The organism is Actinoalloteichus sp. AHMU CJ021 (assembly GCF_002895405.1).
Taxonomy (GTDB): Bacteria; Actinomycetota; Actinomycetes; order Mycobacteriales; family Pseudonocardiaceae; genus Actinoalloteichus_B; species Actinoalloteichus_B caeruleus.
Genome location: NZ_CP025990.1, coordinates 4,430,954 through 4,661,639 on the forward strand (window position 1 = coordinate 4,430,954; position 230,686 = coordinate 4,661,639).

Below are 230,686 nucleotides of genomic sequence, written 5' to 3' on the forward strand. Positions count from 1 at the left end.
CGGGCCTGGTCGGTCAGGGGGAGGCGGTCCTTGAGCAGCGCGGGGGACGCCAGCGGGCGTACGCGGAGCACCCGCTGGTCGTTCAGCTGGTCGACCGGGGGTGCGCTGGGGGCGGGGGACACGGCGGGCAGCCTTTCCGCGAACCGACCGCACCCCACCACCGGTGTCGAGCCGGCTCGCCTTCGTGGAGAACGAACGGCGAACGACAGCACTGGCCTCTCGGCCATCGTGTGCCGGCTCGGAATGGTGGGAATCAGCGCGTCACGGCGCTGGCATGCCCATTCCGGGCCGGCCAGCTAAACCGCCAATAACGCCGCATGGTGGCGATGCTACCCCATGCCGGGACGCCCGGGAGAGCCCCCGGGCGTGGCCGTCGCCACCAGGGACGCGGTCCCCCGGTACCGCGTCGGCCTGGCGGCGTCGGAAGCGCCAGGGCGGTTCACGCCTCGTCGTCGGGCTCCACCTTCTTGGGCGGGCGTCCCCTGCGGGGCAGCTGGCCCGCCTGGCTCGGCAGCCTGCCCGCCTCGGACAGCGAGCGTCTGAGGAGGAACTCGATCTGGGCGTTGGCGCTGCGCAGTTCGTCGTTCGCCCACCGGACCAGTGCGTCGTGCACCGCCGGGTCCAGTCGGAGGAGGAAGCTCTTGCGGCCAGCCACAGTGATCAGTTGTAGAGGGAGCCCGTGTTGACCACCGGCTGGGTGGCCCTGTCGCTGCACAGCACCGTCAGAAGATTGCTGACCATCGTCGCCTTCCGTTCCTCGTCGAGCTCGACCATGCCCTGCTCGGCGATCTTCGCAAGGGCCATGTCGACCATGCCCACCGCGCCCTCGACGATGCGGGACCTCGCCGCGACCACGGCGTTCGCCTGCTGTCGCTGCAGCATGACCTGCGCGATCTCCGGGGCGTATGCCAGGTGGGTGATGCGGGACTCGATGACCCGCACGCCGGCCGACTCCACCCGGGCGGAGATCTCGGCGGAGAGCTGCTCGGTGATCTTCTCGGCGTTGTCGCGCAGGGAGAACGCCGAGTCGTCGGGGTTGTCGTAGGGATAGCTGGTGGCGATGTGCCGCACGGCGGCCTCGGTCTGGGTCTCCACGAACATCACGAAGCTGTCGACCTCGAAGGAGGCCCGGGCGCTGTCCTCCACCTGCCAGACGACGACGGCCGCGATCTCCACCGGGCTCCCGTCGGCGTCGTTGACCTTCATGACGGAGGTCTCGAAGTTGCGGATGCGCAGGGAGACCCGGGCCCTGCTGGTGAAGGGGTTGACCCACTGGAGGCCGTCCCGGCGGACCGTCCCCGTGTAGCGGCCGAGGAACTGGACGACCCGTGCCTCGTTGGGTTGGACCATCACCAGGCCGGGACCGAGGAGGGCGGCGGCCACCAGGGCGACGACGCCGACGCCGATCAGGACCCCCGACCCGTTCACGCCGGCGGCGATCGCACCGCCCCCTCCGAGGACCAGCACGGTCAGGGCGCCGGTCACCGGGAGGCCGGGGAGGCTGAAGGCGGTCCGCTCGCGGTACTGGGGGGAGGGCATGGGCACCCTCTCCGCGACGGCCTGCGGTGAAGTGGTCATGGTGGACGCCCTTTCCTGCGAGCGACTGATCATCTAGCAAGATGATATCACTTTTTCGGGTTGCCCGCCGTCACCTCGGTCAGGCGTCCGCCGTCACCTCGCTGGGGCCGTGGCGGTCACCTCGTTCGGGACGAGGCGAGCGGGCTGCCATCCGGCTCGCCCGTCCGGGGCTCGACGGCGCCGTCCGCCTCGATCGGGCTGGCCGCGGCCCCGGCGATGTCCTTGCTCAGCCGGACATCCTCCTCCTGGTACCCCAGGGCCGCGTACAGCGACCGCGCGCGGTGGTTGGCGGCCCCCGTCTCCAGGCTCAGCCGGCGCAGACCCCGGGTCCGTCCCCACTCCTCGGCCGTGCGCACCAGTGCGCTCCCGATGCCCCGCCCCTCCAGCCCCTCGTCCACCACCAGCTCGGCGACGTGGACCTCGGCGGTGCCGGTGAAGTGCCGGCGCTCGCTGACGGTCACCACGCCGGCGACGCGGCCGTCGACCTCCGCGACGAACGCCGGGCTCAGGTCGCTGGTGGCCAGGTCCAGGGACCGGGCCAACCAGTCCCGCGCGGTCGCCGTGACGGCCCCGGGGTCACGCCACTCCGCGACACCCTCCCGCAGGCGATGGGCCAGTGCCAGGCAGGCCGGGCGGTCGGCGGAGGTGTACCGGCGTACGCGCACGAGGTTCCCTTTCGCTGGGGCCGCTGCCCGGACAGAACGGACAGAACGGGGGTGATCAGTCTGGCAACGGAATGCCGGTCGATCAACGTGAGGGCGTCGACGGCGTCGCGATGGGCAGGAGCGCCGCCTCTCGTGACCACCTCGGGCGCCTCCTGGGGGAGCATGGACGAGGACCCCCGGGCCGTCGGCGCCGACGGCCCGTCGACATCCGAGGGAGGGAGCCCCGATGGAGGTTCTCGGCAGCCGGGTGCTGGTGCGCCCCGTCGACCGCGACCGCAGCCTCCGGTTCTACCGGGACGCGTTGGGACTGGCGATCCACCGGGAGTTCCCCGGCGGGACGGTGTTCTTCCTCGGCAACGGGTTCCTGGAACTCTCCGGACGGGGAACTGGTTCGTCCGCTCCGGACGTCGCGATCTGGGTGCAGGTCCGCGACCTCGCGGACACCGAGGCCGAGCTCACCCGTCGCGGGGTCCCGGTGCTGCGGGAACCCCGGACCGAGCCCTGGGGGCTCCGGGAGATGTGGATCGCCGACCCGGACGGCCTGCGCATCGTGCTCGTGGAGATCCCCTCCGACCACCCCCTGCGCCGCGACACCCGGTTCGACCCGGAGCCCTGACCGGGGCACGCCGTGCGTTCCGGGCGGGCCCCGCCAGCGATCGGCGGCACGGAGCCATCGATCCGCTCGACCAGGACGAACGGGACCCCGCGCCGGGGCCGTCGTCGTCACCCGGCGCGGGTCCCGATGATCTCCACGGAACCGCCGACGCCCCTGTCGTCGATGTCGACCTCCACCGAGGTGAAACCGCAGGCCGTCAGCTCGTCGGGGATCTCGTCCAGGACGTTGCCCAGCACGCCCCGGTGCGCGGAGAGCACGAGCCGGCCGTGCGGGCGGAGCACCCGGCGCACCTCGGTGAACCCGGCCCTCCTGTCCGGCCACAGGTGCACGTTGTTCACCGAGATCGCGATGTCGACCGAGTCGTCGGCCTCACCGAGCTCCGCGGCGGTTCCCAGGTGCAGGCGCATCTGGCCGGAGCGCACCCGCTCCGCGCAGCGGGCCAGCGCGGTTCGCACCATGATCCGGGACGGGTCGACGCCGACGACGTGACCACGCCACGCGGCCTCGGCCGCGGCGAGGAGACCGACACCCGGTCCGAAGCCGATGACGAGGACCGTGTCCCTGGGCGCCGGGTCGGCGAGGAGCACCGCGTGGCGCTCCACGGAGCGGTTCAGCCAGGACATCAGCAGTCCGCCCAGCCTGCCAGGCAGGCCGCGCGGCTCCCCGAACGCCGCCCGCCCCAACACCGAGCGGTGCCTTCCCACCCGTCCATGACAGCACAGGGCGTCCGGGAGCACCGGACAGGCGACCGGGAGGACACACGCCGCACCCGGACGGTGTCATGGGACGATGGGAGCGTCCACCCTTCCGCCCGACCGCGCGAGGAAGCTTGCATTGAGCACGTTCGCAGACACGACCTTCACCTCGCCGGAACTCATCCGGAACTTCTGCATCATCGCGCACATCGACCACGGCAAGTCGACCCTGGCCGACCGGATGCTCCAGCTCACCGGGGTCGTCGAGGACCGCGCCATGCGCGCCCAGTACCTCGACCGGATGGACATCGAGCGGGAACGCGGCATCACCATCAAGGCGCAGAACGTGCGCCTGCCGTGGCGGGTCGACGGCCAGGACCACGTGCTGCACCTGATCGACACACCGGGTCACGTGGACTTCACCTACGAGGTCAGCAGGTCCCTGGCCGCCTGCGAGGGCGCGATCCTGCTGGTCGACGCGGCGCAGGGCATCGAGGCGCAGACCCTGGCCAACCTCTACCTGGCGCTGGAGCACGACCTCACGATCATCCCCGTGCTCAACAAGATCGACCTGCCCGCCGCCGAGCCGGAGAAGTACGCCGCCGAGCTGGCGCACATCATCGGCTGCGAACCCAGCGACGTGCTCAAGGTGTCGGCGAAGACGGGGATGGGAGTCGGTGAGCTGCTGGACGAGGCGGTGCGGCAGATCCCGCCGCCCACCGGCCAGACCGACTCCCCGGCCCGGGCGATGATCTTCGACTCCGTCTACGACACCTACCGGGGCGTCGTGACCTACATCCGGGTCGTCGACGGCCGGATCATGCCCCGGGAACGCATCAGGATGATGTCCACCGGCGCGACGCACGAGCTGCTCGAGGTCGGCATCATCAGCCCCGAGCCCAAGCCCTGCCCCGGCTTGGGCGTGGGTGAGGTCGGTTACCTGATCACCGGGGTCAAGGACGTCCGGCAGTCCAAGGTCGGGGACACCATCACCCTGGAGCGCAAGGGCGCCAAGGAAGCGCTCGGTGGGTACCGGGAGCCGAAGCCGATGGTCTACGCCGGGCTGTACCCGGTGGACGGCTCGGACTACCCGGAGCTCAGGGAGGCGTTGGACAAGCTCCAGCTGAACGACGCCGCCCTCACCTACGAACCCGAGACCTCGGCGGCGCTCGGGTTCGGGTTCCGCTGCGGTTTCCTGGGGCTGCTGCACCTGGAGATCACCCGGGACCGGCTGGAGCGGGAGGCCGGGCTCGACCTGATCTCGACCGCTCCCAACGTCGTGTACCGGGTGCGCCTCGACGACGGGACCGAGCAGGAGGTCACCAACCCCTCCGACTGGCCCACCGGCAAGATCGCGGAGATCTTCGAGCCCATCACCCGCTGCACGGTCATCGCGCCGAACGAGTTCGTCGGCGCGATCATGGAGCTCTGCCAGAGCCGCCGCGGCCAGTTGGACGGGATGGACTACCTGTCCGAGTCCCGTGTGGAGCTGCGGTACACGCTGCCCCTCGCCGAGATCATCTACGACTTCTTCGACTCGCTGAAGTCCAGGACCAGGGGATACGCCTCCCTGGACTACGAGGAGTCCGGCGAGCAGAGCTCCGACCTCGTCAAGGTCGACATCCTGTTGCAGGGTGAGCCGGTCGACGCCTTCAGCGCGATCGTCCACAAGGACGGGGCCTACGCCTACGGGACGCGGATGGCCACGAAGCTGCGGGAGCTGATCCCGCGCCAGCAGTACGAGGTGCCCATCCAGGCCGCCATCGGGTCCCGCGTGATCGCGAGGGAGACGATCCGCGCGATCCGCAAGGACGTCCTCGCCAAGTGCTACGGCGGCGACATCACGCGGAAGCGGAAGCTGCTGGAGAAGCAGAAGGAAGGCAAGAAGCGGATGAAGATGGTCGGCCGGGTGGAGGTCCCGCAGGAGGCCTTCGTCGCCGCGCTGTCCACCGAGGAGTCCAGCGACAAGGGCAAGGGCAAGAAGTAGCGGGAGCGCCCGGGGCCGGGGACCGCACGTCGGTCCCCGGCTCCCGGTGGTCGGCGGTGGACGCCGCGCGGCTCAGCCGGTCGGAACGGGTGAGGGGCTGAGCCGCCCGCTCAACTGGCGGGTGACCGGGTGGTGCCAGGCGCGGCCGACCCGCTGCCACCAGCCGATGTCGTCGGCCAGGGTCTCCTGCCGGTCCCGTCGACCAGGACGGGCCGCCTCCTCCACGAACCGGTGGTCGTCCTCGTCACGGCGCAGCGCCGCCCTGATCATCACCGCCTCCGCGATGGCCTCCGCGCTCTCCGCGTCCTCCCCGGCGGCCACCGCCTCGGCGTAGGCCCGGTCCCGCAGGCGGGTGTCCATGTGGCCGTGCAGGGCCACCAACACGTCCCAGCACTCCACCACGCGGTGGTAGAGGCGCAGGTCGAGGTGGCGCAGGTTCACCGCGTCCCAGAGGCGTCGGAACCGCTCGGGGACCCAGGCCGGGGCCAGGCAGAGCACCACCCCGGGGCGGGCCGAGGTGAGCGCCAGCCAGAGCGGACCCAGCCGGCGGTAGGCGGCCCGGTGCCGGGCCAGCCTGACCGCGGCCGGCACCCCGGAGGCGACCAGCGGCATGAGCGTCCCGATCCCGTGCAGCAACGCCGAGGTGGCGATCAGGACCCATTCCAGCTGGTACTGGTCGTAGCCGGGCTGCCACCCCGCGAGCACCGCGACCATGAACACGACCTTGTGGACGAGGTAGGCCAGCGCCACGATCGACCCGGCGGTGATGAACCGCAGGCCCCGCCGGGTCCAGGGGCGGGTCCCCGGGTCCCGTGCCCACACGATCGTCAGGTACGTCACCCCGAGCGCCGTGAGACCCATGTAGCAGGCGTAGAGCAGCATCCCCGCCGCCGACCACGGCGCCTGGCTCCAGTCCGAGGTCAGGGCGGCGTGGGCGTCGCCGACGGGGGACAGGACCGCGATCAGCCAGCGTGCCGCGAGCACGCCGAGCAGGACCCACAGGTGGGCCCGCACCCGGCGGTCCCTGGTGGGGCCGGCCTCCCAGACCCAGCAGAGGAAGAAGACCCGCCAGGCGAAGATCGCCACCAGCACCGGGGTGTGCCGGAGGGCGTAGGAGTACTCCCAGCCCAGCGCCTCCACCAGGGCCGGGGTGACCGCGTCGAGTTCGAGGACCAACGCCACGGACAGGGCGATCAGGCCGAGGCACATCGCCCGCAACGCGGCGCGGTGTTCGCTCTCCGAGCGTCGCAGGTGCAGGAGCTTGAGCACCCCTCCGGACAGCACGACCGCGATGACCAGCAGCTGGATGGCGTCACGCATGCCTGACCCCCGGTGGTGCCTCGAAGGCGCCGGCCAGCCGGCCCGCCGTGCCGTGTCGGGTCAGGAGTCGCTGCCCCACGGCTCGCCACATCTCGTACGCCAAGGTCTCCGCCTCCAGTTCCAGCTGGTCCTCGTAGTGCTGTCTGTGCATCATGAGCGGCGGCTGGTTGCCCTGGGTACCGCCGGACAGCGGGCGGCCCCGGTGCCCCAGGAGCATGTGCGCCAGCTCGTGGAACACGGTGTTCTGCCGGTGCAACGGGCTGGCCGTGGCGTCGTAGACGATGAGGTCCTCCTCGCCCCGGCTGATCCACAGCCCGGACGCCACGGCGGCGTACCTGCTCATCGTCGAGGGGACGAGGAGGATGCGTCGTCCCCGTTGGCGTTCGATGGAACTCAGGAAGGCGGTCAGCGACCACGGGACCGGGATGTCCAGGGTGGCCAGCACCGCCTTGGCTCGACGACGGGCGAGGGCCAGGTTCGGCTGTCCCCGCATCACGACTCCCTCCGACACACGGCGGACAGGCGTTGCGCAGGGCGGCGGCCGTGCTGGAGCGGGCGGATCTCGAGTCCGTTCGCGTTCGTCCCCCCGTGGCGCGTCGCGCCAACCCGTACCGTCGTCCTGTGAGTCGACAGTAGTCACCGTGGGTGGTGGTGTCCGCACCGAGTGCTGACGCGTGGCGGTTGGCCCAGACCTTCCGCCCGAACGCCGTACCCGTCGCGGACGCGAGGACGGCGGAGCCGGGACACCCCTCGGTACGGCCTCGGCGCCGGAGGGGTGGCGCCGGAGCGTGGCCCGCCGTGCGCTGGGGGTGGGGTTCCGGGACACCCACCACACCACTCTTGTGGGTGATAAGCGGGGTCTTCTAGATTCGAGCGATGGGAGAAGTGGTCTCGGTCAACGTCGCCGTGGTCCGTCATGGCGCCTGGACCGGGCGGATGGGCAGTTCGGGAATCGACAAGCGGGCCGTTCCCGGGCCGGTGTCCCTGACGGGTGCGGGGGTGGCCGGCGACACCATCGTCGACACCGCCAGCCACGGCGGCTGGTACCGCGCGGCCTACGCGTTCGAGTTGGCCGAACTCCGCTACTGGTCCCAGGAGCTCGGCAGGGAGCTGGTGCCCGGCAACGCCGGGGAGAACCTCACCCTGGACGGGATGGACAGCAGCGACGCCGTCATCGGTGAACGGTGGCGGATCGGGTCGGCCGTGCTCAGGGTGACCGGCCCGCGCACCCCCTGCCGGGTCTTCGCCGGGTTCTGGGAGGCCGAGCGTTTCGTCCGCCGGTTCACCGAGCGGGGCCGGACCGGGGCCTACCTCGCCGTCGACGAGGAGGGACTGGTCTCGGCGGGTGACCGGGTCGAGGTGCTGAGCAGACCGGCGCACGGTGTCACGGTGGCCGAGGTCTTCGCCGTGAAGCAGCGTCGCCGCCCCGACCTCGTGGACCACGTCTGCCAGGCGCTCGACGACCTGCCCCAGGAGTGGGCGGACAAGGTGCGCGCCGCCCGCGCCGCGGCCACGACGAGCATGGCGTGACCCGGAGGCCGTGACGAGAGGCGGCGGCCCGGGAGCGGCCGGCGTTCACCACGCCACCGCGCCCTCACGTCAGCGGTAGCCGGGCGCCGAGCACGAGGAAACGCGGCCGGCGCAGCCACTGGTAGGGCCCGCTGAGGACCCGGAACCCGCGACGGCGGTAGAACTCCCTCGCCCGCCGGTTGGCGACATTGGCCTGGAGGACGATCCGGTCCGACGTGGTGCTCCCCTCCACCGCGTGAACCAGCGCGGTGCCCAGGCCCTGGCCGTGGTGCTCGGGGCTGACCTGGAGTTCCGCGAGCTCGAAGGAGCCCTCCAACCAGTGCAGGTTCCCGGTGGCCACCAGCGCGGGCCCGACCATCGCGGGCCAGCTGGGGTGCTGGCCGCAGGGCCACCCGACGGCGACCCCCACCAGGCGCGACCGTTCGCGCACACCGAGGGCCAGCAGACCGGGGAGGTCGACGACACGCGGCAGGTAGTTGGCGGTGTGCTCGGCGAAGGGCTGGTCGGCCGCCGCCATCGCCCGCCGGGCCAGGTCGATCACCTCCCCCACCTGGGAGGAGAGGTCGATCGGTTCGATCCTGGCGGAGGGTCGCCCGGCGGGGGAGGTCATCCGCCGCCCCCGATCGTGCCGGCGTCGTTCCCGCGTCCCATCTCGAACCCCTCCCATGCCCTGCCGTGCCCTGCTGGCGGGACCAGGCCCCACACTGGTTCCGCCCCCGGGGGGCGGTTCCCGCCAGGCCGACCCTACGGGCGACCTGGTCTCCGAGGACATGGTGCGCTCCGGTGTGCCGCCCCGCCGGAGGAACACCCGGTCACGGCCGCCGTGCGGAACTCCGCCGGCCCCGGGGAGCGCACCTCCGCCCACCGGGTGAGCGCCGAGCGTGGCCCGCGCGGGCGCGACCACCACCTCGGCGGGTCGGCCGGACCCGGCGGGAGGGTGGAACCCGGTCGGACACGCCCCCGGGGCGTCCGGTCGACCACCGCGCGCCGCGCCAGGTGGTACCCGGCCACCCCGAGGAGGGCGGCGCGTAGGCTCCTCCCGTGTTCTCGGCACTGGTCAGCTGGTGGGACGGAGTGGAGCTGTGGATGGCCCAGCTCCCGTTCGTGCTCCAGTTCGTACTGGTCATGGCGGTCCTGTTGCCGTTGGCGTGGCTGGCGGCCTTCGTGATCGACCGGGGCGTCGACGGTGTCTCCGCGCGCCTGCGCCGATACCGGCGGTCCCGCCTTCGACCCGCCGACGGGAAACCGGACCAGCCCAGCGCGCCGAACACCGACACCACCCGGCACCACGAGGGGACCGCCCAGTGAGTTCTTCCCGTCGCGTCACCGTCGTGCTGCTGGGACTGATCCTGCTCGTCCTCGTCGCCTGGGCCTGGCAGCAGTGGGCATGACCGGGGCCGCCGGAACCGACTGGTGCCGCCGCGCGGCCCCACCGGGGTGGGTCACCGGGTGGGGGTGGGCACCCAGGCCGGGGGGCGCTTCTCGGCGAAGGCCCGCATCCCCTCCTGCCCTTCCGGGCCGGCGAAGTGCCCGGCGGACAGGGTGAGCAGGGCGGGGTAGTCGGCCGGGACCTGCCTGGCGGTGGTCTCCCGCAACAGGGCCTTGGTCGCCGTCAACGCCCCCGGCGCCCCCCGCCCGAGCATGTCCAGGTAGCGGGCCACCTCGTCGTCGAGGTCGGCCTCCGGTACGGCGGAGTTGACCAGCCCCAGCGCCGCGGCCCGGTCGGCGCCGAAGGTCTCCCCGGTCAGGAGGAGTTCCGACACGGCGGTGGCGGCCATTCGACGCAGCAGCGGCACGGAGATGACCGCCGGCACCAGCCCCAGTCGGACCTCGGTGAACGCGAAGGTGGCGGTCGAGGCGGCCACGACGATGTCGGCGGAGGCGAGGAGGCCGACGCCGCCGGCCCTGGCCGGTCCCGCGGCCCGGACGACCACGGGTTTCGGGCAGGAAGCCACCAGCTCCATCAGTTCCGGCAGTTCGCGCACGCCCTGCTGGTCGGCGGTACCGCCCCGGGACTCCTTCAGATCCATTCCCGAGCAGAACACCGGGCCGGTGTGGCTGAGCAGCACCACGCGTACCGCCTCGTCCTCCCGGACGGTGAGCAGCAGGTCCCTGAGCTCGCCCCGGAGCCGGGTCGAGAGCGCGTTCCGGTTGTGCGGTGAGTCGAGGGTGAGGACCGCCACCCCGTCCCGCAGCGAGTAGTCGATCAGTCGGTCGGCCATACCGCACGGTAGCCCGGGTGTGACCTCCGGCACGAGTGCCCGAGGGCGGTCGGGCACGAGGCCCGCGCGACCGAGGAGCACCCCACCGCGCTGCCCGGGGCGGTCGAGGACCGTTCCCAGCCCCGGTCAGGCGTAGCGGCGGCGCGGGGGCGCGCACTCGGCGGCGTGGAAGCGGCGCAGCACCAGTTGGGCCAGTTCGATGTCCGCGCCGATCGGGGCGGCGATCGTGGCGTCCGGGGCGAGGTCGCGGACCCGGTCGACGACCCTGGTCAGCAGCAGCCCCGGGGCCAGGAACCAGGGGGCGACCGCGATGCGGCGCGCACCGGCGGCCCGCAGGCGTTCCACCGCCACGTCGACCGCCGGGTCGGCCGCCGCCGCGAAGGCGGGTTCCACCCCGGCCCACCCGCCCGAGGCGGCCCACCGGCTGGCGATGCCGCGGACCAGGGCGTTCGCGGGTTCGTGGGCGGAACCGGCCGCGGCGAGCACGACCCCGGTGTCCGGCTCGCGCGGACCCACCTCGGCTTCGGCCAGCCGGCGCAGCACCGACGACTCCAACACGGGATCGGGTCCGAGGACCTCGGCGACGCGGACGTCGACCTCCGGCCTGCCCCGGCGGACGGCTTCGATCGAGCCGGGCACGTCCACACCGGCGTGGTAGGCGTGGGACAGCAGCAGCGGCACCACGGTGACCGGCCCGTCCACCCGGGACAGCACCTCCCCGAAGCGGGGCGCGGACAGCTCCAGGAAGGACAGCCGCACCTCCAGGTCCGGGCGCAACGTCCTGACGACGTCCATCAACGTGGAGATCGTCGCGGCCGAGCGGGGGTCACGACTGCCGTGAGCGACAGCGAGCAACATCGGGCACCACCTCAGCATGTCCTCGTGTCGGAACCGGCCCGCCGGTTCACACCGCCCCGGCCAGGCCGCGGCCGCGCAGTACCCGCCGCTCCACAGGTCGGAAGACGAGCAGTTCAATGCTGATTCCGACGAGGAGGATGAGCAAGATGGCTGCGATCACACCGGACATGCTGTTCATGGCCCTCGCCTGTTCCAGGGTCTGCCCCAGGCCCACCCCGAGCTGGGGCGAGTTCGCGATCAGTTCGGCCGCCATCAGCGAACGCCAGGAGAACGCCCAACCCTGCTTGCAACCGGCCAGGTAACCGGGCAGCGCGGCGGGCAGCGACACCAGGCGGGCGCTCGTGAGGGGCCCGGCGCCCACCGCCTTCCCCACCCTGGTCAACAGGGGAGGGACCTGGTCCAGCCCGGACATGAGCCCGTTCATGATCGAGGGCACCGACCCCAACAGCACCACGGCGTAGATGGTCGCCGGGGTCAGCCCGAACCACAGGATCGCGGCGGGGACCCAGGCCACCGACGGGAGGCTCTGAAGCCCCGTGATGAGGGGGCCGACGGCGTTGCGCAGGAGGGGAACCCTCGCCACCAGCAGCCCCAGCGGCGTGGCGATGATCACCGCGGTGAGGAACCCGAGGACCGCGCGGTGGACCGAGACCCACAGCACCCCCCAGATCTCCCCGTCGCCCACCAGGCCACCCACGTGCTCACCGACCGCGGCCGGAGCGGGGAGCTTGAACTCCGGCCAGATCGCCGCGGCCCACAGGGCCTGCCACACCGCCAACACGGCGAGGACGGCCACGACCGGCGGTACCGCCCTGGTGAGCAGCCGCCGCCACCAGGGCGTCCCGCGCTCCACCGGGGTGTCCAGCGCGTCGAGGCCGGCTGCCACGTCGGCCAGGCCGTCGGCCTCGGCGCGGGAGCCGGTCTCAGTGCCTGCCATGACTGGAGATCACCTCCCGAAGGGCCGTCGTGATCTCCTCGGTGACCTCGGCCTCGGCCACCCCGGTCGGGCCGAGCGCGGCACCGCCGTCACCGCCGGAGGAGCGGAGCGTCCACTCGCGCACCACCCGCCCCGGTCGGGAGGACAGCAGGACCACCCTTTCGGCCAGGCGCACCGCCTCCCGCACGTCGTGGGTCACGAAGACCACCGCCGCCCCCGTCGCCCGCCACACCCGCAGCAGCTCGGCCTGGAGGATGTCCCGGGTGATGGCGTCCAACGCCCCGAACGGCTCGTCCATCAGCAGCAGCGGAAGACCGGTCGCGCCGGTCCTGGTGCAGGCCAGTGCCCTGGCCAACGCCACCCGTTGCCGCATGCCACCCGAGAGCTGGTGCGGACGCCGGGACCCCTGGCCGCCGAGGCGGACCAGGTCGAGCAGTTCCTCGGCGACGGCGCGCCGTGCGGCGCGACCGAGACCGGCCACCCGGAGCGGCAGCTCGACGTTGCGCCTGGCGCTCAACCACGGCATCAGGCCCGGCTCCTGGAACATGACGGCCGGGCGTCCCGTGGACACGTCCACCGACCCCGCCGTGGGCTCGTCCAGTCCGGCCACGAGGTTCAGCAGCGTGCTCTTCCCGCAGCCCGAGGCACCGAGGAGGCAGACGAACTCGCCCGCCCGCACCGCCAGGTCGACGCCGTCGAGCGCGACGACGGAGCGCGGCCCCGCTCCGAACGACCGGCCGACGCCGCGCAGGCGGACCGCGACCTCCCGTTCCGGGCTGTCGGCGCGCTGGGGGGAGGTCGTGGTGTCGGTGACGGCGGTCATGGTGTCTGCCCTCCTGCGCGGCCCCCGGTGCGCACCGGGGAGGCGTCGTCTGTCACGGGTCGCGAGCGGGTACCGGTGCCTGGACCCGGTCCCCGCCGGGTGGCGGCGCGGGTGGTCATCCCTCACCCAGCCCGGCGTCGTCCACCGGGGGCCGGCCGGCCTCGGCGAGCACGTTGTTCAGCGGTCCGACGTCGACCAGGCCGTGGAGGTCCGGGACGGCCGGGCTGAGCCCGGCGGTGACCGCGTCCTCGGCCAGGCGGGGGAACGTCGCGGCCAGCGGGTCGAGGTCCAGGTCGATGTTCTCGAAGGCCCGGTCGAGCACGGCCTGGTCCAGCGGGGCCCCGGCCAGGCGGTCCAGTTCGGCGTTGACCACGGCCTTGGCGCGCCCGAGGTCCTCCTCAACCCAGTCGGTGCTCCGCAGCAGCCCCCGCACCAGGGCCTCGACGGTCTCCGGGTGCTCCCGCAGGTACTGGGTGCGGACGATGAGCACGGTGGTGGGGAAGGCACCCCCGTCCCACAGGTCCCGTTCGTCGACGAGGACCTCGGCGTCCGCCTCCACGACCAGGCGTGAGGCCCACGGCTCGGGGAGCCAGCCCCCGGCCACCGCTCCCTCCCGGAACAGGTTCAGCGTGTCCGGGTTCCTGATGTTCTGCACGGTCACCTGGTCCGGGCCGTCCCCGCTGGGCAGGTCGAGGTCCACCAACCACTTCTTCGCGGCCACGTCCTGGGTGTTGGCCAGCTGGGGGGTGGCCACCGACTCGCCGAGCAGGTCCTCCGGGCCGTCGATGTCCGCCCGCACCACCAGCTGCGCCCCACCGGAGGTGGCTCCGGCGACCAGCCGGGTGTGGGCGCCGCCGGACTCCTGGAACGCGGTGAGGGCGGGGTTGGAACCGATGAAGGTGGCGTCGAGCGAGTCGCCGAGCAACGCGCCGACCGCGTCCGGGCCGGCGTTGAAGGTCTGGGGGACCAGCTCGGTGTCGCCGAGTTCCTCCGCGAAGAAGCCCTCGCTCACCCCGGCCACCGCCGCCGCGTGGGTCACGTTGGGGAAGTAGCCGAGGCGCAGCTCGGCGGCGGCCCCCAGGTCCGCCGGGCCGTCCGCCTCGTCCACCCGGTCGGCGCGGCTGCACGCGGTCGCGGCCAGGAGCAGCGCGGCGCCGACCGCGACGGCGCGGGCGGACCCTCTCCGCACGGGGGTGGTGGTCATGCTCGTTCCCGTTCCTCTCGGTGTCGCGGTCACGCGTCGTGGCCGAGTGGGCCCGGGGACGACGACCCGGCGGGACCGTCGCCGTCGGGGATCACCGGCAGGGGACGGCCGACGAGACCGGCGGCGGCGGTCGTGCCGTCGGCGGGGTCGATCAGCAGGAACGCGCCGGTCCGGTGGGAGTCGGCGTAGTCGTCGACGGGCAGCGCCTGGGCGCACCTGATCCGCACCCGCCCGATGTCGTTCAGCTCCAGCAGGTCCGGGGCCGGTGACGACCCCAACCGCTGTTCGTCGAAGCGGGCGGCGAGTTCGGTGACGATCGCCGGCACGGTGCGGGTGCCGTGCTTGACCAGGAGCCGGGTCCCGGGGCGCAGCGGGCGGTCGGCCAACCAGCACAGCACGGCGTCGAGTTCCTCCCTGGGAGTGGGGGCCGACGTCGCGCCCGCGATCAGGTCGCCCCGCCCGATGTCGAGGTCGTCGCCCAGCACGAGGGTCACCGACTGGCCCGGCACCGCGTGCGGGAGCGGGCCGTCCGCCGTGTCGATGCGCGCCACCGTGCTGGTCAGGCCGGCGGGTGAGACGGTGACGCGGTCACCGGGCCGGACCGTCCCGGAGGCCACCTGCCCGGCGTAGCCCCGGTAGTCGGGGTGCTCCGGGGTGCGCGGGCGGATCACGTACTGCACGGGGAACCGGAAGGGCGCGTCGCGGTGGTCGGTCGCCACCGGGGTGGTCTCCAACAGCTCCAGCAAGGTCGGTCCCGCGTACCAGGGAGTCGCCGTCGACGGGCGTGCCACGTTGTCGCCGACCAACGCCGACACCGGCACCGACCGCACGCGCCCGGCCGGGTAGCCCAGCGCCGAGGCGTGGGTGGCGAAGTCCTTGGCGATCGACTCGTAGGTCCCCTGGTCGTAGCCGACGAGGTCGATCTTGTTGACCGCGAGGACGAGGTGGGGGACCCCGAGCAGGGCGGCCACGGCGGCGTGCCGACGTGTCTGCTCCAGCAGCCCGCGCCGCGCGTCGACGAGGAGCACGGCCAGCTGCGCGGTCGACATCCCGGTCACCGTGTTGCGGGTGTACTGCACATGGCCGGGCGTGTCGGCCAGGACGAAGGTGCGGCGGGGCGTGGCGAAGTAGCGGTAGGCGACGTCGATGGTGATGCCCTGCTCCCGTTCCGCGCGGAGGCCGTCGACCAGCAGGGACAGGTCCGGCGTCGCCAGGCCCCGGTCCGCGCTGGCGCGGGTGACGGCGTCCAGCTGGTCGGCGAGGACCGACTTCGTGTCGTGCAGCAGCCGACCCACCAGCGTGGACTTGCCGTCGTCCACGCTGCCGGCGGTGGCCAGGCGGAGCAGGCCGCGGGTGTTCTCGCCGTGTCGCGCACCGACCATCAGAAGTAGCCCTCCCTCTTGCGGTCCTCCATGGCGGCCTCGGAGAGCCGGTCGTCGGCGCGGGTCGCCCCGCGCTCGGTCAACCGGCTGGCCGCGACCTCGTCGATCACCTCGTCCACCGTCGAGGCGGTGGACTCCACCGCCCCCGTGCAGGAACCGTCACCGACGGTGCGGTAGCGGATCGTGGCGCGGCGGACGGCCTCACCGTCCCGAGGCCCACCCCACGGCCCACTGGTCAGCAACATCCCGTCGCGGGCGAACACCTCCCGCTCGTGGGCGAAGTACAGCGAGGGCAGCGGCACGCCCTCCCGCGCGATGTAGGCCCAGACGTCGAGTTCGGTCCAGTTCGACAGCGGGAACACCCGGACGTGCTCCCCGGGCTGGTGGCGACCGTTGTACAGGTTCCACAACTCCGGGCGCTGCCGGCGGGGCTCCCACTGGCCGAAGGAGTCGCGCGGGCTGAAGACCCGCTCCTTGGCCCTGGCCCGCTCCTCGTCCCGGCGGCCCCCGCCGAAGACCGCGTCGAACCGGTGCTCGGCGATGCTGTCCAGCAACGGCACCGTCTGGAGCGGGTTGCGGGTGCCGTCGGGGCGTTCGACCAGTCGGCCGTCGGCCAGCCAGTGCTCGACCTCGGCGACGACCAGCCGCAGGCCGTGCTCGGCGACCAGGCGGTCCCGGAACTCCAGGACCTCGGGGAAGTTGTGCCCGGTGTCGACGTGCAGCAGCGGGAAGGGCACCGGCGCCGGCCAGAACGCCTTGATCGCCAACCAGACGAGCAGCGTGGAGTCCTTCCCACCGGAGAACAGGATCACCGGCCGGTCGAACTCCCCCGCGGCCTCCCGGAGGACGTGGATCGCCTCCGATTCGAGCGCGTCCAGCGTGGACAGCGGGTCGGCCTCGGAACCGACTGGCGGGGCGACGGCGACCATCGGCGGGGACGGGGAGTGCTGGGGTGGGGTGTGCGGCGTGACGTTGCCCATCGGCGCCTCTCTCACGGCGGATCGGTGGCGGTGGTGTGGAGGGGGATGCGGGGCGGGCGCAGGACTGGTCGCCCGCCGGTCACGGGTCGGGGCCGTGTCAGCCGTGCAGCCCGCACTCCGTCTTCCGCAGGCCGGCCCACCGCCCGCTGCGCGGGTCGGAACCGGGCGCGGGACGACTGGTGCACGGTCGACAGCCGATGGAGGGGTAGCCGGCCGCCACCAGCGGGTTGACCAGCACCTGGTGTTCGGCGGCGTAGTCGGCCATGTCCTCGTCGCTCCAGAAGGCGAGGGGGTTCACCTTCACCAGGCCGTGGCGTTCGTCGAAGGTCACCGACGGCGTGTCCGCCCGCGTCGGTGCCTCCACCCTCCGCACCCCGGTCACCCAGGCGCGGTAGCCGGAGAGCGTGCGGCGCAACGGTGCGACCTTCCGCAGCGCGCAGCACCGGTCGGGGTCGCGGGCGAACAGGTCCGGTCCCTCGATCGCGTCCTGCTCGGACACCGTGCGCTCGGGGACCACGTCGACCACCCGCACCGGATAGGTGGTGGCCACCGCGTCACGGGTGCCGATGGTCTCGGCGAAGTGGTAACCGGTGTCGAGGAAGAGGACCGCGACACCGGGCCGAGCCCGGGACGCGAGGTGGACCAACACCGCGTCCTGCATGTTGGAGGCGACGATCCAGTCGTCGCCGAAGGTCCGCGCGGTCCACGCCAGGACGGTGGCGGCGTCCGCTCCGGCCAGCTCGCGGGCGCCGTGCTCGGCCAGCGCGCGCGACTCCGCCCGTCGCGCGTCCGTGTTGTCGGGGGCGGGGCCGGCTCCGTTGGCCCTCGGGCGGGTGGCGCTCATGGGGACACCTCCGGTAAGGCGAGGCCGAGCATGCGCACCGCGAAGACGCGCCGGCACGCGCCGCAGCGCCAGGCCCCGGCGTGGTCGGCTTCCGGGTACAGGTCCTCGTCCGCGCAGTACGGGCAGTAGTGGGGGACGGCTCGGTCGGTCACGTGAGCGCCCCGGCCTCGGCCCGCTGCGCCCACCGCGCGAACCGTTCCCCCGGTTCACGCTGCTCCACGTACCGACGGACCACGCGTTCCACGTAGTCCGGCAGCTCCTCGGCGGTCACCTTCAGCCCCCGCAGCTTCCGGCCGAACCCGGCGTCCAGGCCCAGCCCACCGCCCAGGTGCACCTGGAACCCCTCGACCTGCCGGCCGTCCTCGGCCCGGACGATCTGCCCCTTGAGGCCGATGTCGGCGACCTGGGTGCGGGCGCAGGCGTTCGGGCAGCCGTTGATGTTCACGGTGACCGGGTCACCGAGGTCCGATCCCACGTCGGCGAGGCGCCGTTCCAACTCGGACACCAACTCCGCGGCCCGGCCCTTGGTCTCGACGATCGCGAGCTTGCAGAACTCGATGCCGGTGCACGCCATGACGCCCCGCCGCCACGGCCGGTCGTCCGAGCGCAGCCCGAGGGAGTCCAGATCGGACCGCAGCGCGGCCAGCTGCGCCTCGGGCACGTCGAGCACCAGGAGGTTCTGGTGCACGGTGGTGCGGACCCGGCCGGACCCGGCGCGCTCGGCCGCCTTGGCCAGCGCCACCAGGGTCGACCCGGAGACCCGCCCCGCGACGGTGGTCGCGCCCACGTAGTAGCGGCCGTCGCGTTGCCGGTGCACCCCGACGTGGTCGCGGTCCCGAACGGCCGGCGGGGGAGCGGGACCGTCGGTGAGCCGCCGGCCCAGGTACTCCTCCTCCAGCACCTGCCGGAACCGTTCGGCACCCCAGTCGGCGACGAGGAACTTCAGGCGCGCCCGGTGCCGCAGCCGCCGGTAGCCGTAGTCGCGGAAGATCCGCACGACGCCGTGCCACACGTCCGGGACGTCGTCGAGGGGGACCCACGCCCCCAGTCGCACCGCCAGCCGGGGGTTGGTGGACAGCCCACCGCCGACCCACACGTCGAACCCCGGGCCGTGTTCGGGGTGGTCGACGCCGACGAAGGACACGCAGTTGGTCTCGTGCACCACGTCCTGGCGGGGGGACCCGGACACCGCCGACTTGAACTTGCGGGGCAGGTTGGACAGCTCGGGGTCACCGATGTAGCGGCGGGTGATCTCCTCGATGGCGGGAGTGCCGTCGACGATCTCGTCCTCGGCGATCCCGGCCACCGGGGAGCCCAGCACCACCCGGGGGCAGTCCCCGCACGCCTCGGTGGTCGACAGCCCCACGGCCTCCAGCTCCCGCCAGATGGCCGGTACGTCCTCGATGCGCACCCAGTGGAGCTGGACGTTCTGCCGGTCGGTGATGTCGGCGGTGTCCCGCGCGTAGGTCTGGGACACCTCCCCGATGACGCGGAGCTGTTCCGTCGTCAGCGCTCCGCCGTCGATCCTGACCCGGAGCATGAAGTACTCGTCGTCGAGTTCCTCCGGGGCCAGCACGGCCGTGCGCCCGCCGTCGATCCCGGGGCGGCGCTGGGTGTACAGGCCCCACCAGCGGAACCTGCCGCGCAGGTCCGCCGGGTCGATGCTGGCGAACCCGCCGGCGGCGTACCGGGACTCGATGCGGGAGCGCACGTTCAGCGGGTTGTCGTCCTTCTTGGACCGCTCGTTGGGGTTGAGCGGCTCCCGGTACCCCAGGGCCCACTGCCCTTCACCACGACGACGTGGGGGCGTGCTCGTCGCCTCGGGTGGGGAAACCATGCGTGACCTCCGACGTTCGGACGGTGCGCGCGGGGTGCGGTGGCCGACGCCCGGGAGACGGGCGGAGGGAGGACCAGCCGACGCACCCGGCGCCTGCTGGTGGAAGAGGAGAGCGGCGCGGGTCTAGCGGCCGGGACGGCACAGTGCGCTGGCGACGCGCTTGTAGTCGACGTGACGTCGAGCTACCAGTCGCATACGCAGTGCGGTCATGGCTTCGAGCCTGCCACGGGCGTGAACCCCGGTCCACCCCCGACCGCATGGTGGGAAACGGCGGCGGGGACGGTCCTCCCGTGGTCGTGGGGGTGGGATCCGGTCGGCGCCTCGGGGCCACCACCGGGCGGGGCGGCGTGGACCCGGTCACGTGGAGAGCCCGCCCACGACCGCGGGGAGCGGTCCTCCACCGCCCGTCTGGTCGTCGACGGCGCGGTGGAACACTGCGGAGGTGCCCTCGACCCTGCCCGACGGTGAGCCGGTCCCCTCGGACGGTTCCCTGCCCCCGGAAGCGCTGTCCACCTTCGGACGGCGGCCCTTCGGTGTCTACGTCCACGTCCCGTTCTGCGCCACCCGGTGCGGCTACTGCGACTTCAACACCTACACCCCCGGCGAGCTGGGCGGGGCTGCCTCCCCCGACTCCTGGGCGGAGGCGGCGCGCCGGGAACTGGAACTCGCGGCCACCGTCCTCGGCGACGGACGGCCCGTCGACACGGTCTTCGTCGGAGGGGGCACCCCCTCCCTGTTGGGCGCGGACCGCCTGGTCGAGGTGCTGGGCTGGATCCGCGACACCCTCGGGCTCGCCCCGGACGCGGAGGTGACCACCGAGGCGAACCCGGAGTCCACCTCTCCCCGGTTCTTCGAGACCCTCCGCGCCGGCGGGTACACCCGGGTTTCGCTGGGCATGCAGTCCGCCGCCCGGCACGTGCTCGCCGTCCTGGACCGCCAGCATTCGCCGGGGCGGGCCGCCGCCTCGGCGAGGGAAGCCCGGGCGGCGGGGTTCGAGCACGTCAACCTCGACCTCATCTACGGAACGCCCGGCGAGACCGACCAGGACCTGCTGGCGTCGCTGGACACGGTCGTCGAGGCCGGTGTTGACCACGTCTCGGCCTACGCGCTCATCGTCGAGGACGGGACGGCCCTGGCCAGGAGGGTGCGGCGCGGGGACCTGCCCGCCCCGGACGACGACGTGCTCGCCGCCCGCTACGAACTCCTCGACGACACCCTGGGCCGAGCCGGGTTCGGCTGGTACGAGGTGTCCAACTGGGCACTGACCTCAGCCGGACCGGGGGCGCGGTGCCGGCACAACCTCGGCTACTGGACGGGGGGCGACTGGTGGGGAGTCGGCCCGGGCGCCCACAGCCACGTCGGCGGGGTGCGGTGGTGGAACGTCAAGCACCCGGCCCGCTACGCGGGTCTCCTCACCCAGGGACGCACCCCCGCCGCCGGGCGGGAGGTCCTGGCGGAGGCGGACCAGCTGGTGGAGCGGGTGCTGCTGGAGCTGCGGGTCGTCGACGGGCTCCCCGTGGAGGTGCTGGCCGGGTCGGCGCGCGCCGAGGCCGAGGCCGCGGCCTCGGAGGGGCTGCTCGACCCGGAGGCGCTGCGGTCGGGACGGGCGGTGCTGACCAGGAGGGGGCGGCTCCTCGCCGACGGCGTGGTCCGCCGACTGGTCGCCTGATCGCCTGTCACCCGGTACCGGTACCGTCGCCGGGCGTCACGATCGAGCCGCGGCCGAGGAAGGCTGACCTCACGGTCCCCTGACACCACTAAACTTGGATCAGGCGCGCCCCGGCCACCGGGTCGGCGGTGTCGTCTACCCAGGCATCCGGACGAGGTGGGAGGCACCTGATGGCGACCGCGGAGGAACGCCGATTCGAGGTGCTGCGCGCGATCGTCGCCGACTACGTCTCCACCCACGAACCGGTCGGTTCCAAGGCGATCGTCGACCGGCACAACCTCGGCGTCTCCAGCGCGACCGTGCGCAACGACATGGCCGCGTTGGAGGAAGACGGGCTGATCACCCAGCCGCACACCAGCGCTGGCCGGGTCCCGACGGACAAGGGCTACCGCCTGTTCGTCGACCGGCTCAGCGAGGTGAAGCCGCTGTCGCGGGCGGAGCGGCGGGCCATCCGCAGCTTCCTGGACGGCGCGCTCGACCTCGACGACGTCCTGCGGCGCAGCGTGCGGTTGCTCGCCCAGCTGACCAGGCAGGTCGCCGTCGTGCAGTACCCGACGCTCACGCGGTCGACGGTGCGGCACCTGGAGGTCGTGCCGATCACCTCGGCGCGGCTGATGTTGGTGCTCATCACCGACACCGGTCGGGTCGACCAGCGGATGGTCGACCTCGCCGACGTCATCGGCGAGGACGACGTCGGCAGGTTGCGCACCATCCTGAACTCCGCGATGGTCGGGCAACGCCTGCCCGAGGCGTCCGCGAAGGTCGCCGAGCTGCCCGAGCAGGCCCCCGCCGAACTGCGGGACTCGGTGCTGCGGGTGTGCGGGGTGCTGATCGAGTCGTTGGTGGAGCACCCGGAGGAGCGGCTCGTGCTGGGTGGCACGGCGAACCTCACCCGCAACATCACCGACTTCCCCGGTTCGCTGCGCCAGGTGCTGGAGGCGCTGGAGGAACAGGTCGTCGTGCTCAAGCTCCTCGCCACGGCCCGCGACTCCGGCACCGTGACGGTGCGCATCGGCGGGGAGAACGAGGCGCGGGAGATGCGGGACACCTCGGTGATCTCGGTGGGCTACGGGGTGCACGACATGGTGTTGGGCGGGATGGGGGTGGTCGGCCCCACCCGGATGGATTATGCGGGGACGATGGCGGCGGTCCGCGCGGTCGCCACCTACGTGGGGGAGATACTCGCTGGACGCTGACCACCTCCGGCCGTGGGACAGACCAGGGCCGGACGTGGAACATGGACGGGAACCCCATCGAACGGGCAGTGGCCGACCCGCCCGGTGCGACCCGAGGAGCGGGTGCCACTGCCGGCAACCGAGGTGCGCGCCGTGGGGGCGCGCGAACCGAGCGAGAGCGCGGCAGCCGCGGGTGGCGGCGGCTGCGACAGGAGGACTGGAGAAGGTGGCCAAGGACTACTACGGCTTGCTCGGAGTGAGCCGGGACGCCACGCCGGACCAGCTCAAGCGGGCCTACCGCAAGCTGGCCAGGGAACTGCACCCCGACGTCAACCCGGATGCGGACGCCCAGCAGCGCTTCCGGGAGGTGACCGCCGCCTACGAGGTGCTGTCGGACCCGCAGAAGCGCAAGATCGTCGACCTGGGCGGTGACCCGCTCGCCAACGGCGGCGGTGGTGGCGGTCGGGGAGCGTCCGACCCGTTCGCCGGGTTCGGGCTCGGCGACATCATGGACGCCTTCTTCGGTGGTGGCGGCCCGGGCGGCGGAGGACGCGGCCCCCGCAGCCGGGTGCAGCCCGGCAAGGACGCCCTGCTCCGGCTGGAGCTCACGCTGGAGGAGTGCGCCAGCGGCATCAGCAAGGAGATCGCCGTCGACACGGCGATCGTCTGCGACCTGTGCCACGGGACCGGCTGCCAGAACGACTCCGTACCGGAGATGTGCGACACGTGCGGCGGTCGCGGCGAGGTCCAGTCCGTGCAGCGGTCGTTCCTCGGCCAGGTCGTCACGGCGCGGCCCTGCCCCACCTGCAAGGGGTACGGCGAGGTCATCCCCGACCCCTGCCGCCGCTGCGACGGTGAGGGCCGGGTCCGCGCCCGCCGCGAGATCACCGTGAAGATCCCCGCCGGTGTCGGGGACGGCATGCGGGTGCGCCTGAGCAACCAGGGGGAGGTCGGCGTGGGCGGCGGCCCGGCCGGTGACCTCTACGTCGAGGTCGTCGAGCTACCCCACGAGGTCTTCGTGCGCGAGGGCGCGGAGCTGCACTGCACGTTGTCGATCCCGATGACGGCTGCCGCCCTCGGAACGGTCATCCCGTTGGAGACCCTGCACGGCGCCGAGGAGATCCGCGTCGAACCCGGCACCCAGTCGGGCACCGAGGTGCTGCTCAGCGGGCGTGGCATGCCCAAGCTGCGTCCGAACGGGCGCACCGCCGGCACCGGTGACCTGCACGTCCACCTGGAGGTCGCGGTGCCCACCCGGCTCGACAGCCGGCAGACGGAACTGCTCCGGGAGCTGGCCGCGCTGCGCGGTGAGGAACAGGAGGACCTGGCCGCCGCCCACACCAACGGCAGGAGCGGCGGGCTCTTCTCCCGGCTGCGCGACTCGTTCGGTCACCGCTGAGGTGCGGGACCGGGACCGCCGCACGGCCGGGCTCCCCGTCTTCCTCGTCGACGGGCTGCCCGAGGCCGGCGAGGTGGACCTGACCGGCGAGGAGGGGCGGCACGCGTCGACCGTGCGGCGGCTGCGGGCGGGGGAGGAGCTGCTGCTCGGCGACGGAGCGGGCGGCCGGGCCCGCTGCCGGGTGACCTCGCTCGGCCGGGGTGAACTGCGCGCGGAGATCCTGGAGCACTGGTTCGAACCCGCTCCGGCGCTGCGGGTGACCCTCGCCCAGGCGCTGGTCAAGGGCGACCGGGGCGAGCTGGCGGTCGAACTCGCCACCGAGGCCGGTGTCGACGCGGTCGTGCCGTGGCGGGCCGAGCGGTGCGTGGCGAAGTGGGAGGACGGCCCGCGTGGCGCGAAGGGGCTGACCCGCTGGCGGTCGTCGGCCCGGTCCGCGGCGAAACAGGCCCGGCGGGCCTGGCTGCCGGCGGTCGAGGAGCCGCTGGGCCTGAGCGGGCTCGCCGCTCGGGTGGCCTCCGCCGACCTCGCGCTGGTCCTCCACGAGGTCGCCGACCAGCCCCTGCCAGCCGTGCCCCTCCCCGCCTCCGGGGAGGTGCTGCTGGTCGTCGGCCCGGAGGGCGGGATCACCGACCGCGAGTTGGCCGCGCTCACCGAGGGTGGGGCGGTCCCGGTGCGCATGGGGCGCACCGTGCTCCGCGCCTCCACCGCCGGGGTGGTGGCGCTGGGTGCGCTGGGCGCGCTGACCGGCCGGTGGTGACGTGACCCGGATCTGATCGTGAAGCATTAGCCTGGGGCCATGAGTGAAGCGGAAGCGGACTGCCTGTTCTGCCGTGTCGTCGCCGGTGAGCTGCCGAGCACGATCGTGCGGGAGACCGACACCGTGGTGGCGTTCCGGGACATCAACCCGCAGGCGCCCACCCATGTGCTCGTGATCCCGAGGGCCCACTACGCGGACGCCGCCGAGGTGGGGCGCGAGGAGCCGTCGCTGTTGGTGGACATGCTCAACGTCGCGGCCGGGGTCGCCGAGGAGGAGGGGCTGACCGGCACGGGCTACCGGACGTTGTTCAACACCGGTGCCGACGCGGGGCAGACCGTCTTCCACGCCCACCTGCACCTGCTCGGCGGTGAGCCGCTCGGCGGCCTCGTGGGAGGCGTGCTCAAGGCTCCCTCGGACGCGTGACGAGGGAGCACGTCCCGTCACCCCGTGCGCGGGTAGTCGAATCAACAGTGCGTCCCGGCGCCCGGGCCAGCTAGCATCGTGGCGTGGCCGTTCGGCGCCGGGCGCACCGGACGGGAGTCGAGAGGCGCGCGCAGGCGCAGAAGGCAGGCCCGAGAGCACGTGGCTGGATCCGCAGCGAGAACCGCTCGCAGTGTCGACACGACATCGGGGGGCGGGACCGCCCCGGCCGGAGCGGCGAACACAGCAGGCAACGGGTCGGCGGGCGGGCCAGGGCGGGCACGCTCCAGCATCGTCGTTCCCGACCCCCTCGTCCTGGGGCTGCTGGGCTCCCAGGACGAGAACCTCCGCGCGTTGGAGGGGCTGGTCAGCGCCGATGTCCACGTCCGGGGCAACGAGGTCACCCTCTCGGGGGCCCCTGCCGACGTGGCCTTCGCCGAGCGCCTGTTCAACGAGCTGGTGACGCTCGTGGGCAGGGGAGAACACCTCAAACCGGACGTGGTGCGCCGCACGGTGGGCATGCTCTCCGCCGACAGCGGCGAGTCGCCCGCCGAGGTGCTGAGCCTGGACATCCTCTCCCGCCGCGGCCGCTCGATCCGCCCCAAGACGCTGAACCAGAAGAGGTACGTCGAGGCCATCGACCACCACACGGTGGTCTTCGGGATCGGCCCGGCGGGAACGGGCAAGACCTACCTGGCGATGGCCAAGGCGGTGCAGGCGCTCCAGGCGAAGCAGGTCAACCGCATCATCCTGACCCGCCCGGCCGTGGAGGCCGGGGAACGCCTGGGCTACCTGCCCGGCACCCTCTACGAGAAGATCGACCCGTACCTGCGGCCCCTCTACGACGCGCTGCACGACATGATCGACCCCGACTCGGTGCCCCGGCTGACGCAGGCCGGCACGATCGAGGTCGCTCCGCTGGCGTACATGCGAGGGCGCACCCTGAACGACGCCTTCATCATCCTGGACGAGGCGCAGAACACCACGCTGGAACAGATGAAGATGTTCCTCACCCGCCTCGGCTTCGGATCGAAGATCGTCGTCACCGGTGACGTGACCCAGGTCGACCTGCCCAGCGGGGCGACCAGCGGGCTCCGTATGGTCCGGGACGTCCTCGAGGGCGTGGACGACGTCCACTTCTCCACGTTGACCAGCAAAGACGTGGTCCGACACCGGCTGGTCAGCGACATCGTGGAGGCCTACGACCGTTGGCACGCCCGGCACGACAACAACTCTGACGACCAGGAGGAATCGGACCGGGGTCGTGGCTCGGCCGGGCGGCAGGGCCGCGGCCGGCGCCGGGACCGGTGAACGACATGAGTATCGAGATCGCCAACGAATCCGGCGTGGCCATCGACGAGAAGTCCGTGGTGGCGGCCGCGCGGTACGCCCTCGACCAGATGGGGGTCAGCCCGCTCGCCGAGCTGTCGGTGCTGCTCGTGGAGCTGGACACGATGTCCGACCTGCACGAGCGGTGGATGGACCTGCCGGGGCCGACCGACGTGATGGCCTTCCCGATGGACGAGCTGGACTCCGCGCGGCGACCGGACGCCGGTGGTTCCGGCCCCGCGTTGCTGGGGGACATCGTGCTGTGCCCCGAGTTCGCCCGGGACCAGGCCAAGAAGGCCGGTCACAGCCTGAGCCATGAGCTGCACCTGCTGACCATCCACGGCGTGCTGCACCTCCTCGGGTACGACCACGCGGAACCGGCCGAGGAGCGGGAGATGTTCGCGCTCCAGAACCGGCTGCTCGCCGAGTTCCAACACGAGTTCACCGAGGCCAGGCGGCTCGCCAGGCAGCACAGCGCCGACTCGCGGGTGTTGGGCGCGGTCGGGCTGGATGACGATTCCGCGGCCGAGGCGCCCGACCACCGGTCGGGCGACACCGGCAGCTGAGGCGAGGAGCTGAGCATGTCGAGCCTTCCGGTGTTCCTCCCGGTCGCGATCCTGCTGGTGGCGCTGGCAGGGGTCTTCGCGGCGGCGGACTCGGCGATCAGCACGGTCTCCCGGGCCCGCGTCGAGGAAATGGTCCGGGCCGGGCGCAACGGCGCCTCCCGGCTCGCCGCCGTCGTCGCCGACCGACCCCGGCACATCAACCTGCTCGTCCTGCTGCGCCTGGGGTGCGAGCTCACGGCGACCGTGCTGGTCACGGTCGTGGTCGTGGAGGCGTTCGACCCCGACTGGCTGGCGGTGCTCATCGCCGGGCTGGTGATGCTCGTCGTGTCCTACGCCCTCATCGGGGTGGGACCGAGGACGATCGGCCGGCAGCACCCCTACGGCGTGGGTTGCCTGCTGGCCGGACCGGTGTGGTTGCTCGCCAGGGTGCTCAGCCCCTTGAGCCGGCTGCTCATCCTGGTCGGCAACGCGATCACCCCGGGCCGGGGTTTCCGGGAGGGACCGTTCTCCTCGGAGGTCGAGCTGCGCGAGCTGGTCGACATGGCCGAGCAGCGGGGTGTGGTCGCGGCGGGCGAGAGCCAGATGATCCACTCGATCTTCGACCTCGGGGGGACCGTCGCCCGCGAGGTGATGGTGCCCCGCACCGAGATCGTGTGGATCGAGCAGCACAAGACCGTCCGCCAGGCCCTGGCGTTGTGCCTGCGCACCGGGTACACGCGGGTGCCGGTGATCGGCGAGAGCGTCGACGACATCGTCGGCGTGGTCAACCTGAAGGACCTGGTCCGGCACGCGGTGGAGGCGAGCGGTCCGGCGGCGCTCGACCGCACGTCGGGCACCCACACCCCGGTCTCCGACCTGATGCGGCCGGTCGCGTTGGTGCCCGACTCCAAGCGCCTGGTGGACCTGCTCAAGGAGATGCAGATCTCCCGCAACCACCTGGCCGTGGCGGTGGACGAGTACGGCGGCACCGCGGGCCTGTTGACGATCGAGGACATCCTCGAGGAGATCGTCGGCGAGATCACCGACGAGCACGACGTGGGGGAGCGTCCGCCGGTCGAGATGCTGCCGGACGGCACCGCGAGGGTGAGTGCCCGGCTGCCGTTGGACGACCTGGCGGAGTTGTTCGACCTCGAGCTGGAGGAACACGACGTCGACACCGCCGGCGGATTGTTGGCCCACCGGCTGGGCCGGGTCCCGCTGCCCGGTGCCGAGGCCGACATCGACGGCCTGTGGCTGCGGGCGGAGGGCGGCAAGGACAACCGGGGACGGATTCGGATCACGACGCTGCTGGCGCGGCGGACGGGCCCGGCCCGGCGCCGACCCACCAGCGCGGTGGACACCGAGCCCGCGGAGGCCGAGGCGGCCCAGCGGGCGATCGCTGACAGTCATGACCAGGAAGGGAGCGCCGCCCGTGGCTGAATCGCCGGCCGTCACCACTGAACTGGGTCAGGAGGACAGCAAGATCGTGGTCCTCGCGAGGTCCGTACGCGCCAGGACGGGCGCGGCCGAGGGCGCGGCGGTTCGGGACCTGGACGGCCGGACCTACGCGGCCGCCACCGTCACCCTGCCGTCGCTGCGGCTCACCGCCGTCCAGGCGGCCGTGGCCGCGGCGGTGGCCAGCGGCGCGGAGGGGCTGGAGGCGGTGGCCGTGGTCACCGAGGCCGGTGACGTCGACGAGGCCTCCCGTGCCGTGATCCACGACCTCACCCCTGACGCCCTGCTGATCCGCGCGGACGCCAGCGGGGCAGTGGTGGCCGCCGGGGCCGTCAACGGCTGAGAGCCGCCCCGGCGGTGGGTCCCGCGCCTCGGACGCGTTCCGCTCGCATCGGCGGAGGTGTTCGGCTCCTGAGCCGTCCCGGATCGGATCCCTGGCGCCTGGGCTCGCCCGACCGTCCCGCCCGCCTTTCGGCGGTGCGGGGCGAGGGGATGCCTCCGTGGTGAGCAGCTGGGGCACGCGCGCTCGCCTCGGCGGTCGGCCAGCCCGTGTCGGGGGACGACGCCACGGCGCGGTCGGCGTGCCGCGTGCGTGCCGAGCCCGTTCCGCACCAGCCGCGACAGGACCTCACCGAAGCCGGGGGTGAACCGCGACCCCCCGAGCCTCGCGGCGATGGCGGCCCGCTCCACCTCGGTGCGCACGGCGGCGGGGGTCGCCCTCGCGAGGCCCCGCGCCGGCGGGGCCCGCCCAGGAGGCGCTGGTCACGGGCCGGGGGTGCCCAGAGGTGCGGCACCGTCAGCGACAATGGGGGGCATGACCACCCCGGCTGACGACTTCCGGTCCGGCTTCGCCTGCTTCGTCGGGCGCCCGAACGCGGGCAAGTCCACCCTGACGAACGCGTTGATCGGCACGAAGGTGGCCATCACCTCCAGCAAGCCCCAGACCACGCGGCACGCCATCCGTGGCATCGTGCACCGGCCGGACGCCCAGCTCGTGGTGGTGGACACCCCGGGCCTGCACCGCCCGCGCACCCTGCTCGGGCAGCGGCTCAACGACGTGGTGCGGGAGACCTGGTCGGAGGTCGACGTCGTCGGCTTCTGCGTCCCGGCTGACCAGCGCATCGGTCCCGGTGACAAGTACATCGCCACCGAGCTGCGGTCGATCGCCCGCAAGACGCCCGTGGTCGGCATCGTCACCAAGACCGACCTCGTGCCGCAGCAGCGGGTCGCCGAGCAGCTGCTGGCCCTCCAGGAGCTGATGGACTTCGCCGAACTGGTGCCCGTCTCGGCCGTGGACGGCTACCAGGTGGATGTCGTGGCCGACCTGCTGGTCGGCCGCCTCCCGGTCGGTCCCCCGCTCTACCCGGACGGGGAGCTCACCGACGAGCCGGAGGCCACACTGGTGGCCGAGCTGATCCGGGAGGCCGCGCTGGAGGGGGTGCGGGACGAACTGCCGCACTCCATCGCCGTGACCATCGACGAGATGGCGCCCAGGGAGGGGCGGGACGACCTGGTGGACGTCTACGCGGTGGTCCACGTGGAGCGCTCCAGCCAGAAGTCCATCGTCATCGGGCAACGCGGCCAGCGGCTCCGCGAGGTGGGGGCCACCGCGCGGCAGCACATCCAGAAGCTGCTGGGGACGAAGATCTACCTGGACCTCCACGTGAAGGTGTCCAAGGACTGGCAGCGCGACCCCAAGCAGCTCCGCCGCCTCGGTTTCTGAAGGTGGGAGGGCGGCCCCCACCGCTCCGGGCGGCAGGGGGCGCGGGTCGTGGGCGACCCGGGAGCCGGGTCGCCGTCGGGGGCGGTGACGAGCCGGACGGTCAGCCGGTGAGGCCCACCGCCAGCAGCAGTCCCCCGGTGCCGAGCAGGCTGACCGCCTGGACGGCCTTCTCCACCCGGCTGCCGGTGCGGAAGCGCAGGCGCCGGGGGAGCAGGTGCAGCCGGTGCCAGCGCCGGCCGGGGCACCGACGCCGACGGCCGGACCGCGCGGGGCGCCGGCACGCCCGCGACGGGCAGCGCAGTCTGAGCGGCCACGCCATCGGAACCCCGTACTCGGTGACGGCGTCCCCGGCGACGTGGACCAGCATCCCGACGGCGACGACGGCTCCGAGCGGCCAGCCCATGCCGTCGGTGGCGCCCGTCCGGACCAGGACGACCGTGAGGACGATCGCGTAACCGGCCGACCAGAGCCGCCGGTGGGCGCGGGTCACCTGCCGCACGCCGCGCGGGAGCGCGTAGCTGAGGGACCGGACGGACGCGGTCAGGCAGAGCAGCAGCACCCCCACGATCACCCAGTGGGTGAGATGTTGGGCGAGGCCGACGACCAGCCCGACGGCCAGGGCCGCGACGGGGGTGTGGGTGAGGTAGCGGTGCGCGCCGTCGCCGGGCAGGTCGTGCCGGGTGCGGGTGACCCGGTACGCGAACCGGGACACCGACTGGGCTCCGCTGGCCAGCAGGGCGGTCAAGGCGCCCCCGGACCTGGAGACGGTGGAGCCGTCGTGGTCGATGTCGGGCAGGAGCGCGGCTCCGGCGGCCACCAGGCCGCCGGTGAGTAAGAGGGGGACGGTCGTCTCCACCCCGGCCAGCGGGGCGAGCGCCATCGTCGTCCCCACCCCCGCCAGCAGACCCGTCGTGCTGTGGCCACCGTTGTTCACCGAACCTCCCGGTCGTCGTGCGATCACTCCACAACTACCGAAGGTGTCGATCTTGTGGCGGGGCGAGACGGTTCGGACCGTGGCGGCGGTGGCCCGGAGGCGGGCGGCAGGGTCGTCGGGTCAGGTCGAGCTGGTGGGTGCGCACCCGGTGAGCGGCCATGCTCGCCCACCGGGTGTCCGCCGGGTGTTCAGGAACAGCACGCGCTCGGAGCGGCTCGCTCGGGCGTGGTGGTCAGCTCCGGGTTCGTGCCGTAGTCGGCGGAGTCGTCCTTGACGACGTAGACCTCCCACGGCTCGCTGCCCGGGCCGTGGACCCAGACCTTGTCCTGCACCGCGTAGCAGCAGGTGGTGTCGTTCTCCACTTCGGTGAACAGGCCCAGCTCGGAAAGGCGGCGGGTCGCCGTGCCCACCTGCTCGCTGGTCTCGACCTCGACACCGAGGTGGTCCAGGACGGTGTCCTGTGCGGGCTCACCCTCCAGCAGCACGAGCTTGAGCGGCGGTTCGGTGACGGCGAAGTTGGCGTAGCCCGGGCGCAGCTTGGCCGGCTCGACACCCAGGAGCTTGGTGTAGAAGGCGATCGAGGCGTCCAGGTCACCCACCCGGAGGGCCAGTTGCAGGCGCGACATGAGTACTCCCTTGGATAGACAGGCATCGAAACAGGCATGGATAGATTGCTCTCTAAATAGATGTGTGTCAAGGTTGGCTCATGTCGAAGCAACGTCCGGCGGTGGACGTCGAGGCCCTGTGCTGCTCGCCGCTGATGCGTCGGCCCCTCTCCGCCGACGAGTCGACGGAGCTCGCCAGGATGTTCAAGGCGTTGGCCGACCCGGTGCGGCTCCGGTTGCTGTCCCTCGTCGCCTCCCACGCGGGCGGAGAGGCATGCGTGTGCGATCTGACGGGCGCGTTCGACCTGACCGGACCCACGATCTCGCACCACCTCAAAGTCCTGCGCGAGGCGGGGCTCATCGACGGGGAGCGGCGGGGCACCTGGATCTACTACCGGGTTCGCCCGGCCGCGCTCGGAGCGCTCGCGACCGTGCTGACGGCATCCGCGCTGCCTGAGCGGGTGGGCACGTGAACAGCACCGCCGAAAGCGGAGTGGTGGGGCGCCTCTCCACCCTGGACCGGCTGCTTCCCCTCTGGATCCTGGCGGCGATGCTGCTCGGCCTCCTCGCGGGCCGAGTGGTTCCCGGACTGGGCCCGGCACTGGACACCGTCCAGATCGACGGGATCTCGCTGCCCATCGCGGTCGGCCTGCTGGTCATGATGTACCCGGTGTTGGCGAAGGTCCGCTACGACCGGCTCGACACCGTCACCTCCGACCGTCGGCTCCTGCTCTCCTCCCTGGTGCTGAACTGGGTGGTCGGGCCCGCGCTGATGTTCGCGCTGGCCTGGCTGCTCCTCCCGGACCTGCCCGAGTACCGCACCGGCCTGATCATCGTCGGCCTGGCCCGCTGCATCGCCATGGTCATCATCTGGAACGACCTCGCGTGCGGGGACCGTGAGGCCGCGGCCGTGCTGGTCGCCCTCAACTCGGTCTTCCAGGTGGTGGCCTTCGGGGCCCTGGGGTGGTTCTACCTGGCGGTGCTACCCGGCTGGCTCGGCCTCCCCCAGACCGAGCTGGCGGTCTCCGGCTGGGACATCGCCAGGTCCGTGCTGATCTTCCTGGGGGTTCCCCTGCTCGCCGGCTACCTCACACGCCGACTCGGCGAGCGCGCACGTGGACGGGACTGGTACGAGAACCGGTTCCTGCCCCGGGTCGGCCCCCTGGCCCTGTACGGGCTGCTGTTCACCATCGTCGTGCTCTTCGCGCTTCAGGGGGAGCGGATCACCAGCCGCCCCTGGGATGTCGCGCGTATCGCGCTGCCGCTGCTCGTCTACTTCGCCGCGATGTGGGCCGGCTCCTTCGCACTGGGCCGAGCGCTGGGCCTGGGCTACGAACGCTCCACGACCCTGGCCTTCACCGCGGCCGGCAACAACTTCGAACTCGCCATCGCGGTGGCCATCGCCACGTTCGGCCTCACCAGCGGGCAGGCGCTCGCCGGCGTGGTCGGCCCGCTGATCGAGGTCCCCGTCCTGGTCGGCCTCGTGTACGTGGCGCTGTGGGCCCGCCGCCTGTTCCCGGCCCCCGGAGGCCGACCGGACGACGATCGTGACGGCGACCTGACCCGCACCAGAGGCGAGGGCTGAGGTCGCGGGGGAACCGGGGAGCCCCCACCACCCGGATGATCCCCTGGGAAGCGGCGGGCCCCCTGACCACCGGTGCTCCCACGGGGTGACGCCGCGACCTGACGCCGTTCCCGGCACGACACGGAGGAGCCACCCATGTCCCACCGGCCCGAGGTCCTGTTCGTCTGCGTGCACAACGCCGGCCGTTCCCAGATGGCCGCCGCCCTGCTGCACCACCGCGCCGGGGGGCGGGTCGACGTCCGTTCGGCCGGTTCCGCCCCGGCCCACTCCGTGAACCCCGCGGTGGTCGAGGTGATGGCGGAGATCGGCCTGGACCTGAGTCGTGAGTTGCCCAAGCCCCTGACCGAGGAGGCGGTGCGCGCGGCCGACGTGGTGATCACGATGGGCTGCGGCGACGCCTGCCCCGTCCACCCGGGCAAGCGCTACCTGGACTGGCGCCTCGACGACCCGGCGGGACTGGGCGTGGCGGACGTCCGACCGATCCGCGACGAGATCGACCGCCGGGTCGTCGCCCTGCTCGCCGAGCTCCTGCCCGCTTCGGGGTGAGCGGGGCGACGTCACCCCCTCGAGGGCTTCCCGTCGGGCCGTGGGCCCGCCTGCCTCAGGACGTCGACGGCGGGTCGACGTGGATCTGCCAGGCGTGGCCGTCGGGGTCCGCGCACACCCCCGAGTAGCCCCACGGCTGGTCGGTGAGTTCGCTGATCACCGCGCCCCCGGCGCTGATGACCCGCGCCACCAGCGCGTCGGCCTCGGCCGGGGACGCGACCGACACCGTCACCAGGCACTCGCTGGTGCCAGGGGAGGCGACCTCGCGGTCGCCGAGCGCCCAGCCGAAGCCCTCGGTGGGGATGAGCGCCAACAGGACGCGGTCATCGAGCCGGAAGGCCAGCGGTTCGGGCACGCCGTCCTCGGTCGGCGGACCGACGAGCTCGAACCCGAAGGCGTCGCGGTAGAACGCCATCGACCGCTGCCGGTCCTCGATCGGCAGGCTGAGGGTGACCTCGCGTGGGGCGACAGGCATCGGTGCTCCGGTTCCTCCGTGGTGGGTTCGTCGGGCCGGCTCCGAAGCTAGCGGAGCGGTACGACATCCCCGCCACGAGAGGAAGGACCCCTGGTGGTGGAGCCCGGGCCCAGCGGTGGCTACCACCCGGCGCGCCCCGGGTGCCCCCGGCGGGGCCTCGGAGTGGGCTCGCGGCGCGCGACGAACCGCGTCCCGCACCGGCGCGCGTCACGGGCGCGCCCCCGCCACCGTGCGGGTGCGCCCCTCGGCGCACCCGGTGTGACCTGCTCCGCCCTGCCGGTGCCCCTGCCCGGTGCCGCGCCATCCGGGTGGCAGGATGGCCCGGTGAGCCTGTACCGCGATACCGGAGTCGTGCTGCGCGTGCAGAAGCTCGGGGAGGCGGACCGCATCATCACCCTGCTGACCCGGCGGCACGGCAAGATCCGCGCCGTGGGCAAGGGCGTGCGGCGGACGATGTCCCGGTTCGGGGCCAGGCTCGAACCCTTCGGCCACGTCGACCTCCAGCTCTACACCGGCCGGACCCTGGACGTGGTCACCCAGGTGCAGACCCTGGACGCCTTCGGCGCGGGCCTGGTCGACGACTACGAGCGCTACACGGCCGCCTCGGCCGTGCTGGAGGCCGCCGATCGCCTCACCCCCGAGGAACGCACCCCTGCCATGCGGATCTACCTGCTGGTGGTGGGGGCGTTGCGCACCCTGGCCAACGGGGAGCGGGAACCCACCCTGGTGTTGGACGCCTTCCTGCTGCGGGCGATGACCCAGGCGGGCTGGGCGCCGGCGTTGCTGGAGTGCGCCCGCTGCGGGGAACCAGGACCGCACCGGGCGTTCAACGTGCCCGCCGGTGGTTCGGTGTGCCCGACCTGCCGTCCCCCCGGTTCGGTGTCCCCCGCCCCGGAAACCCTCGAACTGCTGTCTGCCCTGCTGCACGGGGACTGGGCGGACGCCGAGGCGGCCAGCGCCGCCAGCCGCCGGGAGGGAGCCGGCCTGGTCGCCGCGCACGTGCAGTGGCACGTGGAGCGGCAGCTGAGGTCCCTCGCCCTGGTCGACCGGCCCGGGGACGACGCGCCGTGGCCGGCCGAGCCGGAGCGCGGTGCCGACATCGCCTCGGCGGGCGCGGACCCGTCGCCGGTGGCCCACTGACCACGGACGAGGTCGCCGAGGCCTCGGACGCCGGTGTTCGGCGAACGCACGGTCGCCCCGGCGACTCGTGGGCGACCGCCGGGGGAGTGAGCAACCACCCGCTGATCGCTGCGGAGGGCGGTCAGGCAGGATGGGCGATCGCGGGGAACGGCTCACCGGGAGCACGCGGTCCCGGCCCGGGCGATGCCGACACGGCCCAGGACCCGCACGGGTGACGGCGGTCCCACCGCCGGCCCGTCACGGCGACGGTGGCCGCGTCCGATCCGGCACCAGGTTGGTTCGCCGTCGGCCCACGGCCGGCCGAGCCGTTCCCACACGTCGAGGAGGTAGGCACGTCACATGCTGAGTCGTTACCGGTGGGGCCGGGAGCGGTCCGGCGTCTCCGCTCCGGACCCGCATCCCTCCGGCGCCCAACCGCCCGCGATCCCCCGGGAGCTGGTGCCCAACCACGTCGCCCTGGTCATGGACGGCAACGGTCGGTGGGCGCGGGCCAGGGGACTGCCCCGTACCGAGGGCCACCGGCGAGGTGAGGCGGTGCTCATCGACGTCGTCGGCGGGGCCATCGAGCTCGGCGTGAAGTGGTTGTCGGTCTACGCGTTCTCCACGGAGAACTGGAAGCGCAGCCCCGAGGAGGTGCGCTTCCTCATGGGGTTCAACCGGGACGTCATCCGCCGCCAGGTCGACTACCTGGACTCCATCGGTGTACGGGTGCGGTGGGCCGGACGGCGGCCACGGCTGTGGCGGAGCGTGATCCGGGAACTGGAGATCGCCCAGGAGCGGACGAAGGACAACGACGTCCTCACCCTCACCATGTGCGTGAACTACGGAGGGCGGGCGGAGATCGCCGACGCCGCCAGGGAACTCGGCAGGCTCGTCGCCGCCGGGAAGCTCAACCCGGAGCGGATCGACGAGCGGATGCTGACCCGGCGGCTGTACGAGCCGAACATGCCCGACGTCGACCTGTTCCTCCGCCCCTCGGGCGAGCAGCGGACCTCCAACTTCATGTTGTGGCAGTCGGCGTACGCCGAGATGGTCTTCCTGGACACGTTGTTCCCCGACTTCGACCGACGTGAGCTGTGGAAGGCCTGCGACATCTACGCTCGGCGTGACCGCCGGTTCGGGGGTGTGAAGACCCCGGTCGCCGCCGACGCCCCGGCCACCGAGGCCGTTCCCGAGCGGGAGGACCTGCCGTCCTGGGAGGAGCGGGAAGCGGCCCCCGACCCCACCGACGGGGAGTGGGACGTGGAACCCGGCGACGACGAGGACACCGGGGAGAAGGGCGGTGGTGGGACGGGCGAGTCCGGCCAGCGGCCCGCCGGTGACGACCGGTGACCCGGCGCCCCACCCACCGCGAGACCACCCGGCCCGGCCGGGGACACCAGGAGGAACACCCGTGACCGACGAGCCGATGCCCTACCCGGCGCCCCACCCCGAGGCGATGCGCACCGGTTGGGTGCTCGCCGCCGCCAGGGAGGCGCTGGAGCGGTACCACGAGGTCGTCCTCGACGACGACGGCGCGCTCACCTTCCGGCACGGCGACGTCCCCTGCGCGGTGCAGAGCACCGAACTGGTCGAGGGCCTCACCATGCTCAGCCTCACCTGCGTGGTCGCCTGGGACCTGCCCGACGACGCCGAACTGGCGAGGTCGGCGGCGGAGCGGGCCGGCCAGGGGCTCTTCGGGACGCTGGGGGTGATCCGCACCGACCGGGGGATGGACGTCACCCTCCGGTACGCGTTCCCCGCGGAGGGTCTCGGGTCGGCGCCGCTCAGCACCCTGCTCATGCTGGTCGTCTCCACCGCGTCGCAGTTGCGCACCGAGCTGCTCGACCAGCGCTGACACCACCCACACGGCGACCCGCACGGCAGGGGGACGGCAGTGACGACAGGAACGCCGGAGCGAGCCGGCCCCTCGGAGGGGACCGGCGGGGCGAGCGAGCCGCGTGGCTGGCGCTCGCGGATCGGCTCCCTCGAGGTGCTGTGCCTGCTCCTCGTGCTCGCCGTGCTGTTCCAGGACGCCCTCGTCGGGGTGCTGGACAACCCGGCGGTGCGGACGGGGGCGACGGTCTTCGTCGCCGTGTGCGTGCAGGCGTTCCCCTTCCTGCTGCTCGGCGTGATCGTGAGCGGGCTGATCGTCGCCTACGTCCCGGAGAGCGCGCTGCGGCGGGCGTTGCCGGGCAACGACGCCGCGGCGGTGCCGGTGGCCGGCGCGGCCGGGCTGGCGCTGCCCGGCTGCGAGTGCGCCTCGGTGCCGGTGGCCCGGCGGCTCATGCAACGAGGGGTGGCCCCGGCCGTCGCGCTCACCTTCCTGCTGGCGGCTCCCGCGGTGAACCCGATCGTGCTGGTCGCGACCGCGATCGCGTTCCCGGGCCAGCCGATGATGGTGGTCGCCCGGTTCGTCGCCTCCCTGCTCACCGCCGTGGTGATGGGGTGGCTGTGGCTGCGCCTCGGGCGCACGGAGTGGATCGCGGAGCGCGCGTTGCGGCGCGTCCGGTCCGAGCGGACCGGACCGCGCTGGCGGGTGCTGGTGGAGACCGTGCGCCAGGATCTGGTGGAGGCCGGCGGTTTCCTGGTGCTGGGCGGGCTGGCCGCCGCGGTGCTGAACGTCGCGGTGCCGGCGGAGTGGATGGACTCCCTCGGCGGGCAGCTCGTCCTCGCCGTGGTCGTGATGGCCCTGCTGGCCGTCGTCCTGGCGTTGTGCAGCGAGGCCGACGCGTTCGTGGTGGCCTCGCTGCCCGGGATACCGCTCACCGCGAAACTGGTGTTCCTGGTGGTGGGGCCGGCGGTCGACGTGAAGCTCATCGCGCTCCAGTCCGGCACCTTCGGCAGGGCCTTCGCCGCCCGCTTCGCCCCGGCGACGTTCGTGGTGGCGGTGGTGTGCGCCCTCGCGGTCGGTGTCCCGCTGTTGGGGGCCTCGTGATCGTCCCGGGGTGCGCGGGACGGCCCGCCCCGGCGGTACTGACGGGAAGCGACGAGGAAGGCGGCCACGGTGCGACGTGAGACCCAGAACGTGCTGCTGATCCTGCTGGGCGGCGCGCTGCTGAAGATCTCCTGGAACGAGACCTACCTGCGCTACGTGCGGCCCTCACTGCTGCCGCTGGTGGTTTTCGCCGGCGTGGCGATGATCCTGGTCGCCGCGCTCGCCATCGCCAGGGACATCTCCGCGCACCGCGACCGGTCGAGCCGGGTCGGCGGCCACTCCGACGATGGCGCTCCGGCCGTTGCCCCGGACGACGGCCACGACCACGACCACGGCTCGGGGCGGTCGACGTGGATGCTGCTCGTCCCGGTGCTGGCCATCCTGTTGGTCGCCCCGCCGGCGCTCGGCGCGGACTCCGTGCAGCGCGCCGGAAGCCGTTCCGTCGTCTCCGACGAGGAACCGGCGGGAGGCGGTCTCTTCCAGCCGATCGACACCTCGTCGGAGGTCGCCGACCTCCAGATCACCGACGTCGTGATGCGCACGGTGTGGGACCGGTCCGGCACCCTGGACGGGCGCACGGTGCGGGTCACCGGTTTCGTCGTCCACGACGTGGACGCCGTCCACGTCGCCAGGGTGCGCATCATGTGCTGCGCCGCCGACGCGGTGCCGGTGAAGCTCCGGATCGAGGGACCGGCGCTCGCCGAGTTCGCCGATCACGAGACGGATTCCTGGGTGGAGGTGACCGGGGAGGTGGTGCCCGACTCGGCCACCGCCGCCAACGGTCACGTCCCCACGTTCGTCACCGAGTCCGTCCGCGCCGTGGAACCGCCGAGCGACCCCTACGAGTACTGATCCGCCGGAGCGGTCCCGCGCTCTCCCGCCAGGCTCGGGGCAGCGACCGGCCCGAAGGCGGAACCAGGACGCCGTCCCCACCGCGCAGCCGGCGGGGACGGGCCCGCCCACCGACCTAGCGCCGGGGTGCGCCCACCGTCCCCGAGCGTGCGCCGGTCCGCTTGCCGGCGGCACCCCACGAGGTCAGGGTTCGTCGGTTCCGAGGCGACCACCCGAGCGGTGCGCGGACCCGGTCGGCCGCCCCGCCCGGGGGCGCCGGGCACGTCGATGACGCGGGTGCGACGGTAGCGGCCGGAGCCGCCACCACCTGGGCCGAGCAGGTGGACCCGAGGACGGTGGCGCCGTACCGCCGGCCCACTTCGTGGGGACCCGGCAGCTCGGCGGCGTCGGTGGTGAGCTGGTGACGTACGGCCCGGGAGGGCTTCCGCTGGGGGCCGACGGCCACCCGGGGGCTGGTCGCGTCGGGCGCGGGCACCGGCACCGGTGGTGACACCGGGACGGTGACCACCTCGCCGGGGTGGGAACGGTGGCGACGGGGGACCTGGGGCGGCGAGGGGCGGGCGGCGGCGGGGCGGGTCTCCCGGTTCGCCACCGCGCGGGCACCGCCTCGGCCGGGGCGGTGCCCCGGCCGACCGGGTAGGGGTCAACCCCCGGAGCCGGAACCCCCGTGGCAGTCCTCGCAGTCGCCGAAGATCTCCAGGGTGTGGCTGACGTTCGTGAAGCCGTGTTCCTGCGCGACCCTGCTGGTCCACCGCTCGACGGCCGGCCCCTCGACCTCGACCGTCCGCCCGCAGTGCCGGCACACCAGGTGGTGGTGGTGATGGCTCGAGCAGCGCCGGTAGATCGCCTCCCCCGAGTCGGTGCGCAGGGTGTCGACCTCGCCGGCGTCCGCCAGGCTCTGGAGTGTTCGGTAGACCGTGGTCAGTCCGATGCCCTCGCCGCTGCGGCGGAGCTCCTCGTGGATCTCCTGCGCTGACCGGAAGTCGCTCTGCCTGGCCAGGAGACTGGACACCGCCGCCCGTTGCCGGGTGGCCCGCAGGCCGGGCACGGCGACAGGCTTCTTGTCAACGGTCACGAAACCTCCGTCAGGGCGTCGTCGCCGGTGCGCGGGCACCGGCGGTGCGTTCGGGGCGTTGCCGCTCGCCCGGCTCCTCCACGTGCGTCACCGCGTCCACCACGATGTGCGCCAGGTGCTCGTCGACCAGGCGGTACACCACCTCGCGGCCCTGCCTGCGACCCTGCACCACCCCCGCCGACTTGAGGACGCGCAGGTGCTGGCTGATCAGCGGTTGGGCGACCTCGAGCGCGTCGACCAGCTCGTGGACGCAGCGGTCACCGGCCCTGAGCTGGAGCACGATCGCGATCCGCACCGGTGCCGCCAGGGCGCGCAGCAGGTCGCCCGCCGCGGCGAGTGTCCCCTGGTCGGGCAGCGGACGTGGACTCGCGTCCCGCACCCCGCAGTGCTCGCCGCCGGGGATGCCGGCCGCCGCCCTGGCGACCGGGGTGGCCGCACTGGTCCCGTGAGGGGTGGGGGCGGGCATGGTGATCTCCTACGGTCGGCGCACGGGACCGGCACGGCACGCGTGCCAGGCTCCCCTACATCGTAGGCGCTGGAACCGTTCGGTGACCGCGCCGCGTCCTTCCGGTCAGCCCCGGCGTCGTCCCGGTCAGGGCAGCGCCGGAACGAGGACCGACAGGGTCACGAGGGTGAGCACCGCCACCACCAGCACCCTGCCCACCCGTTCCGCCGGGCGCAGCTGGTGCCAGCGGGTGACGATCAGGCCGAGGACGAACAGCAGGAGCACCGACAGCAGCGCCGCCCCCAGCGGGCCGCCGACCCAGACCCCGATGAGGAACACGGCCAGGACCCCCACGAACGCGGCCGCCGGCGGCACCCGGCTGAGCGGTCCCTCCGGTCCGCGCTCGCGGTCCTGCCGAGGTCGTCCACCGGACCCGCCCATCGCTGACCTCCCACCCGTTCCGCGCCACCCCGTGGCGCCGGACACACTGGTGCCGTCCGTCCCCGAATCCTGCCATCACCGAGAAGAGGAACCCCGCCGTGTTGATGATCTGCCCGTTCGACGTGCCCGACTCGGAACGGATCCGCTTCGCCGAACGCGCCGAGCTGGCTCTGCGGTTGCTCAGCGAGCAGGCCGGTTGCCTGGACGCGCGGCTGGCACGGGCCACCGAGGACGCCCGGCGGTGGGTCCTGGTCGCCCGCTTCGAGTCGGTGACGGCCTACCGGCGGGCGCTCTCCCCGTTCGAGGTGCGGGAGCACGTCGTCCCGCTGCTCGCGGAGGCGCTTCCGGCCGAGTCGGCGGTGTACGAGGTGCTGGTCGAGGGGGAGGGCGGGACGGTCACCCGGTCCGACAGCCTGCTCGCCGACGACGCCGGCACGGTGCGGTTGGGGGAGGCGGCCGGACCCGAGATCCCACGGCGCTGAGCTCACCGGACCCGCTCGGCCGTCCGAGTGGACAACCGTCCTTCCAATGGGCGGTTACCTTCGCCGGGTCGGGCTGGCAGGCTGATGCGGTCTCACGTCCGGTGACGACGCCGCAGCGGCTGATCCACCGGTCATCGACATCGAGCGCACCGAGGAAGACTGGCCATGTACTCGCAGCAGGGTTATCCGTCGGACTCCAGCGACAGTCAGCGCCCGCGTCGGGGGGCGCGGAAGTGGATCGGCCTCGCCGCGGCCGGGGTCACGGCAGCGGTGCTCGGGGTGCTCGTCGCCGTCCTGATCGCCCCGGACGACGACGTACCGGCTCCGGTGGCGGCGGCGCCGACGAGCGGTGAGCGGCCCGCTCCGGAACCGTCGGCCGTCCCACCCCCGGTCGTCCCCGACCAGCCCTCCGCGCCCGTCACCGACGCCCCGCAACCGCCCGGCACGGTCCGGCTCGCCGACGGCGGGCTGGCCACCCTGGTGCGGACGGAGGTGGTCGACGGTGTCCTCCCGATCCCCGAGGACCTGGGCGAGGCGGCGTGGTGGGGCGCCGGGCTCGGGGCCGCGAGCGGGGCGTCGGTGATGTCCGGGCACGTCAACTGGCAGGGGCAGGACGGCCCCTTCGACCAGTTGCACCGCGCCGAGGTCGGCCAGCGCGTCGAGGTCACCGACGTCGACGGTGGCACCTGGGTCTACCGGACCGTCGAGGTCTTCACCCTGCACAAGGACGAGCTGCCCGCACGCGCGGAGGACCTCTTCGGCCAGCAGGGGCCGCACCGCCTCGTCCTCGTCACCTGCGGCGGCGACTTCGTCGGTGGTCAGGACGGGTACGAGGACAACCGGGTGGTGATCGCCGAGCTGGAGACCTCCCCCGCCGACGCCTGACGGTCGAGCCCATCGGAGCCGGGTGGGGGACGGCCCTCGGCCGCCCGCTCGGCGGGGCGTCCGGGGCGCGCGGAGGCACCAGGTCGTAGTCGCTACTCTTGGTGCAACGCGCGTCAGTACCGCTCACACCGTCATTGGAGTACCCGTGCCCGCCGATCGGATCGACACCGTCGTCAACCTGTGCAAGCGCCGTGGCTTCGTCTACCCCAGCGGTGAGATCTACGGCGGGACCAGGTCGGCGTGGGACTACGGTCCGCTGGGCGTGGAGCTGAAGGACAACATCAAGCGCCAGTGGTGGAAGGCGATGGTGCAGGGCCGCGAGGACGTCGTGGGTCTCGACTCCTCGGTCATCCTCCCCCGCGACGTGTGGGTCGCCTCCGGCCACGTGGGCGCGTTCCACGACCCGCTGGTGGAGTGCCTGTCCTGCCACCGCCGCTACCGCGCCGACCACCTGGCCGAGGAGTACGCGGAGCGCACCGGCAAGGAGGTGCTGGAGGGCGACCTCGGCGACGTGCCCTGCCCCAACTGCGGCACGCGCGGCCAGTACACCGCTCCCCGCGAGTTCAACATGATGCTCAAGACGCACCTCGGTGCCGTCGAGAGCGACGAGGGCCTGCACTACCTGCGGCCCGAGACGGCGCAGGGCATCTTCGTCAACTTCCTGAACGTGCTGACCACGTCCCGGCGGAAGCCGCCGTTCGGCATCGGGCAGATCGGGAAGTCCTTCCGCAACGAGATCACGCCCGGCAACTTCATCTTCCGGACCAGGGAGTTCGAGCAGATGGAGATGGAGTTCTTCGTGGAGCCCGGTGAGGACGAGACCTGGCACCAGTACTGGATCGACTTCCGCACCGACTGGTACACCGACCTCGGGATCGCCAGGGAGAACCTGCGGCACTACGAGCACCCGAAGGAGAAGCTGTCCCACTACGCGAAGCGGACGGTGGACATCGAGTACCGCTTCGGGTTCTCCGCGGGGCAGGAGTGGGGCGAGCTGGAGGGCATCGCCAACCGCACCGACTTCGACCTGACGACCCACAGCAACAACTCGGGCGTGGACCTGTCGTACTTCGACCAGAAGACCGGCTCGCGGTACCGCCCGTACGTGATCGAACCGGCGGCCGGGGTGGGCCGCCCGATGATGGCGTTCCTCGTCGACGCGTACCACGAGGACGAGGCCCCCAACGCCAAGGGCGGCGTCGACACGCGAGTGGTGCTCAAGCTGGACCGCCGGCTCGCCCCGGTCAAGGTCGCCGTCCTCCCGCTGTCGCGGAACAGTGACCTCTCGCCGAAGGCGCGTGATCTCGCCACGGCGCTGCGCAGGAACTGGAACATCGACTTCGACGACGCCGGGGCCATCGGCCGCCGGTACCGCCGTCAGGACGAGATCGGGACGCCGTTCTGCGTCACGATCGACTTCGACTCCCTGAACGACAACGCGGTGACGGTGCGCGAGCGGGACACCATGTCGCAGGAGCGGGTGTCGATGGACCAGCTGGAGTCCTACCTGGCCGCCCGCCTCGTCGGCTGCTGAGGCACGGAGGCGACCGGGCCGGTTCGCCCGGCCGGTCGCCGCCCCGGGGCGGCGACCCGGGAGCCCGGGGGCGGCGTCGATCGACGGCCCGGCCCCCGCGGCCGCGACCGGGACGGGACCAGCGGGTCCTGCCGCGCCCCGCCTCCCTGGGTGGGGCGGCGTGACGCGCCCTGGCCAGCCCACCTCGGCCCGCCGAGGGCACGGGGCGAACTCGGGGTGCCGCGTGGGCCGTGGTGCGGGGGCCGGCGGTCAGACCAGGGCGCGGGGTTCGATGCGCCGTTCGGTCACCCCGTCACCAGCCTGGTCGGCGGTGACCAGGTACGCGCCCTTGCCCGGCCGCTCGGTCACGGCCTCCACGAGGTCGGTGCCGCGGAACACCAGACCCACCCCGTCGTCCGTGCAGTAGGTGTCCGGCAACTCGCCGGAGGCGACCCCGGCGTGGACGGCGGGGCGCCGCGCGGCCTCGCTGTCGTAGTGCACCCCGTTGCCGTAGGGGAGCAGGCCCAGTCCGTTGTCGACGATCCGGAGCTCGGGGCCGAAGGAGTCGGTGGTGCCGCCCCGGAACCAGCAGATCGACCCGGCGGACACGCCGCCGAGGACGACACCGGACTCCCATGCGCGGCGGAACACGGCGTCCAGCCCGTGGACCCGCCAGACCGCGAGCAGGTTCGCGACGGACCCGCCGTTCACCCAGACGACGTCGGAGGACCGGACGTAGTCGTCGAGGTCGGCGGTCGGGGTCATCGGGAACAGGTTCAGGTGCCGGACCTCGACCCCGGCGAGCTGCCCGGCCTCCGACACGGCCGCGTTGAACCACCGCTGGTCGCCGCCGGCGGTCCCCACGTGGCAGACCACGGGCCGGCGGCCGTGCACGCCGGAGAGCTCGACGGCGTGGTGCAGGAGTGGCGCGAACTCCAGCTCGGTGCGGTGTCCCCGCAGCAGGCCGCCGGAGGTGGCGAGGATGGTGGGATGCGCTGCTGACATGGGTGCACCTTCGTGGATCGCCGGGGCGGTGGCAAGCGGGTAACCGGCGGCCACGCGACCGGCACGGCCAGGCGGCGCGAGGCTCCGGATCAGGTCCGGGCCGGCGCCCCGCGCGGGACGCTCCGGAGGTCGAGCGTGGGCGGGGGCCGGCCGCGTCCCCCGGGGCGGCGACCCTCCCGGGCCGGGGCCGTCGCCGGAGCGCTGTCAGCGGCCGTTGGGGGCGGACGCCGTCAGCGCGCGCACCGAGCCGCCGATACGGCGCCGGACATCCGGGTCGGTGACCACGCCGTCCGCGCCGATCTGGCCCCGCTCGACGGGCACGTCGAGGCACGCGTCCTCGACGATCCGCGCTGCGGTGTAGGCGAGGACGGTCCGCAGCGCCTGGTAGGTGCCCGCCGCGCGTCGTGGCGCGGTCGACGGGTTGAGCCACGCCACCGGCTTGCCGGTCATGACCGTGTCACCGATCGTCCACTCCAGCAGGTTCTTGAACGCTCCGGGGAGGGTTCCGGCGTACTCGGGCGTCGAGAACAGCAGGGCGTCGGCGTTCCGGATCGCCGCGCGGAGGTCGAGGACGGGCCGGGGACCACCGTCGGTGTCGAGGTCGGGTGAGAAGTGCGGCAGGTCGGCGAGACCGGAGTACATGGTGGCCTGCCACCCGCCCGGCAGGGTGGACGCGGCGGTGGCCAGGGCGGCGGAGTTCACCGATCCCCGGCGGACGCTTCCGCTGACGAGGAGCAGGGTGCTGGCGGGGTGAACGGACATGATCGAGGTGTACGCGGCCGGTCGGGCCGTGTCGAGCTGGGTCGGGCCTGTCCGGAGGGACGGGAGCCGCCCGCCCCGGGCCGTCGCCAGCTCCCGTCCGGGTGCGGGAAGGGCCGGCACCGGATCCGGGGGAGTCCTTCGGCGGGCGGTCGTCACCACGGCGGGTGGTCCCGGTGGGGCCGTCCGGCGAGTGGGCAGGTGAGGAGGGGGTCAAAAGATCGACGGGCCGAGCAGGCGCCTCGGCCTTCTGCCACCATTCTCCCGTGGTCGCCACTCCGTCCTCCCGTGGCTCCCGACTTCGACGTCTGTTCACCAGGACCGTGATCGGTGTTCTCCTGATGGGCCTGTTCGTGGTCGGCGGCACCCTCTTCCGCGTCTGGCAGGTCGCCCGCGACGACGACCGCGGGCCGGCGGACGTCGTCATCGTGCTGGGCGCCGCGCAGTACAACGGCCGTCCGTCCGCTGTCCTGGAGGCGCGTCTCGAACACACCGCCCAGCTCTACGCGGACGGGGTCGCCGACCGGGTCCTCACCGTGGGAGGCAGCCGAGCCGGCGACGTGTACACCGAGGCGGAGGCGGGCCGGAACTGGCTGATCGACCGAGGAGTCCCCGAGGCGGCCATCGTCCCGGTCGGCGAGGGCAGCGACACCCTCGGCAGTGTCCGGGCCGCCGCCGAGGAGGCCGAGCGGCAGGGTTGGCGGAGTGCGGTGATCGTCAGCGATCCCTGGCACTCGCTGCGCGCGGTGACGATGGCCAGGGACGCCGGGCTGGACGCCAGCGCCTCACCCACGCGGCGGGGGCCCATCGTGCAGACCAGGGAGATGCAGGCCAAGTACATCATCCGCGAGACGGCCGCGTTGTTGCACTACCGCGCCACGCACGCCCCGGTGGCCGTGGACGCCCAGACGGGTCTTGGCTGACGGCGGCGCCGGGGAACCCTCGAAGATCCGCAGGTCGGGCGGGGGTCCTCCGACGCGGGTGGTGGCGGGTTCACGCCGTCCCGGCGCCTGCGGCCCGTAGGCTTGCCCCGATGAGCCAGCGGTACCGTGAGCACGATGTGGCCAGGCTGCTCCCCGAGCAGCCCAAGCAGGCCGCGCTGCCCGGCGCGCACGGCGAACAGCGGAGTCCGTTCGCCAGGGACCGCGCCCGGGTGCTGCACTCCGCCGCCCTGCGCCGCCTCGCGGGTAAGACGCAGGTGGTGGGCCCGGACGAGGGAGACGTGCCCCGCACCCGGCTCACCCACTCGCTGGAGGTCGCGCAGATCGGCCGGGGCATCGGTGCCGAGCTGGGGTGCGACCCCGACGTGGTGGACACCGCCGGCCTCGCCCACGACATCGGTCACCCGCCCTTCGGTCACAACGGTGAGCAGGCGTTGAACGAGCTGGCCGCCGCCTGCGGGGGGTTCGAGGGCAACGCGCAGACGCTGCGCATCCTGACCAGGCTGGAACCGAAGTCGATCGACGCCGAGCAGCGGGTGGCCGGCCTGAACCTCACGAGGGCGTCCCTGGACGCCACGGTCAAGTACCCGTGGCCGCGGCGCCCCGGGCAGCGGAAGTTCGGTGTGTACGCCGAGGACCAGGCGGTCTTCGACTGGGTGCGGCACGGCGCGCCGGCCGGCGGCGTCGGCGGCTCCGCCGGGGACACCGACCCGCCGCGCTGCCTGGAGGCGCAGGTGATGGACTGGGCCGACGACGTCGCCTACTCGGTGCACGACGTCGAGGACGGCGTCGTGGCCGGGCGGATCTCGCTGCGCGTCCTCACCGACGCCGTGGAGCGACGCGCGCTGGCCGAACTCGCCGCCGCGAACTTCTCCCTCGACGGGGTCGCCGAGTTGGAGACCGCCGCCGCGCGGCTGGCTCGGTTGCCGGTGGTCGCCGACGTCCTCCGGTACGACGGTGGACTGCGAGCCCAGGTGGCGTTGAAGCGCCTGACCAGTGAACTCGTCGGCCGGTTCGCCTCGGCGGCGGTCGCGGGCACCCGCGACAAGTTCGGTCCCGGTCCGCTCGTCCGGTACGCGGCCGAGCTGGTCGTACCGGCGGAGGTGGCCGCGGAGGTGGCGGTGCTGAAGTCCCTGGCGGTCCGGTACGTCATGAGCGATCCGCGTCGCCTCGCGGTGCAGGCGGACCAGCGGGAGCTGCTGGCGGAACTCGTCGAGGCCCTGCTCGACCGCGCCCCCGACGCGCTCGACCCGGCCTTCCTGCCGGCCTGGATCCGGGCCGCCGACGACACCCGCCGGCTGCGGGTGGTCGTCGACCAGGTCGCCTGCCTCACCGACGCCCAGGCCCACCGCTGGCACGCCCACCTGGTGCGTCGTCGAGGCGAGCGGAGCTGACGGTTCACCCCCGTCGATCCCGTGGGCCGACCTCCCCCGCCGGGGCGGGGTGCGGACGTCCCACCACCGTTCCGCGGCCCTTGGTCCGGTGCCCTGCTCGCCGGGGGTGCCGGCACGGGTAGCGACCCGGCCGCGCTCGCCGCGCCGCGCCCCGACGCGACCTACGGGGTCGTCCCGCGTCCCCACACCTGGCGAGGACCGGGTGGGCCCTGCCCGACCACGGTGCGCGGGTCCTCGCCGACACCGTCGGGCCACGCCCGGGTGGACGGCCTCGGAGCGGTCGAGGACGGCGGTCGTGTCGTGCGGGGTCAGGGCTGGTCGGGCTCGTGCCACCGGTCGAACCCGGGGACCAGGGGTGGGTCGCTCTGCCGACGACCACGGTCTCCTCGGGTGCGGGTCATGGACGGTGCCGCCCGGGGACCACGGCACGGCGGACGAACGGCACGGCCGAGGGCAGGGGATTCCGGGGGCGCGCCTCGGCCTGGGCGCCGTCGGGGGTGGGCACCGGCTCGTCGGCCCCCACCCACCCAGCCCGAGACGGGGATTCGCCCGCGGCTCGGAGCGTTCCAGCTCCGGGCGCCGTTCGTCGGCGCCCGCCCGCCGGGAGAGCCGGCGCCGGTTTGCCACCGCGTGGCCGGGGCACCCCCGCACCAGGCTGACCCGCCGTCGGTCCCGGTCCGCGTCGGCCCTCCTCGGTGCCCCGCGACACCCCGCGCCGGCGGTAGGTTGGCGAACAGCCCGGTCGCGGGACACGTCGACGGCCGGAAACCCTCGACCAGGGAGCTGTCCTCGGTGGATGATCGCGCTCATCTCGCATTCGCACTGTCCCTGCTGCGTGCTCTCGAACCAGATCCCGCGACCACGTTCTGCTGGTCGCCCTACTCGGTCACCAGCGGCCTGGGTCTCGTCGCCGCCGGGGCGCGCGGCCGGACCAGGGACGAGCTGCTCGCCCTGCTGAGCCCCGGCAAGGCGGAGGGCGTCGACCGCATCGCGGAACGGCTCACCTCCGCGAGCTCGCTGAAGGTGCTCGGGACCCACCAGGAGCGGCCGGTGCTCGCGCTCAGCAACACGTTGTGGGTGCGACCGGACATCGACGTCTCCGGGGACTTCGTCGAGGGGCTCGGGGACTGGCCGGGTGGGGCGGTCCGAGCGGCGGACTTCGCCTCCGATCCCGACGGCGTGCGTCGGCTGATCAACCAGGACGTCGCGGAGACCACGCGTGACCTGATCCCGGAGCTGCTGGCGCCCGGGTCGGTGGAGCCCCGGACGGTCGCCACCCTCGTGAACGCGTTGTACCTGCGGACGTCCTGGATCGCCGGCTTCACCGAGCACCGCACCTCCCCCCTGCCCTTCCACTCCCCGGGGGGCCGGCGGGACGTGCCGACCATGCGGCAGGTCAGCCGGTTGCCGCACGCGGCCCAGGACGGCTGGCAGGCGGTCAGCCTGCCAGCGCACGGCGGGGTGGAGGCCGTCGCGTTGCTCCCGGACGGCGATCTCCAGGACTCGGAGGTCGCCCTGGACGCGTGGACCCTGGGGCGGCTGCTCGACGCGATGCGCTCCACGCAGGTGGACCTGTTCCTGCCCCGGCTGCGGGTCTCCGGGCGCGCCGAGCTCCGGGAACCGCTCGGGGGGCTGGGGGTGGACACGGTCTTCACCTCGGACGCCGACCTGAGCGGGATCAGCGAGTCCCGGCGGGTACTGCTGTCCTCGGTGGTGCACGAGGCGGTGCTGCGGGTCGACGAACAGGGTCTGGAGGGGGCGGCCGCGACGGCCGCCGTGGTCTCCCTCACCGCCGCGGCGCCGCCCTCCCGCCCGGTGGTCGTCCGGCTGGATCGGCCGTTCCTGCTGCTCGTGCGGCACCGCCGGAGCGGGGAGGTGTACTTCCTGGCGCGGGTGGCCGACCCCGGTCGGTGACGGCCGGTGCGCCCGCAGGGGTCGGAGTGGGCCCCCGGTCGGACCTCCGAGCGGATCGCTCGGAGGTGTCCCTAGACTCGGGGCGTGGCGGGACGGATCCGGGACAGCGACATCGCGGAAGTACGGGACCGCAGCCGGGTCGACGAGGTCATCGGGGAGTACGTCGAGCTTCGTCGTGCCGGTGCGGGCGCGCTCAAGGGACTGTGCCCCTTCCACGACGAGAAGACCCCCTCGTTCAACGTGCGCCCGAACCACGGCACCTTCCACTGCTTCGGCTGCGGTGAGGGTGGCGACGCGATCAGCTTCCTGATGAAGCACGACCACCTCGGTTTCGTCGAGGCGGTCGAGCGGCTGGCGGACCGCATCGGGTACCGGTTGACCTACGAGGGCGGCGGCACCACGGTCCAGCGGGACCGGGGGACGCGGTCCCGGCTGATCGAGGCGCACCGGGCGGCGGCGGAGTTCTACGCGGAACAGCTGCGCACCCCGGAGGCGGTGGCCGCCCGCGAGTTCCTGGCCACCCGGGGCTTCGACGAGGAGGCGGCGACCCGGTTCGGCTGCGGTTTCGCCCCCGCCGGGTGGGACACGCTCACCAAGCACCTGCTCGGGCGGGGTTTCGCGCTGGAGGAGCTGTACAAGGCGCAGCTCTCCCGCGAGGGCCGGCGCGGCCCGATCGACCGGTTCCACCGCCGGTTGTTGTGGCCGATCCGGGAGATCTCCGGGGACGTCGTCGGGTTCGGCGCCCGCCGGATCTTCGACGAGGACCCGATCCAGGCGAAGTACGTCAACACCTCCGAGAGCCCGATCTACAAGAAGTCGCAGGTGCTCTTCGGTCTCGACCTGGCCCGTCGGGAGATCGCCCGCCGGCGGCAGGCCGTCGTGGTGGAGGGCTACACCGACGTGATGGCCATGCACCTGGCGGGTGTTCCCACGGCGGTGGCCTCCTGCGGGACGGCCTTCGGTGAGGACCACATCGCGGTGCTCCGCCGGTTGCTGATGGACGACGACGCCTTCCGGGGCGAGGTGATCTACACCTTCGACGGCGACGAGGCGGGGAAGAAGGCCGCGCTGCGCGCCTTCGACGAGGACCAGCGGTTCACCACCCAGACCTACGTCGCGGTCGCGCCGGAGGGCATGGACCCGTGCGAACTCCGGCAGGACAAGGGGGACGCGGCGGTCCGGGACCTCGTCGCCCAGCGCACCCCGCTGTTCGAGTTCGCGATCAGGGCGGTGTTGGAGGAGTACGACCTGGACACCGCCGAGGGGCAGGTGGAGGCGCTGCGGCGCACGGTCCCGCTGGTGGCCAGGATCAAGGACCAGGCGCTCCGGGAGCGTTACGCGCCCCGGCTGGCCGGCTGGGTCGGCTGGCCCGAGGAGCAGACGGTGGTGCGCCGGGTGCGGGAGAGCGCCGGGGGGAAGGCGGAGGCCCCCCGGCCCCGACGGGCACGGGCGACCGACCCGAACCAGGGCAGCCTGGCCGTCGACGTCGACGCGCCTGCCCGCCCCGATCCCCGTGACCCGGCGCTGCACGTGCAGCGGGAGGCGCTGAAGATCGCGCTCCAGCTCCCCGCGCTCGCCGGCCCGGTGTACGACACGCTGGACGAGAGCGCCTTCACCCACCCCGCCTACGTCGCGCTGCACCGGGCCGTGATCGCCGCCGGCGGCGCGTCCTGCGGGCTGTCGGGGTCCTCGCTGGTGGACGCCGTGGGCCGGGAGTGCGCGCACGACTCGCTCCGGTCGTTGCTGACCGAGCTGTCGGTGGAGTCGTTGCGCTCCCGGTCGGAGTCCGATCCCCGCTACGTGTCCAGCATCCTCGCCGCGATGCGTGAGTTCGTGGTGGCCAGCCAGATCTCCGACCTGAAGTCGAGGCTCCAGCGGATGTCGCCCACCCAGGACGCCGACGAGTACCGGGCCCTGTTCGGGGACCTGGTGAGCCTGGAGGAGTACCGGAAGGCGCTGCGGGAGCAGTCGGCCATGGGAGGACTGGTGTGACGGGCTGGTGGAAGCGGTTCACCGAGCAGCTGGCCGGGCGGGAACCCGTACCCGACGGCTTCGAGGGCACGCTCGAGGGGGACGAACGCGTGCTCGCCTCCGCGTCGACGGGGCTGGGTGGGGTCGTCCTCGCGACCCAGCTGGGGCTGTGGCTGCCTGACGTGGAGGTGGGCCACCGGCGGGTCGGTTGGCACCTGGTCAGCAAGGCGACCTGGCGGGACGGGGTCCTCACGGTGGTCGAGTCCGTGGCCGAGGAGCCGGCGGAGGACGTGCAGGTGCTCACCGACCAGGCCCCGCGCCGGTACGCGCTGGAACAGCCGGGGCGGCTGCCGGAGATCGTCCACAAGCGGGTCACCGGTTCCATCCAGTCCCGTCACCACCGGGAGCTCCCGGGTGGGGGAGCCTGGTTCGTCCAGCGGAGGATTCCGGGCCGGACCGGGGTGCTGTTGCAGGTCCGGCCGGAGCCGGGCACCGACGGCGGGGCCGTCACCGAGGTGGCGACGGCGGTCGCCGCCCAGATCCGCCGAGCACGGGATGCCTCCCAGGAGTAGCCGGCGTTCCTGAGATGGGGGACGCTTCACCCGCACGTGGAGTCGGTCGCGCACGCTCCGCTGCGGGTGCGGCGAGCCCCGCGTAGCCTGACCACCGAGGAGGCAACATGATCAAGATCGCGATCGGTGCCGCCGTCGGCTACGTCCTGGGGGCGAAGGCGGGGCGGGCACGCTACGAGCAACTGGTTCGCGCCTACCAGCAGGTCGTCAACCACCCCACGGTCCGCACGACCGTGGACTCGGCGTCGGCCAAGGTACGTGACCTGGCCCGTCGGACCTCCGCCCGCTACAGCGAGACGGACATCTGACGGCCCTCGGCGACGAGGGCGCGTGGGCGGGCCTACCGCGTGGGCGGCCCGCCCACCCGCTTCGAGGGGCGGACCCCCGCTCCGGGGTGGTCGGGCCTCCCCGCTCGGGTGGGCCGGCGGCGGTGGACGGGGTCGCCTGGGCCAGTCGTCGGTGCCGCGGCCCCTCGGCCCTCGCCCCGGCGGTCGCGGTGACGGCGGTGCTGGGCGAGGCGTGCCAGCGCCGGGGGGAGCGTGGTGGCCCGCCGCCCGCACGGCGGGCGGCGGCCGGGCGTCGCGGTGGTCGGAGCGGAACCACGTCGTCCCGCGCGGGCTGGCCGTGGACCGACGGTCGGCGCGGTCGATCTCCGGTGCGCCCTGCTCCGAACGGGGACGGCCCCGTGACGCGCGCTTCGGGAGTTCCGTCCCGGCCCGGCCGCCTCCCGATCCGCGAGGCCGGTGCCCTGATGCCCGGGCCGCGCCCGAACGCGGCCCGGAACCCCCTTCCCGGTGGGAACGGCACCCCTCGTGGCCACCACGCCGGCACGGTCGGTGGTGGCTCACGGCCCGGTCAGCCCTGCGGGGTGGTCGCCACGACGAAGATCCGCCGGAAGGGGAACCACGTCGTGCCGTCCGCCCGACGCGGATAGGCCTCCCGGAGCAGCGGGGCGAGGTCCTCTCGGAACTCACGCCACCCGGCGTCGTCGAGCTGGGTCCGCACCGGACGGAGACCCGTTCCGCTGAGCCATTCCAGGACCGGGTCCTCGCCGGTCAGCCGCTGGAGGTAGGTGGTCTCCCACGCGTCGACCGCGCACCCGGCCGCCGCCAGGAGGTCGCCGTACTCGGTGGGGGTGGAGACGACGTCGGCGCGGGCGACGAGCGCGTCGCCGAGCCGTTCCCGCCAGCGGGTCGTGGTGGCGACCTGGCGGGCGCTGACGTGCGCGGGGCTGCCCTGGTTCCCGGGGACCTGAAAGGCGATGGTCGCGCCAGCCGGGAGCTCCCGCGTCCAACGGCGGAGCAGCTCCCGGTGCTCGGGGACCCACTGGAGGAGGGCGTTGGCGACGACGACGTCGGTGTCCGGGCTCGGGTGCCACTCCCGGACGTCTCCCAGCTCCGCCGCCAGTCCGAGCGCGCGGGCCTCCTCGACCATCTCGGGCGAGGAGTCGAGCGCCTCGACCGTGGCGGTGGGCCACCGGCGAGGTAGGTCGGCGGTGAGGTTGCCGGGGCCGCAGCCGAGGTCGACGACCCGGCGGGGCGCGGTCGTCCTGACCCGGGCGAGCAGGTCGTGGAAGGGGCGGCCCCGCTCCTCGGCGAAGGTGAGGTAGGTGGCGGGGTCCCACTGGGGGTTCTGCATCAAGCCTCCAAAACCGTACGTACGTTTTTTATACTAGGCGGGGTGGAGCGAGTTCGGGAAGGGGTCGGTCGTGCGGATCGCGAAGCCCGTCGCGGCCGGGCCCCGGGGAGCGCACCCCCGGCGGGGAACGGGGCGTCTCCGCGTTCGCCGTCGCCCACGGGGTCGGGTGGTCCGATCCTCCGCCGGCTCCCCGCGTGACGGAGGCGGCCGTCGCGTTTTCACTCGAACGGTTCACCTTCGTGTGGGCCGTCGGTCCGCTTCCGGAAAGGTCTCGGGTCGCGGGGCGAATTCCCGGTTCCCGTCGTCGGCGGCGTTCGAGACCCACCTCGACCGCCGTGGCGGTCCCGGGCGGGGCGGCCCGTCCCGGACCCGGCCCTCGAGGGCGTACCGGCTCCGTTGGCCCGCCATCTCCCCTCCCGGAACTGGATGTGCCGCCGAAGCGATCCCGGTGCGCGGGTGGGCGTGAGGCATCGGGTTCGGGGGAGTCGCAGGTAGGGCGGCCAGGGGGACGCTGGAGTGGTGCCGGTCCCGTATTCCCCGACCGGTGGATCGCTCATGGTGCGGAACTGGGCGGTGACCGGCCGAGAATGTCGACGAAACGATGCACTTCTGGCATTGGAGTGAATTGACTGCACTGTGGTGTGCAATAGATCGAGTGCTAGGCCAGTAGCGTGAAGTGGTCTCTGTCGCCATTCCCGCTCCTGTGATTGTCTTTCGTCTGCTTCTGGGGAATGGACGAAGGAGAACGCGGGTCATGACGGTCGCCATCACCGGAGCCACCGGTTTCCTCGGCATACACCTGGTCCGCGAACTGTTGGCCGAACACGACGAGTTGATCGTCCTGGTGCGCTCCTCCGGCCCGACCGCCCTCCGGCGGCTGATGCGCTTCTACGCCGAACTCGGCACGACACCGGCGGAGGTCCGCGACCTCCGGACCCGGCTGCGCCTTGTGCCGGTCGACCTCACCGCGCCGGGGCTCGGACTGCGGCCCCCCGCCTTCCGCGCGCTCGCCGACGAGATCGACGCTCTCTGGCACAGCGCGGGCGACACCGATCTCGGCGGTGGGCTGGCCGACCTGAGACGGACCAACCTCGACGGGACCCGGGGCGTCCTGGCCCTGGCCCTGGCCGGCGAGCGCAGGCCGCGGGTGTACCACGTGAGCACCGCGTTCGTCGCCGGCCGTCGCCGGCACGGCACCGTGGAAGAGGACGACCTGGACGACAGCCACGGCTTCGAGAACTTCTACGAGCAGTCCAAGTTCGAGGCCGAGGTGCTGGTCCGCCGGTGGGCCACCGAACACGCCAGGCCGGTGGCGGTCCTCCGCCCGAGCGTCCTGGTCACCGACCGGGCCTTCCGGGGCCCGCGTCCAGGGCACCCGGTCGGGATCCTGCTCCGCAGGATGGCCGACACGGTCCGCCAGCACCAGGAGCCCTCCACCGGGCGGGGGTCGGCCAGGACGGAGGTCCGCGTCGTCGGGGACCACGAGGCGCGGTTGAACTTCCTCCCCGTGGAGGAGGCCGCGCGGATGATGGTGCGGCTCGCGGCCAGCGGGACCACCGGCCTGGTCGACACCTACCACGTCGTCGCCCGGGACGACGTGTCCGTCCTGCTCCTCACGGGTCTCGTCGAACGGTTCCTACCACTGCGGATCCGCCTCGTCTCCGAGTTACCCGCGCCGCTGTCCGCCCTGGAGTTCGCGACCAGCCTGCAACCAGCCCTCGCCGGCTACCTGCTGCACCACCGTCGACTCGACGCCTCCCGGACCTGGTCCCGGCTCGGTGGGACCGCCGGAACCAGCGAGCCGTCCCCTCCCCGGATCGACCTGGACTACCTGTCCGCGGCGATGCGCCGGCCACCGCTGCTGGGCGCGAGCGACTGACCGGAGGAGCACCGATGGCCGTGTCACCCCCGCACCCCTCGACCAACCTCCCGACCTGGCGGCCGGCCGAACTGCCGCCGGCCTTCACCGCCCACGAGCTCCCCGACGCCCTGCACCGCATCCGGGAACCCCTGCACGTCGTCCGCGACCGGGACGGCCACTACGGGCTCGGCGTCGGCGGCGGACCGGGCAGCGGGCCGCACGGGTACCCACTGGTCGGCTCCCTCCCGCCCTCCTACCCCGAATGGCTGGGCGACCGCTCCTTCCTCGACGCCCACGGGGTCCGCTTCCCCTACGTCGCCGGGGAGATGGCCAACGGGATCGCCGGCACCCGGATGGTGACCGCCCTGGCCAGGGCGGACCTGCTCGGTTTCCTCGGGGCCGCCGGTCTCGGCCTGACCGAGGTCGGGAAGGCGGTGGACGAGCTCGTCGCGGCCCTGCCCGGCCGCCGGAACTGGGGGGTCAACCTGATCCACTCGCCCGCCGAACCGGACCTCGAACGGGCGGTCGCGGAGCTGCTGCTGGACCGCGAGGTGCCCTGCGTCTCGGTGTCGGCGTTCATGGACCTCACCCCGACCGTCGTCCGCTGCGCGGCCACCGGACTCCGCCGGGGGTCGCGAGGGGAGGTGCTGCGCCGCACCCGGATGTTCGCCAAGGTGTCGCGCCCGGAGACCGCCGCGCTGTTCCTGGCACCGGCTCCCGACCGACTGCTGCGCGGGCTGGTCGACAGGGGCGAGCTGACACCGGAGGAGGCGGCCCTGGCCGCCACCGTTCCGGTGGCCGAGGACGTCACCGTCGAGGGGGACAGCGGAGGTCACACGGACAACCGGCCGCTGGGGTGCGTGCTGCCGGTCGTCCTCGGCCTCCGTGACGAGCTGACCCGCCGCCACGGCTACCGGCGTCCGGTCCGGGTCGGGGCCGCCGGCGGACTGGGCACCCCCGAGGCGGTGGCGGCCGCGTTCGCGCTCGGCGCCGCCTACGTCGTGACCGGTTCGGTGAACCAGGCCTCGGTCGAGGCGAACCTGTCGCGGGAGGCCAAGGACATGCTCGCCAAGGCCGAGGTCACCGACGTCACGATGGCCCCCGCCGCGGACATGTTCGAGCTGGGCATCAGCCTCCAGGTGCTGCGCAGGGGCACCCTCTTCCCCTCCCGCGCCGGTCGGCTGCGGGTGCTCTACGAGTCGTACCCGTGCCTGGAGGCGCTGCCCGGCCCCGTGCGGGACACCCTCGAACGGGAGGTGCTGCACGCGTCCCTCGACGAGGTGTGGGCCAGGACCCGCCGGTTCTGGGAGCGGAGGAACCCGGCCGAACTCGTCAGGGCGGAGGGCGACCCCCGGCACCGCATGGCCCTGGTGTTCCGGTGGTACCTCGGCAGTTCCAGCCGGTGGGCCATCGAGGGCGCGGAGGACCGGCGGCTCGACTACCAGCTGTGGTGCGGTCCGGCGATGGGGGCCTTCAACCGGTGGGCGGCCGACGGGTGGCTCGCCGACCCCGAGAACCGGTCCGTCGTGCAGATCGCCCGGAACCTGCTGGAGGGGGCCGCCGTCGTCACCCGGGCCCACCAGGCCAGGACCCTCGGGGTCCCCGTGCCGGCGCACGCCCTCCGATTCCGATCCCGACCGCTCGGTTGACGGCCGGCCGGACCGACAGAGAGGCCCACGATGTCATCTGAACCGGCAACGCCCCCGATCGCCGTCGTCGGCCTCGGCGTGCTCACCCCCGGCGCGGTCGGGGTCGAGGACTTCTGGCGGATGGTGTTGGAGCGTCGGGACCTGATCACCGACGTCCCCCGCGACCGGTGGCTGGTCGAGGACTACTACGACCCCGACCCCTCGGCGCCCGACCACAGCTACGTGCGGCGGGGCGGTTTCCTGTCCGATGTCGACTTCGACCCGATGTCCTACGGGATACCCCCGTCCACCCTCGCGGCCACCGACACCTCGCAACTGCTGGCCCTCGTGGTGGCGCGGCAGGTCTTCGACGCGATCGGCCTCGACGGGGTCGACCGGGAACGGGTCGGCGTGATCCTGGGCGCCTCCACCCTGGACCTCATCCCCTACACGGCGACCCGCCTGCAGGGGCCGCTGCTGCGCCGGGTGATGCGCGAGCACGGGCTGTCCCCGGACGACACCGAGCGCATCGCCGAACGGGTGGCCGAGCTCATCCCGCCCTGGACGGAGTCGACGTTCCCCGGCGGCCTGACCAACGTCGTGGCCGGCCGGGTCGCCAACCGGTTCGACCTGCACGGGGTGAACCACACCACCGACGCCGCCTGCGCCAGCTCCTTCGCCGCGCTGGCCTCGGCGGTGGCGGAGCTGCGGCTGGGGCGTTCGGACCTCGTCCTCACCGGAGGGGTGGACACCTTCAACGACATCACCGCGTTCGTCGGGTTCAGCAAGACCCCGGCGTTGTCGCTGACCGGGGACTGCCGCCCGTTCTCGGATCGCGCCGACGGCACGATGCTGGGGGAGGCGTTGGGCATGCTCGCCCTGAAGCGGCTCGAGGACGCCGAACGGGACGGCGACCGGGTGCACGCCCTCATCCGGGGAGTGGGGGCGTCCTCCGACGGGCGGAGCACGTCGATCTACGCCCCCCTCGAACAGGGCCAGCGCCGGGCCCTGCGGCACGCCTACGCCGAAGCCGGCTACGGGCCGGAGACGGTCGAACTGGTGGAGGCGCACGGCACGGCCACGCGGGCGGGTGATGTCGCCGAGTTCACGGCGCTGCGCGCCGTGTTCGAGGAGACCGGTCGGGTCGACCGGCAGTGGTGCGCGCTCGGGTCGGTCAAGTCGCAGATCGGGCACACGAAGTGCGCGGCGGGCGCGGTCGGGTTGATCAAGGCGGTGCTGGCGGTCCAGCAGGGTGTCCTCCCGCCGACGATCAAGGTGGACCGGCCCAACCCGGAGCTGGGCGTGGACGACAGCCCGTTCCACGTGAACACCCGAGCCCGTCCCTGGGTCCGGTCGGCTGACCACCCCCGGCGGGCCGCGGTGTCCAGTTTCGGTTTCGGCGGCAGCAACTTCCACGTCACCGTGGAGGAGTACCGGCCCCCGGTCGGAACGGGGGGCCGGCCGGCATGGCGGGTGCGGTCCTGCCCCGCCGAGCTCGTCCTGGTGTCCGCCGGCGGCCCGTCGGAGCTGGCCGAGGCGGCCCGCGCCCTGGACACCGGCCAGCCGCTGGCGGACCTCGCGCGCCGGTCCCAGGCGGACTTCCGGCGGGAGGCGCCCGCCCGGCTCGCCGTCGTCGTCGAGGCCGGTGGGGTCGACGCGCTCGGCGAGGCGGCCGACCTCGTGGAGCGCCGGCCCGACTCGTCCTTCGCGACTCCGGCCGGCTGGCACTACGGCGTCGGAGCGGTGAGCCCGGGGCGGGTCGGATTCCTGTTCCCGGGGCAGGGCAGCCAGTACGTCGGCATGGGCGCGGACCTGGCGGTGCACCTCTCCTCCGGGCGGGAGGCCTGGGACGAGGCCGCCGATCTCGACTTCGGGCCGGAGCTGCGCGATCGGGTCTTCCCGCCGCCCTCGTTCTCCGAGGACGAACTCCACGAGCGGCAGGAGCGGCTGACCGCCACCGGGTGGGCGCAGCCGGCGCTCGCGGCGCACTCCGCCGCGCTGTTGCGGGTGCTGCGTTCGGTCGGCCTGCGTCCCGACTGCGTGGCGGGACACAGTTTCGGGGAGGTCACCGCCCTGCACGCCGCCGGCGCCTTCGACCTCGCCTCCCTGCTGCGGATCGCTCGGCGTCGCGGCGAGCTGATGGAGGCGGTGCCCGGGGACCCGGGCGTGATGCTGGCGGTCAGCGGACCCGCGGAGCGGGTGGCGGCGGTGTTGGGGGACCACCCGGGCTCGCGGGTGTGGGTGGCCAACCACAACGCGCCGGACCAGGTGGTGATCGCGGGGGCCACCGAGGCGGTGGCCGAGCTGGCCACGGCGCTGGCCGCCGAGGGGTTCTCCTCGACACCCCTGCGGACGGCGGCGGCGTTCCACACCCCCCTGGTGGCGGCGGTGACAGATCCCCTGGCCGCCTTCCTCGCCGAGATGGAGGCGCGGCCGCCCGGGGTCGAGGTGTTCGGGGGCGCCGACGCCCGGCCGTACCCGAGGGAGCCGGACGAGGTCCGCCGTCGCCTCGTGGAGCAGGCGACCCGGCCGGTGCTCTTCACCCAGGTGGTCGAGGAGATGTACGGCGCCGGTGTCCGCACCTTCGTCGAGGTCGGACCCTCGGCGGTGCTCACCGGTCTGGTGGGGCGTGTCCTGGCGGACCGCGACCACCTGGCGGTGCCCTTGGACCGACCAGGGCGGTGCGGCGTCAGGGTGCTGTGGGACGGCCTGGCGCGGCTGGCGGTCGCCGGGGTCCCACTGGACCGCACACAGCTGTGGGCGGGCTACGGCCCGACCCGGACAGGAACGGAGGTCGTGCCCAGGATGACGGTGCGCATCAACGGTGGGAACTACGGACGCCCCTACCCGCCTCCGGACGGCTCCGGTGAGCTTCCCGGTCCACCGGCGGCCCATACCGCTCCTCCGGGCCCCTCGAACGGTTCCGGGGTCGGCGCGGTACCAGCCCCACCAGCCGAGCCGGCGACACCGGCCCCCGCCGCGGAGGTCGGCGCGGGCGGCGGGTTCACCGCCCCGCCGGAGTGGGGGCCCGGCGAACCGCCGTCGCCGCGTCCGCCGATCCGGTCGGTCGCCCCCGCGCACCCCGGCCCGCCGACGCGCGGTCCGGTCGACTCGCCGACCGCACCCGGAGCGACCACCCCCGGAGCGTCCGCGCCGAGCGCACCCGGGGCGCCCACGCCGCCCGCGACCAACGGGCACGGGCCCGTGCCCGACGTCCTCTCCGGAACGCTGGTACCGCCGACGCGCGTGCTGGGCTCCGGGTGGCTCCGGATCGTCGAGGAGGCCCAACGGCAGACGGCCCAGGCCCACGCGGACTTCCAGCGCATGCTCACCGAGAGCCACCTGACGTACCTCCGGATGGCCGAGTCCACCTTCACCGCGCTGCTCGCCGGGGGCGAGGCCGCTCCGGGGCGGCAGGCCGGTCCCTGGCCGCCGGCCCCCGCGGAGCCCCCGTCGACGCGGGCCACCCTCCCCACCCCGCCATCCCACCGCGTCCCGGAGCCCGCCGTGGAACCGTGGACGACGGTCGAGGCGCCCGGTGGGGGCGAGACCTGGGGCCCGACCGTCCCCACCGCGCCACCACCCCAGCGCACCGGGCCCGCCCCCGCCGTCGGGGAACCGCAGGTGGCCTGGGAAATGGCCCCAGCTCCCCAGGCCCCGGCCGCCGCTCCGCTGGTGCCCTCCTCCGAGCCCGGCCCGGCCCCGGTGGGAACCGAGCTGACCGCCCCGGCCGGCCGCGGCGCGGACCTCCCCGCGCTGGACCCGGAGCGGATCGAGGAGACCCTGCTGTCCGTGGTGGCCGACCGGACCGGGTATCCCGTCGACGTGCTCAACCTCGACATGGAGCTCGAGGCCGACCTCGGCATCGACTCCATCAAGAAGGTGGAGGTGTTCTCCTCCCTGCGGGAACTCGTCGGCGAGCTCGCCCAGGACGAACTCGCCGAGTGGGCGCGGCTGCGGACACTGCGGGAGGTGGCCGACCGGTTGGCGGGGCGCAGCGAGGGCACCTCGGCTCCGACAAGTTCGCTTCGCGTGGAGGAGGTGCCCGACCTCGCGCCGTCCCCGTCCCCCACCCCGCCAGACCTGGTGCGCCGGTTCGTCGTCGAGGCCCGGGAGGCGGTCGCGCCCGGCGAACCGACGCCCCGGCTCGGTGACGCGCCGATCGTCGTCACCGACGACGGCGGGGGGATCGCGCCGGCGCTGGTCGAACGGCTCCGGCGGCAGGGGATCGAGGCCACCGTGGTCGACGACGTCCCGGAGACCGCGTCGGCGGCGATCCTGCTGGGCGCGCTGACCGAGGACACCTCGCCCACCCGAGCCAGGGCGGTGAGCCGCGCCGCGCTCGCGGCGGCCCGCCGCCTCGCGCCCCGGGCGACCGAGCGCGGTGGACTGCTGGTCACGGTCCAGGACACCGGCGGGGACTTCGGCCTCGACGGCGGCGATCCGGCCCGGGCCTGGCTGGGCGGGCTGGCCGCGCTGGCCAGGACGGCCGCGCGGGAGTGGCCGTTGGCCTCGGTGCGGGCCCTCGACTGCGCGCGGGGCGGCCGTGGGCCGGAGCAGATCGCCGAGGCCCTCGTCACCGAGCTGACGGTCGGAGGCGCGACACCCGCGGTGGGGCTCCGGGCGGACGGGTCGCGCGTCGTTCCCGTCCCGGTCCCGGCGGCGGTCGTGCCCGACGTGGACCAGTCCCGGGTGGGCCCCGGGTCGGTGATCGTCGTGACCGGGGGCGCGCGCGGGGTGACGGCCGCCGCGATGCGGGCGATGGCCGAGGAGCACCAGCCCTACCTGGCCCTCATCGGTCGGACCGAGCTAGTGGAGGAACCGCCGGGTCTCGACGGTGCCACGGAGGAAGCCGACCTGGTCCGCTCGCTCGCCTCCTCGTGGGGCGACCGCGCGGACGGGCCACCGTCCCCCGCCGAGCTCGCCGCCGAGGCACGCCGGGTGCTCGCGGTGCGGGAGATCCGGGCCACGCTCGACGACCTGCGGGCCCTCGGGTCACCGGTGCGGTACCTGAGCGTCGACGTCCGCGACGAGGCGGCGGTGGCCGCCGCCCTCGACGAGGTGCGCCGTGACTGGGGCCCGATCACCGGCCTGGTGCACGGTGCCGGCACGCTCGCCGACCGGCTGTTGGCCGACAAGACCGACGAACAGTTCGACCGGGTCCTCGACACCAAGGTCGGCGGTCTGCGCGCCCTGCTGACCGCGACGGAGGACGACCCCGTGGAGTTGCTGTGCGTGTTCTCCTCGGTCGCCGGGTGCTTCGGCAACGCGGGCCAGGCCGACTACGCGATGGCCAACGAGGTCCTCGACCTGGTGGCGTCCTCGCAGCGCATCACCAGGCCCGACTGCCTGGTCCGTTCCCTCGCCTGGGGCCCGTGGCACGGCGGGATGGTCGGCCCGGCCCTGGCGGAGCGCTTCGAACGGGCCGGCGTGCCCCTGATCCCGCTGGGTGCCGGGGCCACCGCCTTCACCGAGGAGGTCACCGGGTCGGGGGCCGCGACCCGGGTGGTGCTCGTCGCGCCGAGAACGCTCGCCGCGTTCGGGGTGGACGCCGCCCCGGACGAGCACGCGGCGGGGCGGTGAGGGGATGGCCGTGGGTGGTGACCGGGAGGGGACCGGCGAGCCGGCGTCCCCGCTCCTCGGGCCGGTGGCGTCCCGCGTCTACTCGGGACGGGACCGGGCGGAGGTGCTGGCGGCACTGCGCGCCCGGGCCCGGTCGGATGTCGGCCCGGCCCGACTGGTGGTCCTCCGGGACGGAGACGAGGACGCCGCCGGTCGGTGGCTGGCGGGGGGAGGGCCGGCGCCGTGCCCGCCCGGGGTGGCCTACCGCGACGCTCCCCTGGCCGGGCAGGTCGCCTTCGTCTACACGAACGCCGCCGCCAGCTACGCCGGCATGGGGGAGGAGTTCGCCCTGGCCTTCCCCGAGGTCGTGGACTCGGCGTCCCGCCGGACCGGGATGCCCGTCGGCGACGTGGCCACCGGGGTGCCCGCCCGCATCCTGGGCGCGGGCCGGTTGGCGATCTGGCACACCGAGTTCTGCCTGACGCGGTGGGGCCTGCGGCCGGAGGCCGCCATCGGCTACTCCTCGGGTGAGGCCACCGCGCCCGTCGCGCTCGGTGCCTGGCGGGACTCGGCGGTGTTCACCGACACCGCGCGGGACTCCCTCTTCACGCGGGACCTCTCCGGTGAGTACCGGGCCGTCCGCCGCGCCTGGCGTCGCCAGGGGATCCCCGGTTCCCGCTGGTCCAGTTACCTCGTGCTGGCCTCCGCCGAGGCCGTGCGCGTCGCCCTCGCCGGCCGCCGGGCGGTGCACCTGCTCGCGGTGACCGCGCCGGACGTCTGCGTCGTCGGCGGTGAGAGCGAGGCCTGCGCCGAGGTGGTGCGCGGTATGGGCGGTGTCCACGCGATCCCGGTGGACTACCCGGTGGCGGCGCACGCGCCCGAGCTCGTCGAGGTCCGGGACCGGTGGTGGCGGCACCACCACCGGTCCACCACCGATCCCGGAGTCCGGTTCTACGGTGGCGCCGCGGCGGCTCCGGTGCCGGTGACGGCGGAGGGGTTCGCCGACGCGTTGACCGCGCAGGCCGTGGGAACGGTGCGTTTCGCCGAGGTGGTCGAGCGGGCCTGGGCCGACGGTGTGCGGTTCTTCCTGGAACAGGGGCCGGGTGCCCAGTGCACGGCATGGATCAGCCGGGTGCTGGCGGGACGGGACCACCTCGCGGTGGCCCTGGACGGGCCGCCGGGTCGCGCGGTGCGCCAGCTCGACCGGGTGGCCGCCGAGCTGCTCGCCGCCGGGCTCCGGCTGGCGCGGGGTGTCGTCGAGCCCGTGTCGGTGGGCGGCGGTGGCGGCGGACGGTCGGCACCCGCCGGGAGGGCGACCGGTCACGCCGAGGGCCGCGCCGACGGCCCCGTGGCACCCGAGGCAGGGCCGGAGGGGCCACCGGTCCGAGACGGTGCGGCCGTCCCGGTCGCGGTGGCGGACGCGGCCGGGACGATGCTGCCAGCGCCGTGGGTGCCCCCGGCCGCGAACTCGTCGCCGGTGGTGGGCGGGCCGGTCCACGGCGGGCCGCGCTCGCCGGCGGCTGGACCCGCGCCGATCACCGGGGCTGGCCTGTCGGCGCCCGCACCGGGAGCGACCCGGCGATCCGACGTGCCCGCCTCGCGCGCGTCGGTCGGGAGGACCACCGGGTCGTCGGCGGCGCCGAGGTCGGACTCGGAGGAGGTGTGGGACGCCGACCCGGACGCGCGACCGCTCGTGCTGGCGGCGTGGCTCCGCTCACGGCTGGTGGAGGCGCACCGGCGGCACCTCGCGGCTCTCACCGCCGCGCACCACGCGTTCCTGCGCGGTCGGGAGAGGGGGTTGTGGTCGGTGGTGCGACTGGCCGGGGCGTCAGCGGCCCAGGGAGGGACGCTCGCCCCCGGAGGTGCGGTGGACCTCGGCGCGGCCGTGGGACACCTCACGGACCTGGTCCGCTCGGACAGCCCGGCACCCGAGCCGTGGGGCCAGCCCGTGGAGCGGGGTGCCCGTGGCGCGGTCGCGCCGTCGGGTCCCGTCACGCCGTCGGTCCCGCTGTTCGGCCGCGCCCAGTTGGAACGGATGGCCATCGAACCGCTGTCCCGCCACTTCGGTCCGCTCTTCGCCGCCCAGGACCGCTTCTCACGGTGGGTACGGCTGCCGAGCGGTCCGCTGTTGTTGGTGGACCGGGTCACCGGGCTCGACGGGGAGCCGGGCACGATGGGGCTGGGCTCGATCCGCACCGAGACCGACGTCCGACTGGACAGCTGGTGCCTCGACCCGGCCGGGCGGATGACCGCCGGGATGGTCATCGAGGCGGGCCAGGCCGACCTGCTGCTGATCAGCTGGCTGGGCGTCGACCTGCTCAACCGGGGCGAACGGGTCTACCGGCTGCTCGGTTGCGAGGTGACCTTCCACGGCCCGCTCCCGCGGCCGGGGGAGACGCTGCGCTACGACATCCACGTCGACCGGCACGCCGAACACGCCGGCACCCGGCTGTTCTTCTTCCACTACGACTGCCATGCCGGTGACGAACTGAGGGTGACGGTCCGCGAGGCGCGGGCCGGGTTCTTCACCGACGAGGAGCTCGCCGGGGTCGGCCCGACCCGGTGGGAGCCCGAGCGGCACCGTCCCTCGGCCGTCAGGCCGGTGACCTGGCCGCTTCCGGTGTCCCCGGCCGGCCGGTTCGACCGGGACGCGGTGTTGGCGTGGGCGGAGGGGCGGCCCGTCGACTGCTTCGGCCCCGGCTGGGCGCTGGCGGCGGCGCACGTGCGGACGCCCAGGATCACCGACGCGCGGACCCTCCTGCTCGGCGAGGTCACCGAACTGGACCCCCACGGCGGGCCGTGGGGGTCGGGGTACCTGCGGGCGGAGACGCCGGTTCGGCCGGACGACTGGTTCTTCGACGGTCACTTCCCCCACGACCCGTGCATGGCCGGCAGCCTGATCCTGGAGGGCTGCCTCCAGGCGATGGCGTTCCACCTCACGGCGCTGGGGCTCACGCTCCGTCGGGACGGGTGGCGCTTCGAACCGGTGACGGGTCGCCCGGTGACCATGCGCTGCCGGGGTCAGGTCACCCCGGACAGCACGCGGCTGCGGTACGAGGTGTTCGTGTCGTCGGTGACCGGGGAACCCGAACCCGCGCTGGTGGCCGACGTCGTGTGCTGGGTGGACGGCGTCATGGCGTTCCACGCCCGTGACCTCGCGCTGCGCCTGGTGCCGGACTGGCCCCTCGACCACTGGCGGCACCTGGGCCCACCTCGTGCCCAGCCCACCGGCGCCCCGGTCCCCCTCGTGGACCTCGGCGGGCTGCGCGACCACCGGGACCCGGTGCCGCCGGCGCGGTGGGGGGAGTTGTCCTTCGGGTACGCCGCCCTGCTCACCGGCGCCTGGGGGCGTCCCTCGGAGGCACTGGGGCCGGGCTTCGCGGCGCTGGACGCGCGCCGCACACCCCGTTTCCCGGGGCCGCCGTACAACTTCCTGAGCAGGGTGACCGAGTTCGCCGGCGGCGCCGGCGACGTGCCCACCGGGCTCACCGTGGAGTACGACGCGCCCCACCGGGCGTGGTACTTCGAGCAGAACGGGTGCCCGACGATGCCGATGGCGGCGTTGATGGAGGTCGCCCTCCAGGGGTGCGGGGTCCTGGCCGTCCAGCTGGCCCGGCCCACGCTGGTCGGTTCGGTCGAGGTCTTCTTCCGGAACCTCGACGGCGAGGGCACGGTCGTCGGGGAGGTCCGGCCCGGTGACGTGGTGGCGACCACCATCGAGGTGACCAACCACTCGCGGGCCGGGGAGATCACCCTCCTGTCGTTCTCCTTCGCCTCCTCGGTGGAGGGACGAGCGGTGTTCACCGGCACGGCGGTCTTCGGGTTCTTCCCCGAGGACTCCTTCCAGCAGCAGCCCGGGTTGCCGGCCAGCCAACGGGACCGGGATCGGATGCTGCTCCCCGGGGACGCGGTCGTCCACCTCGCCGAGTGGAGCGACCGGCCCGGCGCGTTGCGGCTGGCCGGTCCGATGTTGCGCTCGCTCGACCGGGTGACGGGGTTCTGGCCGGAGGGCGGTTCGGCGGGCCTGGGACGGTTGCGCGCCGAGAAGGACATCGTCGCCGACGCCTGGTACTTCAAGGCCCACTTCTTCCAGGACCCCGTCCAACCGGGTTCGCTCGGGGTGGAGGCGATGTGCCAGTTGCTCCAGTACTACCTGCTGCGGACGGTGGAACCGGCGGTGACCAGTCCCCGGTTCGAACCGGTGCGGCTGGGCCACCGGGTGAACTGGCGCTACCGGGGGCAGGTCCTGCCGACCGACCGGGTCGTCACGGTGGAGATGGACGTGCTCGACGTCGGGGTGGACGAGCGCGGCGTGTACGCGACCGCCGAGGCCTGGTTGTGGGTGGACGGCCGCCGCATCTACCACGTGCGTGACCTCGGGATGCGCATCGTCGAGGGGGATCCCGGGGGTGGGTCGGCTGGCGGACCGGGGCCCGGAGGGGGTGCCCGGTCGGGCCGTGGCGCCGGTGCGCCGGCCGCGTCGAGCCTGGTTCGGACACCGCCGCGTCCCCCCTCCGCCGGGGTGGCACCAGGTGTGGACGCCGCCGTCGCGGTCCGGGAGGAGGTCCTGGACCCGGCCACGGACGGGTGGCTGGACGACCACCGGCCCACCTGGGTGCTCCCGGCGTTGCCGATGATGTCCACCGTCGACCGGCTCGCCGGCGCGGTCGCCGAGCACACCGGTGAACGGGTGCTGTCCCTGCGTGGCGTGCAGCTCAGGAGGTGGACACCCGTCACGGGGCCGCTGCGGCTGCGGACCTCCGTCGCCCGAGGGCCCGACGGGTACTCCGCCGAGCTGGCCGTCTGGCGGGAGGCGAGGACGGCCGAGCTGTCCCGTTTCGAGCCGGTGGCGACGAGCACGGTCCGGGTGGGCGCCCGACCGGGTCCACCGCCCGAGCCGTTCGCGCCGTTGGTGGACGCCGTCGCGCAACCCAACCCCTACGAGTCCGGGGCGCTCTTCCACGGCCCCAGCTTCCACTACCTGCGGTCGCTGTCCCTCGGTTCCACCGGCGCCTCGGCGGTGGTGGACCCGACGGCCGGATCGGTACCACGGGGCCACCTGCACCAGGGCGTGCTGGACACCCTGCCCCAGGCCATCCCGCACCAGGAGCTGTGGCGGTGGGCGCCCGAGGTCAGCCGTTCGGCGGTCTGCTTCCCCCATCGGGTGGAGTCCCTCGACCTGTTCGGGGAGGTGCCGGACGTGGGCCGGCTGGGGCTGGAGGTGCGGTTCGTGGGGTTCCCGGCCGGCCCGGCGCTGCCCACCTTCGACATCCAGCTCACCGGTGCGGACGGCGCCGTGCTGGTCGCCGTCCGCATGGTCGACGTGCTGGTGGAGACGGGGCTCCCCCCGGAGTCGCCGTTGCGCGACCGGCGCGCCTTCCTGCACCTGCGCCGCTACGCCGGCGGACTCGGGCTGTCGCGCACCGACGGGGAGGTGACCGTGCTGTCGGCGGTCGACGTGGACGCGGCGGACCTCCTGCCGGGCACGGTGGCCGGGCTCTACGGGCTTCCACCGGACCTGCGCGGACCGGCGCGGCTGGTCCGTGTGGCGGTGAAGGACCACCTCGCCCGGCGGCTGCGGGTGCACCCCTCGGAGGTGGTGGTCGCGGAGGACAACCGTTCCTGCTGGTCGGCGGGGGCGCCCGAGCGGTGCCACCGGGTGGGGGTGTGCCTGGACGGTGATCGGGTGGAGGTCCGTGACACCTGACCGCCGTGGTGTCCCGCGCGGGGGCCGGCGGCCCGGCCTGGTCGCTCCGCCGCCCCAGCCCGGCGTGGCTGGCCGGCCGCGGGTCGCGCCGTCACCTCTGGGGGTGAAGTTCGCCGCCGGGAGGTGCTTCCCAGGGGCGGCAGGGGTATCCGCGCCTGGACGCGGTCTGTCGACCCGGCGAGGGGCGGGGAGGTGTGGTGGGCGCGGGCGAGGACTCTCCTCCCAACTGGCCGGTGAACCACCGGTCGGGGTCCCTGCGCTGGGAGAAACTCGCCCAGAACGGTGGCTGGCTGGTGATGGGCGTCATCGTCCTGGTGGGCCTCCTCGGCGGCTGGGGAGGAGGGCCGCTGAGCGACGCGACCGCGCGGGACGTCGGCAGCGGCCTGGCCATCGAGTACGACCGCTTCAGCCGGGCGACGGGGCAGAACGACCTGCGGCTCCGGGTTCCGGTGCCGAACGGGGCCGAGACGGTCGCGGTGCTCGTGTCGGCCTCGTACCTGTCCGACAACCAGGTCGAGTCATTGGATCCGGAGCCCTCGGAGGTCACGGCGTCCGAGGGGTCGGTCCGGTTCGACTTCCTCGTCGGGGAGGGAGCGGAGGTCGACGTCACCTTCGACCTCGCTCCGCAGGGGGCGGGCGCCCGGTCCGGATGGGTGAGCGTCCCGGGTGGGGACCGCGTCGAGTTCTGGCAGTTCGTCTACCCGTGAGCCCCTGGTCGGGCACATCCGGAGGAGGGAACCGTGCACTCAGTCCTCGCCACCACCGCCGTGTACCTCGGCATCCTGGTGTTGCTCCGCCTCACCGGCAAGCGCACCCTGGCCCAGGTCAGCACCCTCGACCTGATCCTGCTGCTCATCATCAGCGAGGCGACCCAGCAGGCGCTCATCGGGGATGACTTCTCGATCACGACCGCCCTGCTGGTGATCACGACGTTGATGTTCGTCGACCGCACGGCCGACTACCTGCGGTGGCGGTTCCGGCCGGTGGACCGCGTGCTCCAGGGGGCTCCCCTCGTCCTGGTCGACCACGGGAAGCCCGTCGACAGGCACCTGGCAGCCCAGCACATCACCGTCGACGACATCCTCACGGCGGCGCGGGAACGCCAAGGCGTGCACGGCCTGCACCAGATCCGGTACGCGGTGCTGGAGACCTCCGGTGCCATCAGCATCATCCCGACACCCGAGGCGGCCAGCGGGCGGGCGGGGCGTGGGCGCTGCGACTGACGGGCTCCGGCACCCGACTGTGCCCGTCGTGCCTGGTCGCGCGCTGGGTAGGCGCTGGGTAGGGGGGTGCGTTCCTCGGGGTTTCCGGGGTGCGCTAAGGTATTCACCAGTCGGGCACCGAGTCCGACGACAACAGAAGACGGTCCTCCGTAGCTCAATTGGCAGAGCATTCGGCTGTTAACCGAAGGGTTGTTGGTTCGAGTCCAACCGGAGGAGCAGTACCCCAGGTCGCGGCCTGGGGTTTTTTCGTGTGGGATCGCTGTGGGGAGTCCGGGGTCGGGGTGGAACACGCTCGACGCTCCACGCCCGGTCGCGCTCCCCGCGGGGAGGCCCGCGCTCCCAGCGGTGGTCCTGCCCGGAGGGTGGGTCGTAGGACTCCGACCAGTAGTCGGTGACGTGGTGGATCAGGCCGGCTTCGGACAACCTCGAGCCAGATGCGGGCGTCCATCCTTCGCCCCCATGCGCACGCCAGCCATACGGCGACGGGTGGCTGTGCCCCGCGACGATGCGGCGCGTCCGCGGGTGCCAGTCGCCGGTGCGGTCCCGCCGAACTGGCGGAACGCGGGCTCCTCCCGGGTCCGTTCGCGCATCCGAGGCATCCCGTGGATGCCGTCCTCGGCGAGCAGGTCGACGCTCCACGCCCGGTCCCGTCCTTCGATGCTGTCCACGGAGGCGGTCGCGGTGTACCGGGGTCTCTCCGTCCGGTCCTTCCCGCGCGGGGCTGGCGCCCCGGTGCCGACAGGAGGTGCCGGTCCGGGGCAGCGGTCCCTGGGCCGGCCGCCGCGGCCTCCAGGTCCTGGCTCCCACCAGCCCCGGGTGCCCTCCGGTCCGGTGGGGGCTCGGTGTTGGTCGAACCCCGGCGGGCGCGGACTACCGTCGGCGCCATGAGCGAGCAGTCCTTCTCGGTGCATCCCGGGCCGTTGCGGGCGGACGCGGCCCGCAACCGCGACCGGATCCTGGATGCCGCGCGCGAGCTGGTCCGGGAGGGGGATGGCGGTCTTCCGCTCAACGTCGTCGCCCGGCGGGCCGGGGTTGGGGTGGGGACCGTCTACCGGCACTTCCCCACCAGCGGGGCGCTGCTGGAGTCGCTGGTGGCGGGGTCGCTGGACGCGCTGGTGGAGTCGGCGCGGGCGGCGGTGTCCATGGCCGACCCGGCGGCGGCGTTGGTGGCGTTCCTCGAGGGCGTGCTGCGCGGGCAGTTGGCCGACGAGGGGCTCCGGTTGGTGTTGACCCGTCCCGCGTTCGCCTGCGTGGAGACCGGGGAGCGGGTGCGGGAGCTGTTGGCGGCGCTGGCGGCGCTGTTGGAGCGGGCGATCCGGGCTGGCGTGGTGCGGCCGGAGATCACTCCCGACGACGTGCGCCGTCTGCTGATCGGTACGCAGGAGGCGGTTCGCGCGGGCACCGAGGTCGACGACCGCGCCGGGCTGTACCTGGGCATCCTGGTCGCGGGACTACGACCCGAGAACTGATGGGGTCATCCGAATAGATAGACCTATCCGTTTGTGCGGTAGCGTGGGAACGTGACGTCCCTCTACCCGAGGAGAACCCATGCTTCCCTCGTCCCCGCGCCGGAGCCCCCAGGACATCCCGAACCTGCGTGGTCGCACCGCCGTCGTGACCGGAGCCACCAGCGGACTTGGCCATGTCATGGCCCGGGTGCTCGCCGAGCGCGGAGCCCACGTGGTCCTCGCCGTCCGGGACCTCGCCCGGGGGCGAGCGGCGAGCGCGGAACTGGTGGGTGACACCGAGGCGAGGCAGCTCGACCTCGGTGACCTCGCCTCGGTGCGTTCCTTCGCCGCCGCTCTGGCCGCCGACCACCACCGGGTGGACCTGCTCGTCAACAACGCGGGAGTCGGCTTCGCCGGTGCGCCGCCCACGGTCGAGGGTTTCGAGGGGGCGCTGGGGGTGAACCACCTCGGCCACTTCGTGCTCACCGGGCTGCTGATGCCGGTGCTGGAGCGGGGGAGCGGATCGAGGGTGCTCACGGTGGCCTCCGACTTCGCCCGGTACGGCCGGCTCGACCCGGACCGGCTGGACACCCACCTCTCCCCAGCCCGTGCCTACGCGCGCTCCAAACTGGCCAACGTCCTCTTCGGCGCCGAACTCGACCGGTTGCTGCGTGACGGCGGCTCCCGGGTGCGCAGCGTGCTGGCCCATCCGGGGATGACCCGCACTCCCATCCACGGCCGGGTGACCTCGGTGGTGGCGCGACTGGCGTTCGCCACGCCCGCCCAGCTGTTCGGCAGGAGCGTGGAGGAGGGTGCGCGGCCCCTGCTCCACGCGGCGGTGGGGCCGGAGCCCGAACCCGACGTCATGACGGGCCCCGGAGCGGGCCGGCGACCGCCCTCCGCGACACCCCTCACCGGTCGTCTCGCGGACAGCGAGCTGGCGGCGCGGCTGTGGGCGGCCTCGGAACGTCTCACCGGCGTCAGCTACCCGAGGGCCGTCGCCGCGCCGGACGGGGGCGCCGGGCGGCGGGACGACCGGTGAGGGCGGGGGCCGGCGGTACGGCGCACCCCGGTCGCGGGTGCCGCCGTTCCAGTTCCGCTCGTCGGAACGAGGGCTTCCCGGCCCCGGTGGCGGCCGCCGGTCCGTTGTCGTCGAGGTTGGTGAATCACCGACCCGGGGATTCGGGATCCGCTGCTCCCTGGTGACCGTTCGCGTTGGCCGCTCCGTCGGTAACGAGGTGAACAGCCGTCGTTCGGGTGAAAGAATGTCGTTGAGTTCACTATCGGTCGTCCATTTCGGCCTGGATTTCGCCGTTCCGATCCGGCGTTCCTGGCGGTCGCCCTCACATGGGCGTACGCGCCGGGCAGGTCAACGAACTTAAACAGTTTATGTGGCGGAAACAATTCGTTCTCGTCGGCGGCGACGAATTCGCTCCGTTGGGCTGAATGGCTTCTTGTGGCGTCGTCGGATTCGTCGGTTAGCTCGAAGGGACCACAGGCCCGGCTCCGAATTCCCGAAGCCGGGCGCCGTCCTGTTCGAGGAGGGTTGGTGTCCCACAGACGTAGTCCCGCCAGCCGGGAACGCAACTCCGTCAGAACGTCCCGAGGCCGAGCCGGTACCGCCGTCACGGCGTTGACCGCGATCACGGCAGCGCTCGTCGTGCCCCCGGCCGTCTCGGCCCAGGATGACGCCGCCGGCGACGTCCTCTCCGTCGATTCCGCCGTCACCCGTGCCCTGGATGCCAAGGGCAGCTCCGACGTCTGGCTCGTCCTGGAGGACCGGGCCGACCTCAGCGCCGCCGCCGAGACCACCGGCTGGGTGGAACGGGGCGAGGCGGTCGTGTCGACCCTGCGCGACCACGCGGCCCGAACCCAGAAGCAGGTGATCGGGCATCTGACCGAGGCCGATGCCGAGTTCAGCTCCTTCTGGATCTCCAACCGCGTCCTGGTCCGCGACGCCACCCGGGAGTTGCTGACCGGGCTCGACCGGTCCTCCGGTGTCTCACGGGTCACCCTGCCCGTCACCCTCGACGCGCCGGAACCGGTGGAGGAACGGCCAGCCCGGGTCTCGGTGGACGCCCTGGAGTGGGGGGTCGCCGAGATCAACGCCGACGCCGTGTGGAGCGACTACGGCGTCCGGGGTGAGGGCATCACCGTCGGCAGCATCGACACCGGGGCCCAGTACGACCACCCCGCCCTCGTGGACAGCTACCGGGGCAACCTGGGATCCGGCTTCGACCACGACCACAACTGGTTCGACCCGGCCTCGGTCTGCGGCAGCCCTTCCCCCGCCCCCTGCGACAACAACAGCCACGGCACCCACGTCACCGGCACCATGACCGGTGACGACGGTGGGGACAACCAGATCGGCGTCGCGCCCGGTGCCCAGTGGATCGCGGCGAAGGGCTGCGAGGCCAACGGGTGCACCGACGCCTCGCTGTTGGCCTCCGGGCAGTGGATGCTCGCCCCCACCGACCTGGCCGGTGAGAACCCGCGTGCCGACCTGCGCCCCCACGTGGTGAACAACTCCTGGGGCGCCTCCAACGGGCCGATCATCGACCCCTGGTACGACGACGTGGTCGCCGCCTGGAACGCCTCCGGAATCTTCGGGCTGTTCTCCAACGGCAACTCCGGGCCCAGCTGCGACACGGCAGGGTCGCCAGCCGACTCCCGGTACTCCTACGGCGTCGGCGCCTACGGGTCCACCGGGTCGATCGCCAGCTTCTCCAGCCGGGGACCCGGGTTCGACGGTGAGATCCGACCGCACATCTCCGCCCCCGGCGTGAGCGTCCGGTCGGCCACCCCCAACAGCTCCTACGGGCTCAAGAGCGGCACCTCGATGGCCGCGCCGCACGTCGCCGGTGCCGTCGCGCTGCTGTGGTCCTCGGCGCCCAGCCTCGTCGGGGACGTCGAGTCCACCCGGGAACTGCTCAACGGCAGCGCCATCGCGGTGGACGACACCAGCTGCGGTGGGACTCCGGAGAACAACAACGTCTGGGGCCACGGCAAGCTCGACGTGCTCGCGGCGGTCGGCGCGGCGCCCCGCGGCGACACCGGGGTCCTCGCCGGCAGCGTCACCAACTCCGCCACCGGGGACCCGGTGGCCGGGGCCCGCGTCTCGCTGGCCGGCCCGCTGGAGCGCGCCACCTCCGCCGACGCGGAGGGCCGGTTCTCCGCGACGGTGTCGGTCGGGGAGTACGAGGTCACCGTGTCGGCCTTCGGCTACGGCGAGTCCACCACCACCGCCACGGTCTCGCTCGACGAGACCACGTCCCTGGAGTTCGAACTCGACCCCGTGCCGACGCGGTCGCTGGTGGGTGAGGTGACCGACGCCAGGGGCGCACCGCTGCCCGGTGCGACGGTCGTGTTCGACGACCACGTCCTGCCCGCCGTCACCACCGACGACGAGGGCGGTTACGCCTTCGACGCGGTGCCCGAGGGCAGCTACGCCCTCACCGCGGCCGGCTCCGCCTGCGTCGAACCGGTGACCCGCGAGACCGTCGTCTCCGGTTTCACCAGGGTGCTGAACTTCCGGCTGCCCGACGTCACCGACGAGTACGGGCACTCCTGCCGGGTCGGCCAGGGCGACTACACCGAGGGCGAGACCAGGTTGGCGCTGACCGGCGACGACCGTTCGGAGACCGTCGACCTGCCCTTCTACTTCGACTTCTACGGCGAGACCTACGACAGCGCGGCCGTCTCCACCAACGGCTTCCTCGCCTTCGAGGGCCCGGCGACGGCGTTCCTGAACGGGGCGCTGCCCAGCGCCTCGGCGCCGAACGCCGCCGTCTACCCGTTCTGGGACGACCTGAACGCCGACGCGAACTCCGGCATCTACACCCGGACGGCCGGGGAGGCCCCGAACAGGACCTTCCTCGTGGAGTGGCGCGAACTCACGTTCTTCGGCAGCGGCTCCCGGCGGGTGGACTTCGGGGTGACGCTCCACGAGGGCGGTGACATCGTCTTCGACTACCGCGACCTGGGCGAGGACGACGCGATCGAGCGGGGCGCCTCCGCGACGGTCGGCATCGAGAACGCCTCGGGGACCGTTGCCCTCCAGTTCTCCCACAACGCGGCCAGCCTGCGGTCAGGCAGCTCGATCACCTTCAGCCTGCCCGACAGCGGGTTCGTGACCGGTGCCGTCGTCGACGGCAACGACGGCGCGCCGGTGGCCGGGGCGCTGGTCGAGTTCCTCCAGCGCGGTGAGGTCGTGTCGACCACACGCACCGGGGACGACGGCACGTACCGCAGGCAGCTGCCCCTCGGCTACTACACGGTGGCGGTCAGCAAAGAGAACTACGTCGCGACCACCGGCACCGCCTACGTGGGCGAGTCCGGGGAACGGGTCAGCCACGACGCGACGCTGCGCACCAGCCGGGGCGCCACCAGCGTCGACCGGCTGGAGTGGCTGCTGCCCGGGGACACCACCCGGGAGGCCGAGATCACCGTGACCAACGTCGGCACCGAGCTGCTGACCTGGGAACTCACGCCCGACCCCGAGGCGGGCCCCGCCTCCAGGGCCATCGGGGTGCCCTGGCTGTCCCACGAGCTCACCAGTGGACAGCTGCGGCCCGGCCGGGCGGTCACCCTCGGGTTGGAGGTCGACACCGGCGGGCTCGCCCCTGGTGTCCACGAGGGGGTGGTGGCCTTCCGGACCAACGGTGGCCGGCAGGCGGTGCTGCGGGTGCCGGTGCGGCTCGTCGTGTCCGCGCACTGGCAGGCGGTGAACCCCGCCGGTGCCGCGCACACCGACTCGACCGGCATCGAGTGGGTCGCCGACCAGGCGTACCAGACGGGCTCCTTCGGGTATCTCGGTGACGACGTCACGACCGCCGAGGTCGACGAGTCGGTCGACATCCGGGACACCCGGGAGGACGCGGTCTACCGGAGTCAACTCGTGGGGCTGGAGGGCTACCGCTTCGACGCGCTGCCGGCCGGGACCTACGAACTGACGCTCGGTTTCGCCGAACTCGACCGGTCCCCCCGCCTCGACTGGCGTCGTTTCGACGTCCAGCTCAACGGGCGGTACGTGCTCGTCGGCCACGACATCGCCGAAGCGGTCGGGGGACTGCGTGCCGACGAGCACACCACCACGGTCACCGTGGAGGAGGGCGGGTCGGTGGACCTGCGTTTCCTCGCCCGGCGGGGTTACGAGCCGCCGGTGCTCAACGCCGTCCAGCTGGTGCACCGACCTGACCTGTGAGCCGGTGGAGGTGACGTCGTCCGAGTCCCGGACGGCGGGGTGCGGGGGCGTCGGGGGAGACCCGGCGCCCCCTCCTCGCGTACCGCTCCCCGTCGCGGGTAAGTCCCGCCGTGCTCGGCCGAGGGCGACGGGGACGACGGGGACGGCGTTCCTGGTGCGCGGGTCCGGTGCCGAGGCCCGTTCCGCCCCGTTCGGCCCGTTCGGCCCGTCCCTCCCGCCGTCCTGAGGGGGCGGGTACCGAGGACCAACCCACCGCTGCCCGGGGCCGGGGCGGCACACCAGCGGACCACGATGGACACCGGCACGACTCCACCGCCGGCTGCCGCCTCCCCGCACCGCGAGGGCGAGGTGGCACGTCGGATCAGGCGACGTTCTCCTCCGCGGCCCGCGCTGCGCGTTCCCGCACCCGCGCTCGCTGCGGTTCGACCGTGTACTTCGGATCGCGCGCCGACTCCATCCCGGCGTGGAACACGCCGAACCGGGTGCAGGCCGATCCGACGAGCAGCGCGGCGCCGCACACGCCCGCCGCCACCCGGCTCCGGCGGCCGAGGAGCGCGCCGCCGACCGCACCGGCCACGGTCAACGCCTTCGCCGCCTTCATCAACCGGCCGCCCCACCCGGTGCGGTAGGGCTCGGCGACCATGCCCATCCGCCGTTCCATGCGCGCGGTGGCGGCGAGCTCGCCCGCCGCCGCGAGGACCGCCGCGCGGCGGGCCGGCCCGGTCTGGGCGGTCGGCGCGGCGATCATCGACGCACCCGAGGCGGCCAGCGCGGCCGAGGAGACGAAGACGAACGGGAGTTCGCGGTGGCCCTCATGCCAGGCGGGGACGGCGGTGTCGGCGGCCAGCGCGGCCGTGTAGGCGGCCACCAGCGGTCCCAGCACGGCCGCCGTCGCCGTCGCGGTCGCCCCGATCCTGGGGAACCAGCCGGTGAGGTCGGTGATCGCGGCCGCTCCGGCCGCCGGACCGTAGGCGGCCAGCAGCCAGGAGCCGACGCTCATCGGGGAGGTGATCTTGAAGACGCGGAGCATGTTCAGGAAGCGGGCGGGGCGCCCCAGGTCGTGCACCAGGGCCACGACCGACCCGGACACCGCGCCGAGCGCCACGAGCTTGGCCGGCCTGGCCAGACCGGGCCGGTTCGTCCAGTGCCCGCCGGCGGCGAGGACCGACGACCCCCCTGCCAGGCCGCCGAGGAAGAAGTACCCGGCGATGTCGGTGGCCGCCCAGCGGGGCGGGTTCAGCACGGGCAGCCCGTAGTAGGAGTCCGGGCTGTACTCGGGAGCCGCGGTCCGCTGCCCCCGGGGCCGCCACCGCTGTTCCCCGGTGCCCCCGACGCGGGCCTCCCGCCCGGGGTGCGCCCCCCTGATGCCGTCCCTGGTGACGTCCGACGTGCTCATGACCGCCTCCCGACGAACATCGCGGCCAGTCCACCGAGCATGGTCGCGGCGGCCACGCCCACGTGCGCCCACATCCGGGGCAGGTCCCTGGTCGTCACCACCGGGTCGGGGGGCAGCCCGTACACCTCGGGTTCGTCCAGCAGCAGGAAGAACGCACCGTCCCCGCCGACGCCGTCCTCCGGGTCGTGCCCGTACAGCCGGGCCGAACCGACGCCGTCCCCGTGCAGTTGTTCCACCCGGGCGGCCGCCCGCTCGCGCAGCTCGTCCAGTTCCCCGAACTGGATGGAGTCAGTCGGGCAGGCCTTGGCGCAGGCGGGCTCCATGCCCACGCCGACCCGGTCATAGCACAGGGTGCACTTCCAGGCGCGGCCGTCGTCCGGTCGCTGGTCGATGACCCCGTAGGGGCAGGCCGGCACGCAGTAGCCGCAGCCGTTGCAGATGTCCTCCTGCACGACGACGGTGCCGAACTCGGTGCGGAACAGCGAACCGGTCGGGCAGACGTCGAGGCACGCGGCGTGGGTGCAGTGCTTGCACACGTCGGACGCCATCAACCACCGCAGGTCGGTGTCGCCCGCCGATCCGCCGTCGCCTCCCCGGCCGGACTGTTCGGGGACCAGCGGCGCCGGCCACCCGCCCTGTTCGGGGACGGTGACGCCCTGGGCGGCGGCGGCCAGCGCGTCCACACCCCGGTGCGACTCGTCGGGCGGGGGCCCCACCAGGGGTTTGCGCTGTTCGACGAACGCGACGTGCCGCCAGCTGTCCGCTCCCAGCCGGCCGGTGTTGTCGAAGGACATGCCCGTCAGCTCCAGGCCGTCCTCCGGGATCGCGTTCCACTCCTTGCAGGCCACCTCGCAGGCCTTGCACCCGATGCACACCGAGGTGTCGGTGAAGAACCCGTAGCGCGGGGGTGCGTCGCGGTGGCCGGCGGAGGCCGCGACGTGCGGGTCCGGTCCGGAGAACTGGTTGGTCGGCACGGCGCTCAGGCCTCCGTTCCGGTGGTTTCGGTGACGCCCGCTCGCCGCCGGTAGTCCTCCACGTAGCGGCGCAGCGCGGCGCCGCGGGGACGTCGCCCGGGGCGGATGTCCGCCGTCCAGGCCTTGACCTCCTGGATGTGGACGTTGGGGTCGAGGGTGATGGAGGACAGCTCGTTGGCGGAGTCGCCGGTGGTGTAGCCGTTGGGACCCCAGTGGTAGGGCATCCCGATCTGGTGGACGGTCCGGCCCTGCACGAACAGGGGCGTCATCCGGTCGGTGACCACCACCCTGGCCTCGATGGCGTTGCGGGCCGTCACGATGGTGGCCCACCCGTGGTGTTCCAGCCCGCGTTCCTCGGCCAACTCCGGTGAGACCTCGCAGAAGAACTCGGGTTGGAGTTCGGCCAGGTAGGGCTGCCACCGCGTCATGCCGCCCGCGGTGAAGTGCTCGGTGAGCCGGTAGGTGGTGACCACGTACGGGTACACCTCGGCGCCCGGCTCGTCCCCGCTGGGCTGGTAGCGGTTGTCCTCCCGGGAGTTGGCGAGCCGCACCGGGTTCCGCTGCTGCGGGTACAGCAGGTTCGGGAACGGGGACTCCTGGGGCTCGTAGTGGGTGGGCAGCGGCCCGTCCACCAGGCCCGCCGGCGTGTACAGCCAGCCCTTGCCGTCGGCCTGCATGATGAACGGGTCGACCCCGGAGATCGCCTCCACACCGCGCGCCTCGGGGGCCGGCCGGTAGGAGGGGGGACGGTCGGCGATGAAGTCGATGCTGTCGTGGCCGGTCCAGCGGCCCGCCTCCTCGTCCCACCACACCAGGGCCTTGCGTTCGCTCCACGGCCGGCCCTCCGGGTCCGCCGACGCCCTGCTGTACAGGGTGCGGCGGTTCTGCGGCCACGCCCACCCCCACTCCGAGCCCGTCCAGTTCTGCTCGCGGTGCGGTCGCCGGCGCGCGGCCTGGTTGACCCCGTCCTGGTAGACCCCGCAGTAGATCCAGCAGCCGCACGAGGTGGAGCCGTCGTCCCTGATGTCGTCGTAGCCCGACAGCGGCCGCCCCTCGGCGTCCCAGCCGTTGATCTCGGCCAGGACCGCCTCGGCGTTGGGGTCACCCAGCGTGCCTTCCAGTGGGTAGTCCCAGGTCAGGTCCAGGATGGGGCGGTCCATCGGCTCGGTGGAGCCGGCGAGCCGTTCCCGGATGCGCCGCCCGAGGTGGTAGATGAACCACATGTCGCTGCGGGCCTCGCCGTCGGGTTCCTTCGCCTGGTGCTTCCACTGCAACAGCCGGTTGGTGTTGGTGAAACTGCCGGACTTCTCGATGTGCGCCGCCGCGGGGAAGAAGAACACCTCAGTGCCGATCTCGGTGCTGCGCAGCTCGCCGGTCTCGATCTCGGGCCCGTCCTGCCACCACGTCGCGCTCTCGATGAGGGAGAAGTCCCGCACCACCAACCAGTCCAGGTTGGCCATGCCCAGCCGCTGCATGCGGGAGTTCGCCGAGCCCACCGCCGGGTTCTCGCCGAGCAGGAAGTAGCCACGGCAGATGCCGTCCCGCTGGGCCATCACCGTGTCGTAGGTGCTGTGCCCGCCGGTCAACCGGGGCAGGTAGTCGAAGCAGTAGTCGTTCTCCTCGGTGGCCGCCGGCCCCCACCAGGCCTTGAGCAGACTGACCACGTAGGCCCGCATGTTCGCCCAGTAGCCCTTGTCGGCGGCGTCGGAGGAGATGAAGTGGTCCAGGTCCTCGTGCAGGTGGGCGTGCGGCATCGGGATGTAGCCGGGCAGCAGGTCGAAGAGGGTCGGGATGTCGCTGGAACCCTGGATGCTGGCGTGTCCCCGCAGCGCCAGGATTCCCCCGCCGGGGCGACCGATGTTGCCCAGCAGCAGCTGGAGGATCGAGGCCGCGCGGATGTACTGGGCGCCGACGCTGTGCTGGGTCCAGCCCACGGCGTAGGCGAACGCCGTGGTGCGGTCGCGTCCCGAGTTGCTGGTGATCTCCTCGCAGACCCGCAGGAACTTCTCCCGGGGGATCCCGCACACCTGTTCCACCATCTCCGGGGTGTAGCGGGCGTAGTGCCGACGCAGGACCTGGAAGACGCAGCGCGGGTGTTGGAGGGTCTCGTCGCGGAGCGGTTCCCCGTGCAGGGCGGGACCGCCGAAGCCGTGCGACTCGGGGTGACCGGAGGACTGCATGTCCCGCCCGGGGTGCCGTGGCTCGTCGACGCTACGCTTGCCCGCCGCCGAGGCGACGCGCACTCCCTCGTACTGCCAGGAGTCGACGTCGTAGGTGCCGTCCTCGCGGTCGAACCCGCCGAAGAGGCCGTCGAGGTCCTCGGTGTCCTGGAAGTCCTCGTGGACCAGCATCGCCGCGTTCGTGTAGTTGACCACGTAGTCGTGGAAGTACTTCCCGGTGCTCAGGACGTGGTTGATGATGCCGCCGAGGAAGGCGATGTCCGTGCCGGCGCGGATCGGGACGTAGAGGTCGGCCAGCGCGCTGGTCCGGCTGAACCGGGGGTCGACGTGGATGACGGTGGCGCCCCGGGCCTTGGCCTCCATGACCCACTGGAACCCCACCGGGTGGGCCTCGGCGAAGTTCGACCCCTCGATGATGATGCAGTCGGAGTGCTGGAGGTCCTGCAGGTAGGTGGTGCCGCCACCCCGCCCGAAGGAGGTGCCCAGGCCGGCGACGGTGGAGCTGTGGCACACCCTGGCCTGGTTCTCCACCTGGACGATGCCCAGGGCGGTGAACAGCTTCTTGATGAGGTAGTTCTCCTCGTTGTCCAGCGTCGCCCCGCCGAGGCTGGCGATGCCGAGGGTGCGTCGGGTGCGGGACCCGTCCACCTCCTCCTGCCAGTTCTCCCGTCGTGTCCTGATCACCCGCTCGGCCACCATGTCCATGGCCGTCTCCAGGTCGAGCGGTTCCCACTCGGTGCCGTACGGCCTGCGGTACAGCACTTCGTGCCGCCGTGAGGACCCCGTGGTCAGCTGGAGGCTCGCCGAGCCCTTGGGGCAGAGCCGGCCCCGGCTGACCGGTGAGTCCGGGTCCCCCTCGATATGGGTGACCCGTCCGTCCTGGACGTAGACGTTCTGGCCGCAGCCGACCGCGCAGTAGGGGCAGATCGACTTGGACACCTTGTCCGCCGTCGCCACCCTGGGTCGTAGGGACTCGGTTCCCCGGGACACGGCGGCCGCGCCGCGTCCCAGGCGGTCGGGGCCCGTGAGCTGCCGGAACACCGGCCAGTCGAGCCAGCGGGGAGTCGCCACCGGGACCTCCTCGGATACGGCCCCCCGTGGGGCCGTGGGCCTGTCGTCTCCAGCTTCGGCCCGTGGGCCGTTCCCCGCCCTACGAGGCGTGCCGCCGCTGGTCGGGGTCGGACAGGACGCGGTGGGCCGTCCACCAGCGCACCTCGTCGTGGCTGTCGGGCGTGTGCTCCAGCGCGTTCACCAACCGTTGACTACGCGAACGGGTGAGTCCCAGCCGCACCGCGGTGGGGGGCGGTTCGGTGTGGTCGCCGTCGGCTGGTTCCCCGGTGGCGATCAGGTAGGCGAGCCCGGGCGGAACCCGTAGGGCGCGGCCGGCCCGCTCGTAGTCGTGCCCGGCGGCGAGCAGGGCACGGGTCTGCTGCTGTGTGGGCATCTCGCTCCCAGTTGGCGTCGTCGGGGGAGTGTCACCTTGACACCTGCCCTGCCCGGTGCGAAGCGGCGCTAAACACCGCTCCTCGCCATCGGGTGGCGGGACCGGGCCGTGGCGGGCCCCGGCGGGGGAGCGGGAGGGGGAGCGCGAGGGGCGGCGCCGTCCGGCGCGGCGGAGGGCGGTGACCCGGCCGTGACCGGGTGCTCTCCCACCCGGCACGGCTCGCGCCGGCGACGCGGAACACCAGGGCAGCGGCTGCCGGACCGGCGCGGTGGCGGAACCGGATCCGGGAGGGGACATCACCTGACGGGGGCCAGTGGAATGCCGCGGACCGGTTCCCGGCGGGTTGATTTTTCCCTTTCCGCCGGTCAGGGGACATCGACGATGCCCGCGCCACCCACGGTCGGACGCCGCTCCGCGGAACGGTCCTGGTACGGCTGGATACGTGGTCGCCGGGTGGGACCCGTGTGCTCACGGTGGCCAGTGATCGGCGTCATCGCGTGCCCGTTGGTCGTTGTCGGGCTTGTTCCGCCGATCCCGGGAATCGTCCGCGCGAATCGAGGGCAGGCGGACGACAAGGGGCTCGCGGTGGCCGGCGCCGCCCTCTCCGCCGTTCGACCCGCCCCGTGCGTGAGGTGGGTGGTCGCCGTGGACGACGCCGGGGAGCGGGTTCGCGCCCTCTCCTCGTCCACCCTGGTGCGGCGATCCAGCCCGGAGAGGTCAGGGGCAGCGGGCGGCTCGGACCCGGGTGGTGCCCGGTGGCCAGCCGCGCGGTGCGGCGGCCACCGGATCCCGGTCGCGGGGGCTCAGGCCCAGGGGTTCAGCCCGGAACGGTCCGGTCGCACCCCGTCGGTGTCGGGGACGAACCCGCCCCGGTCGACCTCGGACTCGTCGTAGTCGTCCAGGGTCGTCGTCCCGCCGTGGCCCACCTGGTCGCTGTAGGCCAACCGGCCGTCCTGGCTGATCACCACCATGTCCCCCTGGTCGACCGACTGGCGGACCTGGCTGGCGATCTGTTCGGGACTGGCGTTCGGGTTGGACGTGCCGATCTCCCGGCCGCGTTCGTTGTTGTACAGGTCCATCGCCTCGGGGTACCGACCGTTCTCGGGTTTCCGTTCGTGCGCCGTGGCGAAGGCCTCGGACCACTCGGCCCCGAATTCCTGGGTCATCCTGGCGTTCCAGTAGGCGTGCCGGAAGGCGTCCACGTGGTTGTGCGTGGTGTTGTCCGGGTCGCCGAACTGCTGTTCGCTCACGACGTAGGCCTCCTGCTGGAGGCGGTACCAGGTGTACATCTCGTCCGGCCGCAGCTGGAGGAAGAGGTCCAGTTCCTCCTGGGTCCACTTGCTGCTGGGCACCGAGAACCCCAGCCTCTCCAGGATGGGGTTGATGACGTCGACCAGCTCGGGTGGTGGGAAGTCCACCAGCTCGTACTCGGACGCGGCGACCTGGTAGCGGTTGAGGATGTCCTCCAACGACTCGCGGCCGTCGGGTGTCAGCGCCACCACGTCGTCGCCGCCGAGGGAAATGCTCCGCAGCTCCGCCGCCGCGGCCCGGTTCTCCTGGGCCAGTGCCGTGAGGAGGGTCGCGGCGGCCGTCGCGACGCGCCTGGTGGCGACGGCGAACTCGTGCAGCGCCTCCTCGTCGTCATCGGGAACGTCGGCGGCGCGGGCGGCGAGGTCGGCCACGTTGTCGAGGATCGCGGTGTGGTCCTCCTTCGCCGAGGCCAGGTTGGTGGACAACGAGGAGAGCACCCCGGCGGCGCGGGTGAACAGCTCCGAGTCCTGGAGCAGCGCGGACCGCTGCTTGGTGATGGCGCCCACCGCCGAGGACGCGGCGGAGCCGGTCCACGCGGCCTCCAGCTCGCTCGCCGCCGAGGACAGCCCGTCGGAGGCCGCCGTCTCGGTGGCCTCCGCCGTTCGCGTGCAGCTGATCCGCAGGTCCTCGATGGCCTCCGCGTCACCACCCAGCTCGCCGATCTTGGCCGGCAGGTCCCCGAGCACCGAACGGACGTTGTTCCCGCTGACCGAGCCGGCGATCGAGCCGAGGCTCGCCGCCCGCTCCTCCAGCTCCTCCACCGCCACCTGGCTCACACCGACACCCCCTTGCCGTCGAAGGCGCGGGCGCGTTCGTCGTCGATGTCGGTGTAGGTCTCCGAGCTCCGCCGGACACCCTCACCGAGCTCGCCGACCCGCTCAGAGTGCCCGAGCACCGTGCCCGCCAGGTTGCGCGCCAGGTCGTCGAAGGCCTCCGCGCAGTCCGAGGTGGTGAACGCGCCACCCCCGCCGCCGGTGCCGGACTTCCACGAGCGGCACACCGCGTCGAGGTCCTCGGACAGGGTCGACAACGAGTCACCCACGGCGGCCAGTTCCTCCTCGGCCACCTCGAAACCGGACATGGTCACCTCTGTCGAGTTCGGTGTCCCAGCCCCCTGAGCGGTCCCGCCGCACAGCGCCCCCTGACGTGGGATGGACCGCCGCTCTGGCACGGAACGAGTAGTTATCACAAGCAGTATCACTGGCCGTGTGCGGCGGCGAGGCCGCACCCCGGCGAAACCGGTCGTTCGGTGAGCCTCCCCGGGGGGAACCGCTCAGTGATACGACCGAGCCGACGGCCCACGGATCAGCCATTCCCGGGAGGTGCCGGCCGGCCCGGTCCCGGCACGGCGAACGGGTGTCGGCGGGACGAACCCGCCGACACCCGCACCGGAGAGGACCGCCGCCGTGGCGTCAGTCGTCCGCGAGCGCCTGCATCGGGGAACTCCTCGCGGCCTTGCGCGCCGGGATCAGCGCGGCCAGCAGCGCCATCGCGATCATCGCGACCAGCACGGCCCCCAACTGGCCCCACGGGATGGCCATCATGGGCACGTCGGAGAGCGCCGAGGCGACCATCGCCGCGTAGGCACTGCCCAGGGTGATCCCGATGACCGTGGCGTACACGCCCAGCAGGGCGCCCTCCCAGGTGAGCATCGACCGCAGTCGGCCGCCACGCAGCCCCAACGCCCGGAGCAGGCCGTATTCCTGGCCGCGCTCCACCACCGACAGCGACAGCGTGGTCGCCACCCCGACCATCGCGACGATGACCGTGATCCCGACCAGGCCCAACGCCACCAACCGCAGGTTGCCGATGATCTCCTCGAACGCCTCCCGCTCCTCGGCCGGGTAGAACAGGCTGAGGTTCGGGTCGATGGGCACGGTCGCCTCCAGCGCCTGCTGGAGCGCGTCGAGTTCGATCGCCTCGTCCGCCGCGATCAGCAGCCGGAACGGGTCGAGGTCGGGCATGAGGGTGCGCAGGTCGTCCGGGTGGATCGAGACGAACCCGAGCGTGCCCCCCTGCCGGTAGATCGCCTGGACCGTCAGCTCCACGGTCCGACCCTCGGCGCCCACCGTGACCGTGTCACCGACGGACAGGCCGTGGTCGTCGGCCACCCGCTGGTAGAGCGCCACCGAACCCTGGCCCCACTCCGAGAAGTCCCCGGAGGCGATGTTGCGGGTGAGGTTGGGAATCGCGGGCACGTCCACACTGGACACCCACTCCTCCACGACGTCCGTCCCGTAGTCCACGTCCAGCGGGGTCTCCCAGAGGGGCGTGACGGCGCTGACACCGGGCGCGGCGGCCAGGTCGTCCACCAGCTGCTGGTCGAGCAGCCCGTCAACCTCCTCCTGGTTGGAGAAGTCGCTCACCATCGCGTCAGCGGGCATCGACGCCCGCAGCTGCTCGTCCGCGCCGGCCTGCATGCTGCTCAACCCGACGAGCACGGCGCTGACCAGGGTCACGCCGAGGGCGAACACCGAGGCGGTGGTCGCCGAGCGGCGCGGCGCGCGACCGGTGTTGCGGGCCGCCAACCGACCGGCGATCCCGCCCGCCGCCCCGGCCGGCCTCTCGACCAGGCGCGTCATGATGCGCACCAACAGCGGTCCGGCTGCCAGCACGGCGCCGAACAGCAACACCCCGGAGGCCATGACGGCCAGCACGAACAGTTGGCCCTCGTTGGTGCCCATCATCAGCCCCAGGGCGAGCAGACCCAGCGCCCCCAGCAGGAGCAGGACGCCGAGGGTGGTGCGCAACCTGCCTACCCGGGACTCGCTGTCGGCCAGCGGAGCGGAGCTCATGGCCGCCACCGGGGGGATCCTCGCGCCCTTGATCGCGGGGAAGACCGCGGCGACCACGGAGAGCAGCACCGCGGCGAGGACGCAGAGGAGCAGGCTCGGTACCGACACCGTCAGCGGGGGCATGGTGGCGGTGACGAACAGGTCCGCGATGGCCAGCCCGGCCGTGCCCGCGCCGACGGCGGCGAGGGCACCGCTCAGCCCGGCGAGGCCACCGGAGATGACCGCCTCCACCAGCAGCGCGCGCACGATCTGCCCGGGATGCGCGCCGATGCAGCGCAACATGGCGGTGCGCTGGCGGCTGCGCGCCAGCAGGATGCGGTAGGTGGAGGCGACGATGATCGCCGCCGCCAGCATCGCGATCACCACGAAGATCGACAACACCAGGAAGATCGAGTCGGCCTGCCGGGCGGCGGACCGCATGTCCTCGTCCCGGACCTGTTGACCGGAGTTCACCAGCACGGAGGTGCCGAGGTCGTCCTGGATGGCGGACACCAGGTCGCCCTCGTCCTGGCTACCGGCCACCAGCAGCTGGTAGAACCCGTCGGTCTCGGACCAGTCGGCGAAGGTGTCCTCGCTGGTCATCACGCTGTAGCTGCCCTGAGGGCTGTCCCGCACCAGACCACTGAGGGTGGCCGTGACCGTCTTCTGGTCCGCCTCGGTGTAGAGGACCACCTCGAACTGGTCGCCGATCGCGAAGTCCAGCTCCTCGGCCAGCGAGCGGCTGAGCAGCACCTCGTCGGTACCCGGAGCCGACCCCTCCTCCACCGTGTGCATCGCCAACGGGCCCTCGACGGGGGAGGTGCGCAACACGTAGTTGTTGCGCCCGATGGCGATGGAGACCCCGCTACCGGACGGCGCGACCTGGTCGACGCCCGGCATGGCCGCGACCCGTTGGATCTGCTCGTCGGTGAGTACCCACGGTTCCTCGACGGCGTCGACGACCGCGTCGGTCTCCTCGCTCACCGAGACGGTGCTGCGGATGAACTCGTCGCGGAGGGTGTCGGTGAACAGCATGGTGCCCGCCGCGAAGAACGTGGCGATGGCGATGGCGATACCGGTCAGCAGGATCCGCGAGGGCCGCTGTCGGATCTGCGCGAGTGATGCCTTGCCCAGTCCCATCGTTCACCTGCTCAGTTCGTCGAGGGCGGCGAGCACGTCCTGCCGGGACGGCCGGCGCAGCTCCCCCGCGATCCGACCGTCGGCCAACAGCACGACCCGGTCGGCCGCCGCCGCGGCGGAGGGGTCGTGGGTGACCATCACGATGGTCTGGCCGAAGTCCCCGGTCGACCTGCGCAGGAACTCCAGCACCTCCCGGCCCGACGACGAGTCCAGGTTGCCGGTCGGCTCGTCGGCGAACACCACGTCCGGCCTGGTCGCCAGTGCCCGGGCGATCGCCACCCGCTGCTGCTGACCGCCGGAGAGCTGCGACGGGCGGTGCCCCAGCCGGGGGCGGATGCCGAGGATGTCGATGACGGTCCTCAGCCACTCCTGGTCCGGCGAGCGGCCGGCGATGCTGAACGGCAGCAGGATGTTGTCCTCCGCCGTGAGCTCCGAGAGCAGGTTGAACTTCTGGAAGATGAACCCGATGCGGTCCCGCCGCAGGTCGGTGAGCTGCCGTTCCCGCAGGGAGGTGATCTCGGTGCCGCCGACGGTGATCGACCCGCTGGTGGGCCGGTCCAGACCGGCCATGCAGTGCATCAGCGTGGACTTGCCCGAGCCCGAGGGACCCATGACGGCGGTGAACTCGCTCTCGGCGACGCCGAGGCTGACCCCGCGCAACGCGTGCACCTGGGTGTCGGCGCTGCCGTACACCTTCGACACGTCGGTGGCCGCCACGATCGTCCCGGTGGCGGTGGTGGTGGATGACATGGTGTTCCGTCCTTTCGTCCGTGTTCTCCCTTCGTCGAGTCGCCTCAGCCGGTCGGGCGGCTCCCTCCGCGCGCGCGGGGGGCAGCGGACCTGGGGGACCGCTTCGGTGGGGTGCTGGCTCCGTCCGGACCGCGTCCGTGCGATGACGGGCCGTGCCAGGCCCGTGGACCGGTCGCCTCGGGCATCCGGAACGCGGTGGTTCCGGGAACCGGGCCGGTGGTGGTGGCGGAGCGCATCGTCGTCCTTCTCGATCGGAGGGGTCGGTGTGCGTACAGCCTGGCCGTGAACCCCTGTCCCGCAGATCAGCCGAACGGCCAGGCACGGGAGGACCCCTCGGCCGAAAGTCGTAGCCAGGGTTGTCACCGAGCCACCCCAGGACCGGGACCAGGGGCCTGCTCCGGGGCCTTCCCGACGTCGACCAGGCCCTCCGACCGGTTGGCTGAGGGGGTGAGACGAACTCCCCAGTCCCCGCAGTCCCGGCGCCGGTGGCCGCGCCCGCGCACCGTGGTGACCGCGCTCCTGGCGCTCTCCCTCGTGGGGGTGATCCTGCTCGCGGCTGGCTTCGCGATCGGCTACCAGGTCGTGCGGCGCGACAACCTGGGCCAGCTGGACTTCGCGACACCGCTGGTCGTACCACCCCTCCTCGAACCGGAGACCGACGAGGAAGGCCGCCAGGCCTTCGACCTGCGGCTGAGGACAGGGGCCTCCGAGCTGCTGCCCGGCACGCGGACGGTGACCTGGGGGGTGAACGGGGACCACCTCGGCCCGACCCTGCGGATGCGGCGCGGCGACCACGTCGCCGTGCGGGTCACCAACGAGCTCTCCGAGGCGTCCTCGCTGCACTGGCACGGGATGCGGGTCCCGGCCCGCATGGACGGGGGACCCCACCAGGAGGTCCGGCCCGGTGGGGTGTGGATCCCGGAGTGGACGGTGCGCCAACCCGCGGCCACCCTCTGGTACCACCCGCACCCCCACGGCCGGACGGCCGAGCACGTCTACCGGGGTCTCGCCGGCATGATCATCGTCGAGGACGAGCGGACCGAATCGCTGACGTTGCCCTCGGAGTACGGGGTGGACGACGTTCCCCTCATCGTGCAGGACAAGGACTTCGACGACGCCGGCCAGTTCGACCTCAGCGGCGGCGGCGGGGTGGGCATCCTCGGCGACGAGATCCTGGTCAACGGGACCCACGACCCGCACTTCGAGGTGACCGCCAGCCGCACCCGCCTGCGGGTGCTCAACGGGTCGACCGCCCGCGTCTACGACCTCGGCTTCGTCGACGGCCGGCACTTCCAGGTGGTGGCCACCGACACGGGCCTGCTGCCCGCACCCGTGGAGCGGGACCGGGTGCGGCTCTCACCGGGCGAGCGGGCGGAGATCGTGGTCGAGATGGACCCCGGAGAACGGGCGGTCCTGCGGTCCTTCCCCGGCGGCCTGGACGCCGGCTTCTTCCAGGACAGGTTCTCCGGTGGGGACGACACGTTCGACATCATCCAGCTCCGGGCCGCCGACCGGCTGCGGGAGTCACCACCCGTTCCCCGGGAGTTGGGCAGCGAACCCGTCGTCGAGCCGCCGCCGGGCGCCACCGTCCGCGCCTTCGAACTCTCCGGGACCTCCGAGATCAACGGGCGGCCGATGGACATGGGTCGCGTCGACGAGGTGGTGCCGGCGGGCGCCACGGAGATCTGGGAGGTCAGGGGGAGCGGTTCACCCCACAACTTCCACATCCACGACGTCAGCTTCCGCATCCTCGACGTGGACGGCGCCCCGCCCCCGGCGTGGCTGGCCGGACCCAAGGACACCGTCTACCTGCCCCCCGGGGCCCTGGTGCGGCTCGCGGTCGACTTCGGGACCGAGGTGGACGAGGAGGTGCCCTACATGTACCACTGCCACCTCCTCGCCCACGAGGACGCCGGCATGATGGGGCAGTTCCTCGTCGTGCCACCCGAGCGGGTCGACACCGTGGACCGCACCCTGAACCACCCGAGCGGTGGGCACTCCCACCACTGACAGCCCGCACCGGCCGGGGCGGTCCGGGGTCACCCCCGACGTCGACGCCCCCGCCAGCCCGCCCCACTCCCGTCGGAGCCGCCAGGGCGGTGGCGTGGCACCGCACGTCCCGGCCGGCTCGCGCCGCCGGCCGCCCCGCCGGGCTGGGGGGCGGGCGCCCGGTCGGCGGGGCCGTCCCGGAACATCCGGTACAGCTCGGCCCACTGGCGGGAGGTCAACCGCCGGGGCAGGCCGCCCTCGTCGAGCGACTCGGCGCGGAGCCAGTCCCGCAGGCGGGCGGCGGGAACGCGGCCGTTCGTCACCCGCCGCAGGATCGCGGGCAACCCAGCCCCCCTGCTGGTGAAGACCTCCCGCACGAACGCCTGGTACGGACCTCGGTCGTCCTCCGGCAGCAGCGGACCGGGCCGACGCCGGATCCGCAACACACCGGCGTCCACGCTCGGGACCGGCCGGAACGCCCGGGCCGGAACCCGGTCGACGAGGTCGAAGTCGAACCACGGCCAGTGCGCGGCGGTCATCATGGTCGCCCCGCCCACCCCGGCGCGTTTCCTGGCCACCTCCCACTGGAGCACCAGCACCGCCGTGTGCCAGGTCGCCCCGTCGTCGAGCAGGCGCCGCAGCAGCGGAGTGGTCAGGTGGAACGGCACGTTGGCCACCACGACGTGCTCGACGGTGGGAGCCCGGTGCCGGAGGAGGTCGCCCCGGACGACGCGGGCCGAGTCGCCCAGCCGGGCGGCGAGGCGGCGTGCCCGGGACGGGTCGAGTTCGACGGCGGTCACCGGGCGACCCAGGTCGACCAGGGCCGAGGTGATCGCGCCGTCACCGGCGGCCAGCTCCAGGACGGGACCTGGCGCGGCCGACGCCGCCAGCTCGGCGATCAGCCGGACGACGGCACGGTCGACCAGGAAGTTCTGGCCGAGTTCGTGCCGCCCCCCGACGGGACTGTGGGAACGGGAGGACACTGCTGCTCCTGCGAGGACGTTGGTGGGGACGTCCGGCGGCGACGACGGCACGCGCGGACGGGAGAACGTCGGAACAGACGGCGGCGTGGTCCCACTGCCACGGGCCCGCGGCTCGGACCCGGTGGTGGTCAGGCGGAACTGACCACGGTCCGGGTGGAACGCGGGGCGCGAGCGGTACGAAGGGCGACACCGCCGTCAGGCGGTGCGCAGCCTCACGAAGAAGGAGGCGGAGAAGCAGGACATGGCGCGAACCGTAGGCTCCGCCCCCCGCCGGAGTCAACGCGATTCCCGTCAGAGGACGGCCAACGCCTCCGGGACCTCGTCGGTGCGCTCCGGAGCGTGTCGGTGGGAGTCCCGGTCCGGAGCGCGTGGGTGGCGTGCGGAGCGTGATGGCGGGGGCTCAGGCGCGGATCGCGGCTCGCGTGGGCGGCGCGACCCAGGCCCCGCCGCGACCGGCGGGCGGCCTTGAGGGGGACCGCCACCGACCCCCATGCCGTCGGCGCGCGCTCTCGGCGCACTGTCCGCATCGCGGAAAGGAGCGGTGGCCCCGCACCTGGCCAGCCGTAGCGGGACGTGCCGGGTGGGAGAGTTACCAGGCTTCGGTCCACCCGCGTTCACTCCGTCGTGCCGCCGGTACTCCGGTCCGCCCAGCCGGACCCGGACCTCACCGGCCGCCGGGGCGGACCAGGCCGCTCTCGTAGGCGAGGGTGACCAGCTGCGCGCGGTCCCGGGCGTCCAGCTTCGTGAGCAGCCTGCCCACGTAGGTCCGCGCGGTCGCGGGGCTGATGAACAGCGAGGCGCCGATCTCCTGGTTCGACAGCCCCGCCGCGATCTCGACCAGCACCTCCCGTTCCCGGTCCGTCAACGTCGCCACCAACTCCGGCCTCGTCACGGCCCGGTTCGCCGCGACCTCCGCCATCACCCGGCGCGTCACCGACGGGGACAACAACGCCTCGCCCGCCGCGACCAGGCGGACCGCCCTGCGCAGGTCCTCGGCGCCGGTGTTCTTCAGCAGGAACCCGGCCGCGCCCACCCGGATGGCGTCGAAGATGTGCTCGTCGACGTCGAAGGTGGTCAGCACGATGACGCCGACCCCGCGCAGCTCCTCGTCCGCGACGATCCTGCGGGTGGCCTCGATCCCGTCCATCTCCGGCATCCGCACGTCGACCAACACGACGTCCGGTCGTTCCCGCCGCACGACACGCACCCCACCCGAGCCGTCCTCGGCCTCCCCGACCACGGTGATGTCCTCGCCCCGTTCCAGCAGGGCCCGCAACCCGGCCCTGACCAGGGGCTGGTCGTCCACCACGACCACGCGGATCACGCGACCACCTCCCTGGGCAGCCGGGCCGTCACCAGGAACCCTCCCGAAGGCGCGCGCCCCAGCTCGACCGAACCCCCCAGCAGGCCGACCCGTTCGCACATGCCCCGCAGGCCCTGCCCCGCGCCGTCCCGGTGGCCGCCGCCCGGTCCCCGGCCGTCGTCCCCGACCTCCACCCACACCGCCGTCTCCTCGTGCCGGACCACGACCTCGGCGTGCCGCGCGTCGGCGTGCCGCAGGACGTTGGTCAACGCCTCCTGGACGACGCGGAGCGCCGTCGTCTCCACCACCAGCGGCAGCGGGCGCGGAGTCCCCTCGACCCTGGTCCGGACGGTGAGACCACCGTCGGAGACCGACGTGACCACCCGGCCCAACTGGTCGAGCCCCGGCATCGGCGACCGGCCGTCCCCCTCGGCGGGGTCCCGCAGCAGGCCCAGGGTGGCCCGCAGCTCCCGCGAGGCGTCGTCGCTGGCGGATCTGATCGCCCCGAGAGCCGACCGAGCCGAGGCCGGGTCGTCCGCCAGGGCCTCCGCCGCCACGTCGGCCTGGAGCGAGACGACCGCGATCGTGTGGCCGAGCACGTCGTGCAGGTCCCGCGCGATCCGCAGGCGCTCCGCCGCGACCCGGCTCTCCGCCTCCCGCTCCCGTTCCACGGCCGCCGACAGCGCCCGTCGCCGCGACTCCCACCGCCACCGCCGCCGGGCCCGCACCGCGTCCCCCAGGGCGATCGCCGCCGCCATCACCCCCACCGAGCTGGCGAGTTCGTAGCCAAGCAGGTAGCCGACGTCCTCGCCCTCCCGGAGCCGGAAGAACGAGCTCACCGCGAGCAACACCGCCGATGTCACCACCGCGATCCGGGCCCGGCCCGCTTCCGCGGCGGAGAACAACGCGGCGGCCAGCGGGATCGCCAGACCGATCGGGGGGAAGTCGGCGATGTGGTAGGCGACGACCCCGGTCGCCGTCGCGGCCAACGCCAGCAGGGGGAAGGGGCGGCGGACCACCATCAGCGCACCCAGGCCGGCGGCGAAGAGGTACGCGGTGACGTCCGGGCCCCTGCTCCCACCCAGGTCCGCCGTGATCGCCACCGCCACCACCGCGGTGACGGCGGCCCCGAGCAGGCAGTCCACCGCCAGCGCGCCCCGGGCCGTCCAGCGGCCCGGGGCAGCGATCCACCCCCCGTCGGTCCCCTCCGCCGCCGGTTCCGGTGGCCAGCCCGTGCCGTGGCGGATCCCCGGGTGCGTGGGTCCGGCGGCCACGGGTTCCCGCCCGGAACCCGGTTCGTCACCCGACGCGGAATCGCTCACCTCGCGGAGTGTAGGCAGTGCGCCCGACCGGGACAGTCGTCCAACGTCGCCCGCCGACGACGGGTCCGGTCGACCTCCGGGTACGTCGAGAAGCGACCAGGGGAGGCGTCCTCAGGCCGACGACGCGCGGCCCGGCCCGACCTAGTGTTCCGCGCCGTGATGCCGAGGGAGAGGACGTCGGGTGCGAACCGTGGGGATCGTGGTGCTGGGCCTGTTCGCCGGGTGGATCGCCGGCTTCCTGGTGGGCGAACTGCTGGCCAGGACGGCGCAGGTGACCGGTTACCAGGGCGGGCCGCTGGTGGTGGTCGGGCTGGCTCCCCAGGTGGGGTCGCTGCTGGGCGTGGTGGTCGCGGTGCTCGTCGACTCGCGCCGCCGTCGGGACGGCTCCGGGAGGTGAGCCGGTTCGCGGGTCGGGGGTTCCCTCGCGGCCCCCGTCCGGTCCTGGTCGCCCTTCTCGTGATCGCCGTCGCCTCCGGGTGTTCCAGCCTCGGTTTCGGAGGAGAGGAACCCGTGGACACCGTCGGACAGGTCGACTTCGCACGGCCACTGGCGGTGCCACCACTGGCGGAGTCCCACCTGGACGGCGATGGCCGGCGGGTGTTCGACCTCGTCGCCCAGGATGGCGAGCGTGAGTTCGTCCCCGGGCTCAGCACTCCGACGCGGGGGTTCAACGGCGATCACCTCGGGCCGACGCTGCGGGCACGGCAGGGCGAACGGGTCGCAGTGCGGGTCCGCAACGACCTCGACGAGGTGACCACCGTGCACTGGCACGGGATGCGCCTGCCCGCCGCGATGGACGGCACCCCGCACCAGGCGATCGAACCGGGGGAGACCTGGGAACCGACGTGGACCGTCGACCAGCCCGCGGCGACGCTCTGGTACCACCCGCACCCGCACGGTGAGACGGAGAAGCAGGTCTACCAGGGCCTCGCGGGGCTGTTCCTCGTCGACGACCCCGAGGAAGCCGCCCTGGACCTCCCCCGGGAGTACGGGGTGGACGACATCCCCCTGGTCGTGCGGGACGTCCGGCTTGACGGCCAGGGACGGCTCGACCGCGAGTCCCGCAACCCGATGGGCGTCCTGGGTGACACCGTGCTCGTCAACGGCACCGCCGGCCCCTACCTGGAGGTCGAGGACGAACGGGTCAGGCTGCGCCTGCTGAACGCCTCCACGGCCCGCGTCTACGACTTCGGGTTCGCGGACGACCGCGGGTTCGCGCTGGTGGGCACCGACGGAGGGCTGCTGGCCGCCCCGCACCGCACTACCCGGGTGCGGCTCTCACCCGGGGAACGAGCCGAGATCGTCGTGGACCTGGTGGCGGGCGAGTCCACCGTTCTGCGTTCCACCCCTCCTGACCTGGGCACCGGCGACGCGATGACCGGCCGGGTCGGCGGCCGGGACACCCTCGACATCCTCGAGATCCGGGCCGCTGGTGACCTGCGCCCCGCTCCGCCGCTGCCGGACACCCTCGCCGACATCCCACCACCCGATCCCGCCGAGTCGGTCACCACCCGCGAGTTCGTGTTGAGCGGCAGGCAGATCAACGGCGGGTCGATGGACATGTCCCGGGTGGACGAGGTGGTGGTCCGCGACACCGCCGAGACCTGGGTGGTGCGCAACGACCACAACCAACCCCACAACTTCCACGTCCACGACGTGCGGTTCCGGGTCCTCGACCTCGACGGGGACCCACCACCTCCGCCGCTGTCCGGGTGGAAGGACACCGTGTACGTGCCGCCGGGCGGGGAGGTGCGCCTGCTGATCCGGTTCGGCCCGCACACCGACCCCGAGGTGCCGTACATGTACCACTGCCACCTGCTGCTGCACGAGGACCTGGGCATGATGGGGCAGTTCCTGGTCGTCGAACCGGGGCAGGAGGACACGGTCGGCACGCTGCTGGACGTCGACCACGACCACGGGTGAGGGGCGGTCCGAGCGGTTTCGGGCGGCATTCCTCGAGGCCCGCCGAGAGCCTGCCGCCACCACCGGAACCGCCCCGGCCCCGACCGACCAGCGCGGTCCGACGGGCGTGCCGCCGCGGGATGGCGACACGCGCCGTGACGATCACGTGTCGGTGGCCGCTCCTATGGTTCGGCCCATCAGCTACGGCGAGCCGAGGCCACCGCCCGGCCCCACCCCACGAACCCCACGGAGCACGCGATGGCCAGCAGCGCCGACCAGACCACGTACCTGGAACTGTCCGAAGAGGGCGGCGGCGCCCACAAGTTCTACGAGGTGCGGATCAGCGGGACCGAGGTGACGATCACCTACGGGCGGATCGGCGAACGCGGCCAGGTGCGTTCCAGCGCCCACGCCACCGAGGAGAAGGCGGCGGCCGCGGCGGCGAGGAAGATCGGCGAGAAGGTCCGCAAGGGGTATGCCCCAGCGGTGCGGGGGGTGCGGCAGCGCCGGGCCATCACCCGACGGGAGATCGTGAGCACCCGGTCCACGGCCCGGCAGGCCCCCGTGTTGTGGCGTTTCGCCTCCGGCGCCCCGGCGTTCGGCATCTTCGTCAACGACGAGCAGGCCTGGGTCGGCAACGAGAAGGGTGACGTCTTCACCCTCGCTCATGACGGCACCGTCACCGGCCGCTACGGGTTACCCGACGGCGTCAAGTGCATCGTCGCCGACGACTTCTGGATCTACGCCGGCTGCGACGACGGCCGGGTCTACGACCTCGGCGGCAAGATCCCGCACGTGGCCTACGAGATCGCCGAGGACGTCGACATCTACTGGCTCGACGTCAACGACGGTGTCCTCGGGGTGTCCGACCGCCAGGGTGGCATCACCACCGTCGACCACGAGGACGAGTTCCAGTGGCGGCGCACCAGCTCCGGGAACTACGCCTGGATGGTGCGGTGCGACGACGACGGCGTCTACCACGGGCACTCGGGCGGCGTCACCCGCTACGGCTCCCGGGACGGCCAGCCCGTGTGGCACACCGACACGCGGGGCAGCGTGCTCTTCGGCTGGCAGGAACGCGACGACGTCTACGCCGGCACCTCCTTCGGGTCGGTGTACCGGATCGACAAGGCCAGCGGTGCCGTGCGCAACCACTACCGGTGCGACGCCGCCGTGTTCTCCTGCGCCACCTCCCCGGACGGGCGGTACGTCTTCGCCGGGGACAACCACTCCTCGGTGTACTGCTTCGCCGCCGACGGCACCCGGCTGTGGAAGCTGGGCACCGGCTGCGGTTCCGCCTACTCGATGCAGTACCACGACGACCGGCTCTACGTCGTCACCACCGACGGCTCGCTGGCCTGCATCGACGCCAGTGAGCAGGCGGTCACCGCCGCGAAGGAGGGGCAGCTGCCCCGAACCGAGGACATCAAGGCCACCGGGTGGGAGCGGGTCACCCCGTCGACCCGCCTGGAGACGGTGCGGCGCTCCGCGAGCACCAGCGGCCTCGCCGGCGTGGAGGTCGAGTGCGTCCAGGAGGGGGGCCGGACCCGGGTCCGAGTCCTGACCCCCGGGTTCGACCCGACCTGGCGAGTGCAGTTCCCCAAGGACATCCGCGAGGTGGGAGCCCGCTACCTCGTCGCCGAGGTGCACGAGTCCGGTCGAGGCGGCTTCTACCGGGCGCGGGGCGAGATCAAGCGCCTCCTCTGACCAGCGCGGCGAAGGCACGCTTCCCGGTGTTCCTGTCGCCGGCCCCGGGTACGGGCGCGGGTGGCCGGACGAGGCTGGCGTGCGCGCCGCCGCCTGGCCGCCACTCGGACGGCACCGCGTGAACAGCTCCGGGGTTCCTGGCCGAGGGTCCCGAGGACCTCACCGCTCGAGACGGGCACGAGGGGCGTGGACCAGGTCCCCCGCATTCCCGCTGCTACCCGGACCGCACGCCGTCGTCGACACGGGCGAGTGGCATGGTGGGCCCACACCAGGACCGTCCCGCCGCCCTGGGAGGTCAGGGGTGGATCACGTACCGGCCGCGCACTCCGCCGCCGGCCACGGCGCGGTGCGCGTCCGGGACCTGGTCCAGTGGCACGGCGGCGTGCACCCGAGCGGGCAGCTCCCCGGCCGCCACGCGGCCGAGCAGGTCGTCCAACCGGGTGCTGTCGGGGCCCGCGACGACGGTGCGGACGGTGATCCCGCGCTCGGTGGCGGGCGCGTTGCCCGGTTGGACACCGACCAGGGTGCCGCCGTCGCGGACCAGGGCCAACGCCCGCTCCTGGAACACCGCGCAGTCGGCGACGGCGTCCCACCCCGGTTCGGCGTGGGTGACGAACGCGGCGCCCAGACCTCGGACGAACTCCTCGTCGGCCGGCCTCGCCAGCCCGGTGACCCGCCAGCCGCGGTCGGCGGCGAGGACGGCCAGGTAACCGCCGACCGCGCCCGCCGCCCCGGTCACCAGCAGCCGGTCGGCACCGGGGGTCGCGTCGCCGAGCAGGTCGAGGATCCCCGCGGCGGCGAGCCCGTTGACCGGCACGGTCGAGGCCGTCGACAGGTCCAGCCCGTCGGGCACGACGGCGAGTTTGGCGACCGGCACGGTGAGCTGCTCGGCGTAGGAGCCGTGGTCGCGGTCGAAGCCGTCCACCAGTCCGGCGACCCGGGTGCCCACGGCCAGGTCCACATCCGGGCCGGTCGCGACGACGGTGCCGGCGAAGTCCCAGCCCAGACCGGTGTGGTCCGGCTGGTGGATCACCCCCCTGGCGTGGAACAGGCCGGCGGCGACCGCGAGATCGACGGGGTTGACGGCCGCCGCGGCGACCGCGAGCCGGACCTCACCCCTGCCGGGCTCGCGGACGGGGACGTCGATGATCTCGATCGAGTCGGGGCCGCCGGGGTCGCGGACGACGGCGGCGCGGAAGGTGGACGTGCTCACAACGTGCTCCTCAGGACGGTTGCTGCCCCATGACTGGGTGCCAGCACCACTGTGGGTGAGATACTCCCCAACGGGAAGAAGGCACCTCGAAGTGCGTAAGGCACCCGGTGCTGGAAGGTGGGTGCGTGATGACGACGAGGACGGCGACCGAGCAGCGGGAGCGGGCGCGAGCGAGCTACGACGCCTTCCTGGCGGGCTGCCCCAGCCGTCAACTGCTCGACCGGATCTCCAACAAGTGGACCGCCCTGATCCTGGCCGCGCTCGGCAGCGGCGGCCCGCATCGGTCCGGCGAGGCCTGCGCCGACGGCCCACGACCGATGCGCTACTCGGAGCTGGCCAGGCGGCTCGCCGGGGTCAGTCAGAAGATGCTCACCCAGACGTTGCGCTCCCTCGAACGCGACGGCCTGCTCAGCCGCACGGTCACACCAACCGTGCCGGTCACGGTCACCTACGAGCTGACCGACCTCGGCCTCTCACTGCACCACCTCATGCGTGGCATCAAGGAGTGGGCCGACACCCACATGGACGTCGTGCTCGCCAACGGCGAGGCCTACGACAGCCGCCAGGGGTGACCTCGGGCGCGCCACGGCAGGCGTGGCGGGAGCCGACCACCTCGGGTGGGTCCGCAGCGCCCGAGGTGGCCCCAGGCGTCGTCGCGGCCGGCTGATCGAGTGATCAGCGCGTCCCCCGAGGTCGGACGCCCAAGCCGCCCGTCCCCATCCCGCCCGCTCGGTGCGGCATCCCCGCCCCGTCCTCGCCGGCCGGGTCAGCTCTCGCTGACAGCCTCACGAGTCCGGTCGCCGTCGGGTTCCGGCTCCCAGCAGGCCACGTTCTGGACGTCCGGCAGGCGGTCGCGGGTGAAGACGGGGTCGAGCCCCTGCCGCCGCTGCGCCTCGTAGTCCCGCAGCAGTCGCATCGCCACCGCCCCCAGCGGGGCGATCGCGACCAGGTTGATCACCGCCATCACGCCCATCGTGACGTCCGCGAGGTTCCACACCAGCTCCAGCGAGCTGATGGCGCCGAGGAACAGGACGCCGACCACGACGATCCGGTACCCCAGCATCACGGCGGGACTGGACGTCAGGAAGCTCAGGTTCGACTCGCCGTAGTAGTAGTTGCCCATGACCGAGGTGAAGGCCAGCAGGAAGATGATCAACGTCAGCAGGTGCACCGACCAGGCGCCCAGGCTGGCCGCCAGCGCCTGCTGGGTGAGCTCCGCGCCCCCGAGGTCGCTGCCGTAGGCGGGGTTGGCGAACAGGATGATGAAGGCGGTGATCGAGCAGACGACGAGCGTGTCGAAGTACACGCCGAAGGTCTGGGCGAGGCCCTGCTTCACCGGGTGGCTCACCGACGCAGTCGCGCCCGCGTTCGGGGCGGAACCCATCCCGGCCTCGTTGGAGAACAGCCCCCGCCGGATGCCCATCATCACCGCGGTCCCCAGGCCGGCGGCGCCGACCTCACGCAGCCCGAACGCCGAGGCGACGATGTCGGAGAACACCGCCGGGACCTGCTCGATGTTCATGCCCACCACGACCGCGCCCATCACCAGGTAGATCAGCGCCATGAACGGAACGGCCAGTTGCGCGACCGCCGCGATCCGGCGGACCCCGCCGAAGATGACCACCCCGGCCAACAGCGCGAGCGCGATGCCGACCGCCGGCGCCAACCAACCAGCCGTCTCCGCCCCACCGGACACCGTGTTCACCGAGTTGGAGATCGCCGCCGCGATGCTGTTCGACTGCACCATGTTGAACACGAAGCCGAAGGTGAAGATGATGACGACGGCGAAGAGGACTCCCATCCACCGCTGCCCCAGCCCGTGCCACATGTAGTAGGCGGGGCCCCCTCGGTAGCCGTCCCGGTCGCGCACCTTGAACAACTGCGCCAGCGTGGACTCCACGAACGAGGCGGAGCCGACGACCAGCCCCATGATCCACATCCACATGACCGCGCCCGGCCCACCGAGGCTGATGGCGATGGCGACGCCGGCGATGTTGCCGGTCCCCACCCGGGCCGCCGCGGAGATCGCGAAAGCCTGGAAGGAGGAGACGGCCGGCTTCCCGTCCCGCGCCCGCTCCGGCTTCCCTCCGAGGTTGCGGACCATCTCCCGGACCAGCCGGAACTGCACGCCTCGGGATCGCACCGTGAAGTAGATGCTGACCACGGCGAGCAGGGGGATGACCAGGTAGGTCCAGAAGTCGTCGTTCAGCGCGACGATCGCGTCGTTCACTGTTCCCCTACCTCGTTCTCCGTCGAGACGTACCGTTCTCGTCCCCTACGGCGGGTCGCGGCCCCGGGAGGAGACGATTTGGAGCGGCGTGATCGCACGCCGTGACCACGTCGGCCTGCGGCACCGTACACACGTTCACTCCACCGTGCACCCCCGGGCGGGGAGGGGTCGCCGGCGAGTCCCCGGTCCGCGCCGCGTCGTGCGGCGTCCTCCCTGGTGAAGGTCCGGTGAAGGGGCACGATCGAACCCGGTGTGATGTGGGTCGCGTCAACGGTGGAGGGCTCGGGGGCGCGCCACCAGGGAGGGTGGCGCCGGCGGGGTCGCTCCCCGTCCAGGTGTCCGGTTGAGGACAGGGGCCGGTCGGGCTCAGCGCCGGCGGCAGGTGTAGGCGGCGTACACGGAGCCGACGAAAGCGCTGTCGACCACCTCAAACCCCGCCCGGTCCACCATCGGTTCGAGCAACCAGCGGAAGGTGCTGAACTCGGTGCGGACGTGCTCCGCCAGGTCGTGCGCGGTGTACCCCCGCGCCGAGTCGTCCACGGCGTGCTGGAACCACCGGGAGAACACGGTCTCCACCTCCCCCGGGTCGGCGTCGTAGACCAGGTCGCGGAGCCGGAGCACGCCGCCCGGCCGGAGCAGACCGGCGATCCGGCGCAACGCGAGCGCTTTCCAGAAGTCCGGCAGCTGGTGCAGCGCGTTGCGGGTGTGGACGACGTCGGCGGGCGCACCGGTGTGCTCGTAGCTGAGGAAGCCCGCCCGCACGCACTCGACGTTCCGCCAGCCCTCGCTGGTGACCCTGGCCGCCAGCACGTCGAGCATCGCGGGGGAGACGTCCACGGCCACGACCCGCCGGACGTGCGGCGCCACCGCCAGCGTGAAACGCCCGGTGCCGGCGCCCAGATCCACCACGGTGGACTCCGAGGTCATCCCCGAAGCCCGCAGCGCGGCGAGGTCCGCCGCGATCTCCCCGTCCTCGTCGCTGGGAGCACCGTCGTCCCGGCGGAACCCGGCCTTGCGTTCGTAGCCGGCCACGAATTCCGGGTCCAGGTGCTCCGGCCCCGCGAAGGCCATCTCGTCCAGCCACCAGTCAGCGGTCATACCGAGATCGTGGCCCCGGGGCACGGGGCAGCGCCACCGAGATTCGCCCCTGTCCCCTCGGCCGGGTTCGGGAGAACCGTGAGGCGCGGCCACTCCGCGTGCGCCGTTCACCGGACGTCCCGTGCGTCGTTCCTCCGTCAGCCGGTGGAGATCCGGTAGCCGGGCTTCCCGGCACCCGAGTTCCCGCCCGGCGTCGCCGATAGCGTGAGCCGGTGCGCATCCTCTTCGTCTGCACCGGTAACACCTGCCGCTCCCCGATGGCGGCCGCCATCACCGAGGCCGTCGCCGCCCGGCGCTCCGTTCCGGTGCGGGTGTCCTCGGCCGGGCTACGCGCCGAGACGCTGATCAGCCCGGACACGACGGCGATGCTCCAGCGGCGGGGCATCGACCCGGGGCCGCGACCGGCCGTCCAGGTCACACCGCACCTCGTCGAACAGGCGGACCTGGTGCTCGGCGCGACCCGCGCCCACCACGACGCCCTCCGCGCCGAGGTTCCCACCGCCGCCGGCCGGATCCACGTCTGGGCCGACTTCGTGGCACGGGCCGCCGCGCTGCCCCCGCAACCGGACCTCGACGAGTTGTGCGCCCGCCTCGCCGAGGGCGAACCCCTGCCGGACACCGACCTCGTCGACCCCGCCGGGCGGGGGCGGGCCGCCTACGAGACCGCGGCCGCCCAGATCGACGAACTCGCCGAGGGGCTCCTGGACGTGCTCGGCGCGTTCGCCAGGTAGTCCCGTCGCCCCGCGCCCACTGGCCGGCCCCGGGGGCCGACCGCCCCACCGGCGGTGCCGCCGCTCCGGCTCCAGGACAATGCTGGGCGATGAACGCCGAGAGCGGCCCGCCGCCAGCGCCCACCGCCGACACCGATCTCCGGGGCTACCTGCTCGGGCGGTGGCGCCTGGACCGGGTGATCAGCACGCCCGAGGGAGGCGAACTCGGCACCTTCACCGGGTCGGCCGAGTTCACGGACGTGCGCCCCGCCCTCCTCCGCTACCGGGAGGAGGGCGAGTTGCGGTTCGGTACGCACGTCGGACCCGCCTACCGAACCCTCTGGTACCGCACCACGGGCGCGGCCACCGCCGAGGTCACCTTCGACCACGGCGGGTTCTTCCACACCGTCGACCTCCGCGGGCCCCGGTGGAACGCCGAGCACCTCTGCGTGGCCGACCTCTACCGGGTGGAGTACCTGGTCCGGGACGAGAACACGTGGGCGCAGCGGTGGCGGGTCACCGGCCCCGCCAAGAACCACGTCATCGCCACCGACTACCACCGCGGCGGTTGAGGACCCGGTTCCGCCCGGCCCCGTGCGAGCGTGCTCGTCCGAGCCGAGCGCCGCGCGGCCGGGCCCGCGTAGGACGCGGGAACTCCGCACGCAGGGGCGGCAGGAACCCTGGTCAGGGGCTCGGGAGGTGCGCGGCGATGTCGGCGACGGCGTGCAGCAGGGCCGGGTCCGGGCTTCCGGACAGCGGTTCCGCCTCCGCGATCGTCAGCACCCTGCCGTGGGGCTCCGACCCGTAGTACTCGGCGGTGAACCTGACTGCCGACAGCTCAGGGAACGGGCTCCACGCCGGGTGGAAGTCACCGGAACCGTGCTCATCGAAGACCTGCCGAAGGTCCCAGACCTCCGCCGCGTCGCGCATCCGGACCCAGGAGATCGACACCGCGACGTCGTTGCCGTGCTCGTCCCGCACCGAGAACAGCTGGCGGCGGAGGGACTGACATGGTGTCGTCTGGAAGAAGGTCCGCACCTGGCCGAACGAGTGCCGCGCGCAGTTGGTGTGCCGGCGACTCCGCTTCTTGTGCCGTTGGGTGACCCGCAGTTCCTTCCACGCCGTCGTCCGCTGCCCGTTCCTCGCCGCTTTCCTGGCGTTGGGCAGTCGGGTCTGGATGACTCGCGCGACGGCCTGGTTTCCCGCTCCGGTCACGACCGGGCCACCACCGAACAGCGTCCCGCCAGTCGTGCCGACGGACGCCGCTCCCATCAGCGTGACGGTGGCCGCCGCGGCAACCACCGGACCCGCCTTCCGGGAACCACGGCTGTCCTCGATGAAGATCTTTCTCCCGTTCTTGGTAATCCACCTACCGGCCATGCGGCTCCTCTGCTCCGGGGAAATCGGCCCATTCCTAGCGGGGGTGGGGGACAATTCTGCTCGCAGCAGCCCTCCGTTCACCCGGTCAGGGGATGGCGAGTGTGCGCGTGTCGCTGTTCGACGGCGTGTCGATCGGAGGTGCGCCGGGTTGCGAGGCGGTGGGGTTCGCCGAGGAGCGGGTGGTCGCTCGTGCGCCGTGGATGTGTCGAACGCCGCGAAGCTCTCGTCGAAACGGACGCGGAGAATGGGGCCGAATCCGTTCGAGAACTCGGCCACAATGGTGCCGGTATCGTGTCGAAAATTGCACTGTTCGGGTCAGTGTGCTGGCGGGTGGTCGGGTCGATGATATCTTCGTGCGCATTTCGGCCCGGCGGTCGTGATGTGGTGGTGGGCGAGGTGTCCGCCTTCTCCTGGTTCGCGACGCGTCTCGGGGTGGGCGTTCTCCTTTCCCGTCCGAACGGGAGTGTTGGTCGCTCCCGTGCTGTCGGGCTTCCCAACGGGAGGGAATTCTCGGTGATTTCCGGGCGCGGTCACCGGGAGGCCCTTCGCCGGGGGTGTGCGCGCGTGTCCGCAACGTCCAGAGAACAGGACAGACAATGCGACTGACAACGAGGTCAGTGCGACAGGCCGTCGTGGCGATCAGCGCGGCGGTGGCCCTGGGAACCGTGATGGCGCCACCCGTCGTGGCGGAGAGCGCTCAGGACACCCTCGGGGCCGCCGCGTCCCAGACCGGCCGGTACTTCGGTGCGGCCGTCGCGGCCCACAAGCTCTCGGAACCCGCCTACGTCTCGATCCTCGACCGCGAGTTCAACATGGTGACGGCCGAGAACGAGATGAAGATGGACGCGACCGAGCCCAACCAGGGACAGTTCACCTTCGGTAACGCCGACCGGATCGTCAACCACGCCCTCAGCAGGGGCATGCGGGTGCGTGGCCACACCCTGGCCTGGCACTCGCAGCAGCCCGGCTGGATGCAGGGGATGGAGGGGCCGGGGCTGCGGCAGGCCATGCTCAACCACGTCACCCAGGTGGCCGCCCACTTCCGTGGACGGATCCACTCCTGGGACGTGGTCAACGAGGCCTTCGAGGACGGCGGTTCCGGCGCTCGGCGCAACTCCAACCTGCAACGCACCGGTAACGACTGGATCGAGGCGGCCTTCCGCGCGGCCCGCGCGGCCGACCCCGGCGCCAAGCTCTGCTACAACGACTACAACATCGACGACTGGAGCCACGCCAAGACCCAGGCCGTGTACCGCATGGTGCAGGACTTCCGGTCGCGTGGCGTGCCCATCGACTGCGTCGGTCTCCAGTCCCACTTCTTCGGTGTGAACGTCCCGGCGAACTACCAGACGACCATCTCCAGCTTCGCCGCCCTGGGCGTGGAGGTGCAGATCACCGAGCTCGACGTGGGTGGCTCCGGGTGGCAGCAGGCGGACAACTACCGCCGGGTGACCCAGGCCTGCCTCAACGTTCCGCGTTGCACGGGCATCACGGTCTGGGGAATTCGTGACAGCGACTCGTGGCGGGCGTCGCAGACGCCGCTCCTGTTCGACGGGCAGGGGAACAAGAAGGAGGCCTACTACTCCGTGCTCAACACGCTGAACGGCGGTTGATCCGGACAGCGGTGACCACCCCGGTGCCGGGCCGGCCGTCCTGAGGGCGATATCGACGTCTCCGCCGCGGTCCTCGAGGCGAGGACCGGCCAGCACCGGGGTACCAGGGGACGGGCGCTCAGCAGCGCCCGTCCCCGCCCCCGTTCCACGGTGGGCGGGCCGTCACCGCAGCGGGTCGAGTTCCCGCAGCGGGTCGGGTCGCCGGCCGGTGGTGATGAGTTCCGCCAACAGCCGTCCCGTCACCGGGCCCTGGGTGAGGCCCCACATGCCGTGCCCGCCCGCCACGTACACACCGGGTACTCCGACCTCCCCCACGAGCGCGCGGCCGTCCGGGGTGACCGGGCGGGGGCCCACCCACTCGTCGGTGCGCCGATCCCAGTCGACGCCGGTGAGCAACGGTCGTGCCGAGTCGACGATCGCCTCGATCCGGGCCTGGTCGAGGGCCGCGTCCGGGGGCTGGAACTCCATGGTGCCGGCCACGCGCAGCGACCCCCGGTAGGGAGTGCAGGCGACCCGGGCCTCCGGCAGGTAGATCGGTCCCGTCACGGGGTCCGAGGTCGGCACGGTGAAGGAGTAGCCGCGTCCGGCCCGCACCGGCACCCGCACGCCCCACTGGCGGGACAGGCGGTCCAACCAGGCGCCGGTCGCGAGGACCAGGACGTCGGCGGAGATCGTCTCGGCCGAGGAGGAGCGGACGACGGACTGGTCCGCGCTGCGGTGCGTCTCGATGACCTCGAACCCGTCGAGGACCACCCCGCCCCGGTCGCGCACCGAGTCGGCCAGTGACCGGGTGAAGGCCCCCGGGTCCACGTACCGCTGTCCGTCCAACCTGACGGCGGCGGTGATCTGGCCGGATGCCTGCGGGAGCCGCTCCCGCAGGTCAGGTCCTTCCAGGCCCGTGTAGTCGATGTGCTGGCCGACCTCCCGCATCCGGCGCAGTTCCTGGAGGAGGTGGGTCGCGTCGGAACGGTCGCGGAACAGCGCCGTCACCGGGGCACGGTGCGTCTCGGCCCTGACCCCGTTCGCCGCCAGTTCGTCGAAGGCGTCCAGTGCGGCCTGGTTGAGGGGGAGCCCGGCGTGGGCGGCGCGGCGCCACGAGCCCCACGTGCAGTGCGCGGCGAACCGGAGCAGGAAGCGCCACAGGTCCGGGTCGACCGTCACGGGCACGTGCAGCGGTGCCTTCGGATCAGCCAACGACCGCAGCCCGTAGCGCAGCACGCTGGGCTCGTTCAGGGGGATCGCCAGGCCGGGGGAGAGCCACCCGGCGTTGCCGTGCGAGGCTCCCGCCGCCACGCCGGCGCGGTCCACGACCGTGACCTCGACGCCGCGTTCCTGGAGGAACCACGCGGTCGACAGGCCCACCATCCCCGCTCCCACGATGACGGCCGACCGGGGCCCGCCGCTGCCTCGCGATCCGGTTCCCATGACACCTCCAGGTCTGGACTCGACTGCTCTCCCCGAGCATGGCCCAGAATCCGTGACGTGTGTGTGTCGGGAGTGGACCGATCGCCGGAAGGTGATCCTCGACTCGCCCCGCCGGCCGCGCCGGGAACGGCGGGGGTCATCGGCCGGGGCTGTCCAGTTCCTCGAACAACGTCAGCTGGAGGCCCGCCGGGCCGTTGAGGCGGGAGTTCAGCGACCGCCACGGGGTCTGCCGGGGGGAGGCGACGAGTTCGGCGCCACCGGCCACCAGATCGGTGGTGCGTGCCTCCGCGTCGTCGACCTCGAAGGCGACACGCAGCCGAGCGCTGCGCGTCCCCTCCGCCTCGATGCCGTCGATCATCCGCACCTGCGCGGGGTTGGCGAGTTCCAGCGTGGCCGCGCCGGCGTCGAGGATCGCGACCCTGGCGTCCCCGTCGCCTTCGAAGGCCGCCCGCTGCGGGAGGCCGAGTACGTCCCGGTAGAAGGTGAGCGCCGCTTCGAAGTCCTCGGCCTCGACGACGAGGCGCAGCTGCCGGACCGGTGTGGTCGTGGTGTCGGTCATGCTGGTCACGGTAGGAGCTGACACTGATGTGAGGGCAAGTGCGAATCGGTGAACTGTCGCGGCGCACCGGGGCCAGCGTGCGGTCCCTGCGGTACTACGAGGAACGTGGGCTCATCGCCGCCGAACGAGGTCCCAGCGGTCAACGCCACTACGCCGGCCACGTCGTCGAGCGTGTCCTGTTGGTGCGGCGACTGCTCGAGGCGGGCTTGGGCACGCACGCCATCGCCGATGTGCTGCCATGCCTGGCCGACCCGGCGACCCAGACCACGTCCCTGACCTCCCGGCTGGTCGTCGAACGGGACCGCCTCGCCCGTGAGATCGCCGAACGGCGCAGGATGCGCGACGCCCTGGACAGGTTCATCGACCAGGCCCCGCCCCTCGCCGGCGCCGAGGGTTCCCCGGAGCCGGAGCGCGCCGGCTGAGGTGCCGGGCGTGGACGGTGGGGACGGACGGTCACCGGGTGCGCCCGGGCGGCTGCGCGCCGGCTCACCGGGGTTGCCCGCCCCGAGGCGCGGACCGGTGGGGACGTCGCCGTGCTGACCTCGTGGGGGTGTCCCTCTGTGGTTGTCACGCCGCAGCCGGAGTGGGGTGTGGTCCTCGCCCGCGCGACGCGCACCGCCCGACGGTGCGCACAGGTTCGGCTGCCGTCAGGCGGGCCCGGGCTGGTCGACGTGGTCAAGGGACCGCAGGCACCGCCTCCCGATGGCGCGCAGCGAGGCGACCAGCTCGTCGGGCCCGTCGACGAGGGTGAAGTCGGCGTCCACCGAGGTGATCATCCACGCCAGGTCGCGGGGGCTGTCGGAACCCACCCGCAGCAGGCAGCTGGTGTGGTCGACGGCCTCGAGGACGCCCATGCCCGGCCAGATCCGGTCCGAGACCGCCTCGGCCGGCTCGTGCAGGGTCACCGTCGCCTGGTAGGGCCAGGCCCGTGCGGACAGCTGGTGTGCGACGTAGCTGGCGGGGTCCTCGCCGCCCGGCAACTCCCGGGGAGTGAAACGGGGGCCGTTCGGGACGCGGGGCCGCAGCCGGTCGACCCGGAAGGTGCGCCAGGCGTCCCGGTCGGTGTCGAAGGCGACCAGGTACCAGTGCCGGCCGAAACTGACCAGGCTGTGGGGCTCGGCCGCTCGCGGGCCCTCGCCGCCGTGAGGGCTGGCGTAGTCGAACCGCAGGCCCTCCCGTCGCCGGCACGCCTCGGCGACCGCCATCAGGACGTCGGGGTCCACTACCGGCCCGGGAGCGGTTCCCGTGCGGACGGTCGCGGTGTGCAGGGTGTTCACCCGGTACCGCAGCCGGGAGGGCAGCACCTGTTCCAGCTTGGACAGGGCGCGCAGCGAGGTCTCCTCGACGCCGGCGACCGAGCCGGCGGTGGCGGTGCGCAGGCCCACCACCACCGCGACGGCCTCGTCGTCGTCCAGCAGCAACGGGGGCAACGCCGCTCCCGCGCCGAGGCGGTACCCCGCGCTGCCCTGGGTGGCGCGCACCGGGTATCCGAGCGAGCGCAGCCGCACCACGTCCCGGCGGACCGTGCGGGTGCTCACGTCCAGTCGGTCCGCGAGAGCAGCGGCGGTCCACTCCCGCTGGACCTGGAGCAGGGACAGCAGCCTCAGCAGCCTGGCCGACGTTTCCACCACACCATCAGAGCCTGGCCGCCGCTTAGGACGCAACCTGTCCCAACCGGTTCCTAGCGTCTCCCGCATGACAGGCACCGCCAACGGCATCCGGCCCTTCCGCATCGACGTTCCCCAGACCCAGCTCGACGACCTCCACGACCGGCTCGCCAACACCCGCTGGCCGGACGAGGTCCCGGGGGTGGGCTGGAGCCGGGGAGTGCCCACGTCCTACCTGCGGGAACTCACCGAGTACTGGCGGGAGCACCACGACTGGCGCGCCCGGGAGGCCGAGCTCAACCGGCATCCCCAGTTCACGACGCGCATCGACGGGCAGAACGTGCACTTCCTGCACGTCCGGTCCACCGAGCCGGGTGCCACGCCGCTGCTCCTGCTGCACGGCTGGCCGGGAACCTTCGCCGACTTCCTCGAGGTCATCGCGCCCCTCACCGATCCCCGCGCGCACGGAGGTGACCCGGCCGACGCCTTCCACCTGGTGATCCCGTCCCTGCCCGGGTTCGGCTTCTCCGTGCCGCTGGCCGGGCCGGGCATGAACGCGGCCAGGATGGCGGGGATCCTCGCCCGGCTGATGGCCGAACTCGGCTACGAGCGGTACGGCGTGCAGGGTTACGACACCGGGAGCTGGATCGCTCCCGAGGTGGCCAGGCAGGCGACCGACCACGTGGTGGGCGTCCACGTCAACGCCATGCTCTCCTTCCCGATCGGCGCGCCGGGGGAGATGGACAACCTCACCGAGAAGGAACAGCGCAGCTGGGACGGGATGCGGGACTACAACGACGGCTACCTCCAGTGCAACGCGAAGCGGCCGCGGACCGTCGCCTACGGGCTGCACGACTCCCCGGTCGGCCAGCTCGCGTGGATCGTGGAGAAGTTCAAGGAGCTGTCCGAGCCCGAGGACGGCCTGCCCGAGGAGAGCCTCGACCGGGACTGGATGCTCACCACCGTCGCCCTGTACTGGTTCACCGGAACGGCGGGCTCGGCTGCCCAGATCTACTACGAGGAGATGTCGGCGAACTCCTGGAGCGACGCCGAGGGGGGAGGCGAGTGGGACGCGTCAGGGGAGGCCGCTGCCTCCGGTTCGTGGGGCGGGGATGACCAGCCCGGAGCCGGTGAGGCGGGTGCGGCCGGGGGAACGGGCGAGACGAGCTGGGCTCCCGAGCGGGGCACGACTCCGACGGCGGTCCTGCTCTCCGCCCTCGACGTCACCGTCCGGCCGTGGGCGGAGCGTGACCACAACGTGGTGCGGTGGACCGAGTTGGAGCGGGGCGGGCACTTCCTGTCCCAGGAGGACCCTGGCGCGTTGGTGGCCGACGTCCGGGCGTTCTTCCGCCAGCTCCGCTGAGCGGGCGGCGGGGATACCGCCCCGGTCTCCGGCCCTCCCGCCGCTCCCGCGCGTGTTCGGGCGGCCCAGGGGGTGGGCGGCCGGCGTGCACGGGTCGAGTCCGCGTGCTCCTCGCCTCCGCAGGTGGAGTGCGAGGAGGTGGTGTCCCGCTCGTGGAGCGGTGGCCAGGTCCGTGGCCGCCACCTCGACGGGCAGCGGCCGCGTCGACCGTACTGGTTGAACGGCTCCTCGGGTGGATCCGGCGATGAGGTCGACCACCGGCTGGATCGCCGTGCCGGCGGGAGTGGCCAGGAGTCCGGCGAGCAGCCGTACGGCGGCCCTCGGTACCCGCCCGCCGTCGCCCTGGTGGCTGGACCGGACGAACCCGGGTCGTGGCGCACGTGCTCGTCGCCGATCCGGGTGCTGGACCGGCGACCCCGCCGCCGGTCCCGGAGGTTAGCGGTCCCGGCGTCGGTCCCGGACGTTCGCGGTCCCGGCGTCGAGGTCCTGCGCGGTGGGAGGTCGCCTTCAGCGGACCGCCTCCCGAGGCGCCTCCGGCACGGTGGTGGCGGGGACCAGCGGGTGGGCGCGGTCGACAGCGCTCCGTAGGGGCTCGGTCCTCCGACACGTCGTGCGCCACGCCGAGGACGAGGTTGGCACTGGCACGGCCCCCTCGTCCTCGACGGTCCCCACGTCCGCGCCACGCCGGACTGGCCCCGACCAGCTCACCGCGGCGCGCGGCGCTCCACACCGGACGGCTGCTGGTTCGCCCGCCGGACGGCTCGCTGGACCATGCCCCGGATACCCGGGAGCTGGATGGCCCGCATCGCGAGGTCCCGTGCCCACACGTGCGCCTTCGTGGGCGGGGCGTACTGGCTCGTCCCCTTCCGCGCCAGTGCCTGCCGCTTCCGGACCTCAGCGCGCAGTGACGACTCCCAGTCGCTCAGCGCGGCCGGCAGGTCAGCACCGTGGTCGCCGAGGGCGGCGGCGAGCCGGTCGGCGCCGGACAGCGCCAGGCCCGCGCCCTGGCCGGCGAACAGCGTGACGCACCAGGCCGCGTCGCCGAGCAGCACGACCCGCCCCCGGCTCCAGCGGTCCGCCACGATCTGGCTGACCGAGTCGAAGTAGGCGAGGTCCGGGGAGGCGGCGAGTTGTCGGAGGACCTCGGGTACCGGGCCGCCCAGGTCACCGAACACCGAGGTCAGTGAATCCGTCGCCCCGCGCCCCAGTTCGCCCTCGACATCGGCGCAGCGGTAGGTGAGGAAGGCCGAGGACCGGCCCGGCCCCAGGTTGATGACGGCGGCGGTGCGGCCGGGGCCGATGAAGGTCGCGCTGGTCCGCTCCGGGACCTCCGGCGAGACCCGCTCCAGGGGGAGCGCGCCCACGACGTGCCGCAGGTCCACCCGGAAGTCGGCCTCGGGGCCGAACACGAGCTCACGGACCCCCGAGTGCAGGCCGTCGGCGCCGATGAGCAGGTCGGCGTCGACGATGTCACCGTCGCTCAGGGTGGCCTGGACCTGGTTGGTGTCCTGGTGGACGGCGCGGACGGTGGTACCGAAGCGGAACTCGGCGGCGCCCTCGGCCACGTCGTGGAGCGCTGATTCCAGGTCACCCCGGAACACGGTGATCGCCCGGCCGCCGAGGGCCGCCTGGGCGAGCGCGGCCGGAACGGTGAACTTGTGGCGTCCGTCGGCTCTGATGAGCACCGAGGTGAGGAATCCGAGGTCGCGTGCCCCGAGGGCGGGCAGGATGCCCAGGCGTTCGGCGGCGTCGTAGCCGGGGCCGGTCAGGTTCACCAGGTAGCCGCTGCTCCGCCGGGTGGGGGAGCGTTCCACCACGAGGACGTCCCAACCGCTGTGGCCGAGCCTGGTCGCGGCGGCCAGTCCCGCGATGCCCGCGCCGACGACGACCGCTCGACGCCGCGTCGTCCCGGGCGTGGTGAAGTCGGGTGCCATGCCTGCTCCCTCCATGTATGAGCACGTGTTCAAACTCAAGTATGAACGCGTGCTCATCTCGGGCTGGGTGCGGGTACCCCCACCTAGACTGGGGCCCGTGCCCAGAGGTGTCGCCATCCCGGAGATCCGCCAGGAACTGTTCGCGGCCGTCGAACGCGTCATCGGCCGGGACGGGCCCGGCCGGCTCAGCGGACGAGCCGTCACCACCGAGGCCGGAGTCGCCAGCGGCCTGCTCTACGCCCACTTCGCCGACCTCGACGACTTCCTCGCCGCCTACGCGACCGATCGCGCCTTCCTGATCTCCGCCGGCACCTCGGCCCTCGCCGACCGGGCTGGCACCGGTGAGGTCGCCGGCAACCTGTGCGACGCGGTCACCGCCACACCGCTGACCAGCCTGCGGGCCGCCCTCACCCTCCTCGTCGCCAGGCCGGGACTGGTGGAACGGGTCCACGCCGTGCTCGGCCCCGGCAACAGCGGCCTCGACGCCCTCGAAACCGCCACCGCCCGCTACCTCACCGCCGAGCAACGGCTCGGCCGGATCGCCCCGACCGCGGATCCCGCCGCGCTCGCCCTCGCCGTGGTCGGGTCGTTCCACCACCTCGCGCTCACGGCCAACGCCGAGCAGGACGTCCCCGCCCGCCTCCGCCGCAGCGTCGCCGGCCTGCTGGCCCCCGTCACCTCGCCCGCTCCCGCGTGACCCGGCCGGGAGCACGCGCGCCCGTTCCGACCTCGCCGGGCGGGCAGCCTGCCGCCTGAAGGTCCCGGCCCGGCCCCACCACCCGGAGAACCGGCGCGCGCACGCCGAGGCTCCCCGTCACCACCGAGGGTTCGGGAAGTCGGTCGAACGCCCACGGACGTCCCGTCCCAGGGTTCCGGCGGTACGCCGACCTGGGCGTCCCTCGAACGCTCACGACCGTCGAGCCGGCCCCGGGAGCGGGCGGGCGACAACGGGACGGAGGCGGAACTCCCCGGCGTCGGGCGCGCGGACCACGACAGAAGGGAAAATGACATCCTGACCGCGTGTCCGAGACCACCTACGCCGGATCCGGTCCCTACTGCTACTCCCACTCGATGGCGATGATGATGGGGGCGGGCGCGCCGGACGTGGCGGTCATCGAGACCCTGACCGGAAGCCCGTACGGCATGCAGCTCACCGAGGAAGCGACACCGTACTTCGACCCGGCCGGCTGGACCCCCGAGATCGGCATCGACCACGCCCTCACCGCCCTCGGCTGGTCAACGCACCGGAGCGGCGGAGGCGACGAACACGGAGCCCACGACCGCCTCCTGGGCGCCCTGGAAACCGGCCCCGTCCTGGTCGGCCCCGTCGAGATGGGACACCTGAGCTACCAACCGGGCAGGACCGGTCCCCTCGGCGCCGACCACTACCTCGTCGCGATCGGCCACGAGGCGGGACACCTGGTCCTGCACGACCCCCAGGGATACCCGTACGCGCGCCTGCCCTGGGCCCAGTTCCGGGACGCGTGGCGCGCGGACACCGTGGACTACGCCGCCCCGTTCACCATGCGCACACGGTTCGTCCGCGAACGAGACGTCGCCCCCGCCGACGCCCTCCGCGCCTCCCCACCCCGCGCCCTCCACTGGCTGCGAGGCGACACCGCCCCGCCCGGTGCCCTCGCCAACCACGACGCCGCCCTCGCGCTCGCCGACCTCCTCAGCACACGGCCCGAGGACGTCCAGGAACACCTCATCCACTTCGCGGTGCGCGTGGGAGCGCGGCGACTCGCCGACGCGGCCCACTGCCTCCGCACCGTCGACCTCCCCGAGGCGTCCCGCGTCCTCACCCGGCAGGCCCGGCTCGTCGGTGCCCTGCAACACCCCCTCGTCACCGGGGACACCGCCACCGCCGCGCGCCTCCTGGTCGACCTCGCCCCCACCTACGAGGAACTGCGCGCGAGCATCCAGCTGTGACGCGCACGGACGTCGTCGTCCTCCCGACCGCACGGTCCACACCCGACCCGGCGGCCGCACGGGGGCCACGGGGACCAGTGGGAGACCGGGCGGCGCGGGAGGACCGCCAGACGGTCAGCTCGGGTGCTCCCGACCGAACAGCCTCCGCGACCAGAGATACCCGCCCAGCGCGATGAGCGCGCACCAGCCGAGCGCGACCCAGCCGTGGTGGCCGACCGGCTGGTCCATCAGCAGGCCGCGCAGCGTCTCGATGATCGGGGTGAACGGCTGGTACTCGGCGAACCAGCGCAGCCCGGTGGGCATCGAGTCCGTGGGGACGAATCCGCTGCTGAGGAAGGGCAGCAGGATCAACGGCATCGGCAGGTTGCTCGCGGTCTCCACACTCCTGCTGACCTGACCGAGAGCCACCGAGAGCCACACGAGGGCGAAGGTCACCACGGCGAGGAAACCCGTGGTCGCCAGCCAGCCGCCCAGCCCGGCCTCGGGCCGGAAACCGATGAGCAGTGCCACGCCCATCACGATCGCCAGACTGAGGAAAGCCTGGATCACGCTCCCGACGACGTGGCCCGTCAGGACCGAGACCCGGGCGATGTGCATGGTGCGGAACCGGGCGATGATCCCCTCGGTCAGGTCCATGGCGATCGAGATGGCCGTGCCCTGCACCGTCGAGGCGATGGTCATCAGGAGGATGGCCGGTACGACGTAGGTGACGTACTCGGACCGTCCACCGGGGCCTTCGCTGATCCCGGCGCCCAACGCTCCGCCGAAGACGTACACGAACAGCAGGAGGAACACGATCGGCATCCCGACGAGCACCAGGGTCGTCGAGGGGTACCGGAGCATGTGCCGGAGGTTGCGGCGCGACATCGTCGCCGAATCCCGCAACGGGTGGAACCGGAGGGCGGCGGGCGCCGGGCCGGGGAGGGAAGGTGCGGTGCTCATCAGGTGCTCACCTTCTCGGCGCCGGGCTGGCCGGTCAGGGCAAGGAAGACGTCGTCGAGGTCGGGGGTGCGCACGGACAGCTCCTCGACCTCGATACTCCGGTCGTCGAGCCTGCTGAGCACTGCCCGCAACGACCGGAGACCGCCGTCGCTGGGCACGCGCAGGGCAAGCGTGCCGTTCTCCCGCGAGGACGTGTCGAGCGCGCGTTCGGCGTCCTCGAGGCTGGTCGGGTCCGCGAACCGCAGGAGCACGTGGCCCCCGGGGACGAGCCGTTTCAGCTCCTCCGCCGTGCCCTCCGCGACCAGCCTCCCGTGGTGGAGGACGCCGATCCGATCCGCCAGTTCGTCGGCTTCCTCGAGGTACTGGGTGGTGAGGAAGACGGTCACCCCGGTGGACACCAGCTCGCGGACGATCCGCCACATCGCCCGGCGACTCCGGGGATCCAAGCCGGTGGTCGGTTCGTCGAGGAAGATCACCTGGGGGTCGCCGACCAGGGTCATCGCGAGGTCGAGCCGCCGCCGCATACCTCCCGAGTAGGTGGAGGCCGGTCGTCGAGCGGCATCGACCAGGTCGAACCGCCGCAGCAGCTCAGCGACGCGCCGCCGGCCGTCACGTCGGGGCCAGTGGTGCAGGTCCGCCATCAGGAGTAGGTTCTCCTCACCGGTGAGGAGGGAGTCCACCGCCGAGAACTGGCCGGTGACGCCGATCGCCGCGCGCACCGCGTCGGGTTCGGACGCCAGGTCGTGCCCGCGGACCCGCGCGGAGCCGCCGTCGGAGGCGGCCAGGGTGGACAGGATCCTGACGGTGGTGGACTTGCCAGCGCCGTTCGCGCCGAGCAGGGAGTACACCGTCCCGGCGGGGACGGTGAGGTCGAGCCCGTCGAGCACGACGTGCTCGCCGAAGGACTTGCGCAGCCCGGTGACCGAGATCGCCGTCTCAGGGGGTGCGGTCGCCATGGTTGTCCTTCCGTGTTGGGGTGGGCGACGATCAGGCACGGCTGATCGTGATGTCGCCGTGGGAGGTACGGGCACGGACGTCGACGGTCGACTCGGAGCCCTCCGGGCCCGAGGCCTCGTCCAGCAGGTTGCGCACTCGCCCGAACTTGGTGAACACCTCGAGCCAGGCGGCGGTACCGTCGGCGATGCCGACCTCGATCTCGCCGAGCGCGGACTCGAGCGTGACGGAGTCGCGAGTCGCCTCGTCCAGCCGGATGCTCCCGTTGGCGGTCTTCGCGGTTACCCCGGCCTCCGCCCGCCCGACGGAGATGCCCCCGTTCGACGAGCTCAACCGGGCGTGACCCCCGACCGCGCCGAGGTGGATGTCGCCGTTGGAGTTCCTCACGACCGAGGTGCCCTCGACCCGGCCGAGCCTCACCTGCCCGGATCCGGTGTGGATCTCGGTGTCCCCCTCGGTTCGGGTCACGGTGACGTGGCCGTGCCCCGTCTCCAGCCGCAGCGGACCGGTGTGTTCGAGGTGGACGTTCCCCATCGAGGTCCTGAACCGGGTCTCCGCGAGCCGGCCGACGCACGTCAGGTCGCCGAGCTGCACCGAGCCGGTCAGGCGGGAACCGGTGGGCAGCTCGACGACCACGTCGACCGACCGGGTCCTCCGGGAGAAGTCGAATACGGGCGCCCTCGGCCCCTGGACGCGCAGTACACCGTCGGCGTACTCGACGCTGACCCGCTGGGCGGCCCGCACGTCGGAGTCGTCGGACTCGTCGGTCGGGCGCACCTCGACCCGCGTGTCGGCTCGGTCGCTCGCGATGATCCGCGCTTCGCTGGTGACGCCGAGTTCGATCAGGACGGCGATGGGTTCGGGCGTGTCGAATCTGGGCATGGTCATCCCCCGTGACGTGGTGGTGGGGCGTTCCCGTGGGTCGGGACGTGTGTCGGAGGTGGCGCGGTCAGCGGACCCAACCGGTGAAGCCCTGCCTGCCGCGTGTGCCACGGCTGGCGTGCTCGGAGCGCGGGTCGCCCTCGGGCTGGCGCAGGGCGGCGGCGGCGGCGCGGACCAGCCAGGAGTTGACCGAGCGGCCCTCCGCGGCGGCGGCCTCCTCCACCGCTGCCTTCAGCGGTTCGGGCAGCCGGACGTTGATGCGCGTCGTCGGCCCGTCCTCGGGAATCGGCGGAATCTTTTCCGTCGTCGTGGTCCCACCAGCGGCCGAGTCGGCGAGGGGGTCGCTGGGCGGTGGGGTCACGACGAACTCCGGGTCGCGTCCGCGCAGGCGCACTTCCACCGACCCTGGGGCCAGCTCCCGGGTGATCTCGTCCGAGGCGGCGGAGAGGGTGTCCAGCAGGGTCATGCGGATCGCCGACTCGAGCGGGCCGGTCAGGCGCTCGACCAGCGCACGTGACTCCTCACCGCCGGCGTCGGCGAGTGCCGCCAACTCGCGGCCCAACTGGCCCACGTACGTGGTCAAGTCCATGATGCCATCATGGCACCACTTTGGCTCAGTGCCAAGGTTCTTGGCTCAGATCGAGCTCGCGAGTGCCTTCGCGCGAACCTTCCCGAGGAACACCCGCTGGTCGCAGGACGGCCGCTCGCCGAGGTGAGGCGCGACGGACGACGAGCTCACGTGATCGCTCGCCCGCCGTGAGGACCGACCCACTCGCCGTCCTGGGAGTGCCGGTCGCAGGCACCGGCGTCCATCTCGCCCCCGCGAACCCCCGCGTTCCAGAAGTCGTTCGCGAGCGGCGCGGCGCGGCGCGGATCCTGTCCGTATCCGAGGAGTGGGGGCGCATGTCGAGTGGAGGCGAGGAACGCCTGGCCGAGATGACCGTCGGGGCGGTCCGGCCGCACAACGCGAGCATCGAGATCGTCGACCCCGACCCGCGGTGGGCCCGGCTGTTCCACCAGGAGGCCACCAGGATCCGGGAGGCACTGGGGGACCGGGCGCTGGCGGTCGAGCACGTCGGATCGACCGCCGTCCCCTCGCTCGCCGCGAAGCCGATCATCGACATCGTCCTCGCCGTCGCGGACTCCACCGCGGAGTCCCACTACGTGCCCGACCCGGAAGCGGCCGGGTACGTACTGCGCATCCGAGAACCCGACTGGTTCCAACACCGCCTGCTGAAGGGAACGGCCCCGACGTCAACCTGCACGTCCTCACCGCCGGTTGCTCTGAGATCGACCGCATGACCGCGTTCCGCGACCACCTCCGCGCGAACGCCGACGACAGGCGGAGGTACGAAGCCGTCAAACGTGAGCTCGCGCGACGGACCTGGCGGCACGTCCAGGACTACGCCGACGCCAAGGGGGACATCGTCCAGGAGATCCACCGGGCCATCGACAGGGGAGGGAAGCCGAGCGGGCCAGGGGGCTGACCGCCGCCGCTCGGAGCGCCCGATCCTCGGGCGTGGGGGGCAAGGAATGGCGCGGTAGGCCTGTCCGTCAACCGGGAACCCCCTGCCGTGACCTGGCCGTTCTCGGCCTGCTCGCGTTCACGCCAGGAGGCCCGAGGAGTTCGGCCTCCCACAGGCCCTCGCGGCGCCAGTCCCGCGCCGGCGCTGTCCGCGTGGGACGCGGCCCCGGACCCAGCAGTGCGGAGATCGCTCGACACGAACCGAGCGGCCCACGTCATCACCCGTCCCGCCTGGCCGTCCTTCCGTTCCGGGCGAGGACAGCAGTGCTCCCGCCGGCCGCCCCAAGGCCCGCGTGCGCACGGGTACTCCACGACGCGCCGTGGGGCGACCTGGAACGCTCCCCGCTCAGCCCTCGGCGACGGGTAGGACCGGCTGGCGGAGGATGGTGCGCAGTTTCGCCGGCGCCACCTTCCGGAAGTCACTGAGGTAGATCTCGTGGTGCTTGCCCACCATGCGGAGTTGGTTGTCGGGTACGAACTCGTGGTGCAACCGGTTGAGCACCGCCGTCTCGTCGTCGAAGGACCCGACGTGCAGGGTCTGGACGCACCGGCCCTCGGACAGTGGTTCCAACCGGACTCCGTCGAGGCGAGCCGGCGGCTTCCTCGCCCCGACCTGCCGCACGGCCGTGGTGAACATGTCCTGGTCGATCCAGTCCGGAACCATGATCATCATCGTCCAGTCCCACCGGGACTTGTCCCGTGAGGACGTGAAGGAGTCGAGGTCCTCCGCCCACCACAGGCCTTCCAGCGGCATGACGACGTAGTCCTGCCCGAGGTCCCGCTTGCTCGCCATCTTCAGCTTGTAGGCGACCGGGTAAAGGGCCTCGACCGCCTCCGAGAACGCCGGCGAGGTGTTCGGGTCCCCGTGGCCGTCGACCATCAGGTACCGCAGATCAGGTACGTCGATGATCCGGAACTGGTCCTGCTTCGCCTGGTAGGCGTCGAGGCTCTTCTTGAAGTCGGTCTTGTTCGTCATCGGTCACCCGGACTCGCTCGGCGAGCCACGACCTTTCCGCCTCGAGGAGGCTCAGTGAGTACGAGAAGACCTCCCGCGCCGGGCGCGGGAGGGGGACTGGGGCGCCCTGGGCGGCGCGGATGCCGACGAGGCGCGCCTCCACCTGGGTCAGGCGGCTCCGCAGGGCCCGCGTGTACTCCTCGTCGGAGAGCAGGGGCAGGTTCGCCACTCCGACCAGCAGCGGGTTCGTCGCGGACCGCAGCTCGGTGACCAGGGCGAGCGCGGTATCCCGCGCGGCCTGGTGGCCCTCACTGGTGGCGTGGAAGACCCGTCGGGACTTCGCGGCCGCGGGGGCGTCCGGCACGTGGACGAGCCCGCGTCTCTCCAGCCTGGTGAGCAGGTAGTAGATCGAGGAGAAGCCGATGTCGGTCCACTGGCGGATGCCGCGCTGCTCGATGACCCGTTCCAGGTCGTAGCCGTGCTGGGGCCGTTCGATGACCAGGCCCAGCACCGTCAGTTCCGCCGGCGTCAGCTCCATGAGCATATTCTAGTACTAGAATTACCAGCCTTGGGAGCCCCCTCCTGCGTGCCTGGCGGCCCAGTTCGTCGAGGCGGTGGGGCGGTGGGGGCACCGACTGGCCCTCCCCCCGCTGTGTGGCCTGATGGGGCGGCGGTAGGCGGGGGTCGTCCAAGGCTGAGGACTCCTCGCTGTGGACACGTCCGTGTGCGGGTAGTCGCGGGTTGTCCTGTCTGACGCCTCGGGTCAGCCCCCATGTCAGGAGGTCAGCTCATACTCTGTTGTCGTCGTCGGAGGCGTCGGTGAGTCGGGGTCGATCGCGCGGAAGACGATGGTGGCCGAGTGGGAAACTCACTCGATGACTTGTGTGGCCAAGAGCCATCGAGCTGTCTGCGGCCTGGTCACATCGATGGACCCGTGTAGGTGATTGGGCTGGCAGACCGTCGGAGACGTGCGTGGAGAAGATCGACCGACCACGGAGGATAAGGTGTCGAAGAACTGGGCGGAGGTCGCGTACGCGGTGAATTCCCGAGCGCGGGAGCTGTCCTTGAAACAGAAGGAGATATCGGACAGGTCTGGTGTGTCGCTGGCGATAGTGCGAGAAATTCAGCAAGCTCGTATTGAGCGGCAACGCAATCCGCGGACTTTGGAGGCCCTCTCGCTGGCACTGGAGTGGCATCCCCGTCACCTGACGGCTGTTCTGAACGGAGAGACGCCGCCTAACATCCCGGCCACCAAGGTGGCCCAGGATCCGGTGATCCCACTGCTGAACACCGTCATCCGGGAACTGAGGGGATTGCGGGCGCAAATCGGACTGCTGAGCAGCCGGCTCATCGATCTCGAGGGGTCGCGGTCGCCGACCAGGGAGAACAACAAGGAACGAATGGTCGACTGACTCTTCCCTCGCAGCTGTGGGGATCGGTCAACGCGGTACTCGCACCAGTGTCCAAGCGCGGCTCGCTGAGGTGGCGGCGAGGACGGGTTCAGCCGGGTGGCGGGTCGGAGCTGTCGCCCGCGCGGAACAGCTGAAGGCGGCAGGGACCTCGGCCGGGCCCACGAGTTGATCCCGGCTTCGATCGGGGTGCCAGGGCGATCGGCACCAGTTCGAGTTCAGCGGCACCGTCGTCTCCTCGGCCCCAACGTCCGATCAGGACGGAGCCCGTACGGACTTTCAGGATCTTCACGTCCAGGTCGACTCGGGACGTTCGAGGTCCGCCGTCCGCAACCACTCATCCAGGACCTCACTGAACGGCACGGCGGAGGTCACGGAGTTCTGCTGGTCCACCTGGTCCGTGAGGCGGGTCAGTGCCTTCTCCGCTCGCTTCCAGGTGGCTCGGTCGATGCCACTGATCGTTTCTCAGGGGTAGGCGGAGCGTCACGAGGCTGTTTCCGCGTTGAGGACGACCGGTAGTGCGGTGGAACCATTGCTCGAGGCGGTCCCGGGCTCGTGCTTCGCCGCGTCCACGACTCGTGGCCCCGGGTAGATCTCGCACCCAGAAGTCGCGCCCCCGGTCGACTCCGACGAGGCTGGTCGGATCGTTCTCCCTGGTCACGGGTGGTGGGGCAGGTGGGGCTCGAACCCACGGCCAAGGGATTATGAGTCCCCTGCTCTGACCAACTGAGCTACTGCCCCCAGTCTCCCGTGATCGCTCCTCGGCCGCCGGGACGGGCGGGAGCGAACGCGGCCCGATCCTAGCGGAGCGCGTACGGGCATTCACAAGCCCGCCGACCATGGTGATCCCGGCTCGGCGGTCCACAGTGGGACGTCCACCCGCTGGCCGGCCAGGGCTTCACCTGCTGCTCAGCCACGCACACGTGCGGAAGGCCGGTGCCCAGCGGCACCGGCCTTCCTCGGTGAGCGACTCGAAGCGGCCTGTTCGGGCCTGGCTGCCGGATCTACCCGGCTGCTGCTCAGTCGTCGTAGTCGTCGTCGTCCCGGTCCTCCTCGTAGCCGATGATGTCGCCGCTGGCGGCGTCGATGTCGATGTCGTACTCCATCCGGTCCTTGCGGAGTTCGATCTCCCACTCCCACCGGCCGTCGTCCTCGTCGAGTTCGACCTCGGTCACCCGGGCGCCGGGGACGCGTTCCAGGGCGATCCGCTCGGCCTCCTCGCGGCTGATCTTCGGTCCGCCCTCCCGTGCCTCGGCGCTGGTGGCCTCCACGGTCTCCACGGACCTCGGGTCCCAGTCGTCCCGGTCGTCGTGGCGGTCGTCCCGGTCATCGCGGTCGTCCCAGTCGTCGTCCCGCTCGACGTTGTTCACGGCGGCGTTGCCGGGGTTCTCCCAGTGCTGCGCGCTCGCCGCCGGCACGGTCTCGTTGTTCCCGCCGTCGTTGAGCGCCATGGCCGTGCCACCGATGGCGAGCAGGCCCACAGCTCCGACAACCGCGGCGACCATCTTCGGGTTCTTCATGGTGGTTCCCTTCCTTCTCCTGGTGGGTCCCGAGTCGCTGTCCGGCTCTCCCGGCCTGGTCTCGGGGGTGTTCCCCTCGGTGTGGGACCAAGATTGCCGTTCCCGGTGATAGGGCCGCGCTGTCTGACTCCTAAGGGGAGGTAAAGATCGGCGGAGGCGGTCGTGCGACCGGTGCGTGAACCACGCTCCAGTGCTGTGACCTGCTGGTTTGCCTGGTCCGCCCGGTGTGGTGGCGACATTGGCTCGCGGGCTCGTGGTGTCCTCGCGGGCTTGGCGGAACAGGACGCGGCCTTCGGGGTGCACGGCCCGAGGAGGAGCGGGGCGTGCGTCGCGGGAGCCCGCGAAGCCGATGGGCTCGCTCGGCTTCCGAGGCCGTGCTCGTTAGTCCGGCGGTCCCGGCCCGGCGGCTCGGCGGCCCGGCGGCTCGCGTCGCCTGTGGTGCCGCGTCGGACCGGATGTCGGGGTGGCGCGGGCGTTCGAGGGCGAATGGCGGCGGCGCGGAGGAGAAGCGCGCTGCGGGTGATGGCGCTGGGTGTTCGTCCGATCGCACCACGTGGGCGGTAGTCTGCGCGTTCATGCTGATCTGGATCAACGGGCCGTTCGGCGTCGGGAAGACGCAGGTGGCCCACGAACTGGAGCACCGCCTGCCCGGGAGTTTCGTCTGCGATCCCGAGCAGCTCGGTTTCGCGTTGCGGCGAATGACTCCTCCCACCCGGCGGGGTGACTTCCAGGACCTGCCGCTGTGGCGGCGTGGTGTCCGGGAGTTCCTCTCCGGCCTGGTCGAGGACCACGACGGGCACGTGATCGTGCCCATGACGCTGATCAACCCGGACTACCACGACGAGATCGTCGGCGGGCTCCGGCGGAACCACCCGAACCTGCGGCACGTCACGCTGCTCACCTCGGAGCAGTCGCTGCTGCGCCGCATCCGGTATCGGGGTGAGGGGAGGGCGAGTTTCGCGGCGGGGCAGGCCCGGCGCTGCCTGGACGTGCTGAGCACCCCCCAGTTCGACGTCCACGTCGACACCGAGCACCAGACGATCGCCGAGGTGGCCGAGGACATCGCGGAGCACTGCGGTCTGCGGTTGTCCGACAGCGCCGAGCACCCGGTGCGGCGGGCCGTGCGCAGGGTGGGGGTCCAGCTGCGGCACGTGCGTTTCGACTAGGCGTGGCCCGCCGTCCTCAACCCCCGCCGTCCCCGACGTGGGCCGGTCCTGCCGGTTGGCTGTCCGGGGCGGCGTCGGCGGGGTGCGGGTGGGGCGGGGTCAGTCGGGGTCGGGTGGGCCGAGCCGGACGGTGATCTGGGCTCCACCCCAGCCGGAGGCGCCCAGGGACATCCCGCCGCCGGAGGCCTCCGCGGTCCTGCGGGCGATGTCGAGGCCCAGCCCGGTCGACCCGCCTTTGCTGTTGCCCCGGTCCAGCACGTGCCGCCCGGTGTTGACGCCGCCGAACCCGGTGCCGGCGTCGGCGACGACGAGGACGGCTCCGCCTTCAGGCGCGGGGCGGAGCCGGACCGCGAAGGAGGTGCCCTCCTCGGTGTGCGCGAAGACGTTGCCGAGCAGGGCGTCGACGGCGGCGACCAGGTCGCCGGGGGAGACGCGGACGAGCAGTGGCCCCGGGGCGAGGTCGAGTTCGACGTGGCGTTCGGTGTCCTCGGCGAGCACCGACCAGAAGCGCACCCGCTCGGACACGACCTGTGCGGCGTCGCAGGCCACTCGGGCCGCGGTCTGCCCGTCGCCGCCGCTGCGCCCCCTGGCGTCCTGGATGACCTCGCTGACGGCGCGTTCCAGTTCCTCGACCAGCCCCTCCACCCGGCGGGCCTCCTCCGGCGACCGCAGGCCCTCCGCCTCCAGTTTGAGGGCGGTCAGCGGGGTGCGGAGCCGGTGCGAGATGTCGGCGACCGTTTCCCGTTCCTGTTGGAGCAGGGTTTCGATCTGACCCGCCAGGTGGTTGAGGGCCAGTCCGACGTCCCGCAGTTCCTTGGGGCCGGCCGGGTCAGCCCTGGCTTGGAGCTCTCCCCGGGCCAGCCGGTGGGAGACGGCGGCCAGCTGGGTGGTGGGTCGCACCAGGGAGGTGGCCAGCCGGTCCGCGACGAGCGCGCTGACCGCGAGCAGCACCACGGCCAGCAGGACGAGGATCAGCACGGCCCGGTCCACGCCCCGGTGCAGGACCTCGGCGGGCACGTGGGCGCGCACCGCCGCCTGCTCCCCGGTGGAGTCCTGGGCGTTGACCAGCAGCTCCATCCCACCGTCGACGTCAGCGGTGAAGGTGTGGCCGCGGAGGGCGAGGTCCACCGACTCGGTGCGCTCGGCCGGCTCGCCGACCGTGGTCCCGTCGGGGAGGAAGATCGTCAACTGGTGGTCGTCGGACAGGTTGACCCGCTCGACGGCGAGGCGGATGACCTCGGGGTCGGCGGTGGCCAGCAGGGAGCTGAAGGACTGCGCGTCGACGTTGGCCGCGTGCAGCGCGCGGTCCTCGGCGACGGTGCGGACCAACAGGGCCAGCGGCACGAGGAACGCGACCAGGATGAGGGAGGTGGTGGCGGCGACGAGCAGGGCAAGGCGTCCTCGCATGATCACGCCCCGCCCGGTGCGGCCAGTTTGACGCCGACGCCTCGGATGGTGTGCAGGTATCGGGCCTGTTGGGCGGTCTCGCCCAGTTTGCGGCGGAGCCAGGACAGGTGGACGTCGACGGTCTTGTCCGCCCCGCCGTAGGGCACCTGCCACACCTCGATGAGCAGTTCCCGTTTGCTGACCACGGCGCCGGCACGGGCGGCCAGGTAGTGCAGCAGGTCGAACTCGCGGGGGGTGAGGTCGAGTGGCCGCCCGTCGAGGCTGGCTTCCCTGGAGCGGGCGTCCACCCGCAAGCCGCCCACGGTCAGCGCCTGGGCGGGGGCTTCCTCCCCGCCTCGGCGGAGCACGGCGCGGATGCGGGCGTCGAGCTGGCCGGCGCTGAAGGGCTTGGTGACGTAGTCGTCGGCTCCGGCGTCGAGGACCGAGATGATCTCGGTCTCCTCGTCGCGGGCCGTGGCGACGATGACGGGGACGGTGCTCACCGCCCGCAGCATCCGCAGCAGTTCCCGGCCGTCCATGTCGGGGAGCCCGAGGTCGAGCACGACCAGGTCGGGTCCTTCGGACACGGCCAGCCGCAGGCCGTCCATCGCGGTGTGCGCGGAGGCGACGGCGTGGCCTCGTTCCCCGAGTGCCCTGGTCAGTGCGGTACGGATCGTCGGGTCGTCCTCGACGAGCAGAAGGTGCGCCACCCCCGCACGCTATCGGAGGGCCGAGGCGGCCGGTACGCCTCTCACCGAGGGCTAGGATCGTCTTATCCCGGCGTTAACCCGGCCCGCGCGAGAGTGTGATGGTGAGAAAAGGCCTTTCGAATCGGACCAGGTTCGCCCTGGGGGCCGCTGGCTGGGCCGCCGGCGCCACCGCCGCGACGGCGGTGGGCATCGCCGCGGTCGGCGCGATCGGCGCCGGGATCGTCGACGACGCTCCCCGCGTGTTGGACCAGCAGGCGATCAGCTCCCGGTTGACCTCGCAGACGGCGAACCAGCCCGCGCCCTCCACCGCGCCGGCCGTGCCCAGCACCTCGGCGGAATCGGGGCCGGGGGAGGATTCCGAGCCCGTGGACACCGGGCCGCCTCCACAGCGGAAGGTGATCGGGACCCCCGGCGGTTCGCTGGCGGTGGAGTGCGTCGGTGACCAGGCCCGGTTGGTCAGTTGGACCCCGGACCAGGGTTTCCACGTGGACGCCGACGACGTGGAGCGAGGTCCGGCCAGGGAGGTGTCCCTGGAGTTCGAGTCGGAGGACGTCGACATCGAGGTGGACGTGGTGTGCCAGGGCGGGGTACCGGCCGCCTACTTCGAGGAGGACTGACCCTGACCCGGGGTCCTGGCTGTCCGCGCCCGGCCCCCGGGTGTCCGGGTGTCGTGACCTGACGGAAGTCCTGCCGTCCCGGTCTCCCGTCCCCGGGTCGTGGGCCGCGCGGCGCCTCAGCGCTGGCGGCGGCCGGACAGGCGCTGGAGGGTGACGATGACCCCGGCGAGGAACAGCCGTAGGACCCGGCAGTAGGTGACGACGATGAGCAGGCCCAGGCCCACGAACATCAGCGCCGGGTCCAGCGCCGGGTAGGCGAGGGACGCCAGCACCCAGAGCGGTCCGGTCAGCGCCCCGCACAGCAGGGTGACGGCCACCAGCACGTGGCCCAGGTAGGAGCGCCGGTCGGCTCCGGCCCGGGCGGCCAGGTGGGCCCGGACCACGCGGGGGTGGCGAGCGCGGACCACGGCCAGCAGCGGCACCACCGACAGCGCGACGCCCAGCGGCGGGTACCACCATGCTTCGGACTGTTCGCCCAGCGCGGTCAGCAACACCAGCGGGGGGAGCGCGAGCAGCGTCGTCAGCCACGACTGGCGCCACAACCGGACGGGTTGGGCGTCGTAGATCCGTTCGTCGCGTTGCCGGCGGATGGCCAGGACCGCCACGGCGGTCGATCCGAGGGCGATCGCCAGGATGACCCGGAGCAGGGGGGTGACGTCCCCGCCCTGGATCAGCGAGCCGATCCACCACCCCGTGAGCAGCAGCGTGTTCAGGCAGGTCACTCCGACGAGACCGGCCAGCACCCGGCGGGTGCGCAGCAGGATGCGCAGGTATCCGCCGAGGCCCCGCTGGTAGCGCTGGTGCTCGCTCCACAGGTGCAGGCCGAGCAGGGCTGGTAGCGGGGTGGCGCCCAACGCCACCCACCGGCCGGCGTGGTCGGGGAGCAGCAGCGCGAGGACGAGCAGCAGGAGGGTCGCGGCGGCGGTCACCATCGGCGCCAGCCGGGCGGTGAGCCAGCCCAGCCGCGCCAGTTCGGCCTCCGTGGCCCGCTGCCCCGGCGCCACGGTCAGCAGCGCCCGGAAGGTGGCCATCGCCTGGCCGACCCGCGCCCGGTCGGACTGCACCTGGCCGAGCAGGAACAGGGCCTGGTCGTTGTGCGGGTCGATCGCCAGCGCCGCCCGCAGCGCCTCCTCGGCCTGGTCACGTCGGCGGTTGAGGAGGGCGAGCCGGGCGAGCAGCAGGTGCGGTCCGGCCTCGGTGGGGCCGAGCCGGACGCACTCCTCGGCGGCGGCCACGGCCTCGGGGAGCCGTTTCCGCTGCAGGGCCAGCACCTCGGCGAGCCGCGAGTGGGTCTGCCAGACGTGGGGGTTGTGGCGGACGGCCTCCCGGGCGGCGACCTCGGCGTCGGCGAGGCGGCCGAGGCCGACGAGGGCCCCGCTGCGGAGCCGGTGCCCCCAGTCGTCCTCGGGGTCGCCGCGGACGGCGTTGTCCGCGGCGACGAGGGCGCGCTGGAACTCGCCGTTGCCGACCAGCGCCTTCGCCAACTGCCCCCAGAGGACACCGTCGGAGGGCCATGCGGCGAGCCCGGCCTCCAGCACGGTGATCGCCTCGGAGGTGCGGCCCAGGTCCAGCAGCGCCTCGGAGTGGGTGAACAGCGTGGTGGGGTCGGCGGCCGTCATGCCATCTTTCTCTGCTTGAGGTAGGCCAGCAGGTCGTCGTACTCGCCGTTGGCGTTGGCGAACAGCGCGACGTTGCGGGCCGACTCCAGCCAGGGGCCGATGGACGGCTTGACCTGGCGCAGCGCCACCTTCATGTCCTTCATCGTGATGGGCCGCGCCCGGCCGAGGCGCATCGAGTCGGCCAGGGCGAGTTCGGCGGCGGACTCGACCAGGTGGCCGAGGTCGGCGCCGGAGAAGTCCTCGGTGCGCTTGACCAGCAGGTCGAGGTCGAGGCCGTCGACGGGACGGTCCCGCAGCTTGCCCTGGAGGATCGCGGCCCTGGCCGGGCCGTCCGGCGGCAGCACGAGGACGGTGCGGTCCAACCGGCCGGGGCGGCGCAACGCGGGGTCCACGTCCCACGGGTGGTTGGTCGCGGCGAGGATGAACACGCCCGTGTTGTCCTCGGTCGCGGAGTCCATCTCGGTGAGGATCTGGTTGACGGCTGATCGCAGTCCGCTCCAGCCGGAACCGATGCCGGACCGGCGGTGGCCGATGGCGTCGACCTCGTCGAAGAACAGCAGGCAGGGGCTGTTGCGGCGGGCCGCCCTGAAGATCTGTTCGATGTTGCGTTCGGTCTCGCCGAGGCGGGATCCGAGGATGTCGGCGAGGCTGACGGTGCTGAAGCTGGCGCCGAGTTCACCGGCGACCGCCCGGGCGATGAAGGTCTTGCCGCAGCCGGGGGGCCCGTAGAGCATCAGGCCGCCGCGCAGGCTCTTGCCGAAGGCCCTGGCCAGTTCGGGGTTGCGCATCGGCCCGAGGAAGGCCATGTCCAAGCGTGCCTTGACCTGCTCCAGGCCTCCGACGTCGGCCAGGGTGATCTGGCTGGTCTCCAGGTCGAGCGCCGGTTCCGGGGGTTCCTCGTCGTCGCCGACGACGTGGAGGCGGGGCGGGCTGGTGGGTGCGGGCCGTTCGGTCGCCGAGTCGAACCTGGTCGTCGTGGGGCGCAGGGGTACGACGGGCCGCTCGCCGGACGGCTCGGCTCCGCCGGGGCCGCCCCGCGTGGCGTCCTGACCGCTGGCCGGCGAGGTGGGGGTCGCCCCGGGCGGGGGAGGGGGCGCGGTCGGTGGCGGGGCGACGGCTGGTGTCGCGTCGGGCGGTGGCGTCACGGGCGGGGCGGCCGGCGGGGTGGCCGGGGGCGGCGGTGTCGGGGCGGCCGCGGCGCCGGTGAGCGCGGCGGACGCTCGTCCCAACAGGCTGAGCGCCTGCGCGTTGCCGGGATCGGTCTGCAGCACCACGGTGCAGTGGCTGAGCGCGCCCGTGGCGTCGTTCCTGTCCAGCAGGATCTCGGCCACGTGCAGCCGCAGCGGGACGTCCTGGGGGGCGGCGGAGACCGCGGCGAGAAGACTCGTCAACAGCGGGTCATCGGACACTCGCGAGATCGTACGCCGAACGGGTGTGATGGCTGTGGTGTGTTGACGAATACTCACCCTTCGTCATGGGATCAGGTGTGGATGGCTCGATGTGGGCACGCGCGCGACCAGCCGGTCTCCTGGCCGGCGCTCGGGGCCCGAGGACGTCAGGCTTCCACGGCTCCGGCCGCTGAACCCGCACGGGGTCGTGCCGCCGTCCGGCCTGCCGCCGCCCAACCCCAGCACCGTTCCGCCGACACCAGGACGGTCGAGATGCGACACCGGGGACCGTCAGCCCGCCCCGAGCGCGGCCGCCGGTCGCACCTCGGGCCACCCGACTTCCCCGGCCTCCACCTCCCGGTCCAGACCCCGGACGTCCTCCTCGGACAGCACCCCCAGCCGGCGCAGGGCGGAGACCAGCATCCGCGCGACGACCACCGCCCCCGACCCGGTGAAGTGCGTGTCGTCACGGACGCCCTCCGGGTGGTTCGGGCTCTCGCCGGGCGCCAACCAGAGGAACACCTCCCGCGCGGTGCGCTCGGGGCCCAGCCGGTCCCAGCGGGCCCGGCTGATCCGGGCCAGGTCCACCGCGCTGGCCCCCGTGGCGGCCGCGACCTCCATCATCGCCGCCGGGTAGGGCCCGTGCGAGGTCCCGGCCCGGCCCCGCTCGTCGAACACCCGCCGCTCCACGGAGGTCACCAGCACGGGCCGGGCTCCCCGCCGCTGGGCGCCGTCGACCAACAGGCGCAGGTTGTGCCGGTAATCGGTGTCCGCCGGGGCGTACCGCGCCGGGTCGAACGCCTTGTGGTCGTTGTGACCGAAGGAGACCAGCAGCAGGTCCGAGGGGCGGAGCAGGTCCAGGGCTGCCGCGCCGCGTCCACTGTCGAGGAAGCTCTTGGTGCTGGCCCCGGGCCAGGCGGTGTTGCGCACCGTCAGGTGCGGTCGGAGGAAGGAGGGCAGGGCCTGCCCCCAACCCGCCTGCGGGGCCTCGTCGGCGGCGTAGGTGGCGGCCGTCGAGTCCCCGACGACGACGAGGGACCGTGGCTGTCCGGTCATGCGACCTCCCGAGGACACGGTGGCGGCGAGGGGTGCCGATCATCCTCTTTGTACTGACACCCCCTGACCGCCGGCGCCGGTTCGTGGGACTCGTGGCCCGTGACGGCCACCCGCCGGACCGCGCGCACCGCCGGCCCTGCCCGCCGCTGGGCCCCTTCGTGTCCCGCCCTCGGGGACGGCGGTCTCAGTCGGCCAGCAGCGGCCACACCGCGCCGCTGAGCCGGGAGGCGCGGCCGCACAGCTCGTCGAACCCGGACCCGCCGTAGACGCCCAGGGTCAGGGCCTCGCGGTGCGGGCCGGGGACGGTGGCGTGCGCGGGGTGGAACTCGCCGCCCTCCGCGCCGAGGACACATCCTCGGTAGCCGGGGCGGATCGTGACCCGCTGCTCCCGGGTGGGGCGCCCGTGCAGGGTCCTGGTGGCTCCTCGCAGGGCGTGGTTGCTGGTCAGGGACAGGGCGACGGCGGGTTCGCCGGCGGTGAGGTCGTCGGCTCCCCACACGCAGCCCCGGCCCATCGGGTCGACGTCGTGCCACTCACCCGAGGTGCGGGCGACGGCGCGGACCCGGTCGACCGGCAGCAGGCCGCACATCCGGCGGGCGATCAGGCTGTCCGACCCCACCGGCAGGTGTCGTGCCGTGCCGTCGGCCACCCGGTCGACCGCGGCGTTGAGCAGGACGTGGGTGAGGCGGCAGGTGTCGTCGCGGTCGGAGGACACGGGAACACCGTCCGAGGGCAGGGTCGTCACCCGGACGACGAGCCCGTCGGGGAACACCCCCTCCCGCAGGCACATGCCGGTCGCCGCGCTCCAGTACTCGACCACCGAGGCCGAGCCGCGGGCCCCGACCGCGAGCAGTGCCGCACCGGTCGGGTCGGCGTCGTGGTCGACCTGGACCTGGGCGGTCACCTCCTCGTCCGCTGGCAGGGTCACCGTCAGCAGGCAGTGCGTCAGCCGGGGTTCGACGGTCACCAGCTCGGGCTGCTGGAAGTCGAGGTCCTCGACGGCGACCAGACCGCACGGGTCCAGGGTGGACAAGCTGCCCAGCCCCCGCGTGGTGGCGTCCCGGGGCACGGGGACCTCGTCGGCGTGGGGGCCGGCGTCGTCCTCGGTGCGGGTGGTGGAGGAGTCGGAGGAGGTGGTGGGCGCGGCGGAGGGAGCCGGCGACTCCTCGGGATCCGTCAGGGGTTCGGCGGAGGGAGTGGTCGCCGGAGGTGTCGCGGACGGGGTCGGAGCGGCCTCGCCGACACCCGCGTCCGAAGCCGGGGGGCCGGCGGTGGAACATCCCGTGAGGACGACCGCGACCACCGCCAGGCCCGCCGCCGCGCGCCGGTGCCGGTCGAGGAGCGTGAACCAGCGGGACATCGGTTTTCCTGTGTCCGGTCGGGGCACCGGCCTGGTCGGCGGGGCACGCGAAGACGGTACGACACCATTCGAGCCAGTGGGCGGGTGTCGGGGTACCGCCGCCCGCCCGCTCGGACGTCAGCCGTTCGGCGGCTGCCGCTGCGGCGGCCGGCGGTGTCTACTGGACTGGGGTGGTGCGCGTGCACCCGGATCCCGGGGTGCCGTGCGCCGGCCGCCGGGCATCCCGTCGTGGCCCGAGCGCGCCAAGAACGGCCCGGAGCGTGTCCGAAGCGGACCCGGCGGTTCCCCGTCCCCGTCCCCGGAGTGCGTGTCTGTGAGCACTTCTTCGGGCTCCACCGCGCGGAACTGAAGTGGCCCCAGGCGTAAGAATTTGCTCCAGCTCCACCCTGCGCTCATGGCGTCTCATCGATCTTGGACGTCGGGATAGGGTCCGGTGGGAGGTGCGGGGGAATGAGTTTCCGGCTGGCGGCGTACGCCGTGTGCATCGAGGGCGGGCGGGTGCTGCTCGCCCGTCACGTGCCGCCGAAGGGCGAGAGCAACTGGACCCTTCCGGGTGGCAGGGTTGAGCACGCGGAGGATCCGTTCGACGCGGTGATCCGGGAGGTCGCAGAGGAGACCGGCTGCGATGCGGTGGTCGAACGGCTGCTGGGCGTGGACTCCCGGGTGATCCCCGCGGCCGAACGTGCCATCCCCGGTGGACCGGAGCATCACAACGTCGGCGTCTTTTACCAGGTCCGTATCACCGGCGGCGAGCTGCGGCCGGAGCCGAACGGCGAAATCGCTGAGTCGGTCTGGACTCCGATCCCCGATGTCACTCGCCTGCGCCGGTCATCGCTGGTCGATGTCGGCCTCGCCCTGGCTCAGACGCTTCCGGCGACTGGCCACGTCGCTGCCGTCCCGGTCGGCGGCCTGATCCAGCACTGAGGCGCGATCAACATCCGAACTGGCTGCTCCGCGGGCGGTGCCATCGCCAGTGGATCGGCAGGCAGGTCCGCGACGTGCCCTCTTCGGACTGAATGCACTGGTCCGTCCACCCGACCGCTGCCGAGGAGGCTCTCCCCCCCCCACCGCCGAGCGGTCTACCGTGGCTCCGATGCGCCGTGGCCAGACAGGAGGGTTCGACGAGGTGACCGCGCTGATCGCCACCCGTGGCCTCCCCGGGTCGGGAAAGACCACCTGGGCGAAGCGGTACGTCGCGAAGTCCGGTGATCGAGCCGTGCGAGTCAACCGGGACGACCTGCGCGTGATGCTGCACGGCGCCGCGTCGCACCGGGGTGCGACCGAGCGGCAGGTGACCGCCGCGCAGCACGCGCTGATCCGCGCCCAGCTCGACCTCGGGGTGACCGTCGTCGTCGACGACACCAACCTCCGCGCCCGCTACCTGCGGGAACTGCGGGACCTCGCCCGGCGGTCGGGCGCCGACTTCGAGGTGCGGGACTTCACCTCGGTGCCCTTGGAGGACTGCGTGGCGCGGGACGCCGCCCGGGAGGAACCGGTCGGGGAAGGGGTGATCCGCGATCTGTGGCGGCGCTACCTCGCCGGCCGCGAGCTGCCGTTGCCGGTGCCCCCGGCGTCCGAACCGGAGCGCGGGCAGGAGACGACCGGCAGGCCCTACCACCCCCGCCGCGACCTGCCCGCCGCCGTGATGTGCGACCTCGACGGCACGGTGGCCCTGGTGGGCGACCGTTCCCCCTACGACGAGTCACGGGTGGAGTCCGACCAGCCCAACCCGGCCGTCATCGCCGCCCTGCGGGGCATGCACGCCACCGGGCACCGCGTCCTGTTCTGCTCCGGGCGGACCAGCGGGAGCCGGGGGGCCACCGAACGGTGGCTGGCCCGGCACGTGGACGTGCCCCACGACCTGCTGCTGATGCGGGAACCCGGTGACCGGCGGAAGGACGCCGTGGTGAAGCTGGAGATGTTCGACCGGGAGATCAGGGACCACTACCGGGTCGTCTTCGTGCTCGACGACCGCGACCAGGTGGTGCGGCTGTGGCGCGGCCTCGGCCTGACCGTCATGCAGGTGGCTGAGGGCGACTTCTGAGGGGCATCCGCCGGCCCCGCCCCCATCTCGGCGGTCACCCGGTGCGCAGCGTGGCCTCGGCCAGCGCGCGCCGTGGGTCCTGGGCGGGCAGCACCTCCACGAGGCGTTCCAGCACGGTCGAGTCGGGCACGGCGCACCGTCGGTGGAACCGCAGCAGCACCGCCGGGTCGCCGTCCCGCAGCACCCCCGCCCGCACCGAGGCGTGCAGCACCTCCCGCTCCGCCCGCACCAGGGGTGCCTCCGAGGCGACCAGCAGTTCACCGGTGTAGGCGGCGACGGCGTCGCCGGTCCGGCCGTCGTCGAGCGCGGACCGCACCGCCTCGACGTCCGAGCGGACCGCCGGGGACAACCGGTAGGGACGGGCGGTGAGCACCTGCGGGGTCAGCCGCCGTCGAAGCCGGTGCAGTTCGGCCCGGACCGTCACCGGGCTGCCGTGCTCGCCATGCACGTGCAGCGCCAGTTCGCTGGCGGTCAGGCCGCCCCGGTGCAGGATGAGGGCGAGCAGCAGCTCGCAGTGCCGGACCGAGAGCCGGACCTCCCGGCCGTCGACCACCGCCGAGGGTGTCGTGCCGAGCAGCCGCAGCAGGGAGACCCCGCGCGGTGGGGAGGCGGACCCGCCAGGGCCGGGGGGACCCGGCGGCAGCGGGCTGGTGGCCGGCACCGCGGGTTCCTCCTCCGCCCCCCCGCCGACGGCCAGGCTCCGGTCGCGGCCGGCGGGACGGGCCGGCCGTGCGCCCCGGGCCGGCCTCGCGGAGCGACCGCGCTGGTGGGGGCGCGTGCTCAGCCGGAGCAGGTGGCAGCCGTCGTCCAGCGGTTCCCACGACGCCGCCCCCGGCCCGAGGCCCGGTACGGTGCCGTCGTCGATCCGCCAGCCACACCGCCGCCCGGCGCCGTCCACCACCGGGACCACCCTGGCCGGTACCCAGCCCGGCAGCCCGTCACCCACCACCCGGCCGGTCGGGGTGACCACCGCCCGCAACTCGCCGGGGCGGCGGCGCAACACCGAACCGTGGCGGTGCCGGAGCCAGGAGTCCCGCTCGCGCATCCGCTCCGCCAGCCGTGCCTGGGCCAGTTCCACGGCGGCCCTGACGAGCGCGGCCGTCGCCGGGTGCGCGGAGGACAGCGGCCCCGTGACATCGACGCTCCCGACGATCGCGCCGCTGTCCGGGTCGCGGACCGGGCTCGCCGCGCAGGTCCACGGGTGGTAGGTGCGCACCAGGTGTTCGGCGGAGTGGATGCGCACCGCGCGCCGGACGGCCAGCGCGGTGCCCATCGCGTTGGTGCCCATCGCGTCCTCGCTCCAGCAGGTGCCCTCCCGCAGTCCGACCCGGTCCGCGCGGTGGCACAGGTCCCGATGCCCCTCCCGCCAGAGGATGTGGCCCTCCGCGTCGGTGACGATCATCAGGTGCACGGCCTCGTCGGCGATCCCGACCAGCAGCTCCCGCAGTTCCGGGAGCACCGCGGCCAGCGGGTGGGCGGATCGGCGCGCGGCCAGCTCAGCCCGGTCGAACCCGATCTCGGGAACAGGGGAGTCGGGGCGCACCTCGGCGGCCAGCGACCGCTGCCAGGACTCCCAGACCAGCGGGCGTGGCCGGCGTGCGAGGTCCCCGCCCAACACGGCCTCATGGGTGGCGCGCAGCTGGTGCTCGGACCGTTCCTCGGCGGGGGCGGCGACCGGCCGCCACGGCGCGGACCGTGGGAACTCCGCTGCCATCTGACCTCCGGGGGCGACGTGCTCGGGGGAGGAGACGCGCGACCCGCACCGCGCCAACCCCGGCGCGCCCGCACCGGAATCCTCGGTCCCCTGGGCCGCGCACCACAATCGGCTTCACCTGTTCGGGGGATGTGGTCGGCGCGCGGGGCGCGGGCCCCAGCTCACCGCGAGCCCACCGCGCGCCACCCCTGCACCGCGCGGGCCCGGCCCGTCGAGCGCGCTGACCAGGCAGGACGGCGCACCCACGCCCGGCCTGGACGAACCCGGCCGTCCACCTCGGCGAACCGACCAGCCCCTGTCGCCGGGGCCCGCCGCCGAGCCGGCGCAACGTCGACGCAACCCCGCCCGGCCTACGGTGCACGCCCGAACCCGGCCGGCGCCCACCGCCGCACCACGGGCGCTCCCCGAGGTGCCTCGCCCGGCGCCGCGCCCCGGGAGTCGTGGGACACCACCGCACCAACGGAGGTAGGTCATGACCCAGTACGCGGCACCGGGAAGCCCCGGCGCCATCGTCGAGTACCGCTCCCGTTACGACCACTTCATCGGGGGCGAGTACGTCCCGCCCGCCGGCGGCGAGTACTTCGAGAACCCCACGCCGGTCACCGGCCAGGTGTTCACCGAGATCGCCAGGGGCACCGCGGCTGACGTCGAACGTGCCCTCGACGCCGCGTGGGCCGCCGCGCCCGCCTGGGGGAGGACCTCCGTGGCGGAACGCTCCGGGGTCCTGCTGGCGATCGCCGACCGGATCGAGCGGAACCTGGAACGGCTGGCCGTCGCCGAGAGCTGGGAGAACGGCAAACCCGTCCGGGAGACCCTCGCCGCGGACCTCCCGTTGGCCGTCGACCACTTCCGCTACTTCGCCGGCGCGCTGCGCGCCCAGGAGGGCGGTATCTCCCAGCTCGACGAGGACACCGTCGCCTACCACTTCCACGAACCGCTCGGCGTCGTCGGTCAGATCATCCCGTGGAACTTCCCCCTGTTGATGGCCACCTGGAAGGTGGCGCCCGCGCTGGCGGCGGGCAACGCGGTGGTGCTCAAACCCGCCGAGCAGACCCCGGCCTCGATCCACCTGCTCGTGGAACTCATCGCGGACCTGGTGCCACCCGGGGTGCTCAACGTGGTCAACGGGTTCGGGGTGGAGGCGGGCAAGCCGTTGGCCTCCAACAGCCGCATCCGCAAGATCGCCTTCACCGGGGAGACCACCACCGGCCGGCTCATCCTCCAGTACGCGAGCGAGAACATCATCCCCGCCACCGTGGAACTGGGAGGGAAGAGCCCGAACATCTTCTTCGCCGACGTCGCGGCGGCCAGGGACTCCTACTACGACAAGGCGTTGGAGGGCTTCACCATGTTCGCCCTCAACCAGGGCGAGGTGTGCACGTGCCCGTCACGTGCCCTGGTCCAGGAGGACATCTACGAGGAGTTCGTGGCCGACGGGCTGGCCAGGGCCCGGGGTCTGCGGCAGGGGCACCCGCTGGACACCACGACCCAGGTCGGGGCCCAGGCCAGCAACGACCAGCTGGAGAAGATCCTCTCCTACGTCGACATCGGCCGGCAGGAGGGCGCGGAGGTCCTCCTGGGCGGCGACCGCGTCGACCTCGGCGGCGAACTCTCCGGCGGCTACTACGTCCAGCCCACGGTGTTCGCCGGGCACAACCGGCAGCGCATCTTCCAGGAGGAGATCTTCGGTCCCGTCCTGTCGGTCACCCGGTTCGCCGACTACCAGGAGGCGATCTCGGTGGCCAACGACACCCTCTACGGGCTGGGAGCGGGTGTCTGGGCGCGCAACGGGACCACCGCCTACCGGGCGGGTCGGGACATCCAGGCCGGCCGGGTGTGGGTCAACAACTACCACGCCTACCCCGCCCACGCCGCGTTCGGCGGTTACAAGCAGTCCGGGATCGGACGCGAGACCCACAAGGTCCAGCTGGAGCACTACCAGCAGACCAAGAACCTGCTGGTCAGCTACGGTGAACATCCGCAGGGGCTGTTCTGATGGTGGAGCCGGACCCCGCTTGCGAGCGGGACGCCGCCCCGGAGCGGGACGGCGTTCCCGGGGCGGACCGGGCCCCAGCGTCGCGGGTGGCGGCCACGCCCGCCGCCGCCGACCTGCTCGCCCGGCTCCGCACCCGGCACGGGCCGCTGATGTTCCACCAGTCCGGCGGCTGCTGCGACGGGAGCTCGCCCATGTGCTACCCCGACGGCGAGTTCCGGTTGGGCGCCTCCGACCGCCACCTCGGTGACCTCGACATCCCCGGAGTGGCCGAACCGGTACCGGTGTGGATGTCCGGCGCCCAGTTCGAGTACTGGCGGCACACCCACCTCACCATCGACGTCGTCGCCGGGCGGGGCAGCGGGTTCTCCCTGGAAGCCCCCGACGGAGTGCGCTTCCTGCTCCGGTCCCGGCTGCTGAGCGACGCCGAGCTCCACGAACTGGAACTCCGGGAACGGGAGGAGGGGGAGGGGCCGACACCACCCCACCCGTGACGCGCCTCGTCAGGAGCGGGTAGCCGCGCCCACCCCGGGCGCGGCTACCCTCGCACGTGCAAGGCCACACCGTTGGCCCCCGACGAGTCCTGGAGACGCCACCCCGTGTTCGACACACTCTCCGATCGGCTCACCTCGGTCCTGAAGAACCTTCGAGGCAAGGGCCGGTTGTCCGACGCCGACATCGACGCCACCTGCCGCGAGATCAGGATCGCGCTGCTCGAGGCGGACGTCGCGCTCCCGGTCGTCCGGACCTTCATCGCCAAGGTGAAGGAGCGCGCGAAGGGCGCGGAGGTCTCCCAGGCGCTCAACCCCGCCCAGCAGGTCATCAAGATCGTCAACGAGGAACTCGTCGGCATCCTGGGCGGTGAGACGCGCCGGATCCACCTCGCGAAGAACCCGCCCACCGTCATCCTGCTCGCCGGCCTCCAGGGTGCGGGCAAGACGACGCTGGCCGGCAAGCTCGCCAAGTGGCTCCGAGGCCAGGGGCACACCCCACTGCTGGTGGCCTGCGACCTCCAACGCCCCAACGCCGTCACCCAGCTCCAGGTCGTCGGGGAACGGGCCGGCGTCACCGTGTTCGCCCCCGAGCCGGGCAACGGGGTCGGCGATCCCGTCGAGGTCGCCAGGCGGAGCATCACCGAGGCCCAGCGGGCCCAACACGACGTCGTCCTCGTGGACACCGCTGGCCGCCTCGGCGTGGACGAGGAGCTGATGCGGCAGGCCGCCGACATCCGGGACGCGGTGAAACCCGACGAGATCCTCTTCGTCCTCGACGCCATGATCGGCCAGGACGCGGTCACCACCGCCCAGGCGTTCCGCGACGGCGTCGGTTTCACCGGTGTGGTCCTCACCAAGCTCGACGGCGACGCCCGGGGTGGCGCGGCCCTGTCCGTCCGGGAGGTGACCGGGCAGCCGATCCTCTTCGCCTCCAACGGCGAGAAGCTGGAGGACTTCGACGTCTTCCACCCGGACCGGATGGCCAGCCGCATCCTGGGCATGGGCGACATGCTCAGCCTGATCGAGCAGGCCGAGCAGGCCTTCGACGCCGAGCAGGCCGAACAGGCCGCGCACAAGATCGGCGCCGGGGACCTCACCCTGGAGGACTTCCTCGAGCAGATGCTGGCCGTCCGCAAGATGGGCCCGCTGGCGAACCTGCTCGGCATGCTGCCCGGCGCCGGGCAGATGAAGGACCAGCTCGCGCAGTTCGACGAGAAGCAGCTGGACCGCGTCCAGGCGATCATCCGGGGCATGACGCCGGACGAGCGGGCCGACCCCAAGATCATCAACGGCTCGCGGCGCGCCAGGATCGCCAAGGGGTCCGGAGTCGCGGTCAGCGACGTCAACGACCTCGTCACCCGCTTCTTCGACGCCCGCAAGATGATGCAGCAGATGGCCGGTCGCTTCGGGATGCCCGGTGCCGGCGGGGGCAACCGCAAGGGCAAGAAGGGGAAGAAGGGCAAGAAGGGCAAGGGCCGCGGCCCCACCCCGCCCCGGATGCCCGCCGGGATGCCCGGATTCCCCGGCCTCCCGCCCGGAGGAATGCCCGGCGGTATGCCCGGCGGTCCCGGAGCCTTCGGCGGTGGCGGTCAGGTGCCGCCCGGCCTCGCCGGCATGGACCAGCTGCCCGCCGACTTCGACCCCAACCGCCTGACCTTCGGCGGAACCAAGAGCGGCAAGAAAAAGAAGAAGTGATCCAGTGGGGACCGCGCTGCACCTGAGCGGAGTGGTGCTGCCCGAGGGCGAGCACCGCGACCTGTGGATCGTCGACGGCCGGGTGAGCACCGCACCCGTGCCCGGCGCCGAGACCATCGCCAGCGGGGCCTACGTGGTCCCCGGCCTGGTCGACGCCCACTGCCACGTCGGGATCGGCCTCGGGGCCCGTCCGGCCGACCCCGACGAGGCCGTCGACCAGGCGCGCGCCGAGCGTGACGCCGGCGTCCTGCTGATCCGCGACTGCGGGGTGCCGATCGACACCGGTCACCTGCGCGGGCGGGAGGACCTCCCCCGCATCCTCCGCGCCGGCCGGCACATCGGCCGGCCCAAGCGGTACCTGCCGGGGCTGGGAGTCGACCTCGACGACCCGTCCCTGCTGCCGAAGGCCGTCGCCGAACAGGTCGAGGCCGGCGACGGCTGGGTGAAGCTGGTCGGGGACTGGATCGACCGTTCGGCCGGCGGGGCCGCCGCCGACCTGGCGCCCCTGTGGCCCGACGACGTCCTCACCGAGGCGATCGCCGTGGCCCACGACGCGGGCGCCCGGGTCACCGCCCACGTGTTCGGGGAGGACGCCCTGCCCGGGCTGCTCAACGCGGGGATCGACTGCGTCGAGCACGGCACCGGCCTGACCGACGACACGATCGACCTGATGGCCCGCCGCGGGGTCGCCCTCGTGCCCACCCTGATCAACATCGAGAACTTCCCCTCCATCGCCGACACGGCGGTGCGCTACCCGCGGTACGCGGCGCACATGCGCGACCTCCACGCCCGGGTGGACGCCACCATCGGCGCGGCCGTCGAGGCCGGGGTCCCGGTCTACGCGGGTACCGACGCCGGCGGCGGCATCGTCCACGGCCGGATCGTCGACGAGATCGAGTCGCTGCACCGGGTGGGCATGAGCCGGGAGCGGGCGCTGTCCGCCGCGTGCTGGCGGGCCCGCGAGTGGCTGGGCCACCCCAACCTGGAGGACGGGGCTCCGGCGGACCTCGTCGTGTACCGGAACGACCCTCGCCGCGATCTGACGGCGCTGCGCGACCCGGCCCGCATAGTGTTGCGGGGGCGCGTCGTGCGGTGAGCCGCCGAACCGGCTGCCCGCCACGTCGCCCGCACCAGGAGCACGCCCGCGTCGGGGCGCCGTCGAGACGTCGAAGGGAAACACGTGGAAGAGCGGGAGCCGGGGTCGGCCACACCGGACGAGCCAGCGCACCGGCCTCCGGACCGGTCCGGGGACGCGGAGCGGACGCCGCCGACCGGGCTGCCCCAGCCCGGCACCGGTGCCCCCGGCAGCCGGCCGCCCGCGCCCCCGCACTCCGCCGGGGCCTCTCCCGGCGCTCCCGTCCCACCCGGGCCGGGGACCCACCCGGGCCAGCCGGCCGGGTCCCCGCCCGCACCGAACCCGTGGCAGGGCCCACCGGCCGCCCCGCCGGGTCCCCCCGGGCCCGGCGCGTCCCCCACCGGGGGGTTCCTGTACCAGTACCAGCCGATGGGGTCGGTGCAGGACGGCCGCGATCCCGGCCTGCACGACCGCTACTGGGAGGCGCAGCTGGAGGCGGGCGCCCGGAACAGCCTCCACTGGGGATTCCTGGCGTTCTTCGTCGGCTGGGCCGCCTACTACCTGGTGGCCGGGTTGATCGGGGCCATCCTCGCCGGGCAGTTCCAGGAGTTCGACCCGCTGGCCCCGCCACCGATGGGGCCGCTGCTGCTCGTCTCGCTCATCCCCAACCTCTTCCTCGGGCTCGGCCCTGCCGTGCTGTCCTGGTGGAAGGGCCAGGGGCTGCGTCGCGACTTCGGCATCGTGCCCAAACGCCGCGACTGGAAGGTCGGGCTGCTCTCCGGGGGCATCGGCCTGGTCGCCGCCTTCGTGATGGCGATCCTGCTGATGTCGGGATCGCTGGACGAGAACGGCGAGTCCTCCGGGATCAACAGCCTCGGCCAGCTCGCCCAGGGGCAGGCGATCTGGATCCTGCTGTTCTCGCTGTTCGTCTTCATCGGCGCGCCGCTCACGGAGGAACTGCTCGTGCGCGGCGCGTTGTGGGGCGCCTTGGAGCAGTACCGGGTACCCCGGTACGCCATCCTGCTGCTCACGACCTTCGTGTTCGCGTTGATCCACGAGGAACCGGAGCGCACCCCGGTGCTGCTCGTCGGTGGGCTGGCCATCGGCATCGCGCGGATGATCACCGGCCGGGTCGCGGCCGCGATCATCGCGCACGCCACCTACAACCTGCTGCCGGCCGTCGTCTTCTACGCGCAGTTCAGCGGCTGAGGACCCGCCGGCACTACCCAGCGTGGCTGGCGTGATCACACCACGAGACCACGGCCCCGCCCTGTTCGGCGTGCCGCGATCACGACGAGTGCGGCTAATCTCGGTGGGACGGGGAAGCGGAGTGGGGAGATCACAACGTGAACCAGGTCGACGGTGGCGAGGAACCTCGCCGCGCAACTCCCGGCCCGCCCGGGCACGGGACGGCTGAGCCCGACGAGACCGTGACCGACATCCCCGGCGAGGAACGGGCGACCAGGACCGCCGGCCCGGGGGCCGAGGCCCGGCGGGACGGGGGACCGCCCACCGCCGAACCCCGGCCCGACCCCGGCGCCGACGGGGCGCCGGTCCGCACCCACCGCTGGGGACTGGGTGTGTTCTTCCTCGCCCAACTGGTGTTCCTCCTCTCCTCGGTCTTCCTGGTCGCCCCGTTGGGACCGATGGACCCGGACTCCTCCCTCCGGGAGACGGTGCTCATCGTGGGGCTGGTCCTGCCCACCCTGCTCGCGGCCGGGGTGGTGCTGGCCGCGACCCGTCTGCGGGGCAACGGCCCCCGGCGCGACCTCGGGCTCGAGTGGTCGTGGGCGGACGTCCGCACCGGCCTCAAGTACGGGGCGTTGTGCATGGGGCTGGCCTACGTGGGGGCGATGTTCTGGTCCCAGTGGGTGGGGGAGGAGAACGCGAACTCCGCGGTGGGATCGCTGGTCGAGGGGCTCCAGCTGTCCCCCGGCCTGGCGGTCCTGCTGTTCCTCCACGTCTTCCTCATCGCACCGACCTGCGAGGAACTGATCTTCCGAGGCGCGCTGTGGGGAGCCATGGAGCGGCTCAGGTGGAGCAGGTGGACCGTGTTCGTCTCCAGCACGGCGATCTTCGCGGTGGCCCACCTCGAGCCGGAGCGCACCCCGCTGCTGCTGCTCATCGGCATCCCGATCGCGCTCGCCCGCCTGTACACGGGACGACTGCTGGCCAGCATCGTCGCCCACCAGATGAACAACCTGCTCGGCGCGGTGGGGCTGCTGCTGATGGCCCTCGGGGTGATCCCCCCGTGACGCACCGCGCGGACGTGGCTCCCCCCGGGGCGGTCGGCGGCGCTCCGGCACGACCCCGTCCCGGTGGCTTCCGAGGTCAGTTCGGCTCGCGGGGGACCATCTGGCAGAATGGCTCGCTGTCCGTCGCTGTCGGGCCCTCTCACCGTGCAGCGGCTACCCATGACGTCCGAGCGCTCGGACCCGTCGCCCCACTCGGGCCACGGGCGCTCATCCATGAGCAGACGAGAGCTTGAGGAGCAACTCACCCGTGGCCGTCAAGATCAAGTTGATGCGGCTCGGCAAGATCCGCGCCCCGCACTACCGGATCGTCGTCGCCGACGCCAGGACCCGCCGTGATGGCAAGGCCATCGAGACGATCGGCAAGTACCACCCCACCCGCGAGCCCAGCTTCATCGAGGTGGACTCCGAGCGTGCCCAGTACTGGCTGGGTGTCGGCGCGCAGCCGACGGAGCCCGTGCAGCGGCTCCTGGAGCTGACCGGCGACTGGCAGAAGTTCAAGGGCCTCCCCGTCCCGGAGGGCGCCCTGAAGCAGGCCGAGCCCAAGCCGGACAAGCAGGCGCTGTTCAACGCCGCGCTGGCCGCCGCCGGTGAGGAGCCGGTGACCGAGGCCACGACGCCGAAGAAGAAGTCGACGAAGAAGAGCGACAAGGCCGACGCGTCCGAGGCCGAGGGCGAGAAGAACGAGGGCGGCCAGGAGTGAGTGTCCTGGCGGACGCCCTGGAGCATCTCGTCAGGGGCATCGTGGCGAACCCGGACGATGTCCGGGTCCAGCTCATCACCACCCGGCGGGGACGCACCCTCGAGGTGCACGTGCATCCCGACGACCTGGGCAAGGTCATCGGCCGTGGTGGTCGCACCGCGACCGCCCTGCGGACCGTGATGGCCGGCATCGGTGGCCGCGGTCTGCGGGTCGACGTGGTCGACACCGACAGGTGAGCGTGGTGTGGCAGTGGTGAACACCGCCAGGCTAGGGGAGTCCGCCCTCCTCGTTGGCCGGGTCGTCCGCCCGCACGGTGTCCGTGGGGAGCTGGTCGTCGAGGTCCGGACCGACTCCCCCGAGGAGCGGTTCGCCGTCGGCACCACGCTCGACGGTCGCCTGCGGGACGGCAGCACCCGGACCTTCACGGTGACAGCCGCCCGGAACCATTCCGGGCGGCTGCTGCTCACCCTCGACGGTGTCGTGGGGCGCGACGCGGCGGAGGAGCTGCGCGGCACCCTGCTCACCGTGGACCGCGCGGCGCTGCCCCCGACCGGCGATCCGGACGAGTACTACGACCACCAGTTGGAGGGTCTGCGGGCCGAGCTCCCCGACGGCAGCGAGATCGGTCAGGTCGTCGAGGTGGTCCACGGCGCCGGCGCCGACCTCCTCTCGATCCGAGCCCCGGAGCGGGCCGACCGCGTCCTCGTCCCCTTCGTGCGGGCGATCGTGCCCGAGGTCCACCTCGACGAGGGGCGGTTGGTCGTCGACCCGCCCGAGGGGCTGCTCGACGAGACCTGAGGGCCCGCCGTGCCGCGAGCCGTGGCCGCCGCCGTGCCGGGGGTGGGTGCGCGTCCTCGCGGTTCGGCGTCCGATCCTCGCGGTTCGGCTCCGAGGCGCCGCTCCTCCCGGTCGCCCGGGTCGATCCCGTCCCCGATGACCGCATCCACCCCCGTGAACGTTCAGGGAGCGCCGTTGCGCATCGACGTGATCACCATCTTCCCCGAGTACCTGGCGCCACTGCGCGCGGCACTGCTCGGCAAGGCCGTCGACCGCGGCCTGGTGGAGATCGGCGTGCACGACCTCAGGTCCTGGACGCACGACGTGCACCGCACCGTGGACGACAGCCCGTACGGTGGCGGGCCGGGCATGGTGATGAAGCCCGACGTGTGGGGCGAGGCCCTTGACGCGGTCTGCCCGGCCCCGGACCCCGAGGACGCCGGGGGCAGGGCTCCTGTCCTGGTGGTCCCCACCCCGGCGGGACGCCGGTTCGACCAGGCCCTCGCCCGCGAGCTGGCCGAGGAACCGAGGCTGGTCTTCGCCTGCGGGCGGTACGAGGGGATCGACCAGCGGGTGGTCGACGAGGCCGAGGGGCGGATGCGCGTCCTGGAGGTCTCCATCGGTGACTACGTGCTGGTGGGCGGGGAGGTCGCCACCCTGGTCATGGTCGAGGCGGTGGCACGGCTGATCCCCGGCGTGCTGGGCAACCCCGTCTCGGCGTCGGAGGACTCCTTCTCGGACGGCCTGCTGGAGGGCCCCTGCTACACCCGTCCCGAGGTGTGGCGGGGCAGGGCGGTGCCCGACGTCCTGCGCTCCGGCAACCACGCGGCGGTGGACCGGTGGCGGCGGGACCGGGCGCTGGAGCGCACCCTCCGTCGTCGACCGGACCTGCTCGACGCCCTGCCGCCGGAGGAGCTCTCCCGTGCCGACCGCGCGTTCCTCGCCGGGCTGGAGGAAGAGTCTCCGCAGGTCGGGGCCGATGGTGGCGGCGCGGGAGCCGGCCCGATTTCCTGAGACGATCCCGCCCGTGGCACACTGGGTGGGTTGCTGCAACCGGCAGACCAGCCGGCGCGCACCACAGACCACTCCGACGGCGAGCCCAGGCTGTGCCGACAGCGCGCGGCCGCGCCCCGCGGAGAGACGAAAGACCCGAGTGAATGGTGAGGACGGACCACCGATGAACACCCTGGACGCTCTGGACGCTCAGTCGCTGCGTTCCGACATTCCCGCCTTCCGGCCGGGCGACACGCTGAAGGTTCACGTCCGCGTCATCGAGGGCTCTCGGGAGCGCGTGCAGGTGTTCCAGGGCGCCGTCATCCGGCGTCAGGGCGGCGGCATCCGCGAGACCTTCACCGTGCGTAAGGTCTCCTTCGGCGTCGGCGTCGAGCGGACCTTCCCGGTGCACTCCCCGAACATCGCCAAGATCGAGGTGGCGACCAGGGGTGACGTGCGGCGCGCCAAGCTGTACTACCTGCGTGAACTCCGCGGCAAGGCCGCCAAGATCAAGGAGAAGCGCGAAACGCCGACGGCCTCCTGAGTCCCTTGTGGATCACGTAGCGTAGTCTGAGGCGGTGGCGGACTTCGTGCCCTCGAACACACCCCAGGGCGATCCAGACCAGCCCAAGCCCGACCCAGCGCCTCGGCCCGGCTCCGAGCAGGGCCCGCCGTCCGACGGTGGGCGACATAGCTCGGAGCCGGTGAGCGACGAGGCCACCGCTGGCGAGGGCGCGGGCGGTGCGGGTGAGAAGGAGCAGAAGAAGGGCTCCTTCTGGCGCGAACTGGTCGTCCTGGTGGGCATCGCCGTGGTGCTGACCATCGTCATCCAGGCCTTCATCGCCCGGGTCTACGTGATCCCCTCGCAGTCGATGGAGGAGACCCTCCATGGCTGCAACGGCTGCACCAACGACCGGGTGCTGGTGGACAAGATGACCTACCGGTTCACCGACCCGAGCCCTGGCGACGTGGTGGTGTTCCGGGGGCCGGCGACGTGGACCGAGAACGAGATCCCTCCGCAGCGGTCCGACAACCCGGTGGTGAGCTTCTTCCAGTCCATCGGTGGGCTGGTGGGCATGGCGCCGCCGGACAACCGCGAGTTCGTCAAGCGGGTGATCGCGACCGGCGGGCAGACCGTCGAGTGCTGCGACGAGGAGAACCGCGTACTCGTCGACGGGGAACCGCTGGACGAGACCTACGTCTACTGGCAGCCGAACCGGGGTAACACCCAGGAGGCCTTCGGCCCGGTCACCGTGCCCGCCGACCACCTCTGGATGATGGGCGACAACCGCAACAACTCCCTGGACTCCCGAGTGCAGGGCGGCGGTGGTGAGCGGGGCTCGGTGCCCGTGGACGACGTGATCGGCAAAGCCCGGTTCATCGTGCTTCCCCCGCAGCGCTGGCAGGGCATCGGTGACGATGATCCGCAGCGGACGGGGCAGGCGCTGAGCGCGCCGGCCTGGCACGGCGCCATCCCCGCCGGGATCGGTCTCGCGGCCGCCTTCCCGACGTTGTGGATCGGACGGCGGCTGCTCTCGCTGCGTCGGCGGGACGACTGACGGCTGGGACTGGCATGGTGGACGCCGAACCAGGGTTACCGCGGCCGCCCAGGGCCGTGGTCCGGCGGAGTCTCGGCAACTGGGCGTTGCAGTCCGCGCTCGACCGGCGCGGGCTGGGCCCGGTGGCCGGGGTGGACGAGGCCGGTCGCGGGGCCTGCGCCGGCCCGCTGGTGATCGCGGCCTGCGTCCTCCGGCCCAGGGACTCGGAACGCCTGCCCGGGCTGACCGACTCCAAGCTCCTCACCGCCCTGGCCCGGGAACGGCTCTACGACCAGGTGGTCGACCGCGCGGTCGCGTTCTCGGTGGTGTCGGTGCCGGCGGAGCGGGTCGACACGCTGGGGGTGCATGTCGCCAACCTCGAGGGCATGCGCCGGGCGGTGGCACGGCTTCCGGTGCATCCCGGGTACGTGCTCACCGACGGGTTCCGGGTGCCCGGCCTGACGGCGCCGAACCTCGCGGTGGTCAAGGGCGACCTGGTCGCCGCGTGCGTGGCGGCGGCCTCCGTGCTGGCCAAGGTGACCCGGGACCGGGCGATGGCCCGGATGGACCAGCGGTACCCCGGGTACGGTTTCGCCGTGCACAAGGGGTACTGCACGGCGGACCACGCCGAGGCCCTGAGGGAGTACGGTCCGTGCGCGGAGCACCGCTTCTCCTACTCCAACGTTCGGGAGGCTGCCGGTCACAGGGTGACGAGCAGTCGAACGTCGCCGGTCGGAGGGGGTGCGCCAGAGCCCGTGGCGATCAGCTGATGGTCGCCGCTCGTGTTGAGGAAGAGTGTCGTGGACAATGAGGCCCGCATCACCGGTGCTTCGGCGGTAGGGAGGGTTCGGACTCGATGAGTTCCGAGGATCTCGAGAAGTACGAGACCGAAATGGAGCTGCAGCTCTACCGGGAGTACCGCGACATCGTCGGTCAGTTCTCGTACGTGGTGGAGACGGAGCGGCGGTTCTACCTGGCCAACGCCGTGGACGTCCAGGTGCGCAACTCGGAGGGCGAGGTCTACTTCGAGGTGCGGATGTCCGACGCCTGGGTGTGGGACATGTACCGACCAGCCCGTTTCGTGAAGAACGTCCGGGTCATCACCTTCAAGGACGTCAACGTCGAGGAACTCGACAAGCCCGAGTTGCGGCTACCCGAGAACGGCCCCTTCTCCTCCGGCTGACGCGGCGCGTCGCCCGGTCGCGGCGTGGCGGGGCCCCGATCCCGGTTCGTCCGGACCGGAGTGGGACGGCCAGCGGGACTCGGGTCGCCCCGGCCGAGGCGCGCGGGGACGCGAACGGAACCCCGTCCCACCGCCAGGCTGACGCCTCTGGTGAGGCCGGGGAGGGGAGCCGGTCCCCCGACCGGGACGCCCGGCCCGTCCCCTCCGGGGAGGAGCGGCCGGGGGAGGGGAGGCCGCGAGGCCACCCCCCGAGGCACCGGCGGCCAGGACGGGTGGCGCCCGTCGATCCCTCCCCGGCGACCGCGCGGGTCGGCTGGTCAGACCTCGGCCGACTTGGGAGGGTGGACCAGGTGCACCCCCACGATCCCCCGAGGTCCCCGTCGAGCCCAGCACCCGACGGGGCGGAAGCGCCACGACGGCCCGCCTCGGACCGGGGCGAGCGCGCTCCCCTTCCCCGCGGCGACGGTGGGGCGACCGCCCAGGCCGCACCCCGCCCAGCCGTGACCGGACAGGCGGAGGCCGTCTCCTCGACGACCGCCGAGCAACTGCTGGCCGACTACCGACGGCACCTGCGCGCCGAACGGAACCTGTCGGCCCACACGGTCCGCGCCTACCTGGGCGACCTGCGCGAGCTCCTCGCCCAGCTCCCCGGAGCCCCCGACGCCGTACCGCTCGACCCGCTCCCGCTCGACATCACCCTGCTGCGGGCCTGGCTGGCCACACGCCACGCCGAGGGGGCCAGCAGGAGCACCCTCGCGCGCCGCGCCGCCGCCGCCCGAGCCTTCACCGCCTGGGCCACCCGGCGAGGCCTCCTCCCCTCCGACCCCGGGCCTCGGTTGCGTGCTCCCCGCGTGCGGCGCGCGCTGCCCTCCGTCCTGCGCCCCGACCAGGCGGCGACGGCGCTTCGCGCGGCGGAGCGGGCCACCGCCGACGGCGACCCGGTGGCGCTGCGTGACCACGCCGTGGTCGAACTCCTGTACGCGACCGGGGTCCGGGTGGCCGAACTCTGCGCGCTGGACGTGGACGACGTGCGGCGTGCGGACCGTCTCCTGGTGGTGCGGGGCAAGGGCGACCGGGAACGCGCCGTGCCGTTCGGTGTTCCCGCCGAACGTGCGCTGGCGGCGTGGCTCGAACGAGGACGACCCAGCTTGACCAGGTCGGATTCGCCCCCAGCCGTCTTCCTCGGGGTGCGCGGCGGTCGACTCGGCGTCCGGGCGGCACGCACGATCGCGCACCAGACCGCCGCGGCGGCTCCCGGCGCTCCGGACGTGGGACCGCACGGATTCCGGCACTCGGCGGCCACCCACCTCCTCGAGGGCGGGGCTGACCTCCGCAGCGTACAGGAGTTGCTCGGTCACGCTACGCTCGCAACAACCCAGTTCTACACACACGTCACCGTCGAACGGCTAAAGGCAATCCATGACCGAACCCACCCCCGTTCCTGACGATGTTGGGGGAGGTTCCCGTACGGCCATCGCGCGTCACCAGCAGGAGCATGGCGCCACGGTCGGTGGCGACCGCGCCATCCGCTCAGCTCGGTCGGGGACTGCTCCAGCGACACCCTCACAGCCAGCCCAGCCCACCGCCGGGTCGTACCGCTCCCGCGTCACTCGGCGTGACGCCCCGTCCTCCGGTGATCCGCGCAGCGCCGACGACGTGGAAGCCGGCATCGTCGCGCTCTGGCGCTCCTACGGCGCGGCGCGGCAGCAGGCGCTCCGGGACAGACTGGTCCTGCACTACGCGCCCCTCGTGAAGTACGTCGCCGGCCGGGTCGGCACCGGACTGCCAGCCCACGTCGACGTCGCCGACCTGGTGCAGTCCGGGATTTTCGGCCTGGTCGACGCCATCGAGAAGTTCGAACCCGAACGTGGCCTGAAGTTCGAGACCTACGCGATGCAACGCATCCGGGGTGCCATCCTGGACGACCTGCGCGCCCAGGACTGGGTGCCCCGGTCGGTCCGCAGCAGGGCGAGGGACCTGGAACGAGCACAGGAACGCCTGGAGGCCCGGTTGCAACGCACCGCCTCCGACGGCGAACTGGCCCATGAGCTGGGCATCGGCGTCTCCGAGTTGCGGGACCTCTTCGCGCAGGTCCAGCTCACCAGCGTCGTCGCCCTCGACGAACTCATCGCCGCCGGGCGGGGGAGTGCCTCCCTTGCCGAGACCCTCCCCGACGAACGCGCCGAGGACCCGGTCGCGAACCTGATCGACGGGGACAGCCGCCGCCAGCTCGCGTCGGCCATCGCGCAGCTCACCGAGCGGGACCGGATTGTGGTCACCCTGTACTACTTCGAGAACCTCACCCTCGCCGAGATCGGACGGGTCCTGGGTGTCACCGAGTCCCGGGTCTGCCAACTGCACACCCGGGCCGTGCTGCGGCTGCGCACGAGGTTGACCGGCCAGTCCTGACCCCACTGTCGGGTGGGCGGTCCCGACCGGGCCGCCCACCACGGTCGGGGAGGACGCCTCCCAGGGCAGCAGCCGGGCACGTCGGCCGGGCAACAGGGTGAGCGGGTCGAGGTACTCCCCGTCGACGAGCGCTCCCCAGTGCAGGCAGGCCGCCGAGCAACCGGGGTGGGCGCCGTCGAGCCAGCCCAGCAGCGCGCCGCCCACGACGGGCTGTCCCACCCGGACGGCCGCGCGCACCGGTTCGTAGGTGGTGCGGAACCCACCGGCGTGGTCGACGGAGACCACGGGGCGGCCACCTACCGGGCCCGCGAAGAGCACCACACCGTCGGCGGCGGCCAGCACCGGTCCACCGGGGGGAGCGGCGAGGTCGACCCCTCGGTGGCCTGGCCCGTAGGGGGTCAGCGGCCTGCTGAACAGGCGGACCACCTCGGCTCCACCGACAGGCGAGTGGGTCACCCCCGGCGGGGTGATGCTCGCCCGGTCGGGCGGAGGGCCCGGTGCCCGGTGGGGGCCGGAGCCGGGCGACGCCGGTGTGGGTGGCCGCTCCCACCGCCACCCTGCCGGGGACGCCGTCGCGGGCTCCGCGGCCCAGCCGCGCGGCGTGGGCGTGGGCACCGACGCGGACACCGCCAGCGCGGGGACGGTGAGCAGGGCCAGGGCGCGGGTGAGGCCGGTGGGCCGACGGGTGCGGGTCATGTCCGGATCGTGCGCCGCCGGTGCCCCGGGCGACCAGCCACGCACCCGCGGGGTGTGGACAACTCGGCGCTGGGGATCGCCGAGGTTCCCAGCGCATCCCAGCCACCGGGGATCTTGCCGCAGGTCGTACACTGAGTGGTGCGGGCTGACACTGTGCGGTCCGACTTCGCGTGATCGCGCGCGTCGGCCGGGTTCTCCGGGCGGCACGGCATCCGGTGGTCCCGACCTCACCCTACGGGGTGGTCGGGCTCCGATGGCGGCGCGACACCAGGACAGCGGGCCAACCACCCGCTGTGACAACCACCAGCGCGCCTCGGCGCGCCCGAGAACACGAGGTGCTAACCGGCCATGGCCGTCGTCACCATGAAGCAGCTGCTCGACAGCGGCGTGCACTTCGGGCACCAGACCCGTCGTTGGAACCCGAAGATGAAGCGCTACATCTTCACCGAGCGCAACGGCATCTACATCATCGACCTCCAGCAGACGCTGACCTACATCGACCGGGCCTTCGAGTTCATCAGGGAGACCGTCGCCCACGGCGGCACCATCCTGTTCGTCGGCACGAAGAAGCAGGCGCAGGAGGCCATCTCCGAGCAGGCCCTCCGCGTGGGGATGCCCTACGTCAACCAGCGCTGGCTGGGCGGCATGCTCACCAACTTCTCCACGGTGCACAAGCGCCTCCAGCGGCTCAAGGAGCTGGAGTCCATGGAGCAGACCGGGGGCTTCGAGGGTCGCACCAAGAAGGAGATCCTCATGCTGACCCGGGAGAAGGACAAGCTGGAGCGGACCCTCGGCGGTATCCGCGACATGGCCAAGGTCCCGAGCGCGGTGTGGATCGTCGACACCAAGAAGGAGCACATCGCCGTCGGTGAGGCCCGGAAGCTGGGCATCCCGGTGGTGGCGGTGCTCGACACCAACTGCGACCCCGACGAGGTCGACTACCCGATCCCGGGCAACGACGACGCCATCCGGTCCGCGGCGCTGCTGACCAGGGTCGTGGCCGACGGTGTCGCGCAGGGCCTGATGGCCCGCTCCGGCCGGGGCAACGCCCCGGAGGGCCAGGAGAAGCCGGAGCCGGGCGTCGCCAACGACGAGCCGCTGGCCGAGTGGGAGCAGGAGCTGCTCGCCGGTGCCGCCAGCGAGGGCGAGAAGCAGGGCAGCGAGCAGCCCGCCCAGGCCTGATCGCAGCCGGACCGCCGACGCCGCCCGGGCGGCGTCACGCGTCGGACGAGAGCGGTTCCACCGCTCCGCCACCGTCAGCACGGGGTCACCAGACACTCACCCGCGCCGCGCGGTGCCGGCCAGCGGGTACGCAACGACGAGAAGGACTGACGACGCACATGGCGAACTACACCGCCGCCGACGTCAAGCGGCTTCGTGAGCTCACCGGCTCCGGCATGATGGACTGCAAGAAGGCGCTGGAGGAGTCCGCCGGCGACCTGGAGAAGGCCGTCGAGCTGCTCCGCATCAAGGGCGCCAAGGACGTGGGCAAGCGTGCCGAGCGCACCACCGCGAACGGCCTGGTCGCCGCCGACGGCGGCGTGCTGGTCGAGCTGAACTCCGAGACGGACTTCGTCGCGAAGAACGCCGAGTTCCAGGAGCTGGCCGCGAAGGTCGTCCAGGCCGCGAAGGAGACCCGGCCGGCCGACGTCGCCGCGCTGAACGCCGCCTCCGTGGGCGACAAGACCGTCGCCGACGCCGTGCGGGAGCTCTCCGCCAAGATCGGCGAGAAGCTCGAGGTCTCCAAGGTCGCGGTGTTCGACGGCCAGGTGGCCGTCTACCTGCACCGTCGGGCCGCCGACCTGCCGCCGGCCGTGGGTGTGCTGGTCGAGTACACCGGGTCGAACGAGGACGCGGCCAAGGCGGCGGCCATGCAGGTCGCGGCGATGCGCGCCAAGTACCTCACCAGGGACGAGGTGCCCGCCGACATCGTCGCCAACGAGCGGCGCATCGCCGAGGAGACCGCCCGCGAGGAGGGCAAGCCGGAGCAGGCGCTGCCCAAGATCATCGAGGGTCGGGTCAACGGCTTCTACAAGGACGTCGTCCTGCTGGAGCAGTCCTCGGTCCAGGAGTCCAAGAAGACGGTGAAGGCGGTGCTCGACGAGGCCGGCGTGACGATCACCCGTTTCGCCCGCTTCGAGGTCGGCGCTTCCTGACCCGCACCACCCTGGGCACGGAACTCCGGAGAACCCGGGGTTCCGTGCTCAGCTCTGCCAGGCCCTGGTAACACCCCGTCCAGCCCGTGAGGAGAGTAGGTCCGGTGTCCGACCCGCAGATCGACGACGACCACCCCGGTTACCGCCGCGTGATGCTCAAGCTCGGCGGTGAGATGTTCGGCGGTGGCGCGGTGGGCGTCGACCCCGACGTGGTCCAGACGGTGGCACGGCAGATCACCGAGGTCGTCCGCACCGGTGTCCAGGTCAGCGTCGTGATCGGCGGCGGCAACTTCTTCCGGGGCGCGGAGCTCCAGCAGCGGGGGATGGACCGCGACCGGGCCGACTACATGGCGATGCTGGGCACCGTGATGAACTGCCTCGCCCTCCAGGACTTCCTGGAGAAGCAGGGCATCGACACGCGGGTGCAGACGGCCATCACCATGGGGCAGGTCGCCGAGGCCTACATCCCCCGTCGCGCCGAGCGCCACCTGGAGAAGGGCCGGGTGGTGATCTTCGCCGCCGGCGTCGGGATGCCGTACTTCTCCACCGACACCGCCGCCGCCCAGCGCGCGTTGGAGATCGGCTGCGAGGTGGTGCTGATGGCCAAGGCCGTCGACGGCGTCTACACGGCGGACCCGAAGAAGGACCCGACCGCCACCATGTACCACCACATCACCCACCGTGAGGTGCTGGAGCGTGGTCTGAAGGTCGCGGACGCCACCGCGTTCAGCCTGTGCATGGACAACAACATGCCGATCCTGGTGTTCAACCTCCTCACGGAGGGCAACATCGCCAGGGCAGTGCGTGGTGAGAAGATCGGCACGCTGGTCTCCACCCCCTGACGAGCGCGTCCCCTCGGGGGCGTGCTGAGATCTACGAAGAGGCTGTCCCCGAGCCCTGTGCGGTCGGGCAGTGGTTGTGAGACAGGGCTCTGACCAGCATCAGCCAACCGGCGGCAAGCGAAGGAGCAGTCGTGATCGACGAGGCCCTCCTCGATGGCGAGGAGAAGATGGAGAAGGCGGTGTCCGTCGCCAAGGACGAGCTCGCCACCATTCGCACGGGTCGCGCGACCCCGGTGATGTTCAACGGCATCAGCGTCGACTACTACGGTGCGATGACGCCGATCAACCAGGTCGCCAGCATCAGCATCCCCGAGGCGCGTCTCGCGGTGATCAAGCCCTACGACCCCAGTCAGCTGCGCGTCGTGGAGAAGGCCATCCGGGACTCCGACCTGGGCGTGAACCCCAGCAACGACGGCACCATCATCCGCGTGGTCATCCCCCAGCTCTCCGAGGAGCGCCGGCGGGACCTGGTGAAGGTCGCCAAGCAGAAGGGTGAGGACGCCCGCGTCACCATCCGCAACATCCGGCGGAAGGTCAAGGACGAGATCGACCGGATCGTCAAGGACGGCGAGGCCGGCGAGGACGAGGGCTCCCGCGCGGAGAAGGAACTCCAGAACCTGACCGACAAGTACGTCGCCAGCGTGGATGACCTCGTCAAGCACAAGGAAACCGAGCTGCTGGAGGTATAGGGCTCTCCATGATGGCGGCCGGTGACCACGACGCACCTGGTGTTGACGGGGAAACCGGTCACCACCAGCACACATCCACCCCTCCGGGAACGGCGGTGACCGGGGGGACCGCCTCCCGCGCGGGGAGGAACCTCCCGGCCGCCATCGCGGTCGGGTTGGGACTCGGGGCGTTGCTGCTGGCCGCCCTGCTCTTCTGGCGGCACCTGTTCGTGGCCATCGTGGCCGCGGCGGTGGCCGTCTCCACGATGGAGCTGCACCGGACCCTGGGTCGCGCGGCCGGGGTCCGGCTGGCCCTGGCCCCGCTGCTGGTGGGTGGCCAGGCGATGATCTGGCTCTCCTGGCCGTTCGGCACGGTCGGGGTGCTTGCCTCCTTCGCCTTGACGGTCGTCGCGTGCCTGCTCTGGCGGTTCCGGGGCGGCGCCGACGGGTACCTCCGGGACACCTCGGCGTCGGTGTTCGTGGCCGCCTACGTCCCGCTCTTCGCCTCCTTCGCGGCGTTGCTGGTGCTCTCGCCGGACGGCGCGGCCCGCACCATCGCGTTCCTGCTCGCCGTCGTGTGCTCGGACACCGGTGGGTACGTCGCGGGCGTCCTCTTCGGCCGCCACCCGATGGCCCCGTCGATCAGCCCGAAGAAGTCCTGGGAGGGTTTCGCCGGCTCCCTGCTGGCCGGGGTGGCCGCCGGCGTGGGCAGCTTCGTGTTCCTGCTGGACGGCGCTTGGTGGCAGGGGGCGATCTTCGGGGCGGCCCTCGTGGTGACCGCGACCACGGGTGACCTGATCGAATCACTGGTCAAACGGGACGTCGGGGTCAAGGACATGGGCTCCCTGCTCCCCGGGCACGGGGGGATCATGGACCGCATGGACTCCCTGCTGCCCTCCGCTGTCGTCTCCTGGCTGTTGCTCACCGTCTTCCTGCCGCTCGCGTGACCGGTCCCGGGCGGCGGCTGCCGGCCCTGTTCCAGGCGGTCACGGGCCTGGCGGGCCGGCGGGAACGGCGGGGAGGCGGTGTCCTGCCCAGCCCCAACATCTGGAACTGGCCGGATCTCTACGAGGTGGAGAACAGGGCGCAGGACCCCGACGGAGTCCTGTGGGATGCTCTGCGCGCCGCCAGGGACTGGTCGGGCGCGGACGTGGTGGACGTGGGTTGCGGGGCCGGGTTCCACCTCCCGGTGTTCGCCCGCTCGGCCGCCCGGGTGGTGGGGGTCGAACCGCACCCCCCGTTGGCCGCCGCGGCCAGGCAGCGGGTGCGCGACCTCCCCGCGGTGACCGTGCACGAGGCCGGTGCCCAGCGGCTGCCGCTGCCCGACGCGGCCGTCGACCTGGTGCACGCGAGGACCGCCTACTTCTTCGGGCCGGGTTGCGAGCCCGGTCTGGTCGAGGCCGACCGGGTGCTCCGGCCCGGCGGAACCCTGGCCGTCGTCGATCTGGACGCCACCCGGCACTCCTACGGCCGGTGGATGCGCGCGGACCTGCCCCGCTACGACCCGCTCGCGGCCGAACGGTTCTTCGTGGAGCGCGGCTTCTCCTGCCAGCGGTTCGACGTGGACTGGCGCTTCGACGATCGGCGGAGCCTGGAGTCGGTGCTGGGCATCGAGTTCTCCCCCGAGATCGCGGCGCGGGCCGCCGCGGAGGTGCCGGGACTGTCGTTCCGCGTCGGGTACCGGGTGCACGTGCGGCACAAGCCCAGGGGCCCGGTGCTGCCGAACGGGGCCACCGCCCGGGACGACCCGCGCTGAGCTCAGGCCCCCGGGTGGCCGTCCTCCCGGTCAGGGCGAGGTGACCAGCCGCAGGTGGGGCCGTGGGTCGGGGATCCCCAGCAGCCGCCGGATGATCGCTGGGGTGACCTCGATCCGCGCGGCCAGCTCCGCCAGCCCCACCCCCTGGTCCGCCGCCATCTCGGTGGCCGTCCGGAGCAGTGTCGGCTCCTCCCCGGGGAAGACCTCGCTGACCGGTTCGTCGGTGCGGAGGCCGAGACGGGACAGCTCGACCATCACCTCGCGGTAGGTCGTGTCGGAGTAGAAACCCAGGGTGCGCCCCCGCACGGCGAGTGCCGCCATCGACACCCCGTACCGGTGGCCGAGGTCGCGGAGCGACGCTGGTTCCGGTTCCACCGGCAGGAGGTCACCGATCTCCGTCGCCGGCATCAACAACTCCGCGGCGAAGGCGTTCGCCTCCGCCTCGTGCCGGGGGTTGCCGGGTGCCGGTTCGGGGTGCAGCAGCAGGTGGCCCAGTTCGTGCGCCACGGAGAACCGCTGGCGCAGCGGGTTCCCCCGATCGGTGAGCGCGATGATCGGGCGTCCACCCTTCGCCGAGGAGAACGCGTCGATGTTCTTGTTGTCGGGAATGACCAGCCGGGCGACGGCGACGCCCCGGGCCTCCAGGGTGCGCACCAGGTGCGGGACGGGCCCCGAGGGGACGTCCCAGCCTCGGCGCACCGCCCGGGCGGCCCGGGCCGGGTCACTCCCGGTGGCGGCCGGCGCCAGGTCCACCGCCGGCAGTTCGATGAGGTCCTCCAACCTGGACAGGACCTCCCACAGCAGTTCCACCTGCGCGAGGGCCTGGAGGCGCTGGGTGGCCGTGGTGGCCCGCAACGAGCGGAAGTGCGCGTTGGTGGTGTCCAGCCTCAACTGGGGACGACCGGCCGCGAAGAACCCGACGGGCAGCTCCATCACCTGGGCGCAGCGGGAGAGCACGGTCACGTCGGGTCGTGACTGGCCGAGTTCGAACCGGGAGAGCAGCGCGGCCGGCCGGCCTATCCACTCCGCCAGCTCGCGCTTGCTCAACCCGAGAAGCCGCCTGGCCATCGTCAACCTGGCCGGGTCGAAAGCCCGCGCGGCCGCGAACGCACCCGTGGTCACTGCGATCTCCTGGTTCGTCGGCCTGCCACTGCCGTGGTCGGTACCTGGTCGGCGCGCGAGCGCCCCGCGAGGGGTGACGCCGCCGACGGGCACCTGAGAATCTTGCCGACAGACATTCTTTCCCCACCGGCCGGGTGGGGCCACCGGAGATCACCCGGGGTGGTCAGGCACCGGAGGTGCCCTCCTGGGGGCGCGCCCGGTGCCGCAGGGGCAGTTCGGGCAGGTCGTGCGGATTCCAACCGGTGGTCCCGGTGGGTGCCGGCCGCGCGGTCAGCGGGCCCCCGAGGCCGGCCGTCCGCGCGTGGCCCCTGGTGAACGACGTCAGCGGCCACAGCCAACTCCACCGGATCCGGTAGTCGCGGTCCGCGCTGCCCTGGCCGACCCACGCGCCGGACAGCCCCGCCGCCTCGCTGCCGGTCCACGGGAGGAACAGGAGATCGCGGCCGCCGGTGATCGCGTGGTTGGCGGGGAACAGCCCCGGCGGTTCCTCCGGCGGCCGCACGAGCCGACGTTGGAGTTCGGTGTCGTCGAGGACCGAGGTCAGCGGCGAACCGGTCTTCGCCCGGTACTGGTAGAGGGCGCAGTTCCCGATGCCGATCGTCATGGACTGGAAAGCGGGGTTGACACGGGCGTCGGGCAGCCCGCTCGCGGTGGCGAGCAGGTACTGGTACCGGTCGGTGCCGAAGCTCCAGCCGTTGGCCCACGAGCCCCGCGCGGACCTGCGCCGGACGCGTTGGAGCTCGGCCGCGGCGCTGTGCGCCAGGGCCAACCAGTCCAGCAGGTGGCCTGCCACCGCCGCGGACCGCGTCTCGCCGACGAGGCGGTCGAAGTGGGGGTCACCGATCGGTTCGAACCTGTCGTCCTCGGGAAGCACCGCTGCTCCTCACCGCCCAGGGGCTGTTCGTCCTGCGGTGACCTTGCTACCGCCAGGCACCGACAGTGACGCGTACCGACCGCGCGGCCGACGGGGACACCGGTGGTGACGCCGAGGGCGCCAACAGGAGGGACGCCGCACGGGGCCGGCAGGAGGCCGTGGGACACTGGTCGCGCCATGACTGCACTTCCCCTGGTGTTCGACGCCCCCCGCCGTGGGCTTCCGCCCCGCCACCTCGCCGACCTCTCCCCTGAGGATCGCCGGTCGGCGGTCGCCGAGCTCGGCGAGAAGGCGTTCCGCGCCACACAGCTGTCCCACCACTACTTCGGCCGGCTCAGCGTGGATCCCGAGTCGATGACCGACATCCCCTCGGCGACGAGGGACCGGCTCGTGGAATCCCTCCTGCCGACGCTGTTCACGCAGGTCAGGGAGGTGACCACCGACAACGGCACGACGAGGAAGACCTTGTGGCGGGCGCACGACGGCACCCTCGTGGAGAGCGTGCTGATGCGCTACGACGACCGGGCCACCGTCTGCGTGTCCAGCCAGGCCGGGTGCGGGATGGCCTGCCCGTTCTGCGCCACCGGCCAGGGTGGGCTCCAGCGGAACATGTCCACGGCCGAGATCGTCGACCAGGTGCGGTCGGCCGCCGCCGCCATGCGCGACGGCCTGCTCCCCGGCGGAGCGGGCCGGTTGTCCAACGTCGTGTTCATGGGCATGGGCGAGCCGTTGGCGAACTACAAGCGGGTGGTGGCCGCCGTCCGCCGGCTCTGCGAGCCGGCGCCCGCCGGTCTCGGGCTCTCGCAGCGTTCGATCACCGTGTCGACGGTCGGGCTGGCTCCCGCCATCCGGAAGCTGGCGGACGAGGACCTCCAGGTCACGCTCGCGGTGTCCCTGCACACCCCGGACGACGAGCTGCGGGACACCCTCGTGCCGGTCAACACGCGCTGGAGCGTGGACGAGGTGCTGCGGGCGGCCCGGTACTACGCCGACCGGACCGGTCGCCGCGTGTCGATCGAGTACGCGCTCATCCGGGACGTGAACGACCACCCGTGGCGGGCCGACCTGCTGGGCAGGCTGTTGCGCCAGCACCTGGGCCATCTGGCCCACGTCAACCTGATCCCCCTGAACCCGACGCCGGGCAGCGAGTGGGACGCCAGCCCCAAACCGGTGGAGCGCGAGTTCGTCCGGCGGGTGCGCGAGGCCGGGGTGAGCTGCACGGTGCGCGACACCAGGGGGCAGGAGATCGCCGCCGCCTGCGGCCAACTCGCGGCCCAGGAGTAGCCACCCCACCCACCGGTGAGGCGAGGCGATCCGCCCGCCGGGCGCGAGCCGTGGCCACAGGGGTGAGGGGCGCCGCCCTCCGGGTGCGCCCGCGCCGCGATCGCCGGGCGTGGGCGCCAGCCCACCCCGTCGGCCGTCGTGGATGGTGGTCGGGCGGGCCAGGCCCTCCCCGGCATCGGTTGTCTCCGCTCGGCCCGAGGGCGGGACCGGGCCGGAGGACCCGGCCGCCGCGCCCCCACCCCGTCCGGGGCGCGGACACGGCCATGACCTGCCGCACGACGCGGGCGCCGCGCGAACGAGGCTTCTCCGCGCGCGGTACCCCGGAGGGACCCCTGGGGACACCCGCCGGTCATGCCGGATGGCACCAGGCCCTGATCCGCCGGCGGCTCGGGCTCAGTCCACCTCGTGCAGGAGACCGGTGTCCACGTCGACGACGAAGCCTCGGATCGAGTGGGCGTGCCGGATGAAGGGGCTGCGCTTGATGCGTTCCTTGCTCTCGTGCACGTCGACCGACTCGTCCTCGAAGCACTCCACCGACCATTCGGGGGTGACGCCGACCTCCTGCCGCATCTGGGCCTTGAACTCGGCGTCGGTGAAGGTCCGCAGCCCGCAGCGGGTGTGGTGCAGCAGGATGATGTGCTCGGTGCCCAGCCGCCACTGGCTGATCGCGAGGGACCGGATCACGTCGTCGGTGATGACGCCCCCGGCGTTGCGGATGATGTGCGCCTCGCCGACGCGCAGCCCGAGCAGTTGGAAGACGTCCATCCGCGAGTCCATGCACGCCACCACCGCCAACTTGCTGGCGGGTTCGGTGGGCAGGTCGGCGCACGAGATGGGGTGAGCGGCGTTGTGGTGCACCAGCCGCTGCGTGATGGACATGGACATGGGAAACCCCCGGCCTGGTGTCTGCTCGACCGTCGGAACGGCCGGCGCGATGTCGGGAAGACCGGCGTCCGCGATAATCACCGGTGACAGGTCTGGCGCGGCGCCGCCCGGTACCGGGGTGCCGCACTGGAGGCAGTGAATCGGGTGTCACCGCGTTGAGGCAAGGAACATCACTGGGAAGTGTGACAACGGTGCGTGGGTGTGACAGGGAGATGGACCCCGGGGCGAACCCCGGGGACCCCTCAGTTACGCCACGGTGTCCGGCGGCGCGTCTGGTCCCAGATCAGGAACCCGATCATGCCGAGCCCGATCCCGATCAGCCAGATGGTCTCGACGTGACCTTCGTGGTTGCCGATCAGCATCAGGAACATGATGGCCGCGACGGCCCAGCCGGCGACGCGGCGGCCGCGCGGCCACTCGCCGTGCCAGCCCCACTCCGCCGACGGCTCGTCCCGGGGATCCACCACGTCACCGCCGGAATACCTGTCCACAGCGGCGTTGGTCCTCGACGGCTGCTCAGCGGACACGATCCCTCCAGCACGGGCTCATCACGTAGCTTGCCGACCTATCCTCGCACACGGTCCCCCGTCGGTGCCCTGGCGGCCGCGCCGGACCACCGGGTGCGCGAAGCGGCACCCTCGCCCGTCGACCTCGGTCGTGGGGGCCGCACCCGGGCGGCACCGCCCTCCCGGCGCCGCGCCCCGGCGACTCGGGTCCGGCCACCCGTGCGGGGGATCACCGCCTAGGCTGTCCGCCGCGGCGCGGCCCGCGTCAACCCCATCCACCCCAGACGCCCTCCCGGAGGTGAGCCATGTCCGAGGACCCGCGAGAGACACCGGCACTCGACCACCGCGTCCCCGACGCCTCGGGCCCGCCCGCCGTCGAGCTGCGCGGGGTGACCAGGACCTACACCGACCAGGTCGCCGTCCGTGACCTGAGCCTGCGGGTGGGGGAGGGCGAGTTCTTCTCCGTGCTCGGCCCGTCCGGGAGCGGGAAGACGACGCTGCTGCGGATGGTCGCCGGGTTCGAGGACCCCGACGGGGGAGCGATCCTGCTGGGGGGCCGCGACGTGGTGGGGGTACCCGCCCACCGGCGGGACGTCAACACCGTCTTCCAGTCCTACGCGCTCTTCCCCCACCTCTCGGTCTGGGACAACGTGGCCTACGGGCTGCGCCGGCTGGGACTGCGCCGCGCGGAGCTGCGCGCCAGGGTCGGCGACTACCTGGACCTCGTCCAGCTCGCCGGCTACGGGCGCCGTCGGCCGCACCAGCTCTCCGGCGGGCAGCAACAGCGGGTGGCCATCGCCAGGGCGCTCGCCCGCCGCCCCCGCGTCCTGCTGTTGGACGAGCCCCTGGCGGCGCTCGACGCCCAGCTCCGGGCGCAGCTGCGGGTCGAGCTGACCAGGATCCAGCGCGAGGTCGGCACCACCTTCCTCTACGTCACCCACGACCAGGAGGAGGCGCTGGTGCTCTCGCACCGGCTCGCGGTCCTGCGGGCCGGCCGGGTCGAACAGGTGGGCACTCCCGCCGACGTCTACGAACGGCCGGTGAGCCGGTTCGTCGCCGAGTTCATCCGCTCCTCCACCACGGGTGGCTCGAACGTGCTGGAGGGGACCGTGCGGACCGTGACCGGCGCCGGGAACGCGGCGCTGGTGGAGGTGTCGGTGGGGGAGGGGGCCGTCCTGGCCGAACTCCCACCGGGCCGGGCGCTGCGACGGGGACAACCGGTGGCGGTGGCGGTGCGCCCGGAGAAGGCCCGGCTCTACTCCGCGGAGGACGACGGACCACCACCAGGGTGGTCCCGGGTGCCCGTCCGGCCGCGAGACACCGTGTATACCGGCGCCGCCACCGAACACCTCGTCGAGGTCGTGGGGGACCCCGGAGCCACGCCGCTGACCGTGTTCACCCAGAACACCCGGCGGGCGGGCGAGACCGGGCCCGGTGGCGGTCCGGTGCTGGTGGGCTGGGAACCGCGGTTCAGCGTCCTGCTGGCCGATGAGCCGGGCCGTGGGGACGGCGGCGCGGAGCCGGGCGGACGCGCTCGTCCCACGGCGGCGGACGGCGATCCCACCCCGGGTTCGGCACCGACTCCGGTCGGCGCCACCTCCCGGGCGGACGTCTCGTAGCGCCCGCTGAGCACACCAGCCGGACACACCCCGGACGGCCCGCCAGCTGGCGCTGCCCGGGGGAGGGGAGGACCACTCGCACATGGCGGACAGGGACGCGGTACGGATCGCGCGGTTGTGGGACGGTCGGGAGCGGCCGGTCACCCGACGCGCGATGCTCCGGTCGACCGCATTCTTCGCGTTGGCGGCGCACGGGGCCGCGGGCTGCGCGATCTCGGAGCCGGTCGAGCCACGTCGTACCGACCCGAGGGCGACCCGGGCCGTCAACGAGGTCGAGGAACCGGTCCTGAACTTCTTCAACTGGACCGACTACGTCGACGAGGACACCATCCCGGGCTTCGAGGACGAGACCGGCATCTCCGTCACCTACGACAACTTCAGCTCCAACGACGAGCTGGAGGCGAAACTCGCCGCCGGAGGCAGCGGCTACGACCTGATCGTGCCCAGCGACAACTTCCTGCGGCGGTTCCTCCGCTCCGACCTCCTGAGCCCGCTCGACCACGACCTGATCCCCAACCTGGACAACCTGGACCGGCGGTTCCGGGAGGCGGAGTACGACCCGGACAACCGGTACTCGGTGCCCTGGGCCTGGGGCACCACCGGGCTCGCCTTCTCGCGGCAGGCCCTCGGCGGGGCCGACGTCACCTCGCTGGACGCGTTCCGGCTGGCCGCCGCCCGGGGGCGGAGCGCCCTGCTCGACGAGGCCAGGGACGCGATGGCCCTGGGGCTCCTGGGCGCGGGTCACGACCCCAACACGACCGACCCCGGGGAGTTGGAGGACGCCGTCGAGTACCTGCTCGACCTGAAGGGCGTGCTCGGTCAGATCACCTCGGACGTGATCGAACCGCTCGCCTCCGGGCAGGCCCCTCTCGCGCAGGCGTGGTCGGGGGACGTGTTCCAGGCGATGGAGACGAACCCGGAACTGGACTTCGTCATCCCCGAGGAGGGCGGCCTGTCCTGGGTGGATCTCCTCTGCGTCCCCCGGTCGGCGCCGCACGCCGCCAACGCCCACCGCTTCATCGACCACATCCTGCGGCCCGAGGTCGGGGGGAGGTTGGCCAACGCCATCCAGTACGGCAGTCCGAACGCGGCCGCGCGCCCTTTCGTGGACGCCGAACTCCTCGCCGACGAGCGCATCTACCCCTCCCCGGAGGCGCTAGCCCGGGTCCCCTTCACCCGCGATCTGGGACCGGAGGTCGAGGGCCGGTACGCGGACGCCTGGACGAGGGTGAAGACGGGCTGATGGATGGCGTGACGAGAGCCTCGGGCGGGCCGCGGCGCCCCCGGCCCGAGCCCACCAGCGGCGCCGGCCGCCCCGGTGGCGCGGCCCGACCAGCCCGCTCCCGGGGGCGAGGACGTGCCCGCGCGCACGGCCGTTCCCTGGCCGGCTGGGCGGCCCTCGCCCCGGCGGGCCTGTGGCTGGGCGCGTTCTTCGTGGTCCCGGTGGCCCTGGTCGCGCAGTACAGCTTCGCGACCAGGGACCTCGGCATCGCCCGCGTCGTGCTCCCCTGGACGCTCGACGCCTACCGGCTCGCCGTCGACCCCGCTGTGCTGCCGATCTTCTGGCGCACCGCCGCCTACTCCCTGTCCGCCACGCTGGCGTGCCTGGTGATCGGGTTGCCGCTGGCCTGGTTCGTCGCCCGGCACGCAGGGAGGTGGCGGCTCGTGCTGTTGGGAGCGGTGCTCGTGCCGTTCTGGGCGAGCCACCTCGCGCGGATCTACGCCTGGAAGGCGCTGTTGGCCGAGGACGGGCCGGTGAACCGGGTGCTGGGCCTGGTGGGGCTGGACCGGCCGGGTGGGCTGTTGCTGACCGACGTCGCCGTCGTGGTGGGGCTGACCTACGGCTACCTGCCCTTCATGGTGCTCCCGCTGTACGTCGTCTGCCGGCGTTTCGACCCGAGGCTGCTGGAGGCGTCCCAGGACCTGGGGCACGGGCGGCTCGGCACCTTCGTCCGGGTGGTGCTGCCCGGGCTGGCCCCGGGGGTGGTGGCCGGGTCGTTGTTGGTGCTGGTGCCCTCGGTGGGCGACTTCGTGACACCGGCCCTGCTGGGCGGGGTCAACCAGTTGACGTTCGGCAGTGTCATCGACGACCAGTTCCGGGGTGGGAACAACTGGCCGCTCGGCTCGGCGCTGGCGGTGCTGCTCCTCGCCGCGGTGGCGGTGTTGTGGGTGGCGCGCGGCCGACGGGCGCGGGAGGTGCTGTGACCGTGGAACACGCGGGACGGGGACGTCGTGCGGCCCGGGGTCGCCGGCCCTGGGTGCTGCTGGCCACCGTGGTGGGCGCCTACGCCTTCCTGTACGCGCCGATCCTGTGGCTGGCCCTGCTGTCGTTCAACGACTCCCGTTCGGTCAGCACGTTCACCGGGTTCTCGCTGCGCTGGTACGCGGAGCTGCTCACCGACGGGCAGGTGCTGGACGCCCTGTGGTTGACCGTCCGGTTGGCGGCCAGCACGGCCGTGGTGGCCGCGGTGTTGGGCACGCTGGCGGCCTGGGCCCTGCGTCGGCCGTTCCGAGGGCGGGGGCTGTGGTCGACGGTGCTCGCGATGCCCCTGGTGGTCCCCGAGGTGGTGCTCGGGGTGAGCCTGCTGGCCTTCTGCGTGAAGCTGGCGGGCATCCCGCTGGGGTTCGGCGCCCTGTTGGCCGCGCACGTCACGTTCTCCCTGAGTTTCGTCGTCATCGTGGTGCGGGCCAGGCTCGCCGGGCTCGATCCGAGGCTGGAGGAGGCGGCGGCCGACCTCGGCGCCGGCCCCCTGACCCGGTGGCGCACCGTGACGCTGCCGGTGCTGTGGCCGGCGATCGGGGCGGGGGCCGCGTTCGCCTTCGTGCTCTCCTTCGACGACGTGGTGACCTCGAGCTACCTCTCGGGGGTGGGAGGTACCCCGTTGCCGGTCCTGGTCTACGGGCAGGCCAGTCGGCGCGGTGTCTCACCGGAGATCGTCGCGCTGTCCACCAGCATGGTGGTGCTGAGCACCGTGCTGCTCGTGCTGGCCGTCCTGGTCGTCGCACGGCGAGCGCGCCACCTCGACCGGTGACGCGCTCGCCGCTGGTACTCGGGTCAGGCGTGTGCTCGCCGCCCCGTGACCAGGCGGTAGATGGCGAGCAGGATGATCGAACCGAGAATCGCCAACAGCCATGTCCGGATCTCGAAGAACGAGCCGAGGTCGGTGTCGAAGATCGCGCGGCCGATGAAGCCGCCCACGAAGGCCCCGATCACGCCGAGTACGAGAGTGATGATGATCCCGCCAGGATCGCGGCCGGGCATGATGGCCTTGGCGATGAGGCCGGCCAGCAGACCGAGGACGATCCAACCGAGAATACCCATCGAAACCTCCTAGGAGTTCGCCGCCACCGGGCGGCGTGGGGCTGGGAGAAACCCCAGCTCCACGGTCCTTCGGCGGTGTTCATGACCTGACTCTGGAATAACCACGTCCGGTGAGGGCCATGCGTCCGTTATCGTTCCGTTATCAACGGCGGGTGGTGGCCGGCCGCTCCCCCGTCGCCCTCCGTGGCCGTCGACCCCGCCCCGGGGCGGGCGGCCGAGCCGGCTCCGCGACAATGTCGGGCCATGAGCTCGCTGTCCCCCACCTCGACCGCCGCCGAGCCGGGTCCCCGCCCCGTGCCCGCCGAGGCCCCCTCATCGGCGCGCCGCGTCCTGCTCCTCGGATCCACCGGGTCCGTCGGAACGCAGACCCTGGACGTGGCCAGGCGGAACCCGGACGCCGTGCGCGTCGTCGGGCTCGCGGCGGGCGGTGCGAACCTGGACGCGCTGGCCGCCCAGGCCCACGACTTCCAGGTGGAGGCGATCGCCGTCCCCCGCGTCGGGGTCGAGCGAGACCTGGTCGCGGCCTGGCGCGCCGAGGCCGAGCGGCGTGGAGTCCTGGCCGGTACGGCCCCGCCTCGGGTGCACACCGGCGTCCGCGCCCTGCTGGACCTGATCGAGTCCACCCCCTCGGACATCGTGCTGAACGCCGTCACCGGCTCGCGGGGCCTGGAACCGACGCTGGCCGCCCTGGCCACCGGCGCGACGCTGGCCCTGGCCAACAAGGAGTCCCTGATCGCCGGCGGCCCGCTGGTGCTGGCGGCCGCCGCTCCCGGCCAGATCGTCCCGGTGGACTCCGAGCACTCCGCCCTGGCACAGTGCCTGCGGGGCGGCCGGGCCGACGAGGTGGACCGCCTGGTCCTCACCGCCTCCGGCGGCCCCTTCTACTCCCGGACGAGGGAGGACCTCGAGGCGGTGACCGTCGAGGAGGCCCTGGCGCACCCGACCTGGTCGATGGGCAGGGTCATCTCCGTGAACTCCGCCACGCTGGTCAACAAGGGGCTCGAGCTCATCGAGGCGCACCTGCTGTTCGGCGTCCCCTACGACCGGATCGACGTCGTCGTGCACCGCACCTCGGTCGTGCACTCGATGGTCACCTTCGTGGACGGATCGACCCTGGTCCAGGCCAGTCCGCCCGACATGCGACTGCCGATCGGCGTCGCCCTCGGCTGGCCGCGCCGCCTGCGCGACGTCTCCTCGCCGTGCCGCTTCGACACCACGACCACGTGGACCTTCGAGCCGGTGGACAACCTCAGCTTCCCCGCCGTGGAGCTGGCCAGGGCCGCCGGGCGCGCGGGCGGGTCGGTCCCTGCCGTGTACAACGCGGCCAACGAGGAGGCCGTGGAGGCCTTCCTCGAAGGTCGCACGAAATTCACACGGATCCTGGAGACTGTGGAGCGGGTGCTGGCTGAGGCCGACGAGTGGCGTCGGGACCCCTCCGGTGTCGACGACGTTCTCGCAGCCGAGGACTGGGCGCGGGCCCGGTCGCGGCGGCTGCTCGGTGTGACGGGCCACGCTGCGGGCTCGGTGGGAAAGGACTGACGCGTGGCCTTTGTGATCGGGGTCATCCTGTTCGCCATCGGCATCGGGGTGTCCATCGCGTTGCACGAACTCGGGCACCTGGCCGCCGCCAAGGCGTTCCGGATGAAGGTCACCGAGTACTTCGTCGGCATGGGGCCGAAGATCTTCTCGTTCCGGCGGGGCGAGACCGAGTACGGCCTGCGAGCCCTGCCCGTGGGCGGCTACTGCCGGATCACGGGCATGACCTCCCTCGACGAGGTCGACCCGGTGGACGCGCCCAGGGCGATGAACCGCAAGCCGGTGTGGCAGCGCGTCGTGGTGCTGTGCGCCGGCTCGGCGACCCACTTCATGCTCGCCTTCGTGATCCTGCTCACGATGGCGGTGACGATGGGCCTGCCCAACATCAGCGGCCGGGCGGTCGTCGCCGAGGCCAGTTCCTGCGTCCCGCCGGACCAGGACCTGGAGACCTACGAGTACGCCGAGTGCACGCCCGGCCAGGACCCGGCACCGGCCAGGGACGCCGGCGTGCTGCCTGGTGACGAGATCGTCGCGGTCAACGGCGAGGCGACCGGCAACTACACCGAGGTGCAGGCGGCCCTGGTCGAGCAGAGCGGGGACAGCGCGACCATCACGGTCCTGCGGGACGGCTCCGAGCAGGAGCTGACCATCCCGATCGTCCCCGTGCAACGGGTGATGGTGAACCCGGAGACCGGTGAGGCCGAGAAGGTCGAGACCAACGCGCTGGGTGTGAGCTTCCCCAACTACCTGCACTTCACGGCCGCCCAGGCGTTGCCGGGCACGCTCACCTTCACCGGTGAGATGTTCGTGCACACCTGGGAACGCCTGCTCGAACTGCCCAGCCGCGTGCCCGCCGTCATCGACGCCATCCTGGGTGCCGAGCGCGACCCCAACACCCCGGTCAGCATGGTGGGAGCGAGCATCATCGGCGGCGACGCCGTCGCCGGCGGCTACTGGGAGCTGTTCCTGTTCCTCCTGGCCACCCTCAACCTCTTCATCGGCGTGTTCAACCTGCTGCCACTGTTGCCCCTGGACGGCGGTCACGTCGCCGTCAACCTCTACGAGAAGGCGCGGGACACCATTCGGGGGTGGCGCGGCAAGGCCAAGGGGGCGCCCGTCGACTACACCAAACTGCTGCCCATCACCTATGCGGCGGTGTTCATCGGCGGTGCGTTCATGCTCCTCACCCTGACCGCGGACATCGTTAACCCGATCCGGTTGCGTTAGCCCCGCCTGGCCACGGGGCGTGCGAGCAGGGCGTTCACCTCGTGGCCACGCTCCCTCCCCCGGGGCGGCCACCCGGCGGCCCGGGTGAAGGACTGCTAGTACGCTGGTGACGGCCCGGTGGTCGGGCTGTCACCCTGTCGGCCCTTGCGCGGGCCACGACATCGGACATCTGGTCGCGGAGAGGACCGATGAGCGTCGAGCTAGGAATGCCAACCATCCCGCCGCCGGTGCTGGCGCCCCGCCGCACGACCCGCCAGCTGCGGGTGGGCGCGGTCGGCGTGGGCAGTGACCACCCCGTCTCGGTCCAGTCGATGACGACGACCGTGACGGCGGACATCAACTCGACCCTGCAACAGATCGCCGAACTCACGGCCTCGGGCTGCGACATCGTCCGGGTGGCCTGCCCCAGCCAGGACGACGCCGACGCCCTGCCGGCGATCGCGAGGAAGTCGCAGATCCCGGTCATCGCCGACATCCACTTCCAGCCCAAGTACGTGTTTGCCGCCATCGAGGCCGGCTGCGCCGCCGTCCGGGTGAACCCCGGCAACATCAAGAAGTTCGACGACAAGGTCAAGGAGATCGCCCAGGCGGCCCGGGACCACGGGACCCCGATCCGCATCGGCGTCAACGCCGGGTCGCTCGACCCCCGCCTGCTCGCCAAGCACGGCAAGGCCACCCCGGAAGCGCTGGTGGAGTCGGCGCTGTGGGAGGCCGGCCTGTTCGCCGAGCACGACTTCCACGACATCAAGATCTCGGTCAAGCACAACGACCCCGTCGTGATGGTCCGGGCCTACGAACTGCTGGCCGAGTCCTGCGACTACCCCCTGCACCTGGGCGTCACGGAGGCGGGCCCCGCCTTCCAGGGCACCATCAAGTCCGCGGTCGCCTTCGGCGCGCTGCTGCGGCAGGGCATCGGGGACACCATCCGGGTCTCGCTGTCCGCGCCGCCGGTCGAGGAGATCAAGGTCGGCACGCAGATCCTCCAGTCGCTGAACCTGCGGCCCAGGAAGCTGGAGATCGTCTCCTGCCCGTCGTGCGGCCGTGCCCAGGTCGACGTCTACAAGCTGGCCGACGAGGTCACCGCCGGTCTCGACGGCCTGGAGGTCCCGCTGCGAGTGGCGGTGATGGGCTGCGTGGTCAACGGCCCCGGTGAGGCCAGGGAAGCCGACCTCGGCGTCGCCTCGGGCAACGGCAAGGGGCAGATCTTCGTCAAGGGCAAGGTCATCAAGACCGTTCCCGAGCACAAGATCGTGGAGACCCTCATCGAGGAGGCGATGCGCATCGCCGAGGAGATGGACGGTGACCCCAGCACGCTCGTGGGCGAACCGACGGTCACCGTGAGCTGATCCCCTCGGCTCGTCGGGCGCGGTGCCCCGGGCCGCGAAGGGGCCCGTGGTCGGTCCACTCAGGTGTCGATCCCGACGCCCTCGACGCGCCTACCCACCCTTCCGGTGCTTTCTGGCACTCTGGGACCGTGCTGAAGCTCGCGGGTGCAAGGTTGCTCACGGAGCGTGAGGGTTTGGCGGTCCGATCAGCGTTGGTCGCTGATCCTGTCGTGAGCTGTATGGTCGCCGCCAGGGTGGAGAGCGTGGGCTTGGACCCCTGGCGGCTCGGCGGGGAACTGTGGGGTGTCGGGAGCCGACTCGGTGGGCTCTGCTTCTCCGGGGTGAACCTCATCCCGCTGCGGGGCGGGAGGGCCGCCAGCCGCGCCTTCGCGGAACGAGCCCTCAGCCAACCCCGGCACTGCTCGTCACTGGTCGGCCCCGCCGACCAGGTGTTGGAGATGTGGCAGCAGCTGGAACCCGGGTGGGGGCCGGCACGTGACGTGCGGCCCAACCAGCCGTTGCTGGCGATGTCCGCACCGCCCTCGGTCGCCCCGGACCCGCTGGTCCGCCAGGTGCGCCTCGACGACCTGGAGCGCTACCTGCCGGCCGCCGTCGCCATGTTCACCGAGGAGGTCGGCATCGACCCCCAGGGCGAGGACGGCGGGGCCAGCTACCGGGCGAGGGTCGCCGAACTCATCGTCAACGGCCGCGCGTTCGCCCGCTTCGAGGGAGGCGAGGTCGTCTTCAAGGCCGAGGTCGGCGCGCTCTCCGCCAGGGTCGGCCAGATCCAGGGGGTGTGGGTGCACCCGGAACACCGCAACCGGGGTCTCGCCGCCGCCGGCACCGCGGCCGTCGTCGACCGCCTCTCCGGGTGGATGGGCCGCATCGCCAGCCTCTACGTCAACGACTACAACCTCCCGGCCCGCGCGGTCTACCGGAAGGTCGGCTTCTCCGAGGTGGGCCGGTTCGCCACCGTCCTGCTGTGACCCCCTCGTGAGCGGTCCTGATCGCTCCACAGTGGCCCAAGAGTTTCCGGCCTTCGAACAGCGGAAACACGACTCGAGGCGGTCGGGCCCTGTGCCAGGGGACACGAATGTGGGCATACTCCAGTCGTGGTGGTCGTCGTTTCCTCCCGGCCGGGACGCCGAGCCGGAACCGTGCTGCTCGCTGGTGCGCTGTCCCTGACGCTCAGCGGATGTGGGGTGTTCGACTCGGGCCCCGGCCCGGAACAGGCCCTGGCGGACTTCGTGGCCGCGATGGGCGCCCGTGAGCCGGAACGGGCCGCGGCCCTGACCGACAGCCCGGACGGCGCCCTGCCCACGCTGGAGAGCGTCGACCGCGCGCTGGCACCCGAGGGAGCCAGCGCCGAGGTGATCGAGGTGCGGGAGACCGACGGGTCCACGCACGCGGATCTCGACATCACCTGGGAACTGGCGGGGGACCGCACCTGGAACTACCACGGCACGGCCCGGTTGCGCGAGATCGAGGGGGACTGGCGGCTCGAGTGGGCGCCCTCGGTCATCCACCCCGACTTCGGGGAGCAGCAGACGCTCGCCGTCCGGACCGAGGCCGCCCCGTTGCCACCCGTCCTGGACCGTGACGGGCACGTCGTCCTCGATCCCGGCGTGGTCATCTCGGTCCTGCTGGACCCGGCGGCCACCGAGGAGCAGGAGGGCGACGTCACCGAGGTCGCCACGGTGCTGGGCGACACGCTCAACCGCTTCGACGACCGCATCACCCCGGACTCGGTGCTGGAAGGGGTGTCCGACACCGAGGACGGCCACTCCTACCTGGTCGCCACCCTGCGTGAGCCCGACTACCACTCCGTCCGGTCCGACATCCACGAGCTCCCCGGAGTGCGCTTCACCAACCAACCGCGCCTGCTCCCGGTCACCCGGGACTTCGGTTCGCAGATCCTGCCGTCGCTGCGCCGCGGCGTCGAGGAGGCCAACGTCGAGCGGGCCGGGTGGCGCGTGGTCAGCCTCGACGCGACCGGCGCCGAGGTGAACACCCTGCACCACGAGCAGCCCCGCCCGGCGGAGGCCACCCGGCTCACCCTGTCCCGTGCCGCCCAGGCGGCGGCCGAGGACGCCGTCGAGCCCTTCGACGAGCAGGCCATGCTGGTGGCCGTCGAGGCGTCCACCGGTCACGTGCTCGCGGTCGCGCAGAACGCGGCGGCCGACGCCGAGGGCCCGGTCGCGCTCGTCGGCCAGTACCCGCCGGGCTCCACCTTCAAGATCGTCACCGCCGCCGCCGCGCTCGCCTCCGGGCAGGTGACCGCGGACCGGACCGTCGCCTGCCCGGCCACCACCGCCATCGACGGTCGACTCGTGCCGAACAACGACCGCTTCGACCTCGGGGACGTGCCCTTCCACACGGCCTTCGCGCGTTCCTGCAACACCACGTTCGCCACCCTCGCCTCCGACATGGAGCCGGACGAACTGGCCGAGACCGCCCGCCAGTTCGGCCTCGGGCGGGAGTTCGTCATCCCCGGTCTCGCCACCTGGACGGGGCCGGTCCCGGTCACCGACAGCTCCGCCGAGCGGGTGGAGGCCGGTTTCGGGCAGGGCACCGTCCTGGCGAGCCCCTTCGGGATGGCTCTCGTCGCCGCGACGGTCGCCGCTGGCACGACCCCCACCCCGGTCTTCCTCGCCGAGGACGACCGGGAACCCTCGGATGCGGCCGGTGCGGCGGCGGGGGGAACGAGCGCCGAGCCGGACGGCCCGTCCTCGGCGGGCCCCGTCGAGGCGCCCTCAGCCCAGGTGATCGACGCGTTGCGACCGATGATGCGGGAGGTGGTGACCGAGGGCACCGCCACCGAGCTCGCGGGGCTGCCCGAGGTGCACGGGAAGACGGGCACCGCCCAGTTCGGGGACGGCTCCCGGTCCCACGGGTGGTTCGTCGGCTACCAGGGGGACATCGCCTTCGCCGCACTCGTGGTCGACGGCGGCAGCTCGGCCCCGGCCACCAAGCTGGCGGGCGACTTCCTGGGCTCCCTCGGCTGACCCCCGGCGGGAGCGTCTCACGTCCAGCGCCGCCAGGGGGAGTGCCGGTGGTTCCTCGCCCGCTCGACCACCAGTGGAAGGGGAACGGGGGAGGAACCCGTCGACAGGCGTCCCTCCACCTCCTCGCTCAACCCCCGGCAGGTGGGGCAGAGGCTCGTGGCGTCCAGGGGATCCATCCCGGTGCCGTGGCAGTTCGGGCAACCGGACTTCAGGCCGATCAACATGGGCACTACTGTGCCGGAGCCTCGTCCGGGTAGGACCAGCGCTCCACCATCGCGGGTTGGTCACCGTCGACCCGGGGCGCGATCAGGTCGCACAGGTGGGAACCGCTCAGCCGGATCATGTCCTCGCCGCAGGCGATCAGGTCCCCCACGAGCACCGTCGCCGAGAGCAGACCCCGGTTGTAGTGCACCCGCACCCGGGTGCCAGGCGCCAGGTTCTCCGGGTCCCGCACCAGTGCCCACGCGCCGAAACGGCGCCGCCCGGATGGTTCAACCACAGTCACGGTATCCCCCTCGCCGCCGGGTTCGCGCCACCCGGCGGCGGTCCCGTAACCGGAGCAGTCGGTTGCACTCGTTGGGCAACGCCGCCATCACGTGCCGCTCGGTGATCAGGCTGTTGATGCCCTGCCAGAACCGGGCGCCGGTGACGCCGTACCGCTCGCGGGCGGCCTGCTCGAGTGAACCCGGGTACCGCCACCAGGATGTCGCGAACCGCACGGCTGCCACCTGTTCCTCAGGATCGTCAGGAGGCCAGGCGGTAGTCACGATCACCAGCCTACCCGGGAGTATGACGATCTCGGCATGCCCTGGCGGCGCGTCACCAGCGGCGGACCGGTCCCCGCCTGGCTTCGCGGGCACCTCGGTCCACACCGGCCGGAGGGGGCGGCGGCGGGGGCGGCGCGGCCAGCCAGGATGTCGCCGCCGGGTGGTGGGCCGCCCACTTCGCGAGCCCGCCCCTCCCGCTCGGTCCCGGCCTCCGCCCAGGCACCCCGGACCACGGTGACCACCGCCGGTCCACTGGCGCGGCCCGCCCTGTCGTCGCCGGTCCACTGGCGCGGCCCGCCGCGTCGTCGTCACGGGTGAGGCCCACCTCGGGCGGTGGACGCCGGCAGTCCGGCACGACCGGGGACCGCGGGACGCCGGACGGTGGACCCGGTCCACTCCCACGGACGCCGGCGTCGGGGGCGCGAAGCGCTCCGGCCGCCGTCGCACGTCGGTGGCCGGCACCGGGTCCGCACCGGGGCGACCGCGCGCTCGTCGGGTGGGAGCCGCGAGTGGCGGTCGAGGAGGAGGGCCGGCGGGCGGCCGTGGCCGACGCCTCGACGTGGGGAGCCGCCCCGACGTCCGGTCGGCCGGGGGGACCGGTCGCGGGCGAGGGGTTCGGGACGGGGGAGCTCCCGCCGGCGCGGCGGCCTCGGGGAGGGCCGGGGGAGCAGCGGTCTCCGGGCACACGGCACCGGGCTCACCACCAGCCACCCCGCCGCTCCCACCGGAACCCCCGGCCTACCCTGCCCGTATGCCAGCAGACAGTCCCCGGCCGCGGCTCGTCCTCGGTGCCGCCGCCCTCGACGTGACCCTCGTCGTCGTGTTCGCCGCGCTGGGGCGCCGTGAACACGAGCGGGGAGGGGGGATCGTGGGCGTCCTGGACACCGCGTGGCCCTTCCTCGTCGGGCTGCTCCTGGGGTGGCTGCTGGTCCGGGCGTGGCGGGCCCCGACGCGACCGCTCCACGGGCTGGGGGTGTGGTTGGCCACGCTGGTGGGCGGCCTGGCGATCCGCGCCCTCGTCCTGCACTGGCCGCCGCTGTCGTTCGCGCTGGTGGCGGCCGGTTTCCTCGCAGCCTGCCTGGTGGGCTGGCGCCTGGTCGCCTGGTGGGTGTCCGCGCGCGCCTCGGCGCGGGCTGCGTAGGGTTGTCGTCATGCCAGAACGCGCACCCCTGCGACCTGGGAGCATCTCGCCCCGCCGATCGGTCCCCCGCTCGATCGAACGCCCGGAGTACGTCGACCGACCGTCGCCGGCCCGCAACACCGACCCCTGGGTCCAGCCAGCCGAGGTCGTCGAGCGGATGCGCCTGGCGGGCAAACTCGCCGCGCAGGCGCGTGAGCTGGCCGGCCGCACGGTGGCGCCGGGAGTGACCACCGACGAGATCGACCGCGTCGTGCACGAGTTCCTGTGCGATCACGGGGCCTACCCGTCGACGCTGGGGTACCGGGGCTTCCCCAAGTCGTGCTGCACCTCGCTGAACGAGGTCGTGTGCCACGGCATCCCCGACTCCACCGTCATCGAGGACGGTGACATCGTCAACGTCGACGTCACCGCGTACCTCAACGGTGTGCACGGCGACACCAACGCGACCTTCCTCGCCGGCGACGTCAGCGAGGAGGCCCGGCTGCTGGTGGAGCGCACCCACGAGGCGCTGGCGCGAGCCATCCGCGCGGTGCGCCCGGGACGCCAGCTCAACGTCATCGGCCGGGTGATCGAGTCCTACGCCAACCGCTTCGGGTACGGCGTGGTCCGGGACTTCACCGGGCACGGCATCGGGCGGTCCTTCCACAGCGGCCTGGTCATCCTGCACTACGACGACCCCTCGGTGGAGACCGTGATCGAGGAGGGCATGACCTTCACGATCGAGCCGATGATCAACCTCGGCACGATCGAGTACGACATCTGGGACGACGACTGGACGGTCACCACCCGGGACAAGAAGTGGACCGCCCAGTTCGAGCACACCCTGCTGGTGACCGCCGACGGGGCCGAGATCCTCACCGTCCCGTGAGGCCGGGCCCCGACGGCGGCAGCCCGGTCAGGCCAGGGGGAGTTTGAGCAGCGCGTTCTCCACGAGTTCCGGCAACGCCGGGTGGATCCAGTACTGCCGCCGGGGCAGCTCGGTGGCGGGCAGGCCGAAGCTGATGGCCTGGATCAACGGCTGGATGAGGGTCGCAGCCTCCGGCCCGATCAGGTGGGCCCCGAGCAGTGCCCCCGTCTCGGGGTCGGCCACCAGCTTGCAGAACCCCGTGGAGTCCTCCAACGCCCACCCGTAGGCCACGTCGCCGTAGTCCTGGACCGCCGTCACGTGCCGGACGCCCCGCGCCCTGGCCTCCTCCTCGGTCAGCCCCACCGAGGCGACCTGCGGGGAGGAGAAGACGGCGTGCGGCACGTGCCGGTGATCGCTGGCCATCAGGTCGTCCGGGCACAGCAGGTTGTGCCGGACCACGCGGGTCTCGTGGTTGGCGACGTGCTTGAGCTGGAACGGCGAGCTGAGGTCACCCAGCGCCCAGACACCGGGCAGTGAGGTCCGCTGGTACTCGTCGACCCGCACCCTGCCGTCCGGGGTGAGGTCGAGCCCGGCGGCCCCCGGCTCCAACAGGTCGCTGTTGGGCACGCGGCCCGTCGCGACCAGGACCTCCTCCGCCTCCACGGTCTCCTCACCGTCCGGCCCCCACAGGACCAGGCTGGTGACCCCGCCCGACCGGGTCGCCCGCAGCGCGGTCCGGCCCAGCCGCACGTCCCAGCGCTGGGAGGCGAGCTCGGTGAAGCGGCGGGACACGTCGCCGTCCTCCGCCCTGAGCAGGGCGTCTCCCCGGTTGACCACCGTGACCTCCACCCCGAAGGACGAGAACACGTGGGCGAACTCGGCGGCGACGAAACCCCCGCCGAGGATGACCATCCGGGCGGGCAGCTCGTCGAGCCGCATGACCGTGTCGCTGGTGTGGAAGCCCGCCTCCGCCAGGCCGGGAACCGCCGGCACGAAGGGCCGGCTGCCCGTGGCGAGCACGATCTGGTCGGCCTGGATCAGCGTCGACGGCCCCCCGTCGCCCGGATCGACGCGCAGGGCCCGTTCCCCGGCGAAGGCCGCCGTTCCCTGGTGGAGCGTGACGTTGGGGCTGCCTTCCGCCCGGTACTGGCGGCCGCCGGCCGCGATCGGGTCGATGCGGTCGAAGATCCGGTCCCGCACGTCCCGCCACCGCACGCCCCGCAGGGTGGCGTCCACCCCGAACCGGGCCGAGTCGGCGGGCGTGGCGGCCAGGTCCGCGGTGTGGACGAACATCTTGGTGGGGATGCAGCCCACGTTGAGGCAGGTGCCACCGAAGACGCCGCGCTCGACGATCGCCACGTCCCAGTCCGCGAAGCGTTCGTCCAGCAGCGAGTTCCCGGAGCCGCTGCCCACGATGATCAGGTCGAATGTCCGCATCCGTGTTCCCCGTGCTCGTCGTCCGGGCGGGTCGGGTGACCGCGCCATCAGGTGGAGCCCCCAGGGCCGGTGACGTGGGCCTCCGGGGTCTCCGCGCGCCCGGCCGGCCGAGCCGGGCGGGAGTCGACAGTGTGCAACCCGCTGAGCAGCCCGGTCATTCCACGGCCACCGGGAACCAGGACCAACGCCACGACGTGCAGGGCGGCGAGCCCGAGGGCCAGCGGCGCGCCCGGCGCCCATCCGGCCAGCGCCGCCGCGGCCAGGACGCCGAGACCGCCCAGCCCGACGAGCCAGGCGACGAGCAGCCGGCCGGCCCCCGGGCGCCGCCGGCCGACGCGGTGGAAGCGCAGCATGACGACGTGCTGCCCCGGGGTGCCGCCGGTGGCCAGCAGGACCAGGAGCACCACCAGCGCGGGCAACGACCACGGCGTCAACGCCGGGAGCAGGACCATCCAGCCGGAGTCGGCGAGCGGCGCGGCGGTGCGCAGCGCCCACTCGACGGGCAGCAGCGCCAGGTTGCCGCCCAGCCACATCAGGAGGAGGTCGCAGAGCATGCCCAGCAGACGGCGGCCGGCGGTGACCGGTCGTGGCGCTCCCGGGTCCGGCACGGCCCGCTGCCCGGGGACCAGTCGCAGCAGGGGTGCCAGCACCACTCCCACCCCGGTTCCCACCGTGTTGGCGATGAGGTCGTCCACGTCGAACAGCCGGTAGGGGCACGGGTAGACGAACCAGTTCCCGGTGAGCTGGGTGAACTCCACGAACAGCGTCGTCGCCACGCCGATGGCCAGGGTGGCGACCACCCCTCGTCGGAACATGTGGCGCAGGAACATCCCCAGGGGCACGAACAGCGCGATGTTCATCGCGAACTGCTGGAAGTCGGCGTCCATGACCACGGCGCGGAGACCACCCGTGGCGTGGACGCCGGGCAGGCCACGCAGACTCCCCAGGGCCTCGAGCTGTGGTCGCTGGCCGCCGTGGTAGGAGCAGAAGTCGGGTACCAACGGCGGCATCGGGACCAGGACGTAGGCGACCAGCGCGAGCACGTACACCAGGAACGCGAACGCGAGGGCGGCGTGCCCGACTCCCAACCGGCCTCGACGGCGGTACTGGCGGGCCACGTAGGGGACGAACAGGACGATCGCCACGGTGAGGGCGACGCTGGCCGCCATCACGCCCGGCAGCACCCGCACCCCGAGCTCGCCCACGTCCGGCCCCCACCGCTGTTCGCTCGTTCGTCGTCGTTCGAGACCACGACCAGGGCCGCGCGGCTGTCCGGGTGCGGTGGGCTCGGCCACCAGGTTAGGCGGTGACCGAACCCCTGCCGGGACACCGGCCCGCCCGCACCTCGGGTGCGCGGAGGGGGTGTGCTGGGGAACTGGTGGTCAACCGCTGGTGGCGTAGGTGGCGGTCAGCTCGGCCCTGGCCAGTGTGTGGAACGCGAGGTTGAAGGACACCACGGCGAGACTTGCCTCACCGTCGACCTCCAACCGGGGGACGTCGACCGCGTGCACCACGAAGTAGTAGCGGTGCGGGTGGTCGCCGGGCGGCGGCGCGGCGCCGGTGAAACCGTGGCCACCGAGGTCGTTGCGCACGTGGAAGGCACCGGCGGGCAGGGTGTCGTCGGACGCGCCCGCGCCGGTCGGGAGGTCGGTGACGTCGACGGGCAGGTTCACCACCCCCCAGTGCCAGAACCCGGAGGGCGTCGGGGCGTCCGGGTCGAAGCAGGTCACGACGAAGCTCCGCGTCGCCTCCGGGAAACCCCGCCAGCTGAGCTGGGGAGAGGTGTCGCCGTGCGCGGCGACCTGCGCGTCGGGCAGGGTCTCGCCGTGCCGGATGTCGGAGCTGGTGACGGTGAACGAGCCGACCTCGGGCAGCAGGCGGTAGGGGTCGGGTGCGACGGGGCGGTCCAGGCCCATGTCAGGTGGTCCTTCCTCGTTGTCCGGTGTCACCACCACCGCGCCGAGGGGTCCGGGCTCCACGGGGCCCGGGAGGGCGCGGCGCGGGGTGGCGGGTCCACAAACGACTGTAGTCAGGGTGGAACCGGTGGGCTGTTCGGGCGAGTTCGCCCGCTTCGCCCGCGAGCGGCGATCGACGTCCTGGACGCCGCGCCACCGCGGTGCGGCCCCGTCCCCCGGTGGTGAACCGGTGGGGGGCGGTGACAGGATGGTGATCAGGCGGCGCCGGTCCGGCTCCGGTGCCCGGGCACGACGAGGGGCACGGTCGAGGTCATGGGACAGGTCAAGGCGGAGGTGAGCCGCGAGTTCGACAGGCCGGCCACCCAGGTCTTCGCGGCGATGGCGGACTACGAGGACTCGCGCAGCAGGGTGCTCACCGAGAACTACACCGAGTACGAGGTGCTCGGCGGCGGCCGGGGCGAGGGGACCCGGGTCCGGTGGAAGCTCCAGGCGACGAAGAGCAGGGTGCGGGACTGCGTCATGAACGTCTCCACCCCGCGTGAGACCCAGCTGGTGGAGTCGGACGAGAACTCCTCCCTGGTGACCACGTGGACGGTCGTCGACCTCGGTGACGACCGCAGCCGGGTGACCGGTGTGACGACCTGGGAGGGCGCCGGTGGCGTCAAGGGGTTCTTCGAGCGCATCTTCGCTCCCCTCGGCCTCCGGAAGATCCACCAGCGGCTGCTGGACAACGTCGCGGGCTCGTTGTCCTGAACCCGGCCCGGGCTGGCGGGAAGCGCGCCGGCCCGAGCGCGGCAGGACCAGGCGGACGGTCGTGGCCGGGGAGCGAACCCCTGCGCTCGGCCGTCCGTGGGGGCGCCGGGTGGGGCGGCGGGAGATCCCGGGAGCCCGGCGCGGTGGAGCGGCCGCGCTGACCGGCCCCCGCGCGTTCGCGGCGGGCCTCGGTCCCCACCGGAGCCCCCGAATCGGGCTCGAGCGGCCGCGCGGGCGGTTAGCGTGGGGGCACCGGACCACGGCTTGAGGGGACCCGACGATGCCCACCGACGAGATCGACCACGGCGACCGCGCGCACCGCGTCCGTTTCCCCGGGATCAGCCCGCGTGCCTACGAACATCCCGCTGACCGCGGCGCGCTGGCCACCCTGCGGGCGGTGCCCCCCTTCGCCGCCGTGCTGCGCGCGGTGAACGGTATGACCGGGGAACGCAGCGAACGGCTGCTCTCGCTCGCCTCCCACATCAGGGTCTCCGAGTCGCAGTTCCCGGAACTCCAGGCGTTGCGGCTGGAGTGCGCGTCCACTCTCGACCTCCCGGAGGTCCCGGAGGTCTTCGTCGCCCGCGACCCGAGGCCGAGCGCGGAGTGCGTGGGCATGGACCGGCCCTTCATCGTGCTCACCACCGGGCTGGTCGAGGTGATGGACACCCGGGAGCTGCGCTTCGTCATCGGGCACGAGATGGGGCACGCGCTGTCCGGGCACGCGGTGTACCGGACGTTGATGAACCGGCTCCAGTCCATCATGGCCGGGATGGGCTGGATGCCCGTCGGTTACTGGGGGATCCGCGCGGTGCTCTTCGCGTTGGCCGACTGGTACCGCAGGTCGGAACTGTCCTGCGACCGGGCGGGTCTGCTCTGCGCGCAGGACGCGGGCGCCGCGCTGCGCGCTCACATGATCATGGCGGGTGCCACCGATCCGGACCGGATCGACACCGCCGAGTTCCTCCGGCAGGCCCGGGACTACGACGGGGTGGAGTCGTTGTGGGACAGCCTGTTGAAGCTGCGCCAGTTGGAGATGCGCACCCACCCGCTGGCCGTGGTCCGCGCGGCCGAGCTCCAGCGGTGGGCCGCTGGGGAGGAGTACCGGTCGATCCTGTCCGGGGACTACCCCCGCCGGGAGACCGACGACCCGGCCGCGGACTGGCGGTCGGACATCAGGAAGGGCGCCCGCTCCTACACCGAGTCGCTGGCCCGGTCGGCCGATCCGCTCGCCCGGCTGGCCAACGAGGTCGGCGGCGCGGTGAGCGGCGCGGCGAGCAGGTTCTGGGAGCGTTTCGGGGGATCCCCGGCGGGTGGGGGGCGTAGCGGGGACGAGCCGGCGGACCCGTCGGCGGGGACCGAGGGCACGCGGGGCCCGGGTTCCGAGACTTCCTGACGGCCCGCCGACCGAGCACCCCGAACCCGGCCGGCAGAACGGCGGGGCGTTGGTGGTCACGGTCCGTGGGACGCGGCGCGGCTGATCCGGGCACGTGGATCACCTGCCCGGATGATCTCGGTGGTCCCCACTTGTCCGCCCCACCCCGCCGGGGTTGCCTGGACCCGGGAGCGGGGTCGGAAGGGGCAACCGATGCGTGGGTACGGAGGAGGCCGACGAGGCCGCGCCAGGAGGGTCGCCGGGCTGGTCCTGGCCGGGATCGTGCTCTCCGGGGTCCTCGCGGCGGCGGCGCCGGTGCGGGTGGACCGGACGGCGTCCGAACCCCGGACGGCCGGTTCCCGGACCAACGTCGTGGGCGGTGAGCCCGTGCCGGTCGACGACTACCCCTGGGCCGTCCACCTGACCACCCGCAACGGCGTGGTGTTCTGCGCCGGGGCGCTCGTGGCGGCGGACCGGGTCGTCACCGCCGCCCACTGCCTGCTCGGCGCGAGCGCCGACCGGGTGCGGGTCGTGGTCGGTCGGACGGACAGCGGTGGCGCCGAGGGCCAGAGCCTGCCGGTCGACGGGCTGTGGGTGCACCCCGAGTTCACCACGGCGGTGCGGGGCGACGACGTCGGGCTGCTGCGACTGGCCACCCCCGTCGACCGGGCCACGATCGCGGTGGCCGGTCCGTCGGACACCGACCCGTACCGCCCCGGCACCGCCGCGGAGGTCGTGGGGTGGGGGGCGGAGGAGGAGGGCGGCCTGCCGGGCGGGCCGCTGCGCCGGGTCGTGGTGACGACGCTGTCGGCCGAGGACTGCGCGAGGAGCCATCCCGAGGTGGACGGCGACCGGATGGTCTGCGCGGAGGACGCGGCGGGCCGGGCCGGCTTCTGCCAGGGCGATTCGGGGGCCCCGCTGGTCGCCGAAGGCCTGCTGGTGGGCCTCGCCTCGTTCTCGGCAGGGTGCGCCTCCGAGGATCCCGGCGTGCACACCCGGCTGTCCCACCACCGCGACACCCTCGAGGGCGTGGACGACTGGAGCCGGGCGGTGGCGGGGACGCCCGGCGCCTGAACGGGGCGTCCCGGGCGGGTCAGCCCACGACCAGGCCGACCGAGAGGACCATGAAGACGCCGGCGCAGACGGCGTCGAGGCCGGCGGTGACCCGGGGTCGGCGCAACCGTTCGGAGAGCAGTCCCGCCGCCAGCACGATGCACAGTTCCAGGACCACCGCCACCGCCAGCAGCACGACGCCGAGGACCGCGAGCTGGAGGGTCGAGTTCTGCGCCGAGCCCATGAACTGGGGCAGGAGGGCGAGGGTGAACAGCAGCATCTTCGGGTTGGTCAGGTTGGTCAACAGCCCGCGGAGGTAGGGGCGGCTGGTCTGGGTCGCCGGTGGGGGAGTGCCCTCCGGCGTCCGGTCACCCTCGGCACCGGGCGGGTTCGTCCGTCGGCGGACCAGCCCGAGGAGGATCGACACCGCCAGGTAGGCGAGGTAGCCGGCACCCAGCCACCGGAGGGCGGTCAGCGCCGTGTCGTTGCGCGCCACCAGCAGCCCGACCCCCGACACCACCAGCACGATGTGCAGCGTGACGGCCGTGTGGATGCCCGCGAGGGTCGCCAGCCCCGCCCGGGTCCCGGCCAGCACCGAGGTTCGCAGCAGGAGGAAGACGTCCACGCCCGGTGTGAGGACGAAGACGGCGGTGGCGAGCAGGAACGCCGGCAGTACCGAGGCATCCCAAGACATTGAACAGCTCCTCATGAAATGATCTGGTGATCGAGCGCACATCTGCAGGAAGAATTCCTGTGCTTCTGCAGGCTAACACGACAATATTTCTCGCTCGTGGGGTGTGGTTGTGCGGACCACATGCGGAGAGCGCCCGGTTCGCTACGCTGAGTTCCCTACTGGTGTCCGACGAAAGGAGCAGCAGTGCTGCGCTCTTCAGTCCAGTCGCGCCGCGGGAGGTCGTGGCTGCGGGGCCTCACCTCGTCCCTCGTGCTCGCCCTGGTCGCCGCTCCGGGACTGGCCGCCCCCGCGGCGGCCGCGCTCGACGAACCGGACGCCCCACCCGCCCAGGCCCGCATCGTCGGCGGGACGAACGCCACCACCGAGCAGTACCCGTGGGCCGTCACACTCCTCAACGACGCCGGCAAGCAGTTCTGCGGTGGAGCGCTCGTCGCCGAGGACAAGGTCGTGACCGCCGCGCACTGCGTCGCGGAGACCCGGTCGGGAAAGGTGACCACCCGCAGCCCGGCCAGCCTGCGCGTCGTGGCCGGGCGCACCGACCTGCGCACCGGAGGCGGTCACGACGTGGCCGTCAGCCGGGTGTGGATACACCCCGAGTACGTCTCCTTCACCCAGGGTGAGGACATCGGCGTCCTCACCCTGAGCGAGCCCCTGCCCTACCGGACGCTGCCCGTGGTCGAACGGGACGGGCAGTCCCACTACCGGGCCGGAACCGAGGCCACGGTCATGGGGTGGGGCCGCACCAGCGAGAACGGCGCGAGTTCGAGCGTCCTGCGGGAGGTGGTCGTCCCCCTGGTCACCGACGCGGACTGCGCCAGCGCCTACACCCAGTTCACCGCCCCGCAGATGGTGTGCGCCGGCTACCCCGAGGGCGGCCGGGACGCGTGCGCGGGAGACTCCGGGGGCCCGCTGGTCGTCGGCGGCCGCCTGGTCGGGCTGGTGTCCTTCGGGGACGGGTGCGCGCGTGCCGGCAAACCCGGCGTGTACACGCGGGTGCTGACCTACCGCGACGAACTGCTCGCGCAGCTCGGCCGCTGACCGGCTGTGCTATGCAGGGCACATGCCCAGCACGACCGACCACCGGCCCGAGCGCGTCCAGCACGTCGCACGCGGTGACCAGCTGACCCCGAACCAGCTCTACCAGCTCCTCCAGCTCCGGGTGCGGGTGTTCGTCGTCGAACAGGAGTGCCCGTACCCGGAACTGGACGGCCGCGACCTCGCCCCCACCACCCGCCACCTGTGGAGCACCGAACCGGGCGACGACACCCCGCTGGCCTGCCTCCGCCTGCTGGAGGAGGCGGACGGATCGGTGCGCGTCGGCCGGGTCTGCACCGCGCTCTCGGCCCGAGGCACCGGGCAGGGCCGCCGGCTGATGACCGCCGCGCTGGCGGAGGTCGGGGACCGCGACACCGTCCTGGACGCCCAGACACGGGCGAAGGGCTTCTACGCCGCGTTCGGCTACGCGCAGTGCGGTCCGGAGTACCTGGAGGACGGCATCCCGCACGTCCCGATGCGCCGACCCGCCGCGTCCACCCGGACCGGCGTCCCCGGCTAGGGCGACCGCGAACGGACCCCGCCGCGTCCCGCTCACCCCTCGGGCACGTCGAGGGCCGCCGCGCGCACGGCGGCGACGGCGCGGCGGACGTCTTCCGGAGTGAGGTCGGCACGCGCCCCCAACCGGAGTCGGGATCCGCCGTCGGGCGCCGACGGGGGCCGGAAGCACCCCACGGCCACGCCCGCCTCCCGGCACCGCTCCGCCCAGGCCGCGGCGGCCCTCGGGCCGGGGGCGCGGACCGACACCACGGCCCCCGCCGGCGTGCTGGCCGGCAGTCCCGCCGCCACGAGCCCCCGGGACAGCTCCGCCGACCGAAGCCGCACCCGTGCCGCCAGGCCCGGCTCGGCCCGGAGCACCCGCAACGCCGCCAGCGCCGCCGCGGCCGAGGCCGGGGCGAGCGCCGTGTCGAACAGGAAGGGCCGCGCCGTCTCGACCAGGTGGCGCACCACGGTCCGCGAGCCCAGCACCACTCCCCCCTGCCCACCGAGCGCCTTCGACAGGGTCGCCGTCACCACCACGTCCGGCCGGCCCGCCAGCCCCGCCGCCGCCACTGCCCCCTGGCCCCCCGGGCCCACCACACCGAGGCCGTGCGCGTCGTCCACCAGCAGCGCGGCCCCGAACCGAGAACAGGAGGCGGCCAGCGCCCCCAGGTCGGTGAGGTCCCCGTCCACCGAGAACACCGAGTCGGTGACGACCAGCGCCCGGCGTGACGGATTCGTCGCCAACGCCTCCTCCGCCGCGGCGACGTCGGCGTGCGCGAACGGAACGGTGCTGCCCCGCGCGAGCCGGGCGCCGTCCACCAGGGACGCGTGGTTGTACGCGTCGACCACGACCCTCGTGTTCGGCGTGGCCAGCGCGGTCAGCGCCGCCAGGTTGGCCAGGTAGCCGGAGGAGAGGACGACGGCGGCCTCCGCGCCGCAGAAGTCGGCGATCTCCTCCTCCAGGGCCGCGTGCGCCGTCGTGCTCCCGGTGACCAGGCGCGAACCGGTCGACCCGGCGCCCCAGCGGCGCAGCGCCGCCTCGGCCGCCTCGATGACAGCGGGGTGGCGGGACAGCCCGAGGTAGTCGTTGCCCGCGAGGTCCAGCACCGCCTCCGCGCCGTCCCGAGCCCGGAGCAGCCGCCGGAGCCCGGCCCGTTCCCGCGCGGCGGCCTTCGTCGCGAGCCAGCCGAAGACGTTCCCGACCTCGATCATGCCGGCAGTCTCCCAGCCAGGGTCCTCCCGGCCCGCCCCGTCCCGCCCGGCGCCGTCCCCCACCACCCGCGTGGCGGAACCCCGACCCGGGCCGCGCCCAGCCGCCGAGGCGTCGGCGGGAGCACCCCCGGCAGCGCGCTACGGTGCTCGTCGTGGCCGTGCGCAGCGACACCGAAACCCACGAGCCCCCCGGCCCGCCCCCGGTCGGCTGCCCCCTCGCCGACTACGACCCGTTCTCGCCGGCCTTCGTCGCCGACCCCCATCCCACGCTGCGCGCGCTGCGCCGGCAGCCCGTGGCCTACCACCCGCCCACCGGGTGTTGGGTGGTGAGCCGGCACCGCGACGTGCGCACCGTGCTCACCGACGCCGACACCTTCGCGCCGGACAACGCGCTGCACGCGATCACACCGCTGTCGGTGCCCGCGCTCCGGGTGCTCGCGGAGCACGGCTTCTCCCTGCCACCCACCCTCGCCAACAACGGCACGGCCACCCACCCGGGCCTGCGGCGGCTCGTCGCCGCCCACTTCACCAGCGAACGGGTGCGGGCGGTCACGCCGCTGGCCCGGTCGCTGGTGCGGGACGGGCTGCGGGAGGCCGCCGCCGACCTCGCCGGCACCGGGACCACCGACCTGGCAGAGCGGGTCGCGGCCCACCCACCAGCACGGGTGCTGCTGTCCCTCCTGGGAATGCGGGACGTCGACCCGCGGCTCCTGAAGACGTGGAGCCAGGCCTCCCTCGAACTGTTCTGGGGGAACCCCGGGCCGGACCGGCAGCGTGACCTGGCCGAGGAGGCCGGCGGGTTCCACCGGTGGTTGAGCCGGCTGGTCAGCGGGACGGCCGCGTCACCGGGGGAGGGGGGCCTGCTCGGCGACCTCGTCCGGCACCACCTGCCCGACGGACGGCCGCTCGGCGTGGAGGCGGCGGTCGGGGTCTGCTACTTCCTGCTCATCGCCGGCCAGGAGACGACCAGCCAGCTCGTCAACGCGGCCCTGCACCGGGTGCTCGGAAACCCGGAGCTGTGGCGACGACTGGCCACCGGGGAGCCAGGACTCGCGGCCCACTGCGTGGAGGAGGTGCTGCGCCTGGACACCCCGGTGCTCACCTGGCGGCGGGTCACCACCCGTCCCACCGTCCTGTCCGGAGTGGAGCTGCCCGCCGGCGCCGCCGTCCTGGCGCAGCTGCTGGGCGCGGGCTCCGACCCGGACCTCGTCGCCGAACCGGACCGCTTCCGACCCGGTCGCCCGAACGCGCGCCGGCACCTCGCCTTCGGCCTGGGCCGTCACGTCTGCCTGGGCGCCGGCCTGGCCCGCGTCGAGGCCGAGGTCGCGTTGGACGAGACAGCCCGCGCCTTCCCTCGGCTCGTCCGGATGGAGGGACGGCCGCCGATGCTGGGGCTGCTCTCCTTCCGCGCCCCCGCCCGCGTCCTGGTCGGACTCCCCCGTGGGGGCCGGGACGGCGCCGGCGGCCGTCCACCCGGCACCGGCGACGGATCGTTGTACTAAGATCATCACCGTCCGGCCACCGGCGCATCCGGCACGCACGGTGCCTCTCGACCGGGCCAGGGTCCGGCCCGCCGGCGAGACCGGCCCCACCCCACGAGGGGCCGGCAGCCCCACCAGTCGTCGAGGTCACCGGTCGTGGGTGGCGGAGCGACCACCTCCGAGTGGAGCCGCGCACGCCGCCCCGTCGACGCCCACCCGAGCGGCGACCGCTCCACACCCGAACGTGTGCGGGGAGTACGGTCGTCGACGACGGACCGTGATCCACTCCCGAGGATCGCCCGGACAGCCCGGACCGACATCGGTGTCCATCGACCACCCGCCACGCCCGACGCCCGCCCGCGGGGTCCGGCGGCAGAGGGGAGCAACAGTGACGAGCGGCCGGGTCTCCTTCGTCGGAGCCGGTCCTGGTGCGGCCGACCTGTTGACGGTGCGCGGCGCGCGGCGGCTCGCCGAGGCCGACGTGGTGCTGTGGGCACCGGCTCAGGTGACCCAGGACTGCCTCCGGGAACACGCCAACGCCGAGGCCGACCTGGTCGACCTGTCGCGGACCTCGGCCGAGGGGGTCAACCAGATCTACCGCCAGGCGGCGGCGGGCCGGCAGCGGGTCGTCCGGCTCTGCCCCGGGGACCCCGCGCTGTGGGGAGGGATCCGCGAGCAGCACGAGACGTGCCGGCGGTTCGGCCTCACCGTGGAGATCATCCCGGGCGTGTCCACCGTGTCCAGCGCCGTCGCCGAGGTCGGGCGCGAGCTGACCACCTCGGACGGTGGCCAGGCTGTGCTGCTGACCACCGCCGACGGTCGGTCGGACGGGGTTCCCGACACCGCGGAGCTGATCGGCGTCGCCGAGCGGGGCGGCACGGTGGGCGTCCTCCTGGCGGGGGCGCGCGCGGGGCGCCTCGCGGAGCGGCTGCTCGAAGCCGGGTTCCGCGAGGACACCCCCGCCCTCGTCGGCTACAAGCCCACCTGGCCGGACGGCTTCGTCGTGCCGACCACGGTCGCCGGCCTCGAGGCGACCGTCAAGGAACGCCGCCTCTGGCAGCAGACGCTCTTCCTGGTCGGCGACGCCCTCGCCACCAGCACCACCAGGGCTGGCGGCGCCGCCGGCTACCGCGCCACCCGGAGCGGGACGTCGTCCAGCGCCGACGGCGGGGAGCACCGGCGGAGGTGGAACGAGCGGTCCCGCGCCAGGAACGGATCGGAACGGTGGCAGCCGCGCGCCGCCGGCCACGACGACGGCGCCGCCGGGACGGCGACGACGAACGGCCAGGACTCGTCCGCTCAGGACGCGAGCGGCTGGCGCCGCTCCGGTGATCAGGCTGAGCAGTCCAGGCGGCCCGGCGGCCCCACCGCCGAGGTGGCCTGGTGGGCCGTGCGGGACTGGCAGGAGTCGGCGAGGGCACCGGGGCCCCGCCAGCCCCGATCCGCCCGCCCTCGGCCGGACGCGGCGCACCCCGACCTGTTCGCGACGGACACCACCACGGCACCCGAACCCCCACCGGCGGATCCCCCCGCGGAACGGCCAGGCGCCGGCGACCAGGCGGCCCAGACGGCCGAGTCGACACCCGCCCCGGCCGGCGCCGTCCCCGACACCAGCGGGCCTGGCGAGCGGTCGGAGCCCGAGCACACCGTCGAACAACCACGCTCCGCCGGCCGATCACAACGCCAGCGGCCCACCCCCACCACGGCGGGCGAGCCGGCCACCACCGAGCGCGGCGGCGGTGGACGGGGCCGCGCGGCCAGGTCGGCACCGTCGGCGGCGACCCGGAAGACCACGAACCGCAGGTCCACCCGAGGGCGACGGGCCGACGCCTCGGACTGAGCACCGCCCACCCACCGGCGAGTACGCGCGGACCGCCGCCGTTGTCCCCCGGTGCCTGATCTGCGACGCTGTCGGCCGCCGGCAGGATGGATCCGGCGGTGGCCCGCGCACGCGACCACCGGCTCGGCGACGGCCGGCCCGGACGACGGACGGAGTGGTGGACAGGTGACGGTGACGGTGATCGGCATCGACGGCGGCGCGCTCCCCCCGGCGGCGGCCGCGAGACTGGAGGGCGCGCGAATGGTCGTCGGGGCATCGCGCCTCCTCGACCGGCACGCCCCCACCGGAACGCGCACCGTCGAACTGGGCCCCTGGGAACCCGTGGTGCGGGAACTGCGGGCGTTGGGCGAGCAGGCGCACGCCGTGGTCCTGGCCGAGGGCGACCCCGGCTTCTTCGGGCTGGTACGCACCTTGCGCGAACACGGACTGCGGCCCGAGGTGATCCCCGGCACCACCAGCGTGCAACGGCTCGCGGCCGAGCTCGGCCGACCCTGGGACGACCTGCCGATCGTAACCGCCGGCGGCCGGGACCTCCGGCGCGCGCTCAACGTCTGCCGCGCGCGCCCCTCGGTGGCGGTGCTCACCGCCACCGGAGCCGGACCCGCCGAGATCGGGGCGGGCCTGCGCGGGTGGCGGCGAACCCTCGTGGTCGTGGAGGACCCCGGGACCGAGGACCAGCGGGTGTCCACCGTGGACCCCGCCGGCGCCGCGGCCCGCCGCTGGCGCGAGCCCAACCTCCTGTTCTCCCTGGCCGACCCGGAGGGGCCAGGCGAGCCGACCTGGCTGGCCGGGGCCGCCTCGGCCACCACCGGGATCGGCGCCCAGGGGTGGGCGTTACCGGAGGACACCTTCTCGCAGCGGCCCGGCCTGGTCAGCAGGGCCGAGCTCCGCGCCCTCGCCCTGGCCCGGCTCGGGCCCGCACCCGGCTGCCTCGTGTGGGACGTGTGCGCCGGATCGGGTGCCGTCTCGGTGGAGGCCGCCCGCCTCGGCGCCGCCGTGATCAGCATCGACCACGACCCGGTGCAGTGCGCCCGGATCATCGCCAACGCCGCCGCCCTCGGGGTGGAGCCCCGTGTCGTGGAGGGCGTCGTCCCCGACGCCTTCGCCGACCTGCCCCAGCCGGACGCGGTCTTCGTCGGTGGCGGCGGCGCCGAGGTGGTCCGCGCCGTCGCGGCCGTCGGCGCGCCCCGGGTCGTCGTCTCCCTGTCCACCTCGGACCTGATCGGCCCCACCCGGACGATCCTGGCCAACACGGGGTACCAGGTCGAGGGCCGGCAACTCGCCGTCAGCCGGATGGTGTCCACCGCCCAGGGACTCACCCGCTTCGTGGCCGAGGACCCCTCCTTCCTGGTGTGGGCGACCTCCACCCCCTCGCGGACCGGCTGATCGGAGCCGACCCGCCCGCACCGTGAGACGCCGACCACGCACCGTGTTCCCGCCGGGCCCCCGGGGAATAGGGTCTGCGCCATGAGTCGCGCGCAGCCCTACCTCAGCGGTCTCCTGCTCGCTGGCCGCCGAGTCCTGGTCGTGGGTGGCGGCACCGTGGCGCAACGTCGGATACCCCGGTTGCTGAGGTCGGGAGCGCGGGTCGAGGTCGTCGCCCCGGAGGCGACACCGGCGGTGGAGGCGATGGCCACCGCCGGGGAACTGACCTGGACCCGACGGGCCTACCGCGACGGTGACCTGGTCGACGCGTGGTACGCGCTGGCCTGCACCAGCGATGCCGTCGTCAACGAGGAGGTGGCGCGGGAGGCGGAACGCGCCCGCGTCTTCTGCGTGCGGGCCGACCTGGCGGTCCACGGCAGCGCGGTGACCCCGGCGGTCGGGACGCACGACGACGTCGAGGTCGGTGTCCTCACCGGAGGACGTCCCCGCCGCTCCGCGGCGGTGCGGGACGCCGTGGTCGCGGCGCTCCAGTCCGGGGTGGTCGACGACCACGCCGAACCGGCAGCCCCCGGGGTGGCCCTCGTCGGCGGCGGACCGGGGGACCCCGAGCTCGTCACGGTGCGGGGACGCCGGCTGCTCGCCAGGGCCGACGTCGTCGTCACCGACCGGCTCGGACCGCGCGAGCTCCTGGAGGAGCTGGGGCCGCACGTGGAGGTCGTCGACGCCGCGAAGATCCCCTACGGCCGGGCGGCCAACCAGGACGTGATCAACGAACTCCTGGTCCGGCACGCCCGCGCCGGCAAGTTCGTGGTGCGGCTCAAGGGCGGCGACCCCTATGTTTTCGGCCGGGGCTTCGAGGAGGTGTTGGCCTGCGTGGAGGCCGGCGTCCCTGTCACCGTCGTGCCCGGGGTGACCAGTGCCTTCGCCGTACCCGCCGTGGCCGGTGTCCCGGTGACCCACCGAGGGGTCGCCCACGAGGTGGTCGTGGTGTCCGGGCACGTGGCCCCGGGCGATCCCCGCTCCCTCACCGACTGGCCCGCGTTGGCCCGGCTGCGGGGCACCCTGGTGCTGTTGATGGGTGTCGACCGGCTCGACGCCTTCGCCCGTGTCCTCCTCGAGCACGGCCGGGCCGCCGACACCCCGGTGAGCGTGATCGCCGACGGCACGATGACGGGGCAGCGGGTGCTGCGGTCGACCTTGGGTGAGGCGGCCGAACGGGTCCGGGCCGAGGACGTCCGCCCGCCCGCCGTGATCGTCATCGGCGACGTCGTCGCCGTGGGGGGCGACGCCGGGGAGGCGTGACCACAGGGGAGGGGCGGCCCAGCGGGCGGGCTCCCCCCGGACCGGTGGAACGCCGACGGCGCGACCCGCTCGGCCGACGCGATCACCCGGGGGACGGTCCCGGCCCGGCCCCGCCCGGGGAGGCGGTCGGCTCGCCGGGCGGCTCCTCCGCGCGCAGCCGGTCGAACGCGGCGCCGAGCACCCGAAGTTCCTCCTCGGACAGGCGGCCGGCGAAACACCGTTCCACGACCTCGGCGTTGGTCCTGATGGCCGCCACCTGGAGACGTCGTCCCAGCGAGGTCAGCCGGACCCGCACCGCCCGGGAATCCCCCGGCGCGGTCGTCCGCTCCAGCAGACCACGTCGGGTGAGGCGGTCGACCAGCCGGCTCACCGCGCTCTGGCTGAGCACCACCCGTCCGGTCAGCTCGCTCAGACCCACCCCGCCGGTGGGGATGTTGACGACCGTGTCGAACTCGCTGACCGACAGGCCGTGCCGAGCCGTCAGCTCCCGTTCCAGTTCCCGGAGCACCGAGGAGTGGACCTCCATCAGCGAGCGCCACACCCCGACCCGTCGCCGGGTGGCGGCGCGCCCCGCCCGCACGTCCACCCCGGTCACCGCTGGTCCCCGAACAGCAGGTCCTCGAAGGGAGTGGGCTGTTCGAACCCGTCCCGGCGGTCGGTCGACCCCGGTTCGCGGGCCGCGACCAGCGTGGCGAGCTCCTCCGCCGCCCGGCCGATCCGCTCGGCCAGCGCGGTGTCCGCGCCGCCGCCGGCCCAGTCCTCGGGTGCCGCGTAGACGGCGGTGGGCACGACCACCGACCGGAGGTAGGAGAAGAGGGGGCGCACGGCGTGCTCCAGGGCGAGGGAGTGCCGTGCCGTCCCCCCGGTGGCGCCGGCGAGCACCGGCGTCCCAACGAGCAGGTCGGGGTCCAGGACGTCGAAGAACATCTTGAACAGGCCGCTGTAGGAGGCGCTGAAGACCGGGGTGACGGCGACCAGTCCGTCACTGGCCCCCACCCGCTCGACCACCTCCCCGAGCGGCCCGGTCGCGAACCCGGTGAGCAGCGTGTTCGCCAGGCTCCTGGCGTGGTCCCGCAGTTCGACCACCTCCAGGTCGACCTGGAGGCCCCGGTCGGTCAACCGGGCGGTGGTGGCCTCGGCCAACCGGTCGGCCAACAGCCGCGTCGACGAGGGCTGGCCGATGCCGGCGCTGATCACCGTGATGGTCCTGGTCGTCACGCGGTGCCCTCCTCCGAGGTCGTGCCACCCCGGGAGCCTCCGGCGCGCAGGCTCTGGTGGGTGGGGGCGGTCGGGACGTGCGCCGGGCGCAGCGACTCGAACTCGCGCCGCAGCACCGGGATGACCTCCTCACCGAGCAGGTCCAACTGCTCGAGCACCGTCTTGAGGGGGAGGCCGGCGTGGTCGACGAGGAAGAGCTGCCGCTGGTAGTCGCCGAAGTACTCGCGGAAGCGCAGGGTGCGGTCGATGGCCTCCTGGGGGCTGCCCACCGTCAGCGGCGTCTGCTCGGTGAACTCCTCCAGGGAGGGACCGTGCCCGTAGACGGGCGCGTTGTCGAAGTACGGCCGGAACTCCCGCACCGCGTCCTGCGAGTTGCGCCGCAGGAACACCTGACCGCCCAGACCCACGATGGCCTGGTCCGCGGATCCGTGGCCGTAGTGCTCGAAGCGGGTCCGGTACAGCTCGATCAGTCGGGCGAAGTGGTCCTTGGGCCAGAAGATGTTGTTGGCGAAGAAGCCGTCGCCGTAGTAGGCGGCCTGCTCGGCGATCTCCGGGCTCCGGATCGACCCGTGCCAGACGAAGGGGGGCACGCCGTCGAGCGGGCGGGGGGTGGAGGTGAAGGACTGGAGCGGGGTGCGGAACCGCCCCTCCCAGTCGACGACGTCCTCCCGCCACAGGCGGTGCAGCAGGTGGTAGTTCTCGATCGCCAGCGGGATGCCCTGGCGGATGTCCTGGCCGAACCACGGGTAGACCGGCCCGGTGTTGCCCCGGCCCAGCATCAGGTCCACCCTGCCGTCCGCGAGGTGCTGCAACATCGCGAAGTCCTCGGCGATCTTGACCGGGTCGTTCGTGGTGATGAGCGTGGTGGCGGTGGACAGGATGAGCCGTTCGGTCCGCGCCGCGACGTAACCGAGCATGGTGGTGGGGGACGAGGGGACGAAGGGCGGGTTGTGGTGCTCGCCGGTGGCGAACACGTCGAGGCCGACCTCCTCGGCCTTCAGCGCGATCCGCACCATCGCCCTGATCCGCTCGGCCTCGGTGGGGGTTGTGCCGTTCGTCGGGTCGGGTGTGACGTCACCGACGCTGAAGATCCCGAACTGCATCTCCGACAGCCTCCTCAGGTTGTATGCGCATGCATCAACGCTGCCTCGGCGTTCTCTATTCCCGGTCGGGTACCCGGCTCCGGCGGGCGCCAGGGCACGGGACGAACCGCGCTCCGCGCCCGGTCAGCCCGGACCCGCCACCGACCGCGGCCGGGAGCTGGTCAGGACACCGGGCCGAGGGCGCCCGGCATCGGGATCACCATCGGTGTTCCCGCGTGCGGATCGGGGACGACGTCGCAGGCCAGGCCGAAGACCTCCGTGACCAGCTCGGCGCGCAGCACCTCCGAGGGCGGCCCCTGCGCGACGACACGACCGCCGTCCATCACCACCAGGTGGGTGGCGTACCGCGCGGCCTGGTTGAGGTCGTGGAGGACGGCGACGACGGTCCGCCCCTCCCGGTGCATCCGCGCGCACAGCTCCAGCACCTCGAACTGGTGCGCGATGTCGAGGAACGTCGTCGGCTCGTCCAGCAACACGATGTCCGTGCCCTGCGCCAGGACCAGGGCGAACCAGGCCCGCTGCCGTTGGCCCCCGGACAGCTCGCTCACCGGCCGGTGCGCCTCCTCGGTCAGGCCAACCCGCTCCAACGCCTCCGCCACCGCCGCGTCGTCGGACTCGCTCCACTGCCGCAGCAGCGTGTGGTGCGGGTAGCGGCCCCGCCCGACGAGCTGCCGGACCGTGATCCGCTCGGGGGTCACCGGGCTCTGGGGCAGCAGCGCCAGCCGCCGGGCGACCGCCTTGCCCCGGTACCGCGACAGCTCCACGCCGTGGAGCACCACCCGTCCCGAGGTGGGGCGGACCACGCGGGCCAGGGACTTCAGCACCGTCGACTTCCCGCAACCGTTCGGACCGATGACCACCGTCAGCCCGCCGTGCGGGATGTCCAGGCTCAGCTCCCGGACGACGGGCTCGCCGCCGTAGCCGAGGGTGACCGACTCGGCCCGCAGGCTCCAGGACGTCACGTCCCCGTCGTCGACGCTCACAACGTGCCCTTCCGCCATTCGAGGATCAGGAGGTAACCGAGGTAGGCGCCACCGAGCCCCATCGTGAACACACCGACGGGCAACCGGTCACCGATCGGGGAGTGCTGGGCCACCAGGTCCGCCAACACCAGCAGCAGCCCGCCGGTCAGGCCAGCCAGCACCAGGTTCGGACCCGCCGCCCGGGACAGCCGTTTCGCGATGTTGGGCGCGGTCAGCGCGACGAAGGCGATCGGGCCGGCCACGCTGACGGCCGCCGCGGAGAGCAGCACGGACAGGACGACCGCCCACGTCCGCGTCCGGTTCGGCTCGGCGCCGAGGCCGTCCGACACCTCATCACCCATCTCCGTGATCGCCACCCGCCCCGCCAGGAGCGCCACGGCGGGCAGGATGAGCGCGAGGCAGAGCCAGACGGTCAACGCGTGCTCCCAGGAACGCGCCGACAGGCTGCCGTTGAGGTAGGCCGACAGCACCGAGGAGCGGTCCCGGGCCACCGCGAACACCACGTACTGCGTCAGGGCGGTCGACAACGCCGCCACCCCGATCCCGGCGATGATCAACCGCCCCGGGTGGCGGAACCCGCTCCCGGTGGCGAGGTAGACCAGGCCGACGGCGACGAAACCACCCAGCACCGCACCCACCGGGACGGGGAGCGACCCGGGCAGGAGCAACGCCACCAGCGCCGCGCCAGCGCCCGCGCCGGCACCCACGCCGATCACGTCCGGACTGCCCAGCGGGTTGCGCGCCACCGACTGGAAGAGAGCTCCCGCGATCCCCAACGCCAGACCGGTGCCCACCGCCACCACCACCCGGGGGCCGCTCAGCCGTTCCAGGGCGAACAGGGTCTGCCGGTCCAGTTCGCCGGTCAGGATGGCCGGGAAGCTCTCCAGCGGAACCCCGAGGGGGCCGAGGGCGATCGTCGCGACGGCCGACACCAGCGTCGCCACCAGCAGCAGCGCGCCCACCACCACCGACCGCCACCGGAAGGGCACCGCGACCACCGAGCCCAGCCGGAGGGTCGCCGTCCGCGTCGACGACGCCGTCATGTGGCACCCCGCATCCCGCGCACCGTGTAGAGGAGGAGCGGCGCACCGGCGAAGGCGGCCACCACGCCCACCATCAACTCCTGCGGCCGCATCACCACCCGCCCGACGACGTCGGCGACCAGCAGCAGGGACGGGCCGAGCAGCAGCGCGAACGGGATCTGCTGGCGGAAGTCGATGCCGACGAACGCCCGCACGATGTGCGGGACGGCCAGCCCCACGAAGACGATCGGACCGGCGGCGGCGGTCGCCGCCGCGCTGAGCAGCGTCGCCGCCGCCAGCCCACCAGCCCGGACCAGGGCGGTGTTCACCCCGACCGAGAGCGCGGCCTCCTCACCGAGGGCGAGCCCGTTCAGACCGGGGGTGACCAGCGCCGTCAGCGCGAGACCGAACACGGCGAAGGGGAGCACCGCCAGCACGACGTCCATGTCCCGCCCGGCCAGCGACCCGACGACCCAGGTGCGGTAGCCGTCGAAGACGTTGGGCAGGCTCAGCGCGACGGCCTGGATGTAGGCGCCGAGCACGGCCGAGACGACGGCACCGGCCAGCACCAGGCGAACCAGGCCGGCGCCCGGTCCGGCGGCGCCGATTGCGTAGACGAGCACACCGGCCACCACCGCTCCCGGCAGCGCCCACCAGACGCTGCTGGCCGCGCCGGAGACCCCGAGGAAGGCGGAGGCGGTCACGATGCCCGCAGCCGCCCCCATGTTCACGCCGAGCAACCCGGGTTCGGCCAGCGGATTGCGGGTGACCCCCTGGAGCAGGGTCCCCGCGACCGCGAGCCCCGCGCCCGCCAACAGCCCCAGCACGGTGCGCGGGTACCTGCTCTCGATCACCGCGGCGGTGAACGGGTCGGCGGTGCCGGCGAGGGTGTCGAGGACGTCGCCGAGCGAGGTCTCCCGGGAACCGAGCACCAGGCTGGCCAGCACCGCTCCCGCGAGGAGCAGCAGGCCTGCGACCAGCAGCAGCGTGTAGCGCGGCGCCCCGGAGGTGGTCCGGGCCGGCGGGGTCCGCGAGGAGGACGAGCTCATGCCGGCGTCAGGAGATCCGGCTCACCGCGTCGTCGATGAGCGGCAGGTACCGGTCGATCACCCAGGGCACCGTCAGCGGGTTGATGACGGACGAGGCCGTGACGAACGCGTTGTCGTCACTGGCCACGAGGGCGCCGCTGGCGACGGCGGGGATCTCCGCGTACAGCGGCTGCGACTCGATCTGCTCCCTCGTCTCCTCGTCCGAGTAGAAGGTGAAGACCAGGTCGCTGTCCTGGAGGAGATCCGCCTGTTCCAGGCCGATCAGAGCCGAGTCCGTGCCCTCGGTCTCCGGGAGGGTCTCGGCGACGGGGTCCACGGTGAGGCCGAGCCCGGAGACCATCGCGACCCGCTGCTCGTCCGGCAGGAACACCCCGAGCGAGCCGGGGCCGTTGGTGTAGATGTAGGAGAAGGTGACGTCGGCGTACTCGGGGCGCGACTCGGCGGCCTCGGCCCACTGGCGCTCGATGTCCGACTTCAGCTCCTCGGCCTGCTCGCCCTTGCCCAGGGCCTGTCCGATGAGGTCGATCTGCTCGTCCCAGTCGGTGCTCCAGGCCAGGTCGGGGTAGGCGACCGTGGGGGCGATGTCGTTGAGGATGTCGAACTGCTCCTGGGTGATCCCGGACCAGGGGGCGAGGATGACGTCCGGTTCGAGCGCGAGCACCGCCGCGATGTCGATGTCCTCACCACCGGTGAACAGCTCGGGCAGCTCGTCGCCGCGTTCCTCGACCGCCTCCCGGATCCACGGCAGGTGGCCGGACTCGTCAGCGGCCCAGTCGTAACGCTCGACACCGACGGGGGTCTGCCCCAGGGCGATGGCCGTCTCGGTCGAACCCTGCCCCAGGGTCACGATCCGCTCGGGCGCCTCCGGGATCTCGGCCGTCCCCAACGCGCTCCCGATCGAGACCGGGAACGCACCCCCGCCAGCGGTGTCCTGCCCGCCCTCCGCGCCACCGTCCTCGGTGGACGTCCCGCACGCCGTGCCGCCCAACACCGCCACGGCCACCAGCGCCGTCGCCGCGCGCACCCGGGCGCCACTCCACACTGAGCTCATCGCTTGGTTTCCCTCGGTTCGTGGTTGCGCCTCCACCCAGGAGGCGGACGAGACCGACGACGCCTGGGTGGCCCCGTGGCCCCACATCCGGCCGCCGTGGCGCGCACGGCGGGAACGGCTGCCGGCGGCACAGGTCAGCCACAGGTAAGACTAACCTAACAAGGTGAAATCCTGATCAGCGTGGAGTGTGGCCGGCACCATGGCAGCCGACGGGAACGCGACGCCTCGTGATGATCCCCGCCACTGGCGACCCCCTGCGGTGGACCGGGCTACCGCAGGAGGTGAGAGCGCGCGTGACCGCCTGATGGGGGTGCGACCTGATCGGGTGCGGCGGCGCCGCGCGGCCGAGGCGACGGGCATCCGGCCCCGACCCGGGCTCACCGGGCGCGACCCCGGCCAGTGCGCGGACCGGGTCCCGGCGGGGGCGGGAGGCACGCCGGGCGGGCCGCCCGACGGGCGCGGCTCACCACCCGGGGTGCCCCGTGGGGGTCCCATCCGCCCGAGGACGTGCGGCCCCGGACATGCCGCACGCCCGGTTGGTGGTGGCCCACCAACCGGGCGTGCGGGTACGTGGCGACGGCGGCTCGGCCGTCACCGAGGGGTTCAACGCTGCTGGTCGCGGTCCCTGCGGTGACCACCCTGACCGCCGTGGCGACGGGCCCGCCCGTCCCGGGCACCACCCTCGCGGTCCGAGCGGAACGCCGGGTCCCGGCGGCTCGACCGCCCGGTACCCGCGGCGCCCCGGCCCCGACCACCGGCACGAGCGCCGTCCCGGGGGCCGTCACGACGCGGCGCCCTGGCCGGACGCTTCGGCTTCGACTCCGGCACCGGCTCCCCGCTGGGGGTCCGAGCGCCGGTGAGCTCCGCCAGCTGCTCGTCACCCGGCAGCACCCGGGTCACGGTGGGCCGCACCCCGGCGCGCCCCGTCAACGAGTTGACGCTGCGACGCTGCTCGTCGAGCACGAGCGTCACCACGGTGCCCGACTCGCCGGCCCGCGCGGTCCGGCCCGCGCGGTGCAGGTAGTCCTTGGGGTCGGACGGCGGGTCGACGTGGACGACCAGGCTCACGTTGTCCACGTGGATCCCGCGCGCCGCCACGTCGGTGGCCACCAGCACCGGGGTGGTGCCCTCGCGGAACTCGCCGAGGGTGCGGGTCCGGGCGTTCTGGGTCTTGCCGCCGTGCAGCGCCCCGGCCGCGACCCCGACCTGGCGCAGCTTGCGAGCCACCCGGTCGGCGCTGTGCTTGGTGCGCACGAACATGATGGTGCGGCCCTCACGGGCACCGATGGAGGCCAACACGTCCGGCTTGTGCTCGTCGGTGACCAGCAGCACGTGGTGGTCCATCGTGTTCACGCTCGCCGACGGCGGAGCCACCGCGTGCACGACGGGGTCGGTCAGGTACTGCCGCACCAGCGCGTCCACGTCCCGGTCCAGCGTCGCGGAGAACAGCAGCCGCTGCCCGTCGGGACGCACCAGGTCGAGGATCGCCCTGACCTGCGGCAGGAACCCCATGTCGGCCATCTGGTCGGCCTCGTCCAGCGCGCTGAGGCCGATGTCGGACAGCGAGCAGGTGCCCTGCCGGACATGGTCGGACAACCGTCCCGGGGTGGCGATCAGCAGGTCGACCCCGCGCCGCAGCGCGTTCACCTGCTTGGGGAAGGACGTGCCGCCGACGACGGTCGCGCAACGCAGGCCGAGCGCCACCGCGAACGGCTGGAGCGCGTCGTGGACCTGCATCGCCAGTTCCCGGGTGGGCACCAGCACCAGGCCCCGGGGACGCATCGGCTGCGAGGTGCCGTCGAGCAGCCTGACCAGGAGGGGAAGCCCGAAGGCGAGGGTCTTGCCCGAGCCGGTCTGCCCCCGTCCCAGCACGTCGCGGCCGGCCAGCACGTCCGGCAGCGTCGCGGCCTGGATCGGGAACGGCTCGGTGATGCCCCGCTGGGTCAGCGCGGCGACGAGGCGGTCGGGGAGCCCGAGCTCGGTGAAGGACGGGATCGGGCCGGTGAACTCGGTGATGGTCGGTTCGAGCAGCGGCGACGGCTCGACCACCTGCGCGGAGCGGCGGGAGTCACCCCGCCGGCGGCGGGGGCGGAACCCTCCGCCTCCCCCGTTCCGGCGTGGGCCGGAACGACGGGGCGACGGGGCGCGATCCGCGGACGTAGTGGGCACAGAGAACCTCCGTGACATGGCACGCCGCGGGGACGCTCCGCGACGACAGTCGGCAGGCCGCGGAATGCGATCACAAGGACGAGCCCGGCGCCTTGGCGCCATTGGTGAACGATGGGGCACCGGTGGCCTTCGTCGAGCCATCAGCGGACGCTTGCCGACGCGTCCGTCACGGTGCGATGCGAGCCTACACGGTCGCCGTCGGTCATCGCTCACCCCGGGGTAAGCCGTCGTGCCACCCCCCGGGCCCCGTCACCCTGACCTCCGCATCCCTCCCGACACGTCCCGGTCAACCTCCGGCGTCACCCGGCCAGGCCCGACACGCTCCGACACCACCGGGGCGCAACGCCTTGCCACCAGCCACGGCACGGGAGTCCGGCCGCCGCCACCAGCTCCGCGTACACCACCTCCGGGTCGGCGACCTCCGGCGGCAGTCCCCGAGCCCGGAACCAGGACAGCACCGAGTCGACATCCCGCCACGGGTGGGCGAGACCACACGGATCGCCCACGACGTCCACCAGCCGGGGCACGTCGATGACGACCAGGCGGCCCCCCTCGACCCGGACTCGGCATCCGTCCCGGTCGACCGGTCGCGACGCTGGTCGAGGCGGTGGCCACCGCCCGACCGGCCGGGCGCGCGGTGGGACACGCGTGGCTGGGGACTCGTCGATCGGGTCGGCCTCGCGGTCGGCGAGGTCGACGGCGCGGAAGCGGGACACGGCGGGACCTCCGGGGGAGGGCGCCCCGGCCGGCTGGGAGGAGCGGGCGGCTCCCGGCCGGCGGGCGCGGCGGGCGGGCGTACGAGGGGTGCGCGCGTCGGCCACGGGGCAACTCGGCACGGGCACTTGCTCCAAGACGGCACGCGGCGTGAACCGTGCGCCCAGCCTGACCCCACCGCCCTGCGCCGGCGACTTTTCTTCGGGGTGTGGGGACCGGGTCGACGACGGCCCTCCACCGCCGTGCCCGCGCGCCCACCCACCGCTCGGGCCCGAGGGTGCCCCGGACGGCCCAGCCCTCGACCCCACCTCCCACCGGCGCGACCTGGTCCTCCCACGGCCCACCGACGCGCCGGGCGCGACGCCCCCGCCGCGGCCGGCCGGGAGGCTCCGCACGGGGCGTGGGGGAGGGGCTCCCGCGCGTGGAGGGGTCGAGCGTTCGGTCAGCCGCGCGGAACCACGAGGTCCAGCGCGGTGTCCGAGACCGGTTCCGCTCGCATCCCGGCGGCCAGGGCCAGCCCCGTCACGCCCTCGATGTCCGCCGGGGCGGTCCCGGCCGTGGCCAGCACGCGCGCCAGACGCCCCTTGTGCGCCTTGTTGTGGTGGCTGACCACCGTGCGCCCGCCCCCGGCGTCCTCGGACAGCACCCGGACCGTCACCGCGCCCGGAACCGGGGCGAACGCGGCGTACGCCCCGGACCTCAGGTCCACGACCAGCCCCTCCACGCCCGCGAGGAGCGGGGCCAGCACGGGGCGCCACACCGTGCGCGGCGCCGGCAGCCCCGGCAGTCGGCTGCCGGCCGAGAGCCGGTACGCCGGCACCCGGTCGGTCGCGCGGAGCAGGCCGAACAGCGCCGAACACACCGCGAGGCGCCGCCCGGCGCGTTCCCACTCCACCGGCCCCCACTCGGGCGCGCCCAGGGCGTCGAAGAGCACTCCGGTGTACCGGAGCAGCGCGGGAGCGGTCGGCGCGGACCACAACCTCGCGTTGCGCGCGACCTCGTCCTCCTGCCGCTCGGACAGCCCCAACGCGGACAGGCTCGCCGGCACGTCCCCGGCCAGCCCGACCAGGGCGTCGGCGACCCGGCGCCGCACCGGTTCCAACTCCGGCCAGGACAGGCCGGAGAGCCGCAGCGCGGGGCCCTGGCCGCCGCTCGACTTCGTCTCCGACGGGGGCAGCAGCACCAGCATGGTCGGGGAGGGTACTGAAGCGCCCCCGCCCGCCTCGCCACGCGTCACCCCCGACCCCGGATCCCGCCCCGCTCTCCCACGTCGGCCGCCGCCCCCGACCCGGCCGAGGACCAGCCCGGTGCGCGCACCGCGCGGATCGACGGCCCCACCGTCGGGCGACCGACGGCGGGGCGCGGAGCGGGGACGCGACGATCCGGGCGGTCGGTCCGCGGCCGGTAATCAGTCGCGGAGTGTCACGGCCGACTCGCTACTCTGCCCGCGAACCAACAAAGGCACACACTCGCGACGGCCACGCGGCGCGGCCCCGGCCGCCGGCCCGGCCTCGCGTGCGCACCCGACCAGCCGAGGAGCTTGCCGTGATTACCAGGATGTCGTCGTTGTTCCTGCGCACCCTGCGGGAGGATCCGGCGGACGCCGAGGTGCCAAGCCACCGACTGCTGGTCCGCGCCGGCTACGTCCGGAGGGTCGCCCCCGGTGGCTACTCGTGGCTCCCCCTCGGGCTGCGCGTGCTCCGCCGGATCGAGCGGATCGTGCGGGAGGAGATGGACGCGATCGGCGGCCAGGAGATCCAGTTCCCCGCCCTGCTCCCCCGCGAACCCTACGAGGCCAGCGGCCGCTGGACCGAGTACGGACCGAGCCTGTTCCGGCTGAAGGACCGCAAGGGCGCCGACCACCTGCTCGGTCCCACCCACGAGGAGTTGTTCACCCTCACCGTCAAGGGCGAGTTCAGCTCCTACAAGGACTACCCCGTCGTGCTGTACCAGGTCCAGACGAAGTACCGCGACGAGGAACGGCCCAGGGCCGGCATCCTCCGGGGCCGCGAGTTCGTCATGAAGGACTCCTATTCCTTCGACCTCGACGACGAGGGGCTCGAACGTTCCTACCAGCTGCACCGCGCCGCCTACCAGCGGATCTTCGACCGCCTCGGCCTGCGCTACGTCATCGTGTCGGCCACCTCGGGGGCGATGGGCGGCTCGGCCTCCGAGGAGTTCCTCGCCGAGGCCCCCACCGGGGAGGACACCTTCGTCCGCAGCACCGGGTCGGACTTCGCCGCGAACGTCGAGGCGGTCGTCACGCCCGCGCCGCCCGCCCAGCCGGTGGAGGACAAGCCCGAGGCGCAGGTCCACCACACCCCGGACACCCCCACCATCGACAGCCTGGTCGGGTTCCTGAACTCGGCCGGACTCGGCCGCTCCTTCACGGCGGCCGACACGCTGAAGAACGTCCTGGTGAAGACCCGCCAGCCGGGTGCGAAGGACTGGGAGCTGCTCGCGGTCGGCCTGCCGGGCGACCGGGAGGTCGACCTCAAGCGGCTGGAGTCGGCGGTCTACCCGGCGGAGGTGGCCCTGCTGGAGGAGGCCGACTTCCGGAACAACCCCTTCCTCGTCAAGGGCTACATCGGCCCGGGCGCCCTGCTGGCCAACGGGGTCCGCTACCTGGTCGACCCGAGGGTGGTCACCGGCACCGCGTGGGTGACCGGCGCCGACAAGGCCGACCACCACGTCGTCGACCTGGTCTGCGGCCGGGACTTCACCCCGGACGGCACCATCGAGGCCGCCGAGGTGCGCGAGGGCGACCCCGCACCCGACGGCGAGGGCACGCTGGTGGCCGCGCGGGGAATCGAGATCGGCCACATCTTCCAGCTCGGCAGGAAGTTCGCCGACGCCTTCGGCCTGGACGCGCTGGGTCCGGACAGCAAGCCGATCCGGATCACGATGGGCTCCTACGGGATCGGGGTGTCCCGACTGGTCGCCGCGATCGCCGAACAGCACCACGACGAACTCGGCCTGGTCTGGCCGGCCTCGGTCGCCCCCGCCTCGGTGTACCTCGTCGTCGCCGGGAAGAACGAGGAGATCCGGGCCGGCGGTGAACGGATCGCCGCCGAACTGGACGCCGCCGGCATCGAGGTCATCCTCGACGACCGAACCGTCTCCCCGGGGGTCAAGTTCGCCGACGCGGAACTCGTCGGCGTGCCCTACATCGTCGTCGCCGGCAGGGGACTGGCCAACGGCGTCGTCGAGGTCAAGCGGCGCAGCACCGGCGACCGGACCGACGTCGAGGTCGGAGCGCTCGTCGACCACCTGCGCACCGCGCTGGACGCCTGACCGGACGCGGTCACGGGAGCCCCGGCTCCCGTGACCGCCACCCCGCCGGGACCGGCCCTCAGTTCAGCGGGCGCAGGCTCTCGACGATCTGCCGGAGGTCCGAGTCGGCGACGCCGTGCGCCGCGCTCTGGTCGCCCGTCGCCACGATCGCCAGCGAACCGCCGGCCGTCGACGGGATGGTCACCACGTGCACGACGCCCGTCGCCGGCAGGCAGTCGTGCGTCTGGCCCAGCAGGACCTCCGCCCGCACGTGGCTGCCCTGGGTGTTACCGCCCACCGTCACCGGCGTCGGTTCGCTGTACTCGAACTCCGAGATCGTCTCGCCCGTCTCCTGGTCGAAGTACCCGTACGCCGAACGAGCGATGTCCTCGGCGAGCTGGCGGGCGGCGGCACCCTGGTCGGGCTCGGCCACCTCCCAGATCCCCGAGGTACCCCGCGCCGAGTAGTCGAGCGCGGAGCAGAAGTCCCACTGGTAGGAGGCCGGCGCCGAGTACCAGATCTCGTCGCCGTTCTCCAGGGTGAACCCCAGCTGCTCGCGTTCCTCCCAACCCGGTGGGACGTCGTACACGGCGTTGCGCTCGGCGGACGCGACGGGAAGCCAGTCCGGGATCAGCGGAGCGGGCCCGTCCTGGCCCTCCTGCGCGGCGGCGGTCTCGGCGGTCGCCGACGTCTCCGAGGTGGGAGCCGGCGCCGGGGTGTCGTCGCCCCCGGCGGTCTCCTCCTCGCCGCCACCGACGAGCAGGACCACGGTCGCGGTGACGCAGACCACGATGACGGCGGTGAGGGCTCCGATCAACACCTTCCGCCGGCGATCGGGACCGGAGGGCTCCCCCTGCTGGCCGTACACCCCGAGGCCCGAGTACGACGGCGCTGCCGCCGAGTCGTGTCGTCCGGTCGTGGAAGCCGGGTCCCTGCCCCAGGAGTTGCCGTCACCGGGACCGCCCGGCCCACCCGTTGGCCAAGTCATGCGTGTCACCGTAGCCGGGGCCGCCGCCACCCCGGCGCGGGACGGCGAAGGCGGGCTGTGACCAGGACCACCACCCGGTGGTGGGAAGTCAGGCCCACCGGAACGCGTTGAACCCGACCGTGAGCGACCCCGTGAACATCCCGCTGTCCGTACTCGACCTGGCACCGGTCCCCACCGGCTCGACCTCCGCCCGGGCCCTCCGCGACTCGGTCGAACTCGCCCGGCACGTCGAAGGGCTCGGGTACCACCGCTACTGGGTCGCCGAGCACCACAACATGCCCGGCATCGCCAGCTCGGCGCCGGCGGTGCTGATCGGGCAGGTCGCCGCCGCCACCTCCACCATCCGCGTCGGATCGGGTGGGGTGATGCTGCCCAACCACCCGCCGCTGGTGGTGGCGGAGCAGTTCGGGATGCTCGAGGCACTCCACCCGGGGCGCATCGACCTGGGTATCGGCCGGGCCCCCGGCACCGACGGGCACACCGCCGCCGCCCTGCGCCGCACCGCGAACCCGCTGTCGGTGGAGGACTTCCCCCGTCAACTGCGGGAGCTGATCGACTACTTCGGGCAGCACCCGGACGGGCCGGTCGGTCCCGGGCGGATCCACGCCGTCCCGGCCGCCGGGAACCGGCCACCGCTGTGGTTGCTGGGATCGAGCGACTACAGCGCCAGGGCCGCCGGGCTGCTCGGTCTGCCCTTCTCCTTCGCCTACCACTTCAGCGCCGCCGGCCTGCTCCCGGCGCTGGAGGTCTACCGCGACTCGTTCCGCCCCTCGGAGGTCCTGTCCGAGCCCTACGCGATGGTGGCCGCCGGCGTCGTGTGCGCCGAGACCGACGAGCACGCCCAGTGGTTGGCCGGCTCGCAGGGCCTGGCCATCCTGCGGTTGCGCACGGGCCGCCCCGGGACGCTGCCCAGCCCCGACGAGGCCGCCGCCCACCCCTTCACCCCCCTCGACCGGGAGGTGGTCGACGCCTTCCAGGCCTCCCACGTCGTCGGTTCCCCCGACACGGTGCGCGCCGGGCTCGACCGGCTCATCGCGCGCAGCGGGGCGGACGAGGTCATGGTGACCTCGCAGATCTTCGACCCGGGGGAGCGCCGCCGCTCCTACGAACTGCTCGCCGGGGCCGCCGGGCTGCGCCCCCACCAGGCCTGAGCCCGGGTCGGATCCGGCCGGGCCGGGCGCCGATCAGCCGGCCAGGAAGCTCAGACGCACCCGGCGCACCGGGTTGTCCACGTTGGTGTCCACCAGGCACACCGACTGCCAGGTCCCCAGGGCCATCCGCCCCGACAGCACCGGGACGGTCACGGAGGGCGGTACCAGCGCCGGCAGCACGTGGTCCCGGCCATGACCGGGCGTTCCGTGCTGGTGGCGCCACCGGTCGTCCCGGGGGAGCAGGTCGTTCAGCGCCGTGAGCAGGTCCTCGTCGCTACCGGCCCCGGTCTCCAGGACCGCGAGACCGGCGGTGGCGTGCGGCACCCACACGTTCAGCAGGCCGTCGGCTCGCGGCACCCGGCTCAGGAACTGCTCGCACTCGGCCGTCAGGTCGTAGACCACCTCGACCGAACCGGTGCGGATCTCGAACTCCTCACTCAACACGGTGTCCACCTTAGGAGCGCGGTGGTGCCCACCGCAGCGGAGCACGGGCCCGAGGTGGGTGGTGCGCCTGGTCGACGAGTCCCGGCCGAGGAGTGCCGCGCGGAGGGCACGACGGCGGGGAACCCGGGGCGCACCGGACCAGCGCACCGCCTCCGCCCCGGCCGCCGCCGGGACTCCCAGCCGGCCGGAGGACCGTTCCAGCGATGCGCGTGGCTCCCGAGGTCCGGGCACACGAGGTGCGCCGCCTCCCGTCGTGGGTCGTCACCCGCTCCCCGCCGTCGCACGGCCAGCGCCGCCGCCCGCCGCCGGTTTCGAGCGCGGCGCCGTCTCACGCTCGCGGGCTCGCCGCACCCGCCGGCACCCCCACTCCTCGCCACCGGCACCGCGCCCCGACGCGCGGCGCCGCCGGCGCTCGTGGCATCGCGGGAGCCGAGCAGCCGGAACCCCCACGACGGCGCACGTGCCGGGGCAGGGAACCCGGCTCCACGGCGACTCCTCGCCGCCGCGCTGCCACGTCCCCACGCCGTGCGACGGCACCACCACGGGGCTCCCGAGGGTGCCGCGCGGTCGCGGTCGCCGAACGACCCCCGTGCTGGCGCCCGCGAGGCTGTTCCGCCCGAGCCGGCGTGGTCGTAGTCTCGGACGCGTGCGCAGTGCGTTCGGTCAGGACTTCGCGGTACCGGTCGGCTACCTGAACACCGCCAGCATCGGGATCCCGCCCGCCCTGGCAGCCGAGGCGGTCGAACGGGACATCCGGGACTGGGCAGGCGGCCGGTCGACGGCCCCCGGGTACGACCGGTGGGTCGGTGAGGCGCGCGCCGCCTTCGCGTCCCTGGTCGGGGTCGCCACCTCGGACGTGGCCGAGGGCGCCAGCGCGTCGCAGCTGGTCGGCCTGGTCGCCGCCAGCCTCCCGCCGGGGACCAGGGTGCTGACCGCGGCGGGCGACTTCACCAGCGTCACCTTCCCGTTCGCCGCCCAACGCGACAGGGGCGTCACCACCGAGGAGGTGGAGCTCGACGACCTCGTCGCCGCCGCCGAGGACCACGACCTCGTCGCGGTGAGCGCGGTGCAGTCGGCCGACGGGCGGATCGCCGACCTCGCGGGGCTCCGCGCGGTCGCCGAACGGGGCACGCCGGTGCTGCTGGACGTGACCCAGGCCGCCGGTTGGCTCCCGCTGCGGCTGGACTGGGCCGACTGGGTCGTGTGCGCCGGGTACAAGTGGTTGCTCAGCCCCCGGGGTTCGGCCTGGATGGCCCTGTCGGAGCGGGCGCGCTCCCGCACCGTCCCCCACGCCGCCAACTGGTACGCCGGGGAGGACCCGTGGCGGACCGTGTACGGCCTTCCCCTGCGCCTCGCCGCGGACGCGAGGGCCTACGACATCTCCCCCGTCTGGCTGGCCCAGGTCGGCGCCGCGCACTCCCTGCCCTGGTTGGCGGGTCTGGACCTCGCCGAGGTCTCCCGGCACGTCCTGGGACTCGCCGCTCGCTTCCGGGCCGAACTGGGGCTGGGCGAGGGTGCCTCCCCGATCGTGTCGGTGCCCGCGCCCGGGCCGATACCCGAGGTGATGGACCTGCTGGCCGGGGCTGGCGTGCGCTGCGCCCAGCGAGCGGGTGCGCTCCGCTTCTCGTTCCACCTGTACAACACGGACGAGGACGTTCGCCGCGCGGTCCACGCCCTGCGCGCGTCGGGTTCTCGGAGCGCGGCGGAGGCGGGACCCGTTTCGGCGGCTCCGTGAGTGCGGTTACGGTGTGATCTCATGTCCGACGTGGAGAGCGCACCCGACCCAGCGAGTCAGCGCGACACGAACGGGCGAGACGATGACACCGCTCCGTTGCCCGCTGTGAAGGAGGAGGTTCCTCCACCGACCTCGGCGACGGCGGGCAAGGCGTCCCCGTGGCGCGCGCCGGACGAGATGTCCGACGGCGACCCGGTGACTCCGGCCGCCGAGCGGACCGGTGGTTCCTCCGATCGCCCCACCGCGAGTGAGACCCCGGCGAGCCCGGACGGAGGCCCGGCCGAACGGTCCTCGCCCGCCCTGCGGTCCTCGCCCGCCCTGCGGTCCTCGGCCGCCCTGACCGCGAGCGCGCCCCCGCCCACCCCCGCCGAGCACGGTGGGACGACCCGGTCGACGCCCTCGTTGTCCCGCATGGGCGCGCCGGTCGAACCGACGCCGGACGAGAGGCCCACCACGACGATCCCGGTGGTGCCAGCGGGCCCCACACCGCCACCGGAGGCGGCCGCCACCGCCCGGGTCGGCCACTCTCCCGGGGCACCACCGCAGGGCGGTCCCGCGCATCCGGGCAGCTTCCCGTCAGGTGGCGCGGCCCACGCCCCGTCGCACTCCCCGCCTCCGGGCGTCCCCCTACCCCCGAACGCCGCACCCACGATCCAGACGGGCCCCGGTGCGCCACCCACGCCGCCACCGGGCGCGTCCGCCCCCAGAGGGGGCACCGCGGTGGACATCCCGGTGGCCGCGATCGCGCACTCCGGGCCGCCCGGAGGCCCGCCGCCCGGAGGCCCGCCGCCCGGAGGCCCGCCGCCCGGAGGCCCGCCGCCCGGTGGCCCGGGCGGCCCCTACGGCCCGGTCGGACCTGGCGGTCCAGGCGGTCCAGGCGGGCCCGTCGCACCAGGCGGTCCGGCGAGCGGCCCCGGCGGACCGGGCGGTCCACCTCCGAGGACCCGGGCGGCGACGGGCGGCGGCGACAACCAGAAGTACAAGCGACTCGCCCTCCAGGCGCTCGGCCTGGTCGGGGTGGCGGTGATCTCCGGGAGCCTCTACCTCGCACTGCGACCGGACGGCGGCACCGAGGACGTGCGGACGGGGGGCACCGGGGACACCACGGCGCTCGACTCCTCGGCCCCCAGCGAGTCGAGCGGACCGGAGGAGACCAGCCGCTTCGAGAAGAAGGCCGAGAGGTTCGACGAGGGCAGCCACGTCGACTGCGTCGAGTCCTCCTACGGGGGGCCGGCCCAGCAGTTCTTCGAGGAGCAGCAGTGCGAGAGCCTGCACCGCTGGCTCTACGCGACCGAGACCGACCAGGGCGAGCAGGTGGTGGTCTCCGTCGTCAGCACCACCATGCCCGACGAACAGGCCGCGCGGGACCTCCAGGCACTGCTGGACACCGACAACACCGGCAACGTGAAGGACCTGCTCCGCGAGGACGTCCGGTTCGACGGGGGCCCCACCGAACTCCACCGCCGGGGTTCGGAGTACGGGTACGCCTCGCAGTTGGAGAGCCGCACGCTGACCGTGGTGGAGACGGCCTTCTTCGACCCGGGGCGGACGGGTGACAAGGACCTCCTCCGCCAGATCGCCCAGGAAGGGCTGGAGCTCGCCTGGGACGACGGGAGCTGACGCCCGCCCGCCGTCCCCCGGAGGTGATGCGGGACGGCATCCGGCTGGTCGTCCGCGACCCCGCCGACCAGCCGGGCGTGGCAGCGGCGCCAACCCGTCGGGTGGTACCGGTGGGCCCCGCGCCGCCCGCGCCGGTGGTGCCGGACCTCAGCCGCGCCCGGGGAAGGCGACGGTGACGGGGTCCAGCCCGAGCGCCTGGCGCCACCCGACCGCCCGCCGAGCCGCGTCGACCAGCGCGGCGAAGGCCGCCGCCCGGAGTTCGCCGTCGGCCGTCCGCTCCAGCACGTACCGCCACGCCGCGGCGACGTCGGTTTCGGCGGTGAGGACCAGCACCAGCGCGGGACGGGCGTCCACCACGGGTTCGGGTGTCTGGTACGAGGGCTCCGCCGGCACCGGGTTGGTCCCTCCCGCGGTGAGCAGCGCCTCGACCTCGTCGCGGCGGCGGCGGTGCTCCGTCCGGCCCTCCGCGAGCGCCCCGTCGTGCTGTTCGTCGAGGTAGGCGTCGGCCAGGCCGTAGGCCCAGAACGCGGCGTGCTCGGCGGCGAGGGCGCGCTGGACCGCGTCGGTGGCCTCGGCCGCCGGGCTGAGCGGGGTCCCGGACGGGCTGGTGGGTTGGTTCGCGTCTGCTGACGTGCTCATGGACGGGACCTCACAGGACGTCGTGGAGGGTGGTGCAGCTGGCTGCGACCGCGGCGACCAGCCCGACCCGGAAACCCGGCACGGTGGCGACGAGGGCGCTGGCCTGCTCGCGGGACGCGTCCAGGGCGGCCAACAGCTCCTGTCGGGCCGCCTCGGGATCTCCCGGTGGTTCGGGAGGTGGGGGCGGGGCGGCCGACGAGGTGGCCGGCTGCTCCTCACCGCCCGTCGCTGGCGGGTTGGCCCGGTCGATCTCCTCGGCGAGGGCCTCGGCGTGCTCGGCGCGGTCCGAGGCCACCAGGGCGACCGCGGTGAGACCCGGGTGGGCGGCGGCGACGGCCTCGGCCAACGCCGCGTCCGCCCTGGCCGAGGCGAGCAGCGGTTCGAGCACGTCGGGTTCCGGCTCGGCGGGGGGCTCGGAGGTGCAGGCGGCGAGCACCGGCGCCGCCAGGGCTCCCAGCACGCCGGCGATCAGCAGTCTCCGTCGGCCGAAGGAGAAGCGGCCCTGCGGTGGCGAGGTCACGGGGGATCATCCTGCCAGCGGCGGTGAACCGGTCGGCCGGGCAGGGGCGCGGGCGTGCCGCCACCCACCCGGCGTGGGGCAACACGTCGAGCGGGCACGCGCTACGCTGGGCGACCACGACCGGCGAGGTGCAGCGCCGGTCGGTCCTGGGCATGCCTCCGTCGAGACGGTGTGCCACGACCCGGCCTGCACCGGGAGTGGGGAGTGTCGGACGTGCCGAGCGGGCAGGACGCCGCGGAACTCGAGACGATCGTCGCCGGAGTGGTCGACGACCTGGGCTACGACCTGGAGTCGCTCGACGTCCAGCGCGCCGGCGGGCGCCGCGTGGTCAGGGTCGTCGTCGACCGTGACAGCGGGGTCGGCCTCGACGAGATCGCCGAGGCGAGCCGTGCGGTGTCCTCGGCCCTGGACGAGCGCGAATCCGTGCTCGCCGGCCCCTACACCCTGGAGGTCACCTCGCCCGGGGTCGACCGGCCCCTCACGCGGCCGAGACACTGGCGCCGAGCTCGCCACCGCCTGGTGCGGACGCGGCTGGCGGAGGGCGGTGAGCTGACCGGCCGGGTCGGCGAGGCCGACGACGAGGGCGTCACGCTGCTCGTCGACGGCAGCCTGCGGAGGCTCGCGTTCCACGAGGTGGAGCGGGCCGTCGTCGAGGTGGAGTTCCGGCAGCCGCCGGTAGACGAACTGAAGCTGCTGGACCTGGGGGGTGCCGCCGACGACGGGGCCGCACCCGAGCAGGGCCCGAGCGAGGAGAGGCCGAAGTGAACGTGGACATCGCCGCACTGCGGGCGATCGAGCGTGACAAGGAGATTCCTTTCGAGACCGTCCTCGAAGCGATCGAGACCGCGCTGTTGACGGCCTACAAGCACACCGAGGGCCACCAGTCCCACGCCAGGGTCGACATCGACCGCAAGACGGGCGTCGTGCGGGTCCTGGCCCACGAGGTCGGCGAGGACGGGGAGCCCGGCCCGGAGTGGGACGACACCCCCGAGGGCTTCGGTCGGATCGCGGCCACCACGGCCAGGCAGGTCATCCTGCAGCGGCTGCGGGACGCCGAGCACGACCGGACCTACGGGGAGTTCGCGACCAAGGAAGGCGAGATCCTCGCCGGTGTGGTGCAGCGGGACTCCCGGGCCAACTCACGCGGCATGGTCGTGGTCGAGCTGGGGGACACCGAGGGCGTGATCCCCCCGGCCGAGCAGGTGCCCGGGGAGTCCTACGAGCACGGCAGCAGGCTGAAGTGCTACGTGGTCGGTGTCGCCAGGGGAGCCAGGGGAACCCAGATCACCCTCTCCCGGACGCACCCGAACCTGGTGCGGCGGCTGTTCGCCCTGGAGGTCCCCGAGATCGCCGACGGTGTGGTGGAGATCCCGGCGGTGGCCAGGGAGTCGGGGCACCGCAGCAAGATCGCGGTGCACTCCACCGTGCAGGGCGTCAACGCCAAGGGCGCCTGCATCGGCCCGATGGGCGCCAGGGTGCGCAACGTGATGAGCGAGCTCGGCGGCGAGAAGATCGACATCGTCGACTACTCGGAGGACCCGGCGACCTTCGTCGGCAACGCGCTCTCGCCGGCCAAGGTAGTATCGGTGGAGGTCGTCGACGAACGCGCCAAGACGGCCAGGGTGGTGGTTCCCGACTACCAGCTGTCGCTCGCGATCGGCAAGGAAGGCCAGAACGCCAGGTTGGCGGCCAGGTTGACCGGGTGGCGGATCGACATCCGGAGCGACGCCGAACCGAGCACGCCGGTCGCCGGCGGCGGGGAGTCGTCGGGCGAAGCCACGGGCGCACCAGCAGCCGGTTCGGCTGAGTGAACGGCAAGGGTTAGACTTTCATTGGATCACCACCGACCGGGGGCACCCGCGCGGTCACATCCGGGCACGCTTCCCGTGCGTACCTGTGTGGGCTGCCGAGGCCGTGTGGTGTCTTCCGAGCTACTGCGAGTGGTGGCCGTGGCCGTCGGCGAGAGCCGAGCCGCGGTCCCGGATCCCCAGCGAAGGCGGCCGGGTCGAGGAGCGTGGGTGCACCCCGACCCGGAATGCCTGCGCCGGGCCGAAAGGCGGCGCGCGTTCCCACGCGCGCTCCGGGTTCCGGGACCGCTGGACATGTCGGCGGTCGAGCGCCACCTCGGGCAGAATGCTCGGAGTATTCAGACCGACGTGGGACTTCCCCCGCGTCCGGCAGCAGAAGGAAGCAGGTCGACCCGTCATGAAGCAGCCGTGAAGCTGAAGCCATGAACGCGCTTCGACGGTAGGACGAGGTCGAGCGGGATTTGCCGCCCGGCCTCACCAGATGAGGAGAGCAGTGGCAGGCAAGGCCCGCGTGCACGAGCTCGCGAAAGAGCTCGGTGTCACGAGCAAGGAAGTACTGAAGAAACTCGCCGACCTCGGCGAATACGTGAAGTCCGCGTCCTCCACGGTGGAGGCACCCGTCGCGCGGCGACTGCGCGACGCCTTCCCCCGGTCAGGGGACTCGTCCAACGGCAAGGGCCGTCGTCCGGGGCCGCGCCCCGGCCCGCCGGCCGACAGGACCCCCGAGGCCGGTGCCCAGCCGGCGCGTGAGGTCCCCCGCCCTGGCCCGCGTCCCGGCCCCGCGCCGCGTCCGGGCCCGCCGGCGAGCACTCCGACGCCCCGTCCCCCGGCCACCGGTGGACGTCCCGGCCAGGACCGCCCGTCCGGCGCGCCGACACCCGGACCGAGGCGCCCCGCGCCCCGGCCGGCTCAGGAACAGGCTCCCCGGCCCGCCGAGGAGCCCCAGCAGCCCAGGACCGAGCAGCCCAGGACCGAACAGCCGCAGCAGCAGCCGGCCCGGCCGGCGGCCTCCGGCCCCCGTCCTGGCCCGTCGAAGCCGGGGCCGCGTCCCGGTCCGTCGCCCTCGGTGGTGCCGCCCAAGCCCCAGTCGCCGAAGCCGGGGCCCCGCGCGCCGCGCCCGGGTAACAACCCGTTCGGCGTGGGTGGTCCGGCTCCCCGTCCGGGCGGCCAGCCCCGCCCCGGCGGTGGTGGCGCTCCCGGTGGGGGTGCCCCGCGTCCCGGCGGCAACCGGCCTGACCGCGGCGGTGCCCGTGGTGGCGCTCCCGGTGGCGGTGCCCCGCGTCCGGGTGCTCCCCAGGGCTCCGGTGGCGGTGGCGGCGGCGGTTCGCGCCCGAACCCGGGCATGATGCCTCCGCGTCCGAACCCGGGCATGATGCCCCCTCGGCCGGCCCGGCCCGCCGGTGGCGGCCCCGGCGGTGGCCGTGGCGGTCGTCCCGGTGGCGGCGGTGGCGGCGGCGGTCGTCCCGGCGGTCGGCGCCCGAGGAGGCCCGGTCGTCCCACGTGGCGCGGCGGCCCCGGGCGCTGGGCGGATCAGCGCAGTTCGACGTCCTCGATGCCGGCGAGCAGGAGTCGCCGCAGCGCGCGGCGGTCGACGGCGTAGTGCCCTTCGGCCGGGTCGACGGCCCGGGGGTGGGAGATCTCCTCCTCGACGACGAGGAGTTCGGTCAGCCGCTCGGTGAGGAAACCGAAATCCCCGCCCGGTGCGGCCAGGTCGAGGAAGGCCCGCCACAGCCGGTCCGGGAGGCAGGCGCGGAGTGATCTCGCTCCCGCCGGGTCGATGTGGATTCGGTACCCCTCCCACCTGCCCGCGGGGTGGGTGTCGCGTTCGTGGACGGTGACCGGGACGCCGGCCGCGCGGAGCCCCTGCGCCAGGCAGAGGCCGCCGATGCCACCGCCGATGACCAGGACGTGGGGTGCGTTCATGACCTGTTCCCTCCTTCGGGAGCGGGTGGCGCGGTGGAGTCAGGGTGAATGTGTCACCGTCCTCGAGCGAAGCCAGCTCTCGGCCAGCGGGCCAGGCGAGCAGCCGAACGACCACACCACCGGAGGGCATCTCACCACCTTCCTTGACAACACGCCCCGACACCAGCACTGGAGTGTTCACGTGAGCGGACTCGGCGATTCGCGTAACCGGTTCGTCAGAACACATCAGCTCAGGAGGAGCAAGGCCAACAGTCGATTGCGCCGCGTGCGCTACCCCCAGGGGGGGGCAGCAGGGCCAACATGAGGCCAATCACCGCCCCGCCCACTCCAAGTCGATGTCCCGTCTTTGTCAATCGCATCTTTTCGCCTACCTTATCCTCTGGGTCCGCCGATCCGGACAACGCGATAAGTGCACGCAGCTGATTACTGCGGGCACCCACCTGAACACTATCGGCCAGCAGTCGCCGCGAACACCCGAACGAGGCGAATTTCTGAGATCACTGTCACGTCGGACTCCGAACAGAGGAGAGTCTTCGTCCCCTTTCTGGCGTCATGTCCGTTGCTTGTTTCTTTCCTACCAACATAAAGGAATTGACGTCTCCGCCGAACGATTCTCCGCCACTTCGGTCAGCCGACCGGGACTGCGGGTACCACGACTCCAGGTGAGCTGGGTCCGCGCCCGGCACTTCGCACTCACCAGTCCGGCCAGTCGATCTCCACGCCGATGCACTGCTCCCGCATGGCGACCGAGGTCCCGGTCAGCGCGTAGACGGCGTGTGGGAGATGACCCCGTACAACAAGCTGTTCGAGGAGCGCATCCTGTTCCTCGGCTCACAGGTCGACGACGTCGCCGCGAACGACCTGATGGCCCAGCTGCTGGTCCTGGAGGGCAACGACCCGGACCGGGACATCACCATGTACATCAACTCGCCCGGTGGGTCGTTCACCTCGTTGATGGCGATCTACGACACGATGCAGTACGTCCGTCCGGACATCCAGACCACCTGCCTCGGCCAGGCCTCCTCGGCCGCGGCCGTGCTGCTGGCGGCGGGTACCCCCGGCAAGCGGCTCGCCCCGCCCTCGATGGACACGGTGCACGGCCTGGTCGTCGACAAGGCGCAGTACGCCCTGGACAGCCACACCGACACGATGGGCGCGGCCAGCCCCTGGATGGCCGGCAACGTCATCGCGATCGCGGCGAAGGCAACCAGTGACATCAGCGAGGACGAGGCAAGGGTCATCGCTGGCTGGCTGGACCAGGAGACCGGGTCGAACGTCAGCAGTTACATCGATGGTGGCATCTTCTGCCGGTGGGACGACGAGGCCAGGGAGTACACGCAGCGGGAGTGCCGGCGCTGGATCCGGGAGTCCTTCACCGCCGAGTACGAGACGCTCTACTCGAGCTTCCTCTGCGGCACCAAGATGCGCCCCGCCGGGTCCTGCTACGTCTGCGAGGGCTGCGGCTCCACCTCCGGCTGCAGCTGACGCTCGCCACAGGGGTGGATCGTTCGGTTCGCCGCTGGCTCGGCACCAGAAGTGCGAGGGGGGAGCCGCCGAAATGGCTGGCTCCCCCCTCGCATTTTCGTGGCTTCGTCAAGTGCCGGTGGTGCTGAGTTGTAGGAAGCGGTTGTTTGTGTTCCGTGCCGATGGGACCGGCGGGGTCACGCCGTGTTCGTTCGCGATCCCACGTTCGACCTCCGCGATGAGGCAGGCGATGGTGGCTGGGTTCAGGCGTCCTTGCCCGAAATGGTTGACAACGCGGTCGTATTCCCTCTGGAACAGAATGTGGAACTGATCGTGCAACTCGTCCTCGTCGAGGGTGTCGGCGCCGGCGGCCCAGGAGAAGGGCTTTCTTCCGAACATCGTCTCGAATTCCTCGTAGCCCCGGTAGGTCCAGTAGGTGTCGTAGAACGACACGCAGGTTGCCTGGAGCCAGGCCCACACGTACTGCGGATCCTGGTGGTTGGGCGCCTCCTGGTGGCACCGCGCGCACAGCAGCACCAGGTTTTCCGCCGTGTTGGGGCCCCCGAGCGCGTCAGGGATGACATGGCATCTCTGCGAGTTCGACCGGTAACCGCAGCGCCAACACCGTTCGTGCGCCTCGCTCCAGTCGACTCCGAGAGCGTCTTCATCCACTCGCGCGGACCAGTGGTCGACGATGTCCCGCGCGGACGGACCCGCGCTTTACTTGTTCCCCAATGACGCGTTCCTCCTCAGTCGTGAGTCCGGGTACCGCGGTGCTCGTCGTGCCCACTGGTGACCGCGGCAATTTACGGGGTACCTGGGCCGGAATGCGGGGGGCCCACGGTGGCATCCGTGATGAACCGCTGTCAACGCACTACCGAACGTTCCTTCTTCCGCGCGAATTTCCGTGGCTGCCGGAACAGCGGTCCCCTGCTGGCGCGCGGGGAAAGGCGAGCGCGCGCTCACGCCGTCATGCCCAAAGCCGACCCACGGGCCGCGCCGGAGGGGGCCGAGCATGATGATCATGAGTGATCGGAGCCGACGTTCGGGGCAACACGCGGCTCCCGCTTGCCGGCGCCCCGGTAGCCGGGAGTCGCCGAGCGGGAGTGGTCATGGCAGCCGCACGCGTGACGGAGTCGTTGTTCCCGGCTGGGATTCGTGAAGGCAGCGGGCAGGCTTCGGGTCAGCGACTGGTGGTATCCGAGTGGGCGCTCCGCCGTCGCAGGGGCGCGGCGATTGCCTGGTCTGCCTCGGCGGCGAGGACTAGGCTTCCCCGATCGGGTGAACCTGGGGGTGGCGTGGCATGGGACGGCGACGGGCGAGTGGGGCACTGTTCGGCCTGGCGTACGGGGACGCGCTCGGAGCGGCAACCGAGTTTTGTTCTCGAGCGGCGGCCCCAGTGTGCGGTTTCTCACGAGGTACGACGGCGAGGTCAGTGAGCCTCTCGTGGGGCGCCAGGGAAGTCGGGTCTCCATGCGAGTGGCGAGGGGGAGCGCGTCATTGCTCCCGAGCCATGGTAGGGGAATCTGGCCTCGAGACGTGTTGAAGAAGGTCTCTCGAGGTCTTTCTCGGGTTGAGGCAGGAAACCCTGGGTTCCCTCGACTTGTGCAGGTGACCTCAGGGGGCTTCTCATGGTGGCTCTGAGAAGCCAGGGAAACTGGAGGTGGGAGGGGCCTCTCGGGACTCCACTGGGCTTGGTGCATTGGAAGAGGGCCTCATCTCCAGTTGAGGCAGGAACCGCAGGGTACCTCTGATTTCAGACTCCGATCGCAGGGTCCCTGCAGACTGGGGACAGGAGAGTCAGGCCTCGTCTTGGGTTGAGGCATGGAACTCCGCTTGCCTCTCGAGATGTCCCCGGGGAGAGAGGCCGCTTGTCGAGCTGTATTTGGAACCTGGGGTTTTTTCCGAACGATGCACGGAAAAACTGCCCCTTCGTGTTGACTGCATTCACAGGCTGGAGTTCGGAGAGGTGTCCGGGCATCGGGTTCTTATCAAGAGGGGACCGGGAAATCGGGGTCCTACGGAATGTGGAACCACCCACGAGGCCACGTCTGGAATGTCTTCGTGAGACCGGCCTCATCCTGAGGTGCGACCGGAAGGTCGGGAACCCCTTCCAGACAAAGCAGGGGAGTCGACCCTCCTGTCCAGATCAGGAGGGGAGAAAGGGCTCAGAGGAGGGGGTGCCGGAAAACCTCAGTGTTCCTCTCGAGGGAGACCGGGATTTCGGGGAACTTTGTGGGTCGCATCAAGGGTGCCAAGTGCCCTTTCGACCTCCAATTCCTAACGTGGGACTTCTCCTGAGGCGCTGTAGCGGGAAAGGGCTTCATCTTGCGATGACGGGGGAGCCACGTGGTTTTTCTCGAGTTACGGCGGGATTCTCGAGTTACGACGGGGAATTCAGGCTGCCTCTTGTGTTGGCCCAGGCAAGTCCAATCTTCCATTCGAGTTGCGAAGGAAAGCTGGGGATTGCTCTCGAGTGACTGCAGGGCCAATAGACCTCATGGTGCTGCGGGAGGCGACGACGAACCTGCTCCGGCACTCCGACGCGACCTGGTGCGGGATCACCGTGCGGGAGCGGGGCGGACGGGTCGAGCTGGTCGTCCGCAACGACGGTGTCCGGGCCACGGTGGGGGACACCTCGTCCGGGGGCGGCCTGGAGGGCCTGGGGCGGCGGCTCGGTGAACTCGGTGGGCGGCTGAGCGCCGGAGTGCGGGAGGACGGCGTGTTCGAGCTGGCCGCGAGCGTCCCGTCCTCGGCGTCGGCCCGGGAGATGACGGCGTGATCCGCGTCCTGCTCGCCGACGACGAGGCGTTGACCAGGGGAGCGGTGGCGGCCCTGCTCGACCTGGAGGATGACCTCGTCGTGGTGGGGCAGACGGCCGACGGGACGTCCGCGCTGGCGGCGGTTCGCCGTCTCCGCCCCGATGTCGCGCTCGTGGACGTGGAGATGCCCGGGCTCGACGGGCCACGGCTGGTGCTGGAGGTGGCCCGGTCGGCCCCCGGGACGCGGGTGCCGCTCCTCGGTCATCCGCCGCACCGTCGCCATCCGTGGCGCGTGGGGGCCGTAGACCGCTTCGAAGGCCGCCACCACGGCCGCGTCCGCCTCGTCCTGGCTCGCGGCGGCGATCGACCGGTCACCAGTCGTCGAGGTGGGGGCGATGAACTCCCACAGGGAGACGCCGGTGACCTCGTCCGGTCTGGTTCCCGCCACGACGACCTCCCCCGTCGCGACGACGGCACCGATCCACCGCTCGGCCGCCTCGGGCGACGAACCTGGAGGGCGAGGAGCGGCTCATCACCTTCATCGACACCCCGGGTCACGAGGCGTTCACCGCCATGCGTGCCCGTGGTGCGACGTCGACGGACATCGCGGTCATCGTGGTCGCGGCCGACGACGGCGTGATGCCGCAGACCGCGGAGGCGATCGACCACGCCAGGGCGGCCGACGTGCCGATCGTGGTGGCGGTCAACAAGATCGACAAGCCGGGTGCGAACCCCTCGAAGGTCCGCCAGCAGATGTCGGACTACGGCGTGGTGCCGGAGGAGTACGGCGGCGACACGATGTTCGTCGACATCTCCGCTCGGCAGGGCGTCAACATCGAGGGCCTGCTGGAGGCCATCCTGCTGACGGCCGACGCCTCGCTGGACCTGCGGGCCAACCCGACCATGGAGGCCCAGGGCGTCGCGATCGAGGCCCACCTCGACCGTGGCCGTGGTCCGGTGGCGACCGTGCTGGTGCAGCGCGGCACGCTGCGGGTCGGCGACTCGGTGGTCGCTGGCGACGCCTACGGGCGTGTCCGTCGGATGATCAACGAGTTCGACGAGGACGTCACCGAGGCGCTGCCGGCGCGGCCGGTCCAGGTCATCGGGTTCACCTCGGTGCCGGGAGCGGGCGACACCTTCCTGGTGGTCGAGGAGGACCGGGTGGCACGGCAGATCGCCGACCGCCGCCGGGCCCGGCTGCGCAACGCGCAGTTCGCCGCGGCGCGCAAGCGCGTCAGCCTCGAGGACCTGGACAAGGCCCTCAAGGAGACCGGCCAGCTGAACCTGATCATCAAGGGTGACAACTCCGGAACCGTCGAGGCGCTGGAGAGCTCGCTGCTGAAGATCGACGTCGGTGACGAGGTCGAGCTCCGGGTGATCGGGCGCGGTGTCGGTGGCATCACCGAGGGCGACATCAACTTCGCCGCGGCCTCGGACGCCGTCGTGATCGGCTTCAACGTCCGGGCGACCGGCAAGGCCGACGAGCTGGCCAACCGCGAGGGCATCGATGTCCGGTACTACACGGTCATCTACCAGGCTCTCGAGGAGATCGAGCAGGCGCTGAAGGGGATGCTCAAGCCGGAGTACGAGGAGGTCGAGCTGGGCCGCGTCGAGGTCCGCGAGGTCTTCAAGTCCTCCAAGGTGGGCACGATCGCCGGCTGCATGGTCCGCAACGGCACCGTGCGGCGGAACGCCAAGGCCCGGTTGCTCCGGGACAGCGTGGTGGTCGCGGAGAACCTCTCCGTCAACACGCTGCGCCGGTTCAAGGACGACGTCACCGAGGTCCGCGAGGGCTTCGAGTGCGGTCTGACGCTCGGCTCCTACTCGGATCTCAGGGTCGACGACGTGATCGAGACCTACGAGATGCGGGAGAAGCCGCGCGGCTGAGCCACCAGGCGCTGGGCCGTCCCGGGTGGGGCGGCCCAGCGCGCTGTTCACGGCCGGTCCATGCCGGCCTACCCCGCCGACCAACACACACGGTGATGCCTGGTGTACGTGGGTGCCCTTGAACTGGACGTGCTGCTGGGCGACGTCCGCTCGCTGAAACAGAAGAGGTCGGTGGTCCGACCGGTCATCGCCGAGCTGCGGAAGCGCTACGACGCCTCCGTGGGGGAGTGCGGCCACCTCGACCTGCACCGCAGGTCGCTGGTGGGGGTGGCGGTGGCCGCCGCCGACGCGGAGCACGTCCGGGACGTCCTCGACGCCTGCGAGCGGATGGTCGCCAACCGGCCCGAGCTGGAGCTGCTGTCCGCGCGGCGCCGGCTGTTCGGCCCCGAGGACGAGAACTGACGGACAGGGCTCGGCGGGAACCCGCCGCCCCGACTTTCGACAACGCAGGTCCGCCTCGGTGCACGCCACCGGGGCCGCCCACCGGCCGGAGCCGGTGGGCCCGACGACGAGGAGACAAGGCCGTGGCAGATCCGGCCCGCGCTCGCAGGCTCGCCAAGCGGATCGCGCAGATCATCGCCTCCGCGCTCGAACACGAGGTGAAGGACCCGCGGGTGGCGAGGGTGACGATCACCGAAGCCAAGGTCACCGCCGACCTGCGCGAGGCGACGGTGTACTACACCGTCTTCGGCGAGTCCCTGTCCAGCCCTCCCGACGAGGCGGGTGCCGCCGCGGCGCTGGAGAGCGCCAAGGGCGTCCTCCGGTCCAAGGTGGGGCAGGGCACCGGCATCAAGTTCACCCCCACCCTCACGTTCGTGCCCGACAACGTGCCCGACTCCGCCAGGAGGATGGACGAGTTGCTGGCACGGGCGCGGGAGGCGGACGAGCAGGTCGCCAGGCTGGCGGCCGATGCCAGCCACGCCGGTGACCCGGACCCCTACCGGGCCGCCGACGAGGACGACGTGGACGAGGACCTCGGTGGGGAGGACACCTCCCGGGACACCGGGACCCCGCCCCGGGACACCCGAGGCGACTGACGCCCCGAGGGCGTTCGGTGGGGCAGCGCGGCCAGGCTCGCGGCCGTCCCCGCCGGCGGCGGACCGACGATGCGTGTCGGAGCGGGTGGGGCGCTCGGCCCCTCCCGCGAGTCGGGTGCGCCCGCCGCCGCTCCCGGTCCGCTCGACGGGGTAGCCGCCTCGCTCCCGACTCCTCGGCGTTCCGTTCACGGATCCGAGGGGAGAGGATTTCGTGAATGGACCGCCGTCCTCCTGGGACGGCGGCCCTCGCCTGGACCACCGCTGTGACCGGGCCGACCCGAGGGATGGAGCCACCGTGTGGAGCACCAGGCCGGAGACACCGGAGGACGGGTCGGCCATCCGCGCCGTCGCCCTCGCGGCCTTCCCCACCCCCTTCGAGGCGGACCTGGTGGACGCCCTGCGAGCCGACCAGCAGGCGTGGATCGGTGATCTGTCGGTCGTGACAGAGGACCCGGCTGGTGAGGTCGTCGGCCACGCCCTGTTCACCCGGTGCCGGGTGAGGGACGGGCCGGCACTCGCGCTCGGACCCTGCGCCGTGCTGCCGGACCACCAGGGACGGGGCGCGGGATCAGCCGCGATCCGGGCCGGGCTCGACCTCGCTCGCAGCCGAGGCGAGAACCTCGTCGTGGTGCTGGGGCACCCCGCCTACTACCCCCGGTTCGGGTTCACGCCCGCATCGGGTCTCGGTGTTCGCGCTCCCTTCGACGCGCCCGACGACGCCTTCCTGGCGCAGGCGCTCGACCCCGCCCGACCCACCCCGACCGGTCTCATCCGGTACCCGGCGGCCTTCGGGGTCTAGGGGTACCGGCGCTGCTCGGGGAAGGCGCGCCGGCCCGTGTTCGTGCCTGGCGGCGCCGCTCAGGCCGGCTCCACCGGGGTGCCGGGTTCGGCCTGGCGGCGGGCCCGGAAGGCCGCGACGTGGGTCCGGTTCGCGCAGCGGGGCGAGCAGAAGCGTTTGCGCCGGTTGGTGGAGGTGTCGAGGAAGAAGGCGCCGCAGGTCTCGTCCGCGCACCGGCCCCACCGCTCCAGGCCGTGCCGCACGACCCCCTGGGCGAGACCCCACGCCGCCGCGGCCGCCACCTCCGTGGCCGGCTGCGCGTCCACGTCGGCGACGTGCACGTGCCAGTCCAACCGGGCGGACACCGTTGCGCCCGTCCCCTCGGCCGAGGTCAACTCGGTGTTGCCCTCGTGCCCGGCGGACAGGCGGGGCCGTGGCGGGTGCGCGCCCAACAGGCCGTTGGTCTCCCGCATCACCGCCGCCGCGTCGCCCGCGACGACCGCGTCGAGTGCCCTCCGCAGCCGCAGTCGCGTTCCCCGCAGCTCACGCAGATCGTCCGCCGTCACCCGGTCCGCCCACCACGGCTCGTCGTGCAGCGCGGCGCGCAGGTCGTCGAGGGTGGTCAGGTCGGCGTTGGCGAGCCGGAGCGTGATGTCCAGGTAATCAGTGTTGTCCATGAGGGGTCCTTACCCGTACAGTGCCGCTGTCAGGGGCACGTCCCAAGTTCACACCTTACGAGGTCCGCGTGTCACAGGTCGGAGACCGGGTCAGCCCCGGCAAGCTCGCGAAGCTGGCGGTGCCGGCGCTGGGGGTTCTCGCCGCCGAGCCGTTGTACCTGCTGGTGGACACCGCCGTCGTGGGTCACCTGGGAGGCGTCCCCCTCGCGGGGTTGGCCATCGGCGCCATCGTGCTGGCCCAGGTCTCCACGCAGCTCACCTTCCTCTCCTACGGCACCACCGCCAGGGCCTCCCGGCTCTACGGCGCGGGTCGGCGTGCCGAGGCCGTCGCCGAGGGGGTGCAGGCCACCTGGCTCGCGCTCGCCGTCGGCGCGGTCCTGGTGGTGGTCGGCCAGCTGCTGGCCGTTCCGATCGCCAACGCCCTCGCCGGCCCGGGGGAGGTCGCCGACGCCGCCGTCGGCTGGTTGCGGATCGCGTTGTTCGGAGCGCCGCTCATCCTGGTGACGATGGCCGGCAACGGCTGGATGCGGGGTGTGCAGGACACCTTCCGCCCGCTGCGGTACGTGCTCGTGGGCAACGGGATCTCCGCCGTCCTGTGCCCCCTGCTCGTGCACGGCGCGGGCTGGGGGCTCAACGGCTCCGCCGTGGCGAACGTCGTCGCCCAGACGATCTCCGCCGGGTTCTTCTTCCACGCCCTGGCCAGGGAACGGGTGCCGTTGCGCCCGGAACCCGCGGTGATGCGCGCCCAGCTCAGGATGGGCCGCGACCTCATCCTGCGCAGCCTCGCCTTCCAGGCCTGCTTCCTCTCGGCGGCCGCCGTCGCCGCGCGGCACTCCGTGGCGGCCGCCGGCGCCCACCAGATCGTGCTCCAGCTGTGGACCTTCCTCTCGCTGGTCCTCGACTCGCTGGCCATCGCGGCGCAGGCACTGGTCGGGGCGGCCCTCGGCAGGTCCGACGCCCGGCAGGCCCGGGGAGTGGCCCGCCAGGTCGCGCTCTACGGGTTCGTCTTCGGCGCGGTGTTGGCCCTCGGTTTCGCGGCGGTGTCCCAGGTCCTGCCCCGTGTGTTCACCCCCGACGCCGCCGTGCTGGCGGAGGTGCCCGGCGCGTGGTGGTTCTTCGTGGCGCTGCAACCGGTCGCCGGCGTGGTCTTCGCGTTGGACGGGGTCCTGCTCGGCGCGGGGGACGCGGCCTTCCTGCGGACGGCGACGCTGATCAGCGCCCTCGTCGGGTTCCTGCCCCTGATCTGGACATCCATGGCGATGGGCTGGGGCCTGCGGGGGATCTGGACCGGACTGGCGGCGTTCATGCTGCTGCGGCTGGCGGCGGTGCTCGGGCGGGTCAGGTCGGGGCGGTGGGCGATCACCGGCGCGACCCGCTGACACCCGTGCCGGACGCGGCCCGGGTGCCGACCCCGGGCCGTGGACCCGACGGCGGGTTAGGGCAGTATGTGCGCCCGTGCCAGGCGCGAACCGTTCCTCCCGTTCCCGTGACCGTCGTCCGACCGCCCCCTCCGGGCTGCTCGTCGTGGACAAGCCCTCCGGCATGACCTCGCACGACGTGGTGGACCGGGCCCGCCGCCTCCTCGGCACCCGCAAGGTCGGCCACGCGGGAACCCTGGACCCGATGGCCACCGGTGTGCTGATCCTCGGCGTGGAACGCGGGACCAAGCTCCTCGGGCACCTCGCGCTCGACACCAAGGCGTACCTGGCGACGATCCGGCTGGGAGCCTCGACGACCACCGACGACGCCGAGGGCGAGACCCTCGGCGAAGCGCCCGCGGCCGACGTCGACGAGCAGGCCATCCGCGCGGGCATCGCCGCGTTGACCGGTGACATCGAGCAGGTGCCCAGCGCCGTCAGCGCGGTGAAGATCGCCGGCCGCCGCGCCTACGAACTGGTCCGCGCGGGGGAGAAGGTGGAACTGCCGCCGCGACCGGTCACCGTCCACCGCTTCGACCTGCTCGCGGTGCGCCGGCTCGCCGCGACCACCGAGCTCGACGTCCTGGTCGAGTGCTCCTCCGGCACCTACGTCCGCGCGCTCGCCCGGGACCTGGGGGCGGCCCTCGGCGTCGGCGGCCACCTCGGCGAGCTGCGCCGCACCAGGGTGGGCCCGTTCGGCATCGTCAGCGCTCGCACCCTGGAGCAGGTGGAGGCGGAACCCGGCCTGTCGATGGGCCTGGACGACGCCGTGGCCACCGCCTTCGCCCGGCGCGAGGTCAACCAGGCCGAGGCGACGGCGCTGGCGCACGGCCAACGTCTCTCCCCGACCGGGCGGCGGGGTGCCTACGGGGTCTTCGCCCCGGACGGGAAGGTGGTCGCGCTGGTCACCGAGGAGGGCGGGGTGACCCGGCCGCTGGTGGTGCTGGCCGGCTCCGGCGGCTGACCAGGCCGGGACCGCCGCCGCCTCCACCCGGGGGCGGCGGGGCGGACCGCCGTCGTAGTCTGCGTGTCATGCAACGCTGGCGTGGCTTGGAATCACTCCCTGGCAACTGGGGTCGCTGCGTGGTGACCATCGGGATCTTCGATGGTGTGCACCGGGGCCACCAGCGACTCATCGGCACCGCTGTGGAACAGGCCAGGAAGCAGGGCATCCCCAGCGTCGTCATGACCTTCGACCCGCACCCCGCCGAGGTCGTCCGCCCTGGCAGTCATCCGGCGCAACTCACCAGCCTGCGACGCCGCGCGGAACTCGTGCAGGAGCTGGGGGTCGACGTCTTCTGCGTGATCCCCTTCACGCAGGAGCTCGCGCGGATGCCCGCTGACGAGTTCGTCCACGGGCTGCTCGTCGACCAGCTGCACGTCGCCACCGTGGTGGTGGGCGAGAACTTCACCTTCGGCCACCGCGCCGCCGGGGACGTCGCCCTGCTCAACCGCCTGGGCCGCCGGTTCGGCTTCACCACCGAGGGCACCGAACTCCTGTCCACGGAGCGGGTGACCTTCTCCTCGACCTACGTCAGGTCCTGCGTCGCGGCGGGCGACGTGGGCGAGGCCGCGGCGGCGCTGGGCCGCCCCCACCGACTGGAGGGAGTGGTGATCCGGGGTGAGGGCCGGGGCCGTGACCTCGGTTTCCCGACCGCGAACCTGTCCACCGCCCCGCACGCGGCGGTCCCAGCCGACGGGGTCTACGCCTGCCTGTTCGGCCACCGCAAGCGCACCGAACCGCACCCGGCCCGGGTCCGCCCCGCCGCGGTCTCGGTCGGTACCAATCCGACGTTCTCCGGTTCGGAGCGCCGGGTCGAGGCCTTCGTGCTGGACGCCGACGAGGACTTCTACGGCGAGCACGTGGAACTCGACTTCGTCGAACGGTTGCGGGACATGGAGCGGTACGACTCGGTGGACGCGCTCGTCGAGCAGATGGAGCGGGACGTGGTCCGGACCCGGGAGCTGGTCGGCGACGGGCGCTGACCGTCCGCGCTCCTCGTGTCGACCGCCCACCTGGGCCGATGGCGCCGGGTGCGGGGGAGGTGACGTGGCCCCAACCTGTCGGTTGCCCACCTCGAGGCGGAACTGACCTGGCAGGATACGTCTGGGTGGCCAGCCTGACGACGATGACACGGCCAGGGAGCGGGAACGTGGAGGAGCAGCAGATTGTCCAGCGCAACCTCGCGCTGCAACGCGAGTGGTACGGGGAACCACTCGGTGACCGCGTGCGACGGCTCGTCGTCGCCTACAGCATCTCCCAGGCCCAGCTGGCCGACGTCCTCGGCATCAGCGCGCCGATGTTGAGCCAGGTGATGAGCGGCCGGCGGGCGAAGATCGGCAACCCCGCCGTGCTGGCCAGGTTGGTCATGTTGGAGCGGAAGGTCCTCACCCCCGACGTCTCCACCGGCGAACGGGAGGCCCTGCAACGGGCGCTCGACGAGGTGCGCGCGTCCCGACCCACCGTGGGGCGGGGCTCGCTGCCCGTCGACGACGGCACCGGCGAGCAGGTCACGTTGACCTTCCTGGCGAAGACGGCCTCGTTCGACGAACTGGTCGGCGCGGCCGAGCTGATCGAGGAGAAGTACCCGAAGCTGGCCCGGCTGCTGCGCTACGCGGCCAGGGAGTGACGGGGTCCCGTGCGGCTGTTCACCGCGTTGTGGCCACCCGACGACGTGGTTCGTGATCTCGCGGCCGCCCTCCGCCCCGGCGAGCGGGCGGTCGTCCCCGCCCCGGCTCGTCCGGTGCCGGAACGGGAGTGGCACGTCACCCTCGGCTTCCACGGTGAGGTGACCGACCCGGCCAGGCTGGCGGCGGGACTGCGGGCCGCGCTCGGCGGTCGTCGCGCCCCCACGGTGCGGATCGCCGGTGCCGGGGTCTTCCCCGGCGTGCTCTGGGCCGGGGTCGAGGGCGCGGGCCCAGAGGACGAGGCGGCGTTGTCGGCCCTCGTGGCCGCCGTCGGGGAGTCCGACCCCGGGGAGTACCGGCCGCACGTCACCCTCGCCCGGTGGCCCCGGCGCGCGACCCCCGACCTGGCAGCGCTGACGGCGCTGAGGTCGTACGCCGGCCGGTGGTGGACCCCCGAGGAGGTCCTGGTCGTGCGCAGCGACGCTCGGGAGCGTCCCCGCTACTCCGCCTACCAGCGGATCGCCCTGGGCCCTCCTCCGGGGGCGCCGTGAGCGCCCTCCCGGGGCAGCGGGGACCGACGGGCGTCGTGACCAGCGGAGGGGGATGCGTCCGCGTGCCAGAACGTACGTTCTGACGTGGGGAGTGCTATCGTGACGGCCGGGTCCGGCTGCGTTCCGTGGCGGCCGTGACCGTCTTACCCCGGCGTGGCTTTGCGCGACCAGGCGCATGACCTGCATGAGGAGCCGACGGGAACCAGCGGGAACAGGGCGGATGGCCGTGCCGACGACGTCGGTGTGTCCTCCGTCCGGGCTGGGGTCGTCGTCACCGTGTCCAGGGGCCGCACGGAAATCTGTGAGGAGATGACACGTGGCACTGTCCACCGACGAGAAGAAGCAGGTCCTCGGCGAGTACGGCCTGCACGACAGCGACACCGGGTCCCCCGAGGCCCAGGTCGCGATGCTGACCAAGCGCATCACGGGCCTGACGGAGCACCTGAAGACCCACAAGCACGACCACCACTCCCGTCGTGGTCTGCTGCTGCTGGTCGGCCGCCGCCGCCGGCTGCTCAACTACCTGACGAAGGTGGACATCGAGCGCTACCGGTCCCTGATCAGTAGGCTCGGACTGCGTCGATGACGCCAGGCCGAGGGGGAGCAGCCGAGTCGGCTGCTCCCCCTCGGCACATAGAACGACACCGGCCGGGTCCCCCCGGGCGGAGACAACCACAGAGCGAACGCGCCGAACCGACCACGGGGAGACCTGTCCGCCGGTCCTCGGTAGTGGCTTTCGGGCAGCTCGGCCCGGGAGCTTCGATCGAAGACCGGCCTCGAGTGGACCGCGACCCCTGGTGGCGTCGGACGCGTCGCAGATGAGGAGAACCTGTGACGGACAACGACTTCACCGAAGTCACCGCGACGATCGACAACGGGAAGTTCGGCACCAGGACGGTGCGCTTCGAGACGGGCCGGCTCGCCAAGCAGGCCGCCGGCAGCGTCGCCGCCTTCCTGGACGACGAGACGATGCTGCTGTCGGCGACCACCGCCTCGAAGCAGCCGAAGGAGCACTTCGACTTCTTCCCGCTCACCGTCGACGTCGAGGAGCGGATGTACGCGGCCGGGCGGATCCCCGGTTCGTTCTTCCGCCGGGAGGGCCGTCCCTCCACCGACGCGATCCTGACCTGCCGGCTCATCGACCGGCCGCTGCGGCCCTCCTTCGTCGACGGGCTGCGCAACGAGGTCCAGGTCGTCGTCACCGTGATGAGCCTGAACCCGGGCGACCTGTACGACGTGCTGGCC

Annotated in this window: 207 protein-coding genes, 2 tRNA genes and 9 pseudogenes (2 of these 218 cut by a window edge); 124 read left to right on the forward strand and 94 right to left on the reverse strand. The window is 72.9% G+C overall.

Annotation, left to right across the window (positions count from 1 at the left end; translation table 11 throughout):
• The 4 genes from C1701_RS18730 to C1701_RS18745 all read right to left on the reverse strand — a co-directional run.
• Positions 1-122, reverse strand: the start of a protein-coding gene (locus C1701_RS18730; RefSeq protein ID WP_103057099.1) for a 3-deoxy-7-phosphoheptulonate synthase. The gene continues 982 nt to the left of window position 1, outside the view; only the first 122 of its 1,104 coding nucleotides appear in the window; it begins with the start codon at positions 120-122; the stop codon falls past the left edge of the window.
• A gap of 317 nt (positions 123-439) precedes the next feature.
• Positions 440-655, reverse strand: a complete 216-nt coding sequence (locus C1701_RS18735; protein ID WP_026418471.1) for a hypothetical protein — start codon at positions 653-655, stop codon at positions 440-442.
• Positions 656-660: 5 nt separating this feature from the next.
• Positions 661-1,578 (reverse strand): SPFH domain-containing protein, encoded by a 918-nt coding sequence (locus C1701_RS18740; RefSeq protein WP_103056350.1) that lies wholly within the window; start codon positions 1,576-1,578, stop codon positions 661-663.
• A 116-nt stretch (positions 1,579-1,694) separates the two neighbouring features.
• Positions 1,695-2,243: a GNAT family N-acetyltransferase gene (locus tag C1701_RS18745; RefSeq protein WP_051313853.1), complete on the reverse strand. Its 549-nt coding sequence runs from the start codon at positions 2,241-2,243 to the stop codon at positions 1,695-1,697.
• Positions 2,244-2,469: 226 nt separating this feature from the next.
• Between C1701_RS18745 and C1701_RS18750 the strand changes: the two genes are divergently transcribed.
• Positions 2,470-2,859, forward strand: a complete 390-nt coding sequence (locus C1701_RS18750) for a VOC family protein (RefSeq protein ID WP_103056351.1) — start codon at positions 2,470-2,472, stop codon at positions 2,857-2,859.
• Positions 2,860-2,966: 107 nt separating this feature from the next.
• Here the strand turns inward: C1701_RS18750 and C1701_RS18755 are convergent, their stop codons facing one another.
• On the reverse strand, positions 2,967-3,563 hold the full coding sequence (locus C1701_RS18755) for a class I SAM-dependent methyltransferase (protein WP_051313852.1): 597 nt from the start codon (positions 3,561-3,563) through the stop codon (positions 2,967-2,969).
• A 130-nt stretch (positions 3,564-3,693) separates the two neighbouring features.
• Here C1701_RS18755 and lepA point away from each other — a divergent pair, with 130 nt between their 5' ends.
• On the forward strand, positions 3,694-5,541 hold the full coding sequence (gene lepA, locus C1701_RS18760; protein ID WP_026418468.1) for a translation elongation factor 4: 1,848 nt from the start codon (positions 3,694-3,696) through the stop codon (positions 5,539-5,541).
• Positions 5,542-5,613: 72 nt separating this feature from the next.
• Here lepA and C1701_RS18765 read toward each other — a convergent pair whose 3' ends face one another.
• Together C1701_RS18765 and C1701_RS18770 are read right to left on the reverse strand one after the other, a co-directional pair.
• A complete protein-coding gene (locus tag C1701_RS18765; RefSeq protein ID WP_103056353.1) occupies positions 5,614-6,861 on the reverse strand; it encodes an MAB_1171c family putative transporter in 1,248 nt (415 codons plus the stop codon).
• Entirely contained in the window at positions 6,854-7,354 is a 501-nt protein-coding gene (locus C1701_RS18770) for an ImmA/IrrE family metallo-endopeptidase (protein ID WP_051313851.1), read from the reverse strand. Before C1701_RS18770 ends, C1701_RS18765 begins: the two co-directional genes overlap by 8 nt.
• 383 nt (positions 7,355-7,737) lie before the next feature.
• On the opposite strand from C1701_RS18770, the gene C1701_RS18775 reads away from it, so the two are divergent.
• Positions 7,738-8,391, forward strand: coding sequence for an MOSC domain-containing protein (locus tag C1701_RS18775; RefSeq protein ID WP_035274310.1), 654 nt, complete (start codon positions 7,738-7,740; stop codon positions 8,389-8,391).
• Between the two features lie 64 nt (positions 8,392-8,455).
• On the opposite strand, the gene C1701_RS18780 is transcribed toward C1701_RS18775, so the two are convergent.
• Positions 8,456-9,001 (reverse strand): GNAT family N-acetyltransferase, encoded by a 546-nt coding sequence (locus tag C1701_RS18780; protein WP_026418465.1) that lies wholly within the window; start codon positions 8,999-9,001, stop codon positions 8,456-8,458.
• Positions 9,002-9,432: 431 nt separating this feature from the next.
• Here C1701_RS18780 and C1701_RS18785 point away from each other — a divergent pair, with 431 nt between their 5' ends.
• On the forward strand, positions 9,433-9,699 hold the full coding sequence (locus C1701_RS18785) for a hypothetical protein (protein WP_051313850.1): 267 nt from the start codon (positions 9,433-9,435) through the stop codon (positions 9,697-9,699).
• A 134-nt stretch (positions 9,700-9,833) separates the two neighbouring features.
• On the opposite strand, the gene C1701_RS18790 is transcribed toward C1701_RS18785, so the two are convergent.
• From C1701_RS18790 to C1701_RS18835, 10 genes and pseudogenes are all read right to left on the reverse strand, one after another.
• Positions 9,834-10,613, reverse strand: coding sequence for an enoyl-CoA hydratase-related protein (locus C1701_RS18790; protein WP_103056355.1), 780 nt, complete (start codon positions 10,611-10,613; stop codon positions 9,834-9,836).
• Between the two features lie 126 nt (positions 10,614-10,739).
• The gene (locus C1701_RS18795) at positions 10,740-11,471 is read right to left on the reverse strand and encodes a sirohydrochlorin chelatase (protein WP_103056356.1); all 732 of its coding nucleotides are present in this window, start codon (positions 11,469-11,471) and stop codon (positions 10,740-10,742) included.
• A gap of 46 nt (positions 11,472-11,517) precedes the next feature.
• Positions 11,518-12,408, reverse strand: coding sequence for an ABC transporter permease (locus C1701_RS18800; protein WP_103056357.1), 891 nt, complete (start codon positions 12,406-12,408; stop codon positions 11,518-11,520).
• Positions 12,395-13,063, reverse strand: a pseudogene (locus tag C1701_RS18805) (ABC transporter ATP-binding protein); the annotation flags it as partial. The gene C1701_RS18800 and the pseudogene C1701_RS18805, both read right to left, overlap by 14 nt.
• 283 nt (positions 13,064-13,346) lie before the next feature.
• On the reverse strand, positions 13,347-14,435 hold the full coding sequence (locus tag C1701_RS18810) for an ABC transporter substrate-binding protein (protein ID WP_030105339.1): 1,089 nt from the start codon (positions 14,433-14,435) through the stop codon (positions 13,347-13,349).
• Between the two features lie 29 nt (positions 14,436-14,464).
• Positions 14,465-15,817 carry a sulfate adenylyltransferase subunit 1 gene (locus C1701_RS18815; protein ID WP_103056358.1) on the reverse strand — a complete coding sequence of 451 codons (1,353 nt, stop codon included), beginning with the start codon at positions 15,815-15,817 and terminating at the stop codon, positions 14,465-14,467.
• Positions 15,817-16,746: a sulfate adenylyltransferase subunit CysD gene (gene cysD, locus C1701_RS18820; protein WP_103057100.1), complete on the reverse strand. Its 930-nt coding sequence runs from the start codon at positions 16,744-16,746 to the stop codon at positions 15,817-15,819. Before cysD ends, C1701_RS18815 begins: the two co-directional genes overlap by 1 nt.
• Before the next feature lie 148 nt (positions 16,747-16,894).
• A complete protein-coding gene (locus C1701_RS18825) occupies positions 16,895-17,641 on the reverse strand; it encodes a phosphoadenylyl-sulfate reductase (RefSeq protein ID WP_103056359.1) in 747 nt (248 codons plus the stop codon).
• Positions 17,638-17,793 carry an Insertion element protein gene (locus tag C1701_RS18830; protein ID WP_103056360.1) on the reverse strand — a complete coding sequence of 52 codons (156 nt, stop codon included), beginning with the start codon at positions 17,791-17,793 and terminating at the stop codon, positions 17,638-17,640. The genes C1701_RS18825 and C1701_RS18830 overlap by 4 nt, the downstream gene beginning before the upstream one ends.
• The gene (locus tag C1701_RS18835; RefSeq protein WP_026419824.1) at positions 17,790-19,478 is read right to left on the reverse strand and encodes a nitrite/sulfite reductase; all 1,689 of its coding nucleotides are present in this window, start codon (positions 19,476-19,478) and stop codon (positions 17,790-17,792) included. The genes C1701_RS18830 and C1701_RS18835 overlap by 4 nt, the downstream gene beginning before the upstream one ends.
• Before the next feature lie 442 nt (positions 19,479-19,920).
• On the opposite strand from C1701_RS18835, the gene hemW reads away from it, so the two are divergent.
• The 10 genes from hemW to era all read left to right on the forward strand — a co-directional run bounded on the left by hemW (position 19,921) and on the right by era (position 29,950).
• A complete protein-coding gene (gene hemW / locus C1701_RS18840) occupies positions 19,921-21,147 on the forward strand; it encodes a radical SAM family heme chaperone HemW (protein WP_103056361.1) in 1,227 nt (408 codons plus the stop codon).
• Between the two features lie 170 nt (positions 21,148-21,317).
• Positions 21,318-22,343 carry a heat-inducible transcriptional repressor HrcA gene (gene hrcA, locus C1701_RS18845; protein ID WP_026419826.1) on the forward strand — a complete coding sequence of 342 codons (1,026 nt, stop codon included), beginning with the start codon at positions 21,318-21,320 and terminating at the stop codon, positions 22,341-22,343.
• A gap of 205 nt (positions 22,344-22,548) precedes the next feature.
• Positions 22,549-23,721: a molecular chaperone DnaJ gene (gene dnaJ / locus C1701_RS18850; RefSeq protein WP_026419827.1), complete on the forward strand. Its 1,173-nt coding sequence runs from the start codon at positions 22,549-22,551 to the stop codon at positions 23,719-23,721.
• A gap of 1 nt (position 23,722) precedes the next feature.
• Entirely contained in the window at positions 23,723-24,478 is a 756-nt protein-coding gene (locus C1701_RS18855) for a 16S rRNA (uracil(1498)-N(3))-methyltransferase (RefSeq protein ID WP_103056362.1), read from the forward strand.
• Between the two features lie 39 nt (positions 24,479-24,517).
• Positions 24,518-24,901: a histidine triad nucleotide-binding protein gene (locus tag C1701_RS18860; protein WP_026419829.1), complete on the forward strand. Its 384-nt coding sequence runs from the start codon at positions 24,518-24,520 to the stop codon at positions 24,899-24,901.
• A 159-nt stretch (positions 24,902-25,060) separates the two neighbouring features.
• Positions 25,061-26,209 carry a PhoH family protein gene (locus C1701_RS18865; RefSeq protein ID WP_081715600.1) on the forward strand — a complete coding sequence of 383 codons (1,149 nt, stop codon included), beginning with the start codon at positions 25,061-25,063 and terminating at the stop codon, positions 26,207-26,209.
• Between the two features lie 5 nt (positions 26,210-26,214).
• Positions 26,215-26,793: an rRNA maturation RNase YbeY gene (gene ybeY / locus C1701_RS18870; protein WP_026419831.1), complete on the forward strand. Its 579-nt coding sequence runs from the start codon at positions 26,215-26,217 to the stop codon at positions 26,791-26,793.
• A gap of 15 nt (positions 26,794-26,808) precedes the next feature.
• Positions 26,809-28,212, forward strand: coding sequence for a hemolysin family protein (locus C1701_RS18875; RefSeq protein ID WP_030105554.1), 1,404 nt, complete (start codon positions 26,809-26,811; stop codon positions 28,210-28,212).
• The gene (locus C1701_RS18880) at positions 28,181-28,570 is read left to right on the forward strand and encodes a hypothetical protein (protein ID WP_051314198.1); all 390 of its coding nucleotides are present in this window, start codon (positions 28,181-28,183) and stop codon (positions 28,568-28,570) included. The genes C1701_RS18875 and C1701_RS18880 overlap by 32 nt, the downstream gene beginning before the upstream one ends.
• Positions 28,571-29,041: 471 nt before the next feature.
• Entirely contained in the window at positions 29,042-29,950 is a 909-nt protein-coding gene (era, locus tag C1701_RS18885; protein WP_026419834.1) for a GTPase Era, read from the forward strand.
• A gap of 100 nt (positions 29,951-30,050) precedes the next feature.
• Here the strand turns inward: era and C1701_RS18890 are convergent, their stop codons facing one another.
• Both C1701_RS18890 and C1701_RS18895 read right to left on the reverse strand, forming a co-directional pair.
• Positions 30,051-30,884, reverse strand: a complete 834-nt coding sequence (locus tag C1701_RS18890; RefSeq protein ID WP_337661819.1) for a metal-dependent hydrolase — start codon at positions 30,882-30,884, stop codon at positions 30,051-30,053.
• A gap of 188 nt (positions 30,885-31,072) precedes the next feature.
• Positions 31,073-31,510: an ArsI/CadI family heavy metal resistance metalloenzyme gene (locus C1701_RS18895; RefSeq protein WP_030105558.1), complete on the reverse strand. Its 438-nt coding sequence runs from the start codon at positions 31,508-31,510 to the stop codon at positions 31,073-31,075.
• Between the two features lie 80 nt (positions 31,511-31,590).
• Between C1701_RS18895 and C1701_RS18900 the strand changes: the two genes are divergently transcribed.
• The 3 genes from C1701_RS18900 to C1701_RS18910 all read left to right on the forward strand — a co-directional run bounded on the left by C1701_RS18900 (position 31,591) and on the right by C1701_RS18910 (position 33,620).
• Positions 31,591-31,962: an ArsR/SmtB family transcription factor gene (locus C1701_RS18900; protein ID WP_103056363.1), complete on the forward strand. Its 372-nt coding sequence runs from the start codon at positions 31,591-31,593 to the stop codon at positions 31,960-31,962.
• Complete coding sequence (arsB, locus tag C1701_RS18905) at positions 31,959-33,074, forward strand: ACR3 family arsenite efflux transporter (RefSeq protein ID WP_026419838.1); 1,116 nt, start codon at positions 31,959-31,961, stop codon at positions 33,072-33,074. The genes C1701_RS18900 and arsB overlap by 4 nt, the downstream gene beginning before the upstream one ends.
• A 135-nt stretch (positions 33,075-33,209) precedes the next feature.
• Positions 33,210-33,620 (forward strand): arsenate reductase ArsC, encoded by a 411-nt coding sequence (locus C1701_RS18910; protein ID WP_103056364.1) that lies wholly within the window; start codon positions 33,210-33,212, stop codon positions 33,618-33,620.
• A gap of 55 nt (positions 33,621-33,675) precedes the next feature.
• Here the strand turns inward: C1701_RS18910 and C1701_RS18915 are convergent, their stop codons facing one another.
• Positions 33,676-34,095, reverse strand: a complete 420-nt coding sequence (locus C1701_RS18915; protein WP_026419840.1) for a VOC family protein — start codon at positions 34,093-34,095, stop codon at positions 33,676-33,678.
• Positions 34,096-34,419: 324 nt separating this feature from the next.
• Between C1701_RS18915 and recO the strand changes: the two genes are divergently transcribed.
• The 5 genes and pseudogenes from recO (at position 34,420) to C1701_RS18940 (ending at position 39,004) form a co-directional block, all read left to right on the forward strand.
• The gene (gene recO, locus C1701_RS18920; protein WP_026419841.1) at positions 34,420-35,235 is read left to right on the forward strand and encodes a DNA repair protein RecO; all 816 of its coding nucleotides are present in this window, start codon (positions 34,420-34,422) and stop codon (positions 35,233-35,235) included.
• Positions 35,236-35,574: 339 nt separating this feature from the next.
• Positions 35,575-36,381 (forward strand): annotated as a pseudogene (locus C1701_RS18925) (isoprenyl transferase); the annotation flags it as partial.
• A gap of 262 nt (positions 36,382-36,643) precedes the next feature.
• The gene (locus C1701_RS18930; protein WP_026419843.1) at positions 36,644-37,072 is read left to right on the forward strand and encodes a YbjN domain-containing protein; all 429 of its coding nucleotides are present in this window, start codon (positions 36,644-36,646) and stop codon (positions 37,070-37,072) included.
• Positions 37,073-37,111: 39 nt separating this feature from the next.
• Positions 37,112-38,152 carry a permease gene (locus C1701_RS18935; protein WP_026419844.1) on the forward strand — a complete coding sequence of 347 codons (1,041 nt, stop codon included), beginning with the start codon at positions 37,112-37,114 and terminating at the stop codon, positions 38,150-38,152.
• Positions 38,153-38,221: 69 nt separating this feature from the next.
• Entirely contained in the window at positions 38,222-39,004 is a 783-nt protein-coding gene (locus tag C1701_RS18940) for a TIGR03943 family putative permease subunit (protein WP_026419845.1), read from the forward strand.
• Positions 39,005-39,647: 643 nt separating this feature from the next.
• Here the strand turns inward: C1701_RS18940 and C1701_RS18950 are convergent.
• The 3 genes from C1701_RS18950 to C1701_RS18960 all read right to left on the reverse strand — a co-directional run bounded on the left by C1701_RS18950 (position 39,648) and on the right by C1701_RS18960 (position 40,965).
• Positions 39,648-40,079, reverse strand: a complete 432-nt coding sequence (locus C1701_RS18950; RefSeq protein WP_026419846.1) for a Fur family transcriptional regulator — start codon at positions 40,077-40,079, stop codon at positions 39,648-39,650.
• 10 nt (positions 40,080-40,089) lie between these two features.
• Positions 40,090-40,545, reverse strand: a complete 456-nt coding sequence (locus C1701_RS18955) for an ArsR/SmtB family transcription factor (protein ID WP_103056366.1) — start codon at positions 40,543-40,545, stop codon at positions 40,090-40,092.
• Positions 40,546-40,671: 126 nt separating this feature from the next.
• Complete coding sequence (locus C1701_RS18960; protein ID WP_051314199.1) at positions 40,672-40,965, reverse strand: DUF6703 family protein; 294 nt, start codon at positions 40,963-40,965, stop codon at positions 40,672-40,674.
• Between the two features lie 104 nt (positions 40,966-41,069).
• Here C1701_RS18960 and C1701_RS18965 point away from each other — a divergent pair, with 104 nt between their 5' ends.
• From C1701_RS18965 to C1701_RS18975, 3 genes are all read left to right on the forward strand, one after another.
• The gene (locus C1701_RS18965; RefSeq protein WP_337662307.1) at positions 41,070-41,447 is read left to right on the forward strand and encodes an antibiotic biosynthesis monooxygenase; all 378 of its coding nucleotides are present in this window, start codon (positions 41,070-41,072) and stop codon (positions 41,445-41,447) included.
• Positions 41,448-41,612: 165 nt separating this feature from the next.
• Positions 41,613-42,332, forward strand: a complete 720-nt coding sequence (locus tag C1701_RS18970) for a class F sortase (RefSeq protein WP_026419849.1) — start codon at positions 41,613-41,615, stop codon at positions 42,330-42,332.
• A gap of 145 nt (positions 42,333-42,477) precedes the next feature.
• Positions 42,478-43,866 carry a glycine--tRNA ligase gene (locus C1701_RS18975; RefSeq protein WP_026419850.1) on the forward strand — a complete coding sequence of 463 codons (1,389 nt, stop codon included), beginning with the start codon at positions 42,478-42,480 and terminating at the stop codon, positions 43,864-43,866.
• 249 nt (positions 43,867-44,115) lie between these two features.
• Here C1701_RS18975 and C1701_RS18980 read toward each other — a convergent pair whose 3' ends face one another.
• Positions 44,116-44,850: a peptidase E gene (locus tag C1701_RS18980; protein ID WP_103056368.1), complete on the reverse strand. Its 735-nt coding sequence runs from the start codon at positions 44,848-44,850 to the stop codon at positions 44,116-44,118.
• A 204-nt stretch (positions 44,851-45,054) separates the two neighbouring features.
• Positions 45,055-45,612 carry an NADPH-dependent FMN reductase gene (locus C1701_RS18985; RefSeq protein ID WP_026419852.1) on the reverse strand — a complete coding sequence of 186 codons (558 nt, stop codon included), beginning with the start codon at positions 45,610-45,612 and terminating at the stop codon, positions 45,055-45,057.
• A 338-nt stretch (positions 45,613-45,950) separates the two neighbouring features.
• Between C1701_RS18985 and C1701_RS18990 the strand changes: the two genes are divergently transcribed.
• The 6 genes from C1701_RS18990 (at position 45,951) to C1701_RS19015 (ending at position 52,709) form a co-directional block, all read left to right on the forward strand.
• The gene (locus C1701_RS18990) at positions 45,951-46,532 is read left to right on the forward strand and encodes a YdcF family protein (protein ID WP_051314251.1); all 582 of its coding nucleotides are present in this window, start codon (positions 45,951-45,953) and stop codon (positions 46,530-46,532) included.
• A gap of 110 nt (positions 46,533-46,642) precedes the next feature.
• Positions 46,643-47,944, forward strand: a complete 1,302-nt coding sequence (locus C1701_RS18995) for a deoxyguanosinetriphosphate triphosphohydrolase (RefSeq protein WP_026419854.1) — start codon at positions 46,643-46,645, stop codon at positions 47,942-47,944.
• 783 nt (positions 47,945-48,727) lie between these two features.
• Positions 48,728-49,858 carry a serpin family protein gene (locus C1701_RS19000; protein ID WP_103057104.1) on the forward strand — a complete coding sequence of 377 codons (1,131 nt, stop codon included), beginning with the start codon at positions 48,728-48,730 and terminating at the stop codon, positions 49,856-49,858.
• Between the two features lie 84 nt (positions 49,859-49,942).
• Positions 49,943-51,850 carry a DNA primase gene (dnaG, locus tag C1701_RS19005; protein ID WP_026419856.1) on the forward strand — a complete coding sequence of 636 codons (1,908 nt, stop codon included), beginning with the start codon at positions 49,943-49,945 and terminating at the stop codon, positions 51,848-51,850.
• Entirely contained in the window at positions 51,847-52,401 is a 555-nt protein-coding gene (locus C1701_RS19010; protein ID WP_026419857.1) for a hypothetical protein, read from the forward strand. The genes dnaG and C1701_RS19010 overlap by 4 nt, the downstream gene beginning before the upstream one ends.
• Positions 52,402-52,508: 107 nt before the next feature.
• Positions 52,509-52,709, forward strand: a complete 201-nt coding sequence (locus C1701_RS19015) for a hypothetical protein (RefSeq protein ID WP_026419858.1) — start codon at positions 52,509-52,511, stop codon at positions 52,707-52,709.
• A 547-nt stretch (positions 52,710-53,256) separates the two neighbouring features.
• Here the strand turns inward: C1701_RS19015 and C1701_RS19020 are convergent.
• Complete coding sequence (locus C1701_RS19020; RefSeq protein ID WP_103056369.1) at positions 53,257-54,039, reverse strand: trans-aconitate 2-methyltransferase; 783 nt, start codon at positions 54,037-54,039, stop codon at positions 53,257-53,259.
• A gap of 754 nt (positions 54,040-54,793) precedes the next feature.
• Here C1701_RS19020 and C1701_RS19025 point away from each other — a divergent pair.
• The 10 genes from C1701_RS19025 (at position 54,794) to C1701_RS19070 (ending at position 76,671) form a co-directional block, all read left to right on the forward strand.
• A complete protein-coding gene (locus tag C1701_RS19025; protein WP_035274524.1) occupies positions 54,794-55,918 on the forward strand; it encodes an SDR family oxidoreductase in 1,125 nt (374 codons plus the stop codon).
• A gap of 14 nt (positions 55,919-55,932) precedes the next feature.
• Positions 55,933-57,549, forward strand: a complete 1,617-nt coding sequence (locus C1701_RS19030) for a PfaD family polyunsaturated fatty acid/polyketide biosynthesis protein (RefSeq protein WP_026419860.1) — start codon at positions 55,933-55,935, stop codon at positions 57,547-57,549.
• 30 nt (positions 57,550-57,579) lie between these two features.
• Positions 57,580-63,111, forward strand: coding sequence for a type I polyketide synthase (locus C1701_RS19035; protein ID WP_103056370.1), 5,532 nt, complete (start codon positions 57,580-57,582; stop codon positions 63,109-63,111).
• 4 nt (positions 63,112-63,115) lie between these two features.
• Positions 63,116-68,797, forward strand: coding sequence for a hypothetical protein (locus tag C1701_RS19040; RefSeq protein WP_103056371.1), 5,682 nt, complete (start codon positions 63,116-63,118; stop codon positions 68,795-68,797).
• A 197-nt stretch (positions 68,798-68,994) separates the two neighbouring features.
• The gene (locus C1701_RS19045) at positions 68,995-69,504 is read left to right on the forward strand and encodes a hypothetical protein (RefSeq protein WP_337661820.1); all 510 of its coding nucleotides are present in this window, start codon (positions 68,995-68,997) and stop codon (positions 69,502-69,504) included.
• A gap of 33 nt (positions 69,505-69,537) precedes the next feature.
• Positions 69,538-70,020: a DUF421 domain-containing protein gene (locus tag C1701_RS19050; RefSeq protein ID WP_103056373.1), complete on the forward strand. Its 483-nt coding sequence runs from the start codon at positions 69,538-69,540 to the stop codon at positions 70,018-70,020.
• A 143-nt stretch (positions 70,021-70,163) separates the two neighbouring features.
• Positions 70,164-70,236, forward strand: a tRNA-Asn gene (locus tag C1701_RS19055).
• A 668-nt stretch (positions 70,237-70,904) separates the two neighbouring features.
• A complete protein-coding gene (locus C1701_RS19060; RefSeq protein WP_051314202.1) occupies positions 70,905-71,489 on the forward strand; it encodes a TetR/AcrR family transcriptional regulator in 585 nt (194 codons plus the stop codon).
• Positions 71,490-71,568: 79 nt separating this feature from the next.
• Positions 71,569-72,510, forward strand: a complete 942-nt coding sequence (locus tag C1701_RS19065; RefSeq protein ID WP_103056374.1) for an SDR family NAD(P)-dependent oxidoreductase — start codon at positions 71,569-71,571, stop codon at positions 72,508-72,510.
• Positions 72,511-73,017: 507 nt separating this feature from the next.
• A complete protein-coding gene (locus C1701_RS19070) occupies positions 73,018-76,671 on the forward strand; it encodes a S8 family serine peptidase (RefSeq protein WP_337661821.1) in 3,654 nt (1,217 codons plus the stop codon).
• A 361-nt stretch (positions 76,672-77,032) separates the two neighbouring features.
• Here C1701_RS19070 and nrfD read toward each other — a convergent pair whose 3' ends face one another.
• The 8 genes from nrfD to C1701_RS19110 form a co-directional block, all read right to left on the reverse strand.
• The gene (gene nrfD / locus C1701_RS19075; RefSeq protein ID WP_026419865.1) at positions 77,033-78,067 is read right to left on the reverse strand and encodes an NrfD/PsrC family molybdoenzyme membrane anchor subunit; all 1,035 of its coding nucleotides are present in this window, start codon (positions 78,065-78,067) and stop codon (positions 77,033-77,035) included.
• On the reverse strand, positions 78,064-79,041 hold the full coding sequence (locus C1701_RS19080; RefSeq protein ID WP_103056376.1) for a 4Fe-4S dicluster domain-containing protein: 978 nt from the start codon (positions 79,039-79,041) through the stop codon (positions 78,064-78,066). The genes nrfD and C1701_RS19080 overlap by 4 nt, the downstream gene beginning before the upstream one ends.
• 5 nt (positions 79,042-79,046) lie before the next feature.
• Positions 79,047-82,292, reverse strand: a complete 3,246-nt coding sequence (fdh, locus tag C1701_RS19085) for a formate dehydrogenase (protein ID WP_337661822.1) — start codon at positions 82,290-82,292, stop codon at positions 79,047-79,049.
• Between the two features lie 79 nt (positions 82,293-82,371).
• Positions 82,372-82,665 carry a hypothetical protein gene (locus C1701_RS19090; RefSeq protein ID WP_026419868.1) on the reverse strand — a complete coding sequence of 98 codons (294 nt, stop codon included), beginning with the start codon at positions 82,663-82,665 and terminating at the stop codon, positions 82,372-82,374.
• Positions 82,666-83,468: 803 nt separating this feature from the next.
• Entirely contained in the window at positions 83,469-84,752 is a 1,284-nt protein-coding gene (locus tag C1701_RS19095; RefSeq protein WP_103056377.1) for a WXG100 family type VII secretion target, read from the reverse strand.
• The gene (locus tag C1701_RS19100) at positions 84,749-85,057 is read right to left on the reverse strand and encodes a hypothetical protein (protein ID WP_103056378.1); all 309 of its coding nucleotides are present in this window, start codon (positions 85,055-85,057) and stop codon (positions 84,749-84,751) included. Before C1701_RS19100 ends, C1701_RS19095 begins: the two co-directional genes overlap by 4 nt.
• Before the next feature lie 331 nt (positions 85,058-85,388).
• Positions 85,389-87,890, reverse strand: a complete 2,502-nt coding sequence (locus C1701_RS19105) for an ABC transporter permease (RefSeq protein ID WP_026419871.1) — start codon at positions 87,888-87,890, stop codon at positions 85,389-85,391.
• Positions 87,891-87,893: 3 nt separating this feature from the next.
• Complete coding sequence (locus tag C1701_RS19110) at positions 87,894-88,640, reverse strand: ABC transporter ATP-binding protein (protein WP_026419872.1); 747 nt, start codon at positions 88,638-88,640, stop codon at positions 87,894-87,896.
• Between the two features lie 447 nt (positions 88,641-89,087).
• On the opposite strand from C1701_RS19110, the gene C1701_RS19115 reads away from it, so the two are divergent.
• Positions 89,088-90,650 carry a multicopper oxidase family protein gene (locus C1701_RS19115; protein WP_337661823.1) on the forward strand — a complete coding sequence of 521 codons (1,563 nt, stop codon included), beginning with the start codon at positions 89,088-89,090 and terminating at the stop codon, positions 90,648-90,650.
• A 188-nt stretch (positions 90,651-90,838) separates the two neighbouring features.
• On the opposite strand, the pseudogene erm reads toward C1701_RS19115, so the two are convergent.
• The 3 genes and pseudogenes from erm to C1701_RS19130 all read right to left on the reverse strand — a co-directional run.
• A pseudogene (gene erm / locus C1701_RS19120) lies at positions 90,839-91,612 on the reverse strand (23S ribosomal RNA methyltransferase Erm); the annotation flags it as partial.
• A 664-nt stretch (positions 91,613-92,276) separates the two neighbouring features.
• Positions 92,277-92,936, reverse strand: a complete 660-nt coding sequence (locus C1701_RS19125) for a response regulator transcription factor (RefSeq protein WP_026419873.1) — start codon at positions 92,934-92,936, stop codon at positions 92,277-92,279.
• Positions 92,933-94,237, reverse strand: coding sequence for a sensor histidine kinase (locus C1701_RS19130; protein WP_337661824.1), 1,305 nt, complete (start codon positions 94,235-94,237; stop codon positions 92,933-92,935). The genes C1701_RS19125 and C1701_RS19130 overlap by 4 nt, the downstream gene beginning before the upstream one ends.
• Positions 94,238-94,418: 181 nt before the next feature.
• On the opposite strand from C1701_RS19130, the gene C1701_RS19135 reads away from it, so the two are divergent.
• The 3 genes from C1701_RS19135 to C1701_RS19145 all read left to right on the forward strand — a co-directional run bounded on the left by C1701_RS19135 (position 94,419) and on the right by C1701_RS19145 (position 97,846).
• Positions 94,419-94,634, forward strand: a complete 216-nt coding sequence (locus tag C1701_RS19135; RefSeq protein ID WP_103056380.1) for a DUF5957 family protein — start codon at positions 94,419-94,421, stop codon at positions 94,632-94,634.
• Between the two features lie 113 nt (positions 94,635-94,747).
• Complete coding sequence (locus tag C1701_RS19140) at positions 94,748-96,160, forward strand: multicopper oxidase family protein (RefSeq protein WP_245588897.1); 1,413 nt, start codon at positions 94,748-94,750, stop codon at positions 96,158-96,160.
• Between the two features lie 237 nt (positions 96,161-96,397).
• Positions 96,398-97,846, forward strand: a complete 1,449-nt coding sequence (locus tag C1701_RS19145; RefSeq protein ID WP_103056381.1) for a WGR domain-containing protein — start codon at positions 96,398-96,400, stop codon at positions 97,844-97,846.
• Between the two features lie 295 nt (positions 97,847-98,141).
• Here C1701_RS19145 and C1701_RS19150 read toward each other — a convergent pair whose 3' ends face one another.
• Positions 98,142-99,059 (reverse strand): NADP-dependent oxidoreductase, encoded by a 918-nt coding sequence (locus tag C1701_RS19150; protein ID WP_103056382.1) that lies wholly within the window; start codon positions 99,057-99,059, stop codon positions 98,142-98,144.
• Between the two features lie 128 nt (positions 99,060-99,187).
• Between C1701_RS19150 and C1701_RS19155 the strand changes: the two genes are divergently transcribed.
• A complete protein-coding gene (locus tag C1701_RS19155) occupies positions 99,188-99,631 on the forward strand; it encodes a winged helix-turn-helix transcriptional regulator (RefSeq protein ID WP_030104924.1) in 444 nt (147 codons plus the stop codon).
• Positions 99,632-99,825: 194 nt separating this feature from the next.
• On the opposite strand, the gene C1701_RS19160 is transcribed toward C1701_RS19155, so the two are convergent.
• The gene (locus tag C1701_RS19160) at positions 99,826-101,289 is read right to left on the reverse strand and encodes an alanine/glycine:cation symporter family protein (RefSeq protein ID WP_030104923.1); all 1,464 of its coding nucleotides are present in this window, start codon (positions 101,287-101,289) and stop codon (positions 99,826-99,828) included.
• Between the two features lie 366 nt (positions 101,290-101,655).
• The gene (locus C1701_RS19165) at positions 101,656-102,387 is read right to left on the reverse strand and encodes a class I SAM-dependent methyltransferase (protein WP_030104922.1); all 732 of its coding nucleotides are present in this window, start codon (positions 102,385-102,387) and stop codon (positions 101,656-101,658) included.
• A 212-nt stretch (positions 102,388-102,599) separates the two neighbouring features.
• On the opposite strand from C1701_RS19165, the gene C1701_RS19170 reads away from it, so the two are divergent.
• Positions 102,600-103,118: an arsenate reductase/protein-tyrosine-phosphatase family protein gene (locus tag C1701_RS19170; protein WP_030104921.1), complete on the forward strand. Its 519-nt coding sequence runs from the start codon at positions 102,600-102,602 to the stop codon at positions 103,116-103,118.
• An 89-nt stretch (positions 103,119-103,207) separates the two neighbouring features.
• Complete coding sequence (locus C1701_RS19175) at positions 103,208-103,669, forward strand: DUF6314 family protein (RefSeq protein WP_026419882.1); 462 nt, start codon at positions 103,208-103,210, stop codon at positions 103,667-103,669.
• Positions 103,670-103,781: 112 nt separating this feature from the next.
• On the opposite strand, the gene C1701_RS19180 is transcribed toward C1701_RS19175, so the two are convergent.
• Positions 103,782-104,477 (reverse strand): hypothetical protein, encoded by a 696-nt coding sequence (locus C1701_RS19180; protein WP_103056383.1) that lies wholly within the window; start codon positions 104,475-104,477, stop codon positions 103,782-103,784.
• 596 nt (positions 104,478-105,073) lie between these two features.
• Here C1701_RS19180 and C1701_RS19185 point away from each other — a divergent pair.
• Positions 105,074-106,090 (forward strand): endo-1,4-beta-xylanase, encoded by a 1,017-nt coding sequence (locus C1701_RS19185; RefSeq protein WP_051314205.1) that lies wholly within the window; start codon positions 105,074-105,076, stop codon positions 106,088-106,090.
• 162 nt (positions 106,091-106,252) lie between these two features.
• On the opposite strand, the gene C1701_RS19190 is transcribed toward C1701_RS19185, so the two are convergent.
• On the reverse strand, positions 106,253-107,515 hold the full coding sequence (locus C1701_RS19190; protein WP_103056384.1) for an NAD(P)/FAD-dependent oxidoreductase: 1,263 nt from the start codon (positions 107,513-107,515) through the stop codon (positions 106,253-106,255).
• Between the two features lie 136 nt (positions 107,516-107,651).
• A complete protein-coding gene (locus C1701_RS19195) occupies positions 107,652-108,074 on the reverse strand; it encodes a VOC family protein (RefSeq protein ID WP_016698792.1) in 423 nt (140 codons plus the stop codon).
• A gap of 38 nt (positions 108,075-108,112) precedes the next feature.
• Between C1701_RS19195 and C1701_RS19200 the strand changes: the two genes are divergently transcribed.
• Positions 108,113-108,496, forward strand: a complete 384-nt coding sequence (locus C1701_RS19200; RefSeq protein WP_026419885.1) for a MerR family transcriptional regulator — start codon at positions 108,113-108,115, stop codon at positions 108,494-108,496.
• A 225-nt stretch (positions 108,497-108,721) separates the two neighbouring features.
• On the opposite strand, the gene C1701_RS19205 is transcribed toward C1701_RS19200, so the two are convergent.
• A complete protein-coding gene (locus C1701_RS19205; protein ID WP_103056385.1) occupies positions 108,722-109,705 on the reverse strand; it encodes a helix-turn-helix transcriptional regulator in 984 nt (327 codons plus the stop codon).
• A 64-nt stretch (positions 109,706-109,769) separates the two neighbouring features.
• Here C1701_RS19205 and C1701_RS19210 point away from each other — a divergent pair, with 64 nt between their 5' ends.
• Complete coding sequence (locus tag C1701_RS19210; RefSeq protein ID WP_103056386.1) at positions 109,770-111,044, forward strand: epoxide hydrolase family protein; 1,275 nt, start codon at positions 109,770-109,772, stop codon at positions 111,042-111,044.
• A 704-nt stretch (positions 111,045-111,748) separates the two neighbouring features.
• Here the strand turns inward: C1701_RS19210 and C1701_RS19220 are convergent.
• Entirely contained in the window at positions 111,749-112,978 is a 1,230-nt protein-coding gene (locus tag C1701_RS19220; RefSeq protein ID WP_103056388.1) for an FAD-dependent monooxygenase, read from the reverse strand.
• A 97-nt stretch (positions 112,979-113,075) separates the two neighbouring features.
• Here C1701_RS19220 and C1701_RS19225 point away from each other — a divergent pair, with 97 nt between their 5' ends.
• Both C1701_RS19225 and C1701_RS19230 read left to right on the forward strand, forming a co-directional pair.
• Positions 113,076-113,675 carry a TetR family transcriptional regulator gene (locus C1701_RS19225; RefSeq protein WP_026419889.1) on the forward strand — a complete coding sequence of 200 codons (600 nt, stop codon included), beginning with the start codon at positions 113,076-113,078 and terminating at the stop codon, positions 113,673-113,675.
• A 323-nt stretch (positions 113,676-113,998) separates the two neighbouring features.
• Positions 113,999-114,910: a hypothetical protein gene (locus C1701_RS19230; protein WP_337661825.1), complete on the forward strand. Its 912-nt coding sequence runs from the start codon at positions 113,999-114,001 to the stop codon at positions 114,908-114,910.
• 114 nt (positions 114,911-115,024) lie between these two features.
• On the opposite strand, the gene C1701_RS19235 is transcribed toward C1701_RS19230, so the two are convergent.
• From C1701_RS19235 to C1701_RS19250, 4 genes are all read right to left on the reverse strand, one after another.
• On the reverse strand, positions 115,025-115,852 hold the full coding sequence (locus C1701_RS19235) for an ABC transporter permease (protein WP_337661826.1): 828 nt from the start codon (positions 115,850-115,852) through the stop codon (positions 115,025-115,027).
• A complete protein-coding gene (locus tag C1701_RS19240) occupies positions 115,852-116,808 on the reverse strand; it encodes a daunorubicin resistance protein DrrA family ABC transporter ATP-binding protein (protein WP_026419891.1) in 957 nt (318 codons plus the stop codon). Before C1701_RS19240 ends, C1701_RS19235 begins: the two co-directional genes overlap by 1 nt.
• A gap of 31 nt (positions 116,809-116,839) precedes the next feature.
• A complete protein-coding gene (locus tag C1701_RS19245) occupies positions 116,840-117,694 on the reverse strand; it encodes a DUF4097 family beta strand repeat-containing protein (RefSeq protein ID WP_337661827.1) in 855 nt (284 codons plus the stop codon).
• Between the two features lie 61 nt (positions 117,695-117,755).
• On the reverse strand, positions 117,756-118,277 hold the full coding sequence (locus C1701_RS19250) for a ribbon-helix-helix protein, CopG family (RefSeq protein ID WP_103056389.1): 522 nt from the start codon (positions 118,275-118,277) through the stop codon (positions 117,756-117,758).
• Between the two features lie 347 nt (positions 118,278-118,624).
• Here C1701_RS19250 and C1701_RS19255 point away from each other — a divergent pair.
• Positions 118,625-119,175, forward strand: a pseudogene (locus tag C1701_RS19255) (GrpB family protein).
• Between the two features lie 384 nt (positions 119,176-119,559).
• Here the strand turns inward: C1701_RS19255 and C1701_RS19260 are convergent.
• Positions 119,560-120,189 (reverse strand): GyrI-like domain-containing protein, encoded by a 630-nt coding sequence (locus C1701_RS19260; protein WP_103056390.1) that lies wholly within the window; start codon positions 120,187-120,189, stop codon positions 119,560-119,562.
• A complete protein-coding gene (locus C1701_RS19265; protein WP_051314253.1) occupies positions 120,107-120,706 on the reverse strand; it encodes a PadR family transcriptional regulator in 600 nt (199 codons plus the stop codon). Before C1701_RS19265 ends, C1701_RS19260 begins: the two co-directional genes overlap by 83 nt.
• Before the next feature lie 466 nt (positions 120,707-121,172).
• On the opposite strand from C1701_RS19265, the gene C1701_RS19270 reads away from it, so the two are divergent.
• Complete coding sequence (locus C1701_RS19270) at positions 121,173-121,580, forward strand: hypothetical protein (protein WP_103056391.1); 408 nt, start codon at positions 121,173-121,175, stop codon at positions 121,578-121,580.
• Between the two features lie 661 nt (positions 121,581-122,241).
• Here C1701_RS19270 and C1701_RS19275 read toward each other — a convergent pair.
• Positions 122,242-122,318, reverse strand: a tRNA-Ile gene (locus tag C1701_RS19275).
• A gap of 278 nt (positions 122,319-122,596) precedes the next feature.
• Positions 122,597-123,097: a PepSY domain-containing protein gene (locus tag C1701_RS19280; RefSeq protein WP_103056392.1), complete on the reverse strand. Its 501-nt coding sequence runs from the start codon at positions 123,095-123,097 to the stop codon at positions 122,597-122,599.
• 575 nt (positions 123,098-123,672) lie between these two features.
• Here C1701_RS19280 and C1701_RS19285 point away from each other — a divergent pair.
• Entirely contained in the window at positions 123,673-124,263 is a 591-nt protein-coding gene (locus tag C1701_RS19285; protein WP_026419896.1) for an AAA family ATPase, read from the forward strand.
• A 99-nt stretch (positions 124,264-124,362) separates the two neighbouring features.
• On the opposite strand, the gene C1701_RS19290 is transcribed toward C1701_RS19285, so the two are convergent.
• Both C1701_RS19290 and C1701_RS19295 read right to left on the reverse strand, forming a co-directional pair.
• On the reverse strand, positions 124,363-125,670 hold the full coding sequence (locus C1701_RS19290) for a sensor histidine kinase (protein WP_337661828.1): 1,308 nt from the start codon (positions 125,668-125,670) through the stop codon (positions 124,363-124,365).
• A gap of 2 nt (positions 125,671-125,672) precedes the next feature.
• A complete protein-coding gene (locus C1701_RS19295) occupies positions 125,673-126,359 on the reverse strand; it encodes a response regulator transcription factor (RefSeq protein WP_103056394.1) in 687 nt (228 codons plus the stop codon).
• A gap of 101 nt (positions 126,360-126,460) precedes the next feature.
• Here C1701_RS19295 and C1701_RS19300 point away from each other — a divergent pair, with 101 nt between their 5' ends.
• A complete protein-coding gene (locus C1701_RS19300) occupies positions 126,461-126,976 on the forward strand; it encodes a hypothetical protein (RefSeq protein ID WP_155886220.1) in 516 nt (171 codons plus the stop codon).
• A 116-nt stretch (positions 126,977-127,092) separates the two neighbouring features.
• Here the strand turns inward: C1701_RS19300 and C1701_RS19305 are convergent, their stop codons facing one another.
• The 4 genes from C1701_RS19305 to C1701_RS19320 form a co-directional block, all read right to left on the reverse strand.
• Entirely contained in the window at positions 127,093-128,595 is a 1,503-nt protein-coding gene (locus C1701_RS19305) for a tetratricopeptide repeat protein (protein ID WP_103056395.1), read from the reverse strand.
• Positions 128,592-130,004 carry an AAA family ATPase gene (locus tag C1701_RS19310; RefSeq protein WP_103056396.1) on the reverse strand — a complete coding sequence of 471 codons (1,413 nt, stop codon included), beginning with the start codon at positions 130,002-130,004 and terminating at the stop codon, positions 128,592-128,594. The genes C1701_RS19305 and C1701_RS19310 overlap by 4 nt, the downstream gene beginning before the upstream one ends.
• Positions 130,005-130,274: 270 nt before the next feature.
• Entirely contained in the window at positions 130,275-131,039 is a 765-nt protein-coding gene (locus C1701_RS19315; RefSeq protein WP_103056397.1) for a rhamnogalacturonan acetylesterase, read from the reverse strand.
• Positions 131,040-131,223: 184 nt separating this feature from the next.
• Complete coding sequence (locus C1701_RS19320; protein ID WP_103056398.1) at positions 131,224-132,399, reverse strand: hypothetical protein; 1,176 nt, start codon at positions 132,397-132,399, stop codon at positions 131,224-131,226.
• A 450-nt stretch (positions 132,400-132,849) separates the two neighbouring features.
• On the opposite strand from C1701_RS19320, the gene C1701_RS19325 reads away from it, so the two are divergent.
• On the forward strand, positions 132,850-133,323 hold the full coding sequence (locus C1701_RS19325; protein ID WP_103056399.1) for an NUDIX hydrolase: 474 nt from the start codon (positions 132,850-132,852) through the stop codon (positions 133,321-133,323).
• Between the two features lie 169 nt (positions 133,324-133,492).
• Positions 133,493-134,443, forward strand: coding sequence for a phosphatase domain-containing protein (locus C1701_RS19330; protein WP_245588898.1), 951 nt, complete (start codon positions 133,493-133,495; stop codon positions 134,441-134,443).
• Positions 134,444-134,477: 34 nt separating this feature from the next.
• On the opposite strand, the gene C1701_RS19335 is transcribed toward C1701_RS19330, so the two are convergent.
• Complete coding sequence (locus C1701_RS19335) at positions 134,478-136,157, reverse strand: helix-turn-helix domain-containing protein (RefSeq protein ID WP_035292723.1); 1,680 nt, start codon at positions 136,155-136,157, stop codon at positions 134,478-134,480.
• Positions 136,158-136,629: 472 nt separating this feature from the next.
• Between C1701_RS19335 and exaC the strand changes: the two genes are divergently transcribed.
• From exaC to C1701_RS19415, 16 genes are all read left to right on the forward strand, one after another.
• Positions 136,630-138,153, forward strand: a complete 1,524-nt coding sequence (gene exaC / locus C1701_RS19340; RefSeq protein WP_026419905.1) for an acetaldehyde dehydrogenase ExaC — start codon at positions 136,630-136,632, stop codon at positions 138,151-138,153.
• An 86-nt stretch (positions 138,154-138,239) separates the two neighbouring features.
• Positions 138,240-138,644 carry a DUF779 domain-containing protein gene (locus C1701_RS19345; RefSeq protein WP_103057110.1) on the forward strand — a complete coding sequence of 135 codons (405 nt, stop codon included), beginning with the start codon at positions 138,240-138,242 and terminating at the stop codon, positions 138,642-138,644.
• Between the two features lie 105 nt (positions 138,645-138,749).
• On the forward strand, positions 138,750-140,339 hold the full coding sequence (ffh, locus tag C1701_RS19350; RefSeq protein WP_026419907.1) for a signal recognition particle protein: 1,590 nt from the start codon (positions 138,750-138,752) through the stop codon (positions 140,337-140,339).
• 4 nt (positions 140,340-140,343) lie between these two features.
• Positions 140,344-141,435, forward strand: coding sequence for an amidohydrolase family protein (locus C1701_RS19355; RefSeq protein ID WP_337661829.1), 1,092 nt, complete (start codon positions 140,344-140,346; stop codon positions 141,433-141,435).
• Positions 141,436-141,843: 408 nt separating this feature from the next.
• Complete coding sequence (locus tag C1701_RS19360) at positions 141,844-142,623, forward strand: CPBP family intramembrane glutamic endopeptidase (protein ID WP_051314208.1); 780 nt, start codon at positions 141,844-141,846, stop codon at positions 142,621-142,623.
• 137 nt (positions 142,624-142,760) lie between these two features.
• Positions 142,761-143,669 carry a CPBP family glutamic-type intramembrane protease gene (locus tag C1701_RS19365; protein WP_026419910.1) on the forward strand — a complete coding sequence of 303 codons (909 nt, stop codon included), beginning with the start codon at positions 142,761-142,763 and terminating at the stop codon, positions 143,667-143,669.
• A 247-nt stretch (positions 143,670-143,916) separates the two neighbouring features.
• Positions 143,917-144,369, forward strand: coding sequence for a 30S ribosomal protein S16 (gene rpsP / locus C1701_RS19370; protein ID WP_026419911.1), 453 nt, complete (start codon positions 143,917-143,919; stop codon positions 144,367-144,369).
• A complete protein-coding gene (locus C1701_RS19375; protein ID WP_016696794.1) occupies positions 144,366-144,605 on the forward strand; it encodes an RNA-binding protein in 240 nt (79 codons plus the stop codon). Before rpsP ends, C1701_RS19375 begins: the two co-directional genes overlap by 4 nt.
• 13 nt (positions 144,606-144,618) lie before the next feature.
• Positions 144,619-145,167, forward strand: coding sequence for a ribosome maturation factor RimM (gene rimM, locus C1701_RS19380; protein WP_103056400.1), 549 nt, complete (start codon positions 144,619-144,621; stop codon positions 145,165-145,167).
• 174 nt (positions 145,168-145,341) lie between these two features.
• Positions 145,342-146,160, forward strand: coding sequence for a tRNA (guanosine(37)-N1)-methyltransferase TrmD (trmD, locus tag C1701_RS19385; protein WP_103057112.1), 819 nt, complete (start codon positions 145,342-145,344; stop codon positions 146,158-146,160).
• Between the two features lie 163 nt (positions 146,161-146,323).
• Positions 146,324-146,683: a 50S ribosomal protein L19 gene (gene rplS, locus C1701_RS19390; protein WP_016696791.1), complete on the forward strand. Its 360-nt coding sequence runs from the start codon at positions 146,324-146,326 to the stop codon at positions 146,681-146,683.
• 46 nt (positions 146,684-146,729) lie between these two features.
• Positions 146,730-147,698: a signal peptidase I gene (gene lepB, locus C1701_RS19395; protein WP_026419914.1), complete on the forward strand. Its 969-nt coding sequence runs from the start codon at positions 146,730-146,732 to the stop codon at positions 147,696-147,698.
• Positions 147,699-147,712: 14 nt separating this feature from the next.
• Positions 147,713-148,447 carry a ribonuclease HII gene (locus C1701_RS19400; protein WP_337661830.1) on the forward strand — a complete coding sequence of 245 codons (735 nt, stop codon included), beginning with the start codon at positions 147,713-147,715 and terminating at the stop codon, positions 148,445-148,447.
• A gap of 86 nt (positions 148,448-148,533) precedes the next feature.
• A complete protein-coding gene (locus C1701_RS19405) occupies positions 148,534-148,860 on the forward strand; it encodes a DUF2469 domain-containing protein (protein WP_016696788.1) in 327 nt (108 codons plus the stop codon).
• A gap of 500 nt (positions 148,861-149,360) precedes the next feature.
• Positions 149,361-150,305, forward strand: coding sequence for a tyrosine recombinase XerC (locus tag C1701_RS19410; RefSeq protein ID WP_051314210.1), 945 nt, complete (start codon positions 149,361-149,363; stop codon positions 150,303-150,305).
• Positions 150,280-151,269 (forward strand): FliA/WhiG family RNA polymerase sigma factor, encoded by a 990-nt coding sequence (locus tag C1701_RS19415; protein WP_026419916.1) that lies wholly within the window; start codon positions 150,280-150,282, stop codon positions 151,267-151,269. The genes C1701_RS19410 and C1701_RS19415 overlap by 26 nt, the downstream gene beginning before the upstream one ends.
• Before the next feature lie 162 nt (positions 151,270-151,431).
• On the opposite strand, the pseudogene C1701_RS19420 reads toward C1701_RS19415, so the two are convergent.
• Positions 151,432-151,965 (reverse strand): annotated as a pseudogene (locus tag C1701_RS19420) (peptidoglycan DD-metalloendopeptidase family protein); the annotation flags it as partial.
• Between the two features lie 348 nt (positions 151,966-152,313).
• On the opposite strand from C1701_RS19420, the gene rpsB reads away from it, so the two are divergent.
• From rpsB to C1701_RS19450, 6 genes are all read left to right on the forward strand, one after another.
• On the forward strand, positions 152,314-153,147 hold the full coding sequence (gene rpsB / locus C1701_RS19425; RefSeq protein WP_026419917.1) for a 30S ribosomal protein S2: 834 nt from the start codon (positions 152,314-152,316) through the stop codon (positions 153,145-153,147).
• Between the two features lie 158 nt (positions 153,148-153,305).
• Positions 153,306-154,121, forward strand: a complete 816-nt coding sequence (tsf, locus tag C1701_RS19430) for a translation elongation factor Ts (protein WP_026419918.1) — start codon at positions 153,306-153,308, stop codon at positions 154,119-154,121.
• 152 nt (positions 154,122-154,273) lie between these two features.
• A complete protein-coding gene (gene pyrH, locus C1701_RS19435; RefSeq protein ID WP_051314254.1) occupies positions 154,274-154,963 on the forward strand; it encodes a UMP kinase in 690 nt (229 codons plus the stop codon).
• Positions 154,964-155,094: 131 nt separating this feature from the next.
• Positions 155,095-155,652, forward strand: a complete 558-nt coding sequence (gene frr, locus C1701_RS19440; protein WP_016696781.1) for a ribosome recycling factor — start codon at positions 155,095-155,097, stop codon at positions 155,650-155,652.
• 8 nt (positions 155,653-155,660) lie between these two features.
• On the forward strand, positions 155,661-156,578 hold the full coding sequence (locus tag C1701_RS19445; protein ID WP_026419920.1) for a phosphatidate cytidylyltransferase: 918 nt from the start codon (positions 155,661-155,663) through the stop codon (positions 156,576-156,578).
• Positions 156,579-156,604: 26 nt separating this feature from the next.
• Entirely contained in the window at positions 156,605-157,387 is a 783-nt protein-coding gene (locus C1701_RS19450) for a class I SAM-dependent methyltransferase (RefSeq protein WP_081715647.1), read from the forward strand.
• A 30-nt stretch (positions 157,388-157,417) separates the two neighbouring features.
• Here the strand turns inward: C1701_RS19450 and C1701_RS19455 are convergent, their stop codons facing one another.
• A complete protein-coding gene (locus C1701_RS19455; RefSeq protein WP_035274001.1) occupies positions 157,418-158,509 on the reverse strand; it encodes a helix-turn-helix domain-containing protein in 1,092 nt (363 codons plus the stop codon).
• Positions 158,510-158,672: 163 nt separating this feature from the next.
• Entirely contained in the window at positions 158,673-159,383 is a 711-nt protein-coding gene (locus C1701_RS19460; protein WP_030104886.1) for a hypothetical protein, read from the reverse strand.
• Positions 159,384-159,560: 177 nt separating this feature from the next.
• Here C1701_RS19460 and rlmN point away from each other — a divergent pair, with 177 nt between their 5' ends.
• On the forward strand, positions 159,561-160,667 hold the full coding sequence (gene rlmN, locus C1701_RS19465) for a 23S rRNA (adenine(2503)-C(2))-methyltransferase RlmN (protein ID WP_026419923.1): 1,107 nt from the start codon (positions 159,561-159,563) through the stop codon (positions 160,665-160,667).
• 393 nt (positions 160,668-161,060) lie between these two features.
• Here rlmN and C1701_RS19470 read toward each other — a convergent pair whose 3' ends face one another.
• Complete coding sequence (locus C1701_RS19470; RefSeq protein ID WP_026419924.1) at positions 161,061-161,546, reverse strand: beta-class carbonic anhydrase; 486 nt, start codon at positions 161,544-161,546, stop codon at positions 161,061-161,063.
• A 248-nt stretch (positions 161,547-161,794) separates the two neighbouring features.
• Positions 161,795-162,043 (reverse strand): DUF2631 domain-containing protein, encoded by a 249-nt coding sequence (locus C1701_RS19475; RefSeq protein ID WP_026419925.1) that lies wholly within the window; start codon positions 162,041-162,043, stop codon positions 161,795-161,797.
• A gap of 320 nt (positions 162,044-162,363) precedes the next feature.
• On the opposite strand from C1701_RS19475, the gene C1701_RS19480 reads away from it, so the two are divergent.
• From C1701_RS19480 to C1701_RS19495, 4 genes are all read left to right on the forward strand, one after another.
• A complete protein-coding gene (locus C1701_RS19480) occupies positions 162,364-163,677 on the forward strand; it encodes an ABC transporter ATP-binding protein (protein WP_026419926.1) in 1,314 nt (437 codons plus the stop codon).
• Between the two features lie 82 nt (positions 163,678-163,759).
• Positions 163,760-164,920, forward strand: a complete 1,161-nt coding sequence (locus C1701_RS19485) for a polyamine ABC transporter substrate-binding protein (protein ID WP_030104879.1) — start codon at positions 163,760-163,762, stop codon at positions 164,918-164,920.
• A gap of 8 nt (positions 164,921-164,928) precedes the next feature.
• Positions 164,929-165,882 (forward strand): ABC transporter permease, encoded by a 954-nt coding sequence (locus tag C1701_RS19490; RefSeq protein ID WP_245588902.1) that lies wholly within the window; start codon positions 164,929-164,931, stop codon positions 165,880-165,882.
• Positions 165,879-166,709, forward strand: a complete 831-nt coding sequence (locus C1701_RS19495; protein ID WP_337661831.1) for an ABC transporter permease — start codon at positions 165,879-165,881, stop codon at positions 166,707-166,709. Before C1701_RS19490 ends, C1701_RS19495 begins: the two co-directional genes overlap by 4 nt.
• Positions 166,710-166,732: 23 nt before the next feature.
• On the opposite strand, the gene C1701_RS19500 is transcribed toward C1701_RS19495, so the two are convergent.
• The gene (locus C1701_RS19500; protein WP_103056403.1) at positions 166,733-166,999 is read right to left on the reverse strand and encodes a GlsB/YeaQ/YmgE family stress response membrane protein; all 267 of its coding nucleotides are present in this window, start codon (positions 166,997-166,999) and stop codon (positions 166,733-166,735) included.
• Positions 167,000-167,242: 243 nt separating this feature from the next.
• On the opposite strand from C1701_RS19500, the gene dxr reads away from it, so the two are divergent.
• The 5 genes from dxr (at position 167,243) to C1701_RS19525 (ending at position 174,092) form a co-directional block, all read left to right on the forward strand.
• Entirely contained in the window at positions 167,243-168,538 is a 1,296-nt protein-coding gene (gene dxr, locus C1701_RS19505) for a 1-deoxy-D-xylulose-5-phosphate reductoisomerase (RefSeq protein WP_337661832.1), read from the forward strand.
• 12 nt (positions 168,539-168,550) lie between these two features.
• Complete coding sequence (locus C1701_RS19510) at positions 168,551-169,762, forward strand: M50 family metallopeptidase (protein WP_081715608.1); 1,212 nt, start codon at positions 168,551-168,553, stop codon at positions 169,760-169,762.
• A 188-nt stretch (positions 169,763-169,950) separates the two neighbouring features.
• Positions 169,951-171,108 (forward strand): flavodoxin-dependent (E)-4-hydroxy-3-methylbut-2-enyl-diphosphate synthase, encoded by a 1,158-nt coding sequence (gene ispG / locus C1701_RS19515; RefSeq protein ID WP_026419932.1) that lies wholly within the window; start codon positions 169,951-169,953, stop codon positions 171,106-171,108.
• Between the two features lie 128 nt (positions 171,109-171,236).
• Positions 171,237-172,073: a GNAT family N-acetyltransferase gene (locus tag C1701_RS19520; protein ID WP_026419933.1), complete on the forward strand. Its 837-nt coding sequence runs from the start codon at positions 171,237-171,239 to the stop codon at positions 172,071-172,073.
• Between the two features lie 126 nt (positions 172,074-172,199).
• Positions 172,200-174,092 carry a penicillin-binding transpeptidase domain-containing protein gene (locus C1701_RS19525; RefSeq protein ID WP_245588903.1) on the forward strand — a complete coding sequence of 631 codons (1,893 nt, stop codon included), beginning with the start codon at positions 172,200-172,202 and terminating at the stop codon, positions 174,090-174,092.
• A gap of 17 nt (positions 174,093-174,109) precedes the next feature.
• Here C1701_RS19525 and C1701_RS19530 read toward each other — a convergent pair whose 3' ends face one another.
• Genes C1701_RS19530 through C1701_RS27695 form a run of 3 tightly spaced genes read right to left on the reverse strand, consistent with a single transcriptional unit; the run spans position 174,110 to position 174,811 of the window.
• On the reverse strand, positions 174,110-174,316 hold the full coding sequence (locus C1701_RS19530) for a hypothetical protein (protein ID WP_155886221.1): 207 nt from the start codon (positions 174,314-174,316) through the stop codon (positions 174,110-174,112).
• A 5-nt stretch (positions 174,317-174,321) separates the two neighbouring features.
• Positions 174,322-174,597: a hypothetical protein gene (locus tag C1701_RS19535; protein WP_155886222.1), complete on the reverse strand. Its 276-nt coding sequence runs from the start codon at positions 174,595-174,597 to the stop codon at positions 174,322-174,324.
• Positions 174,584-174,811 (reverse strand): DUF3263 domain-containing protein, encoded by a 228-nt coding sequence (locus C1701_RS27695; RefSeq protein WP_162182550.1) that lies wholly within the window; start codon positions 174,809-174,811, stop codon positions 174,584-174,586. The genes C1701_RS19535 and C1701_RS27695 overlap by 14 nt, the downstream gene beginning before the upstream one ends.
• Before the next feature lie 799 nt (positions 174,812-175,610).
• Here C1701_RS27695 and C1701_RS19545 point away from each other — a divergent pair.
• A complete protein-coding gene (locus tag C1701_RS19545; protein ID WP_026419936.1) occupies positions 175,611-176,000 on the forward strand; it encodes a DUF3054 domain-containing protein in 390 nt (129 codons plus the stop codon).
• 10 nt (positions 176,001-176,010) lie between these two features.
• Positions 176,011-176,868, forward strand: coding sequence for a type I methionyl aminopeptidase (gene map, locus C1701_RS19550; RefSeq protein ID WP_026419937.1), 858 nt, complete (start codon positions 176,011-176,013; stop codon positions 176,866-176,868).
• A 27-nt stretch (positions 176,869-176,895) separates the two neighbouring features.
• On the opposite strand, the gene C1701_RS19555 is transcribed toward map, so the two are convergent.
• The 3 genes from C1701_RS19555 to C1701_RS19565 form a co-directional block, all read right to left on the reverse strand.
• Positions 176,896-178,284, reverse strand: a complete 1,389-nt coding sequence (locus C1701_RS19555) for a mycothione reductase (protein ID WP_103056405.1) — start codon at positions 178,282-178,284, stop codon at positions 176,896-176,898.
• A 47-nt stretch (positions 178,285-178,331) separates the two neighbouring features.
• Positions 178,332-179,489 carry a VanZ family protein gene (locus tag C1701_RS19560; RefSeq protein WP_051314212.1) on the reverse strand — a complete coding sequence of 386 codons (1,158 nt, stop codon included), beginning with the start codon at positions 179,487-179,489 and terminating at the stop codon, positions 178,332-178,334.
• Positions 179,490-179,666: 177 nt separating this feature from the next.
• Positions 179,667-180,200: a YbhB/YbcL family Raf kinase inhibitor-like protein gene (locus C1701_RS19565; protein ID WP_026419940.1), complete on the reverse strand. Its 534-nt coding sequence runs from the start codon at positions 180,198-180,200 to the stop codon at positions 179,667-179,669.
• Positions 180,201-180,512: 312 nt separating this feature from the next.
• On the opposite strand from C1701_RS19565, the gene C1701_RS19570 reads away from it, so the two are divergent.
• The 3 genes from C1701_RS19570 to C1701_RS19580 all read left to right on the forward strand — a co-directional run bounded on the left by C1701_RS19570 (position 180,513) and on the right by C1701_RS19580 (position 183,399).
• Positions 180,513-180,953, forward strand: a complete 441-nt coding sequence (locus C1701_RS19570; RefSeq protein ID WP_103056406.1) for an SRPBCC family protein — start codon at positions 180,513-180,515, stop codon at positions 180,951-180,953.
• Between the two features lie 280 nt (positions 180,954-181,233).
• On the forward strand, positions 181,234-182,346 hold the full coding sequence (locus C1701_RS19575; protein ID WP_103056407.1) for a M48 family metallopeptidase: 1,113 nt from the start codon (positions 181,234-181,236) through the stop codon (positions 182,344-182,346).
• Positions 182,347-182,538: 192 nt separating this feature from the next.
• Positions 182,539-183,399, forward strand: a complete 861-nt coding sequence (locus tag C1701_RS19580) for a S1 family peptidase (protein ID WP_051314213.1) — start codon at positions 182,539-182,541, stop codon at positions 183,397-183,399.
• A gap of 19 nt (positions 183,400-183,418) precedes the next feature.
• Here the strand turns inward: C1701_RS19580 and C1701_RS19585 are convergent, their stop codons facing one another.
• Positions 183,419-184,072, reverse strand: a complete 654-nt coding sequence (locus C1701_RS19585; protein WP_026419943.1) for a LysE family translocator — start codon at positions 184,070-184,072, stop codon at positions 183,419-183,421.
• 183 nt (positions 184,073-184,255) lie between these two features.
• Between C1701_RS19585 and C1701_RS19590 the strand changes: the two genes are divergently transcribed.
• Together C1701_RS19590 and C1701_RS19595 are read left to right on the forward strand one after the other, a co-directional pair.
• Positions 184,256-185,110 carry a S1 family peptidase gene (locus C1701_RS19590; protein ID WP_026419944.1) on the forward strand — a complete coding sequence of 285 codons (855 nt, stop codon included), beginning with the start codon at positions 184,256-184,258 and terminating at the stop codon, positions 185,108-185,110.
• Between the two features lie 22 nt (positions 185,111-185,132).
• Positions 185,133-185,627, forward strand: coding sequence for a GNAT family N-acetyltransferase (locus C1701_RS19595; protein WP_026419945.1), 495 nt, complete (start codon positions 185,133-185,135; stop codon positions 185,625-185,627).
• A 32-nt stretch (positions 185,628-185,659) separates the two neighbouring features.
• On the opposite strand, the gene C1701_RS19600 is transcribed toward C1701_RS19595, so the two are convergent.
• Positions 185,660-186,820: an aminotransferase class I/II-fold pyridoxal phosphate-dependent enzyme gene (locus C1701_RS19600; RefSeq protein ID WP_026419946.1), complete on the reverse strand. Its 1,161-nt coding sequence runs from the start codon at positions 186,818-186,820 to the stop codon at positions 185,660-185,662.
• Positions 186,821-186,972: 152 nt separating this feature from the next.
• Here C1701_RS19600 and C1701_RS19605 point away from each other — a divergent pair, with 152 nt between their 5' ends.
• The 4 genes from C1701_RS19605 (at position 186,973) to cobA (ending at position 192,829) form a co-directional block, all read left to right on the forward strand.
• A complete protein-coding gene (locus C1701_RS19605; RefSeq protein ID WP_337661833.1) occupies positions 186,973-188,322 on the forward strand; it encodes a cytochrome P450 in 1,350 nt (449 codons plus the stop codon).
• A 367-nt stretch (positions 188,323-188,689) separates the two neighbouring features.
• A complete protein-coding gene (locus C1701_RS19610; protein ID WP_337661834.1) occupies positions 188,690-190,141 on the forward strand; it encodes an SAM-dependent methyltransferase in 1,452 nt (483 codons plus the stop codon).
• Positions 190,142-190,306: 165 nt separating this feature from the next.
• Positions 190,307-191,527: a precorrin-6y C5,15-methyltransferase (decarboxylating) subunit CbiE gene (cbiE, locus tag C1701_RS19615; RefSeq protein ID WP_035292732.1), complete on the forward strand. Its 1,221-nt coding sequence runs from the start codon at positions 190,307-190,309 to the stop codon at positions 191,525-191,527.
• A gap of 81 nt (positions 191,528-191,608) precedes the next feature.
• Entirely contained in the window at positions 191,609-192,829 is a 1,221-nt protein-coding gene (gene cobA, locus C1701_RS19620; protein WP_103056409.1) for a uroporphyrinogen-III C-methyltransferase, read from the forward strand.
• An 82-nt stretch (positions 192,830-192,911) separates the two neighbouring features.
• Here cobA and C1701_RS19625 read toward each other — a convergent pair whose 3' ends face one another.
• The 10 genes from C1701_RS19625 to C1701_RS19670 all read right to left on the reverse strand — a co-directional run bounded on the left by C1701_RS19625 (position 192,912) and on the right by C1701_RS19670 (position 203,327).
• Positions 192,912-193,424 carry a MarR family winged helix-turn-helix transcriptional regulator gene (locus C1701_RS19625; RefSeq protein WP_026419948.1) on the reverse strand — a complete coding sequence of 171 codons (513 nt, stop codon included), beginning with the start codon at positions 193,422-193,424 and terminating at the stop codon, positions 192,912-192,914.
• Complete coding sequence (locus tag C1701_RS19630) at positions 193,421-194,047, reverse strand: FMN reductase (RefSeq protein ID WP_030104855.1); 627 nt, start codon at positions 194,045-194,047, stop codon at positions 193,421-193,423. Before C1701_RS19630 ends, C1701_RS19625 begins: the two co-directional genes overlap by 4 nt.
• Positions 194,044-195,150: an LLM class flavin-dependent oxidoreductase gene (locus C1701_RS19635; RefSeq protein WP_103056410.1), complete on the reverse strand. Its 1,107-nt coding sequence runs from the start codon at positions 195,148-195,150 to the stop codon at positions 194,044-194,046. The genes C1701_RS19630 and C1701_RS19635 overlap by 4 nt, the downstream gene beginning before the upstream one ends.
• 161 nt (positions 195,151-195,311) lie before the next feature.
• Positions 195,312-196,133: an ABC transporter ATP-binding protein gene (locus C1701_RS19640; protein WP_245588904.1), complete on the reverse strand. Its 822-nt coding sequence runs from the start codon at positions 196,131-196,133 to the stop codon at positions 195,312-195,314.
• Positions 196,130-197,176 carry a FecCD family ABC transporter permease gene (locus C1701_RS19645; protein WP_103056411.1) on the reverse strand — a complete coding sequence of 349 codons (1,047 nt, stop codon included), beginning with the start codon at positions 197,174-197,176 and terminating at the stop codon, positions 196,130-196,132. Before C1701_RS19645 ends, C1701_RS19640 begins: the two co-directional genes overlap by 4 nt.
• Entirely contained in the window at positions 197,173-198,204 is a 1,032-nt protein-coding gene (locus C1701_RS19650) for a FecCD family ABC transporter permease (RefSeq protein ID WP_030104852.1), read from the reverse strand. Before C1701_RS19650 ends, C1701_RS19645 begins: the two co-directional genes overlap by 4 nt.
• A gap of 7 nt (positions 198,205-198,211) precedes the next feature.
• Positions 198,212-199,255, reverse strand: a complete 1,044-nt coding sequence (locus C1701_RS19655) for an iron-siderophore ABC transporter substrate-binding protein (RefSeq protein ID WP_103056412.1) — start codon at positions 199,253-199,255, stop codon at positions 198,212-198,214.
• A gap of 603 nt (positions 199,256-199,858) precedes the next feature.
• A complete protein-coding gene (locus C1701_RS19660; protein ID WP_417853554.1) occupies positions 199,859-201,304 on the reverse strand; it encodes a DEAD/DEAH box helicase in 1,446 nt (481 codons plus the stop codon).
• Between the two features lie 419 nt (positions 201,305-201,723).
• Positions 201,724-202,140, reverse strand: coding sequence for a hypothetical protein (locus C1701_RS19665; protein WP_026419955.1), 417 nt, complete (start codon positions 202,138-202,140; stop codon positions 201,724-201,726).
• Between the two features lie 440 nt (positions 202,141-202,580).
• Positions 202,581-203,327: a YaaA family protein gene (locus tag C1701_RS19670; protein WP_026419956.1), complete on the reverse strand. Its 747-nt coding sequence runs from the start codon at positions 203,325-203,327 to the stop codon at positions 202,581-202,583.
• Between the two features lie 356 nt (positions 203,328-203,683).
• Between C1701_RS19670 and C1701_RS19675 the strand changes: the two genes are divergently transcribed.
• Entirely contained in the window at positions 203,684-205,432 is a 1,749-nt protein-coding gene (locus C1701_RS19675) for a proline--tRNA ligase (protein ID WP_026419957.1), read from the forward strand.
• A gap of 58 nt (positions 205,433-205,490) precedes the next feature.
• Here the strand turns inward: C1701_RS19675 and C1701_RS19680 are convergent, their stop codons facing one another.
• Entirely contained in the window at positions 205,491-206,399 is a 909-nt protein-coding gene (locus C1701_RS19680; protein WP_337661835.1) for a hypothetical protein, read from the reverse strand.
• 119 nt (positions 206,400-206,518) lie between these two features.
• Here C1701_RS19680 and C1701_RS19685 point away from each other — a divergent pair, with 119 nt between their 5' ends.
• A complete protein-coding gene (locus C1701_RS19685; RefSeq protein ID WP_035292810.1) occupies positions 206,519-207,550 on the forward strand; it encodes an LLM class flavin-dependent oxidoreductase in 1,032 nt (343 codons plus the stop codon).
• A gap of 33 nt (positions 207,551-207,583) precedes the next feature.
• Here C1701_RS19685 and C1701_RS19690 read toward each other — a convergent pair whose 3' ends face one another.
• Positions 207,584-207,994 carry a secondary thiamine-phosphate synthase enzyme YjbQ gene (locus C1701_RS19690; RefSeq protein WP_026419960.1) on the reverse strand — a complete coding sequence of 137 codons (411 nt, stop codon included), beginning with the start codon at positions 207,992-207,994 and terminating at the stop codon, positions 207,584-207,586.
• Between the two features lie 646 nt (positions 207,995-208,640).
• Here C1701_RS19690 and C1701_RS19695 point away from each other — a divergent pair.
• A complete protein-coding gene (locus C1701_RS19695) occupies positions 208,641-209,729 on the forward strand; it encodes an aminotransferase class V (RefSeq protein WP_026419961.1) in 1,089 nt (362 codons plus the stop codon).
• Between the two features lie 56 nt (positions 209,730-209,785).
• Here the strand turns inward: C1701_RS19695 and C1701_RS27700 are convergent, their stop codons facing one another.
• Positions 209,786-210,214, reverse strand: a complete 429-nt coding sequence (locus C1701_RS27700) for a hypothetical protein (RefSeq protein ID WP_337661836.1) — start codon at positions 210,212-210,214, stop codon at positions 209,786-209,788.
• 532 nt (positions 210,215-210,746) lie between these two features.
• On the opposite strand from C1701_RS27700, the gene C1701_RS19700 reads away from it, so the two are divergent.
• Positions 210,747-211,349, forward strand: a complete 603-nt coding sequence (locus C1701_RS19700; protein ID WP_030104843.1) for a hypothetical protein — start codon at positions 210,747-210,749, stop codon at positions 211,347-211,349.
• 147 nt (positions 211,350-211,496) lie between these two features.
• Here the strand turns inward: C1701_RS19700 and C1701_RS19705 are convergent, their stop codons facing one another.
• Positions 211,497-211,988, reverse strand: coding sequence for a ferritin-like domain-containing protein (locus tag C1701_RS19705; RefSeq protein WP_051314217.1), 492 nt, complete (start codon positions 211,986-211,988; stop codon positions 211,497-211,499).
• 10 nt (positions 211,989-211,998) lie between these two features.
• Positions 211,999-212,508, reverse strand: coding sequence for a hypothetical protein (locus tag C1701_RS19710; protein WP_051314218.1), 510 nt, complete (start codon positions 212,506-212,508; stop codon positions 211,999-212,001).
• A gap of 204 nt (positions 212,509-212,712) precedes the next feature.
• On the opposite strand from C1701_RS19710, the gene rimP reads away from it, so the two are divergent.
• From rimP to C1701_RS19730, 4 genes are all read left to right on the forward strand, one after another.
• Positions 212,713-213,273 carry a ribosome maturation factor RimP gene (rimP, locus tag C1701_RS19715; protein ID WP_026419965.1) on the forward strand — a complete coding sequence of 187 codons (561 nt, stop codon included), beginning with the start codon at positions 212,713-212,715 and terminating at the stop codon, positions 213,271-213,273.
• Complete coding sequence (gene nusA, locus C1701_RS19720) at positions 213,270-214,319, forward strand: transcription termination factor NusA (protein ID WP_026419966.1); 1,050 nt, start codon at positions 213,270-213,272, stop codon at positions 214,317-214,319. The genes rimP and nusA overlap by 4 nt, the downstream gene beginning before the upstream one ends.
• Positions 214,320-214,457: 138 nt before the next feature.
• Positions 214,458-214,742 (forward strand): YlxR family protein, encoded by a 285-nt coding sequence (locus C1701_RS19725; RefSeq protein ID WP_245588917.1) that lies wholly within the window; start codon positions 214,458-214,460, stop codon positions 214,740-214,742.
• A 55-nt stretch (positions 214,743-214,797) separates the two neighbouring features.
• On the forward strand, positions 214,798-215,916 hold the full coding sequence (locus C1701_RS19730) for a translation initiation factor IF-2 N-terminal domain-containing protein (protein WP_443098126.1): 1,119 nt from the start codon (positions 214,798-214,800) through the stop codon (positions 215,914-215,916).
• Here C1701_RS19730 and C1701_RS19735 read toward each other — a convergent pair.
• On the reverse strand, positions 215,847-216,239 hold the full coding sequence (locus tag C1701_RS19735) for an NAD(P)-binding protein (RefSeq protein WP_103056415.1): 393 nt from the start codon (positions 216,237-216,239) through the stop codon (positions 215,847-215,849). The two genes, C1701_RS19730 and C1701_RS19735, sit on opposite strands and share 70 nt — an antisense overlap.
• Positions 216,240-217,022: 783 nt before the next feature.
• Between C1701_RS19735 and C1701_RS19740 the strand changes: the two are divergent.
• Positions 217,023-217,322 (forward strand): annotated as a pseudogene (locus tag C1701_RS19740) (ATP-dependent Clp protease proteolytic subunit); the annotation flags it as partial.
• A 510-nt stretch (positions 217,323-217,832) separates the two neighbouring features.
• Here C1701_RS19740 and C1701_RS27705 read toward each other — a convergent pair.
• The gene (locus C1701_RS27705) at positions 217,833-218,156 is read right to left on the reverse strand and encodes a hypothetical protein (protein WP_337661837.1); all 324 of its coding nucleotides are present in this window, start codon (positions 218,154-218,156) and stop codon (positions 217,833-217,835) included.
• Between the two features lie 90 nt (positions 218,157-218,246).
• Positions 218,247-218,375, reverse strand: a pseudogene (locus C1701_RS28190) (hypothetical protein); the annotation flags it as partial.
• Positions 218,376-220,179: 1,804 nt separating this feature from the next.
• Here C1701_RS28190 and C1701_RS19755 point away from each other — a divergent pair.
• The 6 genes and pseudogenes from C1701_RS19755 (at position 220,180) to C1701_RS19780 (ending at position 224,188) form a co-directional block, all read left to right on the forward strand.
• Positions 220,180-220,485 (forward strand): hypothetical protein, encoded by a 306-nt coding sequence (locus tag C1701_RS19755; RefSeq protein ID WP_337661838.1) that lies wholly within the window; start codon positions 220,180-220,182, stop codon positions 220,483-220,485.
• Positions 220,482-220,709, forward strand: a pseudogene (locus C1701_RS28195) (response regulator); the annotation flags it as partial. The gene C1701_RS19755 and the pseudogene C1701_RS28195, both read left to right, overlap by 4 nt.
• Positions 220,710-220,969: 260 nt before the next feature.
• Positions 220,970-222,352 (forward strand): annotated as a pseudogene (gene infB / locus C1701_RS19765) (translation initiation factor IF-2); the annotation flags it as partial.
• Between the two features lie 102 nt (positions 222,353-222,454).
• Positions 222,455-222,754 carry a DUF503 domain-containing protein gene (locus C1701_RS19770; protein ID WP_026419968.1) on the forward strand — a complete coding sequence of 100 codons (300 nt, stop codon included), beginning with the start codon at positions 222,455-222,457 and terminating at the stop codon, positions 222,752-222,754.
• 122 nt (positions 222,755-222,876) lie between these two features.
• A complete protein-coding gene (rbfA, locus tag C1701_RS19775) occupies positions 222,877-223,389 on the forward strand; it encodes a 30S ribosome-binding factor RbfA (RefSeq protein WP_026419969.1) in 513 nt (170 codons plus the stop codon).
• 295 nt (positions 223,390-223,684) lie between these two features.
• Entirely contained in the window at positions 223,685-224,188 is a 504-nt protein-coding gene (locus C1701_RS19780; protein ID WP_103056419.1) for a GNAT family N-acetyltransferase, read from the forward strand.
• 59 nt (positions 224,189-224,247) lie between these two features.
• Here C1701_RS19780 and C1701_RS19785 read toward each other — a convergent pair whose 3' ends face one another.
• Entirely contained in the window at positions 224,248-224,844 is a 597-nt protein-coding gene (locus tag C1701_RS19785; RefSeq protein ID WP_026419971.1) for a CGNR zinc finger domain-containing protein, read from the reverse strand.
• A 68-nt stretch (positions 224,845-224,912) separates the two neighbouring features.
• On the opposite strand from C1701_RS19785, the gene C1701_RS19790 reads away from it, so the two are divergent.
• The 7 genes from C1701_RS19790 to C1701_RS19820 all read left to right on the forward strand — a co-directional run.
• Positions 224,913-226,223 (forward strand): MATE family efflux transporter, encoded by a 1,311-nt coding sequence (locus C1701_RS19790; RefSeq protein WP_026419972.1) that lies wholly within the window; start codon positions 224,913-224,915, stop codon positions 226,221-226,223.
• A gap of 163 nt (positions 226,224-226,386) precedes the next feature.
• Positions 226,387-227,226, forward strand: coding sequence for a tRNA pseudouridine(55) synthase TruB (truB, locus tag C1701_RS19795; protein ID WP_245588918.1), 840 nt, complete (start codon positions 226,387-226,389; stop codon positions 227,224-227,226).
• Positions 227,227-227,294: 68 nt separating this feature from the next.
• On the forward strand, positions 227,295-228,248 hold the full coding sequence (locus C1701_RS19800) for a bifunctional riboflavin kinase/FAD synthetase (RefSeq protein WP_081715617.1): 954 nt from the start codon (positions 227,295-227,297) through the stop codon (positions 228,246-228,248).
• A 167-nt stretch (positions 228,249-228,415) separates the two neighbouring features.
• A complete protein-coding gene (locus tag C1701_RS19805) occupies positions 228,416-228,892 on the forward strand; it encodes a helix-turn-helix domain-containing protein (RefSeq protein WP_026419975.1) in 477 nt (158 codons plus the stop codon).
• Between the two features lie 9 nt (positions 228,893-228,901).
• Positions 228,902-229,441, forward strand: coding sequence for an RNA 2',3'-cyclic phosphodiesterase (thpR, locus tag C1701_RS19810; protein ID WP_030104833.1), 540 nt, complete (start codon positions 228,902-228,904; stop codon positions 229,439-229,441).
• 316 nt (positions 229,442-229,757) lie between these two features.
• Positions 229,758-230,027 carry a 30S ribosomal protein S15 gene (rpsO, locus tag C1701_RS19815; protein ID WP_016699485.1) on the forward strand — a complete coding sequence of 90 codons (270 nt, stop codon included), beginning with the start codon at positions 229,758-229,760 and terminating at the stop codon, positions 230,025-230,027.
• Between the two features lie 245 nt (positions 230,028-230,272).
• On the forward strand, positions 230,273-230,686 hold the 5' portion of the coding sequence (locus C1701_RS19820) for a polyribonucleotide nucleotidyltransferase (protein WP_026419976.1). Its footprint extends 1,812 nt past the window's final position; 414 of the gene's 2,226 nt are visible here — the first part of the coding sequence; it begins with the start codon at positions 230,273-230,275; its stop codon lies beyond the right edge, outside the window.

Bases quoted from the DNA above. Each gene is read 5' to 3' on its own strand.
- C1701_RS18990 (WP_051314251.1), top strand. From the start codon at position 45,951: ATGGGCCTGTTCGTGGTCGGCGGCACCCTCTTCCGCGTCTGGCAGGTC.
- C1701_RS19210 (WP_103056386.1), top strand. From the start codon at position 109,770: ATGACAGGCACCGCCAACGGCATCCGGCCCTTCCGCATCGACGTTCCC.
- C1701_RS19680 (WP_337661835.1), bottom strand. From the start codon at position 206,399: ATGACTTGGCCAACGGGTGGGCCGGGCGGTCCCGGTGACGGCAACTCC.
- C1701_RS19530 (WP_155886221.1), bottom strand. From the start codon at position 174,316: ATGTTGATCGGCCTGAAGTCCGGTTGCCCGAACTGCCACGGCACCGGG.
- ispG (WP_026419932.1), top strand. From the start codon at position 169,951: ATGAGCGTCGAGCTAGGAATGCCAACCATCCCGCCGCCGGTGCTGGCG.
- C1701_RS18995 (WP_026419854.1), top strand. From the start codon at position 46,643: ATGAGCCAGCGGTACCGTGAGCACGATGTGGCCAGGCTGCTCCCCGAG.
- C1701_RS18740 (WP_103056350.1), bottom strand. From the start codon at position 1,578: ATGACCACTTCACCGCAGGCCGTCGCGGAGAGGGTGCCCATGCCCTCC.
- C1701_RS19105 (WP_026419871.1), bottom strand. From the start codon at position 87,890: ATGGGACTGGGCAAGGCATCACTCGCGCAGATCCGACAGCGGCCCTCG.
- C1701_RS18910 (WP_103056364.1), top strand. From the start codon at position 33,210: ATGTCCCACCGGCCCGAGGTCCTGTTCGTCTGCGTGCACAACGCCGGC.
- C1701_RS19730 (WP_443098126.1), top strand. From the start codon at position 214,798: ATGAGGAGAGCAGTGGCAGGCAAGGCCCGCGTGCACGAGCTCGCGAAA.
- C1701_RS19595 (WP_026419945.1), top strand. From the start codon at position 185,133: ATGCCCAGCACGACCGACCACCGGCCCGAGCGCGTCCAGCACGTCGCA.
- C1701_RS18895 (WP_030105558.1), bottom strand. From the start codon at position 31,510: ATGTCGCGCCTGCAACTGGCCCTCCGGGTGGGTGACCTGGACGCCTCG.
- C1701_RS19325 (WP_103056399.1), top strand. From the start codon at position 132,850: ATGAGTTTCCGGCTGGCGGCGTACGCCGTGTGCATCGAGGGCGGGCGG.
- C1701_RS18875 (WP_030105554.1), top strand. From the start codon at position 26,809: ATGTCGAGCCTTCCGGTGTTCCTCCCGGTCGCGATCCTGCTGGTGGCG.
- C1701_RS18970 (WP_026419849.1), top strand. From the start codon at position 41,613: ATGTACTCGCAGCAGGGTTATCCGTCGGACTCCAGCGACAGTCAGCGC.
- C1701_RS19785 (WP_026419971.1), bottom strand. From the start codon at position 224,844: ATGGACAACACTGATTACCTGGACATCACGCTCCGGCTCGCCAACGCC.
- C1701_RS18780 (WP_026418465.1), bottom strand. From the start codon at position 9,001: ATGACCTCCCCCGCCGGGCGACCCTCCGCCAGGATCGAACCGATCGAC.
- C1701_RS18775 (WP_035274310.1), top strand. From the start codon at position 7,738: ATGGGAGAAGTGGTCTCGGTCAACGTCGCCGTGGTCCGTCATGGCGCC.
- C1701_RS19585 (WP_026419943.1), bottom strand. From the start codon at position 184,072: ATGTCTTGGGATGCCTCGGTACTGCCGGCGTTCCTGCTCGCCACCGCC.
- C1701_RS19040 (WP_103056371.1), top strand. From the start codon at position 63,116: ATGGCCGTGGGTGGTGACCGGGAGGGGACCGGCGAGCCGGCGTCCCCG.
- C1701_RS19320 (WP_103056398.1), bottom strand. From the start codon at position 132,399: ATGTCCCGCTGGTTCACGCTCCTCGACCGGCACCGGCGCGCGGCGGCG.
- C1701_RS19285 (WP_026419896.1), top strand. From the start codon at position 123,673: ATGCTGATCTGGATCAACGGGCCGTTCGGCGTCGGGAAGACGCAGGTG.
- C1701_RS19280 (WP_103056392.1), bottom strand. From the start codon at position 123,097: ATGAAGAACCCGAAGATGGTCGCCGCGGTTGTCGGAGCTGTGGGCCTG.
- C1701_RS18860 (WP_026419829.1), top strand. From the start codon at position 24,518: ATGAGTGAAGCGGAAGCGGACTGCCTGTTCTGCCGTGTCGTCGCCGGT.
- C1701_RS19155 (WP_030104924.1), top strand. From the start codon at position 99,188: ATGACGACGAGGACGGCGACCGAGCAGCGGGAGCGGGCGCGAGCGAGC.
- C1701_RS18980 (WP_103056368.1), bottom strand. From the start codon at position 44,850: ATGTCAGCAGCGCATCCCACCATCCTCGCCACCTCCGGCGGCCTGCTG.
- C1701_RS19330 (WP_245588898.1), top strand. From the start codon at position 133,493: ATGCGCCGTGGCCAGACAGGAGGGTTCGACGAGGTGACCGCGCTGATC.
- C1701_RS19670 (WP_026419956.1), bottom strand. From the start codon at position 203,327: ATGCTGGTGCTGCTGCCCCCGTCGGAGACGAAGTCGAGCGGCGGCCAG.
- C1701_RS19555 (WP_103056405.1), bottom strand. From the start codon at position 178,284: ATGCGGACATTCGACCTGATCATCGTGGGCAGCGGCTCCGGGAACTCG.
- C1701_RS19030 (WP_026419860.1), top strand. From the start codon at position 55,933: ATGGCCGTGTCACCCCCGCACCCCTCGACCAACCTCCCGACCTGGCGG.
- C1701_RS18810 (WP_030105339.1), bottom strand. From the start codon at position 14,435: ATGACCACCACCCCCGTGCGGAGAGGGTCCGCCCGCGCCGTCGCGGTC.
- C1701_RS19065 (WP_103056374.1), top strand. From the start codon at position 71,569: ATGCTTCCCTCGTCCCCGCGCCGGAGCCCCCAGGACATCCCGAACCTG.
- C1701_RS18880 (WP_051314198.1), top strand. From the start codon at position 28,181: ATGACCAGGAAGGGAGCGCCGCCCGTGGCTGAATCGCCGGCCGTCACC.
- dxr (WP_337661832.1), top strand. From the start codon at position 167,243: ATGAGCTCGCTGTCCCCCACCTCGACCGCCGCCGAGCCGGGTCCCCGC.
- C1701_RS19290 (WP_337661828.1), bottom strand. From the start codon at position 125,670: ATGCGAGGACGCCTTGCCCTGCTCGTCGCCGCCACCACCTCCCTCATC.
- C1701_RS18900 (WP_103056363.1), top strand. From the start codon at position 31,591: ATGTCGAAGCAACGTCCGGCGGTGGACGTCGAGGCCCTGTGCTGCTCG.
- C1701_RS18765 (WP_103056353.1), bottom strand. From the start codon at position 6,861: ATGCGTGACGCCATCCAGCTGCTGGTCATCGCGGTCGTGCTGTCCGGA.
- C1701_RS19195 (WP_016698792.1), bottom strand. From the start codon at position 108,074: ATGACCGACACCACGACCACACCGGTCCGGCAGCTGCGCCTCGTCGTC.
- C1701_RS18815 (WP_103056358.1), bottom strand. From the start codon at position 15,817: ATGGTCGGTGCGCGACACGGCGAGAACACCCGCGGCCTGCTCCGCCTG.
- ybeY (WP_026419831.1), top strand. From the start codon at position 26,215: ATGAGTATCGAGATCGCCAACGAATCCGGCGTGGCCATCGACGAGAAG.
- exaC (WP_026419905.1), top strand. From the start codon at position 136,630: ATGACCCAGTACGCGGCACCGGGAAGCCCCGGCGCCATCGTCGAGTAC.
- era (WP_026419834.1), top strand. From the start codon at position 29,042: ATGACCACCCCGGCTGACGACTTCCGGTCCGGCTTCGCCTGCTTCGTC.
- C1701_RS19305 (WP_103056395.1), bottom strand. From the start codon at position 128,595: ATGACGGCCGCCGACCCCACCACGCTGTTCACCCACTCCGAGGCGCTG.
- C1701_RS19185 (WP_051314205.1), top strand. From the start codon at position 105,074: ATGCGACTGACAACGAGGTCAGTGCGACAGGCCGTCGTGGCGATCAGC.
- C1701_RS19035 (WP_103056370.1), top strand. From the start codon at position 57,580: ATGTCATCTGAACCGGCAACGCCCCCGATCGCCGTCGTCGGCCTCGGC.
- C1701_RS19090 (WP_026419868.1), bottom strand. From the start codon at position 82,665: ATGCCCACACAGCAGCAGACCCGTGCCCTGCTCGCCGCCGGGCACGAC.
- C1701_RS19240 (WP_026419891.1), bottom strand. From the start codon at position 116,808: ATGGCGACCGCACCCCCTGAGACGGCGATCTCGGTCACCGGGCTGCGC.
- hrcA (WP_026419826.1), top strand. From the start codon at position 21,318: ATGGCGACCGCGGAGGAACGCCGATTCGAGGTGCTGCGCGCGATCGTC.
- C1701_RS19545 (WP_026419936.1), top strand. From the start codon at position 175,611: ATGCCAGCAGACAGTCCCCGGCCGCGGCTCGTCCTCGGTGCCGCCGCC.
- C1701_RS19245 (WP_337661827.1), bottom strand. From the start codon at position 117,694: ATGACCATGCCCAGATTCGACACGCCCGAACCCATCGCCGTCCTGATC.
- C1701_RS19650 (WP_030104852.1), bottom strand. From the start codon at position 198,204: ATGAGCTCGTCCTCCTCGCGGACCCCGCCGGCCCGGACCACCTCCGGG.
- C1701_RS19735 (WP_103056415.1), bottom strand. From the start codon at position 216,239: ATGAACGCACCCCACGTCCTGGTCATCGGCGGTGGCATCGGCGGCCTC.
- C1701_RS19480 (WP_026419926.1), top strand. From the start codon at position 162,364: ATGTCCGAGGACCCGCGAGAGACACCGGCACTCGACCACCGCGTCCCC.
- rplS (WP_016696791.1), top strand. From the start codon at position 146,324: ATGAACACCCTGGACGCTCTGGACGCTCAGTCGCTGCGTTCCGACATT.
- C1701_RS18955 (WP_103056366.1), bottom strand. From the start codon at position 40,545: ATGCCCGCCCCCACCCCTCACGGGACCAGTGCGGCCACCCCGGTCGCC.
- tsf (WP_026419918.1), top strand. From the start codon at position 153,306: ATGGCGAACTACACCGCCGCCGACGTCAAGCGGCTTCGTGAGCTCACC.
- C1701_RS19645 (WP_103056411.1), bottom strand. From the start codon at position 197,176: ATGACGGCGTCGTCGACGCGGACGGCGACCCTCCGGCTGGGCTCGGTG.
- C1701_RS18795 (WP_103056356.1), bottom strand. From the start codon at position 11,471: ATGTTGCTCGCTGTCGCTCACGGCAGTCGTGACCCCCGCTCGGCCGCG.
- C1701_RS19020 (WP_103056369.1), bottom strand. From the start codon at position 54,039: ATGCAGAACCCCCAGTGGGACCCCGCCACCTACCTCACCTTCGCCGAG.
- C1701_RS19025 (WP_035274524.1), top strand. From the start codon at position 54,794: ATGACGGTCGCCATCACCGGAGCCACCGGTTTCCTCGGCATACACCTG.
- C1701_RS19570 (WP_103056406.1), top strand. From the start codon at position 180,513: ATGGGACAGGTCAAGGCGGAGGTGAGCCGCGAGTTCGACAGGCCGGCC.
- C1701_RS18930 (WP_026419843.1), top strand. From the start codon at position 36,644: ATGCCCTACCCGGCGCCCCACCCCGAGGCGATGCGCACCGGTTGGGTG.
- nrfD (WP_026419865.1), bottom strand. From the start codon at position 78,067: ATGAGCACGTCGGACGTCACCAGGGACGGCATCAGGGGGGCGCACCCC.
- C1701_RS19705 (WP_051314217.1), bottom strand. From the start codon at position 211,988: ATGAGCACGTCAGCAGACGCGAACCAACCCACCAGCCCGTCCGGGACC.
- C1701_RS19635 (WP_103056410.1), bottom strand. From the start codon at position 195,150: ATGCAGTTCGGGATCTTCAGCGTCGGTGACGTCACACCCGACCCGACG.
- C1701_RS18750 (WP_103056351.1), top strand. From the start codon at position 2,470: ATGGAGGTTCTCGGCAGCCGGGTGCTGGTGCGCCCCGTCGACCGCGAC.
- C1701_RS18770 (WP_051313851.1), bottom strand. From the start codon at position 7,354: ATGCGGGGACAGCCGAACCTGGCCCTCGCCCGTCGTCGAGCCAAGGCG.
- C1701_RS19180 (WP_103056383.1), bottom strand. From the start codon at position 104,477: ATGGCCGGTAGGTGGATTACCAAGAACGGGAGAAAGATCTTCATCGAG.
- cysD (WP_103057100.1), bottom strand. From the start codon at position 16,746: ATGGTCGCCGTCGCCCCGCCAGTCGGTTCCGAGGCCGACCCGCTGTCC.
- C1701_RS19250 (WP_103056389.1), bottom strand. From the start codon at position 118,277: ATGGACTTGACCACGTACGTGGGCCAGTTGGGCCGCGAGTTGGCGGCA.
- C1701_RS19015 (WP_026419858.1), top strand. From the start codon at position 52,509: ATGATCAAGATCGCGATCGGTGCCGCCGTCGGCTACGTCCTGGGGGCG.
- rpsB (WP_026419917.1), top strand. From the start codon at position 152,314: ATGGCCGTCGTCACCATGAAGCAGCTGCTCGACAGCGGCGTGCACTTC.
- C1701_RS19260 (WP_103056390.1), bottom strand. From the start codon at position 120,189: ATGACGAACAAGACCGACTTCAAGAAGAGCCTCGACGCCTACCAGGCG.
- cobA (WP_103056409.1), top strand. From the start codon at position 191,609: ATGAGTCGCGCGCAGCCCTACCTCAGCGGTCTCCTGCTCGCTGGCCGC.
- C1701_RS19100 (WP_103056378.1), bottom strand. From the start codon at position 85,057: ATGTCCGGTTTCGAGGTGGCCGAGGAGGAACTGGCCGCCGTGGGTGAC.
- C1701_RS18915 (WP_026419840.1), bottom strand. From the start codon at position 34,095: ATGCCTGTCGCCCCACGCGAGGTCACCCTCAGCCTGCCGATCGAGGAC.
- C1701_RS19165 (WP_030104922.1), bottom strand. From the start codon at position 102,387: ATGACCGCTGACTGGTGGCTGGACGAGATGGCCTTCGCGGGGCCGGAG.
- C1701_RS19360 (WP_051314208.1), top strand. From the start codon at position 141,844: ATGGGGTCGGTGCAGGACGGCCGCGATCCCGGCCTGCACGACCGCTAC.
- pyrH (WP_051314254.1), top strand. From the start codon at position 154,274: ATGCTCAAGCTCGGCGGTGAGATGTTCGGCGGTGGCGCGGTGGGCGTC.
- C1701_RS19145 (WP_103056381.1), top strand. From the start codon at position 96,398: ATGGCCAGCAGCGCCGACCAGACCACGTACCTGGAACTGTCCGAAGAG.
- C1701_RS19500 (WP_103056403.1), bottom strand. From the start codon at position 166,999: ATGGGTATTCTCGGTTGGATCGTCCTCGGTCTGCTGGCCGGCCTCATC.
- C1701_RS19335 (WP_035292723.1), bottom strand. From the start codon at position 136,157: ATGGCAGCGGAGTTCCCACGGTCCGCGCCGTGGCGGCCGGTCGCCGCC.
- truB (WP_245588918.1), top strand. From the start codon at position 226,387: ATGACCTCGCACGACGTGGTGGACCGGGCCCGCCGCCTCCTCGGCACC.
- C1701_RS19175 (WP_026419882.1), top strand. From the start codon at position 103,208: ATGAACGCCGAGAGCGGCCCGCCGCCAGCGCCCACCGCCGACACCGAT.
- C1701_RS19405 (WP_016696788.1), top strand. From the start codon at position 148,534: ATGAGTTCCGAGGATCTCGAGAAGTACGAGACCGAAATGGAGCTGCAG.
- rlmN (WP_026419923.1), top strand. From the start codon at position 159,561: ATGACTGCACTTCCCCTGGTGTTCGACGCCCCCCGCCGTGGGCTTCCG.
- C1701_RS19110 (WP_026419872.1), bottom strand. From the start codon at position 88,640: ATGTCATCCACCACCACCGCCACCGGGACGATCGTGGCGGCCACCGAC.
- C1701_RS19400 (WP_337661830.1), top strand. From the start codon at position 147,713: ATGGTGGACGCCGAACCAGGGTTACCGCGGCCGCCCAGGGCCGTGGTC.
- C1701_RS18985 (WP_026419852.1), bottom strand. From the start codon at position 45,612: ATGTCCGTTCACCCCGCCAGCACCCTGCTCCTCGTCAGCGGAAGCGTC.
- C1701_RS19800 (WP_081715617.1), top strand. From the start codon at position 227,295: ATGCAACGCTGGCGTGGCTTGGAATCACTCCCTGGCAACTGGGGTCGC.
- C1701_RS18960 (WP_051314199.1), bottom strand. From the start codon at position 40,965: ATGGGCGGGTCCGGTGGACGACCTCGGCAGGACCGCGAGCGCGGACCG.
- C1701_RS19470 (WP_026419924.1), bottom strand. From the start codon at position 161,546: ATGTCCATCACGCAGCGGCTGGTGCACCACAACGCCGCTCACCCCATC.
- C1701_RS18965 (WP_337662307.1), top strand. From the start codon at position 41,070: ATGATCTGCCCGTTCGACGTGCCCGACTCGGAACGGATCCGCTTCGCC.
- C1701_RS19565 (WP_026419940.1), bottom strand. From the start codon at position 180,200: ATGGGCCTGGACCGCCCCGTCGCACCCGACCCCTACCGCCTGCTGCCC.
- C1701_RS19580 (WP_051314213.1), top strand. From the start codon at position 182,539: ATGCGTGGGTACGGAGGAGGCCGACGAGGCCGCGCCAGGAGGGTCGCC.
- C1701_RS19485 (WP_030104879.1), top strand. From the start codon at position 163,760: ATGGCGGACAGGGACGCGGTACGGATCGCGCGGTTGTGGGACGGTCGG.
- C1701_RS18800 (WP_103056357.1), bottom strand. From the start codon at position 12,408: ATGGCAGGCACTGAGACCGGCTCCCGCGCCGAGGCCGACGGCCTGGCC.
- C1701_RS19265 (WP_051314253.1), bottom strand. From the start codon at position 120,706: ATGGAGCTGACGCCGGCGGAACTGACGGTGCTGGGCCTGGTCATCGAA.
- C1701_RS19315 (WP_103056397.1), bottom strand. From the start codon at position 131,039: ATGACCGGACAGCCACGGTCCCTCGTCGTCGTCGGGGACTCGACGGCC.
- C1701_RS19235 (WP_337661826.1), bottom strand. From the start codon at position 115,852: ATGAGCACCGCACCTTCCCTCCCCGGCCCGGCGCCCGCCGCCCTCCGG.
- C1701_RS19220 (WP_103056388.1), bottom strand. From the start codon at position 112,978: ATGGCACCCGACTTCACCACGCCCGGGACGACGCGGCGTCGAGCGGTC.
- C1701_RS19060 (WP_051314202.1), top strand. From the start codon at position 70,905: ATGAGCGAGCAGTCCTTCTCGGTGCATCCCGGGCCGTTGCGGGCGGAC.
- C1701_RS18790 (WP_103056355.1), bottom strand. From the start codon at position 10,613: ATGGCCGACCGACTGATCGACTACTCGCTGCGGGACGGGGTGGCGGTC.
- C1701_RS18825 (WP_103056359.1), bottom strand. From the start codon at position 17,641: ATGAGCGCCACCCGCCCGAGGGCCAACGGAGCCGGCCCCGCCCCCGAC.
- C1701_RS19190 (WP_103056384.1), bottom strand. From the start codon at position 107,515: ATGGGAACCGGATCGCGAGGCAGCGGCGGGCCCCGGTCGGCCGTCATC.
- C1701_RS19575 (WP_103056407.1), top strand. From the start codon at position 181,234: ATGCCCACCGACGAGATCGACCACGGCGACCGCGCGCACCGCGTCCGT.
- C1701_RS19655 (WP_103056412.1), bottom strand. From the start codon at position 199,255: ATGAGCTCAGTGTGGAGTGGCGCCCGGGTGCGCGCGGCGACGGCGCTG.
- C1701_RS18835 (WP_026419824.1), bottom strand. From the start codon at position 19,478: ATGGTTTCCCCACCCGAGGCGACGAGCACGCCCCCACGTCGTCGTGGT.
- C1701_RS19600 (WP_026419946.1), bottom strand. From the start codon at position 186,820: ATGATCGAGGTCGGGAACGTCTTCGGCTGGCTCGCGACGAAGGCCGCC.
- C1701_RS19415 (WP_026419916.1), top strand. From the start codon at position 150,280: ATGACCGAACCCACCCCCGTTCCTGACGATGTTGGGGGAGGTTCCCGT.
- C1701_RS19445 (WP_026419920.1), top strand. From the start codon at position 155,661: ATGATGGCGGCCGGTGACCACGACGCACCTGGTGTTGACGGGGAAACC.
- map (WP_026419937.1), top strand. From the start codon at position 176,011: ATGCCAGAACGCGCACCCCTGCGACCTGGGAGCATCTCGCCCCGCCGA.